Origin of the sequence: Rhodococcus sp. IEGM 1370, from assembly GCF_033142325.1 — a bacterium.
Classification (GTDB): domain Bacteria; phylum Actinomycetota; class Actinomycetes; order Mycobacteriales; family Mycobacteriaceae; genus Rhodococcoides.
The window spans coordinates 55,433-286,118 of the sequence record NZ_JAWLRY010000002.1; the positions used below are offsets into that span (position 1 = coordinate 55,433).

Genomic DNA, 230,686 nt, shown 5'->3' on the forward strand with positions numbered 1-230,686 from the left:
CCGAGTGCGTCGGAGCTGATTCTGCCGATCGCGATGGCGGTACAGAACAACCTTTCGGTCAACGACCTGGCGAACACGTTCTCGGTGTACCCGTCGCTGTCCGGTTCGGTCATCGAGGCCGCGCGTCAGTTGATGGCGCACGACGATCTGGACTGATCTCATCATGTGAGAATCGCGTTTCATATTTCGGTAGCACGTGAGACAGTCCAAGGAGCGGACACACCCGTCCGCTCCTTCTTCGACTCAGCGGATCCGCGGGCCGTCTCCCCATTCCTGCTGCCCCGGAGCCTCTCTCATGTCCACTACGTACCGTCCCGCCGGCCTGGCCGCCCGCACCGACTCGCTCACCAGCTCGGCCATCCGTGACCTCCTCGCTCTGACTGCACGCGACGATGTGATCAGCCTCGCCGGAGGTCTACCGGCCACCGATCTGATACCGATCGACCGCATCGCCGCAGCAGCAGAGGCTGCGCTTCGTCGCCCCGACGCGGTGCAGTACTGCGAGACATCCGGCCACCGCACTCTGCGTAGCGTCGTTGCAGCCAGGGAATCGCTCACGCGCGGGGGAATGCCCGTTCCGGTCGAGTCCGTCATCGTGACGCACGGTTCGCAGCAGGCCCTGACGTTGCTCGCGCAGGCCCTGATCGACCCCGGTGCTGTCGTCGTGGTCGACGAGCCCGCGTACACCGGTGCGCTGCAGGTGTTCTCGATCGCCGAAGCGCGCATCGCGTCCATTCCCATCACCGATACCGGAATGGACACCGACCAACTCGAACGCAGACTGGCGGCGGGGCTGCGTCCCGCGGTGGTCCACACTGTCGCGAACTTCCACAATCCGCGGGGAGTCACGATGAGCGAGCAGCGTCGACGCCACCTCGCGGCTCTCGCGGATCGCTACGGATTCTGGGTCATCGAGGACGACCCGTACGGTGAGATATGTTTCGACACAACGGAATCCGATATCGGCGCTCCGCCGCTGCCGATCGCGTGTCACAGCGATCGCGTCATTCGACTCTCCAGTGCGTCGAAGATCCTCGCTCCGACGCTCCGTGTCGGCTGGTTCGTCGCCCCGCCCAGCGTCTGTGCGGCGGTGGAACTGCTCAAGCAGGGCGCGGATCTGTGTGGATCCTCGATGACGCAGCTGATGGCAGCGGACATGCTCGCCGACACCGCGTGGCTCGATGCGCATGTGGCCGTTCTGCGGCGCGAGTACGGCTCTCGTGCAACGGCATTGACGAATGCTCTCGGTGCCGAGTTCGGTGATCGGCTGACCGTCTCGCGCCCCGCTGGCGGGATGTTCGCCTGGGCCACCTTCCGGGACGGAACCGACACCGGCGAGTTGCTCGACGCGGCGCTCGATCACGGAGTCGCCTTCGTGCCGGGCACGGCGTTCGCTTCGGATGCGCAGTACCGTCACTCGCTGCGGTTGAGCTTCGCCGGATCGACCCCGGCCGTGCTGGCGGAGGCAGTGCGACGATTGGGTGCCGCGCACACGGCGTCGATGCGAGTGCGCTGATCTGATTGCCCCGACCCGACTGCTTCGACCGGACTGTTTCGACCACGGCAGGTTCTGCGCCCGGAGGACCTGGGGCGGTAGCCTGACGTGCAAGCAATGCGGGGATTTTCGATGGATATGGAGCGTTCGAGATGAGCAACCGATCGAATACGAAGTTCCTCGGACCCGACCAGCGGGTGGAGGCGTGGGACCAGCTCGGAACCGAGCAGTTCGACGTGGTGGTGATCGGCGGTGGCGTCGTCGGCTCCGGTGCGGCCCTCGACGCGGCGACGCGCGGACTGAAGGTGGCGCTGGTCGAGGCGCGGGATTACGCGTCGGGAACGTCGTCTCGCTCGTCCAAGATGTTCCACGGCGGGCTCCGATACCTCGAGCAGCTCGAGTTCGGGCTGGTCCGTGAGGCCCTGCACGAACGCGAACTTTCCCTGTCCACGCTCGCACCGCACTTGGTCAAGCCGCTGAAGTTCCTCTTCCCGCTCACCCACCGGTTGTGGGAGCGTCCGTACATCGCCGCGGGTATTTTTCTGTACGACCGCATGGGTGGGGCCAAATCGGTGCCGCAGCAGAAGCACCTGACTCGATCGGGTGCGCTGCGGATGTCGCCCGGGATCAAACGCAAGTCGTTGATCGGCGGGATCAGGTACTACGACACGGTCGTCGACGACGCCCGGCACACCATGACCGTCGCCAGGACGGCCGCTCACTACGGCGCAGTGGTGCGAACCTCCACCCAGGTCGTCGGTTTCCTGCGTGAGGCCGACCGGGTATCCGGTGTGCGCGTGCGTGATTCGGAGACCGGTGCCACCACCGAGGTGCGGGCACACGTGGTGATCAATGCCACCGGCGTGTGGACCGACGAGATCCAGTCGCTGTCCAACATGCGCGGACGCTTCCGCGTACGCGCCTCGAAGGGCGTGCACATCGTGGTGCCGCGCGATCGAATCGTCAGCGAGGCCGCGATCATTCTGCGCACCGAGAAGTCGGTGCTGTTCATCATTCCGTGGGGTGCGCACTGGATCATCGGTACCACCGACACCGACTGGAATCTCGATCTGGCGCACCCGGCCGCCACCAAAGCCGACATCGACTACATCCTGGGCGAGGTCAACGGCGTGCTTGTCACGCCGCTCACCCACGCGGACATCGACGGTGTGTACGCGGGCCTGCGGCCACTGCTGGCAGGCGAGAGCGACGAGACCTCCAAGCTCTCTCGCGAGCACGCGGTCGCTCGGGTGGCCCCGGGACTCATCGCCATCGCAGGCGGCAAGTACACGACCTACCGGGTCATGGCCGAGGACGCCGTCGATCTGGCGGCCGAGGACATCCCGGTGCGGGTGGCGTCCTCGATCACCGAGAAGGTGCCCCTCGTCGGTGCCGACGGTTACTTCGCCCTGGTCAATCAGGCACCGCATCTGGGCGAGATGTACAAGCTGCATCCACATCGGGTGACGCATCTGCTCGATCGATACGGTTCGTTGATCGACGAGGTGCTGGCGATGGCCGACGGCAAACCCGAACTGCTGCAACCACTCACCGATGCGCCGGCCTACCTTCAGGTGGAGGTGGTGTACGCCGCAGCAGCCGAGGGCGCACTGCATCTCGAGGACGTGCTGTCGCGTCGTACCAGGATTTCCATCGAGTACTCCCATCGCGGGATGAACTGCGCGGGTCAGGTTGCGGCGTTGATCGCACCCGTGCTGGGTTGGGACGAGGCCATGGTCGACCGTGAGGTCGAGACCTACCGCGCCCGGGTGGAAGCCGAGATCGAGTCGCAGCGCCAGCCCGACGATGAATCGGCAGACGCTCTGCGAGTCGTCGCTCCCGAGGCCCGCCAGGAAATCCTCGAACCCGTTCGCACAATCTAGCGCAGTCGAACCAGCGTCCGGGGTGCACGAGCCGCGGTCGCGCCGGACACGGCCATGATCAGCAGGGTGAGTATCGCAAGTGTCAACATACGATCCATGGTGATCGGCGAAGCTGTGAACAGGCTTGGCCGCACCTGACAGCGAGCTTTCAGGTTTCTTCCGGTCTTTGCTCGACAGGGCGCGAGGACGGCGCGAGCTGCGCCCGGAGATACGCCCTCTCGACCGGCGACGGGTCGAGAGCAAGCGCAGCCGTTCGTGCGTTCTCGGCCTCTTCCGCGCGGTCCAGGCGATCGAGCATCACAGCTCGACAGGCATGCCACAGGTAGTGGCTGCCGAGAGAATCGATGGCGTCGAGTGCATCGAGCCCGGCGGCAGGACCCTGGCTTTCCCCTACGGCGACACTGCGGTTGAGTGCCACGATCGGGGTGTTCTCGACAACCACGAGCGCGTCGTACAACATGACGATCCGTGGCCAATCGGTGTCGGCGTAGGTCGCTGCGGTGGAGTGACATGCTGCGATGGCTGCCTGGACGGTGTAGCGGCTGGGCCGAGAGTCGTTGCGACGCAGTGCACTGTCCATCAACCGAGCACCCTCCTCGATAGCCTCTCGATTCCACCGAGATCTGTCCTGATCCTCCAGCCTGGCGAGGCCGCCCGATTCATCGGTCCTGGTCGCCCGGCGCGAGTCCGTGAACAGCATGAGGGCCAGAAGCCCCTGGAGTGACGGCTCGTCCGGCATCAGGTCGATCAGCAAGCGGGCCAACCGAAGTGCCTCGTCACAGAGTCGAGGCCGCACCAGCGTCTCGCCCCCGAGATGGCCGGCGGTGAACATCAAATACACCGTGGTGGCCACAGCGTCGAGTCGTTGCGGTAACTCTGCCGAGTCCGGTACTCGATACGGAATGTTGGCAGCTGCGATCTTCTTCTTCGCGCGTGTGAGGCGTTTGGCCATGGTGGCCTCGGGCACGAGCATCAATCGGGCGATGTCGGACGTGGCGAGCCCGCAGAGCGTGCGCAGGCTCAGTGCCACCTGGGCGTCGACGGAGAGCGTCGGATGACAGCAGGTGAAGACCAACCGCAACAGATCGTCGGCGATCGCGGACTCGTCGCTCTCGCTCCAATTCTGCTTCAGCACGGCGAGATCCGCCGCCTCCCGTTCCTTCGTGGTGCGCCCGGCCTCGCGTCTGACGATGTCGAGTGCCTTGTTGCGTGCCACGGTCGTGAGCCAGGCGCGCGGATTGTCGGGGACACCCGATCGAGGCCAGTGAGCGAGTGCGGTCACCACGGCCTCGGAGACTGCGTCCTCGGCGACGGCAAGACTGCCGGTGGTGCGCACGAGGGTCGCCAGAACTCGGCGACCCTCGTCACGGACCACGGCCGCCAGGTGCTCGGCCGGTGTGCTCACTGAGCCATCGGGATGATCGGCCGTACTTCGATTGCTCCGTTCCATGCCGCTGGGATCTGTGCGGCCAGCGCGATCGCGGCTTCGAGGTCCTGTGCCTCGAGGAGGAAGAACCCCGCGAGTACCTCTTTTGCTTCGGCGAACGGACCGTCCGTTGTCAGGACGTCACCTCCCTTCCCGCCCGACACGCGCACCGTGGTGGCGGTCGAGGTGGGGTGAAGGACCGCTCCGCCGATGATCGCGGGTCCGGCCGCGGCACTGAATGCACCGTATTCGGCCATCTCGTCCGCGACCTCGGGCGATGTCCAGTCGGCGTCATGGGTGTAGACGATCGCTGCGTATGCGGTCATGAGGTCTCCTTGGAATCGTCGTGGTCGGCGCCATTCGTCGACCTACACACGAAGGACGAACGGGGTTCGTCGAAAAGGACACCATGGACCGGACAATCTCGCCAGACCTCAGTTCTGACAGTGTGGGCAGTGGTAGATCTGCCGTTCCTCGAGTGGGTTGTCACCGATGAGCCCGAATTCGATGGTGGTTCCGCAGCGTCGGCATGGCTTGTTCTCGCGCCCGTACACCCAGAAGTGTCGGCCCGGGCGTCGATCCCCTGTAGTGACGCGTTGGTTTCGATCCTTGTTGGCCATGATCAATCGATAGGACAGGTCGATCGTCTTCTTCAGGTCACCGGCGTCGCCGACCGGTGTACGCGGGTCTATGCCACGCAGAAAGCAGATCTCGTTTCGATAGACGTTGCCGAGCCCTGCGATGTTGCGCTGATCGAGCAGAGCGAGTCCGACGGGACGAGCCGGATCCGACTCCAAATTGGTCAGGGCGGCTACTGGGTCCCAGTCGGAACCGAGTAGATCCGGTCCGAGATAGCCGACGACCTCGTCCTCGTCCTCGACGATGTCGAGGACTCCGAGCTCGAAACCGATGGCCTGCGCGTCGGCGGTGTTCAGGATGATCCGCGCCTGGAACGCCGGGCGACGCCAGCGAGCGCCGGGTGCATAGACGTGCCAGGTGCCTTCCATCTTCAGATGCGAATGAATGACGTAGCCCCCGACTCTGATCAGCAGGTGCTTACCGCGTGAGGCGACGGAATCGACGGTCTCTCCGGTGAAGTCGACTGTGGCGTAACGGGGTACGCGAATGTCGCAGGTGGTGAGCTGCCTGCCCTCGAGTGCGGCGCGCAGGGTGTTGGCAGCGCGCCAGACGGTATCGCCCTCGGGCATCGGTGTCCTCTCTCGTTCCTGGGGAGTATTGCGGTGCTTCAGCGACGCAGACGAAGGCCGCGTGGGGTCGCCGAGAAACCGGCCTCGGTCAGGGTCTTGGAGAAGTCCGTGCCGTGAATGTCGTGACCGTTGATCCGCTCGACGAGTAGCTTGTCGACTCCGCCGCGGCGAACGGTGGCCGCCAAAGCGGTTGCTGCAGCGCCGATGTCCTCGGTGTTCTCACCGAACGTCAGCACCGACTTTCCGCCGCGTTCGACGAACATCGTCAATTCGCCCCGGACGAGGACCACCAGTGCACCGGCCTTGCGACCCGGCCGATGCTTCGTCGTCTCGTCCGGCTTGTCTCCGACACCGGCCTCGCCGCTGCCTGCTTTCGGCCAGGGCAGTGCTCCACCATAGGGGTTGGCCGGATCGCAGGACGCGAGCACGACGGCGGTGGCGTTCTTCTTCGGTTCGTCGTAGCTGCGCAACCGGTCCACCACATCGGAGGTGGAGAACTGCGCTCCGCCGAGGGAATCGACGAAGTAGCCGCGACGGCAGCGACCGGAATCCTCGAATCCGGTGAGCACCTTGTACATCGTGGCGAATCCGCCGGGCACGCCCTCGTTCATCACCGAGCCGCGGGTCACCACGCCGTAGCGTTCGAGCAGTACATCGGCGGTCGCATGGGCGCGGACGGTCAGGTCGGGTTCGAGCTCGGGCAACCTCGACCATCGTCCACCCGCGGTCGGGGGTCCGGTGCGGGTGGGCAGGGACGGCCGCTCGAACTGCCGGTACGAGCGCAACCGCGGTGTCCGACGAGGTGCTCGATGACTCGGGGCCGAGCGGGTGGTCGTGGAGTTCAACAGCGCGCGCAGCGGGGCGAACGTGTCGTTGCTCAGACGGCCCGCCCACACCAGCTCCCACAGTGCAGCCTGCAGAGCGGTGTCGTCGGTACTGCCGACGGTGTCGGAGAGCTGTCGGAAGAAGTACGCACCGCCGCCCGCGACGGCGTCCTGAATACGAATCTGCAACTCCGACAAGTCGGATTCGGCAGCGGGCACGAGGGTCAGCGGAGCAGTATCGGCCATGTGCAGGCTCACCCAGCCATCCTTCGATGAGATCGCGCCGTGTCCCGACCACAACACCTCCCCGGTGGAGGTCAGTTCGTCGAGCATCGCCGGGCTGTAGTCCGTCACCCGCGACGAGAGCACGAGCGATTCCCAGGCCGATGCCGGAACAGGAACGCCCGCAAGCTGTTCGATGACGGTTGCGACGCCGTCGATTCCGCTCAGGCGTCGGCTGTCCACGTGCTGCCACGCCGGCAGGAAGCGGCCGAGGGTGGCGGTGGAGACGGGTTCGATTTCCTGCCGAGCCGCAGCGAGCGACCGGCGCCGCAAACGTCGCAGGACCTCGGCCTCGCACCATTCGCTGCCGGTGGCTCCGGGCCGAAATTCGCCCTCGACGACGCGCTTGTCGACGGCGAGTCTGCGCAGGACGTCGCGTACCACGGCGGTGCCCACCCCGAAGCGCGCCGCGGCGTCGTCGAGGGTGAACGGTCCGTGGGTTCGGGCGTACCGGCTGATCAGGTCCACCAGCGGGTCGTCGACGGGTTCGATGAAGGCGGCCGGAGTTCCGATGGGAAGCGGGACGCCCAGTGCGTCGCGCAGCCGCGCGGCGTCCTCGATCGCCGTCCACCAGTTCTTGCCGGCGAACGAGACCTCCATCGCCCGCTTGGCATCGGCGAGTTCGGTGAGCCACTGCGGGTATTCGTCGCCGTCGGTTCGAAGGCCGACTTCCTCGACGGTCAGCGGACCGAGCAGTCGCAGCAGATCCGCGACGCCTTCGATGTCCTTGGCGTGGCGGTCCTCGGGGAGGCGCTGTAGCTCGAGTTCGGTGGTGGTGATGACGCTGTCGTCGAGCAGCTCTCGCAGTTCGACGCGTCCGAGCAGCTCGGCGAGGAGCGCCGAGTCGAGTGACAGTGCGGCGGCTCGGCGTTCGGCCAACGGGCTGTCGCCCTCGTACATGAATGCGCCGACGTAGTTGAACAGCAGCGAATTGGCGAACGGGGACGGTGACGGCGTCTCGACGTCGACGATTCTGATCTGGCGTCGGCCGATTCTGGCCAGGATGTCCTCGAGGGCGGGGAGGTCGTAGACGTCTTGCAGGCACTCACGGACGGTCTCGAGCAGGATCGGGAACGTCGGGTATTTGCGTGCCACGTCGAGCAGCTGGGCCGAACGCTGGCGCTGCTGCCACAGCGGCGCTCGCTTGCCCGGGTTGCGGCGGGGGAGAAGCAGTGCGCGAGCGGCACATTCGCGGAATCTCGATGCGAACAGAGCCGACCCGCCGACCTGTTCGGTGACGATGTCGGCGATCTCGTCGCGCTCGAAGACGAACAGTTCTGCGCCCGGTGGCTGGTCGTCGGTGTCGGGAAGCCGGACGATGATGCCGTCGTCGGATGCGGTGGGGGCGGCGTCGATGCCGTACCGCTCGATCAGCCTCGCGCCGACTGCGAGCGCCCACGGCGCGTGCACCTGCTGGCCGTAGGTGGAATGCAGAACCAGTCGCCAGTCACCGAGTTCGTCGCGGAACCGCTCGACGATCATCGTCTTGTCGGTGGGGAGCTGGCCGGTGGCCTTGAGTTGCTCGTCGAGCAATGCGATGAGGTTGTTGACGGCGTTGGCGTCGAGACCGTCGGAGCTCAACCGGTCGGCCAAGTTGCTGCGATCGGTGGTGCTGCGCAGGAACTCACCCAGGGCCTGGCCCAGTTCGGCCGGCCGGCCAAGGCCGTCGCCGTGCCAGAAGGGGAGCCGGCCGGGTTGGCCGTACGCCGGGCTGACGAGCACCCGATCGTGGGTGATCTCCTCGATCCGCCAGCTGGTGGCACCGAGAGCGAACACGTCACCCACTCGCGATTCGTAGACCATCTCCTCGTCGAGTTCGCCTACCCTGGACTGCTTTTCGCCCACCATGTAGACGGTGAACAGGCCGCGGTCGGGGATGGTGCCACCGGAGGTGACGGCCAGCCGTTGCGAGCCGGGACGGCCGGTGAGAGTGTTGGCGTCGCGGTCCCACACGAGCCTTGGCCGTAGTTCCGCGAACTCGTCCGAGGGGTAGCGGCCCGAGAGCAGATCGAGAGTCGACTCGTAGGCAGATCGGGGCAGGGTGGCGAAACTGCCTGTGCGACGGACGGAATCGAACCAGTCCTCGGCGTCGATCGGTTCGAGGGCGCAGGCCGCCACCGTCTGCTGCGCCAGCACGTCGAGTGGATTGGCGGGAACGAACAACGCCTCGATCTTGCCCGACGTCATGCGTTCGACGGTGACGGCGCAGTGGATCAGGTCGGTGCGGTGCTTGGGGAACAACACACCCTTGGAGATCTCGCCGACCTGGTGACCTGCGCGTCCGACGCGTTGCAACCCACTCGCCACCGATGGCGGCGCTTCGACCTGGACGACCAGATCGACTGCGCCCATGTCGATTCCGAGTTCGAGGCTGCTGGTGGCGACGACGCAGCGCAGCCTGCCGGTCTTGAGATCGTCTTCGATCAGCGCGCGCTGATCCTTGCTGACACTGCCGTGGTGGGCCCGGGCCAGCAATGGATCGGCACCGTGGTTCACGTCGGTGGGAGTGCCGACCTGCGAGGGCGGTTTGTGCTCGGTCTCGACGCCGTCGCCGATCCGTTCGGCGTACACCTCATTGAGCCGCGCAGTCAGCCGCTCTGCGAGACGTCGAGAATTGGCGAAGACGATGCACGATTTGTGCTCGAGGATGAGATCGACCATCTTCTCCTCGACGTGGGGCCAGATGGATCCCTGCGCCGGGGGAGCGGCCGAGGTGTCCGCATTCGGGTCGGTGACGCCCAGTTCGGTCATGTCCTCGACCGGCACCTGGACCGTCAGATCGAATGTCTTCGGTGCAGGCGGAGCGACGATCTCGATGGGAGCGGCACCGGCCAGGAATCGGCCCACCTCTTCGTGCGGTCGTACCGTCGCGGACAGGCCGATGCGTTGAGCCGGCTTGTCCAGCATCGCGTCGAGCCGTTCGAGAGACACCGCGAGGTGTGCGCCACGTTTGGTGCCCGCGACGGCGTGTACCTCGTCGACTATCACGGTGTCGACCTCGGCGAGGATGTCTCGCGCGGCCGAGGTGAGCATGAGGAACAGCGATTCCGGGGTGGTGATCAGGATGTCCGGCGGCGTCTTGATCATGTTCCTGCGGTCGGCGGCGCTGGTGTCGCCGGATCGCACACCGACCGAGATCTCCGGTGGGTTCAGGCCGAGGCGCTTGGCGGTCTGGGTGATGCCGACGAGGGGAGCGCGCAGGTTGCGCTCGACGTCGACGGCAAGGGCCTTGAGCGGCGAGATGTAGAGGACTTTGGTCTTGCGGGTGCTGTCCGCACCCAGCTGCGCAAGCTCGTCCAGGGCCCACAGGAAGGCCGAGAGCGTCTTGCCCGAACCCGTCGGAGCTACCACGAGGGTGTGCGAACCACTCGAGATGGACGACCACGCGCCCAACTGCGCGGACGTCGGAGCGGGAAAAGCGCCGGTGAACCATTCCCGGGTCGGCCGCGACAACTTCTGCATCACCGACAGCTCGCCCGCTGCGTCGGTGCCCGTCCTCTGCCTGGCCATCCCATCATCATGCCCCCGGGCACCGACAGATAACCCTCACGCCGTTCCCCGAGCGTGCGGCGGTGTCGATTCGAGCGATTCGGGTACACCGCCCCCATGACCGACGACCAAGAGATCATGCAGAAGATTTCCGCGAAACTCGACGCTCTGCTCGGCAGCAAGACCAACGGCCTGCAGAACGAGGTGCCTCCGGGCGCGAGCATCCAGTCCGACGAGGACGATGCCGAGCACGGGCCACTCGGCCGCGACTACCACCTGGCGAGCAAATACGCGCAGGCTCTCGCCATCAACGAGCCTCAGGTCATCGACCGCGAGGAATTCGATCGACTGGTCGCCGAGTACGGCTGACCAGCACCGCTGCACGACACCGGCCCCGGCCCACCCACTCGGGCCGGGGCTTCGTCGTGTTCGCAGCCGTGGCGCGGACCCCGGCACCGGATCTACAGTCGACGGGGTGACCGAACGCAAGAAGCCAGGAGTCACGTTCGAGTCCTGGGTCGACAAGCAGATTCGCGAGGCGCAGGACAACGGTGCGTTCGAGGGCCTGGAGGGCACCGGCAAGCCGATCCCGGTCGGCGATCCCGGCGACGAGCTGTGGTGGGTGCGGGGCTACCTGAAACGGGAGAACCTGCCCGCCGACGCCTTGCTACCCACCGCATTGCAGCTGCGCAAGGAGATCGAGCGGCTGCCGTCGACATTGATCGGCATTCGGCGCGAGGATTCGGCACGAGAGGTGTTGGACGAGTCGAACGCTCGCATCGTCGACTGGATTCGGTTCCCGACGCCGCCGATCGTGCCGCTCGGCCCGGTGGACGTCGAGAACTGGATGGAGAGCTGGCGGATCAACCGCGCCGAGGTCGACCGACTGGCCCGCGAGCATCGCTCGCAGTCGGCCGAACCCCTGGTTGCAGCGTCCGATACAGCTGGAGCATCGTGGTGGGCGCGCGTCCGTCGGACACTCACCTGGCGGCGGTGAGTCCCGTCGTCGTTGTGCGCAGGGCCAGCGCATCGGCGGCCGTCGACACGAACGGAATGCCGGCTGTTCCGTCGACCCGAATCTTCGACGGCAGCAACCCGTCGGGCCTGGTCGGTTCTTCCATCGTCTTCCAGCCGGTGGCCCGCCTCAGAATCCCGCTGACCAGTGTGTCCTCCACGTGTCGGGTTCCGCTGCGCACGGAGATCGGTGCGGTATCGAGCTCGATTCGAGCGAATCGTAGTGCTGCATCGACGGCCTCGGTGGTCTGCGCTGCCGACGATCGCCCGCGCTGACCGGTGCTCAAGCCGTGCCCGGGTAGATCGAGCACCACAGCATGGACGCCCCCGGCAGCGACGTCCGAGGCCAACGACGTGAGATAGCGTGCATGCACACCGGCGTCGGCGACCAGTACCACCGACTCTCCGGTTCCGACGGATGCTCGATGGATTTCGACGTGCACGCTTCCGCGGCCGGTATCGAGTTGTCGATGCTCCACCTGCAGTGCTGCAACATCCTCGCGACTCAGCGCAACGGCCTCCGATGCCGGGCGCAGTGCCGCTTCGCAGGCAATGCCGCGTGCCAGGGCGTCGCCACGTCGCAGGAGCGACTTGCCTTGCAGCAGAATCATCATCGCTGCACTCTCGTGTGCCGTGAGCGTCGGTGCCCAGCCGGTGGCTCGGCCGAGAGCCGAGGAATCGACGATGGGCTCCCCGGGTGTGACCCACTGCCCGGAAAAGGGTGTCAGGCCGAGTCTGAACGCGACATTGGCGACGTGGGTTGCGGCTTTCTGCGGTACGTCGAACATCAACTGTCCCTGCATCGCAGCCAGTTCGCGCACACCGACCCAGTCCACCGGACCGAGGTTGTACGGGCCGATGAGATCGGTCTTGACTGCGCGGTGGAAGGCGTCGGCCATGTCGTCCTGGTGCAGGAATTGATACGACGCCCGATCCGCCTCCGGGAAGGCACCGATCGGCCCGGTGAACTGGTCGATTCCGTCGTTGGCGAAGTCGGGTCCGACGATGTACGTACACCGCAACATGGAGATGGTCATCTCGCCGGGGTGTCTACGGAGCCACCACTCCGCGTAATGTTCGACCTCGGCCTTGTCGTAGAAGTAATAACGGTTGGGATCGCCTGCGGGATAACTGTTCTCGGTGAGCGGCTCGGGAGCGATGTCGGCACCGTATGCGTTGATGCTCGACGCAATCACCACTCGTGCCACGCCCGCTCGATACGCCGAATCGATGACGTTGCGTGAGCCGCGGAGGTTGATGTCGTGAGTCTCGGCCTTGTCCTTGAGCTCCTCGACCACGAACGCGAGATGCACGACAACGTCGCAACCGGTGAAAATCTCCTCGAGGTCCAATGACCTGATATCGGACCGAAGTGAGGAGAATTTGGGGTCTTCGAGTCGAGCTGGGCGACGAGATATGCCGACTACCGAATCCACCTCGGGATCCTCGAACAACCGCGGTAGTATCGCCGCCGCGAAATCACTCGTTGCCCCGGTGACTGCAACGCGCAGGCCACGGGTGTGCTCACTCATTCGGGCAGCCCTGCCACGGCCTCGATGATCTGTTCCGTGGCGGTCGCCAGTTGCTGCTCGGTGTGCGTGGCCATCACGCACAAGCGAAGCAGTGCACCGGACTTGGGCACGGCGGGATGCAAAGCGGCGCTGGTGAAGATGCCACGGTCGTACAGGTTCTTCCACAGGTTCATGGCTACGAGATCGTCGCCGACGTGGAGAGAGACGATGGGGGAGGCGGTGTCTCCGTACGGGGTGGCGGAGCGGCCTGCCACGTCGAGCCCTGCCGACTGCAATCCGCCGCGCAGGATCTCGGCATTGTCGAGTACGCGCCGAGCTCGATCTTTCCCCTCGTCGCTTCGGATCAGGCGCACGGATGCCAACGCGGCACCCACTGCGGCAGGCACGCCGGAGGTTGTGAACAGAAAAGCGCGGGCCTTGACTCGGAGGGTGTCGATCAAGTCGCTCGAACCGGTGACGAACCCACCGGTGGAGCTGGGGCTCTTCGACAGCGATGCCATCGTGACGTCGACGTCCTTGGAGATGCCGAACAGTTCGGCGGCTCCGGTGAGTTCGGGCCCGTAGATGCCGAGGCTGTGCGCTTCGTCGACCATCAGTGCCGAGTGATAGCGGATGCACAGCTCGGACACCACGTCGAGCGGTGCGAGGTCCCCCTCCATGGAATACAGGCCGTCCACGATGACCAGCACGGCACCGTCGTCGACGACGGGCTGTTGGAGTTTGGCTTCGAGGTCTGCCATGTCGTTGTGCTTGAACTTGACCACCGACGCGCCGGAAAGGGCGCTGCCGTCGCGAATGGATGCATGTGCCGCCGAGTCGACTACGACGGTGTCGCCGGGTCCGACGATTGCACTGATGGTTCCGAGGTTGGTCTGGTACCCGGTGGTGAAGACCAACGCGTCGTCGGTTCCGTGCCACTGGGCAACTTCGTTCTCCAGCTCGAGATGCAGGTCCATCGTGCCGTTGAGCAGCCGACTACCGGTCACCGCGCTTCCGAAGGTGTCCAACGCATGTTGGGCTCCTTCCACTACCTTGGGGTGGTCGGCGATTCCGAGATAGTTGTTGGAGCCGAGCATGAGCTTGTCTTTGCCCTCGACTCGGACGACCGGTGCCACGGCGGACTCCATCCTGCGGAAGTACGGAGCCACATCGGCTTCCCGAACGGCCCGCAGCAAGTCCACGCGCTCGTCGCCGCCGAGTCTCTTCATCAATCTGTTGACAGCCATTATCGACCAGAACTCCTCACAGAGTTGAAATAGAATGTTCGCCAATTTCTCGTTCATTCGGAGCTGTACCGGATAGCGATGGGTATTGATGGAAAGAATATTTCTGTGAACCGATGTACCCATGGATCGAGGATTGCGTCGGATACGGTCGCAATAAGATAATCAAAGTTCTTTTCTCAGGAAAGCTTTACGAAAACTTTTATGTTTCCATTCTCGAAACGTCGGGTACCGTTGATGACCTGGAGAAATTCACCCAGTTCCACCTTCGGAATGCTTGTAGATTCAAGTCCGAATTGCCGTGATCAAAAACTGGTACGAAATCAAAAAGTGACACAAGGAGACGAACAGTGACTGGATTGATGGTGCGTGAGAGGGAAACCCTCGAGAAGTACATGCCGGGTTTGTTGCACTATTTGGACACAACCCCGCTGGACCGACTCGAGGCGCGCGATTCGGACGCGATCGACAAGTTTCGCGAATTCGGCGGCACCGGTTTGGTGGTCCCGGCCGAGCTGGGCGGCCTCGGTGCTCCGGCCATCGATGCGGTCCGCGCACAACGGGCAATCGGGTCTCGCTCGCCCTCTCTCGGTGCCGGAACGACGATGCATCATCTCTCGCTCGCCTCGCTGACGGAGTTCGCTCGCGGTGCCACCGAGGACGATCGCGCGTTGATCAAGGGATTGGTCGAGCAGAAGGCGATCGTTGCTTCTGGATTCTCCGAGGGCGTCACCGGCGGCAGTGTGTTCATTCCGACGATGACCGCCGTCAAGAAGGGCGACAACTACATCGTCAACGGCAGCAAGAAGCCGTGCAGCCTGGCACGATCCATGGATCTGTTGACGTGCAGTGTCGAGATCGACTCCGGTGACCGCGCCGTCGCTCTGATTCCGGCCAGCCTCCCAGGTATGAGCGTGAAGCCGTTCTGGACCACCGATATTCTGGCCGGCGCGCAAAGCGAAGAAGTCCTGCTCGAAGATGTCGAAGTGCCCGCGAGTCTGGTTCTGCCCAACAAAGATGACGATCCCGATGGCGTGCACGAGATGACCGGTTACCTGTGGTTCGGCATGTTGATCTCCGCGAACTACATCGGTGCAGCGACGTCCCTGCTCGAGCGCATGATCGAGCAGGACAAGGGCGATCACGAGGGCTACGTTCGAGCGGCGGCCGAACTGGAGACATCCATGGCGGCCATCGAGAACGTGGCCCGCGCTTTCGACGAAGGTGAACGCGGACAAGATATCTCGGTGAGGTTGTTGTTCAACCGCATCGCCATTCGCGACGCTCTGGTGCGGAGCAGTTCCGCTGCGATCGAGTCACTCGGCGGAATCGGATTCATCAAGTCACCCGAAATCGCTTACGTCGCAGCGGCATTGCATGCCTTCGCTTTCCACCCGCCGTCACGGCGATCGATTTCGGAGACCCTCGCCCGTTTCCATGCGGGTGAAGACTTCGCCTTCGTCAAGTAGCAGTTACTGCTCGGCGTCTCGTTCCTCGTCGGCTAGCTTGTCCTCACCGCGATTGCGGAAGAACTTGAATCCCGGAATGCCGATGACCGCACGTCGAACGTCCTTGGTGACTCCGAGGAGCTCGTGAATCTCGGGGGACACCGTGTCGAGGGTGGCGAGAATGGGAAGCAGCGCTTCCATGTGATCGAGGAGTCCGGGGAGCTGATCGACCATCGCGATCGCGGCGTCGACTTCCTCCTCGGACAGGTTGTCGACGAACTTGCGGGCCATGGGCTCGGACTTCTTGGCGATGGGATCGAACAACTCGATCAGCTCCAGCGCGGTGTGTGAGGCGACCGACGCCGACGCGACCACCTCGTCCGCGGCCCCGGTTGTCCGCTGCACGCTGGCGACCACGGCGTCGGCGGAGTCGATCACGTGATCGATACGTGTCATCAACATCTCAATGCGCGTCAGCAGTGCTTCGATTCGGCCGGGCAGGGTAAGCGCGAAAGCGGTCGTGGTGAGCATCCAGCCCGCACCGGCCCGCGCGACCGCGACTCCTCGCCGGAGCACAGTTTCGGTACCGAGGGGATCGGGGAGAACCACACCTGCCAAGACCAGAGCCATAGGAGCGACAATGCCACACCGACACAACGCCCCGAGTGCCGTTAGCCTCGAAGCATGAGAGCTCTCGTCACCGGTGCCAGCGGGTACATCGGGTCGCGGTTGGTGGCAGCTCTGCTGGCCGACGAGTTCGAGGTCGTCGTCGGCTCCCGAACGCCGGACAACCTGCGGACCTTCGACTTCTTCGACTCCGTCACCGCAGTCTCGCTCGATGTCACCGACGAACAGTCCTGCGCTGCCGCGTTCGCGCAGTCCGGCGACATCGACGTGGCCTATTACCTCGTGCATGCCATCGGCGAGTCCGATTACCGCGCGCAGGACCGGCGGTCTGCCGAGCAGTTCGCCGCGGCGGCGGCGCGGGCGGGAGTACGCCGAATCGTCTACCTCGGTGGTTTCGTACCCGATGACGACCAGCTGTCGGAGCACCTCGCGAGCCGGGCGGACGTCGGCGAGGCTCTGACGGTGGACGGCGTCGAGTTGGTCTGGCTCAGAGCGGCCATCGTCCTGGGTGCAGGTTCGACGTCGTACGAGATGTTGCGCTACCTCGCCGACCGCTTGCCGGTGCTGCCGCTGCCGAGTTGGCTCGCCGAGCCCGTGCAGCCCATTGCCGTGGACGACGTGCTGCACTATCTGCTCTCAAGCGCCGACACCGATGCAGTCCCGGCGGGTTCCTACGACATCGGTGGGCCGGATGTGGTGCCGTATCGAGATCTGGTGTTCGCGTATGTCGAAGCTGCCGGCCTCCAGCGCATCGGCGTTCCGGTGCCGCTGGTGCCGACCTCGCTCGCAGGCAAGGTCATCGGAAAGATCATTCCGGTTCCCGCGGGACTCGCCGAAGATCTCGTCGGGTCGCTGCACAACACGATGACGACGTCGGAGAGTCGGATTCGTGAACTCGTGCCCGACCCTCCCCGAGGTCTCACCACGATTGCCGACGCCATGGCCCGTAGTGTGCGGGGAATGGTCGGTGACCCTCCCGGTGTGTGTGCGCTGAAGGATCCGCTTCGGCTCGCGAGCACCGATGCGGCCTGGAGCGGCGGTGACGCTCTGGGGATCAGACGTCGCGGTGTCGCGGCATCCTCGGACCGCACCTGGGGGTTGATCGAAGCCCTCGGCGGGCGTCGACTGCTGTACGCCAAGCCCGTCGCGGCAGCGGTGCGCACCAATCTCGACGTGATAGCCGACGTGAATCGACGCGCGAGGTCGGCCGTACGCCGACTGACCGATACCGAGGAGGCGTGATGGGAACGTGGTCCACGACCGCGCTCAACGTGATGAAGTCCGCTCTGGTCGATCCGGTCGAGCGCGATCACCGACAGTCCGACGCTGCGTTTCGCAAGCGCCGAATCGTCGTGATGATCACTTTGGTGATCGGCGCGACGGTGCTGTACTTCTCGCTCGAGACGGAGCCGGGTGACCCGACATTCTATGCGCTGACGCTGGTGCTGGCCGCAGTCTGGACGATCGGTGGATTTGCGTCCGGACCACTGCACCTGGGCCGTATCCAGGTCGGCGGGTCGATCAGACGGCCGATCGTCACCCCCATCCTGATCGGACTCGCCGTGGGCGGAGTCTTCTTGCTCGGCGGACTCGTGGTTCGGCAGATTCCTCCGCTGGCCGACTTCACCGAGAACGTGCTCGCACACGCCCGGGTGGGGTCACTGGTTCTGATCGTCTTCATCGCGCTGCTCAACGGCGTCGCCGAGGAGATCTTCTTCCGGGGAGCCCTGTACTCGGCCATCGGGGTCAAGCATCCGGTGATCATCTCCACCGTCATCTACGCCATTGCCACCCTCGCGTCGGGCAACCCGATGCTCGGCTTCGCCGCAGTGCTGCTGGGCTACGTGATGGGCCTGCAACGGCGCGCGTCCGGCGGAATTCTGGCACCGATTCTCACGCACGTCAGTTGGTCGGCGGTCATGGTCCTCGCCCTGCCCCCTCTGTTCCTGTGAAAAAGAGGCACAAGCACCGATTCGACCAGCAGAAACGGATGTGGCCGCTGATTCGTCTCGGATCTGGGCTACATTGCGCAGGTGAGTGAAAATCTCGATCGCGTCGATCGCTTGATCATCGACGAGCTTGTCTCCGACGGACGCGCTACTTTGGCGACGTTGGCGGAGAAGGCTTCCCTGTCCGTGTCCGCCGTTCAATCGAGGGTTCGACGGCTGGAGTCCCGGCGCGTCATCCGTGGATACACGGCCCAGGTCGATCCGGAGGCCCTCGGCCGTCCGCTGTCGGCATTCGTCGCCATCACTCCGATCGATCCGGCCCAACCGGACGATGCCCCCGCCAGGTTGAAGCATCTGTCGGCCATCGAGTCGTGTCACTCGGTTGCCGGTGAGGAAAGCTACGTTCTGCTGGTGCGAGTCGAATCGCCGAGGGCGCTCGAACGCCTGCTGCAGGAGATCCGGGCAACCGCCAACGTGCAGACGCGCAGCACGATCATTCTGCAGACGTTCTACGACCGCTGACTGTCCGCCAGACGCGGTCCGACGACATGGGTAGGTCGTACAGCCGGGCACCGACGGCGTCGCGAATGGCGTTGGCCAAAGCCGGTGCCACGGGGTTGTACGGAGACTCGCTCATCGACTTCGCGCCGAACGGGCCCAGACGGTCGTAGGTGTCGGCGAACAGAACTTCGGTGCGAGGAATGTCCGCGAACTGCGGAACGTGGTAGCTACGAATCGAATCGGTGGTGACCAGACCGGCACCGTCGGTGCGGATCTCCTCGTACAGCGCGCTTCCGATCGCCTGTGCGACGCCGCCCTCGACCTGACCACGGCACTGTTGCGGGTTCATCACGGTTCCGGCGTCCGCGCTCTGCACCGACTGCAGTATTTTCACGGTGCCGGTGTCCTCGTGCACCGCCACCCGGAACGCGTGCACGTTGAAGGCGAGCGAACGCGGCAGCCCGCCACTGTTGCCTGCGGTGACGAGGGTGCCTCCCGCCATCGCCAGAATGTCGTCGAGGGTGACGAAGCGATCTCCGCAGCGCACGCCCTCCGGTCCGAGTGTGCAGTCCGAATTTCGGTGTCCGGTCGCCGTGGCGGCCAGATCCAGGATCCGAGCCGACATCGCGCGAACCGCCGCATACAGGGCCTTGCCTGCCACCACGGTGCCCGCCGAACCGAATGCGCCCGTGTCGTAGGTGACCGAGTCGGTGTCGGATTGATCGACTCCGATGCGGTCGACGGACGTGCCCAGTTCGCTCGCCGCGATCTGAGTGTGGACGGTGGTGGTTCCGTTGCCGAATTCCGCAGTCCCGACGCGTATCTCGTACCGCCCCTCGGGTAGCAGTGCCACCGAGGTCTCGGCGCGGTGGCCGCGCGGGGGAATGGTCGCGATCATGGCCACCGCCATTCCTTCGCCCACCTTCCAGCCCGCCGGTGCGTGCTCGCCGTTGCCTCGTCGCAGAGCGGCTTCGGCAAGGTCGATGCATTGATCGAGGCCGTAGCTGCCGAACTGCAGGTCGTCTCCCTCGTGGTGGGCGGCGACGATGTCGTCGCCGGGGACGATCACGTTGCGTCTGCGGAACTCGAACGGATCGACGTCGATCTCTCGCGCCAGATCGTCCATCGCCGATTCGATCGCGAACATCACCTGTCCCAACCCGTAGCCGCGGAAAGCTCCGGACGGGATGTTGTTGGTGTACACCGTCTTTGCGTCGACCCGTTTGTTGGCGCACCGGTAGATCGCCACCGACTCGCCGCAGCCGTGGAACATCACACCGGCACTGTGGTTCCCATAGGCACCGGCGTCGGTGAGAACGTCGATCGACAGGGCGGTCAGCGTGCCGTCGGCGCTCGCGGCGGCCGTGACGTCGACGCGGAACGGATGACGGCACGGTGCCACGGTGAACTCGTCCGTGCGCGTGAACTCGAACTGCACCGGTCGACCGGTACGCAGTACCGCCAGCGCCACCACGTCCTCGGTGAGCAACTCCTGCTTGCCTCCGAACCCGCCGCCGACGCGCGCGGTGAACACGCGAACACGATCGCGTGCCAAACCGAAGATCTCGCAGATCTCGTCGCGCACCAGAAAAGGAACCTGAGTGCTGGTGCGTAGATTCAGTTTTCCGGTCTCGTCCAACCAACCGATGGTGCCGTGGGTTTCCAGGTGCACGTGCTGAATCCGCTGCGTGGTCCAGCGGCCGGTGACCACCGCCGCCGCGTCGCGAACGGCAGCGTCGACGTCCCCGGTACTGCCGTGCAGCTCGGCCACCAGATTGCGAGACGGATCCGCGATTCGCGCCGTCGCGTCCTTGTCGCCGTGGATCTTCGGCGCATCGGCTGCGAGCGAGGACTCCGGATCGAACACTGCCGGCAGCACGTCGTACTCGACGACAAGAGCGCGGCACCCTTCTTCGGCCGCCGCAACCGATTCTGCGACCACGATCGCCACTCGCTGGCCGATGAAGCGCACAACGGTATCGAGCACACGGGTGTCGTCCGGATCGTCGACGCGGCGGTCGTGGCGGGCCGTCGAGAATGCCGTCGCCGGACTGTCTTTCGCAGTCAGGATCAGGTGCACCCCCGGCACCTGCTCTGCCGCGGTGGTATCGACGGAAACGATCCGGGCATGCGCGTGTGGACTTCCGAGAACAGTGGCGTGCAGCAACCCGGCAGGGGTGTGGTCGAGTGTGTAGGGCTCGGTTCCGGTGACGATGCGCGTGCTGGCGGGTGCCGCGAGCGACCGTCCACACGCCGGACCTTCGACGGACTTCTCGGTGTTGACCACCCCGCAGACGGCGTCGGACACGGCGCGATATCCGGTGCAGCGACACAGGTTTCCCTTCAGCCGTTCGGGAAGCTCGTCCAGATCTTCCTCGGTCAGCGTCGAGGCGGTGACGACCATTCCCGCAGTGCAGAATCCGCACTGGAAACCGGCGGCTTCGACGAATCGGCTCTGCATCGGATGGAGGTCGTCCGGTGTACCGAGCCCCGCGACGGTGGTGACGGACCGGTCGGCGGCACGGAACGCGGGAAAGATGCACGAGTGCACCGGTTCGCCGTCGACGAGCACCGAGCATGCGCCGCAGTCGCCTGCGTCGCACCCTTTCTTCACCTCGAAGTGGTCGTGTTCACGGAGCAGGGTGCGCAGGCACTGACCGGGCCGCGGAGTGACATCGGTCGGCACACCGTTGATGTCTACGATCATGACAACTCCTCGCGAATCTGCTGCGCTGCAGTGCAACTGATGTGTCGACGCCAGTCCGGAGCCCCGTGGGGGTCGTCGTACCAGTGCTGGAGACCGATGGTGGAAGCGAGCGCGTCGTCGAGTTCGGCCGCCGTCGGCAGGCCGGGGAAGCGCAGAACGAACGGACGGACGGTCGACGCGCTGACGGTCAGAACGAATTCGCCGCCGTCGTCGACCCGTCCGATCACCACGGCGGCCGATCGCCCGAGCGGTGACAGTGCGAGCTTGCGCATCGCCGTTCTGGACTGGAGCGCGTGCAGCGGAATATCGATGCTGCGCAGCACGTCTCCCGGTCGAAGGGCGTTGGCGTGCGGGCCCGTGACCAGATCTGCGATGGCGATGCGGTAGTCGTGATCGGGCCCATCACCCGACCACACCTGCCCGACACCGTCGAGAGCGGCGGTCAACGAGATCATCGCTCCAGCAGGCAGGGCCAGCGCGATGTTGCCGCCGACGGTGGCGGTCTTCCAGATCTTGAACGAGGCCAACAACGCCGCTGCGCAGCGGGGGAACAATGCGGTGGCCGGCCACGAAGAGGAGTAGCGCGCCAAAGTCTCGATGGTGCAGGTGGCAGCGATCTCGAGCCCGGTCTCGGTGACGGTCAACGGCTCCCAGCCCAAGGCGGTGACATCGACGAGGGTGGCCAAGTGGTCCTGCTTCTCGGAGAACAGCCAGGTACCGCCGGCAAGGACGGCGGTGTCCGCGCGTCCGGGCGGAAGGTCCGCGCGGGAGCCGGGAAGCAGAATGTCGTCGACAGTGCCGAGATCCATGGCCTTCGTTCACCTCGTTCTCGCCGGCAGATCCACCACGCCGACAGATCCAACACCCGATGTGTCCCCTCGAACTGTAGTGAGTATCTGTTACCGATCTTCGGTCGTTCGGCGATACGCCCGAAACTCGCACGAAACAACCCACACATACTGTTTTTCCTACGAGCTCAGCTGTTTCGAGCACGCTCAGCGAGGGCCGGGGGGAGGAACAGCAGTGCAGGTCAAGGACTTGCTCGACGCCACGCAGCTCGGCATTCGATTGCTCACCTCCGATACCGACGCCCTCGGCCGCACGCTGCGTTGGACCTACACGACCGATCTGCCCGATCCGTCGCGCTACATCGCGGGTGGCGAGCTGGTCATCACCGGTCTCGTATGGCATCGAACGCCCGCGGACAGTGAGATGTTCGTCAGGGCCGTCGCCGAATCGGGGGCTTCGGCACTGGCCGCCGGTGAAGGCTTGCTCGGCCACGTTCCACCCGACCTGATCGACGCATGCGAGCGGCACGGACTACCCCTGCTCGCGGTACCCGAGACCGTCTCGTTCGGCGAGGTGACGGAGTTTCTCGTCGGCCGTGTCACCGGAGATCGCATAGCCTCGCTGAACAGCTCGCTCGTTCGGCAACGCCAGCTGCTCACCGCGATCGCAGACGGCAGAGCGCTCGACGAGTTGGCCCTGCACACATCGAGGGAAACCGGGATGGCGTGTCTGATCTTCACGGCGACCGGACGCCGGCTGGTGGCCGAGGTCTCGGCGTTCTCCGATGCCGACGTCGATACTCTGACGCACGCTGCGCTGTCCTCCGAAAGGCTGCCCACGACAACCACTCTCAGTGACGGAGGTGTGTACAGCATCTTCGGTGTCGGGCCTGCGCTCGCGCAGCGGACCACACGATGGTTCCTCGCGGTGGCGGGAGACATGGCGACGTTCCCACCCGCCATCGCCGATGCGTTCGGCCAGCTCGCGGCCATCGCCGCGCTCGATCGTGCTCGACGCGAGGAGGGGCGACTGGTCCGACGCGAAATCGCCGACCAGGCAGTGGCGTTGATCGAGGCCGACAGCACCAGACCCGAAGCCCTGACGCGGCTGCGTCAGGCAGGTGTCGACCCGGACCGCTCGCTGGTCGTCGTCAGGGTCGTTCACAGCGGACGGATCGACCTGCGCGAGATGCTGCGTACGGTTCTCAGCGACACACTCACCTCCTTCGGTGGAGGATGCGTCGGGTGCAGCACGCACGGCGACATCGTCGCTGTCGTGAACACCGACGATCCTGATTTCACACAGACACTGCGAACTCGATTGACTCGCTTGGGCTCCGGCATCGGGCACAGCCGTCTGCTCGTGGGGGTCAGCTCCGAGGCAACCGGCATCACCATCGACGGCGCGCTGCGGTCGGCCCGGCACGCACTCGAAGTCAGCAGACAAGGGTCGAGCCCGGTGACCGTCACCGCGGGTGCGCAACTGACCTCGGCGGTGTCGATGCTCTCGGCCCTGCCGGACGACGTGCGTCGGTCGTTCGTCGAACACGTACTCGCTCCACTGCTCGACTACGACCGGCGCACCGATGCCGGACTCACCGACACCCTCCGCGAATTCCTGGCGACCGGTGGATCGTGGAACCGGACGGCCGAGTCGTTGCACGTCCACCTCAACACCGTGCGGTACCGAATCAAGCGAGTGGAGGAGTTGCTGGGCCGGGATCTGAATTCCACCTCGGACCGGCTCGATGTCTACCTCGCGCTTCAATCCATCCCTCGTTCGTCGGCCACCGGGGCCGCATAGGATCGAGGAATGACTGGCTTCACCGGAATACCCTTCGCTGCCCTGGACTTCTACGAGGACCTCGAAGCCGACAACAGCAAGCTCTGGTGGAGCGAGCACAAGGAGGTCTACGACAGCGCGGTCAAGGGGCCGATGACAGCATTGCTCGCGACCCTCGAACCGGAATTCGGCAGCGCCAAGGTGTTTCGCCCCTACCGCGATGTCCGTTTCTCGAAGGACAAGACGCCGTACAAGACCCATCAGGGTGGATTCCTCGCTCGTGGGGACAGTCTAGGCTACTACGTCCAGATCGACCCCGCCGGCTTGTTCGTCGCAGGCGGCTTCTACAACTCCTCGACCGAGGGTGTCGCCCGCTACCGCCGCACCGTCGACGACGACGTCCGCGGTGCCGAACTCGAGCGAATTCTGGCGACGCTGACCAAGGCCGGATACGAGATCGGCGGCGACAAGCTCAAGACCAAGCCGCGGGGATACGAGCTGGAACACCCGCGCATCGACCTGTTGCGCCACAAGTCACTCACCGCGGGCAAGCATTTCGGCTCACCCGCGTGGCTGGAGACACCCAAGGCCGCCACGAAGGTGCGCGATGCCTGGCGAGCCCTGACCCCGTTGGTGGAGTGGACTGCGGCGCTGCACACGTGAGCGCAGCGCTCTATCCGACGACAGAGTATGTCCGCCAGGCACTTCCGGCGTCCGGGGCATCCTCACGCTCGACGGTTGCCTGAATCAGACCGTACGGCCGATCGTCCGCGTTGAACACCTCGAGATTGTTTTCGATGCCGAACCTGCCCAGGTCGTAGACGAAGTGATGCTTGTTCGGTGCGGACATCGTGATCTCTGCGATGAACGGATACTTCTCCAGCACCGCCTCGCCCATGGCGTACAGAGTCTGCTGGAGGGCCAGCGACTGCAGATTGGCGAACCGCTCGATCATCGCCGCCTTCACACCCGCGTACACGGCGTCCCACTCGACGTCGGTGGTGGTGTATCGCCACTGCGCGGTCAGCGATGTCGCCATCACGCGGTCGGTGGTGGGTTCGAGAATCGTCAGGTCATCTTCGAGGAATCCGTGGAATTCCGAGCCCGTGGACTTGAGAATCACCATCTCTTTGAAGCCGCTGATCACCCACGTCTGCTGCGCGTCGCCCTTACCCTCGACGGTCACCGCCGACGTACGGATCTCCTCACCCTTGCGGGTCCACGTGTGATCGTGCTCGACGCCGTCGATCACCGCGCGAGCCCAGGCGTACTCCTCGAGTTCGATGCGGGCCCCTTCGACGGGTTCCACATCGTCGACGAAGTGCCGAGCGAGATCGAGGCCGTAGCTCTCCAGATGCAGCAACCCCTTGGTCTTCGCGTACGCGTACGCGGTCTGCTTCTGGGTGTCGGTGGGAAGCACATTGGACTGATCTCCCACCAGATGCGCGGGCGAGAAGTCGCCGCGCAGGGCGCTCGACACGTTGATGTCGTGGATCTCGTGCCGGGGAGAGTCGCGATAGATCCGCACCACGCGGTTCTCCGCCTTGCCGTACTGATTGGATCCGAGGACGATCTTTCCGGTCAGGTCGGTCATGTCAGCTCCCGCGATAGGTCGAATAAGCAAAGGGGGACAACAGCAATGGGACGTGATAGTGGGCATCGGGATCGGTGACGGTGAACGAGATCGACACCTCGGGATAGAAGCTCGGTGTCGATGTCGCCTCGAAATAATCGCCGGTGTCGAACGAGAGGCGATACACGCCCGGATCGATCGGCCCCGGCACCACCTCGCCGATTCGGCCGTCGCCATCGGTGGTGGCGGTGGAGATCTCGCCCTTCTCGGGATGGAACAACCGCACCCGCATCCCCACCGCAGGTGTCCCCGAGGTGGCGTCGAGGACGTGGGTCGACAGCCCCGTCACTGCTCTGGTCCCAGCATGCGCCCGAGGCGAATTCGGTTGATCTTGGCCAGTTCCACGCGGAGCACCCGTCTTTCGGTTTCGGCATCGTTGTCGAGCCTCTCCTCGAGGATAGCGAGCAGGTCCTCCGCGGACCTGCCCGTGGCGCACACCAGATACACATGGCCGAACTTGTCCTCGTACGCACGGTTTCCCGCCGCCAGCTTCTCGCGCACCTCGGTACCCGCCGTCGTCACAGCGGCCTGCTCACGTTTCGAGGACGGGTTGTCGGCCTTGCCGCCGATGCGTGGATGACCGTCGAGTGCATGGTCGATCTCGGCCTCGGGTAGTTCGGCAAGTACTCGATCCGCCCTGTCCAACAGCAGATCTCGACTTTCGAAGGGGCGACCCTGGGCGACTCGACGGGCCCAGATCGACGATGCGCAGCACTCGTAGAGTGCATGCATCGCTTGCCGATCACTGAGCCGATTGAACCCGTCGAGCCCTATCCATTCGTGCAGCACATCTCGCTCGCTATCTGAAGTCGTTGATGCGACCGAACCGCGCGGCCGCGATCGGGTTGGCGTCGGCCACAAGGTCGTCGAACCGGTAGTTCGCGATCTTGGCGATCTCGATCATCGCGAACGACCGCTCCGCCGACGGTGCGTTCTCGACGCGTGACCACCCGTTGGCCAGAACTCGATCGTAACGCTCCGTCTCCCGTGCACAGATCACCAGCGGGAAGCCGAAGTGTTCGCGGTATTCGGCGGCGAGTTGGACGATGTTGTCGTGTTCGTCCTCCTCCAGGTTGGACAAGCCGACGTGGTCCGCTGCGTTGAGGGTGCCGGTGGCGTCCTCGCTACCGAGATCGGGGTAGCTGTTGATCAGCTCGATCTGTTCCTCGGTGGTGCCGGCCAACAATGCCTCCTGGAACGCCTCGCGCAACCCGTGCGCATCGGCGAAAGGCCGCTGCTGGTACGCGCGTTCGACCACCCACGGAGTGCCCTGCACCAAGCCGCCGAACGTAACAGCGAAGTCCTCGGCGGACATCTCGTTGACCGTGTCGAGGGTGATGCCCTTACCCGGACCACCGGCGACTGCCTGCCCGCGATTACCGATGTGGAAGAACAAGACGTTGAGCACGATTGCCGAGACCGCGCCGAGAACGATGCCACTGCCGAACAACATTTCCAGCCAATCGGGCACACCCTCGGAGACCGTCGGCTGAATGGTCACGAGCATCGCGAGACCGAGGCTCGTCGCGACGATGATCAGGTTGCGGTGATCGGTGAAGTCCACCTTCGACAGAGTCTGGATTCCGACCACGGCGACGGTCGCGAACAGGGCGAGCGCCGCTCCGCCGAGCACCGGCGGCGGGATGGATGCCACGACTGCTGCCGTCTTGGGCAGCAGACCCAGGAGAATCATGATGCCGCCTGCCGTGGCCACCACCCAACGGCTGCGCACGCCGGTCAGGCGGACCAGGCCGACGTTCTCCGAGAAGGCCGTGTACGGGAACGAGTTGAACGTACCGCCGATGACGGTGGCCACGCCGTCCGCGCGCAGAGTCGCTGCGATGTCGTCCTTCTTGATGCGCTTGCCGACGATCTCACCCGTCGCATACACACTGCCGGTGGTTTCGACGGCGATGATGAGCATGACCACGATCATCGAAATGATCGCGACGACACTGAATTTGGGCACACCGAACAGGAAGGGCTGCGTGAAACCGACCCACGACGCCTCGGAGGTGCCGTCGAAGTTCATGTCTCCCAGAGCGAACGCCACGGCGCTACCGATCACCAGGCCCAGAAGCACAGCGATGGTGGCCATGAAGCCCTTGAAGAATCGTTGGATCAGCACGATGATCAGCAGCGTGCCGATCGCGTAGGCCATCCACCGTCCGTTGGACGGATCCTGTTCGTGGGTAGCAGGATTGGTCACCGCATCGTTGACCGCCACCGGCAGCAACGCCACACCGATGATCGTGATGACGGTACCGGTGACCACCGGTGGGAAGAATCGCAGCAGCCTACTGAAGTACGGAGCCATGAAGAACGTGACGAGACCGGCGACGATGACGGCGCCGTAGACGTACAGCAACCCCTCGGTGCCGCCGCCGTTCGCCATCGCGATCGCGATCACCGGAGAGACGCCGGCGAACGTCACGCCCTGCAGGAGCGGCAGGCGGACACCGATCTTCCAGAATCCGACCGATTGAATGATCGAGGCGATGCCGCAGGTGAACAGATCCGCATTGATCAGGTGGATCAACTGTTCGTTGGTCAGTCCGATCGCGCTGCCGATGATGATCGGCACCAAGACCGCGCCTGCATAGAACGCGACGACATGTTGGAACCCGTAAGCAGCAAGTTTCGGAACGGGGAGCACTTCGTCGACAGGATGGACACGTTTGCGTGTGGTGGGCTTGACGGACATGGGTGGGCACCTCGCGGAAGCAACAGGGCAGGATTCCTGCGACGCTGCAGGAGAAGTGCACTAAGAATCAGTCATCACGCCTATCCTCGCTAGTCGAGCGAGCACAAACTTCGGGACGTACTCGACGTTGACGTTGTGCGAACATCCAAGACTCCACCCGAGACTGAAAGGAACGATCGTGTCGTACCTTGCCGTCGGAGTAATACTGGCCGCCGGTGCCGGAACGCGATACGGATCGCCCAAAGTGCTCGCCCACGACGGGCTGTGGCTGAGGACGGCGGTGCGGGCCTTGCGTGACGGCGGCTGTGATCGCGTGGTCGTGGTGCTGGGAGCGGCGGATGCGCCCGTGCCCGACGGTGTGATCGCTGTTTATGCACCCCAGTGGGAACAAGGAATGAGCGCTTCGTTCGAGGCCGGTCTGACCGCAGCGTCGGACGCGGACTACGCGGTGGTGCACGTGGTCGATACGCCGGACGTGGGAGCGGAGGTGGTGCGGGCGGTTCTCGCTGCTGCGCGGGAAACCGGTCTCGCAAGAGCCGTGTTCGACGGCCGTCCCGGACATCCGGTCGTTCTGGCGCGGCGACACGTCGACGCAGCCGTGGCATCGGCCTCGGGGGACTTCGGTGCACGCGACTTCCTGCGGGGGAGAGACGACGTGATCGCCGTCGAATGTTCGCAATGGGCAACGGGAATCGACCACGACTATCGGTGAGCGGACGCCCAGTCTGCATGTTCGGCCGAGTCGGCCTCGTCATCGACTACGAGGATCGGGGCCAGTAGAAGCGTCCCCGCGGGGACGCTCGAACCCGCGGATCTCGGCGGCAACGACGTCGATCATGCCGTCGAACTGATGACCACCGGTCGACAACTCGATCACTCTCGCCGACGGGAGAGCCGTCGAGTTCGACGCCAGGTGAGAAATGGGAACCACGTCGTCGTCCCGGCAGTGGACGAGCGTCAGGTCGGTCTCGGGCTCCGGGCCGGTGAACGCGTAGTCGACGACGTCCCATCCACGAGGAGTCCAGTCCGGCATCGCCAACAGAGTTGCCCGCCGCGGCCGTTCCCGTCGATTCTCTGCCAGGACCCCGACGAGGATCGATGCGCCGAAGGAATGCGCAATCACCCAATCCTCCGGTCCGAGCCGGTCCAGGTGCCGGCGAACCGGCTCGGCCCAGTCCTCGAAACTCATGGCGGTGTCGGACAGTTCGGGCATGCACAGATCGAGGTGCAAAGCCTGTGCAAGTCCGTTGGCCAGCGGTGCGTCGGCCAAAAATCCGCCGGCACCGTGAATGAACAGAAGTCGACCGACCATAGTGGGGTCCTTTCCTCGGCAAATACTGTCATCGAAGAAGACCGAATCGCGGCCGTGAATTCACCGGTTGACTCGGATTCGGGGTCCGTGCGAGCATCGTCCTCAGCGTCGCGTGTCGATGACGGACTGCGTCAGGCATGGAGGCGTCGTACTGCCCAGGAGGCAGCGCATGTCCATTTCGTTCGATCACACCATCATCGTTGCGAAGAACAGTGCCGCATCGGCCGAGTTCTTTTGCACCCTGTTCGCTTTACCCGAGGCCCCGTCATGGGGGCCGTTCGTCAATGTGCAACTCACCGATGGAATTCTCATCCAATTCGCCGAACCCCCCTTCGGCGATATTCAGTTTCAGCACTACGCGTTTCGGGTCAGCGACGATCTGTTCGACGCGGCCTATACCAGGCTGGTCGACCAGGGCGTCGAACACTGGGCCGACCCTCGGATGACCGAACCCGGCACCGTCAACACCGACCACGGAGGCCGCGGAGTGTATTTCCGCGACCCGACCGGGCACTTCTTCGAGATGCTGACGCACTCGTACCTGCCGACACCGGGTGAGCCGGTACCGTAGCCACTGTGGCCGAGCAACAGCATGTTTCGATGACGAGGACCGCCTACGATACCGTTGCCGAGAGCTACGCCGACCTGGTTCGCGACGAACTCGAAGGGCGGCATCTCGAGCATGCACTGTTGGCGACATTCGCGGACCGAGTGTCGACCGGCGGTGTTCTCGAGGTGGGATGCGGAACCGGCCGCATTACCGACCAGTTGCACCGCCTCGGTCTCGACGTAGCGGGAATGGATCTGTCGCCCAACATGATCGAGGTCGCGCAGCGCGAACACCCGCACCTGCGATTCGATGTCGGATCGATGGAGGCATTGGACGCGGGTGACAGCTCTCTGGCGGGGATCGTTGCCTGGTACTCGATCATCCACACGCCTCCGCACCAATTGTCGAAGATCTTTGCCGAATTGCATCGGGTGCTGATGCCGGAAGGTCTGCTGCTGTTGGCATTTCAAGCAGGCAACGAGCGGGTGCGACTCGAGCAGGCGTACGGACACTCGGTCTCGTACGACGCATACCGACTCGACCCCGACATGGTCGCAGGCATGCTCGTCGAGGCGAACTTCGAGGTGGACGTCCGCGTGCATCGAGCTCCGATGGGAAACGAGTCGACATCGCAGGCATTTCTGTTGGCCCGCAAACGAACATCGTGATGTCTCGAGACCAGTAGGAGCTGCCCGATGCAGGCACCCCGTCCACGCGTTCTCTTCGTCACCGACCTGGCGTATCTGTCGAAGGGCCGACGCTACTGCGACGAAGACATCTTTCTGTCGTCGCAGCTCCGCGAGTGGTTCGACATTGCGCTCTGCCACCCGCTCGACGCGCTTGCGCTGATGGACGGCTTCGATGTGGTCGTCATCCGGAACTCCGGGCCTGTGCTGGGGTACCAGGATGCTTTCGAAATGTTTGCTCGGCATGCGCGCGAGAACGGCACGAAGGTCTTCACCCAGCTGACCGGCAAAGGCGACCAGAGAGGCAAGCAGTACCTGGTCGATCTTTTCGCAGATGGTTTTCCGGTCATACCTACCGTCGACGACCCACGGAACGTCTCGCGCTTACCCGAAGTGAATACCTATGTGGTGAAACCGAAATGGGGTGCCGACTCGATCGGCATGCGTCATTCCGGGCGCGCCGAATTATCGGAATTAGAGCCGGGCAGCCTGATTCAGCCGCGAATCGATTTCGTGTACGAAGTGTCGTTCTACTTCATCGGCCGCACAGTTCAATACGCCTTGTACGCTCCTGACCCCGACCGACGTTGGGACCTGGAGCCGTACTCGACTACTGCTCAGGACCGAGAGTTCGCGCAACGATTCGTCGACTGGAACGACATCGACCACGGAATCACTCGGGTGGACGCATGCCGCACCGTCGACGGAACGCTGCTGTTGGTCGAGCTCGAAGACCTGAACCCGTACCTCTCACTCGACCGGCTGACCGAGTCGGCGCGTCGAGAGTTCGTGAACCACATGGCGGAGGCGATCGTAGCGCTGTGTGCCCAACCGTAGAGGGCAATATCAGTCGGGTACAGCACGCTGGACGCAGCTATTCTTCGACCGCGACCACATCGTTCGATGGGCATGGAACACCTACCCTTCGATTACCGAGCGAGTGCAGCGACTGAGTGTGCGCCGCCCGGAGTTGACGATCGTTCGCTTCCGTTCGCACCGGGACGTGGACGCGTGGATTGCGCACCAGCTGATTCCTCTGACCCGATAGCAGTGGTCAGCAGCCCAATTGCGTTGCGAGAGAATCGATCGAGTCGACGCTGTGATTCCAGTCGGATTCCGCGGCGAGGTCGGTGCTCTGACTCGGCCCGTGTTCGAGGGGACGAGCGACGAATGCCGTTGCGAAGCCGCAGTCGGCAGCGGCAGCGAGATCACTGTTGTGTGCGGCGACCATCATGCACTCGGTCGGCTCTAGACCCAGAATGTCGGCGGTGCGTAGATAGGCGTCTGGCATCGGCTTGTACGCACGCACCGGTTCTGCTCCGAGGATTGCGTCCCACGGCAGTCCGGCATTCTTGGCCATATCGAGCAGCAGCGAGATGTTGCCGTTGGAGAGCGGCGCGATGATGAACTCGGTGCGTAGTCGGGTCAGCCCAGAAACCGAATCCGGCCACGGATCCAATCGATGCCACGCGTGATTCAAGGATGCGACATCACTGTCGTCGAGCTGAACATCGAACTCCGACAACACGACTCGAAGTGACTCGAGATGAAGTACATCGAGCCGGGTGAACGGTCGATTGCCCGACCGAACCTGTTCCATCGCCGGCTGATACAGACTGCGCCAGCGGTCGGCGAACGCATGACTGTCGATGTCGGGACCACACAGCGACTCGACCTCGCGGGCCACGCTGGTACGCCAATCGACCACCGTGCCGAACACATCGAACAGAAGCGCCTTCAACGATCCCTCTTCTTTTTCTTCGGACTCTTCGAGTGACCGCCTGCCGACAGCAGCGCACCCGCCAGTGGGATGAGAAGGAAGAACAGCCACTTCTGATCGAAGTCGGTGAGGAAGAACAATGCCAGTGAACCGAAGATGACCAGGGGCATCACCACTGCGCGCCAATCGATTCCGGCACCGCCCTCGGTCGGTGCCGGAGATTTCCCGAGCTGGGCGGGTGTGTGCGACGTCGAAGCAGCGGGGAGATCGACGAATACCTTGTCGATCTCCCCACGCGTCGTCGCCGAAGCAACGACGGCACTGCGCTCGTCGAATTCGGGCACAGTCAGCCGACCCTCACTGAAGTGCAGACTCAGTGCCTCGAGGGCCTTCTCCCGATCAGCCGTACCGATTCGGATCTCCGGAAGCTCGGACATCGCTACGTCATTTGATCTCTGCGAGGACGGTGCCTTGGGTGATGGCGTCGCCTGCGGTGACGGTCAGGCCGGTGATGGTGCCTGCTTTGTGGGCGTTGACGGGGTTTTCCATTTTCATTGCTTCGAGGACGGCGATGAGGTCACCGGCGTCGACGGTTTGGCCTTCGTCGACGGCGACTTTGACCACGGTGCCCTGCATGGGTGCGGTGACCGAGTCTCCGGATGCGGCACCGGCTCCGGCACCGCCGCGGGTGCGGGCTTTGGGTTTACGCCGTACCGCGCCCGCGGGCCCTCCGCCGTTACCGCCGCCGAGGGACAGTTCCCCGGGCAGGGAGACCTCGACGCGGCGGCCACCGACCTCCACGACGACGGACTGCCGCGGCAGGACTTCCTCGTCGTCGATGGGTTGTCCGGCGGTGAACGGGGGAACCTGGTTGTCCCATTCGGTTTCGATCCAGCGGGTGTGGACGTCGAAGGAGTCGCCGTCGCCGATGAACGCCGGATCGGAAACCACCGCGGCGTGGAACGGAATCACCGTCGCAAGTCCCTCGACGGTGAACTCCGCGAGCGCTCGACGCGAACGGGCGAGGGCTTCCTCGCGGGTCGCGCCGGTGACGATGAGCTTGGCGAGCATCGAATCGAACTGGCCACCGATCACCGAGCCGGATTCGACACCGGAATCGACCCGCACACCGGGTCCCGACGGCGCACGGAAGGTGGTGACCGGACCGGGGGCGGGCAGGAAGCCGCGTCCGGCGTCTTCGCCGTTGATCCGGAACTCGAACGAATGCCCGCGTGGTTCGGGGTCGTCGGTGATGGACAGTTCTTCACCGTTGGCGATCTTGAACTGCTGCAGCACCAGGTCGATGCCGGAGGTTTCCTCGGTGACGGGATGCTCGACCTGCAGACGGGTGTTCACTTCCAGGAACGACACGAGGCCGTCTTGGCCGACGAGGTATTCGACCGTGCCGGCACCGTAGTAGCCGGCTTCGAGGCAGATGGCTTTCGCGGAGGAGTGGATTTCTTTGCGTTGGGCGTCGGTGAGGAACGGGGCGGGTGCTTCCTCGACGAGTTTCTGGAAGCGGCGTTGCAGGGAGCAGTCGCGGGTGCCGGCGACGATGACGTTGCCGTGTTGGTCGGCGATGACCTGAGCTTCGACGTGGCGGGGCTTGTCGAGGTAGCGCTCGACGAAGCATTCTCCGCGGCCGAACGCGGCGACGGCTTCGCGGGTGGCGGAGTCGAACAGTTCGGGGATTTCCTCGCGGGTGCGGGCGACTTTCATGCCGCGTCCGCCGCCACCGAACGCGGCTTTGATCGCGATGGGTAGGCCGTGTTCGTCGACGAAGGCGAGGATCTCGTCGGCGTCCTTGACCGGTTCGGAGGTGCCGGGGACCGAGGGGGCTTTGGCGCGGGCGGCGATGTGGCGGGCGGTGACCTTGTCGCCGAGGTCGCGGATCGACTGTGGGGACGGTCCGATCCAGATCAGGCCGGCGTCGATGACGGCTTGGGCGAAGTCGGCGTTCTCGGAGAGGAATCCGTAGCCGGGGTGGATGGCGTCGGCCCCGGACTTGGCGGCGGCGTCGATGATCTTGTCGATCACCAGGTACGACTCCGCGGAGGTTTGACCGCCGAGCGCGAACGCTTCGTCGGCCAGACGGACGAACGGGGCGTCGGCGTCGGGTTCGGCGTACACAGCGACACTGGCCAACCCGGCATCGGCCGCAGCCCGGATCACCCGCACCGCGATCTCACCACGATTGGCGACAAGAACCTTGGTGATCTGAGCACTGGCATGGCTGGGCACTGAGCCTCCTACGGATGTGTTTCTCGCGTGCTTCGTTACGAACGTCACGTCGGAGTCTAAGCATCGGCACTGTCATCGCTGCAATCGGTCTGCAGAGCTGCAGCTGACCGGCGGCGAGCCGCGGAGAGCTACTGATTGGTAGCGATCTGACCGGTGTCGGTATGTCCGATATCGGATCGCTCGTCGCCCGTGAGGGGGAATCGGGCGGTACCGGTGTCCGCCACATCGCTCAACAATTTTCGGAAGGCACCGACGTATTCGTGAACCCGCGCGGTCGCCTGCTCGGTGTTGGGATAGCGAGCCGCGATGTTGATTCCCTGCGGCGTGCGGTTGATCCAGATGTACACGTCGTGCTGGTACTGCTTGCTGCGCAACGCCCGGGCGTTCCAGTCCGGCCAGTGCTCGGCGGCAGGCGCGAACCGCACGTCCATGAACGAGACGACGAAACGCGGGCGGGCGGAGTAGCCCAGAGTGGTGAACACGCGATCGAGAGGAACTCGGGCGATCGGTTTGGTCTTCTTCACCTCGGCCGATGCCGCCGCGACCACCGAGCCGAACGAGTCCGCACCGGCGATGTCGAAAGAGATGGGGCACAGTCCGACGAACCAACCCAGCGCCGACGCCCATTGCGGCTCGTCGCGAGTGTGCACCGGCGTCACCGTGCGGAAACGAGTGCCGCCGCCCAGTTCGGAGCCGGTGATGGCCAGAACTGCGAGCAACCCTGCGAACAGACTGTGTCCGGTCTTGCGGCAGGCGACCGAGAACGAGTCGGCCTGATCGGGGTCGAGCACCCACGCGGACAAACCACCCTGCGGCAGATCGTCCGGGCTCGGATCTCCGATGTCGAGTGGAAAGGCCGGTAGCTCACCTTCGCCGTCGACGAGAAAATCCCGCCATATCCGCACCGCGTCGTGGGAATGCTCCAGCTCTGCATTCCTCTCGCGTTCGGATGAACCGAAGTCGAGGTAGCTGCCGGCCTCGAACAGGGCAGCTGGCGCACCACCGAGTTCCTCGCCGTACAGAGCAGCTATCTCGTGCGCGACCAGCACCGTGGACAGACCGTCGATGATCGAATGATCCGCTGCGAAGAACACGGTGACCGGACGCGTCTCGTCCACCGGTTCGAGCGTCACGAAGGCGTAGGCGGGCCAGATCAACGGCGAGGTGAACTCGTCGAACAGATACTGCAGGTGCTCGAACACCTCACTCGATTGCGCGCACCGTTCCTGCTCGACCTGCCAGATGTCGATGGCACCCTGCGCTGCGGTCACCCGCGTCATCTCGCCCGTCACCTCGTCGATCGACGCGCTCGAACGCATCGCCTCGTGCCGGTCGATCCAGTTCAGCACTGCCTGGCGAAACGCGGGCTTGTCCAGCGGGCCTGCGATTTCGAAGGCCGCGCCGAGCCATGATTCACGACCGCGGCGAGGACTGCTCAGGCTCGTACGAAGGTGAGCCTCGTGGACGTAGGACGTCGGCCTGGCGTCGGGATGCCAGCCAGCAGCCTCCGGAGTGCGGGCCTGCGGGCCGACGCTGGGTATCCACTCGGTGAGCGTGCCCGCGGGAACCGCGTAGTCCGCCAACTCCGTGAACTCCATATCGGCAGCAACCAACCTTCGTCGTACGCATCGGGGGGACTGGGCTCCAGGGGCCCTGCCGCGGAGTCTAACGACGACGCGTTGTATCGATCAAGACGACGGCACGCCACCTGCGGCCGTCGCCGGTCAACGCAGGTGACGCTTGATCCGCGCCAACATCGCCGACATACCGCGCAGTCGCAACGGGCTCACCGCGTCGCTCAGCCCCAGAGCCGAGTAGAAGTCGTCCGGTACGTCGAGGATCTCCTGTGCGCCGAGACCGTCGAGTCCCTGCGCCAGGATCGAGGCGAACCCCCGCGTGGTCGGAGCTTCCGGCGGGGCGCTGAAGTACAGCCGGACCCGCGCCGGATCGCCTGCATCCACCGACAGGAACAGCGGAGACTGGCACTCCGGCACCGGCTCCATCGCATCCTGAGCAAGGTGGTCCGGCAGAGGAGGCAGTTCGCGACTGAACTCCAGCAACAGCTGCAGCTTGTCCTGCCCCTCCACCGCGGCGAAGTCCTCGACTATCTCGGCCAGGGATTCCGGCAAGGCGCTCATCGAGTGGCCGGAGCCGATCCGGGCTCCTCGCCCTTGGCGATCGGGACGCGAACGGCGTTGCCCCATTCGGTCCACGAGCCGTCGTAGTTGCGCACCGACTGGTACCCGAGCAGATGGGTCAACACGAACCAGGTGTGGCTCGAACGCTCACCGATCCGGCAGTAGGCGATCACGTCGTCGGTGGCGGAGGTGCCGGAGTAGATCTCGTCCAGTTCCGTGCGAGACCGGAACCGTCCGTCCGGTGCGGCTGCCTTGGCCCACGGGATGCTCACGGCGGTGGGGATGTGACCTCCGCGCAGTGCACCTTCTTCCGGGTAGTCGGGCATGTGGGTGCGCTCGCCGGTGTACTCGGCGGGGGAGCGAACGTCGATCAACGGGACCGTTCCGAGCGAGCCGAGGACATCGGAGGCGAACGCACGAATGGGTGCATCGTCGCGTTCGATCACCGGGTAGTCGGTGGCGGGGAACTCGGGCACGTCGAGGGTGGTGTCGCGGTTCTCCGACAACCAGGCGTCGCGGCCACCGTCGAGCAGACGCACGTCCTGATGTCCGAACAGCGTGAAGACCCACAATGCATACGCGGCCCACCAGTTGCTCTTGTCGCCGTACACGACGATGGTGTCGTCCCGGGAAATGCCTTTGCGGCTCATCAGTTTCGAGAACTGCTCGCCGTCGATGTAGTCGCGAGTGACCGGATCGTTGAGGTCGAGATGCCAATCGATCTTGACCGCGCCGGGAATGTGGCCGACGTCGTAGAGCAACACGTCCTCGTCGGATTCGACGACCCGAAGGCCGGGGGTACCGAGATGAGCGGAGAGCCATTCGGTCGATACGAGACGATCCGGATGCGCATAGTCGGCGAACGTTGCGTTGGAATCGGTTGGTACAGGCACGTATCGGCTCCTACGGAAGATATTCGGCTGGCGGCCCGCCCGGGGGTGGACGGTCTGCACTGTCGATCCTATGCGGAACCTCTGTCACGGGGCAGGAGTGGAGCCTGCGGAACGACTTCTATGAGGGCAGGAGTGGAGCCTGCGGAAGCGGTTTGTCTGGGCGTCAGGGCAGCGCTCTCGGGTTTCGTTGTGGAGACCCGCAGGAGGGCGACGAGTTCGGCGGTGAACGCATTCATCACCGAGTGTGCCTGTGCAGTGTCGGGAAATCGTGACCGCAATGCCAGGCCCGCCGTGGTGCGGGAAACCCAGAACTGCGCGTCGTCGGACACCGTGGCGTTGCTGATGTGGTGTGCATCGGTTCGGTCGAAGCGTTCGTGTCCACCGATTCTGGTGTAGTCGATGTACGACACCATGAACACGTCTCGACGCGACAGGGTGAACGCGTCACCGAGGTTGTTCAGTACCTGGGGGATCGGAACGGTGCTCAGTGGCAGTGCTGCACGAAACGCTGTGTGGGCCGCGGTGATCGTGTCGGTGAGGTCGTGTTCTACCTCCACGGTCATGGGAGCGTTCGTGGTGAACCAGCCCAGTGCACGCGAGAATTGCTGTTGATGGCGGGTGTGCAACGGGAACAGGAACGGCACGCGGCTCGGTCCGCCGATACCCGCGCAGGCCTGCCCGATCGCAGCGACGACCCCGGCGAACATCCCGGCTCCGGAACGGGCGCAGAGCTCCGCGTAGTCGAGGGTGTGCTGCGCGTCGAGCAAGGGCGTGACAGTCGTTGCCTGAGGCGCGGTTTCACCCTCGGCGACGCCGAGGTCGAGCGGGAAACGCGGCGTGGTGCCACCGCACTCGGTGAGAAAGTTCGACCACCGCACCATGCGTTCGTCCGTGGGATCGACGAGTGGCTGGGTTGCTTCGACACGGCAGTACTCGACGAACCCACCGACCGGAGGCAGGGCTGTCTCCGGGTTCGACGGGCAGCGGCGGTAGGCGTCGTACAGGGTGTTGATCTCGTCGACCACGACTGCGATCGACATGGCGTCGACGTTGGAATGATCGAACGCGCACAACACCGTCGAGGTGTCCGGCCGATCGATTCCGAAACAGGTGTACGACGGGAATCGTCGTGCGTCGCAGTGTAGTTCGAGCGAGCTTCGGAGGTGACTCCGGAGCATCGACCCCGACGAGAAGGTGGTTCGAGTGGTTTCCCTCATCTCGACCGCACCCGGTTCGTGAACCGTCCGCTCGATTCCCGCCGCCGTGCGAACGAACGAACTGCGCAGGGTGTCGTGTCGGTCGATCAGGCGCTCGAAGGCCCACCCCAGTGCGCGGGTGTCGAGCCTGCCCTGCACCTCGAAGGCTCCGGCAATCCAGACGCGCTCGGCTTCGTCCAGATCGCCGAGGTGAAACCGTTGGTTGAACGACGGCGGAACCGTCGACGGCTGCGGTTTCCCGGTGACGACGGCGGTGAACTCGACGACGGTGCCCGCGCGTGGGGTGTACTCAGTGATCGAGGTGACCCGCACCGGCCGGCTCCTGAACCAGATTTTCGAGCGTCAGATTGTAATCACCTTCGCGTGCAATGGTTTCCAGTACCTGCGCCAGACGATCGTGGTACCGCTTCACCGCTGCGGCGGCAACGTCGGTATCAGGGGTCTGGGCCACCAGGTACAGGTGCTCACCGTCTCGGTTGATCCACATCGATGCGTTCGACGTCGAACCCTCGCCGGTGAAATGCTTGGCGCGCGTATCCGCGTCTCGTCCGACGCCGGGGAACCAGCGAAAGTCGATGTACGAGAGCATGTTCGGACTCACTGCCAACTCGCTACCGAGAGTGCCGTCGGCGGCCAGCGCGCCCAGCACGGCGTGCACCGGAGCCTCTGCGATCTGCTTGGCCTGCTCGAAGCCTCGGTGGGCTCCAGCCGCGACGTCGGAGAACCTGTCGTGTCCCGCCACCTCGAATGCGACCGGAGCGAAGTTGACGAACCATCCCTGGGACTGTCCGTAGTCACCGTGTTGCCGGGTGCTGAGCACGGTGATCCCGAAGTAGTCGGTGTTACCGGCCAACTCGAAGTCGGTGATCCCGACGGCGGCGAATATGCCGCTGCTCATCCGCGCCCCAGCGGCCTTGCACGCGGCGTCGAATGCAGCGGTCAGTTCTTTGCTCAACAGGTCGCGTTCGACGATGCGGACCGGAGCTTTCTCGCCGGGCGCGAGGCCGAGGTCGAGCGGGAACCGAGGCATCCGGCCGTCGTGTCGGGTGAAAATGTCTCGCCAGGCCGCGATTTCGGGAGAATCGGCCCCGAACGTCGCGGCCCGAGCCCGTTCGTCGGCGGCGTAGGCCAGATGGCTACCTGCCTCTGCCGGGGTAGGTACGTCCGCGCCGGTCTCGAGTGCGTACAGATCGGCCAACTCGCTGATGACCAACGCTTGCGAGCCGCCGTCGGTGAATGCGTGATCTGCGCCGTAGTACAGGGTGAAGCTGCCGGGCCTGGCCACGACACCGACGACGAATCCCGGCCAGGCGTCCGCGGTCGCCTCGGAGGAGAAGCGCCCCCGTACGTACCGTTGGAATCGGTCGTCGTCCGTGGTTTCTCCGGCGTCGGTCACCTCGAACGCCGCGACCTCGGGTGGGGCGAGATGCCGAACGACGTTGTTTCCCTCGACCTCGAACCAGCATCGAAGGCCCTCGTGACGCAGCACGTAGGCGGCCAGTGCGCGGCTCATCGCATCCGTGTCCACGTCACCGTCGATCTCGGTTGCCACCCCGGTGTACGCGGTGTGCACATCGCCGCGTTCGCGGGCCGCCCACGCGGCCTTCAGGTGGTCCTCCTGGAGAAACGAGACCGGAGTCGAATCGACAGGTGCCGCTTGGGCACTCGCACGGGCAGCCGCAGTGGGGTGCCATTCGAGCAGTCGGCCGGGAGCAGGATTCCATCTGCCCATAGCGGTGATGATCATGGTCGCTTCATCCTCCTCGATAAGGGCCGCGGGCTGATTCGACGACTCACTCTGCGGCGACGGTCACCGACCGTGAGGCCGACGTGAGCACCGTATCGGTACCACTGTCGGAGTCGATCACTGCCGTCAACACGGCGACGAACTCGGTGATGAAGCGGTGGACGTTGGTCGACGCGACATCCGAGCTGGGGAATCGCGCGGAGATGTTGAGCCCTTGGAGCGTCCGGTTGACCCAGAAGTAGACCTCGTCCTCGGCGTGGCAGTTGCTCCGCAGAGCCCGACCCTTGCGGTCCTGCCACTGCTCGGCATCCGGGAGGAATCGAAGGTCTATGTAGGACACCACGAATCGAGGAATTTCCGTCGACTCGAGGATCTGGGCGATCTTGGAGTACGGCATCCGTGCCAACCCCTTGTTCGCCGCGCCTGCAGTTGCTGCAGCCGCGACTGCCTCCCCGAAGGTGCGAGCGTCACCGAGCTCGATCTCCATGGGCAGAATCCCGACGTACCACCCCACCGCCGCGGCCCACTTCTGTTCGTCTCTGGTGTGCATCGGCATCACGGTGCGCAACGTCGTGCGACCGGACAGGCGGACGTTCGTCAGCGCCAGAGCGGCCAGTATTCCGGCCTGCATGTTGTACCCGGCCTTGCGGCATGCAGCGTTGAAGGCATCCGACTGCTCGGAAGTCAGCAGCCAGGACGAGATGCTGCTCTGTGCGGCCGGGCCGGTGAGCGACCGGTCGACCGACACCGGAAGGGGAAATGCGGGAAAGCGTCCGTCCTCCACGGCCAGGAAGTCCTGCCAGGTGCGCACGGCGCTGTGGTCACCGGTCAGCGTCTCGCCGAGAGCCCTCTCGGACTGGCTGAAGTCCACATAGCTGCCGACCTCGGGCAATTGTGGGTCGATGCCTTCGAGGGCGTGCGCGTAGAGCCTGTCGATCTCGTTGATGGCGTAGATCTGGCTGTAGGCGTCCATCACCGAGTGGTCGGCGGCGAACGCGAGTAGAAACGACTCTCCCGGCCCGTTCGAGAGAGCGCGGGAGGCGTCGTCCGGTTCGATGGTCGCGAGGACGAAGTGCGGCCATGCCGTCGGGGAGACGGTGTCGCCGAACCAGGAGTGCAGATGGCTGAAGACCTGAGTCTCTGTCCGGGGTTCGGTGTGGGCCCGGTCGGTCACCTGCACTGCATCTGTGGGTGCGGTGTAGCGCAGCCAGGAACCGGATTCCTCGTCGCGCCTGACCTTGGTCCGAAATGCCTCGTGACGACCCATGTACGCGGTGATGGTTGCGCGCACTGCATCGACGTCGTAGCGGCGATGAATCTCGAACACCGTGCCGATCCACGAGCCCGGAGCGCTGCGCTCGCAATGGTCCTGGTGCGTGTAGGACAGACCGCGGGGGTCCGGTTCCCAACGGTCGTCGTCGACGCGGGGGACCCACTCGGTCAGGCGACCGGCGGGGAGGGGGTAGTCGGCGAGTTCGGTGTATTCCATGGGAGTCCTCTTCCGTTCCGGGCTCGGTCAGCGGTGCGCGGCGTTGGTTCGGTATTGCACGTTCGATTACGGTCGAGTCGATCGTGTAAACCCGTCGGCGATGATCGGGCAGCCGACCGGTCGCTTTATCCGATTGCTGTTGGATTGCTGCTTTCCGCATTGAAAGAACAACGTCGTTGCCGTCGACCCGAAGTGAGTTCAGAGAACACGATAGGGCGAAAGCGAAATTATTTCGCAGCGCGAAAAAGTAATACTTCTCACTGTCGAGCGTCTTGACTCGCCGGTCGCCGATCGGGAGTCGAGGGAGCGTCCGATTGTCGTATCTTATGAACGAATCACTGACTTTGCTGGTCAGCGTGATGATAGTTCACAATCGAAGTGTGGTGCAAACTGTCGTGCGACCCGAAACACGACCCACGCCACTGAATGGATCGAACATGGTCCGGGACACATTCGGGACGTCTTTTTCGTGCACCTATTGCCGAATGTGAATGCATTGGTGTGGCGAATTGACACCACTACCCCTGCTTCGTGGATGTAGTAGGTTCGGCGCGTGACTCGAATTGGATTTGCCGATCACTTATTCTTGCGAATGCATCACGGCATCGGATATCCCGTCTACAACCAGTTCTTGTGGTGGTTCGACGAAACCGTCCAGCGAGTGGACCTGGAAAAGCTACGCGACAACCTGTCCGGCGGTCTGCTCGCGCGCCGAGTGGTCTCGTCGACGGTGCCTACTGCCCGCGCTCGATGGGTGGCCTCGAACGTCTCCCATTCACTGGAGTTTCACCCACACTTCATCGAATCGACCGAAGTGTCGGCCTGGGCCGACGGTTGCATCGATGACGACATCGATCCCGAGACCGGTCTCGGTTGGCGACTGGCGGCAGCTCCTCTGACCGACGGAGGGACGGTGCTCTCGTTGGTCGCTTCGCACATGGTCGCCGACGGCGGCGCTCTGATCGCCGCGTTCGCGGCTGCGAACTCCCCGTCCGTGCACCCTCGGTCGGTTCCGACCGAGGACGGAATCGCGGCCATCGGCTCGGACCTGCGAGACGCCGTGGGGCAAGTGCGGTCCGTAGCCGGCTGGTTGGTGAACACCGCTGCGTCCGCGCTACCGATTCCCACCCGATCCGGTCCGGACGTCGTTGTCCCGCGCTCGCAGCCGACTCGCTCACAGCCGACGGCCGGTGCCGTGGATGCAGACTGGGTATCGCCTCATGCGGTGGCAGAGGTGGACGCAGGTACTTGGAAAGCGGCTGCCCAGCGATGGGGTGGCACGTCCAATTCACTGTTCATCGCCGTTCTCACGGCAGCCTCCGGGCAGGCCGGGCGAGCCTCGATCGGAGACTCGGTGCAGTGGTCTTTGCCGGTCAGCGATCGCACCGTCGACGACACTCGCTCCAATGCCACCAAGATCGTCAAGATCGAGGTCCCCGTCACCGACGCGGCCGACCGCGATCTGTCGACGATTCGGAAAATCAGCAAGGCGGCATTCACCGCTTTCGCCGCGAGGCAGGCTGCCGGTCTACCACCCGCAGGCATCTCGCAGGCCCTCGTGCAGATGCTGCCCGACGCCGTGGTCGCGCGTGTTCCGCAACCGCGTGACGGTGCGGAAGGCCTGGCGTCGAACCTGGGTGCTCTGCCCGAGGTCTTCACCACGGTGGCCGGTATCGAAGCTCGTGCCGTATCGGGCAGGGCGACCTTCGCGGGTGCCGACGCCGCATTCGCGCGATCGTTGGACGGTGGGCTGACGGCCTGGCTGTGCGAGACGGGCGCGAGCGTCACCGTGACCGTCCACGCTATGGACCCAGATCGATTCGTCGATGACCGGGCACTGCGTGACCATCTGGCGGAGGCGCTGGGTCGCTGGGAGTTGGCTGCGCGATTCTGGTGAGTGCGTCAGCGGTTCCGCGCTGCCGCCTCGGTGATGTCGGCAGCTGCGGCCACTGCAGTTGCAGTCGGGGCGACTGACTCGGCGAGTCGGCGTGCCGCCTGCCTGGCGCGTTCGGTGGTGATATCGGTAATGCCCTGCTGGAGAACGGATTCGGTCAAGGTCGAGAATTTCGTGCTGGTGCCGGCTCCGATCCTGCGCAGCGCGGCTCCCCAGAACGGCTGATCGGCGCTGAACCAGCAGACGAGTGTCGGCAGGCCGGCCCGCGCCGTCGCAGCCGTCGTGCCTGCGCCACCGTGGTGGACCGCAGCCACGCATCGCGGCAGGATGCTCGCGTGATCGACCGACTCGACGATCATGATGTTCGAATTCGATTGGACAGCAGCAGAATCGGCACCGATCAGGTCGCTCCAGCCGGCACAGACGAGAGCGCGAACGCCCAGCCTTCGGGTCACGTTCTCGATCATGCGCAACAGCGCCGCGGGATCGGGGACGGGCATGCTGCCGAAGCCGAAGTACACCGGCGGGGAGCCTGCCTGCAGCCATTCTTCCAACGCGGGATCGGAGTCGACGCGAGCGCTGCTCAGCCCCAGGAATCCGACGAACGGGCGGTGTGAGCCCCACTGTTCTGCGAGCCCGGGGAACAGCGCCGACTCGTACGCCTGAATCTCCACTCCGCCGTAGCGTTCGGACCGAACAGGCAGCGAATGACGCGTCGGTGCCAGACCCAGGGACTTCCTCTGCGCGTTCTCGCGGGCCTTCATGGATTTCCAGCGCATCGACTCCGCCAGCGCCCACATCGACCGGTTGACGTATCCCGGTAATGCGATGCCCGGGGTCACGGGCACGACATCGTTGCGCCGGAGCGGGCAATAGTGCAGTGCCACAAAAGCATTGCCTGTGTGCTCCGCCATGTTGAACGCCATCTCCTGCCCCAGCGAACCGGTGACGATCGCGTGGCAGCCCTGGGCCATCCGTTCGAGTTCGCCCGTCATCTGATCCCAGCCGTAATTGGCCAGTTCCGCGAGTGCCGCCATCTTGGTCCGCGGGTTACGCGACTTGATCCGCACCCTGATCAACTCCGACTCCAGCAGTCGCTGGGTGTCCGGCCCGAACGAGACCACGCCGATTCGTTCGGACTCAGCCGTTTTCGCGCGAGCGAAGTCCATGAGGTTCGGTGGTGCGCCGAACACCACGTCGTGTCCGCGATCCGCGAGTTCGACGCCGAGCGCAAGACCGGGCGTCACGTCACCGCGACTGCCGTTGAATGGCATCACGAACTTCATAGGGTCACTCGCAGTCGCGTCGGCGTGGAAAACGTCCTCAACCTATCAGTCCCGCCCGCCGCAGTTCGGATCGGAAAACATATGGCGGGAAACACATTTGCGGCCCACCTGCGTCCGCGCTCGCGCAGCGATAGTCTCGCGGGGTGGAAAGACTGACGTACGACGACGACCTGTTCCTCCGGATGGAGTGCGTTCTCGGGGTACCGGTGGTGAACCAGATCGTCTGGCGGTTCGACCGCGCCGTCGCTCCGGACGCGCTGCGATCGATGTGGCGAATGCTCGCCGAAGGCCCGATCGATCGATCCGTTCGACGGGCCCGGGTGCCCGGAGCCCGTGACAGCTGGACCGCAGCGCGTCGACCCGCCGATCCGGTGGTGATCGGGCCACCGATCGCCCGTGCGGCGGTCGACAGGTGGATCGAGGACGAGGCCGCCGTGGCGTTGGATCCGATCGGGGGACCGGCGTGGCGATTGTCGGCCACGTCGGTGGAAGAAGGCGGCACGGTCGTGTCGTTGGTCGGCTCTCACGTCGTCGGCGACGGCGGGGCACTCACCTCCGCAGCCGCGGCCGCGCTGGCCGGACATGCCGTCCCCGACGATTTTCTGCGCGTCGGCCTCGATGACGGTCCCCTGTCCGCGACGGCGATCTCCCGTGCCGATCTCTCCGATGGTCTCGGCCGTGTCGGTGCAGCGCTCTCGGGTGCGGCACGAGCGCTCGGCCGCACCGCGGTGGCGGCGGTACGGGCACGGTCCACGGCGTCCGCCGACGCGAGCGCAGGAACACCGGAGGGCACCGGTGCCGACCGTCCGCGTGCGATCGTCGCCCCTGCCGAGGGCGCGTGGACGCCGAGCACCGTCGTCGTCGATTGTCTGTCTGCGGAGTGGTCTGCCGCCGCGGCGAACAAAGGCGGCAGTTCCAACAGCCTCCTGGTCGCGGTGGTGCTCGGGATACTGACCGGCAGCGGCCGAGTCTCGACCGAGGACCGGGTACGCGTCGCCCTCCCGGTCAGTACCAGGACCACGGGTGATCGGCGTGCCAACGCGACGTCCGGCGTCTCGATCCACGTCGAGCCGGGAGGGGCGTACCTCGACGATCTCGGAGCAATTCGAGCGGCGAGCAAAAACGCCTTCAGAACCCAGGCCGATCGCACGGTCACCACGACGTTCGAGCTCCTCAAACCGCTGATGCAGTTGCTGCCCGACGCGATCGTGGCCAAACTCGCCGCGTCGGGCTCGGCCCCGCTGTGTCTGTGCTCGAATCTCGGTGCCAGAGGCGTCGCACTGCGGACCATCGGTGGTCTGGACGCCACCGCGGTGGCGATGAGGTCCATCACGCAGAACACCGACGTGGCCCTACTGCGCCGCACGGGCGGTGGCGTCAGCGCCTGGTGGAACGAATCGGGCGAACGCGCCACCCTGTGCGTCACCGGGCTCGATCCGGACAGCTTTCCCAGCAAGGAGCACCTGAGAGGGCTCGTCGAGGTGGAGTTCGATCGATGGGGCCTGACGCCCGAGTTCTGGTGACCTCGAGACAAGTCACAATGGCGGGCAAGGACGGATTTTCGACCGGATCGCCGGTGAGGCTATGCTTTCCGACTGTTCGAGTGTTCGAGCAGGTGTGAGAAAGGGGAGCGATCCATGGCAGTGGTCGTGTTGTTCGGGTCCGAGACCGGTACGGCCGAGGAGGTCGCCGACAAGATTGCGGACGTGCTCAGCGATCATGACGCCGAGGTACGCGACATGCTCGAGTACGAGGTGTCCGACATCGACACCGACGACTTCCACGTGGTCATCTGCTCCACCTACGGAGACGGAGAGCTCCCCACCGGTGCAGAACCCTTCTTCGATGCGCTCGTCGAGGATGCGCCGGACCTCGCGGGACTGCAGTTCGCGGTGTTCGGTCTGGGCGACCGGGTCTACGAGGACACCTTCAACCGCGGCGGCGAGATCATCGCCGAGAAGCTCACCGAGCTCGGCGGCAAGCAGGTCGGTACTCATGCTCGGCACGACAGCTCGTCGAACATCAAGCCGAAGACCATGGCCGAGGAGTGGGCTCGCGAATTGATCGATCTTCTGCCCTGACGGCAGGACTCGGCTCCGTCCGGCCCAGCGGTCGGCGGAGCCGGACGGTCAGGACGGGGCGCTGCCCCACAGTGCGGCCAGGGACGTACCCACACGAATGAGCAGTGTTCGCACCAGCGGTAGGCCGATGCCGATCACCGACGACGGATCGCCCTCGATGCGGTCGACGAACCAGCCGCCGAGCCCGTCCAACGTGAACGCCCCGGCCACCGACAACGGTTCACCCGAGTCGAGGTAGGCCTCGAGGTCCACCGAGGACGGCGTCGAGAAATGTACGACGGTCGAGCTGTGCGCTGCAGCCTGCGCCACGACCACTCCGTCGGTCACTCGGAGCACAGCGTGGCCGGTCAGCAAGTCGCCGCTGTTGCCCGCCATCGACTGCCATCTCGTGCGCGCCACCTCGACCGAATGTGGCTTACCGTGCAGCTCCCCGCCGATGGCCAACATCGAATCGCAGCCGACGATCACCAGATCGTCGCTCGAATCCGAGAACGTCTCGGCCACCGCGGCGGCCTTGGCTCGGGCAAGTTCCGTGACCACCGTTTCCGGCGACACCGACGGCCCGAGCGCCGCTGTCAACGCATCCTCGTCGACACCCGACACCCGGACGATCGGCTCCACCCCGGCACCGCGCAGCACAGACAGACGCGCAGGCGACGCCGACGCCAGGACCAGACGAACAGACCCCGGCACAGCGTCGGACGACCGCATCGTCACCGTGGGTAGCGGCCCGACGCGGCAAACGAATACGCCGACTGAGGTGCGAATCGGCGATGCAGCAACTCCGGAGAACCCCACAGCTCACGAGGACGAGAATCGCCCGTCGACTCGGATCCGCCCTGGGCAGCCGTCAGAACCGTCACCAGAGCGGCGATTTCCTCGTCGCTCGGATTGCCCTTCACCACCCGAACAGCCGCAGGGGACGGGGAAACCACCTCGCTCGGATTCGCTGCGTCGTTCGCTGCGTCATGATTCGCTTCGTTCATAGTGGGATGTTTCCGTGTTTCTTGGGTGGGAGGGTGACTTGTTTGCGTTCGAGTAGTCGTAGTGCGGTGACGATCTGGCCGCGGGTGTGGCTGGGGGGTATGACGGCGTCGAGGTAGCCGCGTTCGGCGGCGATGTAGGGGTTGACGAGGGTGTCTTCGTATTCCTGCTGCAACCTCAGGCGCAGGGCGTCGACGTCCTCCCCGTTCTTCGCTGCTTCGAGCAACTGTTTGCGGTAGACGAACCCGACGGCACCGGAGGCTCCCATGACGGCGATCTGCGCGGTCGGCCAGGCGAGGTTGACGTCGGCTCCCATGTGCTTGGACCCCATCACGTCGTACGCGCCGCCGTACGCTTTGCGGGTGATGACGGTGATCTTCCCGACGGTCGCTTCGCCGTAGGCGTAGAGCAGTTTCGCGCCGCGTCGGATGATGCCGTTGTATTCCTGCCCGGTGCCGGGCAGGAACCCGGGAACATCGACCAGGGTGATGATCGGGACGTTGAAGCAGTCGCAGGTCCGCACGAACCGGGCTGCTTTCTCGGAAGCATCGATGTCCAACGTTCCGGCGAACTGGGTGGGTTGGTTGGCCACGATCCCCACCGATCGGCCGTCGATGCGCCCGAACCCGACGATGATGTTGCGGGCCCGACCTTCTTGGACTTCGAGGAATTCGTCGTCGTCGAGGATCCGGGTGATGACCTCGTGCATGTCGTACGGGGTGTTCGGTGAGTCGGGGATCAGGGTGTCGAGTTCGAGATCCTCGGCGGTCAGATTGTCCTCGATCGACCCGGCGATCGGGTCCGAGGGTGCGGTGCGGGGGGCGTCGGCGCGATTGTTGCTCGGTAGATACGACAGGAGGTCGCGGACGTAATCCAACGCGTCCTGTTCGCCGGAGGCGACGTAGTGCGCGACCCCGGACTTTTCCATGTGGGTGTGCGCGCCACCGAGTTCTTCCATGGTGACGTTCTCGCCGGTGACGGTTTTGATGACGTCGGGTCCGGTGACGAACATCTGGCTCGTGCCGTCGACCATGACCACGAAGTCGGTCAGCGCCGGGGAGTAGACGTGCCCGCCGGCGGCGGGTCCCATGATCACCGAGATCTGTGGGATCACTCCGGAGGCGCGGACGTTGCGGTGGAAGATCTCGCCGTACAACCCGAGGGAGACGACACCTTCCTGGATGCGGGCTCCGGCACCTTCGTTGATCCCGACCAGGGGCCGTCCGGTTTTGACGGCCAGGTCCATGACCTTGACGATCTTCTCGCCGTAGATTTCGCCCAGGGAGCCGCCGAAGACGGTCGCGTCCTGGGAGAACACGCACACATCGCGGCCGTCGACGGTGCCGTAGCCGGTGACGACACCGTCACCGAAGGGCCGGTTGTCCCCGAGCCCGAAGTTCTGGGAGCGGTGCCGGGCCAGGGCGTCGAGTTCGACGAACGAGCCCTCGTCGAGCAACGCGGTGATCCGCTCACGGGCGGTGAGCTTGCCTTTGGCGTGGACCTTGTCCACCGCTGCCTCACCGGACGGAATCTCCGCAACCGCGAGACGTTTACGAAGATCGGCCAATTTACCCGCAGTGGTATGGATATCGGGGGCTTCGGCCGACCCGTGTGCAGTGGAATCCTGGACGCTGGTCATGGGGCACCACTTTAACTGCGAGTGTGATCTGCGCCCCGACCGAGGGTGGTTGCCGACAGGCCGTCGGCCTGTCGGCGAGCCCATATGCTGGTGCGCATGTGGACAAACCTCGATCGGCCACCACTGGACGTCCGCGCGCTTCGCCGGGCGCTGGTGGACGGCCCGCAGGCCTCGTGGTCCCGGCTGGACGTGGTGGCGGAGACCGGTTCGACCAATGCCGACCTGATCGCGGGGGTTGCCAACTACGCAGACCGGACGGCATTGATCGCCGAACACCAGGACAGCGGACGTGGCAGGCATGCAAGACCGTTCTCCGGCGCGCCTCGGTCGCAGATCCTCGTGTCGATGCTGCTGAAGTTCCCGGGAATCGATCCCGCCGTGCTCGGCTGGGTGTCGCTCATGACCGGAATCGCTCTCGTCGACGCGTTGCGCACCGTCGGTGAAGTGGATGCTCGGCTGAAATGGCCCAACGACGTCCTCATCGGAGGCAAGAAGGTCTCGGGCATCCTGGCCGAGGTCGCCGCGCACGGACCGTCGCCCACTGTCGTCATCGGGCTCGGGGTGAATGTGACGATGACCGTCGACGAGTTGCCGGTACCCACGGCGACGTCATTGGCGCTGGAGGGGGCCGCGGTTCTCGACCGCGACACGTTGGTTCGGGCGATTCTGCGGGGGATGGCCGCCGAGATCGACTCGTGGCGGGACTCGAACTGGAACACCGACGCCCTCGCCCACCGGTACCGGGACAGGTGCGGCACGATCGGGCAGCGTGTGCGAGTCGATCTGCCCGGTGGCGACGAGAAGGTCGGAACTGCGGTCGACGTCGACGAGCACGGCCGGATCGTGATCGAGGTCGAGCACCCCGGGTCCGATCACCCGTCGGTGCTGGCCGTGGCCGCCGGTGATGTCACTCATCTGCGACCTCTCGCGTGAGACCATATCGACTCGACGGAAGTCGTAGCGAGTAGTCAGGAGTGCACGTGGGTTATCCACAGGACGCGTTGGCAGACGAGGAAGAGCTCCTGCTTCATCATCACCCCCACTGGAAGATGCTCGTCCTGCCGTCGGTCACGTTCGTTCTCGTCACGGGCCTGGCAGGCGTCGGTCTGGGGGCCGCGAGTGCACGCCTCGACTCGACGGCAGCGAACGCCGCCATGATCGCCACAGCGGTGCTGTGGGCGGCGATCGTCGTGTGGCGGTGCCTGGTGCCGCTGATCAGCTGGAAGTGCACGCATTTCATCGTCACCGATCGACGAGTGTTGATCAGGCAAGGCGTGCTCACCCACTCCGGCATCGACATTCCGATGAGCCGAATCAGCAATGTGCAGTTTCGACACGGACTGATCGACCGGATGTTGCGGACCGGCACGCTGATCATCGCCTCGGCATCGGACGACCCACTCGAGTTCGACGACATTCCGCACGTACAACGCGTCCATTCGCTGCTCTACCAGCAAGTATTCGACTCGATGGAGTACCGTCGCGAACCCGTGCACGGCCGGGAAGCGGCGTTCGAGCCGACACCCGAGGATTCGGCCGGCGAGTCCAAGCCCGGTTGGCGAGCCGGTAAACGCAGGTAACACAGGCTGTTCTCACCTTCGAACCGTAGGGTGACCGATGTGACCGACGTGCTGCTTGCCGAAGACGACGAAGCCATTGCTGCACCCCTGTCCCGAGCTCTCGGGCGCGAGGGCTACACGGTGACCGTCGAACAGACCGGCCCTGCCACCCTTCAGCGTGCGCTGGACGGAAAATTCGACCTGTTGATACTCGACCTCGGCCTGCCGGGGATGGACGGCCTCGAAGTGTGTCGGCAGGTGCGTGCCAACCGATCCGAGGTTGCCGTACTCATGCTCACCGCACGCACCGACGAGGTCGACTTCGTGGTCGGCCTCGACGCCGGGGCCGACGACTACGTCGGTAAGCCCTTCCGCCTCGCCGAGCTCATGGCCCGCGTACGTGCGTTGCTCCGCCGCCGTGGTGCCGGGGAGGATTCCCCGATCGAGGTCGGCGCTATCCGTCTCGAACCCGCTGCCCGACGCGTCCTGGTCGGTGGCACCGAGATATCTCTCGCCAACAAGGAATACGAGCTGCTCAAGGTCCTGCTCGACCATGCGGGCCAGGTCGTCTCTCGCGAAGTGATCCTGCGTGAGGTCTGGGGCGATGCAGAGTTGCGCGGATCGAAGACTCTGGACATGCACATGTCCTGGCTGCGTCGCAAGATCGGCGACGAAGGGCCGGTGGCCGAGCGTCGCATCGCCACGGTGCGCGGCGTCGGCTTCCGCATCAACAGCGACTAGCGGTCGATGCGGCGTCGAATTCTGGTCTCGATTCTCGCCGTCGTCGTCATGACGGCGTTGCTGCTCGGTTTGCCCCTGATGTACACCGCGTGGTTGTGGGTGGAGGATTTCACCCGCAACGACCTGCAGGCACGCCTGGATCGAATGGCGGCGGAGATCATCTCGCAGGAAGGGTCTGCGGGGCTGATCGAGGGGCAACTCGACATCGGCTCGCTTCGGTTGGCGATCCCGCAGGGCGGCCGGCTCGTGGTCATCTATCCGACTCCGGAGGATGCAGCCTCGCGCGCGGACATCGGGCAGTCGTCCGTGCCTCGCCCGCTGGTGGAATCGCTGTCGATGGGTACCTCGGGTTCGCTTCGCCTGGAAGTGCCGTCCGACGACATGCGGTCCCTTCAGCGCCAAGCGCTGGGAGCGGTGACTCTCGTCGTGCTCGCATCTGCGATGGCAGGCACCGTCGTGGCCGTCGTGACGGCCAAGCGCTTGGCCGACCCGCTGCAGGATGTGGCGCGGCGAGCTGCTCGCCTGGCCGAGGGCGACTTCAGGCCGGATCCACGACGGCACGGCATCGCCGAACTCGATCGGGTCTCGGAGGTTCTGGACTCGGCCACCGTCGAGATCGCCGGACGGTTGCAGCGTGAACACACGTTGGTTGCCGATGTCTCGCATCAGCTTCGCAGTCGCCTGACCGCTGTCCGTCTACGCCTGGACGAAATTTCCACACACCCGGACCCGGCGGTGGTCGACGAGGCCAACGAGGCGATGGACCAGGTGGATCGGCTGACCCTTGCCATCGACGAGCTCGTTCGATCCTCTCGTAGTGACGGCGCGGCCGACGCGCACGAGGTCTCGGTCGTCGAGGAACTGACAGGAACCATCGTCGAATGGCAGCGAAACTTCGAGGACGTGGGTCGGACCCTGGCGATCAAGGGCGACGCGGATCTGAAGGCCTCGGTGACCGGATCGCGCTTGCGCGAAGCGGTCTCGGTGCTGATCGACAATTCCCTGGTGCACGGAGAGGGAGCGTGCACGGTGGCGGTTCGAGCCGTCTCGGCCGTGGAGAGCACCGAGGGACGCCGCGAAAGACTGGTCTGCGTCGAGGTCTCGGACGAGGGGCCAGGGGTGAACAACGAACTTGCTCCGCACATCTTCGACCGCGGATTCTCGGGAGCCGGTTCCACCGGTGTCGGGCTCGCACTGGCCCGGGCGCTGATCGAGGCGGACGGCGGACGTCTGGAACTGCAGCGACGCCGCCCGGCACTCTTCTCGGTGTTCCTGCCTGCGTGGCGGGAACCGTCGCCTGCCGTGCCTCGGCGCGAACCGCGCTGAGCATCTCAGCGTTGGTGCATCTCAGGGTTGGTCGAGTGCGTCCGCTGCGTCGGTCGGATCCTCGTTGCGTTCGGCGTCCACTTCCAGGATCGTGCGCGCGTTGTCCTCGGGGAAAGCGAAGCGGCGTAGTGCCCAGAACCGGAATGCCATCTGCAACAGGTTGCCGATGATGTAGTTGAGGACGAAGTCGATGATGACCACGGTCGTCAGGGATTCGCTGGTATCGCGGATGTCGAAGACGTTGTTCGCGATCCACAGCGGACCGGCTGCGATGAGCACACCGATACCGCTGATCGCGAAGAAGAGCAGTGCCTCGTGGTGCCGCTCGCGTCCGCCGCGGTGTTTGAAGGCCCACTCACGGTTGAGGAAGTAGCTGAGCAGGGTGGCGAGGACACCCGAGATGATCTTGGCGATCACCGGCTTCTGCTCGAGCACCGTCAGGCTGAGCGAATAGAAGATGACGAGGTCGAAGACCATCGTCGTGCCACCCACGATGGCGAACTTGATCAGCTCACTGTGCCGAATCGCGAGGTCCCGAAGGGGCGTGGGTAAGCGCTGGAGCACGCTTGCGATCGTCGGCACAACGGTGAAGTCTACGAAACACATTCCGGTTCCGCCGAACCGAGGCTCCGATCATCAGGGTTTCCACAGGTCCTCGCCGAGTCCGCCGTCTCGAGTGAGCCTGCCGGTTCGGACCGAATGCGTGCGACATGACACCATGGTGAGCCGTGACAGGTACCGAACCGCGCCCCACTGCTGCGCGCCCGTCGTCGACCGGAATGCCCGTGGTGACGATGATCGGCGGCGGTCAGCTCGCCCGCATGACTCACCAGTCCGCGATCGAACTCGGACAGACCCTTCGTGTTCTCGCCGCCGGTGCCGACGAGCCTGCAGCTCAGGTCAGCCCCGACGTCGTCTTCGGCCACCACGACGACCTCGATGCGCTGCGCACTGCCGCGACCGGTTCCAATGCGCTCACCTTCGACCACGAGCACGTGCCCACCGCGCACCTGGAGACTCTCGTGGCAGAAGGGGTCAACGTACAACCGCCGCCGAGCGCGTTGATCTTCGCCCAGGACAAATTGCGCATGCGTCGCAAGCTCGCCGAACTGGGCGCGCCCGGTCCCGCCTACGCGGAGGTCTCGTGGGCGCAGGACGCGATCGCGTTCGGCGACGAGCACGGCTGGCCGGTGGTGCTCAAGGCAGTGCGCGGCGGCTACGACGGGCGTGGAGTGTGGATGCCCGCCGACGCCGAGGAAGCCGAGGAGATCGTCACCGCACAACTCGACCTGGGTGTACCGCTCATGGTGGAGGAGAAGGTGGCCATGCGCCGTGAGCTGTCGGCGATGGTGGCACGATCACCGTTCGGCCAGGGAGCCGCGTGGCCCGTGGTGCAGACAGTGCAGCGCAACGGCCAGTGCGCGGTGGTGCTGGCACCGGCTCCCGACCTCGACGAGGACGTGGCCACGTTCGCAGGCAGGCTTGCCCTCGACATCGCAGGTGCGCTGGGCGTGGTCGGAGACCTCGCGGTCGAACTGTTCGAGACCACCTCCGGCAAGCTCCTGGTCAACGAACTGGCCATGCGACCCCACAACTCCGGTCACTGGACCATGGACGGGTGCCGTACCTCGCAGTTCGAGCAGCACCTACGTGCAGTACTGGACTACCCGCTCGGTGACACCGATCCACTCGCTCCGCTGACGGTCATGACCAACATTCTGGGCGCGCCGCAGGCCCCCGAGATGACGATGGACGAGCGGCTGCATCACCTGTTCGCCCGCATGCCCGACGCGAAGGTGCATCTGTACGGCAAGGGCGAGCGCAAGGATCGCAAGATCGGACACGTGAACATCCTGGGCGCGCAGTCGGGTTCGCTCGCCGACCCCGCCTACGTGGCCTCGGTGCGCGAGCGAGCCGAGCGCGCAGCGCACTGGATGTCGCACGCCGAATGGACCGACGGATGGGACCCGCACGATGACTGACAACACGATCGACTCAGGCCCTGCAGTCGGCCTGATCATGGGCAGCGACTCCGACTGGCCGACGATGGAAGCCGCGGCAGAAGCGCTCGCGGAGTTCGGAATTCGCTTCGAGGTAGGCGTCGTATCCGCGCACCGCACCCCGCAGCGCATGCTCGACTACGCCCGCGAGGCCGCAGGCCGCGGGATCCGCGTCATCATCGCCGGGGCCGGGGGAGCGGCCCACCTGCCCGGCATGGTCGCGTCGGCGACGCCGTTGCCGGTCATCGGAGTGCCGGTGCCGCTGAAGTACCTCGACGGTATGGACTCTCTGCTCTCGATCGTTCAGATGCCCGCCGGAGTCCCTGTGGCCACGGTCTCAATCGGTGGTGCACGCAACGCAGGGTTGCTCGCGGTCCGGATTCTCGGTGCGTCCGATCCGGCTCTGCAAGAACGGATGTCCGCGTTCCAGGCCTCACTCGAGGCCATGGTGCTCGAGAAGGACAAAGCTCTGCGCACCGCTCTGCTCGGGTGAGCGCAGCCGTGTCACGGAGCGAGCAGATCAGGCGCGCCGGTCGCGGTAGTCGGCAGTCCATGCTGGTGACGCGGCTGGCGCTGTTCTATGCCCGACTCTGGCGCGGTACGGCGCGTTTCGACGACGAATTCTCCCTGTTCGTGTGCACCGGTCTGCGTGGCGGATTCGGCCGCGGCGGAACGACATTCGGCGGTGCCTACCTGACGAAGGGCAACACCGCCCGTCGGGTACTGCGACACGAGGCCGTACATGCAGACCAATGGGCGAACTTCGGGCTCACCTTCCCGTTTCGCTACCTCGCCGAAGAAGCGCGACATAGGGGCCCGGCGAACAAGTACGAGATCGAGGCCGGACTCGCCGACGGCGGCTACCGTCAGCCCGGCTGACCAAAAGTGCCGGTGACCTTCTCGGTCTCGGCGCGCCGCTGCGACTTACCCTCGTCCGGATGTGCCACCTGAACCAGTGACGCCCCCACGACGAGTACCGAGAGCAGACCGTCGATCAGCTCGTCGGCTGTGGTCCAGGACGCGCTGGACATGACCCGGTCCGAGGCCGTCCAGGACCGTGTGTCGGCTCGCTCACGAGCGGCGGCGAGAACCTCGTCCACCGAACGCCCGTCCAGCGCCGCGGCTGCGATCTCGGAACCCGCGCTCCCGGAACCCGCGACCCTGAACTGATCGCCGTGCACCCGCACCGACGTCGCGTAATCGGTCATCCCGATCGGCAGATCGGGGACCGCCTTGCCGAAGGCGTCGAGCGAGAACGCCAGCACTTCTTCTGTGTCGGGAGCCTCGTCGAGCCGATCACCCGACACCATCGCGACGTCCGCGGAGTCGTCGGCCCCGAGGATCACCTCGCCGCCTGCCCACCAGATTCCCAGCAGCGCCGCGGCCGTCTGCCAGTGCGCCGGCAACAGCACACTCACCCTGCCACCCACCTCGAAGCCGAACTCGTCGCGCAACAGATTGGCGGTCTTGGCCGCCCAGTTCGCGAGGGTCACCGCCGACACCTCGACCCGCTCACCGGTCGCATCGTCGTAGAACGTGATGCGCGGACCGGCCGGATCGGCGGCGAGAATCGGGTCGAGCAGGGTCTGAGTCAGATTCGAAGCCACCCCACGACCCTAGATGACGCTCGACGACTCCGATTCACACAGTGAGCGAACGCCGATCAGTTGACGCACATCGGGCCGACGGAACCGGCGTCGATCGGAGCAGCCGGTGCCTCGGGAACCGCCGTACCCGACTCGGGAGCAACGGTTTCCGCCGTCGCAGCCTGACCCGAGCCCGGCCCCGCGTAGTCGTTCGCGAGGACCACCCGAACGGTATCTGCCGACAGCGAGTCGTCCGCGGTGATCTGCAGTCCGCCGAGCGCTGCCGAGACGGCGCGTGCGGCATCACTGTCCACATCGGCAGCCTGGATGCGGCTCGCCGAGATCGACGCGCCCTCGTAATTTCCGATGGTGCCGTCGACGTACCCCAACGCTGTCAACGAACCGGCGACACCGTTGGCGAGCCCGTCGATACCGCTGTCGTTCGCGACATCGACGGTCACCGTCGACGGATCGACAGCCGGTGCGTCCGAATCCTCGGCGTTGGCCTCCGCCGAATTACCGTCGGCGAGCAGGCCTGCGACGTACTTCTTCACCGCAGCGGGATCGACCTGCACGATCGATTCGCCGTAGTCGGTGGTCGCATTGATGTCCACTGCGGGGATTGTCTCGAACTTGACCTTGCCGCCGGCGAGATCCTGCAGGCGCGTGGCGAACTGCAGAATGTCCCAGTCGGAATCGAGAGTCACCGATCGCTGCACCGCGGTGCTGAGTTGGCCCAGTTTGCCAGGGTTGCTCAGCGTCTTGGCGCTGAGCACACTCCGCACGAGCGAGGCCATGAACACCTGCTGGCGCACGATGCGGTCCAGATCTCCGCGCGGAAGATCGTGCCGCTGTCGGACGAAACTCAGAGCCTGCGAACCGGAGAGATTCTGCTCGCCCGCGGGGAAGTTCGCACCCGACAGTGGTTCTTGCACAGGGTTGTTCAGGCACACCTCGACACCGCCGACGGCGTCGGTCAGCAGCACGAAGCCGAGCAAGCCCACCTCGGCATAGTGATCGACGGTGATGCCGGTGAGGTTGGCGACGGAATCGATGAGGGCCTCTCGGCCGGCCTCGGTGGCCTGGGATTCGGCATCGGCGTCCGTCACCCCTTGCTCGACCAATTCGAGTCGCTTGTTCTCCTTGGTCGCGCCGTACGCGGCGTTGATCTTGGACATGCCGATGCCGGGTACCTCGACGTACGAGTCCCGCGGGATGGAAATCGCGGTGGCCGACGAACCGTCGTTCGGAACGCGGATCAGCACGATCGTGTCGGTGTTGGACGCCACCTCTTCGCCGGCGTTGAGGGACGCGAGTTCTGCGGGGGACAACGCATTGCCGTGAGCATCGGTACGACTGTCCGTGCCGACCATCAGAATGTCGACGGCACCGTCGGCGGCTCCGCCGAGACCGAGACCACCCGCGGTGGCGATATTGGAGCGCAGGCTGTCGACACTGCGCCACGCGAAACCGGTCACCAGCAGGACCAGGATCGAGAGCACTGCGACCGCGACGTGGGTTGCAGGCCATCGGGTACTGCCGACGCGAGGGCCCCTGCCGCCGGATCCGGGTCGCTCGACGCCACCGCGAGGGCTTCGCCGATCGGGACGACGCGATCTGGTCGCGCGTTCGCCGGGAGCACCATGTCTGCGTTCTCCGGTGCGGCGTTCTCCGCGGTGTTCGTCGTCGACGTATCGGTGGGCGGCGCCCTCGCGCTCGCTGGAGCGTCCCGAGGTGCGCGCTCGGGGATCGTCGGATCGCCGGGGAGCGCTCCGCCTCGGCGGGGGAGTGCGCTCACCTCCGGGCGTGCCTGGATCTCGTGGCACCGTGACGACCCTCTCTCGTTTCCGGCCGGCCTGAAACCTGCCTACTTCGTTGTTCTCCCCCCGCCGTTCGAAGGTTACTTGTCACCGGTCGCTGCCTCGCCGAAGCGAACGCGGCGTGCCACACTTGGCAACCGTGAATGCGATCGTGGTGACCGGTGCACACGGCCAGTTGGGCCGCCGAGTGATGTCTCTGGCCGCCGAACGAGGTGACGGAGTCGAGGTGTTCGGATTTTCGTCCGCCGACCTGGACATCACCGACCCCGACGCCGTGAACGCCGCGGTGAGCGCGGGGGCGACGGTGATCAACTGCGCTGCCTACACCGCCGTCGATGCCGCCGAGACCGACGAGGACCGGGCGTCGGCGGTCAACGCGGACGGCCCTCGAAATCTCGCGCGCGCCTGCGGGCGTGTCGGAGCCCGGTTGATCCACGTCTCCACCGATTATGTGTTCGACGGCACAGCAACCGAACCGTACGAGGTCGATGCGAAGACCGCACCGCAGTCGGCGTACGGACGCACCAAGCTCGCCGGCGAGCTCGCGGTGCACGAGGAGCTGCCCGAGGCCGTGGTCGTGCGGACCGCCTGGGTGTACGACAACACGGGCAAGAATTTCGTGACCACGATGCGCCGACTCGAAGGCGAGCGCGAAACGATCTCCGTGGTGAACGATCAGATCGGTTCGCCCACGTTCGCCCTGGATCTGGCGTCGGGGCTGCTCGAGATCGAAGCCGACCCTGCTGTGCGCGGACGAACGCTGCACTTCACCAATGCGGGGCAGGCCAGCTGGTTCGACCTCGCACGCGCGGTGTTCGCGGGGATCGGTGCCGATCCCGAGCGAGTCGAGCCGTGTTCGAGCGCCGAATACGTGGTTCCGGCCCCTCGGCCCGCGTACTCGGTGCTCTCACCGACCGCGTGGGTCGATGCCGGCCTGACCCCGGCGCGGCCGTGGTCGGATGCGTTGACAGCAGCCTTGACGCAGTCGACATGAGGGTTCGACGCGAGATCGGGCTAGTCTTGCCCGCGTGAGTTCCGAGCTGGCCGTGGTGACGGTGACCTATTCACCCGGCGAATACCTTGACCAGTTCCTGACGTCTCTACGTGAGGCGACGACGCGGCCCCTTCGGGTGATCATGGCGGACAACGGCTCGGTCGACGGCGCGCCCGAGGCAGCCGAGGTCGCGTTCGAGGAGGCCGAGTTGCTGCGAACCGGCGCGAACATCGGCTACGGCGCAGCGGTCAATCGCGCGGTGGCCGAGATCGACCCCGACGTCGAGTTCGTCGTCGTGGCCAATCCGGACGTGCGGTGGCATCCCGGATCGCTCGACGGTCTGCTCGACGCAGCGGCGCGGTGGCCACGGGCGGGTGCCCTCGGACCGCTCATTCGCGAGCCGGACGGCTCGCGGTACCCGTCGGCACGGTCGGTACCCGATCTCACGTCCGGTGCGGGCCACGCGGTGCTCGGCAAGCTCTGGCCGACGAACCCGTGGACTCGGCGGTATCGCCAGGAGAACGAGACCGTCAGCGAGAGGCCGGTGGGGTGGTTGTCGGGATCCTGTCTGCTGCTGCGGCGTTCGGCGTTCGATTCCATCGGCGGATTCGACTCGCGCTACTTCATGTACATGGAGGACGTGGATCTCGGCGACCGGCTGGGCAGAGCGGGCTGGCACAACGTCTACGTTCCCGACGTCGAGGTGACCCACTCGAAAGGCCATGCGGCAGGACGGCATCCGGAAGTGATGTTGCCCGCACATCACACCAGTGCGTACCGCTTCCAGGCCGATCGACACGACCGAACGTGGCAGGCTCCCTTACGATGGGCCCTGCGTGGCGGTCTCGGTCTTCGTTCGAAGATCGTTGTGGCCTCGGCGCTTCGGGCGCGAGCAGTTGACGGACGAGAATCGGACGAGAGAACAGAGGCTGGACATGCCGGATAGTCCCACATCGGTCGCCGCACGTACCGACGCAGTCATCCTGGTCGGCGGCAAGGGAACTCGGCTCCGGCCGCTGACACTCTCGGCACCCAAGCCGATGCTCCCCACCGCAGGGCTGCCGTTCCTCACGCACCTGCTGGCGCGCATCAAGGCCGCGGGTATCGAGCACGTCGTCCTCGGAACGTCGTTCAAAGCCGAAGTGTTCGAGCAGCATTTCGGGGACGGATCCTCGATGGGCATCGACCTCGAGTACGTCTTCGAGACCGAACCGCTCGGAACCGGTGGCGGCATCAGGAACGTACTTCCGCGCCTGCGCGCGGACAACGTCATGGTCTTCAACGGCGACGTCCTGGGCGGCACCGATCTGACCGCGGTCCTCGACACGCACCGGAACACCGATGCCGATGTCACGTTGCACCTGGTTCGTGTCGGCGACCCGCGCGCGTTCGGCTGCGTGCCGACCGACGAATCCGGCCGAGTGACAGCGTTTCTCGAAAAGACGCAGGATCCGCCGACCGATCAGATCAACGCCGGTTGCTACGTGTTCAAGCGCGAGATCATCGAATCCATTCCGGCCGGCCGTCCGGTGTCGGTGGAGCGAGAAGTGTTCCCGGCCTTGCTCGCCGAGGGCAAGAAGGTCTACGGACACGTCGACAGTGCGTACTGGCGCGACATGGGAACACCCGAGGACTTCGTCAAGGGCTCGGCCGATCTGGTTCGCGGCATCGCGCCGTCGCCTGCGCTGCACGGAGACCGCGGCGAATCGCTTGTACATCCGAGTGCGGGAGTGGCACCGGGCGCACTGCTGATCGGTGGAACGGTCGTCGGACGCGGTGCGGAGATCGGGGCGGGTGCCCGCCTGGACGGAGCCGTCGTGTTCGACGGTGCCGTCGTCGAAGCGGGTGCCGTCGTCGAGCGATCCATTCTCGGCTTCGGTGCTCGTATCGGACCCCGCGCGCTGGTGCGCGACGCGGTCATCGGCGACGGTGCCGACATCGGGGCCCGCTGCGAGTTGCTCCGGGGCGCACGCGTGTGGCCAGGGGTCAAGTTGCCCGACGGTGGAGTCCGCTTCTCCACCGACGTCTGACCCAGGCGGTCTCTACCGGCGACGCGCGGCGAGCGAGACGAGGTGGTCGATCGTCTCGCGCTCCGCGTCGTCGGGCAGAGCATCGACCGGCCACCAGCGCAGATCCGTCGATTCCTCGCTGCGGACTGCTCGCGCTCCGTCCGGGGCCCGGACCAGGAACCTCAGGTCGAGGTGCCGCGTCGGCTTACCGAGCGAGCAGGTGATCGGATGCGTGTGCGCGGAGAGCATGATCGGGTCGACCGTCAGATCGGCGATCCCGGATTCCTCGGTGGCCTCCCGTAGCGCTGCGTCGACAACCGTCTCGTCCGACGGTTCGCAGTGGCCGCCGAGTTGGATCCACCGACCGACCTTCGGATGAAGCGTCAGCAACACATGGGTACCCGACGTGTCGAGCACCAACGAGGACGCGGTGAAATGGCCGGCCTCGTTGGCCCGCAGGCAGGCGTCCGGGTTGCTGTCGAGAAACGCCAGCATCGTGTGCCGCAGCGATTCCTCGCCCGAGTCCGACGGTGCCCATCGGTCGAGTGTCGTTGCGACCGAGTGCCACAGAGTCGAATGAGGCGGCGTCGACGCCGACACGTCAGAGCTCCACCAGTGACGACCCGGGAACCACCGGATCCCGGACGGTCAACGATTCGCTGGGATGCCCGATTGCGATGGCTCCCATGGCTTTCCAATCCGCGCGCAGGCCGAGTTCGGCGCGCACGGTATCGGCGGCGAAGATGGTGGAACCGATCCAGCAGCTGCCCAGTTCACGCACCGCGAGGGCGACGAGCAACCCCTGGACGGCCGCACCCACAGCCACGGTGAACATCGTGTCCTCCGCGGTTCGACGCCTCTCGTCGGGATACGAGTGCGCGCCGTCGGGCACACAGAACGGGATCACGATTTCCGGGGCGTCGAACAAGATGTCGCCGCGGCTCAGTCTCGCAGCGATCCGCTCCTCGCTCAGCCCGTCGCCGGCCAGGTCGGCTCGCCATTGCTCACGCATCGTCTCGAGCAGTCGACGCCGGACAGCGGGGGTTCTGACCCAGACGAATCGAACCGGACGGGTGTGGTGCGGGGCCGGGGCGGTGAGTGCATCGGCAACGGCTGCACGAACGGCGTCGGGATCGACCGGTTCGTCGGTGAACGAGCGCACCGAGCGTCGGCGCAGCAGCGCCTCGCGTCGACCGCGATCGAGTGCCTCGGCGGTACCGAGCCAGAACAGGTCGTCCTCGCCGCCGCGCAGAAGCGTCGCCGCGGTGGAACCGTCGTCGACGGGGGTCAGTCCGCGCACGACCGCGATCGGAACTCCGCCGAGCTTCCCCTTCACCAGATCGCCTGCGGCCGCGAGCTCGTCGGCGATCGCGACCTCGGTGACCACGAGCTCGTTTCCCTGACCGTCCTCGGCTCCGGCATACGCATGCACGACGCCCAGGCCCGCGGCACCGATGGCGGCGTCGGTCTGGCCGATCCGCCACGCCCGTCCCATCGTGTCGGTGACGACCACGGCGACCGTCACCCCCAGTAGCGCGCCGAGCGCAGTGCGGAGCGCGGCGGCACTGGCGTCGGGGTTCTCGGGCAGCAGCGCCAGTTCGCCTCCGTCGACGTTGGAGCCGTCGATTCCCGACGCGGCCTGCACGATGCCGAGTCGGTTCTCGGTGATGAGGGTTCGGCCCTTGCGTGCGACGATGCGCACGGCTTCCTGTTCCACGAGGACTCTGCGGGCGGCATCTCGCTCGTCCGCATCGCGAGGTGCCTGCACCAGACGGCCCTCGACCTTCGAGATGATCTTGCTGGTGACGATCAGGATGTCTCCGTCACGCAACCACGGCGCTCGGTCCGCAACGGTCGCGGCCAGATCGTCGCCCGGCCGGAACTCGGGGAGGCCGGTCACCGGCAGTATCTCGATCGAGCCGCCCGGAGCGTGATCCTCGGGTGCCGACCGGAGCGAGTCGGTATCGCGAGTGTCGGTCACAGGTCGAGTCCGGCTGCGCGCAGAGCGGTTCGGGCCATCGCCGCAGTGGTCTCTGGGTCGGTCATCAGCAACGGAACCGACTGCACGTCCACCCCGTCGACGACCGCCGTATCGGTGGTGTGCACCAGCCATGCGTCGAGAATGCCGGTACCGCTTCGGCTTCCGTAGTGGCGGCCCACCGCCTGCGCCGTGGTCTCCACTCCGATGACGGACAGGCACTCGTCGGCCATGCCGCGCAACGGCTTACCGTCGACGACGGGGGAGAGGCCGACCACCTTGGCGGTCGTCGTGCGAAGCGCCCCGCGGATACCCGGTACTGCGAGGATCGCACCGACGCTCACCACCGGGTTGGACGGAGCGAGGACGACGGCGTCGGCCTCGGCGATCGCTTCGACGACTCCCGGTGCCGGAGTTGCCTGTTCGGCTCCGATGTTGGCGAAGCTGTGGGTCGGGATCTGCGCGCGGTACCGAACCCACCACTCCTGGAAGTGAATTGCGCGCTGCTGCTCCCCGGCCGGGTCGTCCGGATCGGTGACGACGACGTGGGTCTCGGAGCGGTCGTCGGTGACTGGCAGGAGCCGAACTCCGGGTTGCCAACGGTTGCACAGCGCTTCGGTGACGGCGGACAGCGGAAAGCCGGTGCGCAGCATACGACTGCGGATCAGGTGTGTGGCGATGTCACGGTCGCCGAGTCCGAACCAGTCGGGATCGGCACCGTAGGCCGCCAACTCGTCCCGAGCGTTCCAGGTCTCCGCGATGCGCCCCCAGCCTCGCTCGGTGTCGATTCCTCCGCCGAGGGTGTACATGCACGTGTCGAGATCCGGGCAGATGCGAAGACCGTGCATCCACACGTCGTCACCGACGTTGACCACGGCGGTGATCTCGTGCTCGGGCTCGTCGCCGAACAAGGTTTTCAGACCCTGCAGAAACCGAGCGCCACCGACGCCACCGACCAGAACAGTAACTTTCACAACACGCGAGCCTAATGGGGTTGCGGTGGTGCGGGGTGAGCGCCCACCCGTGGGCCGACGTCCGCGGGGACCGTTTGTGACCGGGAGAACCGATGCGACACGCACGGGACGGGCTTCGATCCGGGGAGAGCGCCGATTTCGGGCATGTGATGGTATTGGATTTGTGCGATCGGCTTGACCGCGACACACCTGGACGTGTCTAATCACAGGTATGTCATTCGGTGTTCGCAACACGAGTTCGATTGCAGCGAACCTGGTTTCGAACACTCGTTCCCTTCCTGTTCGTCCCTGACTGGACGTCGAGTAGAGGTCGAGAGTCGGATCGGCACGTTGGACCAGCTCGATCGAATACCGGCGCGGGGCAAGGTATTCGAGAACACGAGGACCGAAAGTATCTGCGCTACCACAGGTGAGGAGGCGGAAGCGATGTATGACCAGCACGTGACACGTGATCAGCGGGGCGGACCCACTGCACATCTCAGCGCTGTCGACGACGCGCCGCAAACCGAGTCCGGCATAGGCGCAGATTCGAGCGTCTCGATCGACGCGGGTTCTGCGTACGTCGGCCGAACGGACGAGTCCGACAACGACGTCGATGTCGTCGACGCCGAACTGGACTCGGATTCCGACACAGAACTCGATTCCGATTCCGACGTCGACTCGATGCCGTTCGTCGCCGAGTCGGTTCCCCCGGCCAAGCCGTTCCTCAGTCTCGTCGCGGGTTTCGACGAGATGTTCGAGGAGATCGAGGATCAGTGGCAGGAGCGCGCTCTGTGTGCGCAGACCGATCCCGAGGCCTTCTTCCCGGAGAAGGGTGGCTCCACCCGCGAGGCGAAGCGCATCTGCCTCGGCTGTGAGGTCAAGGACGAGTGCCTCGAGTACGCGCTCGCCAACGACGAGCGGTTCGGTATCTGGGGCGGGTTGTCCGAGCGCGAGCGTCGCAGGCTCAAGCGCGGAATCGGCTGAGCGGTTTCGTTCGGTCTCGGTGATCGGAACCGCACGGATCGTTCATACCCCGGCCGGGTCGACCTCGTCGGGGTCGATGCCGAGGTACGTGGCCACTTGCTCCACGAGAACCTCGAACAACAGGTCTTCCAAGTCCTCCGGGTGCTTCGCCCGCCGCTCGAGCGGCCGCCGGAACAGCACCACCCTGGCGCGTGTCGTCTCTCCGCGCTTGTCGATGCCTGCTGGTACCAGTCGCGAGAGCGGTACCGGACCCTCTGCCACCACCTCGGGTGGCCACGTCACCGATTCCGGGTCCAACGCCCTGATCTTGGGTACCTCGTCCACGGCGATGTCGAGCTTCGAGAGCTTCTCGTGCCATCGATGATCGATCCGCGCGAACGCTTCGAGCACCAGCCGGTCGAACTTCTCCGCTCGTGAGCGCCTGGCCGGGATGTCCTCGGGCAGAACCGGTCCGCGGACGCCGCGTCCGTGCCGGGCCACGGACCGAGAGGTGATCCTGCGCGCGGATGAGAATCGAGGCATAGGGGGAGGTTATCGCGCTCGTCCGGTGTGTCGGTCGTTCGGTCGGTTGCACCCACCGGATACTCTGCACTCGTGAGATCACTGCGTGGCTGCTGCAGGCCTGGTTGCAACCGTTCTGCCGTTGCGACGCTCACATACGTCTACTCCGATTCCACCGCGGTCGTCGGGCCGCTGGCCACAGTCGACGAACCGCATTCCTGGGATCTGTGCGAGGTACATGCGTCGACCACCACCGCTCCCAAGGGCTGGGAACTGGTGCGTTACGAAGGCGGCTACTCGACGTCGAGCCCCGACGAGGACGACCTGACGGCTCTGGCCGAGGCCGTCCGCGAGGCCGGCCGCGGCGATCGCGTCCGGTCCGAGGACCGCGAGAGCTCCGACCGCTCGAGCTCACGGCCGTCCGACACCGAACGCCGATCCGCTCCGGCCGTCCGAACGGGCAGGCGCGGGCACCTTCGAGTTCTTCCCGACCCCACGTCCTGAGCAGCCCGAGCACACCGAGTGTGGTGTGCGCCGGTCCGACTGGCCGGTCCGTCTGCCGTCTGGCAAGGTTCGACGAGCAGGACCGAAACGGACAGCTGCGGTATGCCGATACTCGGTGTGGATCGCACCGCTACCGACGCTCGATTTCCGACGCCGATGTGCGGCGTCGTCAAGAACGATCACCAGGAGAATCTTCGTGGCCCGAACCGCAGAGTCCGTCAACGCCGTCATCAAGGCATACGACGTCCGTGGCGTCGTAGGTGAACAGATCGACGAGGCGTTCGTGCGTGACGTCGGTGCATCGTTCGCGCGACTGGTTCGCGACGAGGTAGGGGCCGCGCGCTCGGTCGTCATCGGCCACGACATGCGTGATTCCTCGCCCGCACTGTCACGGGCGTTCGCCGACGGCGTCACCGCTCAGGGCCTCGACGTGGTGCACATCGGGCTGGCGTCGACGGACCAGCTCTACTTCGCCTCCGGCATGCTCGATTGCCCGGGAGCGATGTTCACCGCCAGTCACAATCCGGCGAAGTACAACGGGATCAAGCTCTGCCGCGCCGGTGCCAAGCCGGTGGGTCAGGACACCGGCCTGGCCACGGTCAAAGCCGAATTGGTGGACGGGGTACCGGAGTTCGACGGGCCGTCCGGAACAGCGACATCGCGAGATGTGCTCGACGAATACGCGCAGTTCGTCCGAGACCTGGTCGATCTGTCGGGAATCGGATCCATGAAGATCGCCGTCGACGCCGGAAACGGAATGGGCGGTCACACGGTGCCCGCGGTGTTCGGGCCGTTGCCGGTGACGATCGAGCCGCTGTTCTTCGAGCTCGACGGCAGCTTTCCCAATCACGAGGCCAATCCGCTCGATCCGGCGAACCTGGTGGATCTCCAACGTTTCGTCGTCGAGACCGGTGCCGATATCGGACTCGCCTTCGACGGCGACGCGGATCGGTGCTTCGTCGTCGACGAGAAGGGCGACCCGGTCTCGCCGTCCGCAGTCACCTGCCTGGTGGCCGAGCGGGAACTGGCCAAGGAACCGGGCGCGGTGGTCATCCACAATCTGATCACCTCACGCGCGGTTCCGGAATTGGTCACCGAGCTCGGTGGCACACCGGTTCGTACCCGAGTGGGGCACTCCTTCATCAAGCAACAGATGGCCGACACCGGGGCGATCTTCGGCGGCGAGCACTCCGCGCACTACTACTTCCGTGACTTCTGGGGTGCAGACTCGGGCATGCTCGCCGCGCTGCACGTTCTCGCCGCACTGGGGGCACAGGACCGTCCGCTGTCGGAAATGATGGCCAGCTACGAGGCCTACAGTGCATCGGGCGAGATCAACTCGACCGTCGACGACGCCGCCGAACGCACCGAGGCGGTCCTGGCGGCATTCGCCGATCGGACTGCCGGCATCGACCGACTCGATGGGGTGACGGTCGATCTGGCCGACGGTGCCTGGTTCAACCTCCGGGCCTCGAACACCGAACCGCTGCTCCGGCTGAACGTCGAAGCACGCACCGAAGCGGACGTCGATGCGCTTTCGACAGAGATATTGAGCATCGTTCGCGCCGGACTGGAATAGTGGTTACCGAGGGTTCATGAGTGGGTATACAGCGGTTTCGCGCAGGGTGATGTAAGGGGAGGTGTCGCAGCCATGACGGCAGTGTCGTCTCTGGTCGATCTCGACGATTCGGATGCACTCATCGCAGCCGATCGTGAGGGCTCCTTGCGCAGCGCAGCGCTGGCGGGCGCGCAGGTGCGCGCCGTCGCGACCGCGGTCGACGAGTCGGTCCTGGAGCGGTTGGCCGATCTGCGTCCCCGAAGCGTGGTGATCGTGACCGGCGACGGGCGGAGCAGCCGGGCGGCGTCACTGCTCGTCGCCGCGCTCGGTGATCGCCTGGGGGTGCCCCTGGTCCGAAGCACCGGAACCCCGCCGTGGATCGGCCCTCTCGACGTGGTGGTGGTGGCGGGCGACGACGCCGGGGATCCGCGACTGGCCGAGTCGGTGGACGCGGCAGCCCGGCGTGGGGCCGAAGTCGTCGTGGTCGCCCCGGAGGAGGGGCCGTTGCGCGCCGTCCGGGGAGCCAGAGTCATGTGGCTTCCGCCGCGAATCGCAGTCCGTGACCACAATGCTCTGATGCGCTACCTCGCGGCCTTCGTGGCCGTACTCGGGGCGGTTGCCGGCGGATCGTGGAAGACGTTGCTGCCCAATTTGTCTCGACTTGCGGACCTGCTCGACGCGGAAGCAGTACGAAACAGCCCGTCCAACGAGATGTTCCACAATCCGGCCAAGGCCCTCGCAAGTGGGTTGAACGGTCGGCGTGTGGTGCTGACCGGGGCCAGTCCCGCCGCAGTCGAGGTGGCTCGGCACGGCAGCGAGGTGCTGCTGCGGGTGGCGGGTGTCGTCGTCGGTGCGGGGGAGTTGGGCGACGTCATTGCCGCGTCCATCCGGGCGTCGGTTGTCGAATCGTCGCGCACACCACAGACATTCGACTCGTTCTTTCACGACGAGCAGCTCGACGGGCCGCCACCGGCGCTGCCGATGCGCGTCGTCGTGGTGGCCTCGGACGCCGATCGGGCGATGACCGAACGACGAATTGCCGGTGTTCCGGAATCGGAGTTGTTGCTCGCCGATTCGAGTGAAGCGCTGTTCGGCGGCGACCGCGCGAGATCCGAATTCGACAACCCCGCACCGGCACCGGATCCGGATAGACTCTCGGTGCTCGACACGATGTCCGTGTTGGCGACGCGGTTGGACACCACTGCCGCGTATCTGCTGTTGATGGGCGGTAGCTAGTGCAGCTCTTGCGAGGCGCGGTTCGGTCCTACGCATGGGGTTCGCGAACGGCACTGGCTCGAATTCAAGGCCGGCCGGTGCCGTCCGATCATCCCGAGGCCGAGATCTGGCTCGGAGCTCACCCGGCCGACTCCGCGCACGTGGTGCACGAGGGCGGCAGTACGCCACTGCTCACGCTGATCGACGGAGATCCGGGCACTCACCTGGGCGGCTCCGCGCAGCACTTCGAGTCGCGCCTGCCGTATCTGCTGAAACTGCTTGCCGCAGAAGAGCCGTTGTCTCTGCAGGCGCATCCCAGCAGTGCTCAGGCCCGTGAAGGCTTCGCTCGCGAGAATGCCGCGGGTGTACCCATCGATTCACCGGTACGGAACTACCGGGATCCGAACCACAAGCCCGAACTGATCGTCGCCCTCACGGAGTTCGAGGCGTTGGCGGGTTTCCGGCGGCCCACCGACACCGTCGAACTGCTCGACGCGTTGGCCGTCCCCGCCTTGGGCGGGTATCGAACCCTGCTGGCCGCTCAGCCCGATGCTTCCGGTCTGCGCACGGTGTTCACCTCGTGGATCACGTTGCCGGGGCAGGCATTGGACGACATTCTGCCTGCGGTCGCCCAGGGGTGCATCGACTATCTTTCCGGTCCCGCACGCTCGGACGGTGGACGATTCGCCGCCGAGGCCAGAACTCTGCTCGAGCTGGGGGAGTCGTATCCCGGTGACGCCGGAGTGCTCGCGGCGCTGCTGCTCAATCGGGTGACATTGACACCTGGCCAGGGCCTGTACCTCGACGCCGGAAACCTGCACGCGTATCTGCGCGGGACGGGTGTGGAGATCATGGCGAACTCCGACAACGTGCTGCGCGGCGGACTGACACCCAAGCATGTCGATGTCCCGGAACTGCTGCGCGTGTTGGATTTCGAGCCGGCCGATCTTTCGCCCATCACCCCGGGTGCCGACGATCGACCGACCTACCTGTATTCCACGCCTGCACCCGAATTCGCGCTGAGCCGGACTGCGGTGGCGGCGGGGGAGACGGTCGCCGTGCCCGGCTCCGGCCCGAGAATCCTGCTGTGCACGAGTGGCACCGTCGTGGCCGCCACGAAGGGCACCCAGTTCGGGCTGACGGTGCCGCAGGGCAGCTCTGCCTGGATACCCGCTGCCGACGAATCCGTCACCGTGACCGCCGAGTCGGGCGAGGCCGAGGTCTTCGTGGCTTCCGTCGGACGCGTGTAGATCGGGCAATTCGGTCATCGTTGCGCCGCTTGCGGTTTCGGACTGCGTAATTGTGCGAACGGTCCGCCCGGAGGCAATAGTCTGATGCCACAGTGAATCGAAGTGACGGATGAGTTCGGTGATCCGTCGACAGATGTGAAGTGGCGATACGGAGACCCGATGACCAGAGCAGACCGGCCCGCGAAGACCCCACGCACGACGGGTTGGTTCCGGACCAAATCGATCGAGCAGTCGATCCAGGACACCGACGAACCGGACACCAAGCTCCGGAAAGAACTCGGATCCTGGGATCTGACCGTGTTCGGTGTCGCCGTCGCCGTCGGTGCCGGCATCTTCACCCTGACCGCGCGGACCGCCGGAAACGTTGCGGGACCGGCAGTGTCGTTGGCCTTCGTGCTCGCGGCCATCGCCTGCGGCCTCGCGGCGCTGTGTTACGCGGAGTTCGCGTCGACGGTGCCCGTGGCCGGAAGCGCGTACACGTTCTCGTACGCGGCGTTCGGTGAGTTCATCGCCTGGATCATCGGCTGGGATCTCATCCTCGAGTTCGGCCTCGCAGCCGCGGTGGTGGCGAAGGCGTGGTCGCTTTACCTGGGCGATCTGCTCGGTACGGCCGCTCCGGTGCTCGAGATCGGTTCACTGAACTTCGATTGGGGCGCACTGCTGATCGTGGTGGTCCTGACGGTGCTCATCGCATCGGGCACCAAGTTGTCCTCGCGGGTGTCGCTGGTCATCACTGCGATCAAGGTGATCGTCGTGCTGTTCGTCGTCGTACTCGGAGCCTTCTACATCAAGGTCGCCAACTATGACCCCTACATTCCGCCGTCGGAACCGGGATCCACGGGCGAGGGACTGCATCAATCTCTGCTCTCGTACGTCACCGGCGCGGGAGGCAGCACATTTGGTTGGTACGGACTGCTGGCCGCGGCGTCCCTGGTGTTCTTCGCATTCATCGGATTCGACGTGGTGGCGACGACCGCCGAAGAGACCAAGGAACCGCAGAAGGCACTTCCCCGCGGAATCCTCGGGTCGCTCGCGATCGTCACCGTGCTGTACGTGGCCGTCACTCTGGTTCTGACCGGGATGGTCAAGTACACGGATCTGGCCGGTGACAGTTCCACGCTGGCGACCGCATTCGAGCTCAACGGACTGACCTGGGCCAAGAACATCATCTCGTTCGGCGCACTCGCCGGTCTGACGACCGTGGTGATGGTGTTGATGCTCGGGCAGACCCGGGTGCTGTTCGCGATGTCGCGAGACGGACTGGTGCCGCGTGCATTGGCACACACCGGAAAGAAGGGCACGCCGGTCCGAACGACGATTCTGGTCGGTGTCATCGTCGGCCTGCTCGCCGCTTTCGTTCCGCTCGGCACGCTGGAGGAGATGGTGAACATCGGCACGCTGTTCGCGTTCGTGCTGGTCTCTGCCGGGGTTCTGGTACTACGCCGAACTCGACCCGACCTCGAGCGTGGTTTCCGCGTTCCCTGGGTTCCCCTGGTGCCGATCCTCGCGGTCCTCGCGTGCCTGTGGTTGATGCTGAACCTGTCGGTCGAAACATGGCTGCGCTTCCTGGTCTGGATGGCTGCCGGTGTCGTCATCTACGTCGTGTACAGCAGGCGGCACTCGGTGATGGGACTGCGGGAAGCCGAGAAGGCTCGTACCGACAGGTCGGGGAGCTGACCCCGGCATCGGCGACGCGGATGCACCGACTCACGTTCCGACCAGGAACTTTCCGCTCAATTTAGATAGCGTCACATCAAACCGCTGGAATGTTATACCCTCGAAAACAGACTTGGAGGACTCAAAAAGTTCGATGAGAGGGTGTTGCAACAGTGAGTGTGGACGGCCGAATTCCTTCGTTGGAGGGTTCGGGTGTCGCTTTCGGGGGGCGGGATTCGAAGGCCAGTGAGCGGTCGGTTCGCTGGCAGGACAACAAACGATATCTATGGATGCTGGGGCTACTGGCGCCGGCGTCGGCATTGCTGCCGTCGCAGTTGGTCTACTGGACGGGCATGCCGCTGTTCTGGTGGAGCGGCGTGCTGGTGTTCTTCGTGATCATTCCGGTGATCGACGTGATCGCAGGCGAGGACGGGCACAATCCGGACGCTTCGGCCAGTGAAAAGCTGCAGAACGACCGGTACTACCGGTGGTGTACGTACCTCTTCCTGCCCGTTCAGTTCGTCGGGCTCTTCGTCGCCTGCTGGATGTGGGCGTACGGCGATCTGAGCGTGGTGGACAAGATCGGCCTCGCGGTCACAGTCGGTCTGGTGGCAGGTACCGGCATCAACGCGGCCCACGAACTGGGCCACCGCATCGAGCAGCACGAGCGGTGGCTGGCCAAGATCGCCCTGTCTCAGACGCTGTACGGGCACTTCTTCGTCGAACACAATCGCGGACACCACGTTCGAGTGGCGACGCCCGACGACCCCGCGAGCGCACGACTGGGCGAGAGCGTGTGGAGCTTCGTGCCGCGGAGCACGATTCTGGGCCTCGGCTCCGCATGGAAGCTCGAGTCGCAGCGACTTCGGCGCAAAGGCCGCTCGGTCGCAAGCCCGACCAATGCCCTGCTGCACACGTGGCTGCTCAGCCTGGTGCTGTTCGGCGCGCTGTTGATCGTGTTCGGCTGGTCCATCGCGCCGTACCTGCTGTTGCAGGCCGTCGTCGGATTCGTGCTGCTCGAGATGGTGAACTACGTGGAGCACTACGCCCTGCTCCGGGAAACCAACGATCGCGGCAGATACGTTCGGTGCTCGCCCCGCCACAGCTGGAACAGCGACAGGATCTGCACCAACATATTCCTGTACCACTTGCAGCGACACAGTGACCACCACGCCAATCCGGGCAAGCGCTACCAGACCCTGCTCTCCTGCGACGAGGCTCCGCAGCTCCCTGCCGGCTACGCCTCGATGGTGATGCTCGCCGCAATTCCGCCGCTGTGGCGTCGGGTCATGGATCCGCGGGTACTGGCGCACTACCAGGGAGATATCACCCGAGCGAACATCCTGCCCCGCAAACGGGCTCGAATCCTGGCGCGAGCCGGACGAAACGGATAGCGCGGGTTCTCGACAATCGGTCGCAGGCGACAGGCTCCACCTCTGCACTTCCGGGCAGTCGGAGCCCGAAGCGTGCGGACCCGATAGCCTGGACGGCAGACACTCAGTCAACAGGAGAGGCAAGATGACGACCTCAGTTACGTCAGGATCGGCACTCACCGTGGAACACCGCGGTGGAATCGACTTCAAGGTCGCGGACCTGTCCCTCGCGGAATTCGGCCGCAAGGAAATTCGGCTCGCCGAGCACGAGATGCCCGGTCTGATCGCGCTGCGTCGCGAATACGCCGACGTACAGCCGCTCAAGGGAGCGCGAGTTTCGGGATCGCTGCACATGACCGTGCAGACCGCGGTGCTGATCGAGACGTTGGTTGCGCTCGGAGCCGAGGTGCGGTGGGCGTCGTGCAACATCTTCTCCACCCAGGATCACGCAGCAGCGGCCGTCGTCGTCGGCCCGTACGGCACCGTCGAGGAGCCCAAGGGCGTCCCGGTGTTCGCGTGGAAGGGCGAGAGCCTCGAAGAGTACTGGTGGGCGGCGGAGCAGATGCTCACCTGGCCCGATCAGCCCGCCAACATGATTCTCGACGACGGCGGCGACGCAACGATGCTGGTACTGCGCGGCGCGCAGTTCGAGAAGGCAGGCGTGGTTCCGCCGACCGACGACGATCACGATTCGGACGAGTACAAGGTGTTCCTCGGCCTGCTGCGTCGTTCGCTCGAGGCATCGAAGTCCAAGTGGACCGAGGTTGCCGCGTCCGTGCAGGGCGTCACCGAGGAGACCACCACCGGCGTGCTGCGGCTGTACCAGTTCGCAGCTGCGGGTGAGCTCACGTTCCCCGCCATCAACGTCAACGACTCCGTCACCAAGAGCAAGTTCGACAACAAGTACGGCACCCGCCACTCGCTGATCGACGGCATCAACCGCGGCACCGACGTCCTCATCGGTGGCAAGGCCGTTCTGGTCTGTGGCTACGGCGACGTGGGCAAGGGCTGCGCCGAGGCGCTCAAGGGCCAGGGTGCACGTGTGACCGTCACCGAGGCCGACCCGATCAACGCCCTGCAGGCGCTCATGGACGGCTTCGACGTGCGCACGGTCGAGGAGTTCATCGAGCAGGCCGACATCGTGATCACCTCGACGGGCAACCTGTCGATCATCACGTTCGAGCACATGCGCAAGATGAAGCACCAGGCCATTCTGGGCAACATCGGCCACTTCGACAACGAGATCGACATGGCCGGTCTGGAGAAGGCCCCCGATGTCACGCGGATCAACATCAAGCCGCAGGTCGACGAGTACCAGTTCAAGGACGGGCACTCGATCATCGTGCTGTCCGAGGGCCGTCTGCTCAATCTCGGCAACGCCACGGGCCACCCGTCGTTCGTCATGAGCAACAGCTTCTCCAACCAGGTCATCGCTCAGATCGAACTGTGGACCAAGCCGGACGAGTACGACAACGAGGTCTACCGCCTGCCCAAGCACTTGGACGAGAAGGTCGCGCGCATCCACGTCGAAGCGCTCGGTGGCTCGATCACCAAGCTCACCAAGGAGCAGGCCGAGTACATCGGCGTCGACGTCGAGGGCCCGTACAAGCCCGAGCACTACCGCTACTGACCGCACCGTCAGTGGGAAAACTGTTCGTCATCGAAGGAGTCGACGGAGCGGGCAAGAACACGCTCGCCCGTCGGCTCGTTTCGGCGTGGCAACGTGAGGGCCTGTCGGTCGAGCGCATCGGGTTTCCCCGGTACGGCCGGTCGGTGCACGCCGATCTGGCGGCCGAGGCGTTGCACGGCGAGCACGGTGACACCGCGGGCAGCGTGCACGCGATGGCTCTGATGTTCGCGCTCGATCGCCGGGACGCGGGCGACGAGATCCGAAAGTTGCTCTCGGACAACGACATCGTTCTCCTCGATCGGTACGTGGCATCCAATGCCGCCTACACCGCGGCTCGGCTGGAGCAGTCCGTGGACGGCGAGGCCGTCGAATGGATCAGGTCGCTCGAATTCGATCGATTCGCAGTGCCCGTTCCCGATGTCCAGATTCTCCTCGACGTCCCGGTGGCGCTCGCCGCCGAGCGTGCGGCGGCCCGTGAGAGTGCGGACGTCGCTCGAACCCGGGACGCCTACGAGAGGGACGGCTCACTGCAGAGCCGAACCTCGGCTGCGTACGGCAGGCTCGCGGCCTCGCACTGGGTGTCACCGTGGCGAGTCGTCACCGCCGACGTCGATCCCGATCGACTCGCCGCCGACATGTTCAATCAGCCATCAGGCGTTCGGAAAGTGACACCATAGGACCATGAAGCCTCGGATTCTGGTTGTGGACGACGATTCGGCTCTGGCGGAGATGCTCACCATCGTGTTGCGCGGTGAGGGATTCGAGCCTTTCGTGGTCGGCGACGGTACCCAAGCACTGGCGGCCGTGCGCGAGAACCGGCCGGATCTGGTGCTGCTGGATCTGATGCTTCCCGGCATGAACGGCATCGACGTCTGCCGCGTCCTGCGTGCCGACTCGGGCGTGCCGATCGTCATGCTGACGGCCAAGACCGACACCGTCGATGTCGTACTGGGTCTCGAGTCCGGTGCGGACGACTACATCATGAAGCCCTTCAAGCCGAAGGAACTGGTCGCTCGTGTTCGTGCGCGCTTGCGCAGGACCGAGGACGAACCCGCCGAACTGCTGTCCATCGCGGACATCGTCATCGACGTGCCCGCCCACAAGGTCAGTCGCGGTGACGAACTCGTCTCCCTCACCCCGCTCGAATTCGATCTGCTGGTGGCACTGGCGCGCAAGCCACGTCAGGTGTTCACCCGAGAGGTGTTGCTCGAACAGGTCTGGGGCTACCGCCACGCGGCCGACACCCGGCTGGTCAACGTGCACGTGCAGCGTCTGCGCGCCAAGGTCGAGAAGGATCCGGAGAACCCCGAGGTGGTGTTGACCGTGAGGGGGGTCGGCTACAAGGCCGGACCGCCGTGATCCGTCTTTCCCATTCTCGGCGGCGAATCAACGGCAAGTTCTCTCCCGTACTGCGTTGGTTTCGTTCGCTGAGTACGTCGCTAGGCCATGCCTGGCGTCGATCACTGCAGCTGCGCGTCGTCGTGTCGACGCTGACGCTGTCCCTGGTGGTCATCCTCATCCTCGGGGTGGTGTTGACCTCTCAGATCACCGACCGACTACTCGAAGCGAAGCTGTCCGCCGCCACCGAGGAACTCGACCGTTCGCGGACCACCGTCGAGGGCAACCTCGCCGGGGCCGACGATTCGAGCGGGCTCGCAACGCGCCTCGAACGAGCCAGGGCGGCGCTGACCAATCAGGACCTGGACGCCGCGTCGACCACCGGGTCGGCGGGATCGTTCGATCCGGTCCTGATCGTGGAAGGCGACGCCACCCGCGCGGAGGCCTCGGTGGGCCCGGTCGATCAGATCCCGAACAGCCTGCGCGACTTCGTCAAGAAGGGCCTGATCAGTTCGCAGTACGCGACGGTGACCGACAGTGACGGCGGGTACTCCGGCTCGGCGCTGATCATGGGATCGCCCACCGGATCCGACATCTCGGCCCTGCAGCTCTATCTCATCTTTCCGTTGGCCAGCGAGGATCGCACGCTCTCGCTCGTACGCGGCACGTTGTTCATCGGCGCAGTGGTGCTGCTGGTGCTGCTCGCGGCGATTGCGATGCTCGTCGCACGTCAGGTGGTTCTGCCCATTCGTTCGGCGTCGAGGATCGCGGTGCGGTTCGCCGACGGCAGGCTCAAGGAGCGCATGCCGGTCCGCGGCGAGGACGACATGGCCAGACTCGCGATGTCGTTCAACGAGATGGCCGAGAGTCTCTCCAAACAGATCACCCAGCTCGAGGAATTCGGCAACCTCCAGCGCCGATTCACCTCCGACGTCAGCCACGAACTGCGCACCCCGCTGACCACTGTTCGGATGGCCGCAGACCTCATCCACGACGCCAGCGACGACCTGGAGCCTGCACTCAAGCGATCCTCGGAGCTGCTGGTCAACGAGCTCGACCGGTTCGAAACCCTGCTCGGTGACCTGCTCGAGATCAGCCGCCACGACGCGGGCGTGGCCGAGCTGGCCGCCGAGCAGCTCGACCTGCGGATGTGCGCCCGGGCGGCAGTGTCGACCGTGCGGCACCTGGCGCGCGAGACCGGCACCGAAGTGATCGTCGACATGCCCGAGACGGCAGTCATCGCCGAGGTCGACCCCCGACGGGTGGAACGGATTCTGCGCAATCTGCTGGCCAACGCACTCGACCACGGCGAAGGCAAGCCGGTCCTGCTGCGGCTGCGCTCGGATGCCGACGCGGCCGCATTCGTCGTGCGTGATCAGGGAGTCGGTCTGCGACCAGGCGAAGAGAAGCTGGTGTTCAACCGGTTTTGGCGCTCGGATCCCTCCCGCGTTCGACGATCCGGAGGCACCGGCCTGGGGCTGGCGATCAGCGTCGAGGACGCCCGCTTGCACGACGGTAAGCTCGAGGCGTGGGGAGCACTGGGCGAAGGCGCATGCTTCCGACTCACTCTGCCGCTCGTGCGCGGGCACAAGGTGATCGGATCCCCACTGCCCCTCAAACCCAGCACCAAGAAGTTCGCACAAGGACAACCGATTCCCGCGATCACCGCAGCCAAGACAGCCACGTCGGAGCCCGCGACGTGATCTTCTCGTGCCGTCGCACCCGAGTGCTGGCGATGTGCGCGCTCGTCGTCGCCCTCGTGAGCGGATGCGCCAGCCTTCCCGAGTCGTCCAGCCCCCAGGCCATCGGCACCCTGACCGCAGGTGCCGTGCCCACCAGCGCCCCGGCCCCCGAGCCGGGACGCGAGCCCGACCGCCTGCTGGACGACTTCTTCGAGGCCAGCGCCGTCTCTGCCAACAGACACCAGGCCGCCCGGCAGTTTCTCACCGAGGAGGCGTCGGGAACCTGGGACGACGGCGCACGGACGGTCGTGGCGGATCGGATCGACACCCTGTCCGGTCCAAGAACCGCAGACACCGCGCAGTTCACGATCCGCTCGGCGACGGCCGGGATGCTGGCCTCGGGCGGCGAGTACCAGGCAGGATCGGACACCTTCGACGCCGCGATCGAGATGGCACGGGTGGACGGTCAGTGGCGGATCTCGAAACTGCCGCCCGGTGTCGTCATCGATCGGTCCGCTTTTCTGAACACCTACCAGCAGCGATCGCTCTATTTCGTCGATCCGCTCGGTGGCGTACTCGTGCCAGATGTGCGGTGGACCAGCGGATCGCAGGACCAGCTCGCCAACCAACTCGTGCAGCTGCTCATCGACGGCCCCAAGTCCGCGCTGTCGGCCGCGGTGAGCAACGAACTGTCCGACGACGTGAGTATCCGCGGACCCATCACCAAGGCCGATGGTCAGACCTCGCAGGTGGGGGTGGGACTCGGTGGTATCAGGATCGACTTCGGCGGCCTGCAGAACAAGGGTGATCGCGACCGCGAACTGCTTGCCGCGCAGGTGATCTGGACCCTCGCCTCGGCCGAGGTCGCCGGGCCCTACGTGTTGCTCGCCGACGGTCAACCGATCGACACGACCAAGCCCGACGGGTGGACGACCGCAGGCGTCGACTCCTTCGATCCGCTGGGTAGTACCGGCGACGGTGTCGGACTGCACGCACTCGCGTCCGGCCAATTGCTTCGCGTCGACGAGGCGGAGACCACTCCCGCTCCCGGGTACTTCGGGCAGGCCCGCAATCTGCGCTCGGTGGCCCTGTCCAACGACGGCACGCTCGTGGCAGGAGTCGCGGACACCGGACGGCCCGCCCCTGCGCCGTCGAGCACGCTCATGGTCGGCAGCTACGACGGCGGCGCGTTTCCAGTGGCCGAGGGGCAATCGATCACCCGGCCCACCTGGGGAGCCGACGACAACGCGGCCTGGGCGGTGATCGACGGCACCAACGTCATCCGGGCCGCCCGCGATCCTTCCACCGGCCAGGTGTCGGTGATACCCGTCGAGGCCACCGCCGTCACGACACTCGGCAACCGGATCACCGAACTGCGACTGGCCCGAGACGGAGTGCGAGCGGCGCTCATCGTCGACGGCGTCGTGTACGTGGCAACGGTGGTGCGCGAGCCCTCGGGCGTGTACTCCCTCACCGAGCCGAGGGCCGTGGCCATCGGACTCGGTAGCGACGCCACGAGTTTGGACTGGAGTACCGGCGACACCATCGTGATTGCGCGGGTCGCCACCGACACACCGGTGGTCCAGGTGAGCGTCGACGGATCCCGGATGGATCCGTTGCCGTCACGCAACCTGACCACTCCGGTGTTGGCGGTCGATGCCTCGCCGGAAACGGAGTACGTGGCCGATGCACGGGCCGTGTTCGCCCTCAACAACTCCGATCCGGTCGGCGACCGGTACTGGCGTGAGGTCACCGGTCTGGCCGGAGTGAAAGCTGTGCCCATTCTGCCCGGCTGACGTCGGTCGCAGATGTCTGTCGGTGGGCCGGGGCAGACTCCGCATCCATGCGGACGCTCCTCGATCTGGTTCTGCCCCTCGAGTGCGCCGGGTGCGGTGTGCCGGGGGAGCACTGGTGCGGAGGGTGTTCTCTGGCCCTGTTCGTCCCGCCCGTCGCCGTTCGGCCACGAGTCGATCCCGGTGTGCCCTGCTGGTCCTTGGGTACGTACAGCGGGCCGCGACGCAGTGGTGTGATCGCACTGAAGGAGCGAGGTCGGCGGTCGGTGGCCCGGCCTTTCGGGCGAGCGCTCGCCGAGGCCGTCGGACATCTACGCGACGCGGGTGAGATCGATCCACCGGAGCTGAGTTCGCTGATTCTGATCTGCGCACCCTCTCGGGCTCGTGCGGCGCGGGCTCGTGGGGGCGATCCCGTTCTGCGATGCGCGCGAATCGCCGCCGAACAGTTGGCACCGGAGCGTGTGCTCGTTCCCGAGTTGCTCCGCATGACCGGTGGAGTACGTGATTCGGTGGGACTGTCGGCGGGGCAACGGCAGCATAACGTGGCAGGGCGGATCGAGGCCGTCGGGGTGGCTCGTTCGCGCGCCGACGCACGTGCGACGCCTTCGGCGGACTTCACCGTTCTGCTGATCGACGACGTCGTCACCACCGGTGCCACGTTGGCCGAATCGGCAAGAGTGCTAACCGATTTCGGAGTGCCGGTGGCCGGAGCGCTGGTGGTGGCGAGTGCGTGACGGCGGAGTGGAAGGACACGCCGACAACCAATTCGGGGTGAACGGTGGCACACGAGTCGATGACCGACTAACGTCGCGGACACGCACCGACTGGACCAGATGTGAGGTGATGCCCCGGACTTTGATGCCGGAAGGTTCCCCATTCGGCATGCACACTTGCCACGTCCAACAGTGGGCGTGGCCGATATCGGGAGGTACGCGTGACGACCCCTTCACAAGCCTCGGTTTTCTTCGACGAGAAGCCCTCTGAAGAACCCGCCAAGAGCAATGCGGACGTCGTGGTCAAGGGCCGCAACGTCGAGATACCGGATCATTTCCGGATATACGTCTCCGAGAAACTGGCTCGCCTCGAGCGCTTCGATCCCTCCATCTACCTGTTCGACGTCGAACTGCAGCACGAACGAAATCGCCGCCAGGCCAAGGCATGTCAACGCGTGGAGATCACCGCGAAGGGCAAGGGTCCGGTCGTTCGAGCCGAAGCGTGCGCCGACAGTTTCTATGCCGCACTCGAAGCGGTGACGTCGAAACTCGAGAGCAGACTCCGGCGCACCAAGGACCGTCGCAAAGTTCACTACGGCGAGAAGCGGCCCGTGTCCGTCGCCGAGGCCACTGCCGAACTCGCCGAGGACGACACGCTGGCACTCGACCCCGAGACGAAACTCGACTCCTTCGAGGACGACCAGAGCGGCCCGGGGCACATCGTGCGGACGAAGACCCACTCGGCCGCACCGATGAGCGTCGACGACGCACTGTACGAAATGGAACTCGTGGGCCACGATTTCTTCCTGTTCCACGACAGCGCAACCGATCGCCCCTCGGTCGTGTACCGACGGCACGCCTTCGATTACGGCTTGATCAGACTCACCTGACCGGACCGATCGGGACGGTTCGACACGTTCGCCGTCCGTGAAATATTTTCACCGCTGCAGGCTCGACGCCGGAGACTCGATCCCCACGTCGAGCCTGCAGTGCTGTGTCGGTGTTGTCCGAATGGCCGACCGGCGATCTCCGACGACCGATAGTCGGGCTGCCGGGTTCACAGCGACACCGCCTACCATGGACGCGTTCGGGTTACCCGCCGCGCAGATGTCGTGGTGACGAACCCGTGAGCTCGTGCAGTATGCAGTGTTGTTCGTACCAGTACCAGTACCAGTACCCGTGAACCGAGGATCGAGGACGAGAAAGCCCGTGCCGTCGCTGTCGTTTTCCAAGCTGCTCCGTGTCGGTGAAGGTCGCATGGTCAAGCGGCTCAAGAGCATCGCCGACCACGTCTCGACCCTGTCTCCGGACGTCGAGAGCCTCTCCGACGACGAACTGCGCGGCAAGACCGCGGAGTTCAAGGAGCGGTACTCCGCCGGCGAGACCCTGGATCAGCTCCTGCCCGAGGCCTTCGCCGTGGCCCGTGAGGCGTCCTGGAGAGTGCTGTCGCAGCGGCACTTCGACGTACAGGTCATGGGCGGTGCCGCTCTGCACTTCGGCAACATCGCCGAGATGAAGACCGGTGAGGGCAAGACACTGACGTGTGTTCTCCCGGCTTACCTCAATGCCATCTCCGGCGAGGGTGTGCACGTGGTGACGGTCAACGACTACCTCGCCAAGCGCGACTCGGAGTGGATGGGCCGCGTGCACCGCTTCCTCGGTCTCTCGGTCGACGTGATCCTCTCCGGCATGACCCCGGTGGAACGCCGCGCCGCGTACGCCGCGGACATCACCTACGGCACCAACAACGAGTTCGGTTTCGACTACCTGCGCGACAACATGACGCACTCGCTCGACGACCTCGTGCAGCGCGGACACAACTTCGCGGTCGTCGACGAGGTCGACTCCATCCTCATCGACGAGGCCCGTACACCGCTGATCATCTCGGGACCGGCCGATGCGTCGAGCAAGTGGTACGGCGAGTTCGCCCGAATCGCGCCGATGCTCAAGGTCGACACCCACTACGAGGTCGACATCCGCAAGCGGACCATCGGTGTACACGAGGCAGGCGTCGAACTGGTCGAGGATCAGCTCGGCATCGACAATCTGTACGAGGCCGCCAACTCACCACTGGTGAACTACCTCAACAACGCGATCAAGGCCAAAGAGCTCTACACCAAGGACAAGGACTACATCGTCCGCGACGGCGAGGTCATCATCGTCGACGAGTTCACCGGCCGCATCCTGGTGGGACGCCGCTACAACGAGGGCATGCACCAGGCGATCGAGGCCAAGGAGAAGGTGGAGATCAAGGCCGAGAACCAGACTCTGGCCACGATCACACTGCAGAACTACTTCCGCCTCTACGACAAGCTCTCGGGCATGACCGGTACCGCCGAGACCGAGGCCGCCGAGCTCCATCAGATCTACGGACTCGGCGTCATTCCGATTCCGACGAACCGTCCGATGGTCCGAGTGGACAACGGCGACCTGATCTACAAGACCGAAGAGGCCAAGTTCGACGCGGTCGTCGACGACGTCGTCGAGCGGCACGGTAAGGGCCAGCCGGTCCTCATCGGCACGACGAGCGTCGAGCGCTCGGAGTACCTGTCGAAGCAGTTCACCAAGCGCGGCGTCGCACACAACGTGTTGAACGCGAAGTTCCACGAACAGGAAGCGACGATCATCGCCGAGGCGGGCCGGCAGGGCGCGGTGACCGTGGCGACCAATATGGCCGGTCGTGGTACCGACGTCGTGCTCGGCGGCAACCCGGACATCCTCGCCGACCTGCAGCTCCGGAAGCAGGGCTTGGACCCGGTCGAGACCCCCGAGGAATACGAGGCCGCCTGGGAGCCAGCGCTGGAAGAGGTCAAGGCGCAGGTCAAGGCCGATGCCGATACCGTGCGCGAGGCCGGTGGGCTGTACGTCCTCGGTACCGAACGGCACGATTCGCGCCGCATCGACAACCAGCTGCGAGGCCGCTCCGGTCGTCAGGGTGACCCCGGCGAATCGCGTTTCTACCTCTCTCTCGGCGACGAGTTGATGCGTCGATTCAACGGCGGCGCACTCGAATCGATCATGACTCGGCTCAACCTGCCCGACGACGTCCCGATCGAAGCCAAGATGGTGTCCAAGGCCATCAAGAGTGCTCAGACGCAGGTGGAGCAGCAGAACTTCGAGATCCGCAAGAACGTTCTCAAGTACGACGAGGTGATGAACCAGCAGCGCACCGTCATCTACGAGGAGCGCCGCCGCATCCTCGAAGGTGCGGACATGGAGGGCCAGGTCGAGGGCATGATCACCGACGTGATCACCGCCTACGTCGACGGCGCCACCGTCGAGGGCTATGTGGAGGACTGGGATCTGGAACAGCTCTGGACCGCGCTGAAGACTCTCTACCCGGTGGGAATCGACCACAAGGTCCTCTCCGGCGAGAACGAGGACGGCGAGAAGGGCGACCTGACCCGCGACGAATTGCGTGAGGCGCTGCTCGAGGACGCGCGATCGGCGTACGCCAAGCGCGAGGCCGAGATCGACGGTATCGCCGGCGAGAACGGAATGCGCGAACTCGAGCGTCGAGTTCTGCTGTCGGTTCTCGACCGCAAGTGGCGCGAGCATCTCTACGAGATGGACTACCTCAAGGAAGGCATCGGCCTGCGCGCGATGGCGCAGCGCGACCCGCTGGTCGAATACCAGCGTGAGGGCTACGACATGTTCCAGGGCATGCTCGACGGCCTGAAGGAGGAGTCGGTCGGCTTCCTGTTCAACCTGCAGGTCGAAGCCACACCGGCTCCGGCAGGTCCGGCAGCCTCGGCAGGTCTCGCAGTGGCTCCTGGACTGTCCTCTCCGGTGGGCTCCGGCCGCCCGGCAGCAACACCCGCCGCAGCACCTGCACCGACGGCACCTGCACCCACGGCTCCCGCACCCACCGCTCCTGCACCTGCTGCTCCTGCGGTGCCCTCGGCGCTGCGGGCGAAGGGTCTCGACGAGCAGGAAGACCAGCGACTGACCTTCTCCGGTCCGGCCGAGGGCGGCGGCACTGCCGTTCGTCGATCCGGGCCGACCCCGACCGGCAGCGAGTCCGCGGCCGAGGGCACCCGCCGCGAGCGTCGCGAGGCGGCGAGAACTCAGAGCAAGGCCCCCAAGAAGGCAGCTCGCTCCAAGCGCAAGCGGTAGTACACGACGGTCGCGTCGCCGCGGGGCGACTCGAAACTCACCCCACTCGCAACGACGTGACCGTCCACCCGGGCCGGCGCGGGTCGATGGCGAGCTCGATTCGGCCTGCGAAGGCGAACATACGTGGGCCGCGAGTGTACGAGCCGAAGATCTCCGCCGAGACATCCGACTGATACGCCACATGCACTCGACGCACTGCGGCGAATCCGAGTCGCCTTCCTGGCGGTGGGTTTCGCACTATGGTCCGCACCAGGTCGATCATCGAGGCGGTGAACAAAGGCGACAGCTGGTCTGCGCTGCGTCGTCGATCGATCACCTCGATCATCATGCGCATCGCCCGGTCGGCACTCGAGCGCGCATCGGCGGGCACCGTCGGCCGGCCGGGAGGCTCGATGCGCCGTCGAGAACGGTTGCTGCGCACGGAGGGTCGGTGTCGGGCGGGCAGCGAATCGGTGATCGCCGCTGGATCCCACGTGTGCACGGCACCGGAGCTGAGCGGCGGCTCGAACGGAGCGGCACGCGAGAGGAAGCAATGATGTTCGGCGCGGAGTTGCGAGCCCGGGGCCGAGGTGTCCGCGATGTGCGGCGGGTCGTTCGATTCGATGACGCTCACACCGACATTGACGGTCCGAGCGCGCGTTCGGTTCCCGTCGAAACCCGGGAACAACACACGACACGGTCCTCGAACGACCCCGAGACCGACATTCGTCCGCCACGTACTCTAGGTTCGAGCACACTGCGCGCTCGGCCACAGGAATCGGCGCGTACTTCACGCGAGGACGGGGACTGGAACACGCGATGGCGACCAGGCTGACAGCGCAGGATGCGTCGTTCTATTTTCTCGAGGCCAGTAGCAGCCCGATGCACCTCGGGTCGCTCGCCATCTTCCGGACTCCGCGCAGTGGATTCAGCTACGACCGTCTGCTGTCGTTGGTCGAGCAACGCCTGGCATTGGTTCCCCGGTACCGGCAGAAGGTGCGTGAGGTCGCCTTCGGGCTGGCCAGGCCGGTGTGGGTCGACGACGCGGATTTCGACATCACCTACCACATCCGCCGTTCGGCACTACCCAAGCCGGGTTCGGACGATCAGCTGCACGATCTGATCGCGCGGCTGACCTCGCGCCCACTCGATCGCACCCGTCCGCTGTGGGAGATGTACCTGGTCGAGGGGTTGTCGAAGAATCGTTTCGCCGTCTTCACCAAGTCTCACTCGGCGCTGGTCGACGGTGAACACGCGCTCGACATCGGTCAGGTCATTCTCGATGCCAGCAAGAATCCGCCGCCGATGGCCGAGGAACTCTGGATGCCCGCGCGCGAGCCGAAGGATTCGGCGCTGGTCATCGATGCTCTCACCGACTTGGTGGTACGTCCGGGGGAGAGCGTCGAGGCACTGCGCGGCGCGGTCCACGGCGCTGCCGGTGTCGCGGGTGGAGCCTTGCGGGCCGCAGCGAAGGTCGCGGCCGTGCTGCGCACCGCGACCCAGAGCGCGCCGTCGAGTCCGCTGAACGCCCCGATCTCGCGAAACCGCAGATTCGCGGTGGCCAAGACCGAGCTCGCCGACTACCGCAGAATTCACAACAGGTTCGGCTGCTCGATCAACGACGTGGTGCTCGCTGTCGTCACCGGGGCACTGCGCAATTGGTTGCTTTCTCGAGGCGAGCCCGTCACGGCGTCCTCCACGGTGCGGGCCATGGTGCCCATGTCGGTGTACGTCTCGGCCGATCGGGTCGGTTTCGGAGACGCGGCCGATCGGCCGGTCGAGGCGGCCGAGGAAGATCGCAGCGAGGTCTCGTCGTTTCTCGTCGACCTGCCCGTCGGTGAATCCAATGCCGTGGTGCGGCTCTCGCACATTGCGCACGCCACCGAGGCCCACTCCAAGCAGAGCCGCGGCGTCACCGCTCAGACATTGATGCGCATCTCCGGATTCGCGCCTGCGAGCCTGCACGCGATGGGCGCGCGAGCGGGTAGTCGGCTGTCCCAGCGGGTGTTCAATCTGATCGTCACCAATGCCCCCGGACCACAGTTCCCGCTGTATGTGGGCGGTGCGCGCATGCTCGAGATGTATCCGGTGTCGCCGCTGTTCGAGAACCAGGCGATGAGCATCGGGCTGACGTCCTACGACGGCTACGTGTTCTTCGGGCTCAATGCAGATCGAGGTGCCATGCCCGATGTGGACGTCGTCACGGCGCTTCTGCACGAGGCTCTGGAAGAGTTGGTCGACGCGAGTAACGAATCGAGAGTGTGAGGTCTTCTGTCATGCGTGTCTACGTTCCGGCGACGCTGGAGTTCTTGAAAGTGCTGTCGGCGGAGGGCGAGTTCAGCCCGGTCTCGCGCACGGCCTTCGCGGTGACACCGACACTGCGTGAGGCCTATTCGTCCGGCGACGACGAGGAGCTCTCCGAGGTGGCGATGGGGGAGGCCGCTCGGGCCTCTCTGCGGCTGATCGCCGCAGCGGTCGACGACGAGACCGACACCGGGACAGTCGCCGAAGGGGTGGTGTACCGGAGGGCGGTGATCGCGGCCGATGTCGACGATCCCACTCTGCGTCCCGATTTGGACGACGCCGTCGTCCGCCTCAAGGAGCCGTTGCGGATGGATCAGGTCGCGTCGGTCCACGTCGATCTCGAGGGGGCCGAATCGGCGGTCGCCAAGGCCGTAGCCGCGGTCGATGCCGCGGACATGGGAGACGAGGATGCGGAGTTCGTGCTGGGAGATGCCGAGGATCACACGCTCGCGTGGTACGCCCCGCAAGAGTTGTCGTTTCTGCTCGAACTGCTGTGATTCCGTCGTGTTCGTTCGCACACGATTCACACCGACACAGGTGTTCCCGAACCCGAACCTACGGTAGCGTAACCTCGATGACCGCAAGCGGTTCAGTATCTCGATCGAGGGGATGGAACACCCGATGGATCTGAAGAAGTGGCTGGAGGCTCCGGCGGCCGGAGTATCGGCCCCCAAGCGTCCGAGACTGAACATGGTGCGTGGTGCCTTCACCCGCATCACCACCCCCTTGTTGCCCGACGACTACCTTCATCTCGCGAATCCTCTGTGGTCGGCACGCGAACTCCGCGGCCGCATCGTGCGAGTGGAGAAGGAGACCGCCACGGCGGTGACCCTGGTGATCCAGCCGGGTTGGGGCTTCAATTTCGACTACCGGCCCGGCCAGTACATCGGGATCGGGTTGCACCTCGGCGGGCGATGGCACTGGCGTTCGTACTCGTTGACCTCCCCGCCGAACTGGGAGGACAAGCTGATCTCCATCACCGTCAAGGCGATGCCGGAAGGCTTCCTCTCCTCGCATCTGGTCGGCGGTGTGCCGCAGGGGACCATCGTTCGGCTGGCCGCCCCGAAGGGCAATTTCGCGCTGCCCGTGCCGCCGCCGAACAAGATCCTGTTCGTCACGGCCGGTAGCGGCATCACCCCGATCATCTCGATGCTGCGGGCCTTGGATCGCCACGGCGACATGCCCGACACCGTGCACATCCACTCGGCACCGACCGAGGACGAAGTCATGTTCGCGGCCGAGATCGCTGCGCTCGAGAAATCGCATCCGAACTTCACCTCGCATGTGCAGCTGACACGATCGGACGGCAAGTTCGCACTCGCCTCGCTCGACGAGCTCTATCCCGACTGGCGCACGCGCGACACCTGGGCGTGTGGACCGGCAGCACTGCTCGAGGAGATCGAGAAGACCTGGAAGCGAGAAGGAATCGAGGACCGGCTTCATCTGGAGCGGTTCGAGATCTCGCGCGCCGATACCTCCGGTGCCGGCGGCACCGTCACGTTCTCCAAGTCGGACAAGAAGACCACTGTCGACGGCGCGACCAGTCTGCTCGAAGCAGGCGAGAACGTCGGAGTTCAGATGCCGTTCGGCTGCCGGATGGGTATCTGCCAGACATGTGTGGTGCCGTTGACTTCGGGGCATGTCATAGACCTGCGTTCCGGTAAGGAACACAGCGAGGGCGACCGCGTCCAGACGTGCATTTCCGCAGCTGCGGGCGACTGCACATTGGAACTGTAGGTCTGTTTCTCGCACACTTCCTTCTCAGACTGTTCGGTTACGCTTACGTAGGTTGCCCACGTCGAAACCCGATATTTCGGGCACTGCACTCAACTGTTGGAGGACCCGGTGGCCATCACCGACATCAAAGAGTTCGCTCATCTCAGCGAAGCGGACATGGAAGCGTTCGGTCGCGAACTGGATTCGATTCGTCGAGACGTCGAAGACAGCCGTGGCGAGCGCGATGCCGCATACATCCGTCGGACCATCAGACTGCAGAGGTTGCTGGAGCTCGGCGGCCGCGCGGTGCTGCTCGGCAGCAAGTATCGGCCTGCTTGGATCGCCGGCACAGCGATGCTCAGTGTCGCCAAGATCATCGAGAACATGGAGCTCGGTCACAATGTGATGCACGGGCAATGGGACTGGATGAACGATCCGGAGATCCATTCCACCTCGTGGGAGTGGGACCAGACCGGGCCGTCCGAGCAGTGGAAGCGAGCCCACAACTACTCGCACCACACCTACACCAACATCGTCGGCATGGACGACGACATCGGCTTCGGAATTCTGCGCATGACTCGTGACGAGCCGTGGAAGCCGATCAATCTCGTTCAGCCGCTTGCCAACATCGTGCTGGCCACCACCTTCGAGTGGGGCATCGCGCTGCACGATTACGACGCGCAGAAGCAGTTGGACGGCGAGGATCAGAAGGGTCTGCTGAAGTCTCCGGCGAGCCGCGCTTTCGCGCGCAAGATCGCCAAGCAGGTCGGCAAGGATTTCGTCCTGTTCCCGGCACTGTCCGGCCCGGCGTGGAAATCCACGTTGACCGCCAACGCCACGGCCAACCTGGTCCGCAATCTGTGGGCCTACGCGGTGATCTTCTGCGGTCACTTCCCCGATGGCGCCGAGAAGTTCACGATCGGGCAGTTCGAGACCGAGACACGCCCCGAGTGGTACCTGCGTCAGATGCTGGGTAGTGCCAACTTCGAGGCCGGTCCGGTCATGGCCTTCATGAGCGGCAACCTCTGCTACCAGATCGAGCACCACATGTTCCCGGATCTGCCGAGCAACAGGTACTCGGAGATCGCCGAGAAGGTGCACGCTCTGTGTGAGAAGTACGATCTGCCGTACACCACAGGATCGCTCGGCAAGCAGTACTTGCTGGCGCTGCGGACCATCCACAAGCTGTCGCTGCCCGACTCGTGGTTGCGCGCCACGTCCGACAACGCTCCCGAGACGTCGTCCGAGCGACGATGGCGGGAGGGCGATTCGCCTACCGTCCACGCGCTTCGAATCGATCCGCTCACCGGGCAGCGTCGAGGTCTGCGTTCGGCAATGCAAGAGGCACGGGTGAGCTTGCGCAACGCCAAGAAGGAAGCCAAGCGTCAGGCCAAGAGCCTGCGTCGCTCGGGTGACCGCGTTCCGTTGTGAATCGTCACACAGATTTCCGCCACTAACCTACGGGACCGTAACTTACGATACGGTAGGTGACGGAATTGCACATGGCCTGATTACGCGAGCTGTGTGTTCACGACTGCCAGGAGGTTGTTTCCCATGGCGATTACGGACGTCAAAGAATACGCGCATCTGACCGATGCCGACATCGAGGCGTTGGGCCACGAGCTCGACTCCATCCGACGTGACATCGAAGCGTCCCGCGGCGAACGCGACGCCCGGTACGTCAAGAACACGATCCGCCTGCAGCGATCCCTCGACATCGGTGGCCGGGCCGTGCTTTTCTCCAGCCGCAAGCGTCCCGCTTGGCTGGTCGGCACCGCCATGCTCGGGGTCGCGAAGATCATCGAGAACATGGAGCTCGGCCACAACGTCATGCACGGCCAGTGGGACTGGATGAACGACCCTGAGATCCACTCCACGTCGTGGGAGTGGGACAACACGGGCCCGTCGGCTCACTGGAAGCAGACGCACAACTACATTCACCACAAGTACACCAACGTGCTCGGCATGGACGACGACGTCGGCTACGGTCTGCTCCGCGTCACCCGCGATCAGCGGTGGAAGCCCTTCAACATCGGCAACCCCGTCTACAACCTGCTGCTGCAGTTGTTCTTCGAGTACGGAGTGGCGCTTCAGCACCTCGAACTGGGCAAGGTCGCCAAGGGTCGAGTGCCCCGCGAGGAATTCGAGCAGAAGCGGCGCGAGGTGCTCGAGAAGGTCGGCAAGCAGATCGGCAAGGACTACATCCTGCACCCGTTGCTGACCGGACCTGCCTGGAAGAGCACGTTGACGGCGAACATCGTCGCCAACATGATCCGCAACGTGTGGACCAACACCGTCATCTTCTGTGGCCACTTCCCTGACGGTGCGGAGAAGTTCACCAAGTCCGACATGGAGGGTGAGACGCAGGGGCAGTGGTACCTGCGTCAGATGCTCGGCAGCGCGAACTTCAATGCCGGTCCCGTCATGGAGTTCATGAGCGGCAACCTCTGCTACCAGATCGAGCACCACCTGTTCCCGGACCTCCCCAGCAACCGCCTGCGGGAGATCAAGGTTCGAGTGCTCGAACTGGCGGAGAAGTACGACCTGCCGTACACGACCGGTTCGATCGTTCACCAGTACTTCCTGTCCTGGCGAACCATCGCGAAGCTGTCGCTGCCGAACAAGTACCTGAGGGCGACCAGCGACGACGCTCCCGAGACTGCGTCCGAGCGTAAGTGGGCCGACGCGCCGGCGGGCCTGTTCACCGTCGATCCCGAAACCGGCAAGCGTCGTGGTTTGCGCACCGCCATCGCAGAAACGAAGAAGCGCAAGGGAATCCGCAGGCTGGTCGGTAAGGCCGCGTAAGCCCTGCACCGAATTGGAGCCTGGTGGCAATCGACCCCGAAGCGGGTGGTTGCCTACCAGGCTTCGTTCGTTCGAATGGCCTCGAACAGTAGGCGGACCGAAACGACACCCTCCGGGGGCGTTGCCCGTTCTGTCGGGTCAGCCTGCCCAGCTGGTGAATCGACGCGATGACATCATCGCCGGCAAGGTGTGGTCGTCGACCTGCGTCCGATCGCGGGCTTTCGGCGCGGAGGCCCGTCAGTCGCTGCGGACGATCATGTCCACGGCCGCCTCGATGACGTCGTCGCTCGGGACGGTGTCGAACATCAGCGACGGGCAGGCGACCACGCCGGCGAGCATGGAGATGGCCGCTTCCAATCGTGGTCCTTGGAAGGACTTTTCGAGCATCTGCCGGACCGGACGCTGTGCATTGGTGTTGATGGCGTCCCGCAGTCGACCCACGGTTTCGACGCTCGCCCACTGGGCCATGGCGATGAGCACGCGATCGAGCCGCAGCTCGATCACTGCGTGGCGGAACAATTTCAATTCGGCGATCAAGTCGCTCCGCAGGTCGCCGGTGGCCTCGTGGTGAGGCATGTCTCCCAGGGCATCGAGCGCGACGAGCACGAGGTCGATTTTGGAAGGCCAATGTGAGTACAGGGTCGTCTTGGAGTACCCGGCGATCTCGGCTACTCGGGCGTGGGTCAACGCGTCCGAACCCTCTTGGGTGAGAACCGCCAAAGCGCTACGCGCGACGTCCGCTCGGGTGCGGGCCACCCGCGGTTCGGCGGGCACCGTGAGCTGCTCGAGCTTCTGTACGGATGTCATGTGTGTTTCACCTCGCCTCACGTGTGAAGCGGCTGACTATACGCCGCAGCGTCCAAAATAGCTGATGTACAGAAAGGCCAGTTCTGGATCGATTAATCACTAGTGAACTAATAGTTCAGTACAGTACGGTTAGTTCGTCCGGTAAGTATCACGCGCTCAGAGGTGAGAGATGATTCCCGAGGAACTAACTCAGTCACAGTTCGACACGGTGTACAACTTTTTGTCCCTGGTCATCGCCGCGCAGCTGTTCGGTTCGCTGTTTCTGCTCGCAGCTCAGCCGCGGGTGCTTGCGCGGTATCGCCAGGCCCTGGTTATCTCTGCGATCGTGTGTGGCATTGCTGCGTACCACTACTTCCGCATCTTCGAATCCTTCAAGTCCGCGTTCGTCACCGACGCCCAGGGTGGGCGCGGAACGTACGTTCAGGCGGTGGGCGAGTCCTTCAACGAGGGGTATCGCTACGTCGACTGGTTGCTCACGGTCCCGCTGCTGCTGACCGAGCTCATCGTCGTTCTGGCACTTGCCAAGAAGCTGCAGGCTTCGTTGCTCTACCGACTGATTCCGGCGTCTGCTCTGATGATCGCACTGGGTTACCCGGGGGAGATCAGTGCTGACAACACCATTCGAAACGTCTTCGGATTGCTGTCCACCATCCCGTTCCTGTACATCCTCTACGTGCTCTTCGTAGAGCTGACGCGTTCGCTCGACCGGCAGCCCCCGGCAGTGCGCCAAACCGTCAGTCGGATGAGGATTCTTCTGCTGGCCACCTGGGGTGTATACCCGATCGCTTACATCATTCCGCTGTACTTCTCGGACACCGGTGCCACGGCATGGGTTGCGAAGCAGGCTGGATACTCGATCGCCGACATCCTCGCCAAGGTGCTGTACGGCCTGTTGATCTACAAGATCGCTCGCCTGAAGTCCTTCGCCGATGACCCCGATTTCGCGGCGCGGGAAAATGAGCTCGAAGTTCGGCCCGCGTCGGCCGGGAAGAACGGCTCGTAGCGCACGATCGTGAGTCTCACGGAACAATCGGGCGACTCGACGACAAGCACCACCGCCCCATTGCTGACTGCTGCGACATGGTCGCGGTGGTTGGTGGTGGGGACGGTGGTGATGTCGAGCGGCCACCTGATCGGGCTGCCCGCCATCACCGCGCCGGTGGCGTTGGTTGTCGCGGGCGTGGCTTTCCTCGCAGGGATCCCGCACGGGGCGATCGACCATCTGATGGCAAAGCGATTGTCGGGGGGTGCACCGCTACTGGCGGTAGCCGCGGTCTATGCGGGCGCGGCTGCCGCAGCATGGGCACTGCTGGAGTGGGTCGGTCCGATCGCCTTGGTCGCGGCCGTGCTGTTCAGCGCGGTGCATTTCGGAATGGGGGAACTCGAGGTCTCCCGGTTGCTGACCGGGTGGCTGCTACGACGGATTCCGGCTGCTGCGATCGTCGTAGCGGGCTCCGGTGCTCTGGTGTTGCCGTTGGCGCGTTCGGGCGATCAGCTCCTTCGAGTGGCGACAGCTGTTTCGCCGGAGTTGGCCGTTCTCATTTCGGCTGCGCCGGTTCAGATGGCACTGGTGTCGACGTGGTGCGTTGCGGCGTCCGTCGCAGTGGCCGCCGTCCTGCGGTCGGGGCATCGAACCGTGGCGCTCGATGTCGTACTCATCGGTGCCCTCGGGATGGCGGCGCCACCGCTGGTGGCCTTCGCAGTGTGGTTCGGCTGCTGGCACGCGCTGCGCCACACCGCGCGATTGTTGACGGTAGAGCCCGGCTGCGCCGCACTCCTCGGCGATGGTCGGGGGCGCGCGGCGACCTGGCGGCTGGTTCGGCTTTCCGCAGTGCCGTCGCTGGCGGCGTTGACAGCGGTGCTCGCCCTCGGCTGGTTCACCGTTGCGTCACCGAACCCGACGACGATGGTGGCCGAGGTGCTTCGCCTCCTGCTCGCGCTCACCGTGCCGCACATGGTGGTGGTCTGGTGGCTCGATTCCGTGCCCTCTCGGCAGGTGCACGGGCCCGGCGCACGACCGGCTGCGGCACCGTCACCATCCGAGTCCAGACACAGACTTCGACCGCTGCCGAGTTCCTACCTGTCCATAGCTACCAAGCGTCGTTCGTTCGAACGGCTTCGAGGAGCAGACGCACGGCGGCGACACGTCGAGCAGCATCGCCGGTGAGAGTGTCGAGCGCGCACTCGGGATCGGCGGGCGGGCCGAGGTGCGTGCATCCACGCGGGCAGTTCTCGATCGTGTCGGCCAGGTCGGAGAACGCTGCGACGACGTTCTCGGGGGAGATGTGCGCCAGTCCGAACGACCGGATCCCGGGAGTGTCCACCACCCAGCCGCCGCCGGGAAGCGGTAGCGCCACCGACTGCGTCGAGGTGTGGCGGCCCTTGCCGACGCCCGAAACCACCCCCGTGGCGCGATAGGCGTCGGGCACCAGCCGGTTGACGAGCGTGGACTTTCCGACGCCCGAGTGTCCGATGAGCGCGGTCACCGAGTTCGTCAGCATCGAGGTCAGCTCCGTGAGGTCCTCGGACTGGCCCGCCAGCACCACCGGTACGTCGAGATCGGCAAAGGCGGCGGTGAATTCTTCGGGGTCGGCCAGATCGCTCTTGGTCAGGCACAGAACGGGTTCGAGTCCGCCGACGTACGCCGCCACGAGTGCTCGTTCGACGAAGCCGGTGCGAGGAGGTGGGTCGGCGAGCGCGGCGACTATGAGCAGCCGGTCGGCATTGGCCACCACGACGCGCTCGAACGGGTCGGTGTCGTCCGCGGTGCGGCGCAACACCGTCCGCCGCTCGGCCACGCGCACGATGCGAGCCAGAGTGTCGACCTTGCCCGACAGATCTCCGACGATACCGACCTCGTCTCCGACCACGATCGGAGTTCGGCCCAGCTCGCGGGCGCGCATCGTCACGACCGGCCGTTCCGGGTCACCGTCGAGCACGCATCCCCATCGGCCGCGGTCGACGGACACGACCATGCCTGCTTCTGCGTCGTTGTGTTCGGGTCGAGTCTTGGTCCGTGGTCGCGAACTCTTGCCCGGTCGGATCCGAACGTCGGACTCGTCGTACCGGCGCGCGGTCAGGAGCCGACCCCACTCGGTGTCGATGCGGACAGCATTGCGTCCCATAGCGTTTCGAAGCCGGGGAGCGTCTTGGCGGTGGTGCCGATGTCGTCCACCTCGACCCCGGGTACCCGCAGTCCGACGATCGCGCCTGCCGTCGCCATCCGGTGGTCGGCGTAGGAGTGCCAGACGCCTGCGTGCAGCGGTGCCGGATCGATTCGGATGCCGTCGTCGGTCTCGACGGCGCGTCCGCCGAGTCGGACGATCTCGGTTGTCAGTGCAGCGAGTCGGTCGGTCTCGTGGCCACGCAGATGGGCGATGCCACGCAGAATCGACGGCCCCTCGGCCAATGCGGCGAGCGCCGCGACCGTTGGGGTCAGTTCGCCGATATCGTGGAGATCGAAATCGATGCCGCGCAACGTATCCGGGCCCTCGACGGTCAGGATGCCTGCGGTCAGGTCGACTCGAGCGCCCATCAGGGTGAGTATCTCGCGGAATGCGTCGCCGGGCTGAGTGGTCGATTCGGGCCAATTCGGCACGCGCACTCTGCCTTTCGTCACCACCGCTGCAGCGAGGAAGGGGGTGGCGTTGGACAGGTCCGGCTCGATGGTCCAGTCGATCGGCGCGACCGGGCCTGGGTGCACCCGCCAGGTGTTCGCGTCACCACCGGACTCGGGGGTATCGACTCGGACGCCCGCACGCCGCAACATCTCCACGGTCATGTCGATGTGCGGCATCGACGGAACGGGCTTGCCGATGTGGTGGATTTCGATTCCCTCGTCGAAGGCCGCAGCGGAGAGCATCAGACCGGAGACGAACTGCGAAGAGCCCGAGGCGTCGATCTCGACCGATCCGCCGCGCAGCGAACCGGTGCCACGCATCGTGAACGGCAGCGCGCTGCCGTCGATCTCGGCCCCCACCGCGCGCAGAGCGTCGAGGATCGTGTCGAGCGGTCGGATACGTGCCTGCTCGTCGCCGTCGAACGACACTTCGCCTGCGGCGAGCGCAGCCAGGGGTGGCACGAAGCGCATGACGGTACCTGCCAGCCCGCAGTCGACGGCTCCTCCGCGCAGCGGTGCCGGAGTCACCCGCAACGACGTCCTGTCGTCCTCCGCGGCCTCGATATCGATGCCCAAGGTTGTCAGGGCGTCGATCATGAGATCGGTGTCACGGCTGCGCAGGGCACCGGTGATCGTCGACGAGCCGGTGGCGAGCGAGGCGATGATCAGTGCGCGATTGGTGATCGACTTCGATCCGGGCAGAGTGACTGTCGCGTCGATGGGTGCGACGGCGGCGGGGGCTGTCCAATTGCTCACCCGTCCATCTTCTCTCATTCGGGATCAGCGCGCGGCGATGGGCGCGGATGTAGCGGCTGTGAGCCGGACGAGATCGGCCGGTGCGAGTTCGATCTCGAGTCCGCGCCGACCTCCACTGCACAGAATCGTCTCGAAACCGAGGGCCGAAACGTCGATCGCGGTGGGCAGGGATCTGCGTTGGCCGAGAGGTGAGATACCGCCGAAGACGTACCCGGAGGAGCGCTCGGCGGCAGTCCTGTCGGCCATCGTGATCTTTCTGGTGGACAGCGCGGCGGCCGCGGCCTTGAGCGAGAGCGTCGTCGTCACCGGGACGATCGCCACCGCCAGCGAGCGATCCGCTCGTTCGACGACGAGAGTCTTGAAGACCTGTTCGGGCCGAACGCCGAGTCGTTCGACGAGTATCTGTGCCGCCTCCTCGCCGTAGGACTGCGCCCGTGCGTCGTGGTCATACGAATGCACGGTGTGCGCCACCTTTCGTGCGGTGAGCAGCGCGAGAGCAGGTGTGGACGCAGCCATTCACGGGACTCTAGCGATCGGGCGGGAACACGGCGGCACGACGCCGTGTTGTGCAACAACAGATACGAATGCAGGTGGAAGGAATGACGAATGGCAGTGCTGACCGCGGGACGTCCCCTCGCGCTGAAGGGGGTGATCTCTTCGCAGAAGTCGACTTCGGGCGCGGTAGCCTGGGCGGTGGAAGCTATCGAAGGGATCAGCGTGACAGAAGCCAGCAATCCCGTCGCTGACGTGGACGACGAGAAGGCGATCGCGGAGCGCAGAGCTGCCGAGACCGAGGCGCAGTTGACCGAGCGCTTCGAGCGCGACGCGCTGCCGATGCTCGATCAGCTCTACGGCGCAGCTCTGCGTATGACGCGCAACCCCGCCGACGCCGAGGATCTGGTTCAGGAGACGTTCGTGAAGGCCTACTCGGCTTTCCGGTCGTTCCGTGAGGGCACGAACCTCAAGGCGTGGCTGTACCGAATTCTCACCAACACCTACATCAACTCCTACCGCAAGAAGCAGCGTCAGCCCGCTCAGTACCCGACCGACGAGATCAGTGACTGGCAGCTCGCCGCCACCGCCGAACACACGTCGACGGGGCTGCGTTCCGCCGAGGTCGAGGCTCTGGACGCGTTGCCGGACGACGACATCAAGGCGGCGCTGCAGTCTCTACCCGAAGAGTTTCGGATGGCTGTCTACTACGCCGACGTCGAGGGGTTCCCGTACAAGGAGATCGCCGAGATCATGGGCACTCCCATCGGCACGGTGATGTCGCGTCTGCACCGCGGACGCAAGCAGCTGCGGGGCCTGCTGGCAGGGGTTGCACGCGAGCGTGGTTTCAACCGGGACGGCGCAGTCGACCGGCACGAGCAGGAGGTAGTCCAGTGACGGGCACCGGAAAGATCGATAGCGGGAACGACGGCGACGCACAGTTCGAGCGTCTCGACTGCTCCGCGGTGATCGCGGACGTATGGGTCATGCTCGACAACGAGTGCGACGAGGCCAGTCGATCCCGTCTGCAGAAGCACATCGACGAGTGCGGGTCGTGCTTCGAGGCCTACGGCATCGAAGAGAAGGTGAAGCGGCTCATCTCGCGTAAGTGCGGGGGAGATCAGGCTCCGGCCGGACTACGCGAACGACTCAGTGTCGAGATTCGACGAACAGTGCTGATACGTCAGACGGACTCCGAATAACCGCAGGGCCGAACAACCGACGAGGGGCCGAGAAGCACATGCTTCTCGGCCCCTCGCGGCTTGTGGCAAACCGTCAGCTGTTCGGACGTTTGCCGTGGTTGGCCTTGTTGCCCTTACGAGCACGTTTCTTACGTCCACGCTTTCCCATGATGGGCTCCTCTCGTTTGTTCACTACAGTCTCCCACGTGTGATTGGCTTACTGTGACGGGCCTGGTCTCGTGTGGGTGTCCAGCGCAGTTCGTGGTGACGTGAGAGAGGGGTTCGCCGATGTCCGAGGACGTTCGCGCGGAAATGGTGTCCACTGTGTTTCAGGTGGTCGTGGCCCGAGGCGATGCCGTCGAGGTCGGTGACACCCTCGTGATACTGGAATCGATGAAGATGGAAATTCCTGTGCTGGCCGAGACCGCAGGGACGGTCACGTCGGTGGACGTCGCGGTGGGCGACGTCATTCAGCAGGGCGACCTCATCGCCGTCGTGTCCTGAGCAACGATCACGTGAGATCTCGTGTCGACCCTCAGTGACCTTCTGGCCGAGCACACCGACCTCCCCGGTGTTGCGGTGGACCATCTCCAACGCGTCGTAGGCGAGTGGCAGCTGCTGGCCGACCTGTCTTTCGCCGATGTGCTGCTGTGGGTCGGCACGGACGACGTGTCCAGTGGGACTGCCGACGTACTGTGTGTGGCCCAGTGCCGGCCGACGACCGCGCCCACGGTCTTCACTCACGACATCGTGGGAACGACGATATCCGAATCCGAGCACCCCGATGTGATGGTCGCGCTGCAGCAGCGGAAGATCGTGCACGGAGGCGTGGTGACGCGAACCGAGAGCATTCCGGTGCGCTGCGGAGAGCACGTCATCGCGGTGCTGACCCGCGATACCAATCCCGCGCAGCTCCGACCGCCGAGTGCCCTCGAGGTGGCGTATCGAGAATGCGCCGACGACCTGTGTCTGATGATCAGCGAAGGCACGTTTCCCACCCCCGAAGAGCGCACCGATGTGAACTCGTCCCCCCGCGCAGGCGACGGATTCATTCGCGTCGACACCGAGGGGCTGGTGGACTACGCCAGTCCCAACGCCCTCTCGGCGTACCACCGGATGGGATTGACGACCGAGCTGTCCGGCCGGGATCTGGCGTCGGTCACGCGGTCGCTGGTCACCGACCCTTTCGACTCGCAGGAAGTGGCCGATCACATCAGGTCGTCGCTCAACGGCAACGTGGGACACCGGATGGAGGTCGATGCCCGCGGTGCCACCGTTCTCGTGCGCACGCTGGCCCTGCAGCCGCGCGGAAGGTCTGCCGGGGCGGCCGTGTTGATCCGCGACGTCACCGAGGTCAAGCGCCGCGATCGTGCTCTGCTCAGCAAGGACGCGACCATTCGGGAGATCCACCATCGGGTGAAGAACAACTTGCAGACGGTGGCGGCGCTGCTCCGACTTCAGTCGCGCCGACTCGAGAACGAGGAAGCGCGCACGGCGTTGTCCGAGTCGGTCCGCCGAGTCACGTCCATTGCACTCGTGCACGAAATGCTGTCGATGTCGGTGGACGAGGAAGTGGACCTCGACGAGATCGTCGATCGATTGGTGCCGATCATGCTGGACATCGCCACGGTCAATCCGAGGGTGCGAGTGGTGCGCGAGGGCAAACTCGGAGTCTTCTCGGCCGAACGCGCGACGCCCTTGGTGATGGTGCTCACAGAGCTGGTGCAGAACGCGATGGAGCATGGATTCGACGCCGGGTCGGCCGGTGTCGTCCGAATCGGAGCCGACCGATCCGCGAAATGGCTGGATGTTGTCATCCACGACGACGGGCGCGGTTTGCCCACCGGGTTCTCGCTGGAACGCTCGGACGGCCTCGGGCTGCAGATCGTGCGCACTCTGGTCTCGGTGGAGCTGAACGGATCGCTGGGTCTGCATCCCGCGGCGGGTGGGGGAACCGACGCGATGCTGAGGGTTCCTCTGGGACGGCGTGTGCCCAGGCCCTGATGCACGTTCGGTGAACAGTGCGTAACGGGCTCGTCGACCGCCAGAGGGACCCTGGAGGCCCGTGGAACGCAGAAAGCCCGGTATCCGCTACAGCGGATACCGGGCCTCGAGCGTGTGCTGGTTTCGCGTCCTAGACGGAGCTGCGTGCGCGCGTACGTGCGTTGCGTCGCTTGAGTGCACGGCGCTCGTCTTCACTCATTGCGCCCCATACTCCTGCGTCCTGGCCGGATTCGAGTGCCCAGGACAGGCATTCAGCGGTGACGGGGCACCGAGTACAGACGACTTTGGCATCGGCGATCTGCGCGAGCGCCGGACCACTGTTTCCCACCGGGAAAAATAGTTCCGGATCTTCATCGCGACAAATTGCCTTGTGGCGCCAGTCCATCCTCTGCTCCTTACCGGGCGCCGAAGCGCCGTTTCGTTTCTCTTCTGTTCACGAGTGGGTAACCAATGTTTCCGCACTGTTGCTTGTGAATGCTTTCACGAACTCAGGTGAAGTCAAGGGGTACGCGCGTGACCGTGGTCAAGCTCACTCTGTTAGGCTCGCTTTAGCCTTCTGCGCTCCTTTGTACCCCGAGTGAACAGATTTCGCTCGTGATTTCACAGAAAGTGCGCTCTGCGCCTCAGTGGTACTCGGCACACGCGGCCCCTCACATGCTCGGCGCAACCACCTGCAGCGCGTCGGGAGTGGAGAAGAACTCGGCCTCGGTGCGTTCGCCCAGGTAGTCGCCGTCCATCTGCAAACCGACCGGTTCTGCTGAGGAAATACGGACGCTCGGTACATCGTCGATACGAATCAGCTTGCGAGACTTCGGTTCTGCACCTTTGGCAAGCAGCTGGCGAGAGACCCGCAACGTAGGGAACAACGCAGTCGAGCGCATGCCGAACACTCCGAGACCCGAATCGAAACCGGTACCCGGATTGGTGTGCACCGGCCTCTGGTTCAAATAAGTCCACGGACTCGAATTCGACACGAACGCATAGTGGACTCCCTCGAACGGATCCCGACCCGGAACCTCCACCGTCAACCGAGCCGGCTGCCGCTTGTGCTTGAAGAACTCCTGCACAGCCGACCGCAGATACCGCGTCGCAGACACCGGCTTGCCGTCCTTACGGCCGGCATCGATCGCCCGACACACATCGGCATCCAGACCCATACCCGCGTTGAAAGTGAACCAGCGATTGTCGCAATGCCCCAACCCGATCGTCCGCCGCGCCCGTGCATCGAGCAGCCCGATCAACTGATTCGTCGCCGCCACCGGATCCGCCTCGATACCCAACGAACGAGCGAACACATTCGCACTACCGCCAGGAACGACCGCGATCGGCGGAATCGCACCGATCGTCACCGCCTGCATCGACGTCGGCAACGGCACCCCGAGCAAACCGTTGATCACCTCGTTGACCGTCCCGTCGCCACCGTGAACGATCACCAAACCCATCCCGTCCTCACGGGCACCCCGAGCCAGCTCCGACGCATGATCACGATGAGTCGTCTGCGCAACCGTCACCCGCACCCGACTCGACAATGCATGAGCCAACAGATCCCGAGCCGCAGCAGTCGTAGAAGTCGCATTGGGATTGACGATCAGCAGCGCACGCACGAGCAATGACACTAACCGGGTCGTTCCGCACGCTCCACTCCGGTCACCTGGGTCGTTCCGCAGGCTCCACTCCGGTCACCTGGGTCGTTCCGCAGGCTCCACTCCCGCCCCTGGGTCGTTCCGCAGGCTCCACTCCCGCCCCTGGGTCGTTCCGCATGCTCCACTCCCGGTTGCCTAGGCTGGTCGCGTGTCCACCTCACCCGAGAACCTCACCCCGCCGGCCACGTTTCGATCCGCCGGGGCGCTCGTCGCAGCGCAGGGCGTGGCGTCGTTGGTGGCCGCGATAGTCCTACTCGTCCGAGCGTTCTCCGGAGAGGGGGAGAACGCAGTGGCCAACGGGTACGGCACCGCCGGGTGGTTCGGTGTCCTCGGCATCGGAGTCGGAGCCGCAGGCGTCGCCCTGGTCCTCGGAAAACGCTGGGGACGATCCATCGCCACCGTCGTACAGCTACTGCTGCTGCCCGTCGTGTGGTCGCTGTTGACCGGATCGCATCAGACCGTCTACGGCGTCGCCCTCGGAGTCGTGGTCGTCGGCGTGCTCGTCTTGCTGTTCAGCCCGCCGTCCTCTCGGTGGATGGCCGCCGAATACAGCGACGTCGACGACGACTTCCGATGACGTAGTCGCTTCAACGCGCCTGGATGGCCAACTCGACCAATGCATCCTCGGTCAGGCGGAACGTGGTCCACTCGTCCTGTGGCTCTGCCCCGAGCGATCGGTAGAAGCCGATCGACGGGGTGTTCCAGTCCAGAACCGACCAGGCCAACCGCGTGTACTGCCGATCGACGCATTCGGCGGCCAACGCGGCAAGCAGTGCAGTTCCGAAGCCTTCTCCCCGCGCGGCGGGTTGCACGTAGAGATCCTCCAGATAGATTCCGTTGACTCCGTCCCACGTGGAGAAGTTCAAGAACCACAGCGCGCACCCCACCACCGTCCCCTCGTGCTCGGCGACGTGCGCGAACACCGACGGCTGCGCTCCGAACAGAGCGGAGCGAAGCTGCTCGTCTCGAACGGTGCACAGCGAGGACGACTTCTCGTATGCGGCGAGTTCGTGCACGAGAGCGGTGACGGCGGGAACATCGGCCTCGGTGGCGCGGCGAATCATCCTGGGTTTCCTTTCGGTGCCGTGGCGGCGGTGAGGATCGACGGGTGCACGTTGTGTGCGACGAGCTGGCGGAACGAATGCTCGAAGCCGAGCAACGAGTACGCGGCGGGCGAGAGGGCGAAGCGTTTGCCCTCGGTGATGGGGGCCTCGGTCCAGCCGGCGATCAGTGCGCGCGAGAAGTGGCCGTGACCGACCAACACGACGTCGCGGCCGCTCAACAGCGGCAGGACGACCGAGAGCACCATGTCGACGCGCACGGCGATGTCGCCGATGGACTCACCACCCGGACATGGATGCGTCCAGACGGTCCAGTGCGGCACAGTTTCGTGGATCTGCGTCGACGTGATGCCTTCGTAGTCTCCGTAGTCCCACTCCGACAACGCATCCCACGTCCGATCGACCTCCAGGCCTGCGAGCTCGGCGGTTCGACGTGCGCGCTCTCGCGGGCTCGTGATCACCAGAGGATCGCGCAGGTTCAGTAATCGGAGCAGCGATCCGGCCTCGACGGCCTGTTGCTCGCCGACGCTGGTGAGGGGGACATCGGTGTTACCGGTGTGCTTGCCGGCAAGCGCCCATTCGGTCTCGCCGTGCCGGAGTAGAACGACTCTGCCTGCCTCGACGCCGCCGTGTGTGGTCATGGAACGATCATGCCTGCCCTCGCGATGTGGCCCTTGTCGTAGTCGACCTGCGGATGTGTCCGATTTGTCGATTGAGTACAGACCTACCGGCCGGTTACTCTCGTTCCGAATCGTCACGGCCATGGGCGACGCAGCTCTGTCCGTCGTGCCGCACAGCTCCTTCTCATCGACTTGGAGAACCATGACCGACCTGCAGAAGCCCGTGTCGCCTGATTCTCCGGAGAAGCTCGACGGCGCGTTGCTGAAGATCGCCGGGGTCGTCGTGCTCGGGGCCATCATGTCGATACTCGACGTCACCGTCGTCAGCGTCGCGCTCCGGACCTTCACCGACGTCTTCGAGACCACTTACGCCAATGCCGCGTGGACGATGACGGGCTACACGCTTGCCCTGGCCACCGTCATACCGCTGACGGGGTGGGCTGCCGATCGATTCGGAACCAAGCGCCTCTACATCACGGCACTGGTGCTGTTCGTCCTCGGTTCGGTGCTGTGCAGCTTCGCGTGGGACATCACCTCGCTCATCGTCTTTCGAGTGCTGCAGGGCCTCGGCGGAGGCATGCTGATGCCACTGGGCATGACGATCATGACTCGGGCCGCAGGCCCGGAGCGGATCGGGCGCGTGATGGCCGTGCTCGGTGTCCCGATGCTCATCGGGCCCATCGCGGGGCCGATCCTCGGAGGCTGGCTGATCGAGGCGGCGAGTTGGCACTGGATCTTCCTCATCAATCTGCCGATCGGCATCCTCGCTCTGATCGCGGCCGTGCTGATCTTCCCCAAGGACAACCCGACTCCGTCCGAGTCCTTCGATTTCCGCGGCATGCTGATGCTCTCGCCCGGCCTCGCACTGTTCCTCTACGGCGCGTCCTCGGTGGTCGAAACCGAAACCGTTCTCGCGGTGAAGGTGCTGGTCCCGGTCATCGTCGGGCTCGTGTTGATCGTCCTGTTCGTGTTCCATGCACTGCGCGTGCAGCATCCGCTGATCGATCTACGGCTGTTCCGGAACAGGTCGCTCACCGTGGCCGTGATCACCACGACGCTCTTCATGGTGGCCTTCATGGGCGCGGGTCTGCTGTTCCCGAGCTATTTCCTGCTTCGTGGCGAAACGACGCTGACCGCCGGGCTGCTGCTCGCACCCCAGGGCATCGGTGCGATGCTCGCGATGCCGATCGCCGGAGTGATCGCCGACAAGTTCGGTCCCGGCAGGATCGTGCTGGTGGGGATGGTGCTCATCACCGCAGGGATGGCGGTGTTCACTCGGGTCGGCACCGACACCTCGTACACCGTGCTCATCGGCGCATTGTTCGTCATGGGACTCGGACTCGGTTCGACGATGATGCCCATCATGACGGCTGCGCTGCAGACGTTGACCGACGAGACGGTTGCGCGCGGCTCGACGTTGATGAACATCGTCCAGCAAGCGGCCGGGTCGATAGGTACCGCACTGATGTCGGTGGTGCTGACCGCTCAGCAGAAGCCCGCACTGACCGCAACCAGCCAGGTCGAGGCCTTCGACATCTCGGCCAGGGCCTTCGGGACCACCTTCATGGTCGCGTTGGTTCTGATCGTCGTCACGTTCGTTCCCGCCTTCTTCCTGCCCCGGACGAAGCACGTGACCGAGCGGTCCGCGGCACCGATCTCGCTGCACTGACGCGCCCGAGAGATGCCGAACCCTCGCTCATCGGCTCGATGTAAGCAAGGATCAGGGCCGTGACGACAATTCTCGCGGTTGCGAATCAGAAGGGCGGCGTCGCCAAGACCACCACGGTGGCTTCGCTCGCGGCTGCGCTGCATGCTCTCGATCGACGAGTCCTGGTGGTCGACCTCGACCCGCAGGGCTGTCTGACGTTCTCCCTCGGACACAATCCCGACAAGCTCGATTCCTCGGTGCACGAGGTGCTGACCGGGGATGCGAAGGTCGAGGACGTGCTGATCGAGACTGCGGAAGGAATCGTTCTGCTTCCGGCGACGATCGATCTCGCAGGTGCGGAAGCCCTGCTGCTGATGCGCGCGGGTCGCGAGTTCGCGCTCAAGCGAGCACTCGCGCCGATCCTCGAGGACTTCGATGTCGTCGTCATCGATTGTCCGCCGTCGTTGGGGGTGCTGACCCTCAACGGCCTCACTGCCGCACAGTCGGTGCTCGTGCCCCTGCAGTGCGAGACCCTCGCTCATCGCGGGGTCGGGCAGTTGTTGCGAACGGTGTCCGAGGTGCAGCAGATCACCAACCCCGATCTGACGCTGCTCGGTGCCCTTCCCACACTGTTCGACGCCCGCACCACGCACAGCAGGGATGTGCTCGGCGACGTCTCGGACCGCTACTCGTTGCCGGTTCTCGCACCGCCGATTCCGCGGACCGTACGCTTCGCCGAGGCCAGTGCCTCGGGCGCGACGGTAATCTCGGGACGAAAGAACAAGGGCGCACAGGCTTATCGAGAACTTGCCGAGAATCTGCTGGCGTACTGGGACGGTAAAGCCGATCTGAAGACATACGATCCGGCGGAGTAGAACGAAGCCCGTGCCGGCGGGTCAGCCGAGAGCGACCACGTCGGAACCGCGTTGCTCGACGATCACATCGCCGATCACCGACATCTGTATCGGGCCGTCGTAATCGCCTCGGTCGACCGGAATGTCGGCCGTCGAGACTCCGGTGGAGAGATCGACCACCGAGATGCCGTCGGGCACCGGCAGCAGGAGTCGGCCTGCCATGACCGCTCCACTTCCGAGGGCTCCGGGGACGGTCCAGAGAGGGCTCAGGTTGTTGGAATCGAACGCCTGGACCCCCGTGCCGGTGAACCAGGTGAGAGCCGAACCTGCCTTCGTCGCAGGAAGATTCGGGGTAGGGGAGGAGCCGGCCGGGAGAGTGAATTCGGACAGTTTCGCGGCCGCGTCGTCGTAGAGTCCTACCCGGTCGGGCGCGCCGTTCTCCGCTGGAATGTACAGCGCGACAACGCTGCCCGTGATCGCGATGATCTGCCCGGCAGTGGGTGCGTCGGATCGGGGAACGAGTTCCGGTACCACCGTCGACCCGTACTCCTCAGGCTTACCGGCGTCCTTGGGTGCAGGATTCATCAGCGACAATCGGGCAGCGGTCTCTCCCGGGCACTGTTCGAGCACAGCCGTCCGCGAGTTCGTCGACGCCGAGGACAGCAGCGTGCACCCGGTTCGCGGCTGACTACCCGGATTGACCGGGGCATCGACTCGACCGTATTCGAGTGTGCGCACCATGTCCGACCGCCACAGCTCCATGCGAGTGTCGCCCCTCGACGTCACGTAGGTGCCGTCGGAGGACAGGCGGACCGCATCGTCGGCGTCGGAAGTGCGTTGTGCCTTGCGCTCTCCGGTCGGCCCGTCGAGTTCCGTCACCTGAGAGCAACCGCGATCGTCGCGGTAGACCGCGACCGCGGTGTTCCACGACGAGACCACCGAGCAGAGCGGGAGATCTCTCGAGTACGACCAGGATTGCTCTCCTGACCGTGGATCGCGGCCGAGGACGGAGCCCCCGTCCGCCGTCACCACCGTGGACCCGGTGACGACAGGGAGCGGGGTTCGCGTCGAATCCGTCGCTGCACTCGGCGCACGCCACAGTTCGGTGAGCGCAGTGGGCACCGCGAGCGCGGGCTCGGCCTGAGCCAGCGGCTCCTCGGCGGGGATCGATGTGGTTCCGCGAGCGTCACCGGTGAACCAGGCGATGCTCGCGGCAACCACTACCACCACCGCGATGACGGCGGCGACGACGAGGTCGGTTCTCGTCCTTCGTTCTGGAGCCAGCACGGCGGGAGATTACTCCGACGCGCTCGCAGTCGAGGATCCGGCGTCTGCGGACGATCCACTGGGGCGCCGACGCCTGCGGCGGCGCGGCGCAGTCTTGGTGACCGTGTCTGCGGACGCCGCATCGGACGTATCCGACTGTTCGGCAACCGATTTCGTTGTTGGTGCGGAATCGTTCTGCGCAACGCTGGTTGCGGCGGTGTTGTCGCCGTCCTGCCCTGCGCGGGTGCGACGCCGACTGCGCGAGCGGCGCGGCTTGGTAGCCGAAGACGCGTCGGCCGCAGGCGCTGCCGTCGCCTCGCCGTCGTCCGCCTTCTCCGGGGCGCGCGAGGGTGCCTTGCGTACCGTGCCGGTGGCGTCGGTGGCGATACCGAGGTCGGTGAACAGGTGCGGCGAGCTCGAGTAGGTCTCGACCGGATCCGGCATGCCGAGATCGAGCGCCTTGTCGATCAGCTGCCAACGGGGGATGTCGTCCCAGTCGACCAGGGTGACCGCGATGCCGGTGCGCCCGGCACGGCCGGTGCGGCCGATGCGGTGCACGTAGGTCTTCTCGTCCTCGGGGCACTGGTAGTTGATGACGTGGGTGACGTCGTCGATGTCGATACCGCGGGCCGCGACGTCGGTCGCCACCAGAACGTCGATCTTGCCCGTCCGGAACGACTTGAGGGCCTTCTCGCGCTGGACCTGGCCGAGGTCACCGTGCACGGCACCGACCGAGTATCCGCGCTCGGCCAGCTCGTCGGCGACCTTCTGGGCGGTGCGCTTGGTGCGGGTGAACACCATGGTCGCGCCGCGACCCTCGGCCTTGAGAACCTTGGCGACCATCTCGACCTTGTCGAGGGCGTGGGCCCGGTAGACGTGCTGGGCGGTGCGGTCGTGGACGGCCGAGGACTCCGCCTCTTCGGCGCGGATGTGCGTCGGCTGAGTCAGGAACGTCCGGGCCAGAGTGATGATGGGGCCGGGCATCGTCGCCGAGAACAGCATCGTCTGACGCTTGTCGGGAACCATGCCGAGGATGCGCTCGATGTCGGGGAGGAACCCGAGGTCGAGCATCTCGTCGGCCTCGTCGAGGACCAGGACTCCGACCTTGCCGAGGATCAGGTGGTTCTGCTTGGCGAGGTCGAGCAGTCGGCCCGGGGTGCCGACGACGACGTCGACGCCGTTCTGCAACGCGCTGATCTGCGCCTCGTACGGACGGCCACCGTAGATGGAGAGCACCTTGACGGGGCCGTTCGCGCCGCTGAGGTACTTGGACGCGTTCTCGAGGTCGGAGCTGACCTGAACGCACAGTTCACGGGTCGGCACGATCACCAGGGCGCGGGGAGTGCCGTCGAGCGGGGAGGTACCGGAGTTGTCCGTGGCGAGTCGGTGCAGCAGGGGCACCCCGAAGCCGAACGTCTTGCCCATTCCGGTGCGTGCCTGACCGATGAGGTCGTCGCCCGCGATGGCGAGCGGCAGCGTCAACTCCTGGATGGCGAACGTGCGCTCGATTCCCATCTCGGAGAGCGCGCGAACGATGGTGGGGTCAACGTTCAGCTCGGCGAACGTGGGGGGTACGTGCGTGTCGTCCAGCTGCGCCGACAGCGTGGTGTCGCCGGTGTCGGATTCTTGGTCGATGACTATCTTGCTCAGGGGACTGGCCTTCCTCGTGGTCGAACGTGCGCACGAGGAAGGGCATAGGCCTATTGCCGGCCGAAGTCGATGCCCTCGATCCGATGTGATGTCGCCGTCAGCCTCAGCGCGGCCGCGAACTGCGATGTTCGCTGCGGCGAAGCTGTCGAGGCGACCCGGATCAGGTGCGCACACATTATCGATGACCGTCGTGTGCTTCTTCGGTCCGTTTCATCGGTCCGCGAGTGACGATCGAGCACCATGGTAGCTTGCCGAACGGAATTCTCCATTGTCGGCAGGTCACGATAGGTCCAGCGCGCGCCGCGACGAGGCGTCGGGCACCGGACTACGATTGCCAGCCATGGGAGCCCATTCGTCGGAGCCGTCGTCCGCAGTTTCACCCACCACTGTCGTCGAGTCGCCCGAGTCGGATCGAGTCGAGCCGGCTATCGCGCACGATCACCCCGGTATTCCGGATCTGTTCGCGGTGCTCGCGTACGGCGAGATTTCCGCGTTCTATCGCCTGGCGGACGACGCTCGAATGGCTCCGTCGATGGAGGGTCGCGTCGCGCTCGCGAGCATGGCGGCTGCGGAGATGAGTCACTTCGAGACGTTGCAGAGAGCCTTGTCCGATCGTGGTCTCGACGTCTACGCCTCGATGGACCCGTTCGTTCGCGCCCTGGACGAGTACCACGAGTCGACGACGCCGTCGACGTGGTTGGAGTCGTTGGTCAAGGCGTACGTCGGTGAGGGCATCGCGGCCGATTTCTACCGGCAGATCGCGCACAGTCTCGCCCCCGACGTGGCCGAGATCGTCCGCGACGTGCTGGCCGAGACCGGGCACTCGGAATTCGTGGTGCACGAGGTGTCCGATCGGGTTCGTGCGAGCTCGCAGGAAAAGGCGCGATTGATGCTGTGGGGTCGTCGTCTGCTCGGTGAGGCCATCACCCAAGCGCAGTTCGTGCTCGCTCGCCGTGAGTCGCTGACCGATCTCGTCATCACCGCATCGGGAGACCTCAACGGTGTCGTCGCACTGTTCGATCGCATGCAGGAACAACACGCGGAACGGATGTCCTCACTCGGCCTCGACTGACCGCACAGGACTGTGTTCGCTGACAGCACAGGGCGTCGGGCGTCTGGCTCGACGCCGCTGCACTAGCCTGGCGTGAGCAGAGTTGTCGAGAGTTCGGAGGTTGACCGTGGAGGTCAAGATCGGTGTTTCGGAGAGTTCCCGTGAGCTCGTCGTGAACAGCACGCAGTCCCCGGCCGAGGTCGAAGCGCTCGTATCGACCGCCTTTGCCGGTAAGGACGGAGTGCTGGCGTTGGAGGACGAGAAGGGACGCAAGTTCTTGATCCAGGCTTCCAAGGTGTCGTACGTCGAGATCGGTCCGTCCGATTCTCGGAAGGTCGGATTCGCGACCGCCTGAGACTGCTCGGAACGCAGAACACGCCCCTCACTCGCATCGAGTGAGGGGCGTGTCTAGTTTGCGGGTTGCGAGGCTACGGTGCCTGCAGGGGAACGTGCGACAGACCGCCCCAGGCCAGCGAGACCGTGGTGTCGACGGCGTCTTCCTTCGAGATCGGCCGGTCGGCTTCGAGCCAGTACCGAGCGGTGAACTGACTGGCACCGACCAGGCCTACGGCCAGTACGCGAGCTCGATAGGGATCGAGTCCGGAATCGTGGGCAACGAGGTCGAAGACGGCGTCGACGCACGCTTCGGTTGCCTGCTCGACGCGTGCATTGACCTGCGGGTCGCCCATCAGATCGGATTCGAAGACCAGGCGGAATCCCTGTGTGTCGGTGTCGACGAAGTCGTAGAACGCCAGCACCGCGGCACGAACTCGTTGCTTGTTGTCCGTGGTCGAGCGCAGAGCCTGGCGTACTCCTGCGATCAGGGTGTCGACGTAACTTTGCAGCACCGCCAGATAGAGCTCGAGTTTTCCGGGGAAGTGCTGATACAGGACCGGCTTGCTGACGCCCGCGCATTCGGCGATCTCGTCCATTCCGGATGCGTGGTACCCACGGGTCACGAATATCTCGCTCGCCGCAGCGAGCAGTTGCGCCCGACGGGCATCGCGAGGCAGCCGTGCGCCGCGCCGATTGCCGGTGGTGGCCGGCCGGTCCGAAGACCTCCGGTCGTCGAGATCTGTCATCAATTATGTTCCCATCCGCGTCGACAGCTGCGCTCGTCTTGGTTCGACAACGAACGGTCCGGCATGAACTTCCGGCGGGTGGCCGTCGGTTCGGACCGCTCGTAGCGCAGATCACCGGCAACGATACTCGTGGCGGCCGGCACCCACGGGATCCTGGGGGACCGTTGCGGAAAGTGGGCGATACCGGAACATGTCGAGCGGTTTGTTCGTACGATGTTTTCGTACCGAAAACCCGATAGTTCCATTCCCGGTATCGGCGTGCCGAGCAGCGGGCGGTGAGGATTGTGAGATCGTGTTCGAGTGACTGACCGAGGCGGGCCGCGTATCCGCGGTGGTGTGCAGTCGGACGGCGTCGACGACGGTTACGACGATCGCGCGGACGATTTCCCACGCAGTGTGGGCAGTCGCGGGTCGCATCAACCGCTCCGCGCGCAGTGGGATCCGACGCAACGCGAGGTCAAGCTGCGCAGTCGTCGACCGGATCGCGATATCAGGAAGCAGAGCAAGCTCGGAAAGTTCGCGTCCACGTACGGCTGGCGGGCGTACGCGGTGCCGATTCTGATCGTGGTGACCGCGCTCGTCGTGTTCGATGCCGTGCGGACCGGTGACCCCGTCACCGGCACCGCAGCGCAGTCGACCAACGCCGATCCTGGATTCGGCACCTTGAGTTCGGATACGACGTCGGGCACCGGAATCATCGGCGTTCCGCCGCAGGCCGACGGTAACTTCGCAGCGTCGATATCGTCGGGTGAACTGCCCGACGGTGGTCCGTTCGCGGTGGAGGGGGCCGGAACGTGGCACACCGTGCCGGGGACAACGGAGCAGGTGGGGCAGGGGACCGAGCGGGTGTTCACCTACACGGTCGAGGTCGAGGACGGCGTGGACACGGTCGGGTTCGGCGGCGACGAGTCGTTCGGCCGATTGGTGGATCAGACCCTTGCCAACCCCAAGAGTTGGACCAACGATCCACGGTTCGGATTCCGTCGCATCGATCAGGGCGATCCCGACTTCAGGATCTCGCTGACGTCGCAGATGTCGATCCGGCAGGCCTGCGGTTACGACATTCAGCTCGAGGTCTCCTGCTACAACCCCGGCATCGAGCGAGTGGTGCTCAACGAGCCGAGGTGGGTGCGTGGGGCGATCTCGTTCCAGGGCGACATCGGCTCGTATCGCCAGTACCAGATCAATCACGAGGTCGGCCACGCGATCGGCTACCAGCAGCACCAACCGTGCGAGACCGACGGTGGGCTCGCTCCGGTGATGATGCAGCAGACATTCGGAACGAACAACGACGACATCGCGCGACTGGACCCAGCGGGCGTCGTTCCGATGGACGGCAAGACCTGCCGATTCAATCCATGGCCCTACCCGCGAGGCTGATCGGCTGGGTTTCCGACAGGCCGGGGGATTAGATTCGAACGTGTCGCGCCGGGTCACCGGCCGCCGTGTCGAGTCGAGGAGCGTCGCTGCGTCGTGGTCCACCTACCCCCGCTGGTCGAACCCGCAGGCGAACTGTCGCCCGAGGACGTCGCCCGGTACAGCCGGCACCTGATCATTCCCAGTGTGGGAACCGACGGTCAGAAGCGACTGCGCAACGCCCGCGTGCTCGTCGTCGGTGCCGGGGGATTGGGCTCACCCGCACTGCTGTACCTCGCGGCCGCCGGTGTCGGGACTCTGGGCATCGTGGAATTCGACGACGTCGAACTTTCGAACCTGCAACGGCAGATCATCCACGGCCGGTCCGACGTGGGTCGCCCGAAGGCCGACAGCGCGAGAGACTCGATTCTCGAACTCAACGACGGCGTCGAGGTGACGCTGCACCGTGTTCGACTCGACTCGTCGAACGCGCTCGAGCTCTTTCGGCAGTACGATCTCGTGCTCGACGGGACCGACAACTTCGCCACCCGATACCTCGTCAACGACGCGGCCGCGCTGGTCGGAATCCCTTATGTATGGGGTTCGATCTACCGGTTCGAGGGGCAGGTGTCGGTGTTCTGGGATCGAGCCCCCGGCGACGCAGGTATCAACTATCGCGACCTGTATCCCGAGGCTCCACCGCCCGGCATGGTGCCCTCGTGTGCAGAGGGTGGGGTGCTGGGGGTGCTGTGCGCGTCGATCGGGTCGATCATGGTCACCGAGGCGATCAAGCTGATCACCGGAATCGGCGAGACGTTGCTGGGTCGGTTGATGATCTACGACGCACTGGCGATGAGCTATCGAACCGTCGGTCTGACTCGTGACCCGTCCCGAACGCCGATCACCGAGCTGATCGATTACGAGGCATTCTGCGGAGTGGTGCCGGCCGCCGACTCCACCGGCGAATCGGTCACTCCGGCGGAGCTGCACGCAATGATGCAGTCCGGTCGCGAGATCGCCCTCATCGACGTGCGTGAGCCGGTGGAGTGGGACATCGTCCGCATCGACGGTGCGCGCTCGATTCCCAAGGGTCGAATCCTGTCGGGGGCGGCGATGTCGGATCTCCCGCAGCACATCCCCATCGTGCTCTACTGCAAAACCGGCATCAGGTCCGCCGAGGTGCTCTCCGCCCTCGTGGCAGCCGGTTTCTCGGACGCCGCCCATCTGCACGGCGGAATAGTGGAGTGGGCCGAGCAGATCGATCCTGGTTTGCCCATGTACTGATGTGTCGCGTGTGCGCGTCGTCCGCAGCGGCACCGCGATCGGCGGTAGCGTGGCGCTCGTGAGCTCTGTCGAACCTCCTCAGCACGTGATCTCTACGTTCGGGCTGCGCGATGTCGAGCCTGCACCTCTCGGTGCGGACTGGGACGGTGGATGGCGTCTGGGCGATGTCGTCCTGTCCCCGGTGGCAGACCATGCCCGCGCCGCATGGTCGGCCAAAGTGCGCGAGACGCTGACCGTGGACGGGGTCCGGCTCGCCCGACCGGTTCGGTCGACCGACGGCCGATACGTCGTGTCGGGCTGGCGCGCAGACACCTTCGTTGCCGGCGAACCGGAGCCTCGTCACGACGAGGTGATCTCGTTGTCGATGCGGTTGCACGCGGCGACCGCGCAACTCGAGCGACCGCGATTTCTGGTTCAGCCCCCCGTGGCCCCGTGGGCCGATGTGGACGTGTTCGTCGCCGCCGACAGAGCTGCATGGGAAGCGGTCCCGCTGCGCTCTGCTCGTGGTGCCGGCGCACCCGAGCCGTCGTCCAGTGACGGCAAGAGCAGCCTGGAATTGGTCAAACAGCTTGCGACACTACGCAAGCCCGTCGAGTCACCGGACCAGTTGGTGCACGGTGATCTGTTCGGAACGGTCTTGTTCTCGGGTAGCGAGGCACCAGGGATCAGCGACATCACCCCGTACTGGCGCCCTGCGCCCTGGGCTGCCGGGGTGGCCGTGGTGGACGCCCTTTCCTGGGGTGACGCGGACGACGGTCTGGTCAACCGCTGGGACGATCTACCGGAATGGCCGCAGATGTTGCTGCGCGCGTTGATGTTTCGTCTCGCAGTGCATGCGCTTCATCCCCGTTCGACGTCCGAGGCGTTCCCCGGCTTGGCGCGAACGGCAGATCTTGTACGCCTCATTCTGTGACTTCCGCTGTGCGAGCCGGTGATTCGGAGAGTTCATGGAACAGTGATCGAGCGGCCTGCATCGCGCGGGCCGCGTCACCCGCGATCACCGCCCCCACGAGCGCCGTGTGTTCGTCGATGTAATCGTCGTCGTGCTCGATGGCATGGTGGCGCATGGCGTCGTGGATCACCGGCAGCAGCGAATCGTAGAACTCCAGATAGATGGCGTTGTGGCTGGCCGCGACGATGGCGCGGTGCAGGCGTGCGTCGATCCGAACTGCATCGGCCAGCGGAGTCTCGTCGGACCACGCCGCGTTGCGATCGGCCAGCGCGCCGAGCATGGCACGGATGTCGGCGTCGTCGCGCCGGTCGGCCGCAAGAGCCGCCGCAGTGACTTCCAAGGTTTCGCGTAGCTCGGTGACATCGCGGTGCCGGGCGTCCGAGAAATACTTTCCCAGGGTTCCGCCGAGATCGGAGCACGTCATGACGAAGGTGCCCGAACCCTGCCTGCGTTCGACCATGCCGGCGTGCACGAGTGCCTGCACGGCCTCGCGCACGGTGTTGCGCCCGGTGCCGGTCATCTCGCACAGTTCGGGTTCGGTGGGGATGCGGGTACCCACCGGCCATCGCTGCGACGTGATCTCTTCGCGCAGCTGAGCGGTGACCTGGGAGATCAGGCTCGATCGCTGGACCTGCCGCACGTGGACTCCTCATGCCGTGGACGTTGCAGCGTCGATAGTAATGCTTTGCACCCGATGATCCGGTCATCCTATGATTACGCGGTGAGTGCGCCCACCGCCCCCGATACCCGCCTCGTCGGCACCTCGCTCGTGCGTGGTCGAGTACTCGTCTTCTCCGCGATCGTCGTGTCCGCGTTGACTCTGCGCGCCGCCGTCACCTCGATCAGCCCGCTGTTCGGCAGAATCGGCACCGACCTCCAGTTCGGCACCACCGTCATCGGCATCGTCGGCATGTTGCCTCCGGCGATGTTCGCCGTTTTCGGCCTGGCCACCCCGTTTCTCGCCAAGCGCACCGGCCTGGAGCGGGCAGCTCTGCTGGCGATGGCGCTGACCACGATCGGTATGGCCACTCGTGCGTTCGCGCCGAACACCGCGTCTCTGCTCGCGCTGTCCGCGATCGCTCTTGCGGGCATGGGCATCGGAAACGTCGTCATCCCGCCGTTGGTCAAGCGGTATTTCTCCGAGCGACTCGCCGTCGTCAGCACCATCTACATCTGCGCCATGCAGGTCAGCACCATGGTTCCGCCGTTGCTGGCCGTCCCCGTCGCCGACGCGCACGGTTGGCGCATCTCCATCGGGATCTGGGCCGTCGTCGGCCTGGCCGCCGCGCTGCCGTGGCTCGGTGTGGTCATCGCCCGACGCGGCCGCGACGAGAAGGACGTCTCGGGTGAAGCCGGGTCGGCGTCGGTCCACGCATCGCCGAGCGGCCGAATCCACCGGTCCTCGCTGGCGTGGGGGATGGTGATGATGTTCGCAATGACTTCCCTGATCACCTACTCCATGCTCACCTGGTTGCCGACGCTCCTGATCGATGCGGGGATCGGAGAAGGCTTGGCCGGTGCGTCGGTGGCGGCGTTCGGCGCGATGGGACTGATCACGTCGCTGGCCGCGCCGACGCTCTGTGCGCGCGTGCGCAATCCGTACGGCATCGTGATGGTTGCCGCGGCGTGCTACCTCGGCGGGTTCGCGGGCCTGCACTGGTCTCCGACTGCCGGTACGGTCGCGTGGGTGTGCCTGGTCGGGCTGGGCACGATGACGTTCCCGATGTCACTGACGCTGATCAACCTCAGGACGCGCACGGCCGTTGGCTCGTCCTCACTCTCGGGATTCACCCAGGGGCTGGGTTACGTGGTGTCCTCGACCGGTCCGATTCTGTTCGGGCTGCTGCACACCGAGTCCGGGGGCTGGGGACTCCCGTTGGTTCTGTTGACCGGATGTGTGGCGGTTCTGCTGGTCGGAGGATTCCTGTGCTGCCGACCGAGGATGCTCGAAGACACCTGGTGACGTTCGGTGCACGTTGACGCTTCAGCTCACGTCGGTGCTCGACGGCACGTGAGACCAAGTTAATCAACGAGTCATCGCGCGCAGCGCCGCGGCAACATGGCTTTCCTATGTTCGGTTCACACACCGATCAGGAGGCCACACGTGACCAGCCTTTCTCGCAGCGCTTCGGCAGATGCCGGCTCAGCCACCACGGCGACTGTTCCACCCGGAACAGTTCCCGTCTCCGTCAACCATCACATCGCGCACTGGAATTCCGAGGACGTCGAGGCCTGGGAGGCCGGCGGCAAGCAGATCGCCAAGCGCAATCTGATCTGGTCGGTCATCGCCGAGCACGTCGGATTCTCGATCTGGTCGATCTGGTCGGTGATGGTGCTGTTCATGCCGTTGTCGGTCTACGGCATCGACGCGGCGGGCAAGTTCTTCCTGGTGGCCGTGCCCACGCTCGTCGGCGCGATCCTGCGCATTCCGTACACCTTCGCCACGGCGAAGTTCGGTGGCCGTAACTGGACCATCTTCAGTGCTCTGGTGCTCCTGATCCCCACCGTGCTGACCATGTACTTCATGCTCAACCCGGCGTCGTACACCACCTACATCATCGTTGCGGCGTTCGCCGGACTCGGCGGCGGTAACTTCGCATCCTCGATGACGAACATCAACGCGTTCTATCCGCAACGCGAGAAGGGGTGGGCGCTCGGCTTGAATGCGGGCGGCGGCAACATCGGTGTGCCCGTCATCCAGCTCATCGGCCTGTTGGTCATCGCCACCATCGGCAACACCGCCCCCGAGATCGTGTGCGCCGTCTATCTCGTCTTCATCGCGCTTGCCGCCGTCGGTGCCGCGCTGTACATGGACAACCTGGACAACCAGAAGACCAACGGACGCTCCATGATCGACGTGCTGAAGTTCTCGGACTCGTGGTGGATCGCCTTCCTGTACATCGGCACGTTCGGGTCGTTCATCGGCTTCAGCTTCGCGTTCGGGCAGGTCCTGCAGATCAACTTCCTCGCCGGTCTCACCGACGGAGCACCGGCGACTCCCGCTCAACAGGCGCAGGCATCGCTGCAGGCCGCTCAGATCGCGTTCATCGGACCGTTGCTGGGATCGCTGTCGCGTCCGTTCGGCGGCAAGCTCGCCGACAAGATCGGTGGCGGCAAGATCACCCTGTACACGTTCGTGGCCATGACGTTTGCCACCGGGATTCTGGTTGCGGCCAGTACCTGGGACGATTCGACTCCCGGCGCGGCCAGCGGCACCGTGATGGTGCTCTTCGTCGTCGGATTCATCGCACTGTTCCTGCTCTCGGGCCTCGGCAACGGATCGGTGTACAAGATGATCCCCGCCATCTTCGCTGCGAAATCCGCTCAGCTTCAGGGCATGACCGTCGACGAGCAGCAGCACTGGTCGCGCAAGATGTCCGGTGCCCTCATCGGAATCGCCGGCGCGATCGGCGCTCTCGGCGGCGTGGGAATCAACCTGGTGCTGCGGGCGTCGTATTCGGGCACCGCGAAATCCGCGACCACCGCGTTCTGGGTGTTCCTCGCCTTCTACATCGTCTGCGCGATCGTCACCTGGGCGATCTACCTGCGCAAGACCAACTCCGCCGACGCCGACGCGCCGGTAGCAGTCTGAGGATCCATCACCGCCAAGAACGAAACACACTGCACGGCAACGTAGATCGGAAGGACCCGCAATGAAGAACGCGGTAGTGGTAGGTCACGGGATGGTCGGACACCGATTCGTCGAAGCGTTGCGTGCGCGCGACGAGGCGGCCGAGTGGAAGGTCACTGTGCTGTGCGAGGAAGCACTGGCGGCGTACGACAGGGTGGGACTGTCGTCCTACGTCGGTGCCTGGGACCACAAGGAACTCGCTCTGGCGGGCAACGACTATCCCGGTGACACCCTCGTCGAGATGCGCACCGGAGTACGTGCCGATCGCATCGACCGCGACCACCGCACCGTCGTGACCTCGGCGGGGGACACGGTCGAGTACGACGCTCTCGTCCTCGCCACCGGCTCCTACCCGTTCGTGCCGCCGATCACCGGACACGACCTGCCCGCGTGCTTCGTCTACCGAACCCTCGACGACCTGGACAAGATCCGTGCCCGCGCCGACGCCGCAGGCCCGGGTGCCGTCGGTGTGGTGGTCGGCGGTGGCCTCCTCGGTCTCGAAGCGGCGAATGCGCTGAAGAAGATGGGCATGACCCCGCACGTCATCGAGTTCGCTCCACGATTGATGCCGCTGCAGGTGGACGAGGGTGGCGGCGCGCTGTTGGCGCGCCTGGTCACCGAACTCGGGTTGAACGTCCATGCGGGAGTGGGCACGTCGTCGATCTCCGAGAACGACAGCGCCGGTCTGACGGTCGAACTGAGCGACGGCAGCACCATCGACGCCGCGCTGCTGGTGTTCTCCGCCGGTGTGCGTCCCCAGGATCGGCTGGCACGCGAGAGTGGCCTCGAGGTGGGTGAGCGCGGCGGCATCATGGTCGACATCGGCTGCAGTACCTCCGACCCTGCCGTCTACGCGATCGGCGAATGTGCTGCGGTCGAGGGTCGGTGCTACGGACTGGTCGCTCCCGGGTATTCGACGGCGGAGGTCGTGGCCGACCGATTGCTCGGCGGCGCAGCGCAATTCCCGGGTGCCGACATGTCCACCAAGCTCAAGCTGATGGGCGTCGACGTCGCGAGCTTCGGCGACGCGATGGCGGCAACGCCGGGCGCACTCGAAGTGGTGTTCAGCGATGCCCCCAAAGGCACGTACGCCAAGCTGGTCGTCACCGACGACGCGAAGACGCTGCTCGGCGGCATCCTCGTCGGCGACGCCTCCGCGTACTCGCTGTTGCGGCCACTGGTCGGTCGCGAGTTGCCCGGCGATCCGGGCGCTCTGATCTCACCTGCCGCCGAGCAGGTCGGCATCGGTGCACTGCCCGACGACGCCGAGATCTGCTCGTGCAACGGTGTGAGCAAGGGTGCCATCTGCTCGGCGATAGCCGACGGAGCCTGCGACCTGGCGGCCGTGAAGAGCTGCACCACCGCGGGTACCACCTGTGGCGGATGCCTGCCCTCGATCAAGTCGTTGCTCGCCGCGTCCGGTGTGGTCCTCTCGAAGTCGTTGTGCGAGCACTTCGCTCAGTCCAGGGCCGAGCTGTACGAGATCGTTCGGGCCACGAACACCCGCACCTTCTCGTCGCTGATCGCCAAGTACGGCTCGGGAACCGGCTGCGACATCTGCAAGCCTGTCGTCGCGTCGATTCTCGCGTCTACGTCCTCCGATCACATTCTCGACGGCGAGCAGGCGTCGTTGCAGGACACCAACGATCACTTTCTGGCCAACATCCAGAAGAACGGCACCTACTCGGTTGTGCCGCGTATGCCCGGCGGCGAGTGCACTGCGGAACAGCTCATCGTCATCGGCGAGGTCGCTCGCGATTTCGGGCTCTACACGAAGGTGACCGGAGGGCAGCGCATCGACATGTTCGGTGCCCGCGTCGAGCAGTTGCCGGCGATCTGGAAGCGCCTCGTCGACGCCGGGATGGAGTCGGGTCAGGCGTACGGGAAGTCGCTACGGACGGTCAAGAGCTGCGTCGGATCGAGTTGGTGCCGTTACGGCGTCCAGGATTCGGTGGGGATGGCCGTCGATCTGGAGAACCGCTATCGAGGTCTGCGGTCGCCGCACAAGATCAAGTTCGGCGTCTCGGGCTGCGCTCGCGAATGCGCCGAGGCCCGCGGCAAGGACGTCGGGATCATCGCGACCGAGGGTGGTTGGAACCTCTACGTAGGCGGTAACGGAGGTCAGTCGCCCAAGCACGCGCAGTTGCTCGCGTCCAATCTCGACGATGCCACCCTGGTCAGCTACATCGACCGTTACCTCATGTTCTACGTGCGTACAGCCGACCGGCTGCAGCGCACGGCGCCGTGGCTCGAATCGCTCGACGGGGGACTCGACCACCTCAGAGCCGTCGTGTGCGAGGACAGTCTCGGGATCGGTGCCGAGCTCGAATCCGACATGGAACGCCACGTCGCCGGATACAAGGACGAGTGGGCCGGCGTGCTCGAAGACGACGAGAAGCTCGGTCGGTTCGTCTCCTTCGTCAATGCTCCGGACGAGTCCGACCCCACGATCGCGTTCGACGAGTCCGGCGCGCGCAAGGTGCCCGTGCTGATGGGAATGCCACGTGTGGGCGCGTGAGCCGATACGGGAGCTGACAACCGGCAGGTCACGAGACTGAGTGCATGTGCACAGACGAGTAATCGCGACTTAACGGCCAAGAAACACAAGCAACGTGGAATAGCTGATCAGGAGGTACGCCATGACTGTCATCGATTCGTCAGCAGTGAAGTCACCATCAGCGGTACCGAACGACATCGCTCGTGATTGGACCCCGGCCTGCACGCTCGACGCGCTGATTCCGGGGCGCGGGGTAGCGGTGCTCCTGCGAGGCGGCACCCAGGCGGCGCTGTTTCTGCTCGACGACGGACGACTGTTCGCGGTGGGCAACATCGATCCGTACGGGCGTGCAGCAGTGATGTCACGCGGACTGGTGGGAGACCGAGGGGGCGAACCCACCGTCGCATCGCCGCTGCTCAAGCAGGTTTTCTCGCTGGCCGACGGGCGCTGCCTCGATGACCCGCAGGTCACCCTTGGATCGTTCGAGGTCTCCTGCGTCGAGGGCGTCGTGCTCGTCCGCGGCGGATCTACGTGAGCGAAATTGCAGGGGCTGCAATGCCTCTGGTCGGGTTCACCGTCGGGATCACCGCTTCGCGTCGAGCCGAGGAGTTCGCGACTCTGCTCGAGCGGCGCGGGGCCACCGTGATGCATGCCCCCGCTATTCGCATCATCCCGCTGGCCGACGACGCCGAGCTCGAACGCGTCACTGCCGCCGTCATCGCGGATCCACCCGAAATAACTGTAGCCACAACAGGAATCGGGTTTCGTGGCTGGGTCGAGGCGGCGGACGGGTGGGGGCAGGCAGAAGAACTGGGGCGCGCACTCGGTGCGTCCCGGCTGCTCGCTCGCGGTCCGAAGGCGAAAGGAGCCATTCGAGCGGCCGATCTACGCGAGGAGTGGTCGCCCGCCTCGGAGTCCTCGGCGGAGGTACTCGAACATCTGTTGGCCGAAGGGGTGGAGGGCAAACGCATTGCCGTGCAGCTGCACGGCGCGACCACCGAATGGGAGCCGGTCCCCGATTTCTGCGAGGTGTTGCGCTGCGCGGGAGCCGAGGTGGTGCCGGTGCCGGTGTATCGCTGGACAGCGCCCGACGACCAGAGCCCGATGGACCGCATGATCGAAGCCGTCATCGTCGGTGATCTCGATGCCCTCAGCTTCACCTCGGCGCCGGCGGTGGCATCGATGCTGATGCGCGCCGATGAGAACGGCGTGCTCGAACCCTTGCTGCAGTCGATGCGATCGAGGGTGCTGCCGGTGTGCGTCGGGCCGGTGACGGCCGCGCCCCTCGAACAGCTGAACGTGGCCACCACACAGCCGACACGGGCGCGTCTGGGGGCACTCGCGCGGCACATCGCCGAAGAACTACCGAGGCGCACCGGTCGGCTGCATGCGGGCGGACACGTGGTCAGTGTCCGCGGTAAGTGCGTGGTGGTCGACGGTGAAGTTCGACCGGTGTCCCCAGCAGGCATGGCGTTGATGAAGACATTGGCGCGCAATCCAGGACGCGTCGTCTCCCGCGAGGACCTGTTGGCGTCGCTGCCCGGCGGAGGGGGCGACACCCACGCGGTGGAGACGGCGATGACCAGACTCAGGTCCTCGCTGGGCGCGCCGAAAGCTATCCAGACCGTGGTCAAGCGTGGCTATCGCATCGCACTCGATCACATCGAGACCGAGACGGACTGCGATTCCGAAGAACCGGCTGATCGAGTGGCCGTCGTAGAAGGGGGAAAGTACTGATGACACCGACTCTTGTTCTGGTCGCACACGGCACCCGAAACCCCCGTGGTGTCGAGATGGTCGCCGCACTCGCCGATGCCGTGTCGACGCAGATCGGTACCACGCGCGTGGCATTCGTCGACGTACTCGGGCCGTCACCGGCCGAGGTGCTGCGCGACACTGCCGGCTCGGCTGTCGTGGTTCCCGCCTTCCTCGCGTCGGGCTACCACGTGCACACCGATGTGCCGCGAGAGATCGCCGACAGCGCTCACACGTCCGTCGCCGTCACCCGCGCTCTCGGACCCGATCCGGTACTGGCGGAAGTCATGGTCGATCGACTCCGTGACGCCGGGTGGCGCTCGGGTGATCCGATCGTGCTCGCTGCCGCAGGATCGTCCGATGCTCGTGCGTTGGAAGAACACCGGCGCGCGGCGGCGATGTTGGCCGATGTCGCCCGAGTCCCGGTACGTATCGGCTACGTCGCCACCAGTACCCCCACCGTGTCCGACGCGGTGTCGACTCTGCGAGAAACCGGGCACACTCGGGTGTTCGTGGCGTCGTATCTGTTGGCGCGCGGCCTCTTTCACAACCGTCTGGCCGACGCCGGAGCCGACGGCGTCGGTGAGCCGCTCGGAGTGCATGCCGCGATCGTCGATCTCGTGGTCGCGCGTTACCGCGAGGGTGTTCGATCTCTCGGTGAAACTAGTGGTGCGGCAACGGAAGAATTGTCACCGGCTCGTCGGCGCTGACCTCGGCCGGGATCACAGCCAGTGCGTCGCGGCCGACGAGGTGCGCCAGGTGCGCCGTGCGGACTCGGGTATCTGCCCGCCACCGTGTGCCGTCCGCGGTGACCGGGACGATGCGAGGCGTCGAGGATCGAACCTCGGCAGCATTGGACAACAGGCCGATCCGCGATGGGCGCACCGTTCTCCCGGTCAGGGCATCGACGATGGCGGGCGCGGCGAGCATCGCGGTACCGACGGCCGCCAGCGGATTACCCGGTAGGCCGAGTACCACTGTGCCGTCGGGCAATGCCGCGGTGATCTGAGAACCGCCGGGACGCATGCGCATTCGCCCGACGACGGTCTCGGCATCGATGCCGGCGAGGGTCGCGCGGAGCTGATCGGCTGCCCCGCCTCCGGTTGCCCCGACGACGATGATCACGTCCACGTCCCGAGTGCGGGTCAGCACGTCTCGAAACCCCGTCGCAGAATCCTCGAGCAGCGTCACGTCGACGACGGTGATGCCGCAGTGCGCCAGGTACTCCGGCAACACCGACCCGAGCACGTCCCTGGTCTCGCCAGGGGCGAGTGGCCCGGTGGATCGAATCTCGTTGCCGCTGATGATTACTCGTCCGCGTACCGGACCGCGCACCGCCACCTCGAACACCTCTGCACTGGCAGCGAGCGATCGTACGGCCGCATCGATCGGGGTGCCGGCTGCGACCAGTTCGGTACCGGGCAGCCAGTCCTCGCCGCGTCGACGCGTGTCGTCGGACTGCGGTGCCGTCGGCATGCGTCGAGCCGAACCGTCGGACTCGCGGGTGATGTGCTCGTCGCGCACCACCGATGTCGCTCCGCGCGGAAGCGCTGCGCCCGTCGCGATGCGCACGGCCGTTCCTTCGATGAGTGGGGCGATGTCGGAGGTACCGGCGTACGCGATGTCGGACCGGAGGGTCCACGGATCGGTGCCGCACACGGCGTAGCCGTCCATCGCGGAGATGTCTACTGCCGGCAGCGCGGTTCGGGAGATGAGGGGTTCCGCGAGCACGGTTCCGGCACTGTCCTGCAGGGAAATTCGACGGATCGGCAACGCGGGGAGTCGGCTCCGAACGCGTTCGAGTGCGTCGCTCACCTCGAGCGTCTCCGGCTGTTGTGCGGCCAGACGGGCGGCGAGAAGATCGGCGGGGGTGTCGCAGTCGTCGACACCGGACACCGCGATCACCAGATGATCGGCAGGAAGGATCGTGCGCATCGGCGCGCCCTCCACCGAATCCAGCTGTGCCAGCGCGGAACGCAACGCGGCGTGCCGCCACACTCCCAGCAGGAATTGCGTACGACCGGCACTGTCGCGGGCGAAGACGGCGTCGGTGTGCGAGCGCGATACGGCACCGATCAGCGACTCGACCGTCGCGGCGTCGAGAAAGGGCAGATCCGACGCGATGACCACCACCAGATCTGCGGTGCCTTCCGCACAGTCGTCGAGTGATCGCAGGCCCGCGGCGAGTGCAGCGACCGGGCCGCCGCCCACGGGGGACTCGCGAGTCTGCACCACGTGATCGGGCACTCCGGTACGGGTCGGACCCACCAGAATCGTTGTGCGACAACTCGTTACCGCGTCCACGGCGATGTCGACCATACGGCGCCCGCCGACGGTCATGGCAGGTTTGTCGACCTCGTGCGGCGCAGCGGGGTTCTCGGGATCTGCCATCCTCGACCCTCGACCGCCGGCGAGGACGATCGCGTCGCAGACCGGTTGCGTCACGTTGCGAGCTCCGTCATGTCGGCAGCGGCACGTTCTGCAGGCGAACCTGCCCGCGTGCTATGACTTTTCCGCTGTCGGAGGCGGTGATCGTGACCAGCCACAGTTGTTGAACACGGCCCTGCTGCAACGGTTCTGCGACAACGTCGACGCGGCCGCCCTTGCTGGCGCGGAGAAAGTCGGTGCCGTTGTGTACGCCGACTGCGAATTCGCCGCGATCCTTGACCGCCTCGCTGGCACCGATGCTCGCTGCGCTCTCGACGGCAGTGGTGTAGACGCCGCCGTGGACGACCCCCCAGGGCGTGAAGTGCTCGTCCGTCAACTCGATGTGCCCGGCCACCCTGGTGCCCGAGGCCTCGTCGACGACGAGACCGGCGCAGGCCACGAAGCTGCTCGCCTTCGACAGCGCGAACTTCGCCGTGGGGCGTGGATCGAACTGCTCGAGTGCGTCCCTGATGTTCATTCTCCGAGATTAGTGGTCGGCGGCGGTGGCGGTGGGAGCGCCCCGAAGTCGAATCGAATCGAGCTCAATGGCACGCGCCCGTCGTGGTTCGGGACGCCTTCGCTGCGCAGAGTCTCGAGCTGTCTCGAGGCCAGGTGCGGGGCGGGCCTTCCACTCGCGCCGAGGACTCGATGCCAGGGCAGGTCGGCGGAATCGGTGCGCATGATCCATCCGACGATGCGAGGACTCGACAGGTCGGCGGCGGCCGCGATGTCTCCGTAGGTGGCCACGAATCCAGGGGGGATCGACGCGACCAACGCGCGAACTCTCTCGACCTGGGCTTCGGTGATCGGGGCCATCTACAGCAGGGATCGCACCAGCTCGGCGACCTCGACCGGTTTGGCCTGGCCGACCATGTGATCGCAGTCCAGTTCGACCGTTCGTAGGTTGTCACCGAGCTTGTCTCGCAGCGCCGAGAGGAATTCCTCTGTGACATAGGGGGGTTCGACGCGCATGGCCCGCACCACGATCGTCGGGACACTCTCGGTGGGAACCACGATCGGACGTGCGAGCTCTCCCCACGTTGCGACGATCGCCGGAATCGACATTCGCCACGCGACTTTTCCGTCGTCGGCGGGGATGAGGTGATCGGCGACCTCACGGTCGAGCAATTCGGTGGGCACGTCCGCCCACGCCCCGTGGATCTTCTCCGAGCGCGCCTCGTCGACGTCGGTGTAGTCGGGGGATTTCGCGGTCGCCTCGGCCACCTCGAGAAGCTCCTCCGGCGGCAGAGCGATCGCGGGATCGAGCAGAATCAGCGCCCGCACAGCCTCGGGAAACCTCTGCGCGAGATGCACGGCCAACGCGCCGCCGTACGAGTGGCCGAGGACCACGACCGGTCCACGCGCATGGGCGTCGAGCACGGCTTTGAGCGCAGTGACCTGCGCGTCGATGTCCCAGGGCGGTGTGGACGGGGAATGCCCGTGGCCGATGAGGTCGGGTGCCAGAATTCTGGCCTCCGGAAGGTGGTTCTCGGCGAGGTCCCACCACCGGGCACCGTGTCCGGTGACACCGTGGACGGCGAGGATTTCGGGACCGTCTGCGGGTCCGAACGTGTGCAGATTCAACTCGGTCACGTCGACCACTATGCCGTATCGCGCTAGGACCAGCGAAACAACCGGATCGCGCAGGCGGTTCCGGCGATCACCGCGACCACGAGTCCGATGGGTCCGCCGATGTCGACAGGCGTTCCGGCCCAGGCAGATCCCAGCGCACTGACGGTGGCACCGAAAGGAAGTACCTCACCGATGGCCGCAACCGGACCGGGCAGATCCGCGACCGGTCCGAACAGCCCGCCGACTGCACCGAGAACGAGGAACAGGGTCAGGCCGATCGCGACGGCCGAGTTCGCTGTGGGTGCGACGGCAGCCACGACGATCCCCAGCGAGTACATCGCCGCGGCACCGAGCACCAGAACGGTCGCAACCAGGATCGGGTTGTGTGGGGGCGTGATTCCGAAGAGCAGCGCGGCCGTGGACAGAGCGATGCCGATTCCGAGTGTCGCTTGGACGACGCTGGTGATCACCTGCGCAGCCAGCACCTGCGTCGGTCGGATCGGTGTCGTCGACAGTCGCTTCAGTACGCCGGACTTGCGATAGAGCGCAAGAAAGCTCGGCATGTTCACGATTCCGACGACGGCGATGATCATGGTCAGGGCAAGCGGCAGTACGAACCGATCGAATGCGGTGATCGTGCCGGGCCCGACGATCTCCGCCGAAGTACCCGAGCCGTTCATCACCAGTACGAGAACCGGGAGGGCGATGGGAACGATCAGACCTGCCGTGTCCCGGGTGACCATGCGCATTTCGGCTCGGACGAGTGCGCCGGTGGCGCGCAGGCCCGGACGAGGTACAGCGTCGATCTCGTGTGCGGTCATGCCTAGCTCCGTTCGGTCAGCGTCAGGAATGCGTCCTCCAGGGTGGCTCGGTGGTCGCCCCCGAGGCCGGCGTCGGCGATCAGAGAATCCGGTGTTCCGGTGGCCACCACGGAGCCTCGATCGAGGACGGTGACTCGATCGCACAGGCGGTGTACCTCGTCCATGTGATGGCTGATCAGCAGGATGGTGACACCGTCTGCGCGGAGGTCCTCGATCAGTCGCCACACGGTGCGTCGTGCATCCGGGTCGAGTCCGGTGGTGAGCTCGTCGAGCAGGACCACCCGAGGGGAACCGATCAGCGCGAGGACGACCGACAACCGTTGTTGCTGGCCTCCCGACAACCGTTCGTAGCGCACCCGGCGGTGCTCGTGCAGGCCGACGGCACGGACGAGAGCGTCTCCATCGGCAGGTCGACGGTGGAAGGAGGCGAACAGATCGACCAGTTCGGCAACGGTGAGCGCGGTGTGCAGGTCGTTGGACTGCAGCTGTACTCCCAGCACGGAGCGCACTCGATCGCGGTCGGTGAAGGGGTCGAGTCCCAGAACTCGTACGGCACCGGAGCTCGGCCTGCGAAGGCCTGCAACGGTTTCGACCAGGGTCGTCTTGCCGGCACCGTTGCGCCCGAGCAGGCCGTGCGTCTCGCCTTCGGCGACCGTGAGGCGCACGCCTGCCACGGCGGTCCGTCCCCGATACCGCTGGGTGATGTCTCGAACGTCGATCGCTGCCATCCGATGCTCCCTTCTCGATGGTCTCGATCTCGACGCTAGATCGGCCGTGGCCTGCGCACAGGTGCCGATGGTCACCGATGGTGATCGTGACTTTCGGCAGGGGTGTGCGGACGAAATGGGCGATAAAGTCGACAGAATGAGACGCCTCGGACCCGACGTTCTGGCCGGTGCGTTCGTGTCTGCGCTCGCGGTCGCGATGGGCGCTCTCGTCGTCTTCGATCGGTCGATCGCCGACGGTCTCGCGGTTCCCCGCTGGGTCTGGGCTGCGCTGTTCGTGGTCTTTCTGCTCGTGCAGACCGCAGGCATGTGGTGGGAAGACCGGTTGCCGGATCGTCTCGTGCGCGCGTGCTTCGGCGCACAGGTGGTACTGGCACCGATTCTGGTGCTGACCGCCCCGACGGCAAGCTGGTTGCCCATCCTGCTGGTGTTCACCTCGACGTTCGCCGTGTATCGGGTGACCGGTCTCTCGGTGGCGGTCATCGTTGCGGTCTACACCTGCTGCGTGGGGGTGTCGGTTGCGATCCGGGGTGGACGGATCTCGGAGATCGCGCTGATCACGTCGATCTACGGGGCGCTGCAGGTGGCCAGTGCGTTGTCGGTGACCGCACAGCTGCGACAGGCTCGGCTGCGTCGGGAACTGGCGGTCGCGCACGCCGAACTACGAACTGCCAGTGCGTTGTTGGACGATTCCTCCCGTGCCGACGAGCGATTGCGCATCGCACGAGAGTTGCACGACGTGCTCGGTCATCAGCTCACCGCACTGAGCCTCGAACTCGAGGTGGCGTCTCACAGGGTCTCCGAGCCTGCGCGCGAGCACGTCCTTCGGGCGCAATCCATCGCACGCGACCTGCTCGGCGACGTTCGGTCGACGGTCGGCGAGGTGCGCGCCAGGACTCCGGTGCTGGGGGAGTCGCTCGATCGTCTGGTTGCGCAGCTACCCGAACCCGTTGTGCATCTGACGGTCGACCCCGAGATCAGGGTCGACGAGGCTCGCGCGGTGGCTGTGGTCCGCTGCGTGCAGGAGATGATCACCAACACCATTCGTCATGCGAATGCCGACGAGATGTGGATCGAGGTACGCGCGGATTCGACCGGTGCGCTGTCGGTCTCGGTGCGCGACGACGGCCGGGCGACGGCCGATTTCGAGCCGGGGCACGGGCTGCAAGGAATCCGAGAGCGCATCGAAGGACTGGGCGGCACGGTCACGTTCTCGGTCGATCGCGGGTTCGCGGTCCATGCGACGGTGCCCGCACCGTGATCAGGGTCTTGATCGTCGACGACCACACTCTGGTTCGGCAGGGTATCCGCAGCCTGCTCGACCTGGCCCCCGACATCGAGGTGACCGATGAGGCGGACGACGGTGCCGCTGCGGTCGCGTCGATCGAACTCGATCCTCCCGATGTGGTGTTGCTCGACCTGCGCATGCCACGGTTCGACGGACTGTGGACGCTACGGGCTTTGCAGGACAGAGGAATTCGGGTTCCGGTCTTGGTTCTGACGACGTTCGACGACGACGAGTTGGTGCTCGGGGCGCTGCGTGCGGGCGCGAAGGGATACCTGCTCAAGGACGTGACCTTCGAGCGGCTCGGCGGTGCCGTACGTGAACTCGCGGCCGGGCGCACCTTGGCACAACCCGCCATCACCGAAAGACTGCTGGACGCTCTTCGGGCAGGGAAACACGGCCCGAGCGACGTCGGAGTCGCCGACACACTCACCGCCCGCGAGATCGACGTCCTACGGCTCGTCGCAAGCGGATACACCAACAGATCGATAGCCGACGCACTGCATCTGGCCGAGGGAACCGTCAAGAACCACATGTCGTCGGCCATTCTCAAACTCGGTGCGAACGACAGAACGAGCGCAGTTCTGCGTGCGCTGCGGGACGGCCTGCTCGACTGATCGGGCCGGCGATCGGTCCGGGCGGCAGCCGATGTGTCGGTGGCTCGTGATTGCATCTGTGTCATGAGCTCGGACGGCAGACACGGCGCGACGGTCACACTCGTCCGTGCGCCCAAGGTGGCTCGCCCGGCACGTGAGTGGACCGGCTCGGCAGCGCGGCTGCTGTCCTCGACACCCGACTCGGCAGCAGAGGCCGCGACAGGTGCACCGCGATGGAATCCGTGGCAGATCCTGGGTGGTCCCGGCACGGGTAAGACATCGCTCGTGGCCGATTACGCCGTCTCGCGCATCGTCACCGGTGATCCGGAGTCGGTGCTGGTGCTCACCCAGTCCAAACGGGCGGCAACCGCCGTCCGCGAGGTCATCACCTCTGGTCTCTTCAGCGGCGATCACGCACTGCGGGCGACCCGTGAACCGTTGGTGCGCACGGTGCACTCCTACGCCTTCGCGGTGCTGCGGCTGCAGGCCTCGCTGTACGGCAATCCGCCGCCGCGATTGCTGACCGGTGCCGAGCAGGACGCCGTGGTGCGCGAGATGCTGCGCGGCGATCTCGAGGACGGAGCTCGAGACTGGCCGGAGCGGCTGCGTCCGGCACTGGGCACCGCGGGATTCGTGACTGCGGTGCGAGACATGATGCTCAGGTCCGCCGAACGCGGGATCGGACCGGAAGACCTCGTCAAACTGGGTCGCAAACACGGCCGACCCGAGTGGGTTGCCGTCGGGAGGTTCGCTGCCGGATACGAGCAGGCCATGTTGTTGCGCGGTGCCGTCGGAGTGGAAGCGGCCGGAGCCACGGCACCGGGTCTGGACGCCGCCGAGCTGATCGGTGCAGCGCTCATGGCGTTCGCCACCGATCCCGAATTGCTGCGCAGCGAACGCGCCCGTATCCGGCACCTCGTCGTCGACGACGCGCAGCACCTCGATCCGCAAGCGGCACAGCTGGTTCGGCTGATCGGAACCGACACCGAATCCACCGTCGTCGCCGGGGATCCCGATCAAGCCGTGTTCACCTTTCGCGGTGCCGACCACTCTTTCGTGGCCGACCTGGTCGAGGTGGATTCGCCGCGTCGCGTGATGCTCACTCGCAATCACCGGTCCGTGCCCGAGGTCGCAGAGCTGACCGACATCATCGCCGGACGGTTGCCCGGGCTCGGTCGGCACCGCTGTCCCGAACCGGTGGGCACCGCACGCTTCGGTGAACCTGCAGCGCGAGTGCACGTCGTGTCCTCGCCCGCGAAGGAGGCGGCGATCATCGCCGACGCCATGCGTCGTGCCCACCTGATCGACGGCATGCCGTGGTCCGAAATGGCGATCGTGGTGCGGTCCGTGCCGCGCACCCTCGCACCGTTGCGTCGGGCGCTGCACGGCGCAGGGGTGCCGATGATCACCCCGACCTCGGAGCTACCGCTGCATCGCCAGCATGGGGCCGTGGGTCTCCTGCTGGTGCTGCGTGCGATCTCCGACCCGAGCTTCGACGGTGAAGATGCACTCGCGCTGCTCTCCGGGCCGATCGGCGGGGCCGATCCGGTGGGTCTGCGGCGATTGCGCCGGGGCGTGCGCAGGCTCGAACTCGCATCGGGCGGCGAGCGCGACTCGGCCGAGCTGCTCAGAGTCGTACTCACCGACGACGCTCGGGGGAGCGCCGGGTGGATCGGCGGACTCTCGGATGTGGAGTCCGCCCCGTTGCGTCGAGCCCTCGGTGTCGTTCGGAAGGCACGGGCGCTCGCCCGCACCGGCCGCGGTGTCGAGGACGTGCTGTGGGCGGCGTGGCAGGCATCGGGGCTCGAGCGGCGTTGGTCCACCGCGTCCGCCTGGGGTGGCTCGGCCGGTGCCCAGGCCGACCGCGACCTGGATGCGGTGGTGGCGCTGTTCGACGCGGCGGCAGCATACGTCGACAGGTTGCCGCGGGCTCAGATCGGTGGATTCCTCGATTACATTGCGCAGCAGGAGATTCCTACTCTGAACTCACACCGCGCCACGGTTCGGGCCGACGCGGTGACGCTGCTGAGCGCGCATTCTGCCGCGGGTCGGGAATGGGAGCTCGTCGCGGTCGCCGGGGTGCAGGAAGGCCTGTGGCCGGGGCTGCGGTCACGTGGCAGCCTGCTGGGCACCGACACCCTGGTCGACCTCGTATCCGGGAAGGTCGATGCAGCTGCGGCGCTCGACGGGCGACTGTCGAAGTCGGCACCGTTGCTGGCCGAGGAGCGCACGCTGTTTCTGGTGGCGTGCAGTCGCGCTCGATCGACCTTGCTCGTGACAGCCGTCGATTCCAGTACCGGAGATGCGGATCTGGTCCGATCGCGATTCGTGGACGAACTACGCGGCGTCGACGGCGGAGGCGAGTCGGATCTCGCACCCGGGACCCCCGTGCCGGAGACCGCGCACCGAGTGTTGGCGCTGCCCATGCTGGTGGCCGAACTCCGAAGTGTGGTGTGCGATCCGATTGTCGCCGAACAGGATCCGGACAAGCGTGCCCGAGCGGCCCGGCATCTGGCCACTCTCGCCGACGCCGGTGTCCGAGGCGCGCATCCCGACGAGTGGTTCGGAGTGGCAGGGCCGAGCACCGACGCGCCGCTGTGGCAGCTCGGCGACGGTCCGGTGCCGCTGTCGCCGTCGACGGTGGAACAACTCACCACCTGTCCGCTGCGGTGGATGCTCGAACGTCACGGCGGCAACGACGGCACCAACACCCATGCGGTCACCGGCACGCTCGTACACACTCTCGTCCAGGCGGTGGCCGGCCGGATACCGCCGGAGCAACTCCGGCGTGCGCTCGAAACAGCTTGGGATGCAGTGGACCTCGGATCGCAGTGGTTCTCACGGCACGAACTCGACCGAACCGGGGCGATGCTCGAGACCTTCGAGACCTGGTTGCAGGGCAGTCGAGGCGAGCTCACCGAGGCCGGAGTCGAAGTGCGCGTCGACGGCATACTCGACGCTCGGTCGGAGGACGAGCCGGCGGTGGCGTTGCGCGGCCGCATCGACCGACTCGAGCACGATCCGGACGGTCGGCCGGTGATCATCGACGTCAAGACGGCCAAGACCGTGATGTCCAAGGAGGATGCCCAGGGTCATCATCAGCTGGCCACCTACCAGGTCGCCGCGGCAGCCGGTGCCATCGAGGGCGAGCCTGCGGGCGAGCCCGGCGGAGCGCGGCTGGTGTTCGTGGCCAAGCCCCACAACAAGGACGGGGCAACGCAGCGTGTCCAGCAAGTGCCGACGCCGGAGAAACTCGAGGAGTGGCGAGACACCGTGCATCAGGCCGCATCGGCGACGCAGGGACCCACGTTCGAGGCGCGGATCAACGACGGCTGCAGGCACTGCCCGGTCAAGTCCAGTTGCCCTGCACACGAGACGGGAAGGCAGGTGACCGAGCAGTGACGACATCGACGAAGACACGGACCGGTTCGGTACGGGTGTCGCCGGTCGAGCTCGCCCGGGCGCTCGGGCAGAAGCATCCACCGACCGACGAACAAGCCGCGGTGATCGCAGCGCCGCCCGGCCCGACGCTCGTCGTCGCGGGGGCAGGTGCGGGCAAGACCGAGACCATGGCGGCCCGCGTGGTGTGGATGGTGGCCAACGGTTTCGTCGACCCCGACCAGGTTCTGGGACTGACCTTCACTCGAAAAGCAGCACAGCAGTTGACCTCTCGAATCAGAGCTCGGCTGGCTCGGCTGGCCGGATCCGATCTGGTGCGCGCACTCGACCCCAGCCTGGCACTGCGCGAGAGAATCCTCGGTGCCGAGCCGGAAGTGAGCACCTACCACTCCTACGCGGGCCGACTGCTCACCGAGCACGGCTTGCTGCTGCCGATCGAACCGTCCGCGACTCTGCTCTCGGAGACCGAACTGTGGCAGCTGGCCCACCGTGTCGTCAGCACCTGGGACGGCGACCTGGACACCGACCGCAATCCCACGTCGGTGACCGAGGCCGTACTCGCACTCTCCGGTCAGCTGGCCGAGCATCTGGTCGATCCCGAGGATCTGCGCCATGCACACGTCGAGTTGGAGAAGCTGGTGCACACTCTCGGGCCGGGACCGCGACAACGTGGTGGCCCCACAAAGGAGTTGCTGAACATCCTCGACGCGCAACATCAACGAATCGGGTTGCTGCCGTTGGTGGAACGGCTGGCGCAGACGCTGCGGCGCGAGGGCGCACTGGATTTCGGCTCGCAGATGTCGATGGCGGCTCGGGTCGCCGCCGAGCATGCCGAGGTGGGAATCGCCGAACGGCAGAGATTCCGGCTCGTGTTGCTCGACGAGTACCAGGACACCGGGCATGCCCAACGCGTTCTGCTGTCGTCGCTGTTCGGTTCCGGCAGCGATGCGCAGTTGGCCCTGACCGCCGTCGGTGACCCGATGCAGTCGATCTACGGGTGGCGCGGCGCATCGGCAGCAAATCTGCCTCGGTTCGCCACCGATTTCCCCAAGGCCGACGGAAGCCCGGCACCCCGGCTCGAGCTGCTCACCAGCTGGCGAAATCCGCCCGAGGCCTTGACGCTGGCCAACCTGATCACCGACCCACTGCGCCGCGTCGGGGTGCCGGTGCCGACCCTGCGGGCCCGCCCGGGTGCGGTTCCCGGTGATGTCCGACTGGCCGTCACCGATACCGTTGTGGGCGAACGAGAGTGGATCGCCGACCGGATCGCGGGGGAGTACCGCGCTGCCCTCGAACAGGATCGCACGCCGCCCACCGCCGCGGTTCTGGTGCGCCGCAACGCCGACGCCGAGCCGATCGCGGAGATGCTGCGCAGCCGCGGGTTGCCGGTGGAGGTCGTGGGGCTCGGTGGATTGCTGCACGTTCCCGAGGTGGCCGACATCATCGCGATGCTGCGGTTGGTAGCCGACCCCACTGCCGGTAGCTCGGCGATGCGCATCCTCACCGGCTCTCGGTGGCAGATCGGACCGACGGATCTGCGGGCACTCTCGCAGCGCGCCCGAGAACTCGAGATCCGCGGCGGCTACGGCACCGCAGGTCGCGTCGACGACCCGGAGGCACTCGATGCTGCCCTCGGTAGCGCCCTACCCGGCGAGCAGTCGGAGCAGGCCGGTCTGGCCGACGCGATTGCCGATCCCGGTCCGGCCGAGCGGTACTCGGAGGTGGGGCATCGTCGGATCGTCGCCCTGGCAGGTGAACTGCACCTGCTGCGCGACCGAATCGGTCAGCCGCTGGCGGAATTGGTCGGCGACATAGAACGGATCATGGGGATCGGCGTCGAAGCTCAGGCCCGCACACCGATCAGCACCGACGGCGCGGTCGGTCGTGAACATCTCGACGAATTCGCCCATGTGGTAGCCGATTACGCCGACAACCCGACTGCCACGGTCACCGGATTCCTGTCGTTCCTGGCCGCTGCGGAGACGGTCGAGGACGGCCTCGCCCCCGGTGAGGTCGACGTCGCCCCTCATCGTGTGCAGGTGCTCACCGTCCATTCCGCGAAAGGCCTCGAATGGGAGGTGGTGGCTGTCCCGCACGTGGCGAAGGGCGTGTTCCCGTCCTCGAACGCATCCTCGACCTGGCTCGGGGCGATGGCCGAGTTGCCGCCGTCGTTACGCGGTGACCGTGCACTCGACGGCGAGGGCTCGGAAGGCGTTCCGGTCCTCGAACTCGACCGACTCCACAATCGCAAGGACCTAGAGGACGCCGTCAAGAGTCACAAGGATGCGCTGGCGAGGCGTCGACTCGCCGAGGATCGCCGACTGTTCTACGTGGCACTCACCCGAACCGAACGGGTGCTGCTCGTATCCGCGCATCACTGGGACGAGACCGCCACGAAGTCGCGTGGGCCGTCGGAGTTTCTCGCCGAGTTGCACACGCACATCGAGCAATTCGCCGACACCGCGGTGATCGAGCAGTGGGCACCCGCCCCGGAGGATGGGGCGTCCAACCCGCTCGGGGCCGTGCCGCACACCGCGTCCTGGCCACGCGATCCACTCGGCTCCAGGCGCGGAGCGATCGAGAGCGGTGCGCAGGAAGTGCTGCGCGCGCTGGCGGATATCTCGGCCACACCGAGCGAAGAGCGTGACGGCATCCAGGATCGAACCCGGGAGGACCCCGAGAACTGGGCCGCGGACGTCGACACTCTGCTGGCCGAGCGGGCCGCACGATCGGTCGCGGGAGTGGACGTGGCTCTTCCCGGCAACCTGTCGGTGACGCAGCTGGTCGACCTCGCGGCGGACCCCGATGCGTTGGCCTCACGCCTGCGCAGGCCGCTGCCGTTTCCGCCGAACCCGTTGGCGCGCAGAGGAACCGCGTTTCACGCCTGGATCGAGCGCCGTTTCGGCGCGACCCGATTGCTCGATCTCGACGAACTGCCGGGCTCGGCCGACACCGGAGCCTCGGCCGACGTCGACCTCGAAACCCTCCAGCAGGCGTTTCTCGAATCGGACTGGTCGCTCCGCAGCCCCGTCGAAGTGGAGGTGCCGTTCGAGACCTCCGTGGCGGGAACGGTACTGCGAGGACGCATCGACGCCGTGTTCGCGGACGCGGACGGCGGCTGGACCGTCGTCGACTGGAAGACGGGCGCAGAGCCGACGGCGTCGGAACAGCGGGCGGTAGCGATGCAGCTCGCGGCCTACCGGCTGGCGTGGGCCGAGCTGATGTCCATCGGGCGCGCCGAACCGGTACCGCTCGACCGAGTGCGCGCAGCGTTCCACTACGTGCGCAGCGGTCACACCATTTCGCCCGAGAACCTGCCGGACGCAACGGAATTGGCCCAGCTTCTGGAAGGCCGGGCCGGGCCCGAGCAGCCAGAGCCTACGGTGCGTTCCGACGAGCCTTCAGAGCCTCGGTGACCAGCGGAATCTGCAGCGGCAGCCGGGCGATCATCGCTGCTTTGAGAGCAGGTGAGGTCTTCGGGCTCTGCACGTACTTCCACGCGAGGTTGATGTTGGCGGGGAAGACCACGACGAACAGCGCGGCCGCGAGTGCACCGCCCAGTCGACGAGTCCGTGGTGCGGCCAGCGTTGCGGCCACGGCGAGTTCGGCCACACCCGAGACCTGCGTGTAGGTCCGCGCCGAGCCGGGCAAGGCCGTCGGTACCTGGGCATCGAAGAACTTCGGCGTGGCGAAGTGCAGAACTCCGGCTCCGGCGAGCAGTCCCGCGAGGCGCAGTGCGGCTGCCTGACTCGATCTCTGTGTCATGCCCATACCGTGCCACACCAAGCGTCGTCGGCACGGAAGCCTGGCATGGGGTTACGCTGCGTGCCGTGAATGATCTCGACATCGGTGAGTACCTCGGCGGGCGACGTGGCAGGTAGGTTGCGAGCGCGCTTGGGTGACAGCGGCGCGCTGACCGACAAGCCCGACTTCGCCCTCGTGGGAGTGCTCCGGGTACCCGAACTGGAATCGAGTCCGTGGCGCGCCATCTACAAGCGAGTTCTGATGGCGCTGGGCATCCTGTTCTTGGCGGCGTTCGTCGTCTATCTCGATCGCGACGGGTACAGCGACAACCAGAACGGCGAATTGTCCTTTCTGGACGCCTTCTACTACGCAACCGTGTCGCTGTCGACGACGGGATACGGCGATATCGCACCGATGAGCCCGTCGGCTCGACTGGTCAACATCCTGGTCATCACACCCCTCCGGGTCCTATTCCTCATTCTGTTGGTCGGTACCACGCTGTCGGTTCTCACCGAGCGGTCCCGGCAGGCATTCAAAATTCAGCGATGGAGACGCAGCGTGCGCAATCACACCGTGGTCATCGGTTTCGGCACCAAGGGCCGTACCGCAGTCGACGCGATGCTCGGAGACGGCGTGTCGGCGTCCGACATCGTGGTCGTCGACACCGATCAGATGGTGCTCGACACCGCATCGGCCATGGGCTTGGTCACGGTCCACGGTTCGGCGACCAAGTCCGACGTGCTCAGACTCACCGGTGCCCAGCACGCGTCGGCGATCATCGTGGCGACCAATCGAGACGACACCGCAGTGCTGGTGACTCTGACCGCCCGAGAGATCGCTCCCAAAGCCAAGATCGTCGCAGCCATCAGGGAAGCCGAGAACACGCACCTGCTGCGTCAGTCCGGTGCCGATTCGGTTGTCGTCTCGTCCGAGACCGCGGGACGTCTGCTCGGTATCGCCACGTCGACTCCGTCCGTCGTGGAGATGATCGAGGATCTGTTGACGCCGGAGGCAGGCTTCGCAATCGCCGAGCGCGAAGTCGAGCGTGACGAGGTGGGCGGGTCTCCGCGGCACCTGACCGACATCGTTCTCGGGGTGGTGCGGGGCGGCAAACTGTTCCGAGTCGGTACTCCGGAAGTCGATGCGGTCGAGGCCTCCGACCGACTGCTCTACATCCGTCGCGTCGGCGACTAGTCACGGCCAAGTAGGGTCGTGCGCGTGCCGAAATTCCAACTCGCTCACCCCCCTCGACTGTCCCGATCGCCGCTGAACAGGGCAGAAGAACTGCGCCGAGACACCGCAGCGTTGGCAGCGGGTTGGCCGACTGCTCGCATCCTGAACGTGGACGGCAGAGGCCGATTCCCGATTGACGAGAACGGCCTGGTGTTCGGCTCTGCCGCGGATCTCGCTAGCGAGCCGACGGCCGATGCGGTGTTCCTCGGAATTCACGGCGATCGGCATCTGTGGGCCCGACGGGTGGAGGTCGTGGCGGGCACGGTCGGCGACCTGCGCACCGACGGCGATCGACTCGACAGCGCCGCGTTGTCGACGGTGACCGGAGCCCTGGCGATCCTCAATTGGCATGCGAGCGCGCAATTCAGCTCACTCGACGGCGCGCCGTCCGTTCCGTCGAGCGCAGGCTGGTCGCGAACGAGCACGTCCACCGGTCACGAGGAATTCCCGCGTACCGATCCGGCGGTGATCTGTCTCGTTCACGACGGCGGCGACCGAGTGTTGCTGGCGCGGGCGCCCGCGTGGCCCGAGCGTCGTTTCTCGGTGCTCGCGGGCTTCGTCGAGGCCGGTGAGTCGCTGGAAACCTGTGTCACACGGGAGATCAGAGAAGAAGTGGGCCTCGACGTCTCCGGTATCGAGTATCTGGGCAGCCAGCCGTGGCCGTTTCCACGTTCGGTGATGATCGGGTTCTCCGCCGTCGCCGACCCGGAGCAACCGCTGCACTTTCAGGACGGCGAGATCGCCGAGGCCCACTGGTTCGATCGGGCGGAAGTTCTCGCCGCGCTCGAGCTGGGCGACTGGGGATCGGATTCGACCTCCCGGTTGCTTCTGCCGGGCTCGATCTCCATCGCACGGGGAATGCTCGAGGCGTGGGCGGCGACGGCCTGACGTCCGATCAGAGCGACAGCGCGCGCTTGACCTCGGCCAGAGTGGGGTTCGTGGCCGTCGAGCCGTCGGCGAAGAGCACGGTCGGCACCACATGGTTGCCGTTGTTGACGCTGCCGACGAAGTCGGCCGACTCCGGGTTCTGCTCGATGTCGATCTCGGCGTACTCGATTCCGGCCTGGTCGAGCTGGGTCTTGAGCCTGCGGCAGTAACCGCACCACGTGGTGGAGTAGACGGTCAGCGCGGCCGGGGTCTGCGGGGTGTTCTCGGTAGTGGTCACGTGAACAGTCAACAGGAGCGCAGGCGCGATTGTTCCGGCCGACACCTGCATCGGCCGTCGGCCACCCGGTTCGGCCCCGGGTGGAACTGTCGGTACGCACTGACACAATGGTCCTCATGGCTGACGACGCGATGACCGCCGGACTCGATCCGGAGCAATCCGCGGCGGTACTGGCTCCCCGTGGCCCGGTCTGCGTTCTGGCGGGTGCGGGCACGGGAAAGACACGTACGATCACCCGACGCATCGCCCACCTCGTCTCTGCCGGGCATGTGTCCTCGGGACAGGTGCTGGCGGTCACGTTCACCGCGCGCGCGGCCGGCGAGATGCGTGGCCGTCTGCGCGAGCTCGGCGTCGGGGGAGACGGTCCTCCGGTGCAGGCTCGTACGTTTCACGCCGCGGCCATGCGCCAGCTCAAGTACTTCTGGCCTCAGGTGGTCGGCGACACCGGCTGGCAGCTGCTCGACCGCAAGTTCACCGTCGTCTCGCAGGCGGCGAACCGCGCCGGGGTGTCGACGTCGACGGACGCCATTCGAGATCTCGCGGGGGAGATCGAATGGGCCAAGGGATCGCTGATCGCACCCGAGGACTATCCGCGCATCGCGGCGAGCAATCGCCGTGACGTTCCGATGGACGCGACCAAGGTCGCCGCCGTGTACGCAGGTTACGAGGAGCTCAAGTCGCGCGGAGGTGACGGCATGTTGCTCGACTTCGACGACCTCCTGCTGCACACGGCCGCTGCGCTGGAGGAACATTCGTCGGTGGCCGACGAGTTCCGTGAGCGCTACCGCTGCTTCGTCGTCGACGAGTACCAGGACGTGACTCCGTTGCAGCAACGGGTGCTCGACGCCTGGGTGGGCGAGCGTGACGATCTCACCGTCGTCGGCGACGCGAACCAGACCATCTATTCCTTCACCGGGGCATCTCCGCGGTATCTCCTCGACTTCTCACGGAAGTACCCCGAGGCCACCGTGGTTCGGCTCGAGCGCGACTACCGTTCCACGCCCGAGGTGGTGTCACTGGCCAATCGCGTGATCGGTGCCGCTCGCGGTCGCATCGCCGGCACCCGACTGCAGTTGATCGGTCAGCGTCAGCCGGGACCCGAGCCGGAGTTCTTCGAGTACGACGACGAGCCTGCGGAAGCCGACGGTGTGGCGCGTGCGGTCAAGCGATTGATCTCGAAGGGCGTCGAGCCGGCCGAGATCGCGATTCTGTACCGCATCAACGCACAGTCGGAGGCACACGAGCAGGCGTTGACCGAGCTGAAGATCCCATACCAGGTACGTGGCGGCGAGGGGTACTTCACCAGGCCCGAGGTGCGGCAGGGAGTCAACGCGTTGCGGCAGGCAGGCGGTCGTGACGATCTGCCCGACGGCGCACAGGCGGGCGAGGGACTGCCGGCTCTGGTGCGAGCGGTGTTGGCCCCGCTCGGCCTGACGGCAACCGAGCCGACCGGTGCACAGGCCCGCGAGAAGTGGGCATCTCTCGGCGGTCTGGTGCAGCTCACCGAAGAACTTCTGGTGCACGATCCGGAACTGACCCTCGAGAAGTTGTTGGGGGAGCTCGCCGCGCGCGCCGAGGCGCGGCACCCACCGACGGTCCAGGGCGTGACCCTTGCGTCGCTGCATGCGGCGAAGGGGCTCGAGTGGGACGCGGTGTTCATCGTCGGTCTCGCCGACGGCACTCTGCCGATCTCGCACGCGATCGGAAACGACCCGAGTGCCAACAACGAGGCGGCCGTCGAGGAGGAACGCAGGCTGCTCTACGTCGGTGTCACCCGCGCCCGTGTCCACCTGCATCTGTCCTGGGCGCTCGCCCGCAACGAGGGTGGACGCAAATCGCGGCGGCGGTCGAGGTTCCTCAACGGTCTGATCCCCGAGGACTCACCCGCCTCGCGTATCGCCGCGCCTGCTGCCAAGAAGTCCGGGCCCAAGTGTCGGTTGTGCGGAAAGCCGTTGATCGGCACGTCCGCGACCATGCTGGGTCGGTGCGACAGTTGTCCGTCGAACGTCGACATCGCCCTGCTCGACGCGCTGAAGTCGTGGCGATTGGACAAGTCCCGCGAACTGAAGGTGCCCGCGTACGTGGTGTTCAGTGACAACACGCTGACGGCCATCGCGGAGCAGCAACCGCAGGACGAGCGTGGGTTGGTCGCGATTCCGGGAATCGGGGCCAAGAAGCTGGAGCGGTTCGGCGAAGAAGTTCTCACCGTGGTGCGAGCCTCGGACACGTGACGCGGAGGTTCCGAAAATTTCCGCAAAACCGCAGGTAGAAAATAACTTGTGCAGATATCGGCGGGGGGCTTAGTCTGTTTCACGTGCCGCGGGAGACCGCGCACTGTCCAATCCGCCGACGAGACCAGAACAGGAGCTGAAGAAAATGATCAACACATTGCACGCCGCCGTTGCCCACGCAACCGTCGCGTTCAGCCCTGTCCTCGGCACGGCACCTTTCGGAGTTGCCCCCCTCGGCACTCATGCCGCAGCCGCAGGCTCTGTTGCGCAGACGTGGATTCGTTCCTCTGCTTTCGGCCCCATCCAGGAGTCCGCATACGCGGCCTCGGTGTCGAATTCCGCCCAGGTCGCCCTGGCACCAGGAGCGAAAGCCGTTGCTCAGGCAGCCCGACGTCACCGCGCACCACGTGCGTCCGTGCTCGACAGCAGACACCGACTTCACTGTCGGTAGACGCTTCGACAAGCCCCACCAGGCCACGGACCCGCACTCGCGGACCGTGGCCTTTCTCGTTCAGGTAGTTCCTCTATCCGAGCGTGAGGCCGACTGGTTCGCATCACCCCTCGAACCGATAACGACGCCGCACGAAAAGTAGAGGAGACCGACGTGTCAACCGCCACGATCCGGACGACATGCCGACCAGAGTCCGAAAGTGCCTACGCTGCACAGTATTCGACCGAATCGGTCGAACTGGCCTTGTCGGTGCCCTGCCGAGCGGCGAACCCCGACATGTGGTTCGCCGACACCCCTGCCGAACTCGAGCAGGCAAAGGCGCTGTGCGCCCAATGCCCCATCCGCCGTACCTGCCTGAGCGCGGCCCTCGACCGCGCCGAGCCGTGGGGCGTCTGGGGCGGCGAGATCCTCGAGCAGGGTGTCGTCATCGCCCGCAAGCGTCCCCGGGGACGGCCACGCAAGAACGCAGCATGACGCCCGAGACCGGTGACGCCCGAGACCGGTGCCCGGTTTCGCCGAACGAATCAGTCGGTGAAGCCGGGCATCCACTCGGTCAGGATCGCCATGTACGGCGCGTAGGCGTCGAGTTGGGCACAGATCCCGACCAGCCCGCCCAGCACGCGAAAGATCATCACGTATTCCGCAGGCATGTTCAGTGCCCGAACGGTGCGGAACTGCGCACTGTTGAAATCTGCAGCGGTGCCCGCCGCCTTCTGCAGCCAGGCCCGGGTGAAGTGGAACGATTCGGTGTGAATCGGATCGGTGAAGGGACGCAGATAGTCTTCGATCTCCTTCTCTGTCACCGTTCGGCCCGGCACCACGAAGCCGCTCTCCGTGAACAACACCACGAGCTCGTCGAACTTCTCGTCGCGGGCGAGCGAGACCATACGACCCAGGACGGGCGGGAGACCGTCGGGCATCGGAGCGCACGCACCGAAGTCGATGACACCCATGCGTCCGTCGTCGAGCATCATGAAGTTGCCCGGATGAGGGTCGGCGTGCAGCAACTTCGCCCGCGCCGGGGACACGAATGCGAACAACGCGAGCAGTTCGCCCGCCCGGTTACGCTCCTCGGCCGTCCCGTTCGCGATCACATCGGCCAACGGCCTGCCCGTCATCCATTCGCTGACAACGACTTTGGGAGCACTGGCGACGATCTTGGGAATCGCGAACTGCGAGTCGCCTGCGAATTCCTTGCTGAAGGCACGTTGATTCGCGGCCTCGATACGGTAATCCAGCTCGTCCTCGGTACGGGCCGTCAATTCTTCGAGCACCGGCTTGACGTCCGTGCCCGCGAGCACCGTGCTGAACAGGTTCGCGAACCGCGACAGCGTCTTGAGGTCGGAGCGCAATGCGTCGTCTGCGCCGGGGTACTGGATCTTGACCGCGACATCGCGTCCGTCGGCCCAGGTTGCGCGGTGCACCTGTCCGATGCTCGCCGACGCGATCGCAGTGTCGTCGAAATCGAGGAAACGTGACCGCCACGCAGTTCCGAGTTGCTGGTCCAACACCCGATGCACGGTCTTCGCGGGCATGGGCGGGCCCTGCGCCTGCAGTTTGGTCAACGCCTCGCGGTACGGCTCCGAATACTCCTCCGGAACGGCCGCTTCCATCACCGAGAGCATCTGCCCGAGCTTCATGGCACCGCCCTTGAGTTCCCCGAGAACGGAGAAGAGCTGTTCGGCTGCCTTGGCGGCCATGTCCGCATCGATTTCGTCACGATTGCCGCCGGCGAGCTTCTTGCCGAACCCCATGGCGGCACGACCGGCCATCCCGAGGGGAATGCTGGCCAGTTTTGCAGTACGAGTCGATCCACGGCGCGGTATGTCAGACACAGCTCCATCATGGCTGAACCTTCCGACAATTGCTCGGACCGCCCCGCGCCGACCCCATCGGTCGTGGTGAGCTCGCTACGAGCATGTGTGGTCAGTGCCAGCAATCGCAGTGAGGATGCTTGGACCACAGGCGTTTGTGCACGGTGGTTCCGGTTGCTGCGAAGTCCAGTTCCATGGTGCAGTCGGCGGTCTCGGGAAGCGCGGCGTCGGAACGGCCGATGAGGTTCTCCAACTGAGCGAACGCGAACGCTGCCGTGGCCAACACCGTCGCGCTGCTGGCCTGGCCGACCGTGCCGAGCAGTTGAGCGGAAAGATGCGGCCACTCGGGCTCGAAGTCGCATCGCGTCAGATCTGCGCACCGCAGGCAACTCGTTCGACCGGGCAACACGAAAGGACCGACGATGCCCTTTCCGTCTCGCAGCCGCACCTGCAGATGTGGGATGCGCAGCCGCACCAGGTCGGTCACCAGTCGAGGTTCGGCAACCAGATCGTCGGCGAGCACCACGACGTCGTAGTTCCACGACCTCACCACCGAGTGCGGATAGCGCGTCGGAGTCAGACTCGTTCGACTCACCGTGACACCGGTTCGACTCAGACCGGAGGCCAACGCGTCCGAGATCGGACCCCGCCCCACGAGGTGCACGGTCTTCACCGTCCCCGGTCCGGCCTGCGACGCATGCGGCGAGGCGTCGGGCGGAACGGGTTCCCTCGTGCCGTGCATCAGCAACCCGGAGTCCTCCAGTTCGCCGAGCATCGCCGATGTCCGATTGGCCGACAGTCCCAATGTCATTGCGTGACAGACGATATGAGGTCTGGAATGACCCGCGGCCAGCAGCCGGAGTATTTCGAGTATCGAGCCCGGCTCGGCACCGGGAGGTGGCGTGACGACGACGCTGGTCTCGGGATTCCAGCCCAACTGAACGGTGCCGTCTCGACGCGGCAGAATTGCCACTGCAGGATCGAGTCGAACGGTCGGTGTGATCATGAGACACACTCTGACAGCGCCGACAACGAAGAACGCCCGCTCGGGGCACGTTATCCACAGGGTGGAAGTGCCTCCGAGCAGGCGTTCGACGGTCTCGATCGAAGTGGCGCGAACCCGACGGGTCAGGGTGTGGATGGACCCTTCTCGGGATCTCCGTCGGTGCCCTCGTCGTCGCCTTCCGCGGCGCGTTCGGCAGCTTCGGCGCGCTCCTTGGCCTCCATTGCCTCGAGCTGCGCGATCGGGTCGTCGAAGCTCGACGTTCCACCGCCGACCACGCGGTCGATGAACGCCGCGGGGTTGTCGAGGTCCGATGAGTCGGGCAGCAGATCGGGATGTGCCCACACACCGTCGCGTCCCTCGACGTCGGCTGCGGCGAGGAGCTGACGCCACAGCTCGGCGGCCTCGCGAACCTTGCGGGGTCGCAGTTCGAGGCCGACCAGCGTCGCGAAGGTCTGTTCGGCGGGTCCTCCCGATGCCCGGCGGCGCCTGATCGTTTCGCCGAGTGCGACGGCACCGGGCAGGCGGTCGCCCAGAGCGGCTGCAACCACCGTCTCGACCCATCCTTCGACCAGGGCGAGCAGCGTCTCGAGACGCTCGAGTGCGTGCTTCTGCTCCGGCGTCGTCTGTGGCTCGAAAGCACCCTGCTGCAGGATCGCCTCGATTTTCGACGGGTCGGTCAACGCGGACGGGTCGAGTCCTGCGGCGGCCTCCTCGATGGCCGAGAAGTCCATCCGGATGCCGCGCGCGTACTCCTCGACGGTGGCCAGAACCCGTTGCCGCAACCACGGAATGTGGCTGTACAGCCGCTGGTGGGCGGCTTCGCGTGCGGCGAGGAACACCAACACCTCACGGTCGGGCTGCTCGAGTCCTTCGCTGAACGACGAGATGGCAGACGGCAGCAATGCCGCTGTTCCCGACGGTCCGAGGGGAAGGCCGATGTCGGTGGACGTCAGCACCTCCTTGGACAGCTGACCGAGTGCTTGGCCGAGCTGCGAGCCGAATGCCATCCCGCCCATCTGCGTCAGCATGCCCATCATCGGACCCGCCATCTGCTGAGCCTCGGCGGGCAGGCCGGACGTCCACATGCCGGAGATCTGCTCGGCGACCGGGTCGCACAAGCGCTTCCAGGTGTCGATCGTGTTGTCGAGCCAGTCGACCGGTGTCCACGCGACGGTCTTCGTAGCCCCGGCCGGCAATGTGGTCGCCCCGTCCAGCCACAGCTCGGCCAGGTGTGCGGCGTCGGTGATGGCCTCTCGTTCGCCTGCCGACACCGGGCTGAAATCGCCCATCTGCTGACGCGCGAGCTGCTTGGCCAGGTCGTAGTTCACCGGCCCCGACCCGGTTCCGCCCGCAGCTCCCATGCCGCTGAGCATCTGGCCGAATTGGGTGAGCATCTGCCCCAGCTGTGCGGGGTCGAACCCCTCGCCGCCGAAGCCGAAACCGGCAGGGTTGCCCGAGCCGTCCGGATCCTTCTTCTTGTCCGGGTCGTCGTCGGAGGCACCGAAACCAAAATTGCTCATGACTCAACGGTACAAGCCCGACGAACGGAGAGAGTGGTGGATCGTCACGCTGACGGCGAACAGTCCGAGCCGTGAGAAGCCGGTACGGACGTACTCGGCAGGGGCGGTCTGCACCGTCGACCGTATTCGGATCTAGTGTCTACGGAGTGAACCGAAGGATCGCCACTCTTGTCGCTGCGCTGGTACCTGTGGTGGTGCTGGGCGTCACGGGCTCGGTCGTCACCGTTCCGTTCGCCGCTCTCGGCCCCGGCCCGACGTACAACACTCTCGGTGACGTCGACGGGGTACCCGTGGTGCAGATCGACGGAACCGAGGTCGACCCAACCGCGGGCCACTTGAACATGACGACCGTGGCCGTGCGCGATCAGCTCAATCTGTTCGAGGCACTCGGCTTCTGGGCCAGCGGCAGGCAGGGACTCGTTCCGCGCGAGGAGGTCTATCCGCCGGACATGTCGAAGGAAGAAGTGCAGGAGGGTAATCAGGCGGACTTCGAGGAGTCGGAGTCCAGCGCCGAACTCGCCGCGCTGCATCATCTGGATCTGCCGGTGACGCTCGCGGTGGCGAGTGTGGCCGATGACGGGCCCGCTGCCGGCGTGCTGAACGTGGGGGACACGCTCGTCTCGGTCGACGGAGCCGCGGTGTCCACGGCGTCCGCGGTTCGCGAGGCGGTCAGCTCCAGGGCCCCGGGTGATTCCATCGATATCGAGTACGTCCGGGACGGCACGACGCGGACGGATTCGGTGGTGCTCGAAGCCCGGCCCGACGACGACGCGTTGGGATACCTCGGCGTCACGCCCGAGGAGCAGCCGGACGTGCCGTTCGACGTGACGTTCAACCTTGCCGACGTCGGTGGACCGTCGGCCGGACTGATGTTCAGCCTGGCCGTGGTCGACAAGCTCAGTCCCGGTGAGCTGAGCAACGGAGAGTTCGTCGCGGGGACGGGGACCATCGACGCCGAAGGCACGGTCGGCCCCATCGGCGGCATTCCGTACAAGCTGATCGCCGCCCGTGAAGCCGGAGCCACCACGTTCCTGGTGCCGGACGCGAACTGCGGCGAGGCGCAACAGAACGTCCCCGACGGCCTCAGACTGGTGCGTGTCGAATCGTTGGACGGTGCAATCGACTCGCTGCAGGCGATCGGCTCCGGCGGCGACGTGCCGTCCTGCAGCTGACCCAGCCCTGTCGCTAGTCGTCGTCGACGTCGTCGAACGTGGCGTAGAGACCGTGCACGACGTTGGGGGCCAGGTCCTCCGCGATGCGAAGGTCGATGGGTGCAAACGGATCGGCGTCCTCGTCCGGGTGCAACTGCAGAAGAGTCAGGGACGGACCGTCCTTGAGGACCGCGACGATCAATCGCGCATCTCGTTTCTCGGGATGGTTCTCGGCAGCCGAGCGAGCGGCCTGGTCGGCCGCATCGGGATCGGCGAGCAGCGGGATCAACGCATCGTCGAGGGTCGATTCGGCTGCTGGGGGAAGAACTACGATCTCTTGGACCAAGGCGCATCCGACGACACCCTCGGGCCACGTGGAGGTGGCCAGGAACTCGTCCAGGGCGGGGGAGCCGCCGGTGATGTCCTCGGGTAGCGAATGCTGTTGGATCGGAGTCAGGGCAGCGCCGTCGGCCAAATCGTCGAGCAGTCCCGGCTCGGCCGCGGCGAGTGCGGCTGTGGGCACCAAGGCGAACATCTGGGGTGCCTGGTGCCATCCGCCGGCATCGACGAAGTCCGCTACCTCCCGCGCACACCACGCCAAGGCGTCGGCCACATCCTGTCCACCCGTCTCGGGGTCGAACTCGACACCGAAATCGTCTCGGCCGGGCAGTCCGTCGCTGTCGTTGCTCACCGCACTATCCTCGCATTCGGATGGTTCCTCGGATGCGAGGCTCCTGACCTGCGGTCGGCTGTGGCCGCGGTACGGGCGTCGCAGCCGTAGGATCAACGTACGTACAGTAGGGCGAAACGGACATGCGGCGCACGGCGAGTGCGCCGCCGAAGTCATCTGCGGCGCCGGTCGGCGTCGCCCGAAGTTGGAGTGTGGCTCGTGGGCATGAGGCCCCCCACCGGTATGCCGTCCTTGTCGCGGCGCAGCCGGATCTTGCTCGTATTGGCCTTGGTAGCAGCAGGTTTGCTACTCATCGGTCCCCGTCTGATCGACGTGTACACGAACTGGTTGTGGTTCGGCGAAGTCGACTTCCGCGGCGTGTACACCACCACTCTGCTGACGCGGTTGGTGATCTTCTTCGTCGTCGCCCTGGTTGTCGGACTCATCGTGTTCGCAGCTCTGGCGGTGGCGTACCGCAACCGTCCGGTGTTCGTGCCTGTCGCCGGGCCCAACGATCCGATCGCGCGATACCGCACCACGGTGATGAGCCGACTGCGCCTGTTCGGCATCGGAATTCCCGTGGTGTTCGGGTTCTTGTCCGGCATGATCGCCCAGACCAATTGGGCGACCGTGCAGTTGTTCATCCACGGCAGCGACTTCGGCATAACCGACCCGCAGTTCAATCTGGATGTCGGTTTCTACTCGTTCGACCTCCCGTTCTACCGGTTCATCCTCAATTGGCTGTTCGTCGCCATCCTGGTTGCCTTCTTCGCGAACCTGGTGACGCAGTACGTGTTCGGTGGAATTCGTCTCGCCGGGCGCGAGGGTGCACTCACTCGCGCAGCGCGGATTCAACTCGCGGTTCTGGCCGGTACTTTCGTCCTGCTGAAGGCCATCGCGTACTGGTTCGATCGGTACACGCTGCTGTCGAGCAGTCGCAAGGAGCCGACGTTCACCGGTGCCAGCTTCACCGACATCAACGCGGTGTTGCCGGCCAAACTGATCCTGCTGGCAATCGCCGTCATCTGTGCGATCGCCTTCTTCGCAGCGATATTCCTGCGTGATCTCCGTATCCCGGCGTTGGCCACGGCTTTGTTGGTGCTGTCGTCGATCCTCATCGGTGCCGTCTGGCCGCTGGTGATGGAACAGTTCTCGGTGCGCCCGAACGCGGCGGACAAGGAGAGCACGTACATCGAGCGGAACATCGCAGCAACCCGAGACGCGTACGGCTTGAACGACGACGTGGTCACCTATCGGGACTATTCCGGTGAAGCAGCATTGAGCCCCGGCGAGGTGGCGTCCGAGTCGGCCACGATGTCCAACATTCGCTTGCTCGACCCCAACATCCTCGCGCCCACCTTCACCCAGCAGCGTCAGATCCGTAACTTCTACGGGTTCCCCGACACGCTGGCCGTCGACCGATACCCGGATGCGGACGGCAACCTGCGCGACTATGTCGTTGCAGCCCGCGAGATCTCACCGCAGACGCTCGACGCGAACCAGCGTGACTGGATCAACCGCCACACCGTGTTCACACACGGAAACGGCTTCGTCGCAGCGCCGGCCAACTCCGTCGACGAGGCCGTCGCAGACGAATCAAGCGGTGGACGCGGTGGTTACCCGAACTACCAGGTCAACTGGATCGAGAACGATTCCGAGGGCACCATCCGCAAGGACGGACCCGGCGACCTGGATCAGCCTCGCATCTACTTCGGCCCGGTCATCGCCAACTCCGACGCGGACTACTCGATCGTCGGTTCCACCGGCGAGCCCCGCGAGTACGACACCGACAGCAAGAGTTACACCTACACCGGTGCCGCAGGCGTCGACGTCGGTAACTTCTTCAATCGACTCGTGTTCGCCAGCAAGTACGCCGAGCGCAACATCTTGTTCTCGAGCGTGATCGGGGACGAGTCGAAGATCCTGTTCAACCGTGACCCCCGCGACCGCGTACAGAAGGTCGCACCGTGGTTGACCACGGATGGATCGACCTACCCGGCGATCGTCGAGGGCAAGCTCGTCTGGATCATCGACGGGTACACCACGTTGGACAACTTCCCGTACGCCCAGCGGATGTCGCTCGAGGACGCCACTGCCGACAGCATCGAGTCGACGACGACACGTGCGTTGCCGAGCCGAGAGGTCTCGTACATCCGAAATTCGGTGAAGGCCACCGTCGATGCCTACGACGGCACCGTCAAGCTCTACGAGCAGGACGAGAACGATCCGGTGCTCAAGGCATGGGAAGGCGTGTTCCCGGGAACCGTCATTCCGAAGGACCAGGTGTCCGACGAGCTGCGCGATCACTTCCGCTACCCGGAAGACCTGTTCAAGGTCCAGCGTGAACTGCTGACCAAGTACCACGTCAACGATCCGCGAGAGTTCTTCACCAACAACGCGTTCTGGGAGGTTCCCACCGACCCGACCGCAGAGAACACCGCGGCCAAGCAGCCCCCGTACTACGTCGTCGCATCCGATATCTCGAACCAGGAGAATCAGGCGTCGTTCCAGCTGACCAGTGCGTTGGTCGGTTACCGCCGAGAGGTGTTGGGCGCGTACGTCAGTGCGGATTCCGATCCGGAGAACTACGGCAAGATCACCGTGTTGAGATTGCCGACGGATACATCCACGCAGGGTCCGAATCAGGTGCAGAACCAGATGACGACCACGACCGACGTGTCCGAGAGTCTCGGTATCGTGCGCCGTGAGAACACCGTGGAGTTCGGAAACCTGCTGACACTCCCGGTCGGCGACGGCGGATTGATCTACGTGGAACCGGTGTACGCCTCTCGTACCAACGAGGCGTCGGCCTATCCGCAGTTGATTCGGGTGTTGGTCTCGTACGAGGGCCGCGTCGGGTACGCCGCGACACTGCCCGAAGCCATCGAGCAGGTGTTCGGAGCGGGTGCCGGACGCACAGTCACCGCACCCGGTGAGACCGACGGAACCACGCAGCCCGGCGCTGTTCCCGAAACCGCGCCGTCCGACGGTGGTACGCCTGCGGCAACTCCGGCGCCGGCCACCGGTGGTTCGACGACCAGGGATGCGGCCGTGTCCGAATTGAATTCGGCACTCGCGGCCGTGCGCACTGCACAGCAGAGTGGAAATCTCGCGGAGCTCGGTACTGCGTTGGAGGATCTGCAGACCGCCGTCGATACCTACAACCAGGCAGGTAACTGATCGCTGAGGCCACGGCCTGCTGACCGAGCGAAAGAGCCGCCTCACCGAATGGTGAGGCGGCTCTTTCGTCGTTCGTCACCTGGCTCGTTCACGCTGTGCAGCAGTGCAACTCCGAGGTGAGTGGCAGTTCGACGAACTGCCGGGCGATCAGCGTCCGATGGGCGCGAGCACCGGGGCGTTGGCAGCAACGAAGTGCTGGAACTGCGTGCTCAAGCCGTACTGGTCGGCAAGCTTGGACGCTGCGTCGAACGCGCCCTGTGCAGCCTGCGTGGCCGCTGCGGCCTCGGGAGCCACGGCCGGTGCCGGTGCCGGTGCCGGTGCCGGTGCCGGTGCGGGAGCCGGCTGCGGTGCCGGTGCGGGAGCTGCCTCGGGCTCGGGAGCGGAGGCACCCTTGCTCAGCTGCTGACCGCACACGGGCCATGCGCCCGGTCCCTGGGTCTGAAGGGTGTTCTCCGCGACGCGGATCTGCTCGGCCTTGGATGCGTTGGCCGGTGATCCGGATCCGCCGTTGGCCGTCCAGGTGCTCTGAGAGAACTGCAGGCCACCGTAGTAGCCGTTTCCGGTGTTGATGCTCCAGTTGCCACCGCTCTCGCACTGCGCGACCGCGTCCCAGTTGTTCGGGGCTGCGTTGGCGGTTCCGGCAGAGATACCGAGGGGGATTGCTACAGCGGCACCTGCGATGACGGCCATTCCGAGTGCGCGCTTGCCGACATTGTTCAGTGTGGTCATTCGGGGTGAATCCTCTCCGCGCTCGACTGGCGCGACTGGCCTGCAATCACCTCGCCGGTGTGAATGGCGTTGGTGACCAGGCGCTTCGTATCGTCGCGGCTCTGCCCCCGTACGTCTTGGGGACCACACCCGCGGGGCAGAGCGAAAGGAGCGGCGGGGTGGTGCAGGCCCAGCGGTTTAGGGCCGTCCGTGAAGGTAGTCGAGGATCTGCTCACCGTCACTGAGCCATAATGGGATGGTCGATGTCCACATATTGGGACGATGGGGGGTGTTTCCGCAGCTCAGACCAGCTCGTGGCGCTAATGTTTCTACTTCGTAACCCGAACGTTATGTGACTCGAAACACGCCCCAAAAGAGACGCGGAGCACTATTTTCTGCGGTATTCGGCGTGATAAACGCGTGCCGTGACGCGTCGCGGTGCACTCGTCGGGGTGCGCGAGGACGCGGAGAAGTCACGTGATTTGCATTGGTTGTACGCACGGGAGTAACTTCGTAGACGCAACGCGGGGTGGAGCAGCTCGGTAGCTCGCTGGGCTCATAACCCAGAGGTCGCAGGTTCAAATCCTGTCCCCGCTACCACTGAAGAAGACCCAGGACATATGTCCTGGGTCTTTTTTCGTGCTCTGATGGGTCCGGAACGGACTCTCGGCCGCAGTCTGCACGTTCGATACCGGAAGGTTCGCCTCGCATGATTCTCCCCGCCGTCAGAGATCCGCGCCTCATCACCGTGCATCGCGGCGGCCTTCTGTCCGATGACGACCATCGGAGCCTTGCGCTCTGGGCGGCCGAGTGTGCGGAACATGTTCTCCACCTGTTCGAGGAGCTCGAACCTTCCGACTCGCGGCCGCGTGAGGCAATCGACGGTATCCGTGCGTGGACGCGCGGCGAGCTCGCGATGACGGCAACCCGCGCTCTCGGCGGGCACGCCATGGGTGCGGCACGGCCGCTGCACGGTTGCGCTCGCTTCGCCGCATACGCCGCGGGGCAGGCAGCCTGTGTGGCACACGTACCCGAACACGACCTCGGAGCGGCCGCCTATGCCATCAAGGCAGCTCGGGCGGCCGCGCGTGACGGCCTGGAGCCGAGTGCAGGTCTAAAGGAACTCGAATGGCAGCGCGACCGGCTCCCGAACAGTGTGCGAAAACTGGTGCTGGAAGACCAGGAGAGAAGGAACAGTATCTGTTGGTCGTTGTTCGACGGTTGAGCCGCCCAGTACGGTCGCGGTCGACCGGTGCGTATCGGGTTCAGTCCGTGATCTGCTCGCGGGCATCGTCACTGGTGACTGCTTCGGAAGGGGCGGGGCCTCCTTCGTCGTCTGCATCATCGGCAGTGAGGTCGACGGTGTCCACACCTTCGAGTGCGGTCAGTTCCTGCTCTGCCTCGGCGATGAGGCCTTTCGCGTTCTCTTCCATCTTCTTGATCCACTCGGCCATGACGGTGACACCCTTCGCTCGATCGTGTACCACCGGTCTACCAGACTTCTTCACCCCTAGGATCCATGGTGTGCGAACACGAACCTCGCGTCTCGATCTCGACGAGCCGGTCGGCACGGATCTCGATGAGCTGTACGCGATCTGCAGCGACCCGCAGTCGTGGACGCACTTCCCGAGCCTGCGACACACCGATCCCGGTGCAACCGAACGAATGTTGCAGAGCTGGGAGGAGCAGTGGCGGCGGGATGGACTGTCCACGTGGATCATTCGTGAGCGCGGCAGCCGCACGATCAGTGGCTACGGCGGATGCTCGAAGCGGCGGAACGCCTTCTGGAATCTCGGGTATCGCCTCCATCCCGACGCACAGGGCAACGGGTACGCCGCGGAGATGTGTGAGATCGCAGTCGAGTGTGCGCACCGGACCGAGCCCGAATTGCCGATCGTGGCGTACCTCCTCGAACACAACGTCGCGTCGGCCCGAGTGGCCGAGCGCGCGGGCCTGCAGTTGATCGCCCGTGGACCCGACGTCGGCAATCCCGATGTCGACGCCGTACGCCTGGTGTACTCAGACCGTTCGTTGACTGCAGATCAGGTGGACGTGGTGCTGTCGGCCTGACCGGGGTATGCGCGCACCTCCGCGAGCCGACCGCGAAGCAAGCGTTTCTCCGGTGCGGTTCGGGCGAAATCCAACGCTCGTCGGTAGTCGATTGCCGCCTCTTCGAACCTGCCGAGTCGCTGCAGCAGATCTGCTCTCGCCATGGGATACGGGTGATAGCGGCGTAGGGACGGCTCGTCGGCAAGCAGGTCCAATTCGTGCAGACCGGCTGCGGGACCGTCGCGCATCGCCAGTGCAACCGCCCGGTTCAGCGCGACGATGGGGCTCGGTGCCCGCGTCATGAGTACGTCGTACAGGGCAACTATCTGAGGCCAGTCCGTGCTGTCGGCGTCGAGTGATTCGTCGTGCAGTGCAGCAATGGCAGCCTGTAGAGCGTAAGGACCGCTCCCGCCGCCGCCGAGAGCCTCGACCACGAGTTCCGTACCCTCGGCGATGAATTCGGCATTCCAGAGTCGACGGTCTTGGTCGGCCAACAAGACGATCTCACCGTCCGGTCCGGTTCGCGCGTCGCGTCTGGCATCGACGAGCAACATCAGCGCCAGTAGACCGATCACCTCGGACTCCGTCGGCAAAGCGGCGTACAGGAGTCGGCCCATCCCGAGGGCCTCGTCGGTGAGATCGATTCGTCCGACGTGATCACCCGACGTCGCCGAATAGCCCTCGGTGAAGATCGAATAGATCACCTCGAGCACCATCGGGACCCTGCCTGCCAACTCGTCCGGGCCCGGGAGACGGAACGGTATCCGTGCGGCCCGAATCTTGTTCTTGGCTCGCACTATTCGCTGCGCTGCTGTCGCCGGGGGGATGAGCAGCGCCCGGGCGACCTCGCCGGTGGTGAGACCGGCCAGGCATCGAAGAGTCAGTGCGAGCCGGTCACCGGCGGCAAGGGCAGGGTGCGCGCAGGTGAAGAACAACTGCAGTCGGTCGTCGGGCAGGGTCTCGTCGAGCGAATTCAAGCGACTCGGTTCGCTACGATCCGTATCCGCCTGCAGCACCCCGACTTTCGCGGCCAGGGTCTGGTCGCGCCGCAAGCGATCGACTGCCTTCCGTCGGGCAGTGGTGAGCAACCAGGCGCCGGGCTTGGCCGGGACACCATCGACCGGCCAGTGTTTCAGGGCCGATTCGATGGCGTCCGAGGTGACTTCTTCGGCGAGGTCGAGGTCGCGATACCGCTGCACCAGCGAGGCGAGCAGTATCGAGCGCTCGGCTCGGAAGACCGAGTCGAGCGCTCGACCAACCTCGACATCGGTCACCGAAGAACCGAGTACGTCGGGCTTCGGCGGTTCAGAACTCGGCAAGGGGACGTACGATCACCGTGCCGCCGTCCTTGGAGCCCGGGCATCGGGCTGCCCATTCGAGTGCAGCGTCCAGGTCGGGAACGTCGATGACGTCGTAGCCACCGAGAACCTCATGAGATTCGGCATACGGGCCGTCGGTGACGCTGCGTTCTCCGGTGGCGGCGTCGACGCGAACAGCCGTGGCCGTGGTGAGGTCGGCCATCGCGTGACCGGAGACGTGAACGCCCGCCTCCTTCATCTCCTTCTCGTAGGTCATCCAGTCCTCGACACTGCTGCAGCCCGGTGCTGCTCCGGGTGCGGTGTCTGCGTTGATCAAGAGGATGTATTTCATGGTGCGCTCCTGGGTTCGGTACCTCGGTGTCGCGGCGCGAGTCGCCGTACACGATGACGACGTTCGACAGACCACGATATCGACACCGCCTCCCGATTTTTCTTTCTCACACACGAAAAACGGCACCGGACGCAAAGTCCGGTGCCGTTCAGCGGTTACTCCTCGGCTCGACGACGAGCCAGGTGTCACTTCAGTTCTGCCGACGACTTTCCGAGTACACGGCGAGCAACGATCAGCTGCTGAATCTGCTGCGTTCCCTCGAAGATGTCGAGAATCTTGGAGTCGCGGCTCCACTTCTCGAGCAGCGGGCGCTCCGAGTAGCCGTACGTGCCGGCCAATTCGACTGCCTTGAGGGTGATGTCGACTGCCGAGCGACCGGCCTTGGCCTTGGACATCGAGGCCTGGAGGGAGTTCGGCTCCTTGTTGTCGGCCATCCACGCCGCACGCAGTGCGAGCAGATGTGCTGCCTCCCAGTCCGCTTCGAGGCGCAGGAACTCCGCGGCCGCCGCGTGCTGGTTGTAGGCGGGCGTCTCGTAGGAGATGTCGACTCCGGCGTCCACCAGGATGGAACGCAATTCTTCGAGAGCCGCACGTGCGACTCCGATCGCCATGCCTGCCACCAGAGGACGGGTGTTGTCGAACGTCTGCATGACGCCGGCGAAGCCCTTCTCGACGTTCACTTCGGCGGTGCCGAGCAGGTTGTCCTTCGGGATGCGGCAGTCCTCGAGCAGCAGGGCTGCGGTGTCGGACGCCTTGATGCCCAGCTTGTGCTCGAGGCGGGCGACCGAGAGGCCCGGAGCGTCACGCGGGACGACGAACGATTTGATGGCCGCGCGGCCGAGAGACTTGTCCACCGTTGCCCACACCACGATGTGGGTGGAACGCTCGCCGGCGGTGACGTAGATCTTCTCGCCGTTGAGGACCCACTCGTCTCCGTCGAGGACGGCGGTGGTGGTGACAGCTGCGGAGTCCGAGCCGAAGCCGGGCTCGGTGATGGCCATCGAAGCCCACACCTTGCCGAAGCGCTCGAGCTGCTCGTCGGTGGACACCGCGGCGATGGCCGAGTTACCGAGTCCCTGGTAGGGGATCGACAGCGTGAGGCCGACGTCGCCCCAGCAGGTCTCGATCACGTTCACCAGAGCGGACATGTTGCCGCCGTTGGCGTTTGCGGTCTTGCTGGGCTTGGCCGACTCGCTGTCCTTCTCGCGGCCACCGGCGGCTCCGCCGATTTCGCCACCGGCGTCGGACATGCCTTCGACCATCGACGCCATGGTGTCGAGTTCCACCGGGTACTCGTGCTCGGCGAGGTCGTACTTGCGGGAAATCGGGCGGAAGATCTCGGCAGCGACCTGATGAGCCTGATTCGCCTGCGCCCGAAGCTTCTTGGGAAGTTCAAGATTGATCATCGTGTATGTCCTTGGGTGAGTGCCATGGAAATTCGGGGCGGCGAGCTAGATGAGAACGATGCCCTCGGCGACGCCGACGGACCGCAGATCGCGGTACCAACGCTCGACCGGGTGCTCCTTGGTGAAGCCGTGACCGCCGAGCAGCTGCACGCCGTCGGAACCGATCTGCATGCCCTTCTCGGAGGCGAGTCGACGGGCGAGCGCCGATTCGCGAGTGAACGACAGTCCCTGCTCGGCCCGCGAAGCGCCGCGCAACGTGACCAACCGCATGCCGTCGAGCTCGATGGCGATGTTGGCGACCATGAAGGCCACGGCCTGGCGATTGCTGATCGGCTCACCGAAGGCGACGCGATCGTTGACGTACGGAATGACGTAGTCGAGTACGGCCTGGCTCGTACCGACGGCCAGCGATGCCCAGCCGAGGCGCGCGAGGCCGATGGCAGCGCTGTACTCGGCTGCCCGCTGGTCTGCGTCACCGTCACCGAGTAGTGCCGACTCGGGAACTGCGACATCGGTCAGGATCAGGCGACCCAGGCCGGCTGCGCGCAACCCCATGCTCGGGTCGGCTTCGACGACGAGGCCCTTGGAGTCGGACTCGACGATGAAGAATGCCGGACGGCCTTCGAGTTCTGCGGCGATGACGAACAGCTCGGAGCTGCCGGCAGCGGGCACGAGGCTCTTGACTCCGTTGAGCTTGTAGCCGCTGGGAGAGCGAACGGCCTTGGTCTGCAACGCGTACGGATCGAACAGTGCGCGTGGCTCGTTGACGACCACTGCTGCGTTCGGCACCTTCTCGCCGACGAATGCCGGGAGGTAGGTCTTCTGCTGTGCGTCGGTGCCCCACTGGGTGAGAGCGACGGCGACACCGCTGGGCGCGAGGATGGGCAGTGCCAAGCCCATGTCGCCGTGGGCGAGGGCCTCGGCGACGAGAGAGTTGGTGACCGCACCACGCTCGCTGGCGGCACCGTCGAGCTCCTCGGGAACGTTGATGAGCGTGATGCCGAGCTCGGCGGAGCGACGAACCAGATCCTCGGGCGACGAGGCGCTGTGGTCTGCGTCGAACGCAGCCGGACGGAGGATCTCCTCGGCGAACTCCTTGACCGTCTCGACGATCATGCGCTGTTCGTCGTCCGGCGTCAGGTCGAAGTAGCTCAGGTTCTTGGCAGCGCCGTCGTCGAGACGCTTGGGCTTGCCGCCACCGGTGACCTTGGCGAATGTGCGATTGGCAGCGCCGAGGGTCTTGAACCCGGTCTTGGTGCTTTCGTACGTCACCCGGTCGATGGTTTGGCGGAGGTTGTACTTCTCCGCCAGTTCCGATCCGGTGATGGCGGTCAGAACGCGCATGGCGGTTCCGATCGCATCCCGCTTGAACGGGTTGAGGCCAACTGCAGAAGTATCGCGGGGCACCTTCGGGGCCTTCGCGTCGACCACACTGTCTTGCTTGCTCATGATCACCAGTTCCTCGGCGTCGGGCACGGACTCCACAGATCTTACTCCCGAGTAAGATAGCTGTCTACTGTCGAGTAAGTTGACCTTTCCAGGAGGCCGGCGAACCGAACGTCGCCTCCGGCGACGAGGGGTATGGCACGCTACGTCCGTGCATCCGATCGCCCAGGTCTTCGCCGCCATCGCCGCGGCCCTTCACGTCGTCATCTTCGTCATGGAAAGTGTCTTGTGGTCGAAGCCGGCCATCTGGGCCAAGTTCGGCGTCGCAAGTCAGAACGAAGCCGATGTCGTGAAGCCGATGGCGTTCAATCAGGGCTTCTACAACCTGTTCCTGGCCGTCGGCATCGTAATGGGCCTCGTGTTGGGCGGGTCCGCAGGCGACGCAGTCGTCTACTTCGCGTGCGCGAGCATCGTCGGCGCAGCGATCGTTCTGGCGACCGGCGGTGCGAAGTATTTCCGGGCCGCATTCGTCCAGGGCATCACACCGCTGATCGCGCTGATTCTGGCTGCAGTTCTCCAGGCGTGAGTCAGGCGCTGGGGGACAGGGACGCGAGGACCTGGTCTTGCAGTAGACCGTTGGTGGCCACGGCGCTGCCACCGTGCGGGCCTGCGGTGGCGTCGAGTGCGGTGAAATCGCCTCCGGCTTCACGCACGAGGACATCGAGTGCGGCCAGGTCCCACAGCGAGACCTCGGGTTCTGCGGCTATGTCGACCGCCCCCTCGGCCACGAGGCAGTAGGAGAAGAAGTCGCCGTAGCCGCGAACCCGCCATACGGCGTCGGTCAGATCGAGGAACCGATCCCTGATGCCGAGTTCCGCCCACCCACTCAGGCTCGAGAAACTCAGACTCGACGACGCCAGCGAATCGACCTTCGAGACCTCGATCCGGCGCGGGGTGCCCCCGTCCGATGCCGTCCAGGCTCCCAGATCGAGTGCTGCCCACCACCGTCGGCCCAGGGCGGGTGCGCTCACCACGCCGACACGGGGTATTCCGTCGTCGAGCAGAGCGATCAACGTCGCCCACACCGGAACGCCACGGACGAAGTTCTTGGTGCCGTCGATGGGATCGACGACCCACTGGCGTCCGCTGAATGTTGCAGTGCCGCCGAATTCCTCGCCCAGCAACGCGTCGGCAGGGCGTTGCGCTCCGAGCACGCCGCGGATCGTCGTCTCGACGGCCAGATCCGCGTCCGACACCGGTGTCAGATCCGGCTTGGAATCCACCGCGAGGTCCATGGCGAGAAATCGCCGCCGGGTGATGGCGTCGGCCTCGTCGGCGAGTCGGAGGGCGAGAGAAAGATCAGCGGCGTAGTCGGTCACCGGAGAAGACTATCGCCGCGCACACGGCGTCTCGCATGTGGCGATATGTGCGTTTCGGCCTATCCGGTGACTTCGTTCAGCTTTCCGCTTGCCACGTCGAAGACGAAGCCTCGAATGGATTCGTGCTTCGTGACGAACGGGCTCTGCTCGATGCGTGCCAGCGATTGGCGAACATCACGGTCCAGATCGGTGAACGACTCGGCCGCCCAGTTCGGCTTGATACCGGTCTCGTCCTGAAGATCGTTCTTGAATTGGTCGTCGGTGAACGTGAGCATGCCGCAGTCGGTGTGGTGAATGAGGATGATCTCCTTCGTGCCGAGTAGCCGTTGGCTGATGGCCAGAGATCGGATCTCGTCGTCGGTGATCACACCGCCCGCATTCCGGATGACGTGGGCTTCACCGTCGGCCAAACCGAGGATTCGATACACGTCCAGTCGAGCGTCCATGCACGCCACCACTGCCACGTGCTTCGACGGCGGCAGTGGCAGGGGACCGCCGAACGTCGCGGCGTACGCCTTGTTGTTCTCGAGGTACTGGTCGGTGACGGTCATACGACGCTCCTGTGTCCTGCGGGGTGTGGCCGGCACCGGGCGGTGGCAGGCATGTCGATGTGCGCATATGTCGACGCGTCGAAGCTAACAGCGGACGAGGTGCCCGGACAGGGTTCGAATCAGCACGGTTCGAACCCTGGCCGACCACCCGTCTTCGTCGTCGGATTCGGGGGCGGTCGGGTTCGGGTTCGCGTGCCGGTAACCTTGACTCTCGTGCATCCCGACGTTTCTGCAGACCTTGCCGAGCTCGACACCACTCTCTCCACCGTCGAGTCTGTTCTCGACGTCGAGGAACTGCGGCGACGCATCGACGAACTCGAACATCAGGCGGCCTCACCGGATCTGTGGAACGACCAGGAACACGCTCAGCAGGTCACCAGCCAGCTGTCCCACGCGCAGGCCGAGCTGCGCCGCGTCGAAGAGCTCCGTCAGCGCCTCGAGGACATGCCGGTGCTGTACGAGCTCGCCGAGGGTGAGGAAGGTGACGACGCCGCATCCGCCACCGCCGACGCCGACGCCGAACGCGCGTCGCTCCGTGAGGACATCGCAGCCATGGAAGTACGGACCCTGCTGTCCGGTGAGTACGACGCACGTGACGCGCTGGTCAACATCCGGTCCGGTGCAGGCGGAATCGACGCCGCCGACTGGGCCGAGATGCTCATGCGCATGTACATCCGATGGGCCGAGAAGCACGGCTACGGTGTCGAGGTCTACGACACGTCCTACGCCGAAGAAGCCGGCATCAAGAGCGCGACGTTCGCGGTCAAGGCTCCGTACACGTACGGCACGTTGTCGGTGGAACAGGGCACACACCGGCTCGTGCGGATCAGTCCGTTCGACAACCAGGGTCGACGCCAGACGTCTTTCGCCGAGGTCGAGGTTCTTCCGGTCGTCGAGACCACCGACCACATCGAGATCCCCGAGAACGACATTCGCGTGGACGTGTACCGCTCGTCCGGGCCGGGTGGGCAGTCGGTCAACACCACCGACTCCGCTGTTCGATTGACGCACATCCCGACGGGGATCGTGGTGACCTGCCAGAACGAGAAGTCGCAGCTGCAGAACAAGGTATCGGCCATGCGAGTGCTGCAGGCCAAGCTGCTCGAGGTCAAGCGCAAGGAAGAGCGCGCCGAGATGGACGCGCTCAAGGGAGACGGCGGCAGCTCCTGGGGCAATCAGATGCGCTCGTACGTATTGCACCCGTACCAGATGGTCAAAGATTTGCGTACCGAGTACGAGGTGAACAATCCGTCTACTGTTCTCGACGGAGACATCGACGGATTCCTGGAATCGGGAATTCGATGGCGAATGCGGGGGGAGCAGTAGATGACCGGTCATTGCGCAGGCTCCACTCCGGCGATCCGATGACGAGCTGGTTGAACCCGACGCTCGACCTGAAGCAGAATGCCCTCGGCATACTGCTGTACATCCTCGGCGGGCTTCTGGCCGCGCGCTTCGTCACCTGGACCGGGTCGCGGATCACTGCCCGCATCGACCAGAACTACCAGCACAGCGATGCGCTCGTGCGGTCCGAGGCCGCCAAGCATCGGCACGCCCTTGCCCAAGTCATCACCTGGGTCGTGGTCACCCTCATCTACATCCTGGTCACCATCGAGGTGCTGAGGCGTTTCGGATTCGGCGTCGGCGGGCTGGTGGCACCCGCAACGGTCATCGGCGCGGCACTCGGTTTCGGAGCTCAGCGCGTGGTGCAGGACATTCTGGCCGGGTTCTTCATCATCACCGAACGTCAGTACGGATTCGGTGACGTCGTGCAGATTGCCGTCAACGGTTCTGCCGAGGACGCCGAGGGCACGGTCGAGGATGTGACGCTGCGCGTGACCCGGGTTCGTAGCGTCGACGGTGAGGTCATCACCGTGCCGAACGGGCAGATCGTCAAGGCGATCAATCTGTCGAAGGATTGGGCGCGCGCCGTCGTCGACGTTCCCGTGCCGAGCACCGCGGATCTCACCCAGGTCAACGCACTGCTGCGCACAGTCGGCCGCGACGCGTTCGCGGACACCCGGCTTCGTCCCCTGTTGCTCGACGAACCGACCGTGATGGGCGTGGAGAGCATCGAGGTGGGCCAGGTCAACGTTCGTCTCGTTGCGCGAACATTGCCCGGCAAGCAGTTCCAGGTGGGACGAGAACTTCGTGTCCGGGTGGCTGCCGCACTACGCCCCGAGGGCATCAGTGTTGCTCCCGATGTCAGTACGGCCGGGGTCGCACCGGATGCGTCGGGACGAGACCGGAGGGAGGATCAGTGAGCACGACGGAGACCGGAACCGATCACCCGCGACGGAACTGGCGACAGTGGCGCATACCGGCCAAGATCAACGGTCGCGTTCGGACGTCCACCGTGGCGTTCGGCATCTGCTTCGTGCTCACAGGTCTGTGGTACGGCCAGATCAGCGCCGAGATCGCCGAAAGGGACAGCGAACAGATTCAGGGACCGGTTGCTGTCGATCCGGGCGAGCTCACCCCGTACATCCAGCCGCAAACCTCGGAGCCGAGTTTCACGAGCACCACGGTCACACCCACACCGACGGCGACCACCGATCCGGATGGATCGGACAGCGTCGACGGATCCGGTCAGCCGGCGACCACGACGACTGTGCCACCGACGACGACCGCGCCGTTCGGCGTGCCGATTCCGCCGGCAATCCAGTCGCTGATACCCAGCCAACCTGCGCCGACATCCGCGCGCTGAGTCGGCCTTTACCGTCTCTCGGGACTCGCCGCGACGCCCGAGCGGTTCCGGCAGCTACCGGCGAGTAAGGACTACACTGGCGACCCGTGATCAGCACCTCGAATGTCTCCAAGTCCTACAAGACCTCCACCAGGCCCGCCCTGGACAAGGTGACGGTCTCCATCGACAAAGGTGAGTTCGTGTTCCTGATCGGCCCGTCGGGTTCGGGGAAGTCGACGTTCATGCGGCTGCTGCTCAAGGAGGAGACGCCCACCTCCGGCGACATCCATGTTGCCGACTTCCATGTCAACAGGTTGGCGGCCCGTCGTGTCCCGCGGTTGCGGCAGAGCATGGGCTGCGTGTTCCAGGACTTTCGTCTGCTGCAGCAGAAGACCGTCGTGGAGAACGTGGCGTTCGCCCTCGAGGTGATCGGCAAGCCGCGCTCGATGATCAAGCGCACCGTCCCCGAAGTGCTCGACCTCGTGGGACTCGGCGGCAAGTCGGATCGTCTGCCCAACGAGCTGTCCGGTGGTGAACAGCAGCGAGTCGCCATCGCTCGGGCGTTCGTCAATCGTCCGCTCGTGTTGCTCGCGGACGAGCCCACCGGAAACCTCGATCCGGATACTAGTCAGGACATCATGCTGTTGCTCGAGCGCATCAACCGCACCGGAACCACGGTGCTGATGGCCACCCACGACAACCACATCGTCGATTCGATGCGCCGACGCGTCGTCGAGCTCGACAACGGACGAGTCGTTCGTGACGAGGCCCGCGGGGTCTACGGCGTCGGTCGCTGACGACACACGACCAGGACCTATCGGACTTCACGACCGAACGAATCGAAGGGCTCGGATTCCGCGATGCGCGCAAGTTTCATCTTCAGCGAGGTCTTCACCGGACTTCGCCGCAACATCACCATGACGATCGCCATGATCTTGACGACCGCTATTTCTCTCGGCCTGTTCGGCGGGGGACTGCTCGTGGTGCAGATGGCGGGCAAGACACAGCAGATTTTTCTCGATCGGGTCGAAGTGCAGATCTTCCTCACCGACGACATCTCGGCAACCGATCCCGATTGCGCCGAGGACACCTGCGCCACCCTGCGCTCGGATCTGGAGAGCACGCCGTCGGTGGTGTCGGTGCAGTACCTCAATCGTGAGGATGCGGTGAAGGACGCCACCGAGCGAGTGTTCAAGGACCAGCCCGAGCTGGCCGAACTGGTCAGTGCCGACAGCTTTCCCGCGTCGTTCAAAGTTCGTCTGAGTGACCCGGAGCGGTTCGGGGTGATCAACGACAATTTCGAGAATCGACCCGGCGTGCAGAGCGTGCTGAACCAACGCGACCTGGTGGAGCGCTTGTTCAGCGTGCTCAACGGCGTGCGCAACGCTGCATTCGCCATCGCCACGGTGCAGGCGATCGCCGCAATCCTGTTGATCGCCAATATGGTTCAGATCGCGGCGTTCACCAGACGGACCGAGGTGGGCATCATGCGCTTGGTCGGTGCCACTCGCTGGTACACCCAGCTGCCGTTCCTGCTCGAGGCGGTGGTGGCGGCCTTGATCGGCTCCGCACTTGCCATTGCCGGCTTGTTCACGGCCAAGAACATGTTCATCGACGACGTTCTGTCGGATGTGTATCAGGCCAACATCCTGGCCCGGATATCGAACAGTGACGTGCTGCTCGTCTCGCCCTTCCTGGCGTTGGTGGGAGTCGGCATGGCCGCGGTGACGGCCTACATCACGCTGCGCCTGTACGTGCGCGAATAAATTCGCTTGCCGTTCGGTTCTATGCTGGAGCGGTTGCCCGTGGAACCGGTCTGCGCGACGAACGCTCGAGAAAGGGCCCTGCATTGAAAGAGAAGGGCCGCAAGGCCATCGCGACCAATCGCAAGGCGCGGCACAACTACTCCATACTCGATGTCGTCGAGGCCGGAGTTGCCCTCGTCGGAACCGAGGTCAAGAGTCTGCGTGACGGCAAGGCCTCGCTGGTCGACGCCTTCGCGACCGTCGACGACGGAGAGATCTGGCTACGCGGACTGCACATCGCGGAATACACGCTCGGTAGCTGGACCAACCACGCGCCGCGGCGCAACCGCAAACTCCTGTTGCACCGCCGCGAGATCGACCGACTCGCAGGCAAGGTCAAAGAGGGCAACCTGACGTTGGTGCCGCTGTCGATGTACTTCTCCGACGGCAAGGTCAAGGTCGAGCTGGCACTGGCCAAGGGCAAGCAGGACTACGACAAACGACAGTCGCTGGCCAAGCGCACCGCCGAACGCGAGGTCACTCGCGAGTTGGGCCGTCGCGTGAAGGGAATGCGCTGACCGCTGTTCTGCTCGCTCTGGTAGCTGCCGTCGGCTACGGGGTGAGCGATTTCGTCGGCGGTGTCGCATCCCGCCGGGTCGCCGCCCTCCGGGTGGTCATCGTGTCCTACCCGCTCTCGCTGGTGATCGTTCTGCTCGTCGCTCCGTTCGTCGGCGGCACCATCGAGCTCCCGGCGATGCTCTGGGGCCTGGCCTCGGGTGTCGCAGGCGGAGTTGCCGTGTGGTGGTTCTACCTGGCCCTCGCCGCCGGACCGATGGCCGTGGTCTCGCCGGTCACTGCGGTGCTGGTCGCCGGTATCCCGGTGCTGGTCGGATTGTCGATGGGCGAGCGGCCCGGCGTGATCGCGTTCGTCGGTATCGCCGTCGCACTGGTGGCCGTGGTGCTGGTCAGCAGAGAATCACCGGACGAGGTGACCGGTGAGGTTGCCGGTGGTCGAGAAATGAAGTTCACCCGAACGGTTGCCTGGTTGACGGTCGGTTCGGGGGTGACGTTCGCGTTCGCCTTCATCTTTCTGCACCGGATCGGGGACGGCAGTGGGCTGTGGCCGCTCGCGGCGTCGCGCGCATCGGCGACCGCGGTCGTCTGGATCGTGGCCCTTGCCTCCGGTCACTTCTCACCTCCGCACGGCAGCGTCCTCAAACTCGCCGCCTTCGTCAGCGTGCTCGACGTCGTCGCCAACGCTGCGATGATCTACGCCTACCAGGGTGGTCTGCTCTCCCTGGTGAGTGTCATCGCCTCGCTGTATCCAGCGGCGACGGTACTGCTGGCGATGGTGATGCTCGGCGAGCGAGTCGGCACTCTGCAGAAGATCGGTATGGCGTTGGCGCTCGGCGCCATCGCGATGATCGCGCTCTCCGGTTGAACCGCACCGCGCGGGGGTAATGACTCCGCTTATGACAGGTTACGATTCGCCCTCCCACGATCCCGCAGTTCAGGACGACGCCCGGCCTACCCGCGTTCTGGTGACCGGTGCCACGGGATACCTGGGTGGACGACTGGCTCCGCGACTCCTCGAAGAGGGGTACACGGTCCGCGTGCTGGCACGCACCCCCGCCAAGCTCGACTCCGTGCCGTGGGCGGCCGATGTCGAGATCGCTCAGGGCGATCTGAGCGATCGGGAATCGTTGAAGGCAGCGCTCAGCGGAGTCGACATCATGTACTACCTGGTGCACTCGATGGGCACTGCAGGTCACTCGGATTTCGCCGACACCGAACGCGACAGCGCCGAGAACGTCGCAGCCGTAGCAGCGGAATGCGGCGTGGGGCGGATCGTCTACCTCGGCGGGCTGCACCCGCCGACCGGTGAGCTCTCACCACACCTGAAGTCGAGAGCCGAGGTGGGACGCATCCTGATCGACTCGGGTGTGCCGACGATCGTGCTGCAGGCAGGCGTCGTGATCGGATCCGGTTCGGCGTCGTTCGAGATGATTCGGCACCTCACCAATCGGCTACCGGTGATGACCACACCGCGGTGGGTACACAACCGCATCCAACCGATCGCCGTTCGCGACGTGTTGCACTACCTGATCGGGGCCGCGAGTGCGCCGATCACCGAATCCAGGACGTTCGACATCGGTGGTCCCGACGTCATGCAGTACGGCGAGATGATGAACATCTACGCCGACGTCGCGGGCCTGCGACAGCGTCGGATCATCGTTCTCCCGGTGCTGACTCCTCGACTGGCCGGCCACTGGATCGGTTTGGTGACTCCCATTCCGCGCGGCCTGGCGATGCCGCTCATCGAATCTCTGCAGTACGACGCCGTAGGCCACGAGATGGACATCGACGCCGTCGTACCGCGTCCGGACGGCGGCCTGACCGGCTACCGCGACTCCGTGCGATTGGCACTGCGCAAGATCGACGACGGTGAGGTCGAGACGCGGTGGACCGACGCCACCGGTACCGCGGCACCGTCGGATCCGTTGCCCTCGGATCCGACATGGGCAGGGGAGGTCGTCTACACCGACACCAGGGTCGCCCGAAGCGCGGCACCGTCGACCGCGATCAGGCCCGCTCTCGAACGATTGGCCGACGCCGACGTTCTCACCGGTTGGCGTCGCGACGTCACCGGACCAGACGCGTCCGCGTCGGGCACCGAACACACCACTCGGCTCAAGTCCTCGACTCGACTTCCCGGGGAGGCCTGGCTCGACCTGACGGTGGGAGGAACTGCAAAGCAGCCGACCATCGAGCAGCGGCTGGTGTTCTTTCCTCGCGGTCTTGCCGGTCGGGCTGTCTGGTACGCCTCGCTGCCGGCACGCCTGGTCATGACACGTCGAATGTTGCGCACGGTCGTGCAGCGAGTGGACGAAGATGCCGCGTCGAACACGACGGATCGCCGGGTCGGCCGTTAATGGAATGAATGTGCTCGGTAGAGGCGTTACACTGAACAGCCCGGACACGGTGTTCGGGAACATACGGGGCTGAACGGTTTCGACTTTGTATGTTGAGTCAGGGGAAGCGTGTCGGTGCAGGCGAGAGACCACCGTAAGCGTCATCGCAACCTTATAAGCGCCGATTCCAATCAGCGCGACTACGCACTCGCTGCCTAAGTAGCGACTGCGTGTCTGTCAGTCCGGGCTTGCCCTCGGTCCGGGTACTGGCATCAGCTAGAGGGCTCACCGATTCATCCGGCCGCGGGATGATGAGGAACATCAAACAGTGGCTGGGATCGTCATCCTGACTTGTTCGCGAGATCGGGAGATCCAAGTAGAGGCATAGCGGACTGCACACGGAGAAGCCCTGGCAATGCAGCAGAGGACCCGGGTTCGATTCCCGGCAGCTCCACCGCAGAAGACCGGGCCGAGAGACACACTCTCGGCCCGGTCTTCTTTCTCTGTCGGCCAGGTCACAATCGACTCGACTCGACCCATCCCACCCGAAGCGGCCGCAGTGCCGAATAGTGGTCATGAGCAACGAGCCGACTCCACTTCTGCGGACCGGGAAAAGAGTCTCCGAGCCTGCACTGGTCGTGTTGGTCCTCGGCGGCGGCAAGGACGTGAGCCGGGCGCGCAGTAGGCCCTGGCACCTGGCCGGTCTGCGCATGTGGCCGTTCACGTGGATGCTTCGTCGCGCGGGCCGAGCACGCGGCATTTCGGTCCAACAGCTGCAGTATCGGTTTCGTGGTTGGAACGCCCCCCAGCGGTCTCCGGTCGAGGATGCGCGGTGGGCGCTCGATCGCATTCACGCCGAGTATCCCGACGTTCACGTGGTGGTCGTCGGCCATTCGATGGGTGGCCGCACTGCTGCTGCTCTGATCGACGACCCTTTTATCGTGGGTGTCGTCGCGTTGGCTCCGTGGTGGCCGGAGGGTACGGAGGCCGACGGATTCGGCGCGCAGCATGCGTTGCTCGTCGTACACGGGACGGCCGACAAGTGGACCGATCCGCGAACCTCGCGTCGGGCGACCGAGCGAGCAGCATCCCGAGGGGCGGACGCCCGCTACCTCTCCGTTCCGGGTGGGCACTTCATGCTGCGCAATCCGCGGGTCTGGTCGCGGGCGACGCGTGACTTCGTTCTCGGCATCGCCGATGCGCGGGCCGACTGCATGGGAACACCGTCGTGACGCGCCGTCGTATCGCGGTGGTCGGGAGCGGTATCGCCGGCCTGACGGCCGCATACGCGCTGTCGAAGAACTCGTCGGTGACGTTGTACGAGGCGGACTCTAGGCTCGGGGGCCATGCGGACACCCATTACGTGGACGGCCCGGACGGTCCGGTAGGCGTCGACACCGGGTTCATCGTGCACAACGACCGGACCTATCCGACTCTGCTGCGCCTGTTCGACGAACTGAACGTCCCGACGCAGGACTCGGACATGAGCATGTCCGTGCGCTGCGACGGGTGCGGACTCGAATACTCGGGCGGCCAGGGCATGCGCGGGATCCTCGCGCAGCGCATCGCGGTGTTCAAGCCACGATTCGTCTCGATGTTGCTCGATGTCAAGCGTTTTCATCGCCTGGCCAACGAACTGCTGGACAGTGCCGAACCGGTGGAGTCCGAGACGACCCTCGCGCAGTTCCTCGCAGATCATTCGTTCTCCGCGTACTTCGAATCCCACTTCATGACGCCGTTGGTGTCCGCGGTGTGGTCGTGCGATCCGGACACTGCTCTCGCCTACCCGGCTCGCTACCTGTTCACGTTTCTCCGCCACCACGGAATGCTCACCGTCACAGGATCTCCCACCTGGCGCACCGTCACCGGCGGGTCCATCGAATACGTTCTCCGAGTTGCGAAGCACATCGACGAGGTGATGCTCGATACCCCGGTGCGCGCGGTGTACAGGTCCGAGGACTCCGTGCAGATCCGCGACGGCCACGACCGCCTGCGCACGTTCGACGCGGCCGTGATCGCCGCGCATCCCGGTGCCGCGCTGAAGATGCTCGCAGAACCGACGGCTCTCGAGCACAGCATCCTGGGCGCGATGCCGTACTCGACCAATCACACGCAACTGCACACCGACTCGTCGGTGTTGCCGAAGAACACGAGGGCTCGGGCGTCGTGGAACTACCACCTGCCGTCCTGCGCCGCCAAACCCGACCGGGTGCTCGTCAGCTACGACCTGACCAGGTTGCAGCGTCTGGGCGACACCGATCGCAGGATGCTGGTCACCCTCGGCGGAGCGGATCGCATCGACCCGAATGCGGTACTCGACGAGATGACCTACGAACACCCGCAGTACACCCCCGAATCGGTTGCAGCGCAGCGTCGACTTCCTGAATTGGATACCGACACAGTGGCCTTCGCCGGTGCGTACCACGGCTGGGGATTTCACGAGGACGGTGCGTTGTCGGGAGCGCGCGCCGCACAACGGGTGGGGGCCACGTGGCTCTGACATCCGTTCTGCCGAGCACCCGCGCACACGGGGCGGCGTTGTATCGCACTCGAATCGACCACGTTCGACGCGCGCCGATCCGAAACACGTTCTCGTACAAGAGCTACAGCTGGTTCGTCGACCTCGACGCACTCCCCGAATTGCCCCGGATGCTGCGACCGCTGGCCTCGTTCGACGCCCGTGACCATCTCGGTGACCCCGACGCCACCATTCGGGAGAACGTGGACGGGTTCCTGGCGGAGAACGGTATCGACCTGGGCGGCGGACGGATCACGATGTTGGCCAGCGCGCGGGTGTTCGGGCACACGTTCAACCCACTGAGTGTGTACTGGTGTCACGATCGCGACGGAGACCTCCGCTGCGTGGTGGCGGAGGTCCACAACACCTACGGCGAGCGATACCGGTATCTGCTGCACACCGATCATCGCGGCGCGGCCCGCACCTCCAAGGAGTTCTACGTCTCGCCGTTCAACGACGTCGACGGCGAATACTCCATGCGGCTACCCGAGCCGGACGCGGCACTCCGGCTGTCGATCGTCCTCGAGCGGCCCGGTCAGTCGCCGTTCGTGGCGAGCGTGGACGGCCGTCGGCGAGAGGTGACGACGCGGTCGATTCTTCGCACCGCACTCGAGATCCCCTGTGCGCCGCTGCGAGTGGTGATACAGATCCGCTGGCAGGGCATTCGGCTCTGGGCTCGGGGGCTGAAGATCGTGCAGAAACCTGCCCCTCCCGGGGCACGAGAATTCCAGAAGGAAGGGGCCCGCAGATGACAACTGTGTCGAAGGCCGATTCTGTGTCGAACCCGTACCGTGCTTCCGCTGTCGGTCCGCGTCCATCGGTGGATCCGCGGGTCTGGCCTCAGATCGCCCATGTCCCCGGTGGCGTCAAGGTTGCGGCTGCCGCACCCGTCGCCGACTTCCTCTTTCGCCGCGCGGTCGCGCGATTGCAGGTCCGGGTCGCGATGCCCGACAGTGAGGTGATCGGGGCCGGCTCGGCCGATGCACCGTTGATGACCGTCTACCGACCACACGACTTCGCCGCACGGGTCGGCGACAGCGGTCTCATCGGATTCGGTGAGGCATACATGGCCGGAGACTGGGATGCCGAGGACCTCACTGCCGTGCTCGAGGTCTTCGCGCGGCGCATGGCGTCCCTGATTCCGAAGTCCCTGCAGCGCCTGCGAGGGATCTATGTCCCCAAACCTCCACGGAGCGAGCGTAATACGACCACGAACACGCGATCGAACATCTCGCGCCACTACGACCTGTCGAACGAGCTCTTCGAGCTCTTCCTCGACGAGACGATGACCTACTCGAGTGCGTTGTTCGCCGCATCGGGAAGCGACGACGACAGCGAAGAGCTCGCCGATGCGCAGCGCCGCAAGATCGACCGGCTACTGGACCGGGCGGGCGTCGGCGAGGGAACCAGGGTGCTCGAGATCGGCACCGGGTGGGGCGAACTGGCCATCCGCGCGGCTGCGCGAGGGGCAAACGTTCGCTCGGTGACCTTGTCGGTCGAGCAACAGGAATTGGCACAGAAACGATGTGCCGCAGCAGGATACGGCGATCGGGTCCAGATCGACCTACTGGACTACCGGCTCGTCGACGGCGAGTACGACGCGATCGTGTCGGTCGAGATGATCGAGGCCGTCGGGCATCAGTACTGGGCGACGTACTTCGAGACGATCGACGCGCTGCTCGCGCCGGGTGGGCGGGTTGCCCTTCAGGCCATCACGATGCCGCACGACCGAATGCTGGCCACCCGAAACACGTACACCTGGGTACACAAGTACATATTTCCCGGCGGGTTTCTGCCGTCAGTGCGGGCCATCGAGGAGGTGACCGAGCAGCGCACATCGCTCAGGGTTCGCGAACGTCTGTCGATGGGCGATCACTACGCGCGCACCCTCGCTCAGTGGGACAAGCGTTTCCGTGAATACCGCAGCGAGGCCGAGGAGCTCGGTTTCGACGAGGTGTTCGCACGAATGTGGCACTTCTACCTGTGCTACTCGGAGGCCGGATTTCGATCCGGGTACCTCGATGTTCAGCAGATCGTGCTCGACCGAAGGGACAACCGATGACCACCTCGACACTTTCCGTGGACCGGACCGATCGCAGTGTCGGTGTTGCACATCGGATTGCCGAATTGATCGAACCCCTGGTGGGTGGTCCGCTTCCCGTTCGGCTGCAGGCGTGGGACGGATCCATTGCAGGAGATGCGTCGGCACCGCGAGTGCTGTTGCGGAGCCCGAGTGCCCTTCGTCGATTGCTGTGGAGCCCGGGCGAACTCGGCGCTGCGCAGGCATACGTCACCGGGGAGCTGGACGTCGACGGCGATCTCGCCGCGGCCCTGGATCACGTCTGGGGAGTGGTGCGTGCGCGCCGACTCTCGGCGATACGACCGGGGCCGGCGTCGCTGGTGCGGTTGGCGAAACTGGCCAAGGATCTCGGAGTGTTCGGCCGCCCACTACCTCCGCCCGTGTCGCAGGCGTCTGTGAAGGGGCGGTTGCACTCGGTGCTCCGTGACCGCGCTGCGATCAGCCACCATTACGACCTGTCGAACGACTTCTACGAATTGGTCCTCGATTCGCACATGGCGTACTCGTCGGCGTACTGGACCTCGGATTCGCCGGAGTACACCCTCGACGATGCCCAGCGCGACAAACTCGACCTCGTCTGCCGAAAGATCGGGCTCGACAAGCGCGCAGGGCAACGTTTTCTCGACGTCGGCTGCGGCTGGGGGTCCCTGAGCCTGCACGCCGCTCAGGAGTACGGAGCGCAGGTCGTCGGAGTGACCATCTCGCGCGAGCAGAAAGCCTTCATCGACAAGCGAATCGCCGACCGGGGCCTGCAGGACAAAGTCGAGATTCGAATTCAGGATTATCGAGAGATCCCGGACGGGCCCTTCGACGCGGTGGCGTCGATCGAGATGGGTGAGCATGTGGGGGAGGCCAATTACCCCACCTACACCGCCGCACTGCACGCCAACGTCAAGCCGGGTGGACGCGTGCTGATTCAGCAGATGTCGCGAAGAGAAGGGGACAACCCCGGCGGCGGAGCATTCATCGAATCGTTCATCGCGCCGGACATGTACATGCGCCCGGTCGGGCGGACCGTCGCGATGATCGAGGAGGCAGGACTGGAGGTTCGCGACGTCCACGCCCTTCGGGAGCACTACGTGCGGACCGTCGACGTCTGGACCGAGCGCTTCGAGGCGCGCTTCGAAGATGTGGTGGCGATGGTCGGGGAAGAGGTCGCGCGCGTGTGGCGGCTGTACCTGATCGGCGGCGGAATGGCGTTCCGGGACAACCGGATGGGCGTCGACCAGATTCTGGCGGTTCGGTCCGAGAACGGATCGTCCGAGATGGAACCGGTGCGGCCGGTGTGGGTGTGCCCGCGGTGAACTGGTCCGATTTCCTCACCGTATCGCTGGCGAGCCTCGGCGGTACCGCCCTTCTGATGATCGTCACCGCTCTCATCGGCGCGCGCATCGGACGCCACAACGTCGTGGACGTGACGTGGGGCGGCGGGTTCGTTCTGATCGCGCTGATTTCGGCTGCGACCGGAACAGGCGAATTGTGGCGTCGAATACTTCTGCTCGTGCTCGTCGGTGTGTGGGGGCTTCGTCTTGCGCTGCACGTGTTTCGGCGCTCGCGCGGGCACGGTGAGGATCCGCGCTACACCGAACTGCTCGCCAAGGCCACCGGTAACGAAACCCTGTACGCCCTGCGGAAGATCTACCTGACGCAGGCGGTTGCACTGTGGTTCGTGTCCCTACCGCTGCAGGTATCCGCTGTCGCCCACGGATCCGTTCTGCCGGTGGTCGTACTCGGCGTACTGGTCTGGATTCTCGGCTGGACGTTCGAGGCAGTGGGCGATGCGCAGTTGACAGCATTCAAGGCCGATGCGTCGAACAAGGGCAAGATCATGGATCGTGGTCTGTGGTCCTGGACGCGGCACCCCAACTACTTCGGCGATTCGGCGGTCTGGTGGGGACTGTTCCTCGTCTCGGCGTCGGCGTGGCCCGGAGTGTTCACGTTGCTGTCGCCCATCGCGATGACGTACTTCCTGGTGTTCGCCACCGGTGCGCGGTTGCTCGAGCGCAGCATGGAAAAGCGTCCGGGGTATCGCGAATACCAGCAGCGGACCAGCTATTTCCTCCCACGACCGCCGAAACGAGCCGGCAAGTAGCTCGCGGGTGGGGCAGCGGCGCTAGGGTTGGTCGAGGATTTCGGTTCGTCGATCAACGAGGAGGCGCATCGTGGCGCACGAGAGAGCTGGAACCACTGCACTGCCGGAGGATCTGGTCGATCTTTCGCAGCTCGTGACGGCGTACTACTCGCGAGTTCCCGACGTGTCGGAACCCAGTCAGCAGGTGGTGTTCGGCACCTCAGGACATCGAGGTTCCAGTCTGGATTCTGCGTTCAACGAGGCACACATCGTCGCGACGACGCAGGCGATCGTGGAGTACCGCGCGGCACAAGGCATCACCGGGCCGTTGTTCATCGGCCGGGACACCCACGCGTTGTCCGAGCCCGCCTGGACGACGGCTCTGGAAGTGTTGGCAGCCAACGACGTCGACGTCCTGGTCGATTCGGGAGACCGATACACACCGACCCCCGCCGTCAGTCACGCCATCCTTCGGTACAACGAATCAGGCCCGTCGGCGCAGGCCGACGGCATCGTGGTGACTCCGTCGCACAATCCGCCCCGGGACGGCGGCTTCAAGTACAACCCTCCGCACGGCGGTCCGGCCGACAGCGATGCCACATCGGTCATCGCCGCTCGAGCGAACGAGCTTCTGCGCGATGGCATTTCGGGCATCAAGCGGGTGACCCTCGCACAGGCGTTCGCGGGGAGCGTCTCGCGCTACGACTTCCTCGGCAACTATGTGGACGACCTGCCGAACGTGCTGGATCTCGACGCCGTTCGCGCGGCCGGGGTGCGCATCGGAGCAGATCCGTTGGGTGGTGCGAGTGTCGATTACTGGGATGCCATCGCCGAGCGGCACAATCTGGACCTGACCGTGGTGAACCCGTTGGTGGACGGCACATTCCGCTTCATGACTCTGGACACCGACGGCAAGATCAGGATGGACTGCTCGTCGCCGAACGCGATGGCGTCGCTCATCGCTGCCCGCGATCGCTTCGACATCTCGACGGGAAACGACGCCGACTCCGATCGGCACGGCATCGTCACTCCCGACGGTGGCCTGATGAATCCCAATCACTTCCTCGCCGTCGCCATCGACTACTTGTTCACGCACCGACCCGATTGGTCACCCACGGCGGCAGTGGGCAAGACGTTGGTGAGCTCGTCGATGATCGACCGGGTCGTCGGAGGTCTCGGTCGCCGACTCCTCGAGGTGCCGGTCGGGTTCAAGTGGTTCGTTCCGGGTCTGCTCGCAGGTGAGCTCGGTTTCGGCGGCGAGGAGAGCGCAGGCGCGTCGTTCCTCCGTCACAACGGCCGAGTCTGGACCACCGACAAGGACGGCATCATCCTCGCGCTGCTGGCGTCCGAGATCACCGCCGTCACCGGGTCCACGCCATCGCAGCGCTACGGCGAGTTCACCGCGAAGTTCGGTAATCCGACGTATGCCCGCGTCGACGCGCCGGCCACCCGCGAGCAGAAGGCCGTTCTCGCCAAGCTCTCACCGAGCCAGATCACCGCCACCGAGTTGGCGGGTGAACCGATCACGGCGACGCTGACCGAGGCGCCGGGTAACGGAGCTGCCCTCGGTGGACTGAAGGTGACGACGGAGAGCGCTTGGTTCGCTGCGCGGCCGTCCGGAACCGAGGACGTGTACAAGATTTATGCGGAGTCGTTCCAGGGCGAGGAGCATCTCGCCCGGGTTCAAGCCGCAGCACGTGAACTGGTGTCGTCCGCACTCGAGAGCTCGTGACCGACTCACCTCCACCCGATCACGACAGTTCGACGCCCGAGCCGGCGTTCCAACCCGGAGGCAAGCTCCCGCCGGAGATCTGGGTTCTGGTATCCGCGGCGTTCGTCATCGCGCTCGGATTCGGCATCGTCGCGCCCGCTCTGCCACAGTTCGCCCGGGAATTCGGCGTCGGCTACACCGCGGCGTCGGCGGTCATCAGTGCATTCGCTCTCATGCGGTTGCTGTTCGCACCCGCCAGTGGCGCTCTGGTGCAGCGGCTCGGCGAGCGGCCCGTGTATTTGATCGGACTGCTGATCGTTGCGGTGTCCACCGGTGCGTGCGCTCTGGCCCAGACGTACTGGCAGCTGCTGCTCTTTCGTGGACTCGGCGGCATCGGCTCGACGATGTTCTCGGTGTCGGCATTGGGACTGCTGATCAGGATCAGTCCTCCGACCAGTCGTGGCCGTATCTCCGGCCTGTATGCGACCGCCTTCCTGTTGGGAACCATCGGCGGTCCACTCGTCGGCGGCGCGCTCGTCGGATTCGGTCTGCGGGTGCCGTTCGTCATCTACGCCGTGGCTCTCGTGATCGCCGCGGCCGTCGTGTATTTCACCCTGGGCAATTCCGACCTCGTCAAGCCGGAGAAGGGCTCGGCACCGCCCACGATGTCGTTGCTTGCCGCCCTGCGGATTCCGTCGTATCAAGCCGTGCTGGCGTCGAATTTCGCCAACGGGTGGGCAGTGTTCGGTGTTCGGGTGGCCTTGGTGCCGTTGTTCGTCGTCGAGGCGATGCAGCGATCCGAGGTGTTCGTCGGTATCGCGCTGACCGTGTTCGCAGTGGGAAATGCGCTGGTGCTCACCACTGCCGGCCGCCTGTCCGATGTGCGCGGTCGCAAGCCCTTCATGGTGGGTGGGTTGGCGGTGTGCGGCCTGGGAACCGTCGTTATGGGCTACGTGCACGATCCCGTGCTGTTTCTCGTGGTGTCGTTGATCGCCGGAATCGGATCGGGACTGATGAGCCCCGCCCAGCAGGCCTCGGTTGCCGACGTGATCGGATCGAAGGCGCGCGGAGGGCCCGTGCTGGCTGCATTCCAGATGGCCTCCGATGTCGGTGCGGTCATCGGCCCGATCGTGGCCGGGATGATCGTCGAGCAGGTCTCGTTCGGTCCGGCTTTCGCCGTGACGGGAGCGTTGCTTCTCCTGGCCGGACTCTGGTGGTCGCGAGTTCCGGACACGCTCGGGCGCGAGCGCACCTGACGCACGCAACCGTAGTATTCGATGTGTGAGCCAGAAGAAGATATCGAGTACGAAACACACACCCGAGGCGACCTCCAACACGATGACGTACGTATTGGGCGGCATCGCTTTCGTCGTAGTGGTGATCGTCATCGTGGTGGCGATCATGTGGCAGAGCGGAAGCGACGCTCCACGCAACGACGGCTACGGAACGGTCAAGAATCCGGCGGTCGAATTGTCGTTGCCGGGTGACGGGGTGGTGCAGCTGTCGCGTCCGGAAGCGCAGCGGGTCATCGATGTCTTCGAGGATCCGATGTGCCCGTTCTGCGGCGACCTCGAAGTGAAACACGGCCAGGAGTTGGCTCAGAAAATCGACGACGGTGTCGTCTCGGTGAATTACCACCTGGTCAATTTCCTGGATCCACAGTCGGCGTCCGGTGACTATTCGACGCGTGCCGTCGCGGCGTCGCACTGCGTGGCAGCGACCGAGAACGCGCGGGTCTACTCCGCATTTCACGCCGGGTTGTTCGACCCGGAATTTCGCCCCGAAGAAGGCGGTGACTCCGACCGAACCGATGCCGAACTCGCCGAACTCGCCGGATCTGCAGGAGCGAGCGAGCTGGCAACGGAGTGCATCACCAGCGGTGCGCAGCGCGACGCAGCAGTAGCGGATGCTAACACCGGACGGGACGCACTGGCGGCGTCGGGTGCCCGGGGAACGCCGGGGGTCCTCGTGGACGGTGAGGTTGTCGATGCGCTCGGTGACTCGGAATGGCTTGCGTCGATCAACTGATCTCGGGCGTGGGTGCGATCGGTCGTGGAGGATTCGGTACCGGTCGCACCAGGTGATTTGTTGCTGCTGCGGCCGATGGTGTAACTTCGTTCGAGCAACCGCATGAGCGGGAGCACGCAGTAACTCGGGGCTATGGCGCAGCTGGTAGCGCACCACACTGGCAGTGTGGGGGTCAGGGGTTCGAGTCCCCTTAGCTCCACCGAGAAGCAAGCTTCACCGAGATGGTCAATGAAAAAAGCGTCGCCCTCGGGCGACGCTTTTTTCGTGTTTCGGTGTCGAGACCGCCGAATCGGCTTTCGGGTGTCGGACCGGAGCCCGATTCGGCTGTGGTGGCTCAGTGAGCGGCGTCGAATGCCTGCTCGACCTCGGCGGGGATTCTGCCTCGCGCCGAGATGTTGTGGCCGTTCGCCTTGGCCCATTCTCTGATGGCTTTGGTCTGATTGGCGTCGCGCTTGGCACCGGTTGCCGGGGTGCTCGACTTCTTCGTTCGCTTTCCACCGACCTTGGTGGAGTGCTCGATGTAATAGTCGAGCTTGCGGTGAAATTCCTTCGCGTTCTTGTCGCTCAGGTCGATTTCGTAGCTGACTCCGTTGACCGAATAGGTTATGTGTTCGCCACCGGATTCGATCGGTTTTTCGTCGATGTCGTCGACTAGTTGCACATAGACTTTTCTGGCCATGCTGAAGCTCTCCAATGATGCAGGGGATGATGCGGGGATGTCCAGATCGAACTGAAGCGACTATACGGCTGAACAATGTGTTTATCCATGTGGGTCGGGGAATTGTTACTCGATTCGCAGAATTCTCACAATCACCTCGACAGCTCGGGAAACCGACGAGGTGATTGTGAGAAGCTTTGTCTCGGCGATCCTGTTCATCGTTATCCGTGAGAAAGACGAACTGTCCGGTTTGAATACGTAGTGCCATCCTCGAGTCGGTTCGAGTTCGATCGAATGCGATCGTCCGGCGCACTCCGCTTCGATGTTTCTGGCAACGAATCGGTCACGAAACGCACTCGTTTCACTAACGAAAAATCACCCGATACGCGTCGACGGCAATATCTGCTTCACTTGAGGCGCAAGTGTCTGTTGTGACGTGTGGTGCCCCGCAATGCGGTGACCCGCTCGGATCAGCGGTGTCCGAGGGTCGAGAAGGGGAGTTGCGCAGCGAGTTCCACCGTTGCGCCAGACGCTATGAAATCTGCACCGATGACCAGATCGGTAGTGACGGCGCTGATGTGCGTCGGGATTCTCGGTGCCGGGGTGCTCGTTTCCGCGCCTGCCATGGCCGCACCGGACGGCACGGCACCCGCCGCAGGCACGGAGTTGTCGGGGAAGACGGTGTTCCTCGATCCGGGTCATCAGGGCACCGCACACTCGGAGAATCTGCAGCGGCAGGTGAACGACGGACGTGGCGGCACCAAGGACTGCCAGACCACCGGCATGACCACCCTGGACGGCGTGCCCGAGCACACGATCAACTGGAAGGTCAGCGAGCTCGTCCGATCGAGCCTCGAAAGTCTGGGTGCGACGGTGAAGACGAGTCGAGCAGACGACACCGGCTGGGGTGGCTGCGTCGACGACAGGGCGAAGGCAGCCAGTGAGTCCGGGGCCGACGTGGCCGTGAGTATCCATGCGGACTCCACGAGTACGACGACCGACGCCGACAGGCACGGGTTCCATCTGATCGTGCCCACTCTGCCGATTCCGAGCGCCGCTGCCGACGCTGCCCAGTCCGAGGGGGGACGTTCGGCGTCGACGCTGATGCGAGACTCCTACGTGCGCGCAGGCTTCGAGCCGGCGAACTACGCGGGGGTCGAGAACGGGATACAGGAGCGATCCGATGTCGCCGGTCCTGCGCTGACCACGGTGCCCCTCGTGTTCGTGGAGATGGGCAACGGATCCAATCCCGACGACGCAGCTCTGCTGGAGAGCTCGGACGGTCAGCTCGAGCATGCGATCGCCATCTCGACGGGGATCATCGACTACCTCCTCGGGGCCGAAACCCCCTCGACCCCAACGGACGCCGCGACCACCCCTGCGGCTGCCCCCGCCGCTACTGCGACCACCGATACCGCCGCGTCTCCGGCAGCACCCAGCGGCGCGGGCCCCGCGGACGAGGGGCGCAGCGCGTTGTCCAGGTTGCTCGAGAGCGTGTCCCCGTACGTGAATGCGTTGGGCGTCGACGGCCTGGAAGCACTCGCGACCCCGGACAACGTGAGCAGTGTGTCGACGTTCGCTCGAGGCCTGCTGAAGCAGATTCTCGCCGACCGGTAGTCTCGGACGCCGTGGCGCGTCGACGAATTCCGGTAGTGATAGTTGCGGGTTTTCTCGGCGCAGGTAAAACCACGCTGCTGAACCACCTGTTGCGCAATGATTCCGGTATCCGAATAGGTGTTGTGGTCAACGACTTCGGGGCGATCAACATCGACTCGATGCTCGTGGCCGGCCAGGTCGATTCGATGGTCTCGCTCGGCAACGGTTGCATCTGTTGCGCCGTCGACATCAGCGACATGGACGCGATGTTCGACGCCCTCGCACACCGTCGGTCCGCCATCGACGTGATCGTGGTGGAGGCCAGCGGCTTGGCCGAACCCCGCAATCTCATCAGAATGGTCCGGGGCAGCGAGAACGAATTCATCGTCTACGGCGGGCTCGTCGGGGTCGTCGACGCCGTGGAATTCCCGCAGACCCGCGTGCGGCATCCCGAGATCGACCAGCACCTGCAATTGGCCGACCTGGTGGTGTTGAACAAGTCCGACGCGGTGAGCGAGTCCGAACGCTCCGCGGTGGTGTCGACGGTGCAGTCGGTCGTAGGAGACGTCCCCGTCGTACCCGTGGCCTTCGGTCGCGTCGACCCGCTGCTGCTGTTCGACCGACGCGAGGATCACTCGGTGAATTCGGCAATGGCGGTGCAGCTGTCGTTCGACGAACTACTCCGAGAGAATCACGACCACGACCACGACCACGACCACGACCGACACCTGCACGCGCAGTACTCACACACCGAATTCGTCACGGCGGAGCCTGTCGAACCGCGTCGGTTGATCGAGTTCTTGGAAAATCCTTCCGGGAACCTCTATCGCATAAAGGGATTCGTGCATTTCGGCATCGCCGGCTACCCGCAGAAGTTCGTCGTGCACACGGTGGGCCGACACATTCGATTCGAGGCTGCGTCCTGGGCCCGAGGCGAGACCGAGCAGACCTCACTGGTGCTGATCGGTACCGAACTCGATGCGTCGGCCGTCGAGCAGCGGTTGCGTGCCTGTGTGCGAGGACCGGACGACGTCGCCGACGCCTCCGCCATGCTTCCGGTCCATCGCTACCTCGAGACCGGCTAGTTCCCTAGAGTCCGACCCACTCGGTCCGTCCGCCCCCGAATCCCTGACGCTTCCAGATCGGGACCTCGGCCTTGATGCGCTCGACGAGCCTGGCACAGGCCTCGAACGCTTCGGCGCGATGAGCCGAGCCGACGGCCGCCACGAGTGCGAGGTCGCCGACGCGCAGATCGCCGACGCGATGCACTGCGGCCACCGCCAATCCGGTCTCTGCCGATACCTCCGAGCAGCAGCGGCTCAGGAACCGTTCTGCATCGGGGTGGGCGCGGTATTCCAGAGTTTCCACCGCATGTCCGCCGTCGTGATCGCGCACGATTCCGCTGAACAGTACGACGGCACCGTGACGCGAATCCTGCACTGCTGCCTCTACTTCGGCAGTGCTCAGCGGTTCGTTCGAGATACGGGCGACGAGCTCACTCATCGTGGGGGCCTCCTCCGGCGATCTGGGCGAGCACATGGTCGAGGAGCGGGTCGAGAACGGAGAGTCCGTCCTTCACGCCACCCGGTGAGCCCGGCAGGTTGACTATCAGTGTGCGTCCGATCAGACCCGAGACGCCGCGGCTGAGCACCGCGTGAGGCGTCGCAGACGTTCCGCGGGTTCGGATGGCATCGGCGATTCCCGGCATGTCGATGTCGAGGAGGGCTGCTGTCGCCTCGGGGGTCGCATCGGTGGGGGATACGCCGGTGCCGCCGGTGCTGACGATCAGCGACGGTTCGCCGAGCAGGGCGTCCTGCAGCCCCGCAGCGATCTCGGCATCGGCGTACACCAGTGGGCCCCGCACGGCGAAGCCTCGATCGGTCAACCAGGACGCGATGGTGGGGCCGGTGGTGTCCGGTCGAGTTCCGTTCGCCCCGCCGGTGGAGGCCACCAGTACCGCCGCGGACCGTGAGGACTCGAAGATCGGCGCAGCCGCAGCCTCGGGGGAGACCTCTGCGTCGTCCCGCTGCCAATGTCCGTGCTTGCCGCCGTCTTTGGTGAGCAACCGGACGCCGTTCATGGTGGCACCGGGATCGACGGCCTTGACCATGTCGTGCAGGGTCAGGCCGGCGACGGCGACCGCGGTCAGTGCTTCCATCTCCACCCCGGTGCGTCCGGTGGTGCGGGCGGTTGCCTCGACCGTGATGGACGACTCGGTGAATCCGAACGAGATCTTCACCGAGGAGAGGGCGAGCTGATGGCACAGCGGGATCAGTTCCGACGTCCGCTTCGCTGCCGAGATGCCGGCGATGCGGGCGGTGGCGAGAACGTCGGCCTTGGGCATGTCGTCGGCGCGCACGAGCGCGATGACCTCGGCCGTGGTGAGGAATTCACCGGCGGCGACGGCCGTGCGCGAGGTTTCCTTCTTGTGCGCCACATCGACCATGCGGGCGCGGCCCTGATCGTCGAGATGAGACAGCTGGGGTGGCTGGGCGTCGGTGGTCACAGCGGCCACACCTCCACGTCGGTTCCTGCGGCGAGTTCGGTTGTCTCGGAGTCGATATCGATCAGCACATCGGCCCATGCCAGTGCGGCCACCAGGTGCGAGCCGGGGCCGGCGACGAGCTCGACCCGTCCGTCGTCGCGTAATCGGCCACGAAGTAGTTGTCTGCGACCGGGCGGTGACACGATCGGTTCGTGCAGTGCCGCGGTGGTCGAGAGCACCGGCGGCAGACCGGCCGCTCGCCGAACGATGTTGCGCGCGAACATGATGTACGAGACGACCGTACTGACGGGATTGCCGGGAAAGCTGAGCACGGGGACGCCGTCGAACATCGTGATGCCCTGCGGTCCGCCCGGCTGCATACGAACCGATCCGAAGTTGCCGCCGAGCGGGCGGAGTACGTCCTTGACCACCTCGAAGTCGCCCATCGACACTCCGCCGGACGTGATGATCAGCTCGGCCGATTCGGTTGCGGCGTCGAGGATTTCGCGAAAGCGGCTCGGCTCGTCGGAGCTGCGCGAGACGGAGACCACCTCTGCGCCGCTGGCGCGAAGGTGTGCGGCGAGGGTGATGCCGTTCGAGTCGTAGATCTGACCGGGCGTCAGCGTCGAACCGGCGTCGACCAGTTCGGCACCGGTGGTCACCACGGCCACCCGAGGGCGCGAACGAACGTCCACTTCGCCGAAGCCGACGGCGGCGAGAACGGAGATGTGGCGGGGTTCGAGCACTCGGCCCGACTCGACCAGGATTGTCCCGACGCGTACGTCGCTTCCTTGTTCGCGTACGAATTCGCCTGCTGCGCGGCTTCTTTCGATCGTCACGGAACCGGCCGTCGGTACGGAGGTGTCCTCGACGGGGACGATGGTGTCCGCTCCGTCCGGAATGGGGGCACCGGTCATGATCTTCGCGGCGCTGTCCGGCGCGAGAACTGCCGACAGCGTCGGGCCTGCGGCGATGATCGTCGAGACCGGAAGCGTCACCGGGGTCGTCGCCACGGATCGAGAATCCACGGCGTAGCCGTCCATCTGCGAGTTGCGGAACAGTGGCAGATCGACCGGAGATCGAACGTCTTCGAACGAGACGCGGCCCAACGCGTCGTCGAGAGGAATTCGCTGAGCGGTTCTCGCTGTCAGCGCCGCGAGCAGAGTCTCGACCGCGGCGGCGTGTTCCTCGACCGATACTGCGGTCACCGTGCGGATCCAGTGATCGCGTGCGTCTGCTCAACCGTCATGGTTGCCAATCCTAGGCACGCCGATCCGTCCGCTCGGTGTGGGCTGCGGCATAATGGGTAGACACATCTACGACAGGCGTGATTCCCGACAGAGACGAGGTACGAGGTGACGGTGGACAGTGTCACCTCGCTCGGCATTCCAAGGTTCGGCACCACCACGGGTTCTGCGGCAGGCGGGGTGAACTCCGTGTCCGATCGGCCGGACGTGCCACACCTGATCGATCGATTCGGCCGGGTGGCCCGCGACCTGCGTATCTCGATCACCGAGAAATGCTCGCTGCGCTGCACGTACTGCATGCCGGAGGAGGGCCTTCCGGCTATCCCGGCGGCAGCGTTGCTGACACCCGCCGAGATTGCCCGCGTGGTCTCGGTGTCCGTGCGGCTGCTGGGGATTCGGGATGTGCGTTTCACCGGAGGCGAACCGCTGATGCGTCGCGACCTCGACGACATTCTGCGGTTGTGCCGCGATGCCGCGGAGGGTGTGCCGCTGTCGATGACCACCAACGCCGTCGGTCTCGAACACCGGGCTCGGTCCTTGGCCGACGCCGGGTTGACCCGAGTGAACGTCTCGTTGGATTCCGTCGACCGCGAAGATTTCGCTCGTCTGACCCGACGAGACCGATTGCCGTCCGTGCTCGCCGGGATCAGGGCAGCGCAGCGAGCCGGGATCGGACCGGTCAAGGTCAATGCCGTTCTGATGCGCGACACGCTGTCCGGTGCCGTCGATCTGCTGCGCTGGTGTCTCGACGAGGGGGTGGCACTTCGATTCATCGAGCAGATGCCGCTGGACGCCGATCACGAGTGGGCCCGCGCGAACATGATCGACGCCCAGACCTTGCTCGACGAGCTGTCCACCGAATTCGATCTGCGTGAGGTGGGGCGTGCCGACCCCTCGGCCCCGGCCGAGGAGTGGAGCGTCGACGGCACCGACGCCACCGTCGGCATCATCGCGTCGGTGACACGCTCGTTCTGCGGTGATTGCGACCGCACCAGGATCACTGCAGAAGGAACGATTCGGTCCTGTCTGTTCAGCGACGACGAAACCGATCTGCGGGCCGCTCTGCGCGGCGGTGCCACCGACGAGGAACTGGCAGCGGTGTGGCGCGGGGCCATGTGGAACAAGTGGGCTGGACACGGCATCGACGCCGACGGCTTCGTACCTCCCACCCGCAGCATGGGAGCCATCGGTGGGTGACACCCAGGTGGAGGTGCGGTATTTCGCTGCAGCGGTCGACGCGTCGCACTGCGAGTCCGAGTACCTCACCGTGCCGGTCGGTGCCACCCTCGCAGATCTGAGAGAGCTGATTCTGTCCCGGCACGGCGCGCCGATGGAGCCGATTCTGCGGGTGTCGGCGTACCTGGTGGGAGAAGATCTCACCCGCGATCTGGGGCGCGTGATCGGCGGCAGGGTCGACGTGCTGCCGCCCTTCGCCGGCGGCTGAGTACACCCCGCCGCCGACCCGTGGCTGCCCGATTCAGCTGCTTCTCTTCCACCAATCGTCGAACGGCGTCACGGGCACCGTGCGCTTGTGACGAGTTGCGAGGAACATCTTCTCCAGCTTGTCGGCGACCTCGTCGGTGACGTCCTTGCCCTCCAGGTAGTCGTCGATCTGCTCGTACGTGACACCGAGCGCTTCCTCGTCGGGTAGCGCAGGTCGATCGTCTTCGAGATCTGCGGTGGGAACCTTGCGCCAAGTGCTCTCGGGTGCGCCCAGCTCGCGCAGCAGTGCCGCACCCTGGCGCTTGCTCAAGCCGGTCAGTGGGGTCAGATCGACGCCGCCGTCACCGAACTTGGTGAAGAAGCCGGTGATCGCCTCGGCGGCATGATCGGTGCCCACGACGACGTAGCCGAGTTCGCCTGCAAGGGCGTACTGCGCCACCATGCGCTGGCGAGCCTTGATGTTGCCGCGGACGAAGTCTCGGATTCCGGCACTACCGAGTGCTTCCGCCGTCGCGGCCGCTGCGGCGTCGGCGGCGTCCTTGATGTTCACCGTCACCGTGCGGTCGGGATCGATGAACTTCAGCGCGATCGAGGCGTCGTCCTCGTCGGCCTGCACGCCGTAGGGGAGGCGAACGGCGACGAACTCGGCCTCGTGTCCGTCTGCTCGGAGCTCCGTCGCAGCCTTTTGGGCGAGCTTGCCGGTGAGCGTGCTGTCCTGTCCGCCACTGATGCCGAGCACGAACCCCGAGGCAGGCGTCGACGCCAGGTAGTCCTTGAGGAAGTCGACTCGCCTGCGGACCTCCGTGATCGGGTCGATGGTCGACTGCACGGCCAGCTCGCGCATGATCCCCGTGCGCAATTCCGAGTTGATGTGTCCCATCACGTCATCCTAATGACGAATGCCGGGGCAGATCTCGCGCCGTGCGTAGTGTCGGTGGTCGTGAGTGCAACCTCCGATACCTTCGTCAAGCGAAACCCCCAGGCACACCCCGACTTCTACGCCGCCGAGGCCACCGGGCTCGGGTGGCTCGGCGAGGCCGGGGCCCCGGTCGTCGGGGTCGTCGGGCACGGCCGGGCGTACATCGAACTCGAGCGGCTGGTTGCGACCCGTCCCACGCCTGCCGGAGCCGAACGGTTCGGTCGCGCGCTTGCCGCGACACACTCGGCCGGAGCCGCCGGGTTCGGTGCGCCACCCGTGGATACCGACGGCGTCGCCTTCTCGGGTCAGCTGTTCATCGGATCCCGGCCCATGAGCAGTACGGTGCACCGATCCTGGGGAGCCTTCTACGCGGCCGAACGAGTGTTGCCGTTTCTCCGAATCGCGGTCGACGCCGGAACCGTGACGTCGGAGGAGGCGTCGATCGTCGAATCGGCGTGTGGACGCATCGCGGACGGCGACTTCGACGATGCAGAGCCGCCGAGTCGTATTCACGGCGATCTCTGGAACGGCAACGTGTTCTGGACCGACGCGGGAGTGGTGCTGATCGATCCGGCGGCGCACGGTGGGCACCGCGAAACCGATCTGGCGATGCTGGCGCTGTTCGGTTGCCCCCACCTCGACGTCGTCGTCGGCGGCTACGAGACGGTGCAGCCGTTGCGAGCAGGGTGGCGCGAACGCACAGCACTGCATCAGCTGCATCCACTCGCCGTTCACGCAGCCGGTCACGGCCGCTCGTACGGCACCGCGCTGCACGCGGCGGCCGCCGCCGTCGTCCGTCTTTGAACGCAGGAGCTACCGAGTGCGAGTTGCCCCGATGGCTATCGGACTCGAGTTGCCCTGCGTACCAGGTCTTCCCAACCGTCGGCAAGGCGATCCATCGGCATTCCCAGATCGCGGTACTGATGGAGGACCAGGGTGGCTTCGAGTGGTGTGAGCAGCCAGTACGCGAGCAATTCGAGATCCCCGTCCACCTCGGCGGCGCGGAGCAGCGACAGCACGTGGGTGAAGTTGACCATGTGCGCCGGGGCGGAATACCGCGCGTCGTCGGCGCTCTCCGCGGCGCGGAGCACTTCCCCTTGAACGTTGACGAATTCCAGTCGCGCTCGGCCGAAGGCGACGAGACGATCGATCGGGTCGGCTCCCGGGCCCAGCGGCGGATCGCCGAACATGAACGAGTGTTGCAGTTTCTTCTCGGTGTGGTCGAGCAACGCACGCATCAACCCGGCCCGGTTCCCGAAGCGACGGAACACGGTGCCCTTGCCCACTCCGGCCTTGGTGGCCACCGCGTCCATGGTGATGGCGTCGGCTCCGACGGCCGCCACCAGATCCGTTGCGGCATCGAGGAGAAGGCGACGGTTGCGTGCTGCGTCGCACCGTTCGGATTCCTCGCCCGCTATGGGCAGCATGGGGCCGGTCACAGACGAAGCCTACCTTGCCGGGAACATAAATGGACCACGGTCCGTTTGGATGGTAGGAATTGACACGACGATCACGTCATCCGAACTCGCGAAGGAATAACCTCATGTCAGACGCTCATGTACTCGTTCTCGTCGGAAGCTTGCGCGCCGAGTCGGTGAACAAGCGGATCGCCGAGACTGCTGTCATCGTGGCACCCGCCGGTGCCGAGGTAGTGGTCTACGACGGACTCGGAGATGTCCCCTTCTACAACGAGGACATCGACGTCGAGGGATCGGTGCCCGAGGGCGCACTCGCTCTGCGGGCCGCTGCCGAGAAGGCCACGGCGTTGTTGCTGGTCACGCCCGAATACAACGGCACCATTCCGGCCGTGCTGAAGAACGCCATCGACTGGCTTTCGCGCCCCTACGGTGCGGGTGCCATGGTGGGCAAGCCGGTCGTCGTCATCAGCGCTTCCCCCAGCGGCAACGGAGCGAAGTGGGCGCACGAGGACACCAGCAAGGCCGTCCGCATCGCCGGCGGAACGGTTCTCGAGGATGTTCGGCTCTCCATCGGTGGCACCGTCGACAAGTTCGGCTCGGCCCACCCGCGTGAGAACGCCGAGGTCTCCGGTGAGATCGGCCACGTCGTTGCCGAACTGGTGAAGGCCGCCGACGAACTCGTGAGTGCCTGACCCGTTCGGTTATGGGAATCATTTTCATGTAGGGTTGCGGCATGAAGGTGAGAAACTCGTTGAAATCGCTCAAGAACAAGCCCGGCGCGCAGGTGGTTCGACGCCGTGGCACGGTGTTCGTGATCAACAAGAAGGAACCGCGGTTCAAGGCGCGCCAGCGCTGACCACTGCGTGATCGCCGAAGGGCCCTCGGAGAAGTTCGAGGGCCCTTCGGCGTGTCGTAGGGAGGGTCGGCGGTTCTCGGTGCACGTCATGGCCCCGGCCCGGTCTCCCTGTGACGAACAACATGCAAGCAATGTGACGTGCGACACGCCGATATCGGCCGATTCTCGCGGCTCGACAACGCCGTGACCAGCGAATACCAAGCATGTTGTTCGCAACATCTCGTGTTCTAGGCAGATGTCGAACACTAGGTGTAGTGTTTGACCAACCGAGAGACCACAACTCGAAGAGCCTGCACACATGGGTTCGAGCAGGTCGAAGTCGCCCTGAGCGGGAGATGTTCTCGGTGCCACACGCAGAGCACATCGGTCGCGTCGGTTCACCCGATGGCGACAACGGAAAGAGGGACACCATGAGCATCACCGTTTACACCAAGCCCGCCTGCGTTCAGTGCAATGCCACCTACCGCGCCCTCGACAAGGCCGGTATCGAGTACTCCGTCATCGACATCTCGCAGGACCCCGAAGCGCGCGACTACGTCATGGCTCTCGGCTACCTGCAGGCTCCGGTCGTCGTTGCCGGTGACGATCACTGGTCCGGCTTCCGTCCGGACCGCATCAAGAGCCTTGCAGCGAACGCTGCTTGAACAGAACGAGGAAGTGAGTGAGCGGTGAGTTTCCAACCGCAGTCCACCCACTCACTGGTCTATTTCTCCAGCGCGTCCGAGAACACTCACCGCTTCGTCTCGAAGCTGGACATTCCCGCGACACGCATTCCACTTCGTGATCCGGACGGCACCTTTCGTGTCGACACTCCCTACGTCCTCATCGTGCCGACGTACGGGGGAGGGGTCACGTACTCCGGGCGCGACACCAACTACGTCCCCAAGCGTGTGATCAAGTTTCTCAACGACAAGCACAATCGGTCGTTGATCCGAGCTGTCATCGCTGCCGGAAACACGAACTTCGGTGACTCGTTCTGCTTCGCGGGAGATGTCATTTCGCAGAAGTGCGCAGTTCCGTATCTCTACCGATTCGAATTGATGGGCACCCCCGAGGACGTAGTGCGGGTCCGCGAGGGGCTGGAGGACTTCTGGGAACGTGAAGTCCGACGCGCCGCCCACACGCACTAGAGCACCACACACCACATACCCAGTAGGAGCATCGCCGTGGCACCGACCATCACCGACGCAGGACCCGTACCCAGCACCGTCCGCGGCGACGGCGACATGGACTACCACGCGCTCAACGCGATGCTCAATCTGTACGGCCCCAACGGTGAGATCCAGTTCGAGAAGGATCGCGAGGCCGCCAATCAGTACTTCCTGCAGCACGTCAATCAGAACACCGTGTTCTTCCACGATCTGGACGAGAAGCTGGACTACCTCGTCGAGGAGAACTACTACGAGCCCGAGGTTCTGGACCAGTACTCCCGCGAGTTCGTGAAGTTCCTGATCAACCACGCGTACTCGAAGAAGTTCCGGTTCCCCACGTTCCTCGGGGCGTTCAAGTACTACACCTCGTACACGCTCAAGACGTTCGACGGCAAGCGTTACCTGGAGCGGTTCGAGGACCGGGTGTGCATGGTGGCACTGACGCTGGCCGCAGGCGACGAGGCCCTGGCCACCGATCTGGTCGACGAGATCATCGCAGGCCGCTTCCAGCCCGCGACGCCCACCTTCCTCAACTCCGGCAAGAAGCAGCGCGGCGAGCCCGTCTCGTGCTTCCTGCTGCGTATCGAGGACAACATGGAGTCCATCGGTCGCTCCATCAACTCGGCCCTGCAGCTGTCCAAGCGTGGTGGCGGAGTTGCGTTGCTGCTGAGCAATATTCGCGAGGCCGGCGCGCCCATCAAGCGCATCGAGAATCAGTCCTCGGGTGTCATCCCGATCATGAAGCTGCTCGAGGATTCGTTCTCCTATGCCAACCAGCTGGGTGCGCGTCAGGGCGCGGGCGCGGTCTACCTGCATGCTCACCACCCCGACGTCTACAAGTTTCTCGACACCAAGCGTGAGAACGCGGACGAGAAGATCAGGATCAAGACGCTCTCGCTCGGAATCGTCATCCCGGACATCACGTTCGAGCTGGCCAAGAAGAACGAGGACATGTACCTGTTCTCGCCGTACGACGTCGAGCGCATCTACGGAGTCCCGTTCGCAGACATCGACGTCTCCGAGAAGTACTACGAGATGGTCGACGACAAGCGGATCCGCAAGACCAAGATCAAGTCGCGCGAGTTCTTTCAGACTCTCGCCGAGTTGCAGTTCGAGTCCGGTTACCCGTACATCATGTACGAGGACACCGTCAATCGCGCGAACCCGGTGAAGGGCAAGATCACTCACTCCAACCTGTGCTCGGAGATCCTTCAGGTCTCGACGCCGTCCACGTTCAACGACGACCTTTCGTACAGTCATGTCGGCAAGGACATCTCGTGCAACCTCGGTTCGCTGAACATCGCCAAGACGATGGACTCGCCCGATTTCGGTAAGACCATCGCGGTGGCCATTCGCGGACTCACCGCAGTGTCCGATCAGACGCACATCTTCTCCGTGCCGTCGATCGAGCAGGGCAACAACGATTCTCACGCAATCGGCCTCGGGCAGATGAATCTGCACGGCTACCTCGCACGGGAGCGCATTCACTACGGCTCGACCGAAGGCATCGACTTCACCAACATCTACTTCTACACGGTGCTGTTCCACGCTCTCCAGGCATCGAATCAGCTGGCCAAGGCTCGTGGGCAGTACTTCAAGGGGTTCCCGGACTCCAAGTACGCGTCGGGTGAATTCTTCGACAAGTACACCGATCAGGTCTGGGAGCCGGCCACACCCAAGGTTGCGAAGTTGTTCGCCGATGCGGGCGTATCCGTTCCCACTCAGGCGGATTGGACGACGTTGAAGGCGTCGGTGCAGGAGCACGGGATCTACAACCAGAACCTGCAGGCCGTCCCGCCGACCGGTTCCATCTCGTACATCAACAACTCCACCTCGTCGATTCACCCGGTGGCGTCGAAGATCGAGATTCGCAAGGAAGGCAAGATCGGCCGCGTCTACTACCCGGCACCGTATCTCGACAACGACAACCTGGATTTCTACCAGGACGCGTACGAGATCGGGTACGAGAAGATCATCGACACCTATGCTGCCGCAACGCAACACGTCGATCAGGGCCTGTCTCTGACGCTGTTCTTCAAGGACACGGCCACCACTCGTGACATCAACCGCGCGCAGATCTACGCATGGCGTAAGGGCATCAAGACTCTCTACTACATCCGCCTGCGCCAGTTGGCCCTCGAAGGCACCGAGGTGGAGGGTTGCGTGTCCTGCATGCTGTAGTCGACTCGGTCGGTCGGCCTGTGGCGAATACCGCGAAATCGCGGTGCGCCGCGGAGCATAATCAGGCATGGACACCGAAGCGGGCGACGAGGTCGAATCCGATATCGATGTGACAATTGCTCGGAAGGACGCACGTCCTTCCGAGCAATTGTCGCGTGGTCGACACGCCCGACGGCGTGTACCTCGCAGCGGGTTGGGCGAGTGGGATCCAGCCTCACGTGGCCATGATGCGCTCGAAACGGTGCTGGCGCAGAACACCATTCGGGTGCCGGAGCTACTACCGATCCGCTACGCCCGCATGTCCGCGTCGCCGTGGACCTATTTCCGTGGGGCCGCGGCCGTGATGGCGGCCGATCTCGCGTCGACTCCGCACACCGGCATCGAGGTCCAGTTGTGTGGCGACGCCCATGTGTTGAACTTCGGATTGTGGGCCACCCCCGAACGGAACCTGTACTTCGATCTCCGCGACTTCGACGAAACGCTGCCGGGCCCGTTCGAGTGGGATCTCCAGAGGCTGGCGACGTCTCTGGTGGTTCTCGGTCGCGAGAACGGGGTCGATGCGCGGCGCTCCGATCGGGCGGTCGCAGCGATGACGGCGGCTTACTGCAGAAAGATGAGGGCGTACGCGAAGACCCCGGAGATCGACATCTGGTACGACCGCATCGACGTCGCGGGTTTGCTCGGTCACTTCTCGTCGGGCATCGCCCGCCACGCCGAGAAACTCATCGAAACGAAAGCCGAGCGTCGTACCAGCCGTGGGGCGTCCCGCAAGTTCACCGAGACGAGGGACGGGCGTCGACGAATTCGCGAGGACGCGCCTTTTCGCACCCACGTGGGTGATTCCCAGATCGAGCTCGTGCAGGCGGTCATCGCAGGTTACAGCGAGTCGGTCGACGACCATATCTGGAGTCTGCTGTCCAGGTTCCGAGTTCTCGACGTGGTTCGGCAGGTGGTCGGCGTCGGGAGCGTAGGGATGCGGGTGTATCTGGCGCTGCTGGAAGAACGGCGGACGGGCGACCCGTTCTTCCTGCAGATCAAGCAGGCGGGGCCGTCGGTGTTCGAGCGATTTCTCGAACCGAGCAGGTACGACAATCACGGTGCGCGCGTGGTCAGCGGACAGCGAATGCTGCAGAGTGCCACCGATATGTTCGTGGGATGGACTGCAGTGGGGGACATGAACTTCTACGTTCGGCAGTTCCGTGACATGAAGGTCATTCCCGACGGCGAGATCATCGGGCCGTACCTCACCGAATTCGCAACCGCATGCGGTGAGGTGCTCGCACGAGCGCACGCCCGAAGTGGTGACGCGGAGGCGATCGCCGACTATCTCGGACGAGGAGACAAGGTCGGTCGGGCGATGGCGGCTTTCGCTCACGCCTACGCCGATCAGAACGAGCGCGATCATGCGCAGTTGGTCGAGGCCATCGAAGCCGGAACCGTCCCGTGCTCGGTGGGGTGGTGACAGACCGAAGCAGGCGTAGGGGTCGTCGCTGCGGGCGACACTCGCGGCACACTTTGTAGTGCCTACCGGACTTGTCGGACACAACGGGTAGTGTTCGTGTCAGCGACTTTTCACGCAGTTCCGTCCCAGTTCTCGCTCATCGACCTGTAGGTAGGCACCCATGGTAAAGCTCATCGATCGCGTCTCCGCGATCAACTGGAATCGGGTCCAGGACGACAAGGACTCCGAAGTGTGGGAGCGCCTCACCAGTAATTTCTGGCTGCCGGAGAAGGTGCCGGTGTCCAACGACATTCCGTCGTGGGCAACGCTGACCGCCGTCGAGAAGCAGTTGACGATGCGTGTGTTCACCGGATTGACACTGCTCGACACCATTCAGGGCACCGTCGGCGCTGTCAGCCTCATTCCGGATGCCATCACTCCCCACGAGGAGGCGGTGTACACCAACATCGCGTTCATGGAGTCGGTGCACGCCAAGAGCTACAGTTCCATCTTCTCCACCCTCAGCTCCACCCGCGACATCGACGACGCATTCCGCTGGTCCGAGGAGAATGTCAACCTCCAGCGCAAGGCCGAGATCGTCCTGAACTTCTACCACGGTGACGATCCGCTCAAGCGCAAGGTCGCGTCGACGCTGCTCGAATCGTTCCTGTTCTACTCCGGCTTCTACCTGCCGATGTACTGGTCCTCACGGGCCAAGCTCACCAACACCGCTGACCTGATCCGTCTGATCATCCGCGACGAGGCCGTGCACGGGTACTACATCGGGTACAAGTACCAGAAGGGTCTCGAGAAGGTCAGCGAGGCGCAGCGCGAGGAACTCAAGAACTACACCTTCGAGTTGCTGTTCGAGTTGTACGACAACGAGGTCGAGTACACCCAGGACCTCTACGACGAGATCGGCCTGACCGAGGACGTCAAGAAGTTCCTGCGCTACAACGCCAACAAAGCACTGAACAATCTCGGCTACGAGGGCCTGTTCCCCAAGGACGAGACGGACGTCAACCCGGCGATTCTGTCGGCGCTCTCACCCAACGCCGACGAGAATCACGACTTCTTCTCCGGCTCGGGTTCCTCGTACGTCATCGGCAAGGCCGTCAACACCGAAGACGAGGACTGGGACTTCTGAGCCCGTTCGCCACGCCGGGACGCTCACGAATTCGGTGGGCGTCCCGGCGGGCGAATGTCCTCGGCGTCCTTGGGCATTCGACCCTTCTCGCTCAGAGCGCGGCGCAATAGGAACTCGATCTGAGCATTGGTGCTCCGCAACTCGTCGGAGGCCCAACGGGCGAGAGCGTCGTGCACCGCTGGGTCCAACCGCAGCAGAATCTTCTTACGCTCGACGGCCATGGCTCACTGGTACAGCGATCCGGTGTTGACGACGGGTTGCGTGTCTCGGTCGCTGCACAGGACCACGAGCAAATTCGACACCATCGTGGCCTTGCGCTCCTCGTCGAGCTCGACGACGTGCTTTTCCTCCAGCTTTCCGAGCGCCATCTCCACCATTCCGACGGCACCTTCGACGATCTGCTGACGGGCGGCGATGACCGCGCCTGCCTGCTGCCGCCGCAACATTGCCTGAGCGATCTCCGGTGAGTAGGCCAACCGGTTGATTCGGGTTTCGATCACCTCGACACCGGCCGAACGTACCCGTGCGTGCACCTCCTCCGACATGGCGGCGGTGATCTCGTCGGCGTTCTCCCGCAACGACATTCGCCCTTCGGCGTCGTACGGGTAGCTGCCGGCGATGTGCCGGACGGCGGACTCGGTCTGGACGGCGACGAACTCCTCGTAGTCATCGACCTGGAACGACGCCAGTGCGGTATCGGCGACCTGCCAGACGACGATGGCGGAGATCTCGATCGGGTTGCCGTCGGCGTCGTTGACCTTGGATTGTCCGGTCTCGTGGTTGCGGATTCGCGTCGAGATGGCCCTGCGATACGTCAACGGATTGGTCCAGCGCAGCCCCGGCGTCCGCAGGGTGCCGCTGTACGAACTCCCGAGGAGCTGAAGAACGCGAGCCTGATTCGGTTGCACCAGCGTCAGGCCCATGAGTGCCGGAAGTGAGAGGACGAACAGTACGACCCCGGTCACGATCAGTCCGACGACGGTGAAGACCAGTCCGACCGTGAACGCGGCGATTCCGCCGAGAATCAGCGCGAGGCCGATGCCGAGCATCGACCAGCCGGGAAGATCCCATCCCGGGCGCTCGGCGATGGTGGTGGTCGGGGTACCCGTCGGCTTCTCGGCGACGGTTGCAGGTGCGGACATGAGTACCTCCCTCTCGATGGTGATATTAAAGTGATATCACATTACGATCGAAAGGGGGAAGGTTCGGTCGAACTGTGTCCTCGGTGCGGTCGGGAGTCAGCGACGGAACCACGCCGAAGGCTCGTCGGCGATGGCCTTCTCGATTCGCAATCGCGAAGTGGCCGTGAGGTTTTCGGGGAGCTCGTCGAGTGCGAACCAGGCAACGTCGAGATTCTCGTCGTCGGCCACATGCGGGATGCCGCCGGTGTATCGAGCGAGGAACGTGATGTCCAGATACTGCGCGACGTCGCCGTTGGGGTAGGTGATCGGCTCCGTCACGTCGACGCTCGTCAAGCGCTCGATCGAGGCGTTCACCCCGGTTTCCTCGCCGATCTCACGCAGCGCTGCCGGGGCGGGTTCCTCACCCGGTTCGAGAATCCCCGAAACCACGGCCCAGGTGTTGTTGTCCGCTCGCAGGGTCAGCAGCACGCGCCGGTCGTCGTCGAGAACGACTGCGCTGACACCGGACAACCACAACGGCGACGTTCCGACGACACTGCGCAGAGCGCGGACGAATTCGGGAATCGGCATCGCGTCAGGAGACGTAGGCGTTCAGGGAGGCGGACAGGTCGTCCAGAACGGCCCGTGCCGCGACGACGCCGCTGCCCGACCACACCGTGTCGTTGACGGCGAAGACCCGACCGTCGGTGACAGAACCGAGAGCGTGCCACGCATCGGAGTCCATCACCTCGCGCCCGAAGCTCTCGCCGTCGGGGCCCGCGAATCGCACGTAGACGATGTCTCCCTCGACCGGCGTGAGGTTGTCCGACTCGACCGAGAACGTGGCGTCGCGCTGGCTCTGGGGCCGGCCGACTCCGACCTCGTCGAGTATCTGGCCCGCGAACGAGTTCGGTCCGTCCACCTCGATGGAATCCGCAGCGAATCGGACGACGGACGCCTGAGTCTGGGTGGCGTCGATCTCACGACCGACTCGTTCGGCGTCGGCGGAGAACGATGCGAGTGCCTCGAATGCCGCCTGGCCGCGACCGAGCGCCGCCGCGGACTGCAGAAAGGTGTCTTTCCAACCCTGCCCCGTTGCGGTGAAGACGGTCGGGGCGATGGCTGTCAGCTCGTCGTACGTAGTCGATCCGAGCGACTCGGCACCGAGGATCAGATCGGGGTCGAGGGCGGCGATGGCATCGATGTCGGGTGAACCCACCGGCCCGACGGACGGAACGGACGCCAATCCGGTGCCCAGGTACAGCGGTTGGTCTCCGTCGCCCCGGAAATCGGGGTCGATCGTGGCCGCCCCGACGACGCGCTCCCAGATGCCGACCGCGCAGCTCGCGTCCAGGCCTGCGGCATCGAGAACGACGATGCGCTGGGGGTCGGCGGGAAGGACGCTGATGCCCTCGGCATGTCCGACGGGTCTGGTGTCGCCCTCGATGCCGGTCGGGTCGAGTGGTGCGAGTGCGGGGCACAGTCCCTCGGTGTCCCGGTTGTTGCCGACCACTCCGGCACCGGCGATGTTCGTGGTGGTGCGAACGATGGTGGATGCGTCGTCCTGCGCCTCGGAGTCGGAACAACCGACCAGCGCCACGGCGGCGGCGAGGCACACGGAGACGACGGCACCGATCCTGCGCGGCGCACACGAACGGGGGACTCGTGGATGGAGTGGCAACGCGGGACTTCCTTCGACGGGTCGGGTGGTCTCACACAGTATCGGAAGGCGGCCGTCGCAGAACACCCGAACGGGCACCGCGGAGCGTGCGGAATCGGCAACTCCCGCGGCGTCCCCGACTGCGCCGGAAAGGCCGACAGCGCAGGCAGATCGCGCGATCCGGGCACGGCCGATCGGGCCCAATACGACACACGGTAGGACCGGTTCGGCAAGCGTCGGTCCGAAGGTCTACGATTCGAGGAGCGCACGACTAGATGACGTCGCCTCGTGGTTCGAGGTCCGACGCGCAATCAGGAGGATCTGTGACTGCCCTAGCGCCTAGGCCCGCACCTGCGGTGGATGCTGCTCGGCCGTTCCCGCCGCGGACGGGACCGAAGGGGTCGTTCCTGCACAAAGCGGTGACGACAACCGATCCCAAGGTGTTGGGAATCATGTACATCGCGACATCGTTCGCGTTCTTCCTGGTCGGTGGACTCATGGCGCTGCTGATGCGCGCCGAGTTGGCCATACCGGGAATGCAGTTCCTGTCCAACGAGCAGTACAACCAGCTGTTCACCATGCACGGCACCATCATGCTGCTGCTGTACGCGACGCCGATCGTGTTCGGATTTGCGAACTACATCCTGCCGCTGCAGATCGGTGCCCCCGATGTCGCGTTCCCACGGTTGAACGCGTTCTCGTACTGGCTCTACCTGTTCGGTGCGCTGATCACCACGGCCGGGTTCATCACTCCCGGTGGCGCAGCGGACTTCGGTTGGACCGCGTACACCCCACTGACGTCGGCTCTGCACTCGCCGGGCGTCGGCGCGGACCTGTGGATCATGGGCCTGGCCGTTGCCGGTCTCGGCACCATCCTCGGTGGCGTCAACATGATCACCACGGTGATCTGCCTGCGCGCCCCCGGTATGACGATGTTCCGTATGCCGATCTTCACCTGGAACATCCTGGTGACGTCGATCCTGATTCTGCTGGCCTTCCCGCTGCTGACGGCGGCGCTGCTCGGCCTGGCGGCCGACCGTCACCTGGGCGCGCACCTGTTCGATCCGGCCACCGGTGGCGTGTTGCTGTGGCAGCACCTGTTCTGGTTCTTCGGCCACCCCGAGGTGTACATCATCGCGCTGCCGTTCTTCGGAATCGTCTCCGAGGTGTTCCCTGTCTTTTCGCGTAAGCCGATCTTCGGCTACTCGGGTCTGATCTACGCGACGATCGCGATCGCCGCTCTCTCCATCGCCGTGTGGGCGCACCACATGTACGCCACCGGCGCTGTGCTGCTGCCGTTCTTCTCCTTCATGACGTTCCTCATCGCGGTGCCCACCGGTGTGAAGATCTTCAACTGGGTCGGCACGATGTGGCGAGGCCAGGTGACACTGGAAACGCCGATGCTGTTCTCGATCGGGTTCCTGATCACCTTCGTCTTCGGTGGTCTGACCGGTGTTCTGCTGGCATCGCCGCCCATCGACTTCCAGGTCACCGACACGTACTTCGTGGTCGCCCACTTCCACTACGTGGTGTTCGGCACCGTGGTGTTCGCGACGTACGCCGGCATCTACTTCTGGTTCCCGAAGATGACGGGCCGGATGATGGACGAGGCTCTGGGCAAGTGGCATTTCTGGCTGACGTTCTTCGGATTCCACGCCACGTTCCTGGTGCAGCACTGGCTCGGAAACGAGGGCATGCCGCGTCGGTACGCCGATTACCTTCCCTCGGACGGGTTCACCGAGTTGAACGTCATCTCCACGGTCGGTGCTTTCATTCTCGGTGCCTCGACACTGCCGTTCGTGTGGAACGTGTTCAAGTCCTACCGATACGGCGAGGTCGTCACAGTCGACGATCCGTGGGGCTACGGCAACTCGTTGGAATGGGCCACCTCGTGCCCGCCGCCGCGACACAACTTCACCGAACTGCCTCGGATTCGTTCCGAGCGTCCGGCGTTCGAGTTGCACTACCCGCACATGGTCGAGCGGATGCGCGCGGAAGCGCACGTCGGGCCGGGAGCGCACGGCGGTAAGACCACCGCAGTGCTCGAACAGGCCCGCCGGGCCCCGATCGCCACCAGCGATCACGAAGGGTCAGGAGACCCGGACCCCAAGTAGTCCACAGTGCAGCGAGAGCCCCTCCCGGCTACCGGGTGGGGCTCTTCGCTTGCGACAATCTCGTGGCGTGTTCGGGCTCGCTCGTCCACGACAGGTGACACGAAGACCTATCCGGCCGCTGGGCCGTGCACGAAAGGGAGATTCGGTGACTTCGAGCGACACCGCAGTGCTGGTGACGGTGACGGGACCCGACAAGCCGGGCGTCACATCGGTGCTGTTCGCAGCACTGTCACGGCACAACGTCAGTCTGCTCGACGTCGAGCAGGTGGTCATCCGCGGCAGATTGACACTGGGCGTTCTCCTGTCCTGCCCGCGCGATCCCGAGGCACTGCAGGAGGAGCTCGAGGACGCGATGGCGACGGTCGGCGTTCACGTCGATGTCGAGATCGACACCGCGCGGGGCGGTGGTCAGAGTTTGGCCACCCACGTCGTCGTCGTGCTGGGACGACCCGTGACAGCGCGCGCTTTCAGCACCATCTCCCGTGAACTCGCCCGCCAGGGCGCGAACATCGATTCCATACGCGGAATTGCCGACTATCCCGTCACCGGCCTCGAACTGCAGGTGACCGCGACCGACACGTCGCCGGATGCCGACCTGCAGTTGCGCACGGGGCTCGCGGCCATCGCAGCCGGAATCGGCGTCGACATCGCCGTGCAGCGCGGCGGAATCGCACGGCGATCCAAGCGACTGATCGTGTTCGACGTCGACTCCACGCTCGTCCAGGGTGAGGTCATCGAAATGTTGGCTGCCCGCGCGGGACGCGAGGACGAGGTACGTGCGGTCACCGAAGCTGCCATGCGCGGTGAGATCGACTTCGCGGAGTCGCTCGAACAGCGGGTCGCCGTGTTGGCGGGACTCGACGAATCCGTCATCGACGAAGTGGGCGAAAGTCTGGAACTGACCGCGGGGGCCAGAACCACCATCCGCACCCTCCGGCGTCTCGGCTTCGCCTGCGGCGTCGTGTCCGGGGGATTCCGACAGGTCATCGAGGGCCTCGCTCACGAACTCGAACTCGACTACGTCAAGGCGAACACCCTCGAGATCGTCGACGGCAAGCTCACCGGACGGGTCATCGGAGAAGTGGTCGATCGTGCTGCGAAAGCGACCGCACTGCGTGAATTCGCGGCGCAGTCGGGAGTACCGATGGAGCAGACCGTCGCCGTGGGCGACGGAGCGAACGACATCGACATGCTCACCGCGGCAGGCCTCGGGGTTGCCTTCAACGCCAAGCCTGCGTTGCGAGAGATCGCCGACACCGCTATCTCCCATCCGTACCTCGACGCGGTCCTGTTCATCCTCGGCGTCACCCGCAACGAGATCGAAGCCGCGGACGCAGTGGACGGGGGAGTCCGCCGCGTCCCGATCCCATGACCGGCGATCCCGTGACCGGCGATCCCACTACCGGCGACACACCGGATGACGTGGCGGCCGAGACTGCGGTCGAGGAATTCTCACCCGACAACACGTTCGTCTCGCGGCACGCCGCGCTCGCTCGTGGGTACGGCGGAGCGGAGGACCCGGCAGATCCGGCACAGGTTCTGGCGATGCCGTTGGTGCTGCACATCCCCAAGATCGATCCGCCCCTCCGCAGCGAGTTGCTCGAGGCGGCTGCACGAGCAACCGTTGCGTTGTGCCTGGACCCACGAGTGGGCGTGGGCGCGTCGTGGAACGAGGCCTTCACCGAATGGACGTCGGCACGCATCCGGAAGGTTGCCCGACGTGCACGCGGTGCGCAGTGGCGTGCGGCGCAGGACGTTCCTGGTGTCACGGTCGACGTCGGGGGAGCGTCGGCACGTGCGTTCGTGCCCGGTCGGGTCGGAGATCTGGATCCTCGGATCAAGCGGCTGCAGATCGGCGGAACCGACGTGTCGGCCGACGACGAACCTTCGGTCTCGGCCGGACCGGTGCTGTGGATCGACGCCTCCCTGTCGATGACGGTGGGGAAAGCAGCCGCTCAGGTGGGGCACGCGTCCATGCTGCTGGCGGGTGCGATGAGCACAGCGCAATGCCGCGAATGGGCTGCGTCGGGCTTCGAATGTTCGGTCCGATCCGCGAACCCGGAACAATGGACGCGTGCACTGGGTGAGGTTCGTGCCGGTCGCGCCGTCGCGGTGCGGGACGCAGGCTTCACCGAAGTGGCACCCGGTTCGACAACCGTGATCGCCGTTCCGTAGCTCTGGGGTCCACTGTCGCACAAGTGGCTATGCCGAACATATCCAGTAGCCCCGAGACTGGAAGCATGTTCACCTCACCACGTCGTTTACTCGCCGGTCGCCGACTCCCTGCTCGGTTGGCTGCCCTCTACGTGGGGCTGTGGCTGTATGGGGCGTCGATGTCGTTCATGATCGCGGGTGGACTGGGCGTCAACCCGTGGGACGTCTTTCATCAGGGGCTCGAAAGCCACCTGTCGCTCAGCTTCGGGACCATCACCGCGATCACCGGTGCGGCCGTACTGCTGATGTGGATCCCGCTACGGCAACGTCCTGGCCTGGGCACCGTGAGCAACGTGGTGGTGATCGCCGTTGCGGTGGACGCGACGTCGGCGATGCTGCCGGACCTGGACGGGCTCCCGATGAGGACCCTGGCCATGGTGTCGGGCATCGTGGTCAACGCGTTCGCAACCGCGCTGTACATCGGTGCCGGGATGGGTCCGGGGCCGCGAGACGGACTGATGACCGGTCTGGTGGCCAGGACCGGATGGTCGATTCGCCTCACCCGCACCGGAATCGAGTGCACGGTGGTGCTCACCGGTTGGTTGCTCGGCGGGACGCTCGGCGTCGGGACGGTTCTCTATGCGCTCGGAGTCGGTCCGCTCGTGCAACTGTTCATGACTCACCTGCCTGCGCTGCGCAGCACGAGGACCGTCGATCCGGTCACCGATATCGTCGAACCCGGTTCCAGCGCAGTGGTTTCGAAGGGAACACCGTCAACAGTCGAGGAATCGAGAACCGGAACGAACCGAGACGACGACCAACTCGGGCACGCCAGAACGATATCGGCTGGGCCTCCGGAATGGAGAACGAGGAGCGAGCTGGCATCGTCTACCTGCCCGCCGTCGGAGGCGAAGGAGCGGACGTCGGAACCGTCCACCCAGGCCTGAATGGTGCGCACCGAGTCGTCGTTCCATCGGTCCGTGTCGAATTCGATTCCAGCGGAGTCGAACCACACCAGATCGGGTCGGCCGGTCGGTGTCGCGCGGCCGGTGAAGAACTCCTGCTGACGCAGTGTCGGAGCGCTCGCTCGGACACGAAGGAGTCGACCCACGAAGCGAATCATGTTCTGATCGGCACTGTCCCAGTCGATCGCCCAGGCGTCGGCCGCCGGTGCATCCTCGGCGATGCAATACGCGTTGTTGTTGCCTCCCTGACTGTGTCCCAGTTCGTCGCCGGCAAGGAGCATCGGTGTTCCGGTGGAGAGCGTCAGGGTTGCCAATAGTGCCCGGACATGGCGTGCCCTGGCCTCGGCGACGGATGGATCCTCGCTCGGACCCTCGACTCCGTGGTTGACCGACGAGTTGTTGTCGGTACCGTCCCTGTTCTCTTCGCCGTTGGCCTCGTTGTGCTTTCGGTCGTACGACACCAGATCTCGGGCGGTGAACCCGTCGTGCGCGGTGACGAAGTTGATCGACGCCCATGGCAAGCGTCCACTGCTCGCGAAGAGGTCTTCCGAACCGGCCAGGCGCGAGGCCAATTCGCGGACGCCGTGCTGGCCCGCCCAGAAGCGTCGGACCGTGTCACGGTAGCGATCGTTCCATTCCGACCAGGCCACTCCGAAGTTGCCGACCTGATAGCCGGCACCGGTGGCATCCCACGGCTCGGCGATCAATTTGACCCGAGCCAGGACGGGATCGGTGGCGATGGCGGTCAACAACGGTGCGCGAGAATCGAATCGCCAACCGCCGGGTCGGCCGAGAGTGCTGGCGAGGTCGAATCGGAACCCGTCCACGCCCATGTCCTCGACCCAGTACCGAAGGCTGTCGCACACCATCCGCACGACCGCGGGCGACGCGGAATCGAGAGTGTTGCCGCAGCCGGTCAGATCGACGTCCGATCCGCGTCCGTCCAGCAGGTAGTAGCCGGGCGCATCGAGCCCACGCCAGCTGATGGAGGGGCCGTCGATCGCGGATTCGCACGTGTGGTTGTAGACGACGTCGAGGATCACCTCGATCCCGGCAGCGTGCAATGCGTCGACCATGGTGCGAAATTCGTCCACCTCGTCACCGGGAACGGCGGCGAAGCGCGGATCCGGTGCGAAGTACGCACCCGTCGAGTACCCCCAGTGGTTTCGCATCCCCCTGGCACGGACGCCGGGTTCGGTGAATGTGGTGTGTATGGGCAGCAATTCGACCGACGTGATGCCGATGCGAGCGAGATGCTCGAGGACGGCCGGCTCGGCCAGGCCGAGATACGTACCGCGAAGATGCTGGGGGACAGCAGGATTGCGGGCCGTGAACGATCCCACGTGCAGCTCGTACAGGACGGTTCGGTCCCACGGCACCTCGGGGCGAGCGGGACGGCCGACGCGATCGGGGGCTGCGCGGACGACGCCGAGCGGGAGGTGCCCGAGCGAGTCGCGAGAACTGGGCGCACCGAACGGGTCGTCCTCGTAGGCGAGCAACGCCGACGGGTCTCCGAATGCTCCGATCACCTGGCGTGCCGCGGGATCGAGCAGAATCTTCGCACCGTTGAACCGGCGCCCGGAGTGCGGATCCCATCTCCCGTGGGCGCGGAAGCCGTATCGATCACCTGGCCGCACTCCCGGGACGAAGGCGTGTCGAACTCCGAATGTCCGGGTGGTCAGTTCCACCCGACGCTCGCCGCCGTCCGGATCGATCAGGCACACCTCGACTCCGTCGGCCTCGGGTGCGTGGACTGCAAATTGAGTGCCAGTCGGCATCGCGGTGGCACCCAGTGGGAACGGTGATCCGGGCGGGTTCGAGACGGACTCGCCGCCGGTGGTCCGGTGCAAGCTACGAGGCAGATCGTCATTGGGCGACACGCGTGCACATCCTGCCGTGAATGCGTGGTCGATGTGCGGGAAGATAGGCGTCGTGTCTGAACCGGATCCCGACCTGCTCGTAGATTTCACCGACGTAGTCGTCCGCCGCGGCGGTGCGACCCTGGTGGGACCCGTCACCTGGAAGGTGGAACTGGACGAACGGTGGGTCGTCCTCGGCCCGAACGGTGCGGGAAAGACGTCCCTGCTGCGTATCGCAGCGGCCGAAATCCATCCCACGTCCGGTGTCGCCCACGTTCTCGGCGAGGTCATGGGCAAGGCCGACGTCTCCGAACTCCGGCCGCGGATCGGCCTGTCGTCCTCCTCGCTGGCGCAGCGCATTCCGGCCGACGAACTGGTATCCGATCTGGTGGTGTCCGCCGGCTACTCGGTGTTGGGGCGCTGGCGTGAGAAATACGACGCGGTCGACACCGAGCGTGCAGTGGAAATGCTCGAGAGCCTCGGTGCCGAGCATCTCGCCACCCGCACCTACGGCACGCTGTCGGAAGGCGAACGAAAGCGCGTTCTCATCGCCCGCGCTCTGATGACCGATCCCGAACTGCTGTTGCTGGACGAGCCTGCGGCAGGGCTCGACCTCGGTGGACGCGAGGAACTGGTGGCGCGGCTGACCGACCTCGCTGCCGATCCCGACGCCCCCGCGACCGTGCTGATCACCCATCACGTGGAAGAGATTCCGCCGGGATTCAGTCACGCGTTGCTGCTCAAGGAAGGCGGGGTGGTGGCGCAGGGACTGGTCGACGACGTCATCACCGCAGAGAATCTGACCGAGGCGTTCAGTCAGTCGATCGCACTCGATCGCGTCGACGGTCGCTTCTTCGCGCGGCGGACCCGCGCTGCCGGGGCGCACCGCCGATAGAGCGGACCGATCGACTCCGCTGCGCAGTGCAGCGGTACGTTCCCTTTCATGAGCTCGAACAGTGCTGCCGATCACGTACAGGCCCGGGACGCCTCGACGGTCATCTTGATTCGTGACGGCCTGTCACGACCCGACATCGAGGTGTTCCTGCTCGAACGTGTCGGTGGTATGGCCTTCGCGGGTGGCATGACGGTGTTTCCCGGTGGTGGCGTCGACCCCTCGGACGCGGCAGCTGACGTCCGCTGGGCAGGACCGCCGCCGTCGTGGTGGGCCGAGCGCTTCGGAACCGACGAGGGCAAGGCGCAGGCCCTGGTGTGTGCCGCGGCGCGCGAGACGTTCGAGGAGTGCGGTGTACTGCTGGCCGGCTCGACACCGGATTCGATCGTTGCCGATACGGCTCCGTTCGCGGCAGAGCGGGGTCGGCTCGAGCGCCGTGAGGTGTCGTTCGCCGAATTCCTCACCGCCCACGACCTCGTTCTGCGATCGGATCTGCTCCGGCCGTGGTCGCACTGGATCACCCCGGTGGGCGAAGCTCGACGGTACGACACCCGGTTTTTCGTCGCAGTGCTTCCCGAAGGACAGAATGCGGACGGCGAGACCAGCGAGGCGGCGTCGGTGAGCTGGCGGTCCACCGGTGACGCACTGGCGGACTGGCGGTCGGGGAACACCATCCTCCTTCCGCCCACCTGGAGCCAACTCGACGCACTGTCTCGGTTCGACACCGTCGCACAGGTCGTCGATCACGACCGCGAGATCGCCCCGGTTCTGCCGATCCTCACCCGCGACGAGGGGACGGTCCGGGTGCTCTTCGACGGCGACGACGCGTACTACGCCGGAACGCGCCATCCCTGGTCGGATCGCTAGGCCTCGGCCCGGTAGCCTTTCGGCCCATGGCTGAGTTCGTGAATCTCGAAGTTTCCGACGGCATCGGCACCATCCGCCTCGACCGTCCGCCGATGAATGCGCTCGATCGGCAGATGCAGGACGAGATCCGAGCGGCGGCTCGCGAGGCCACGGTGAATGCCGACGTCAAGGCCGTCGTCGTCTACGGCGGTGAGAAGGTCTTCGCCGCCGGTGCCGACATCAAGGAGATGGTGGCGCTGTCCGCGTCGGAGATGGCCGCGATCGCCGGAGATCTGCAGTCGGCCCTCGGCTCGCTCAGTACCATTCCCAAGCCCGTGGTCGCGGCCGTGACCGGGTACGCACTCGGTGGTGGGCTGGAGGTTGCACTGGGTGCGGACCGTCGGATCGCCGGCGACAACGCCAAGTTCGGTGTCCCCGAGGTGCTGCTCGGTGTCATCCCCGGCGGCGGCGGAACGCAGCGGCTGGCTCGGTTGATCGGCCCGAGCCGTGCGAAGGACATGGTCTTCACCGGCCGCTTCGTCGGTGCCGAGGAAGCGTTGCGCATCGGATTGGTGGACGAGGTGGTGGCACCGGACGAGGTGTACAACGCAGCGCGCGCCTGGGCCATGCAGTTCACCACGGGTGCATCGCGAGCGCTCGCAGCGGCGAAGGCGTCGATCGATCAGGGGCTCGACGTCGATCTCACCACCGGTCTTCGGATCGAGGCTCAGCAGTTCGCGGCGCTGTTCGCCACCGAGGATCGCACGATCGGCATGACGTCGTTCGTGGCCGACGGCCCTGGTAAAGCGACCTTCACCGGACGGTGAAGCAACGGTCCCGCAGAGCAGAGTTGTTCCACAGCTACCGGATAGTAGGCTCGCCTGATGACTGCAAGCCCCCACGACGGTGTCAATCGATCGATCTCGAACGCGATGCCTTCGACCTCGTCCGAGACCGATGACCGCCAGGTCGATCCAGCCCCGAACCCGCACGCCACTGCCGAGCAGGTAGAGGCCGCTCGGTCGGACACCAAACTGGCTCAGGTGCTCTATCACGACTGGGAAGCCGAAACCTACGACGACAAGTGGTCGATCTCCTACGACGAGCGATGCATCGACTACGCGCGCGGCAGATTCGATCAGGCGGTCTCCGGTGACGCGTCGGCGCAATCCGCACTTCCGTACGGCCGCGCCCTCGAGCTGGGCTGCGGTACCGGGTTCTTCCTGCTCAACCTGATGCAGGCCGGCATCGCAGACAAGGGCTCGGTCACCGACCTCTCGCCCGGCATGGTCAAGGTCGCTCTTCGCAACGCCGAGCACCTCGGCCTGGACGTCGACGGCCGGGTCGCCGATGCGGAGACGATTCCGTACGACGACAACACGTTCGATCTCGTCGTCGGGCACGCCGTCCTCCATCACATCCCGGACGTCGAACAGTCCCTGCGAGAGGTGCTGCGGGTACTCAAGCCGGGCGGCCGCTTCGTTTTCGCGGGCGAACCCACCACGGTCGGCAATTTCTACGCACGGTGGCTCGGACGCATCACGTGGGAGGCGACCACCCGCGCGACCAAACTTCCGTTCCTGGCGAGCTGGCGCAAGCCGCAGGAAGAGCTCGACGAATCCTCGCGAGCGGCGGCACTGGAGGCCGTCGTCGACCTGCACACGTTCGATCCCACCGATCTCGAGCACATCGCGCTCTCGGCCGGTGCCGAGTCCGTGCAGGCGAACACCGAGGAGTTCGCCGCCGCTCTGCTCGGTTGGCCGGTTCGGACCTTCGAGGCCGCAGTACCCGAGGGCAAGCTGGGATGGAACTGGGCGAAATTCGCCTTCGGCGGTTGGAAGACACTGAGCTGGGTGGACGAGAACGTGCTGCAGCACGTGGTTCCGCGCGGACTGTTCTACAACGTGATGATCACCGGCATCAAGCCCGCCCCTCGCGCTTGATCGGCTCGGACCGCCGCAGGCTCTGCGCTCGAGTCCGCTAGTGGGCTACGAATTCACCGGCACCGACCTCGACTTCCTTTCAAGCGAGGCCGGTGCCGGAGCTCTTGCTGCGGTCGACGATCTCGAGCTCAGCGCTCGAACGTCGGTGCGCGACACGGCCTCGGTGCGCACTCGCTTCCCGGACCACGCGAGTGCACTGATCGAAACGGTCACGGTCCGCCGCAAGGCCCGAGTGAAGTTGGTCGACTCCGATCGGTGGCTGGTGACCGACGAGGCGGTCCAGCAGGCCACGCCGACGCTCGTCGCGCGGAGGCGGGCCGCTCGACTCGCGGGGCGTCGGGTGCACGATGTCACGTGTTCGATCGGCAGTGAACTGTCCGTCCTCGTCGCTACGGCGGAGTTGGCGGTGGGCAGCGATCTCGACCCGATTCGGCTTCGGATGGCCGCACACAACGTTCCTGAGGCCACTCTGCTGCGCGCCGACGCACTGACCCCGACGACGCGTGAGACCGTCGTCGTTGCCGATCCCGGCCGCCGAGCAGGTGGTCGGCGACGCCATGACCCGGCGGCTCTGCAGCCGCCGCTCCCGGATCTGTTCGACGCCTATCGAGGCCGAGACCTGGTCGTCAAGTGTGCGCCCGGCCTGGACTTCGATGCGCTCGACTGGGCCGGCGAGATCGAGGTGGTCTCGCTCGACGGGGGAGTGAGAGAAGCGTGCCTGTGGTCGGAGGGGTTGAGCGAGCACGGTGTTCGGCGCCGGGCAGCTGTTCTTCGATCCGACGGCAGTGTTCTGGAATTCACCGATGCTGAGTCGGACGACATTCCGGTTCGGCCCCCCGGCCGCTATCTGGTCGATCCCGACGGGGCGGTGGTCAGAGCCGGCTTGGTTCGGCACTACGGAGCCAGATTCGGTCTGTGGCAACTCGATCCGAGAATCGCGTATCTGACCGGCGACACCGTCCCGGCCGGGGTTCGCGGCTTTCGAATTCTCGAGCAGTCCAAGTTCTCGGAGAAAGTGCTTCGGCAACAACTGAATCGGATGGATTGCGGCGTGGTGGAGATCCTCGTCCGCGGGGTCGACGTGGATCCGGCGATACTGCGGCCCAGGCTCAAACTGCGCGGTTCCGTGGCGTTGTCGGTGGTGATCGCCCGAGTCGAACGGTCCGCGGTGGCGTTCGTCTGCGCGCCCGGCGCTGTCGCTCAGCCCGTGTAGGTGAAGATCTCGCCGAGGTAGCTCGAGGTGACGACCTGGCCGTCCGGGCCGATGGACGTGCCGACGGTGGTGCCGACGACGTCGGGAACCGGTTGCACGTCCACCGTTTCTCCGGTGGCCGCATCGAACGTGAGCAGGGCCAGCCCGTCGTCCTCGCGTACGACGGTATGGCCGCGTCCGTCTGCGGATTGCGCTGCGCTGCCTGCCTGTTCGATGTCGTCGCGGACCCACACTCGCTCGGCCGAATCTCCGTTGTCGCGCACGCCCATGAGGGTGCCGTCCCCGCCCGACGGCACGATCGTGCCGTCCGAAGCGATCGAGGGACTGGCACCGATGCCGAGCCCGGTGCTCTCGGTCCACTTCTGTCGCCCGTCGGCGGTGTCGAACGCGGTCAACCTGCCGTCGACGTCGGCCAGGTAGATCGTCGACCCGTCCTCGGACAGCACCGGACTCGACGCGACTCCGGCGGGCAGCAGGTCCGAGGACCAGCGTTCGACGAGTCCGGGAGAGCCATCCCGGTCGTACTGCACCGAAACGAGTTGTGGTGCAATCGAACCCGGACGCCACAGTGTCAGATACATCGTTCCGGTCGCACTGTCCACCGCGGGTGCTGCGGGTACGGGGCATTCGGATCCACCCGAGCTGCACTGGGCGAGTCCGGTGTCCACCGGCTGAAACTCGGAGTTCGGATCGGTCAGGAAATCCGGCGTCGGAACCAGATCCAGAATGGGCACTCGAAGTTGCCCGTTCTGCGAATCGAGAACACTGACCTGGCCCATCTGGGTGATCGAGAGCAGGCTGCCGTCCCCGAGGAACTGGGCGGACTTGGGCACTCCGTACACCGGTGTGCGCCAACGCAGTTGCCCGTGGTCGTTGTACGAGTTCATGCCGCCGTCGTCGCCGATGTAGACGTTGATGGCCGAATCGACGGTCGGCGTGGCAGTGACGACGGACGGCCCGACTCGATTGCACCAGCGCTTGCGGGCGGAGTCGATCTCGAACGAGAAGAGGTTGCAGCCGGATTCGGTGGCGGCGGTGACGAACATCTGACCCGTCGATCCGATGGATACCGGAGAGGTCACCGTGCCGCCCGTGGGACGCGTCCAGTCCAGGGACAGCGGAGTCGACACCGACACGGCCGTCGAACCGCTGTTGTGCGAGTTCGCATGCGCTGCGGGCCACGAATCGGGGGAGAGCGGTTCGATGGCCGAGGTGTCGGCGCTGCAACCGCTCACGGTCACCACGACTATCGCCGCAGCGACCGCAGTGACCTTTCTGCCGGTCCTGCCCTTGGCCGTGACGCCGCGCATCGATCGCTCCCCGTGTCTTGATTTCCGTGCCCGACGTGGTGCCGGGGCGTCTGTGTTCGTCTCGTCGACGAGCAACAGTCGACAGGCAACCCTAGCCCGCGCAAGGGTGCCGGCAGAGAGCGGGCGAACGAGAAACTAGGGTGAACGTCCATGACGAGTATGTGGAACGCGCCGCTGCGGACACGCTGGCGCGGGTCGAGACGACGCGACACCGAGCAGGCGCGGTTCCTCACGCGTGCGTCCCTCGACTGGGTGCTCGCGAACAAGGCGTACACGCCGTGGTACCTCGTGCGGTACTACCGCCTCGCGAAGTTCAAGCTCGCCAATCCGCACGTGATCCTGAGGGGCATGGTGTTTCTCGGCAAGAACGTGGAGATACATTCGACCCCCGAACTCTCTCGTCTCGAGATCGGGCGCTGGGTCCACATCGGCGACGGTAATGCCATTCGCTGCCACGAGGGCTCGCTGCGGATCGGCGACAAGGTGGTGTTCGGTAAGGACAACGTCGTCAACACCTACCTCGACATCGAGATCGGCGCATCGACGCTGGTGGCCGACTGGTGCTACATCTGCGATTTCGATCATCGGATGGACGACGTGAACATGCCCATCAAGGATCAGGGAATCGTCAAGGGCCCGGTGCGGATCGGGCCGGACACGTGGATCGCCGCCAAGGTGACGATCCTGCGCGAGACCAGGATCGGGCGGGGCTGCGTGCTCGGAGCCCACGCCGTCGTCAAGGGTGAGATCCCGGATTACAGCATCGCGGTCGGGGCCCCGGCCAAGGTCGTCCGCAATCGCAAGGACGCGTGGGAGGCCGGTGCCGCCGACCGCGCGAAATACATTGCTGCGCTGGAGGATATCGCCCGCAAGAAGGCGCTCGGACAGGCCGAGGCGGCGCGGGAGATCTGACCCCGGTGTGCTCAGGTACGGCCGGGGAGCGCGCGCTCGGCGATGTGCGGGCGGGCCAGCGGATGCCGAACCTTGCGTTTGGCTTCCAGGTAGACCTGGGCCGTCGACTCGGCGACGTGTTTCCAGTCGAAATCCACGGTGAGCCTGTCGCGGGCGGCCACGGCTCGTTCCTGCGCGGCGTCCGTGTTGTCGAGAACGCGCCGCACGGCTGCAGCGAGCCCACCGACGTCGCCGGGCTCGAAGGACAGGCCGGTCACGCCGTCGACGATGGCTTCACCCAGACCGCCTGCGGTGGACGCGACCAGTGGGGTGCCCGCAGCCGCAGCCTCCAGCGCGATGATGCCGAACGGTTCGTATCGACTGGGTAGGACGATGGCGTCGGCTCCGTGCAGCCAGCCGAGCAATTCTGTGTGGTCGAGATTGCCCAGAAAAGACACTGCGCGGGCAACCCGGTGGGTGCGTGTCAGCCCTGCCAACCAGGCGAACTGTGTTCCTTCGCCGGCAATGTGCAGGGTGGTGCCCGGGTGGCTTCGTCGGATGCGGGGCAGGGCGGCGATGGCATCCTGGATGCCCTTCTCGTACTCGAGTCGGCCGACGTAGAGCAGTTTGGCCGGCTCCGATCGGGGCTCTCGTCGACGAAAGTGCCAGGTGGATCGGTCGATTCCGTTGCGAATCACTGTCACCGCCGACTCGGATACTCCGAACAGGGTGGTGACCTCGTCCTTCATCGACCCCGAGCAGGTGATCACTGCATCGGAATCGTTGGCGAGCCACCACTCGACGGAGTGCACCTGACGGTTGACGGGGCCGGAGATCCAGCCGCTGTGGCGGCCGGCCTCGGTGGCGTGGATGGTCGAGACGAGCGGTACGTCGTAGAACTCGGCGAGTGCGATCGACGGGTGCGCGACGAGCCAGTCGTGCGCATGAACGACGTCGGGTTGCCAGCCGTCGCCCAGACCCGGCTTTCCCAGCGCGACGCCGGCACGCACCATCGCGTGCCCCATCGCGAGGGTCCATGCGAGCATGTCCTCCCCGAAGACGAAGTGAGCGGGGTCCTCGGCTACGGCGACGACGAGCACCCCGTCCTCGATGTGGTGAGACGTCGGGTGGGTGGCGGCGTCGGTTCCGGTGGGTCGACGCGACAGCACCACGACCTCGTGGCCGCATCGGACCAGTTCGGTTGCCAGGTGATGAACGTGCCGACCGAGACCGCCCACCACCACGGGTGGGTACTCCCACGACACCATCAGAATCTTCATCGACGCCCCCCTGCATCTTCTCGCTCGCCGCCGACGTGTGTACCGGGCAGTCTGCGTGCGTCCAACGCAGGAAACAGCCCGTCCGCGCGGTTCCACTGCCGAGCCAATTCGTTCGCTCGTACAGGTGATCCACCTGCGGCCGCGGCAGCGATCTCGCGCAACGCATGTGCGTGAACGTGTGCCCGTTCCCGCGCATAGCCTGCGGCGGAGTCCTTGCTGACCATGAATGCCCAGTCGCTGGCCACGGCCATCAGTGTCTCACGCAGTATCTGATCGTTGACGCGATTGCGGAGTTCGGGTCCACCGGCGCGACGCTGTGCAGCTCGGGCGGTATCGACGGCGTCGAGAGCGGTCCGAGAGACCTCGGCATTGAGCGCGACCAGGTCCGCGACGTCGTCGCCCGCCCACACCCGCCAGTCCTTACCCGATCCCCACGACGAATCCTGCAGTTCCAGTGGCGCTCCGACGTATCCCTGCTCGCGGGCGTCGCCGAGCGTGCCGACGGTGATGCCCGCGGCGGGTAGCGCGCGCATGAGCTTGCCGAGCCACTGAGGACCCTCGTGCCACCAGTGCCCGAACAGCTCGGTGTCGAAGGCCGCGACGACGAGGGCGTCGCGACCGATCCGCTCGGACTCCGAGATCAGGCGCCGACGAACCACATCGACGAAGTCGGCCACGTGACGGTCCACCGTCGCTGCCGCCCGCTCGGGATCGTAGGGAGCCTTGTCGTTCGACGCGACCGAGCGGCCGGTGACCCGGGCCGGTTTGAGACCGGTCGCGTGATCGTAGGTGTGGAAATCCCGGTAGGAACCGTGGCCGGGATAACCGGACTTCGGTGACCAGACGCGGTAGCTGACCGGCAGATCGCGTCCGAACGCGACGACGTCGGAGTCCCATACCGGCCTGCCGAGGGAGGTGTCTCCACGCATCGCGGGCCCGTCGACCATGAAGTGCGAGACCCCGGCGGCGGCGTATTCGGTTTCCATGCCGGGGGTGAATCCGCATTCGGGTGCCCAGATGCCTCGGGGCGTGGTGCCCCACCGGGAGCGGGCGTCGAGCAGGCCTTCGCTCAGTGAGAACTGCCGAAGCCGCGGATCGAGCAGCGGCTGGAAGGGATGCGCCAGCGGCCCACCCAGCAGTTCGACGGTTCTGTTGTCGACCAGCGGCCGGAGTACCGCCGAACCGCCGTGTCGCCACCGGGCCTCGAATCGATCGAGCGCCGCGGCAGAACCTCGGTGCTCACGAACGGACAGGTCGCGATCTGTTGCCTCGTGGGCCCTGAGCTGCCAGTTCCCGAGCCAGTGGTGCATTCCGGACAGGCAGTGTGGATCGTCGAGTTGAGCGGCCAGAACAGGGGTGATCCCCAGCGACAGCACGTCGGTGTGACCGTCCTCGGCCAGTTGCTCGAGCATCGCGGTGAGTGGCAGGTAGCAGTCGGCCCAGGACTGATACAGCCACTCCTCGCCTACCGGCCACCTGCCGTGATTGGCCAACCACGGCAGGTGGGAGTGCAGAACGAGAGAGAACATGCCCGGCACGGTGGCACCGGATGTCACCCGATCACCGTGCTCGAGCTCTTGCGGGCAACGGCGACCAGGTCGAGGCTGTCGTCGATGCGGTCGGCGGTGATGTCGAAATCCTCGATCGAGACAGCCGCGACGTCTTCGGTGAGTTCGGCAGGCCAGGGTTCGCCGGCCAGGGCTCGGTCGATCTGAGCGTCGATGAACGAACCGCCGTGCTTGGCATCGAGGGCGGCCAGAGTGCGTCCGTGCCTGACCCCCGTGAGTTCGTCGACCTCGAGCCGAGCGTCCACGAGTAGTTCGGTGAGTTCGGCCGCGTCGAGTTCGCGGGTGTGGAAGGGATTGAGCGGGGTGTCGCGGCCGGGCGAGAACGTGATGCGGTTCGGTGTGCTGATCAACAGAACGCCCCCGGGCGCGAGCACCCGGTGCACCTCGGCGAGGAACGCACCTTGATCCCAGAGGTGCTCGATCACCTGGAAATTGACGACGACGTCGATCGAGGAATCGGCCAACGGTAGGCGGTCGAGGTTGCCACGCAGCATGGTCACCCTCGGGTAGCGGGCATGCACGTGTGCGGCGGCGGACGCGTCGTAGTCGAGACCGAGAACGTTCGACGCGACATCGGCAATCATGTTGGCTCCGTAGCCTTCTCCGGATCCCGCTTCGAGCACCGTTCGGTCACGGCAGCGGTCGACGAGTGCGCGGTAGACCACCTCGTGGCGGCGGAACCAGTAGTTCTCCTCGGCGATGCCGGGCACGGTGCGTTCTCCGGTGAGGGGGAGTGGTTCCGGTGCCGGTGCCTGAGCCGATGAATCGTTCACCGCCGAAAGGTTAGTGGAGGCGCGCGGGAGGTAAGCCAACGTGGTCTCCATAACAGTCGGGGTGCAGATGTATGGTCGGACAGGCAGGGAGGTAAGTTACCCACGAGTAACTACGGTGAGGTAACCTCGTCCCAGACCGTAGAACTGCACCAACCAGTACTGCACCAACCGTTAGAACACTCACGATCAGCAGAACATGACCAGGAGGTCGACGCAGACCCATGACGAACATCGTTGTTTTGATCAAGCAGGTTCCAGACACGTGGTCCGAGCGCAAGCTCACCGACGGTGACTACACCCTCGATCGCGAGGCTGCCGACGCCGTCCTCGACGAGATCAACGAGCGGGCCGTCGAAGAAGCACTGCTCATCAAGGAAGCCCAGGGCGGTGAGGTGAAGGTTCTGTCCGCAGGCCCCGACCGCGCCACCGACGCCATTCGCAAGGCCTTGTCGATGGGTGCAGACAGTGCAGTGCACCTCAACGACCCGACCCTGCACGGCTCCGACGCGATCCAGACCGGATACGCGCTGGCCGCAGCGCTCGGCAACGTCGCATTCGAGAACGACGAGCCGGCCGATCTCATCATCGCCGGCAACGAGGCCACCGACGGCCGCACCGGTGCCGTTCCCGCGATCATCGCCGAATACCTGCAGATCCCGGCCCTGACGCAGATGCGCAAGCTCGTCGTAGCCGACGGCAAGGTCACCGGCGAGCGGGAGACCGACGAGGGCATCTTCGGCCTCGAAGCCGCGTTGCCCGCCATCGTGAGCGTCACCGAGAAGATCAACGAACCGCGCTTCCCGTCCTTCAAGGGCATCATGGCCGCGAAGAAGAAGACGGTGCAGACCATCACGCTCGCCGACATCGGTGTCGAGGACGGCATCGTCGGCGTCGACAACGCGGGAACGACCGTCACGTCGTCCACCCCCAAGCCTCCCAAGACTGCAGGCGAGCGGCTCACCGACGAGGGCGACGGCGGCGACAAGATCGCCACCTACCTCGTCGGCCAGAAGATCATCTGATCCCGCCCCACCGAGCAATCGAAGACAAACGAGGAGCAAGTCATGGCAGAAGTACTCGTGCTCGTGGAGCACGTCGAGGGAACACTGAAGAAGGTCAGCACCGAGCTGATCACCGCCGCTCGTGCGCTGGGTGAGCCGTCCGCGGTCGTCACCGGCCCGGTCGGCACCACCGACAAGGTCGCCGACGCACTGACCGAAGCCGGTGCCGAGAAGATCTACGCCGCCGAATCCGACGCGGTCGACGGATTCCTCGTCACCCCGAAGGTCGACGTGCTGTCGGCACTCGCGGAGTCGGTCTCGCCGGCAGCGATCATCACCGCTGCCACGATCGAGGGCAAGGAAGTTGCGGGACGACTCGCAGCACGCCTCGGCTCGGGCTACCACAACGACGTCGTCGCAATCAACGGCGACGGCAGTGCCGTCTACTCCATCTTCGGTGGCGCGTTCACCGTCGAGGCCAAGGCCAACGGCGACGTTCCGGTCATCTCGCTGCGCCCCGGTGCAGTCGAGGCCGAGCCGAAGGCCGGAGCGGGCACCCGCGAAACCGTCGAGGTTCCCGCGCAGGAAGAAGGGGCCGTCAAGGTCACCTCGCGTGACCCGATCGTCGGCGGCGACCGTCCGGAGCTCACCGAGGCATCGGTCGTCGTGTCCGGTGGACGTGGTGTCGGCAGCGCCGACAAGTTCTCCGTCGTCGAGAGTCTGGCCGACTCGCTCGGTGCCGCAGTCGGTGCCTCGCGCGCCGCTGTCGACTCCGGCTACTACCCCGGCCAGTTCCAGGTGGGTCAGACGGGCAAGACCGTCTCCCCGCAGCTGTACGTCGCGCTGGGTATCTCCGGAGCCATCCAGCACCGTGCAGGCATGCAGACCTCGAAGACGATCGTCGCGGTCAACAAGGACGAGGAAGCGCCCATCTTCGAGATCGCCGACTACGGCATCGTCGGTGACCTCTTCAACGTCGCACCGCAGCTGACCGAGGCAGTCAAGAAGCACAAGGGATAGCCTCCAGCGCTGTTCGACGACAGGCCCTCACCGCTCGCGCGGTGGGGGCCTGTCGTCTCGGGCAGCGCAACCTTGTTCACACAAACTCTTCCGACACGTTTCCCCGACGATGCCCGGTGGCCTTCCCCGCTCGTTAGACACACCTCATGACCACTTCCGTCATGAGCTCGACTGCATCGATCGTCCCGGCCACCGACCGTTACTCGCTGGTGTTGTCCACCGACCCGGAGCACCGACTCGCCGCGCAGCGTCTGCGCTACGAGGTGTTCGCTTCCGAGCCGGGGTTTTCCATTCCCACCGACACCGACGGCCTCGACGCCGATCGGTTCGACGAATTCTGTGATCACCTGCTCGTTCGTGACCAGTGGACCGACACGTTCGTCGGCTGCTACCGCATGTTGCCGCCGCAGGCCGCCGTGTCCGCCGGCGGGTACTACACGGCAACCGAATTCGATATCTCCGCACTCGATCCAGTCGGCATGAACATCGTCGAAATGGGAAGGGCTGCAGTTCATCCCGATCATCGGTCCGGGTCCGTGCTCGGGCTGATGTGGGCCGGAATCCTGCACTACCTCGATGTGACGGGATACGAGTGGGTCATGGGGTGCGTGTCGGTGCCCATGCAGTCGGCACCAGGGGATCCGATCGGGGCCAACGTTCGCGGTGTTCGAGACCGCCTGTTGGACAAGCACGCCACGCCGCCCGACCGTCGGGTCCGGCCGTACGCTCCGGTCGTCGTCGACGGGGTGGATCTGATCGACATCGAACCCGCGAAGCGAACGTCAATGCCGCCGTTGATGAGCGGCTACCTCCGGCTCGGTGCCTCCATCTGCGGTGAGCCGGCTCATGATCCGGAATTCGGTGTCGCCGATTTCGTCGCATTGCTCGGGCTGCACGAGGCCAACACTCGCTATCTCGACCGGTTGCGTTCGGCAGCAACGACGTTCGAGTCGGGTGTCCGGTGACACGACCGATCGTGCACGCGTGGATGCCGTCGTCGCCGTGCAGTGACGGCTGTCTGCCGAAGAACCCACCGACGGTGGGACGAATCGTCCTCGCGCTCCGAATCGCACTGGCGATGGCGGCGTTCGGGTTGCTGCCGGTGTTGGTCGTCCTCGGGGTTCCGTTCCCGCGGGTTCGCCGCTCGCTGACGCGGATCGGTGCTCGCAGTCTGCTGTTCGCCATCGGGATCGATCTGACCGTGCTCGACGCTCGCTCCGACCGCGAACGCTCCCGCACCGCCGCAGGTGCACTGCACGTCGCCGGTCACATCTCCTGGACCGACGTCGTCGTGCTCACCGCGGTACAGCCGTCGACCTTCGTGGCGCGTGCCGACCTGATCGACTGGCCGCTGCTCGGTCGCCTGGCGCGGGCCATGAAGGTACTTCCGATCGATCGAGCTCGACTGCATCAGCTCCCCGGCGTCGTCGATCAGGTTGCCGATCGTGTCCGCGCAGGCGGGTCGGTCGTCGTCTTCCCCGAGGCCACCACCTGGTGTGGTCGTGCATACGGCTCGCTACGGCCGGCGCTGCTGCAGGCCGCGATCGATTCGGAGACCTGGGTACAACCGATTCGGCTGCGCTACGTCGACCGGACCGGCGAGCAGACCACCGCCACGTGCTTCGTGGGAGACGAAACGATCGGTGCCTCCATCGGCCGGATCTTCCGACTGCGAGGACTGCGCGCCGAGGTGGAGTTCACGGCCCCGGAGGCACCCGGCGGCGATCGACGCGACCTCGCCCGGCGGTGCGAGGTGGCGATTCGCCGGGACGACGTCTACGACCCAGCTGTGCACGAGGTCGTGGCCGAGGCCGAACGCAGCCCGGTGCCGCCGAAGGTCGCGGCGGCCTGACCGAGTATCGATCACCGTGACCGCGGACCCACCTCGCGCAGGTAGGTCCGCGGTCACGGCAGCGGGTATCGTCTAGCCTGTTATGCCTTCTGTGCGCAGTACGACTGCTCCCGTCCCGCCGCGGCCACCGGTGTACCTCGATCACGCAGCGACGACCCCGATGCTGCCGAGCGCGATCGAGGCGATGACATCTGTGTTCGCCACGGTGGGCAACGCGTCCTCGCTGCACACCTCCGGTCGGTCCGCTCGACGTCGGGTGGAGGAATCCCGCGAGTCGATCGCTGCGGACCTGGGCGCGCGACCGTCCGAGGTGATCTTCACCTCAGGCGGTACCGAGAGTGACAACCTCGCCGTCAAGGGCATCTTCGCGGCCCGTCGAGACTCCGATGCGGCGCTGACCAGGATTATCGCCAGCTCGGTTGAACATCACGCGGTGCTCGACGCAGTGGAGTGGCTCGTCGCACACGACGGTGCGAGTGTCACGTGGCTCCCGGTCGACGCCGAGGGGCGGGTCACCCCGGATGCCCTGCGCGCCGAGCTGGCCCTGCATGCCGACGAGACCGCGTTGGTGACGATCATGTGGGCCAACAACGAAATCGGCACCGTCATGCCGATCGCCGAGCTCGCAGCCGTGGCCGCCGAATACGGGGTTCCGATGCACAGCGATGCGGTCCAGGCCGTGCCGCATCTGCCCGTCGGGTTCTCCGAGAGCGGCCTGTCCGCTCTCAGCATCGCCGCGCACAAGTTCGGCGGACCCCAGGGCGTCGGAGCGTTGTTGCTCGGCCGCCAGGTCCCGTGTGTTCCGCTCTTCCACGGCGGGGGGCACGAGCGAGACGTTCGATCGGGCACTCCGGACACTGCAGGCGTCGTCGCGATGGCGGCTGCGCTGCGTTCGACCGTCGAGGACTCCGCGCGGCACCGAGCAGAACTCGGAGCACTACGAGATCGGTTGATCGCCGGAATCCGAGACGCCGTTCCCGACGCGATCCTCAACGGTCCGGAAGGCGACGACCGGCTGGCCGGGAACGTGCATTTCACCTTTCCCGGGTGCGAGGGTGATTCGCTGTTGATGTTGCTCGACGCGGCGGGCATAGAATGCTCGACGGGCTCGGCGTGCACCGCAGGCGTCGCCAGCGCCAGCCATGTACTGATTGCGCTCGGGTGCGATCCGGCCGTCGCCCGTGGATCACTGCGGTTCTCGCTGGGAGCCGGCTCGTCCGAATCGGACGTCACCACTGTGCTTGCGGTTCTGCCGCAGGTCGTCGAACGTGCTCGCGCCGCCGGAATGGCCGGCGTCGGAGCTCGAGGAGGAAATCGCTGATGCGTGTTCTGGCTGCTATGAGCGGGGGAGTCGACTCGGCCGTGGCCGCGGCCCGTGCCGTGGACGAGGGCCACGACGTCGTCGGCGTGCACCTGGCTCTCTCGACTGCTCCGGGAGCTCTGCGCACCGGTTCGCGTGGTTGCTGTTCCAAGGAAGACGCGGGTGACGCTCGTCGCGCTGCCGACGTACTCGGAATCCCCTTCTACGTATGGGATTTCGCCGATCGCTTCAAAGAGGACGTCATCGACGATTTCGTCGCGTCCTATGCCGCGGGCGAGACCCCGAATCCGTGCCTGCGCTGCAACGAGAAGATCAAGTTCTCCGCTCTGGCGGACCGCGCCCTCGCGCTGGGCTTCGACGCCGTGGCGACCGGGCACTACGCGCAACTCCACGACGGCGTCCTGCGACGTGCCGTGGACGCGGACAAGGACCAGTCGTACGTGTTGGCGGTCTTGAACCAGGCACAGCTCTCGCGTGCGATGTTCCCCATCGGCGACACACCGAAGTCCGAGATTCGCGAGGAAGCTGCCGAGCGAGGGTTGGCCGTCGCCGACAAGCCCGACAGTCACGACATCTGCTTCATCCCCTCTGGCGACACTCGCGCATTCCTGGGCGCGCGCATCGGCGTGCGCCCGGGCAAGGTCGTCGACTCCGAGACCGGAGCCGAACTGGCCGATCACGAGGGCGTGCACGGCTTCACCATCGGGCAACGCAAGGGTCTCGGTGTGGAAGGACCGGCCGCCGACGGCCGTCCCCGTTACGTGACGTCGATCGAACCCGACAGTGGCACGGTCATGGTCGGCTCCGCGCAGAAGCTCGACGTCTGGGCCATCAGCGGTGACCGTGCGGTGTGGACCGAAGGTACCGCCCCGACCGGCCCCATCGAGTGCGTCGTCCAGGTTCGCGCGCACGGTGGACTGACCGAGGCCGTCGCCGAGGCAGCGGGCGACGGCATGGAGATCCAACTGCGGTCTCCACTGACCGGTGTGGCCAAGGGTCAGGCAGCGGTGCTGTACCGCAAGGACATTCACGGAGACATCGTCATCGGCAGCTCGACCATCTCGGGCACTCGATCCGAGCGCGAGTGACCCCGAGCGCTTTCTCAGGGCTCGCGACCGGTATCGGTTCGTGGCCGGGCACCGACATTCGTGAGGCCGCGGCGGTCGTCGTCGGGGAGTTCACCGAGCTTCCACACATCGTCGAACTTCCGGCCCGGGGCCTGGGCGCAGACATGATCGGGCGCACCGGAGCCATCATGGTCGACGTCGAACTCGACGTGCGCACCTCCGGCTATCGCGTGGTGCCACGCCCGATGCTCGCGGGCCGCCGAGCGACCGACTTCCTGGCCGAGGACCTCGATGTGCTCGAGGAACTGTGGGAGGTCTCGGGGCTTCGCGGTAGTGGCCGCACCATCAAGGTCCAGGCCGCCGGTCCGTTCACGATGGCAGCGCAGGTCGAACTTCGGCACGGGCATCGGGCCCTGACCGATCGCGGGGCGCTGCGGCACTTCGCCGAATCTCTCGGCGAAGGGCTGCGTCTGCACTGTGCGGAGTTGACGCGTCGGCTGGGGGTCGAGGTCGTCGTTCAGCTCGACGAACCAAGTCTCGCAGCCGTTCTGGCCGGCAGCCTGACGGGCATCACCGGGCTCGATTCGGTGCGGGCAGTCCCGGAACCGGACGTTCTCGACCTGCTGGATTCACTGATCGAGACGATAGATCTTCCCGTTGCGGTGCATTGCTGCGACGGCGACGTTCCCTTCGATCTTCTTCGCCGTTCGCGTGCCGTTGCGGTTTCCGTCGACGCGACTGCGCTGCGCCGCAGCGACTTCGACGGAGTCGGCGAGCTGCTGCAATCCGGCAAGACACTGATGCTCGGGTTGATTCCGTCCGAAGCCCCCGCGCGGCCACCCCAGTGGCGCGAACTGGCCGAGCCGGGTGTCACATTGATCGACCGACTCGGTTTCGACAGGTCGGTTCTCGCCTCCCGGATTTCTGTGACGCCTGCATGTGGATTGGCGGGCAGCACACCGGAGTGGGCCCGTCGCGCAACAGGACTCGCCCACGACGTGGCCGCCGCGTTCGGAGATTCACCCGATTCTTTGTGAGATCACACAGCCGGACGGAGTGAAACACCGCGGACTCCGGACGAACGAGCCCACTACTATTAGTACGTCGAACAGGTGTGACACTATTCACATGGCCGTTGGGGGTCTGTTGAATACGTGGGAGTTCGGAAATGGCATCAGGTGGTCGCGACTTCGACGAGGTTGCCTCCCTCCGGCGTTCCGGCAGGCACCGCCGAGGTCTCCTGGCGAAACTGGCCGCGGCCACCTCCGACTGGTATCGGGCTCCGCACGATTTCGAGTGGATCCTCAATCACAGATCGACCCGTCCGCTGACCGGGATCATTCGTGCCGTGTTCGGCACCGCCACGATGCTGTACGCCGTCACGTCGATACTGATGCTGTTCAGCGATCTCGGTCCTCAGGGCAGTGTGGCGATCGGCTGGGTTCTCTTCGTTCTCGTCACCCAGGTGTTCGTCGCCGCACGGTGCGTGTTCGGGCCGCTGCCCGGGAAGAAGTTCTTCGTCGCGTTTCTGGCCTTCGGGGACATTCTCACGACCTCTGTGTTGATTCTGTACGCACCCGTCGCGTCCTTGATCGGAACCGTGTTGTTCGCCGTCACGGGAGCGTTCTGCACCTACTTCCTCAGTCCGCGACTGCTGGTGGCGCACCTGGTATGGACCGCGACATTCATCATCGGGTTCGGCGTCCGCGTGTTCCTGGCAGTGATGAACGGGGAGGTCGAATACATCGACGGGCCTTCGGTGGCGACGGCCACCGTGGTTCTCCTTCTCGCCACCGTCGGAGTACCGGTATTCGCCCAGGTGGCGTGGACGACGCTGTCCAACGACGCCAAGCGATCGGTTCTCGATCCTCTGACCGGGGTGTACAACCGGCGCGGCATCGACAGCGAACTGCTGGACCTGTGGCATCAGGCCAGCAAGCGGGGCATGTCCATGGCATTCCTGGTTGTCGACATCGACAAGTTCAAGTCCGTCAACGACCGATTCGGGCACAGCCGCGGCGACGAAGTGATCGTGCGCGTCGCCGATCGGCTGCGCCGCTTGGTCCGGCATCAGGGCGGAGTGCTCGCCCGAACCGGTGGCGAAGAGTTCCTCGTCGCCATGGTCGGTGATGCGCGGGGGATGGTCGATCTCGGCTTCGACGCGGTTCGGGTGCTCTGCGACCACCGCGACGACATCCCCGTCACCGTCAGCGTGGGAATGGCGTTGTTGCGCGAGGATTCGGCTCTGTGGGACGTGGGGAAGTCCGTGGTCGGCAGAGCCGCCCGTACGGCGGACGCGGCGATGTACCGGTCCAAGCAGTCCGGAGGAAACAGCTTGGTCATCGACGAGATCTGAGCCCTCGCACCACGTCGCTCGATGCGCCGGTGTGCCTGGGTGGGACTTCTGCGATGATCGTGCGATGTATCGGCTATCGGATGCTCAGCGACGTGGACTGCCTGCCGGAGTGCTGCTGTCGGTGATGGCCTCCGTGCTCGGCGGAATCTACGCCGACTCCTTCGTGACCGGATTCGCCTTGACCGCCGGTGTCTGCGCGGTGGCGATCATCGCCGCGACGCTGTTGCTGGGTCTGCTGGGGCGGTAGTCGCTGGGCTGCAGCCCGTGCTTCTCTGTCGGTGGGTTCGGATAATCTTCGACACGTGCCCGAAGCGACCGAACCGCCCGCAGGAAACGACGAGACCGCAGGGACCGTCGGTGTCGAACTCGATGCCGCGTCGTCGGCCGATCGTGAGCGATGGCAGATGCTGGCCGAGGAAGTACGCGGTCATCAGTTCCGCTACTACGTGCGCGACGCGCCGATCGTGTCCGACGGCGAGTTCGACGCGTTGCTGCGTGAGCTGAACGAGCTGGAAGAAGCACACCCGGATCTGCGCACCGCGGATTCACCGACGCAACTCGTCGGGGGCGGCTTCGCGACGGAATTCACCGCCGTGGACCATCTCGAACGAATGTTGAGCTTGGACAACGTGTTCGATCACGACGAGCTGCGTGCCTGGGCCAAAAGAGTCGAGACCGAGGCAGGGCTTGATCTGGAGTACCTGTGCGAGGTCAAGATCGACGGCGTCGCCCTGAATCTGGTGTACGAGAACGGGACGCTCGTGCGCGGTGCCACCCGAGGTGACGGGCGGAGCGGTGAGGACGTGACGCTCAACGCACGCACGATCGACGACATCCCGGACACTCTGACGGGTAGCGAGCAGTACCCCGTGCCGGAGTTGTTGGAAGTGCGCGGCGAGGTTTTCTTCCGGCTCGAGGATTTCCAGGCGCTCAACGCCTCGCTCGTGGCAGAGGGCAAGCCCCCGTTCGCGAATCCACGAAACTCGGCGGCGGGGTCGCTGCGACAGAAGAATCCGGCGGTCACCTCCAAGCGACGTCTGGGAATGATCTGCCACGGCTTCGGTCGCATGGTGGGTTTCACCCCGGAGTCGCAGTGGCACGCCTACGAGGCGCTTCGCGCCTGGGGGCTGCCCATCTCCACCCACACGACCCGAGTACGGGGCGTCGACGCCGTCATCGAGAAGGTCGTCTACTGGGACCAGCACCGTCACGACGTCGAACACGAGATCGACGGCCTGGTCGTCAAGATCGACGACATGTCGCTGCATCGTCGACTGGGGACGACGTCTCGCGCGCCGCGGTGGGCCATCGCGTACAAGTACCCACCGGAGGAAGTCACCACGACGCTGCTCGACATCCGCGTCAGCGTCGGCCGGACGGGCAGAGTGACGCCGTTCGCGTACATGACGCCGGTGCTCGTGGCCGGGTCCACAGTGTCGCTGGCGACGCTGCACAACGGTTCGGAGGTCAAGCGCAAGGGCGTTCTGATCGGTGACACCGTGACCATTCGCAAAGCGGGAGAGGTCATTCCGGAGGTTCTCGGCCCGGTCGTCGACGCCAGGACCGGTGACGAGACCGAGTTCGTCATGCCCACCGAGTGCCCGGAGTGCTCGACGCCACTGGCCCCGGCCAAGGAGGGTGACGCCGATCTGCGGTGCCCCAACTCGCAGTTCTGCCCGGCGCAGCGCCGCGAGCGAGTGTTCTTCGTCGCCGAGCGGCAGCGATTCGACATCGAGGGCCTCGGGTACGAGGCCGCATCCGACCTGTTGGCCACCGGGGCCATCGAGGACGAGGGCGATCTGTTCTCGCTCACCGAGGACGACCTGATGAAGACGGCGATCTTTCGCACCAAATCCGGGTCGTTGTCCGCCACCGGCCGAAAGTTGCTCGACAACCTGGCCACCGCACGGAATCAGCCGCTGTGGCGGGTGCTGGTCAGTCTGTCCATTCGGCACGTGGGGCCGTCGGCAGCCCGAGCACTGGCAGGGGAGTTCGGCAGCCTCGAGCGGATACGCGCGGCGTCGGTCGAGGAGCTCTCGGCGGTCGACGGGGTGGGTGGCACCATCGCGGCCGCAGTCTCCGAGTGGTTCGAGGTCGACTGGCACCGCGCCATCGTCGACAAGTGGCAAGCAGCAGGCGTGCGGATGGAAGACGAGCGTGATGCGTCGATCGAGCGGAACCTGGAGGGGCTCTCGATCGTGGTCACCGGGTCGCTGACGTCCTACTCACGTGACGAGGCCAAGGAAGCGATTCTGCTGCGAGGTGGCAAGGCTGCAGGTTCGGTGTCCAAGAAGACGGCGTTCGTGGTCGTCGGCGAAGCTCCGGGGTCCAAGCACGACAAGGCAATCGAGCTCGGCGTGCCGGTACTCGACGAAGCGGGTTTCACCCTGCTGTTGACCGAGGGACCCGAGGCCGTGGCTCCGACCGAGGCAGAACCTGGATCGGCGGACTGACCGAGCCCGGACGCGTCAGTGCCTCGGTGCGTCAGTTCAGTACCGTCGCGACGATGCCGGCGAGATAACCGAGGCGGGCGACCTCCGAGGGCCTGAACTCCGGGCCGCCCGGCCTGCCCAGCATCAGCACTGTGCCGGAGGCACCGAGGGGAGCAGCGGCGATCTTGGTGTCCATGTCGCGCCATACCTGGGGCACCCACTCGGCCTCGGAGTCCAGAGCGGCGGGGGCGTTCAACGGGAACCACGGCAGCTCGGCGGCGTGAGTCTCGGGAGCCCCGGAGCTGCCCACCAGCCGGAACGGGCCGTGCGCGTTGGTGGCAACGACGGTGCTCCATCCCACTCGAAGGACACGGGGCGCTCCGTCGACGAGCACCTGAAGTCGATCGTCGGACGCCGCGGCGACCCGATCGATCAGTTCCAGTTCGCGATGCGTGTCTAGGACGCCGGTGTACGGGCGGATGGAATCGACCCGGACATCGGTGAGGTTCTCGGCAGCGGTGATCAGCGTGTCCGGAAGCGAACCCGGAGCAACGTCGACCACCAGATCGTCGACCGCGTAACCGTCGCCGCGTTCGATGACGTCGAGGGAGAGGATGTCCGCCCCGACCGACCCGAGAGCGACGGCCAACGATCCGAGGCTGCCCGGACGATCCGGCAGTTGGACGCGGAGCAGGTAGGACATGTCACGCTCCCTTTCGACTTCTGGCGTACTGCGGCCACCCCAGCGTCAGCGGTCGTTGCTGGCTGGCAGAAGGGAACACTGTGCACCCCGGCGCGAGCAATCCTTGCATCTTCGACCTGTCCGGTACGTCGCGCAACGCGGGCCGTGACAATTCCGACACTCGACGCAAGCCACGAGGCGTGAGTGAAGCCTGCGTAATGCTGCGCACTAGGCTGGACCGCGTTCGCGAACCCGTGAGGTTCGCTCTGCACGAATACGGGGCCGCTTCTGCGGGCTCCGCTCCTCACGTCTGAAAGGGGTCTACGCGGTGCCAGACATCTCCCGCGACGAGGTCGCTCACCTCGCCCGGCTGTCGCGCTTGGCTCTCAGCGACGCCGAACTCGACGAGTTCGCCGGCCAGTTGGATTCGATTCTTCATCACGTCAAGGCAGTGGCGGAGGTGGCGACGGACGACGTTCCGCCGACGGCCAACCCCAGTGACATCGTGAACGTGACGCGTCCCGACGTGATCGTTCCCGGCCTGACGCCGGAGCAATCGCTGTCCGGTGCACCGAACGCCGAGGAGGGCCGTTTCGCGGTGCCGCAGATTCTGGGAGAGAGCGAATGACCGACCTGACGAAGCTCGACGCGTCCGAGCTCGCCACCCGCATCCACGCGCGTGAGATCAGCGCCGTCGAGGTGACCCAGGCGCATCTCGACCGGATCTCCGAGGTCGATGGCGACCTGCACGCATTTCTGCACGTCGCAGGAGCCGAGGCACTCGCAGCAGCGACCGACGTCGATGCGGGACTGTCGGCGGGACACGCACCTGCCTCGGCTCTGGCCGGCGTGCCGCTTGCTCTCAAGGACGTGTTCACCACGACCGACATGCCGACGACGGCCGGATCGAAGATTCTCGACGGGTGGATGTCGCCCTACGACGCGACGCTGACCACGAAGCTGCGGGCCGCGGGCATTCCGGTGCTGGGCAAGACGAACATGGACGAGTTCGCGATGGGCTCGTCCACCGAGAACTCGGCGTACGGACCGACCAAGAACCCCTGGGACACCACTCGCATCCCCGGCGGCTCCGGCGGCGGCAGTGCTGCGGCGCTCGCGTCGTACCAGGCCCCGCTGGCCATCGGCACCGACACCGGTGGATCGATCCGTCAGCCGGCGGCTCTGACCGGCACCGTGGGAACCAAGCCGACCTACGGCAGCGTCTCGCGCTACGGACTGATCGCCTGTGCCTCGTCACTCGATCAGGGTGGCCCATGTGGTCGGACCGTGCTCGACACCGCGTTGCTGCACGAGGTCATCGCCGGATACGACGCGCGGGACTCCACATCGGTCGACACGGCTGTTCGACCGGTGGTCGCAGCGGCACGAGAGGGTGCTCGCGGTGACCTGACGGGCGTGCGCGTCGGTGTGGTGAAGGAATTGCACTCGGACAAGTACCAGCCCGGTGTGATCTCGTCGTTCGATGCTGCGGTCGCCGCACTCACCGAACTCGGTGCCGAGGTGGTCGAGGTGTCGTGCCCCAACTTCGTGCATGCACTGGCCGCTTACTACCTGATCCTTCCGTCGGAGGTGTCGTCCAACCTGGCTCGGTTCGATGGCATGCGGTACGGATTGCGTGCGGGGGACGACGGCAAGCACAGCGCCGAGCAGGTCATGGCCACCACGCGCGCGCAGGGGTTCGGGCCGGAAGTCAAGCGTCGCATCATGATCGGGACGTACGCCCTCTCCGCGGGATATTACGACGCCTACTACGGCTCTGCTCTGAAGGTGCGCACGCTCATCGCACGTGACTTCGATGCCGCATACGAGAAGGTCGACGTGCTGGTGTCGCCGACGACCCCGACGACGGCATTCCCGTTGGGGGACAAGGTCGGCGACCCGATGGCGATGTACCTCAACGACCTCTGCACGCTGCCGACCAACCTTGCCGGTCACTGCGCGATGTCGGTTCCGTCGGGTCTTGCCTCCGAGGACGGACTACCCGTGGGTCTGCAGATCATGGCTCCGGCGTTCGCGGACGAGCGGCTCTACCGCGTCGGTGCCGCATACGAGGCCGCTCGCGGCGATCTGAGGTAGTTCGAGGTGCTGCATCGGTGGGCTGCCGATCTGGCTCATCTGCCCTTGCTCTCCGGTGCAGTGCCCGTGCTCGCGTCGACGGCGGCCGTTGTCGTGACGTCGGTCCTGGCCGTCGCTGTCGTGCTGCGGGTCCGGCGAGGCCGAGCACTGGGAGCGGTGTTCGGTCCGC

Annotated in this window: 219 protein-coding genes, 2 tRNA genes and 1 other RNA gene (2 of these 222 cut by a window edge); 136 read left to right on the forward strand and 86 right to left on the reverse strand. The window is 65.2% G+C overall.

What is annotated here, in order from left to right; translation table 11 throughout:
- The 3 genes from R4P47_RS03455 to glpD form a co-directional block, all read left to right on the forward strand.
- Window positions 1-156, forward strand: partial view of an NAD(P)H-quinone dehydrogenase gene (locus tag R4P47_RS03455; protein WP_149405401.1) — the final stretch only. 1,248 nt of this gene lie to the left of the window's left edge; only the last 156 of its 1,404 coding nucleotides appear in the window; its start codon lies beyond the left edge, outside the window; it ends in the stop codon at window positions 154-156.
- A 139-nt stretch (window positions 157-295) separates the two neighbouring features.
- The gene (locus R4P47_RS03460; RefSeq protein ID WP_149405402.1) at window positions 296-1,516 is read left to right on the forward strand and encodes a PLP-dependent aminotransferase family protein; all 1,221 of its coding nucleotides are present in this window, start codon (window positions 296-298) and stop codon (window positions 1,514-1,516) included.
- Between the two features lie 131 nt (window positions 1,517-1,647).
- Window positions 1,648-3,378, forward strand: coding sequence for a glycerol-3-phosphate dehydrogenase (gene glpD, locus R4P47_RS03465; RefSeq protein ID WP_149405403.1), 1,731 nt, complete (start codon window positions 1,648-1,650; stop codon window positions 3,376-3,378).
- Window positions 3,379-3,526: 148 nt separating this feature from the next.
- Here the strand turns inward: glpD and R4P47_RS03470 are convergent, their stop codons facing one another.
- The 4 genes from R4P47_RS03470 to R4P47_RS03485 all read right to left on the reverse strand — a co-directional run bounded on the left by R4P47_RS03470 (window position 3,527) and on the right by R4P47_RS03485 (window position 10,628).
- A complete protein-coding gene (locus R4P47_RS03470; RefSeq protein ID WP_262498293.1) occupies window positions 3,527-4,783 on the reverse strand; it encodes an RNA polymerase sigma factor in 1,257 nt (418 codons plus the stop codon).
- A complete protein-coding gene (locus R4P47_RS03475) occupies window positions 4,780-5,130 on the reverse strand; it encodes a YciI family protein (RefSeq protein WP_149405405.1) in 351 nt (116 codons plus the stop codon). Before R4P47_RS03475 ends, R4P47_RS03470 begins: the two co-directional genes overlap by 4 nt.
- Window positions 5,131-5,238: 108 nt before the next feature.
- Window positions 5,239-6,012, reverse strand: coding sequence for a DNA-formamidopyrimidine glycosylase family protein (locus R4P47_RS03480; protein WP_149405406.1), 774 nt, complete (start codon window positions 6,010-6,012; stop codon window positions 5,239-5,241).
- Window positions 6,013-6,050: 38 nt separating this feature from the next.
- Window positions 6,051-10,628 (reverse strand): ATP-dependent helicase, encoded by a 4,578-nt coding sequence (locus tag R4P47_RS03485; RefSeq protein WP_149405407.1) that lies wholly within the window; start codon window positions 10,626-10,628, stop codon window positions 6,051-6,053.
- Window positions 10,629-10,724: 96 nt separating this feature from the next.
- Between R4P47_RS03485 and R4P47_RS03490 the strand changes: the two genes are divergently transcribed.
- Together R4P47_RS03490 and R4P47_RS03495 are read left to right on the forward strand one after the other, a co-directional pair.
- Window positions 10,725-10,976 carry a modification methylase HgiDII gene (locus R4P47_RS03490; RefSeq protein ID WP_068051442.1) on the forward strand — a complete coding sequence of 84 codons (252 nt, stop codon included), beginning with the start codon at window positions 10,725-10,727 and terminating at the stop codon, window positions 10,974-10,976.
- 106 nt (window positions 10,977-11,082) lie between these two features.
- A complete protein-coding gene (locus R4P47_RS03495) occupies window positions 11,083-11,604 on the forward strand; it encodes a DUF1992 domain-containing protein (protein ID WP_149405408.1) in 522 nt (173 codons plus the stop codon).
- Here R4P47_RS03495 and R4P47_RS03500 read toward each other — a convergent pair.
- Both R4P47_RS03500 and R4P47_RS03505 read right to left on the reverse strand, forming a co-directional pair.
- Entirely contained in the window at window positions 11,588-13,153 is a 1,566-nt protein-coding gene (locus R4P47_RS03500; RefSeq protein ID WP_149405409.1) for an NAD-dependent epimerase/dehydratase family protein, read from the reverse strand. The genes R4P47_RS03495 and R4P47_RS03500 overlap by 17 nt on opposite strands.
- On the reverse strand, window positions 13,150-14,379 hold the full coding sequence (locus R4P47_RS03505; RefSeq protein ID WP_149405410.1) for an aminotransferase class I/II-fold pyridoxal phosphate-dependent enzyme: 1,230 nt from the start codon (window positions 14,377-14,379) through the stop codon (window positions 13,150-13,152). Before R4P47_RS03505 ends, R4P47_RS03500 begins: the two co-directional genes overlap by 4 nt.
- A 347-nt stretch (window positions 14,380-14,726) precedes the next feature.
- Here R4P47_RS03505 and R4P47_RS03510 point away from each other — a divergent pair, with 347 nt between their 5' ends.
- On the forward strand, window positions 14,727-15,845 hold the full coding sequence (locus tag R4P47_RS03510) for an acyl-CoA dehydrogenase family protein (protein ID WP_149405411.1): 1,119 nt from the start codon (window positions 14,727-14,729) through the stop codon (window positions 15,843-15,845).
- A gap of 3 nt (window positions 15,846-15,848) precedes the next feature.
- On the opposite strand, the gene R4P47_RS03515 is transcribed toward R4P47_RS03510, so the two are convergent.
- Window positions 15,849-16,454 carry a ribulose 1,5-bisphosphate carboxylase large subunit gene (locus R4P47_RS03515; RefSeq protein ID WP_149405412.1) on the reverse strand — a complete coding sequence of 202 codons (606 nt, stop codon included), beginning with the start codon at window positions 16,452-16,454 and terminating at the stop codon, window positions 15,849-15,851.
- 54 nt (window positions 16,455-16,508) lie between these two features.
- On the opposite strand from R4P47_RS03515, the gene R4P47_RS03520 reads away from it, so the two are divergent.
- From R4P47_RS03520 to R4P47_RS03530, 3 genes are all read left to right on the forward strand, one after another.
- Window positions 16,509-17,693, forward strand: a complete 1,185-nt coding sequence (locus R4P47_RS03520; protein ID WP_149405413.1) for an NAD(P)H-binding protein — start codon at window positions 16,509-16,511, stop codon at window positions 17,691-17,693.
- Window positions 17,693-18,403, forward strand: a complete 711-nt coding sequence (locus R4P47_RS03525) for a type II CAAX endopeptidase family protein (RefSeq protein WP_317784087.1) — start codon at window positions 17,693-17,695, stop codon at window positions 18,401-18,403. Before R4P47_RS03520 ends, R4P47_RS03525 begins: the two co-directional genes overlap by 1 nt.
- Before the next feature lie 81 nt (window positions 18,404-18,484).
- On the forward strand, window positions 18,485-18,922 hold the full coding sequence (locus R4P47_RS03530) for an Lrp/AsnC family transcriptional regulator (RefSeq protein ID WP_032376860.1): 438 nt from the start codon (window positions 18,485-18,487) through the stop codon (window positions 18,920-18,922).
- Here R4P47_RS03530 and R4P47_RS03535 read toward each other — a convergent pair.
- Both R4P47_RS03535 and R4P47_RS03540 read right to left on the reverse strand, forming a co-directional pair.
- Complete coding sequence (locus tag R4P47_RS03535; protein WP_149405414.1) at window positions 18,894-21,608, reverse strand: molybdopterin-dependent oxidoreductase; 2,715 nt, start codon at window positions 21,606-21,608, stop codon at window positions 18,894-18,896. The genes R4P47_RS03530 and R4P47_RS03535 overlap by 29 nt on opposite strands.
- On the reverse strand, window positions 21,605-22,417 hold the full coding sequence (locus R4P47_RS03540; protein ID WP_317784088.1) for an FAD binding domain-containing protein: 813 nt from the start codon (window positions 22,415-22,417) through the stop codon (window positions 21,605-21,607). Before R4P47_RS03540 ends, R4P47_RS03535 begins: the two co-directional genes overlap by 4 nt.
- Before the next feature lie 214 nt (window positions 22,418-22,631).
- Here R4P47_RS03540 and R4P47_RS03545 point away from each other — a divergent pair, with 214 nt between their 5' ends.
- Together R4P47_RS03545 and R4P47_RS03550 are read left to right on the forward strand one after the other, a co-directional pair.
- Entirely contained in the window at window positions 22,632-24,200 is a 1,569-nt protein-coding gene (locus R4P47_RS03545) for a PucR family transcriptional regulator (protein WP_149405416.1), read from the forward strand.
- A 9-nt stretch (window positions 24,201-24,209) separates the two neighbouring features.
- Window positions 24,210-24,842 carry a DUF2461 domain-containing protein gene (locus tag R4P47_RS03550; protein ID WP_149405417.1) on the forward strand — a complete coding sequence of 211 codons (633 nt, stop codon included), beginning with the start codon at window positions 24,210-24,212 and terminating at the stop codon, window positions 24,840-24,842.
- A gap of 10 nt (window positions 24,843-24,852) precedes the next feature.
- On the opposite strand, the gene pucL is transcribed toward R4P47_RS03550, so the two are convergent.
- The 4 genes from pucL to uraD (R4P47_RS03570) are packed head-to-tail and all read right to left on the reverse strand — an operon-like array spanning window position 24,853 to window position 28,516.
- Window positions 24,853-25,773: a factor-independent urate hydroxylase gene (gene pucL, locus R4P47_RS03555; protein ID WP_094638994.1), complete on the reverse strand. Its 921-nt coding sequence runs from the start codon at window positions 25,771-25,773 to the stop codon at window positions 24,853-24,855.
- 1 nt (window position 25,774) lies between these two features.
- Entirely contained in the window at window positions 25,775-26,101 is a 327-nt protein-coding gene (gene uraH / locus R4P47_RS03560) for a hydroxyisourate hydrolase (protein ID WP_032376865.1), read from the reverse strand.
- A complete protein-coding gene (gene uraD / locus R4P47_RS03565; RefSeq protein WP_094686415.1) occupies window positions 26,098-26,601 on the reverse strand; it encodes a 2-oxo-4-hydroxy-4-carboxy-5-ureidoimidazoline decarboxylase in 504 nt (167 codons plus the stop codon). Before uraD (R4P47_RS03565) ends, uraH begins: the two co-directional genes overlap by 4 nt.
- A 10-nt stretch (window positions 26,602-26,611) precedes the next feature.
- Window positions 26,612-28,516, reverse strand: coding sequence for a 2-oxo-4-hydroxy-4-carboxy-5-ureidoimidazoline decarboxylase (gene uraD / locus R4P47_RS03570; protein WP_149405418.1), 1,905 nt, complete (start codon window positions 28,514-28,516; stop codon window positions 26,612-26,614).
- A gap of 178 nt (window positions 28,517-28,694) precedes the next feature.
- On the opposite strand from uraD (R4P47_RS03570), the gene R4P47_RS03575 reads away from it, so the two are divergent.
- On the forward strand, window positions 28,695-29,228 hold the full coding sequence (locus R4P47_RS03575) for an NTP transferase domain-containing protein (RefSeq protein ID WP_149405419.1): 534 nt from the start codon (window positions 28,695-28,697) through the stop codon (window positions 29,226-29,228).
- Window positions 29,229-29,267: 39 nt separating this feature from the next.
- On the opposite strand, the gene R4P47_RS03580 is transcribed toward R4P47_RS03575, so the two are convergent.
- A complete protein-coding gene (locus R4P47_RS03580) occupies window positions 29,268-29,828 on the reverse strand; it encodes an alpha/beta fold hydrolase (RefSeq protein WP_149405420.1) in 561 nt (186 codons plus the stop codon).
- A gap of 169 nt (window positions 29,829-29,997) precedes the next feature.
- On the opposite strand from R4P47_RS03580, the gene R4P47_RS03585 reads away from it, so the two are divergent.
- Genes R4P47_RS03585 through R4P47_RS03595 form a run of 3 tightly spaced genes read left to right on the forward strand, consistent with a single transcriptional unit; the run spans window position 29,998 to window position 31,901 of the window.
- Window positions 29,998-30,399, forward strand: coding sequence for a VOC family protein (locus R4P47_RS03585; RefSeq protein WP_149405421.1), 402 nt, complete (start codon window positions 29,998-30,000; stop codon window positions 30,397-30,399).
- Between the two features lie 29 nt (window positions 30,400-30,428).
- Window positions 30,429-31,046 carry a class I SAM-dependent DNA methyltransferase gene (locus R4P47_RS03590; RefSeq protein ID WP_149405422.1) on the forward strand — a complete coding sequence of 206 codons (618 nt, stop codon included), beginning with the start codon at window positions 30,429-30,431 and terminating at the stop codon, window positions 31,044-31,046.
- 27 nt (window positions 31,047-31,073) lie between these two features.
- On the forward strand, window positions 31,074-31,901 hold the full coding sequence (locus tag R4P47_RS03595) for a hypothetical protein (protein WP_149405423.1): 828 nt from the start codon (window positions 31,074-31,076) through the stop codon (window positions 31,899-31,901).
- Window positions 31,902-32,118: 217 nt separating this feature from the next.
- On the opposite strand, the gene R4P47_RS03600 is transcribed toward R4P47_RS03595, so the two are convergent.
- From R4P47_RS03600 to R4P47_RS03640, 9 genes are all read right to left on the reverse strand, one after another.
- A complete protein-coding gene (locus R4P47_RS03600) occupies window positions 32,119-32,805 on the reverse strand; it encodes a haloacid dehalogenase type II (RefSeq protein ID WP_149405424.1) in 687 nt (228 codons plus the stop codon).
- Window positions 32,802-33,221, reverse strand: a complete 420-nt coding sequence (locus R4P47_RS03605; protein ID WP_068051410.1) for a DUF1707 domain-containing protein — start codon at window positions 33,219-33,221, stop codon at window positions 32,802-32,804. Before R4P47_RS03605 ends, R4P47_RS03600 begins: the two co-directional genes overlap by 4 nt.
- 7 nt (window positions 33,222-33,228) lie before the next feature.
- Window positions 33,229-35,025 carry an acetyl/propionyl/methylcrotonyl-CoA carboxylase subunit alpha gene (locus tag R4P47_RS03610; protein ID WP_149405425.1) on the reverse strand — a complete coding sequence of 599 codons (1,797 nt, stop codon included), beginning with the start codon at window positions 35,023-35,025 and terminating at the stop codon, window positions 33,229-33,231.
- Between the two features lie 128 nt (window positions 35,026-35,153).
- Window positions 35,154-36,623, reverse strand: coding sequence for a condensation domain-containing protein (locus R4P47_RS03615; RefSeq protein ID WP_149405426.1), 1,470 nt, complete (start codon window positions 36,621-36,623; stop codon window positions 35,154-35,156).
- 126 nt (window positions 36,624-36,749) lie between these two features.
- Window positions 36,750-37,163: a SufE family protein gene (locus tag R4P47_RS03620; protein WP_037188062.1), complete on the reverse strand. Its 414-nt coding sequence runs from the start codon at window positions 37,161-37,163 to the stop codon at window positions 36,750-36,752.
- Window positions 37,160-38,056 (reverse strand): sulfurtransferase, encoded by an 897-nt coding sequence (locus tag R4P47_RS03625; protein WP_094639333.1) that lies wholly within the window; start codon window positions 38,054-38,056, stop codon window positions 37,160-37,162. Before R4P47_RS03625 ends, R4P47_RS03620 begins: the two co-directional genes overlap by 4 nt.
- A gap of 68 nt (window positions 38,057-38,124) precedes the next feature.
- A complete protein-coding gene (locus R4P47_RS03630; protein WP_188078565.1) occupies window positions 38,125-39,585 on the reverse strand; it encodes a condensation domain-containing protein in 1,461 nt (486 codons plus the stop codon).
- Complete coding sequence (locus tag R4P47_RS03635) at window positions 39,563-41,020, reverse strand: condensation domain-containing protein (protein ID WP_149405428.1); 1,458 nt, start codon at window positions 41,018-41,020, stop codon at window positions 39,563-39,565. Before R4P47_RS03635 ends, R4P47_RS03630 begins: the two co-directional genes overlap by 23 nt.
- Window positions 41,021-41,066: 46 nt before the next feature.
- On the reverse strand, window positions 41,067-42,509 hold the full coding sequence (locus tag R4P47_RS03640) for a condensation domain-containing protein (RefSeq protein ID WP_149405429.1): 1,443 nt from the start codon (window positions 42,507-42,509) through the stop codon (window positions 41,067-41,069).
- A gap of 592 nt (window positions 42,510-43,101) precedes the next feature.
- On the opposite strand from R4P47_RS03640, the gene R4P47_RS03645 reads away from it, so the two are divergent.
- Window positions 43,102-44,406, forward strand: coding sequence for a hypothetical protein (locus R4P47_RS03645; RefSeq protein ID WP_149405430.1), 1,305 nt, complete (start codon window positions 43,102-43,104; stop codon window positions 44,404-44,406).
- 5 nt (window positions 44,407-44,411) lie between these two features.
- On the opposite strand, the gene R4P47_RS03650 is transcribed toward R4P47_RS03645, so the two are convergent.
- The gene (locus tag R4P47_RS03650) at window positions 44,412-45,677 is read right to left on the reverse strand and encodes a glycosyltransferase (protein ID WP_188078566.1); all 1,266 of its coding nucleotides are present in this window, start codon (window positions 45,675-45,677) and stop codon (window positions 44,412-44,414) included.
- 155 nt (window positions 45,678-45,832) lie between these two features.
- Between R4P47_RS03650 and R4P47_RS03655 the strand changes: the two genes are divergently transcribed.
- Window positions 45,833-47,212, forward strand: coding sequence for a hypothetical protein (locus R4P47_RS03655; protein WP_149405432.1), 1,380 nt, complete (start codon window positions 45,833-45,835; stop codon window positions 47,210-47,212).
- Between the two features lie 114 nt (window positions 47,213-47,326).
- Window positions 47,327-47,770 (forward strand): flavodoxin domain-containing protein, encoded by a 444-nt coding sequence (locus tag R4P47_RS03660; RefSeq protein ID WP_068051234.1) that lies wholly within the window; start codon window positions 47,327-47,329, stop codon window positions 47,768-47,770.
- 48 nt (window positions 47,771-47,818) lie between these two features.
- Here R4P47_RS03660 and R4P47_RS03665 read toward each other — a convergent pair whose 3' ends face one another.
- From R4P47_RS03665 to R4P47_RS03675, 3 genes are read right to left on the reverse strand one after another with little or no spacing between them, the layout of a single operon-like run.
- Window positions 47,819-48,481 (reverse strand): Maf family protein, encoded by a 663-nt coding sequence (locus R4P47_RS03665; protein WP_149405433.1) that lies wholly within the window; start codon window positions 48,479-48,481, stop codon window positions 47,819-47,821.
- 2 nt (window positions 48,482-48,483) lie between these two features.
- Window positions 48,484-48,756, reverse strand: a complete 273-nt coding sequence (locus R4P47_RS03670; RefSeq protein ID WP_149405434.1) for an acyl-CoA carboxylase subunit epsilon — start codon at window positions 48,754-48,756, stop codon at window positions 48,484-48,486.
- Entirely contained in the window at window positions 48,753-50,393 is a 1,641-nt protein-coding gene (locus tag R4P47_RS03675; RefSeq protein ID WP_149405435.1) for an acyl-CoA carboxylase subunit beta, read from the reverse strand. Before R4P47_RS03675 ends, R4P47_RS03670 begins: the two co-directional genes overlap by 4 nt.
- 96 nt (window positions 50,394-50,489) lie before the next feature.
- Between R4P47_RS03675 and R4P47_RS03680 the strand changes: the two genes are divergently transcribed.
- The 4 genes from R4P47_RS03680 to R4P47_RS03695 are packed head-to-tail and all read left to right on the forward strand — an operon-like array spanning window position 50,490 to window position 54,019.
- Window positions 50,490-51,326, forward strand: a complete 837-nt coding sequence (locus R4P47_RS03680; RefSeq protein ID WP_149405436.1) for a biotin--[acetyl-CoA-carboxylase] ligase — start codon at window positions 50,490-50,492, stop codon at window positions 51,324-51,326.
- A gap of 47 nt (window positions 51,327-51,373) precedes the next feature.
- Window positions 51,374-51,973, forward strand: a complete 600-nt coding sequence (locus R4P47_RS03685; RefSeq protein ID WP_094688946.1) for a PH domain-containing protein — start codon at window positions 51,374-51,376, stop codon at window positions 51,971-51,973.
- Window positions 51,974-52,012: 39 nt separating this feature from the next.
- Window positions 52,013-52,693 (forward strand): response regulator transcription factor, encoded by a 681-nt coding sequence (locus tag R4P47_RS03690; protein ID WP_037190266.1) that lies wholly within the window; start codon window positions 52,013-52,015, stop codon window positions 52,691-52,693.
- 6 nt (window positions 52,694-52,699) lie between these two features.
- Window positions 52,700-54,019, forward strand: a complete 1,320-nt coding sequence (locus tag R4P47_RS03695; protein ID WP_094642328.1) for a sensor histidine kinase — start codon at window positions 52,700-52,702, stop codon at window positions 54,017-54,019.
- Between the two features lie 21 nt (window positions 54,020-54,040).
- On the opposite strand, the gene R4P47_RS03700 is transcribed toward R4P47_RS03695, so the two are convergent.
- Window positions 54,041-54,601 (reverse strand): GtrA family protein, encoded by a 561-nt coding sequence (locus tag R4P47_RS03700; RefSeq protein WP_179272203.1) that lies wholly within the window; start codon window positions 54,599-54,601, stop codon window positions 54,041-54,043.
- A gap of 197 nt (window positions 54,602-54,798) precedes the next feature.
- On the opposite strand from R4P47_RS03700, the gene R4P47_RS03705 reads away from it, so the two are divergent.
- From R4P47_RS03705 to R4P47_RS03715, 3 genes are read left to right on the forward strand one after another with little or no spacing between them, the layout of a single operon-like run.
- Window positions 54,799-56,001, forward strand: a complete 1,203-nt coding sequence (locus tag R4P47_RS03705; protein WP_410482227.1) for a 5-(carboxyamino)imidazole ribonucleotide synthase — start codon at window positions 54,799-54,801, stop codon at window positions 55,999-56,001.
- Window positions 55,994-56,512: a 5-(carboxyamino)imidazole ribonucleotide mutase gene (gene purE / locus R4P47_RS03710; protein ID WP_149405438.1), complete on the forward strand. Its 519-nt coding sequence runs from the start codon at window positions 55,994-55,996 to the stop codon at window positions 56,510-56,512. The genes R4P47_RS03705 and purE overlap by 8 nt, the downstream gene beginning before the upstream one ends.
- Window positions 56,509-56,898, forward strand: coding sequence for a hypothetical protein (locus R4P47_RS03715; protein ID WP_255183293.1), 390 nt, complete (start codon window positions 56,509-56,511; stop codon window positions 56,896-56,898). Before purE ends, R4P47_RS03715 begins: the two co-directional genes overlap by 4 nt.
- Here R4P47_RS03715 and R4P47_RS03720 read toward each other — a convergent pair.
- The 3 genes from R4P47_RS03720 to R4P47_RS03730 are packed head-to-tail and all read right to left on the reverse strand — an operon-like array spanning window position 56,886 to window position 59,403.
- Window positions 56,886-57,626: a TIGR03089 family protein gene (locus R4P47_RS03720; RefSeq protein ID WP_149405439.1), complete on the reverse strand. Its 741-nt coding sequence runs from the start codon at window positions 57,624-57,626 to the stop codon at window positions 56,886-56,888. The genes R4P47_RS03715 and R4P47_RS03720 overlap by 13 nt on opposite strands.
- A 56-nt stretch (window positions 57,627-57,682) precedes the next feature.
- Window positions 57,683-59,107: an LCP family protein gene (locus tag R4P47_RS03725; protein WP_149405440.1), complete on the reverse strand. Its 1,425-nt coding sequence runs from the start codon at window positions 59,105-59,107 to the stop codon at window positions 57,683-57,685.
- Complete coding sequence (locus R4P47_RS03730) at window positions 59,080-59,403, reverse strand: hypothetical protein (RefSeq protein ID WP_149405441.1); 324 nt, start codon at window positions 59,401-59,403, stop codon at window positions 59,080-59,082. Before R4P47_RS03730 ends, R4P47_RS03725 begins: the two co-directional genes overlap by 28 nt.
- Window positions 59,404-59,564: 161 nt before the next feature.
- Between R4P47_RS03730 and rfbD the strand changes: the two genes are divergently transcribed.
- The 3 genes from rfbD to R4P47_RS03745 are packed head-to-tail and all read left to right on the forward strand — an operon-like array spanning window position 59,565 to window position 62,449.
- Window positions 59,565-60,419 (forward strand): dTDP-4-dehydrorhamnose reductase, encoded by an 855-nt coding sequence (gene rfbD / locus R4P47_RS03735; RefSeq protein ID WP_149405442.1) that lies wholly within the window; start codon window positions 59,565-59,567, stop codon window positions 60,417-60,419.
- Between the two features lie 34 nt (window positions 60,420-60,453).
- On the forward strand, window positions 60,454-61,365 hold the full coding sequence (locus R4P47_RS03740) for a glycosyltransferase family 2 protein (protein WP_149405443.1): 912 nt from the start codon (window positions 60,454-60,456) through the stop codon (window positions 61,363-61,365).
- Entirely contained in the window at window positions 61,355-62,449 is a 1,095-nt protein-coding gene (locus R4P47_RS03745; RefSeq protein ID WP_068045714.1) for a sugar phosphate nucleotidyltransferase, read from the forward strand. The genes R4P47_RS03740 and R4P47_RS03745 overlap by 11 nt, the downstream gene beginning before the upstream one ends.
- Before the next feature lie 12 nt (window positions 62,450-62,461).
- Here R4P47_RS03745 and R4P47_RS03750 read toward each other — a convergent pair whose 3' ends face one another.
- From R4P47_RS03750 to cofD, 3 genes are all read right to left on the reverse strand, one after another.
- Entirely contained in the window at window positions 62,462-62,923 is a 462-nt protein-coding gene (locus R4P47_RS03750) for an NUDIX hydrolase (RefSeq protein ID WP_149405634.1), read from the reverse strand.
- 106 nt (window positions 62,924-63,029) lie between these two features.
- Window positions 63,030-64,409, reverse strand: a complete 1,380-nt coding sequence (locus tag R4P47_RS03755) for a coenzyme F420-0:L-glutamate ligase (RefSeq protein ID WP_068045708.1) — start codon at window positions 64,407-64,409, stop codon at window positions 63,030-63,032.
- A complete protein-coding gene (gene cofD, locus R4P47_RS03760; protein ID WP_149405444.1) occupies window positions 64,406-65,380 on the reverse strand; it encodes a 2-phospho-L-lactate transferase in 975 nt (324 codons plus the stop codon). Before cofD ends, R4P47_RS03755 begins: the two co-directional genes overlap by 4 nt.
- A 732-nt stretch (window positions 65,381-66,112) precedes the next feature.
- Here cofD and R4P47_RS03765 point away from each other — a divergent pair.
- On the forward strand, window positions 66,113-66,346 hold the full coding sequence (locus R4P47_RS03765; protein ID WP_027496498.1) for a WhiB family transcriptional regulator: 234 nt from the start codon (window positions 66,113-66,115) through the stop codon (window positions 66,344-66,346).
- Between the two features lie 42 nt (window positions 66,347-66,388).
- Here R4P47_RS03765 and R4P47_RS03770 read toward each other — a convergent pair whose 3' ends face one another.
- Complete coding sequence (locus R4P47_RS03770; RefSeq protein ID WP_094642321.1) at window positions 66,389-66,868, reverse strand: metallopeptidase family protein; 480 nt, start codon at window positions 66,866-66,868, stop codon at window positions 66,389-66,391.
- A 72-nt stretch (window positions 66,869-66,940) separates the two neighbouring features.
- Here R4P47_RS03770 and R4P47_RS03775 point away from each other — a divergent pair, with 72 nt between their 5' ends.
- The 14 genes from R4P47_RS03775 (at window position 66,941) to secA (ending at window position 85,675) form a co-directional block, all read left to right on the forward strand.
- Window positions 66,941-67,351 (forward strand): DUF3499 domain-containing protein, encoded by a 411-nt coding sequence (locus R4P47_RS03775; RefSeq protein ID WP_176460497.1) that lies wholly within the window; start codon window positions 66,941-66,943, stop codon window positions 67,349-67,351.
- 196 nt (window positions 67,352-67,547) lie between these two features.
- A complete protein-coding gene (locus tag R4P47_RS03780; protein WP_149405445.1) occupies window positions 67,548-68,930 on the forward strand; it encodes a phosphomannomutase/phosphoglucomutase in 1,383 nt (460 codons plus the stop codon).
- 72 nt (window positions 68,931-69,002) lie between these two features.
- Complete coding sequence (locus R4P47_RS03785; RefSeq protein ID WP_068045700.1) at window positions 69,003-70,145, forward strand: tobH protein; 1,143 nt, start codon at window positions 69,003-69,005, stop codon at window positions 70,143-70,145.
- A complete protein-coding gene (gene manA / locus R4P47_RS03790) occupies window positions 70,145-71,374 on the forward strand; it encodes a mannose-6-phosphate isomerase, class I (RefSeq protein WP_094642319.1) in 1,230 nt (409 codons plus the stop codon). The genes R4P47_RS03785 and manA overlap by 1 nt, the downstream gene beginning before the upstream one ends.
- Before the next feature lie 159 nt (window positions 71,375-71,533).
- A complete protein-coding gene (locus tag R4P47_RS03795) occupies window positions 71,534-73,051 on the forward strand; it encodes an amino acid permease (protein WP_149405446.1) in 1,518 nt (505 codons plus the stop codon).
- Window positions 73,052-73,320: 269 nt separating this feature from the next.
- Entirely contained in the window at window positions 73,321-74,424 is a 1,104-nt protein-coding gene (locus R4P47_RS03800) for an alkane 1-monooxygenase (protein WP_149405447.1), read from the forward strand.
- A 124-nt stretch (window positions 74,425-74,548) separates the two neighbouring features.
- The gene (gene ahcY, locus R4P47_RS03805) at window positions 74,549-76,033 is read left to right on the forward strand and encodes an adenosylhomocysteinase (protein ID WP_149405448.1); all 1,485 of its coding nucleotides are present in this window, start codon (window positions 74,549-74,551) and stop codon (window positions 76,031-76,033) included.
- 11 nt (window positions 76,034-76,044) lie between these two features.
- Window positions 76,045-76,710 carry a dTMP kinase gene (locus R4P47_RS03810; RefSeq protein ID WP_149405449.1) on the forward strand — a complete coding sequence of 222 codons (666 nt, stop codon included), beginning with the start codon at window positions 76,045-76,047 and terminating at the stop codon, window positions 76,708-76,710.
- A gap of 4 nt (window positions 76,711-76,714) precedes the next feature.
- Window positions 76,715-77,392, forward strand: a complete 678-nt coding sequence (gene mtrA, locus R4P47_RS03815) for an MtrAB system response regulator MtrA (RefSeq protein WP_027496508.1) — start codon at window positions 76,715-76,717, stop codon at window positions 77,390-77,392.
- A complete protein-coding gene (gene mtrB / locus R4P47_RS03820; RefSeq protein ID WP_149405450.1) occupies window positions 77,389-79,074 on the forward strand; it encodes an MtrAB system histidine kinase MtrB in 1,686 nt (561 codons plus the stop codon). The genes mtrA and mtrB overlap by 4 nt, the downstream gene beginning before the upstream one ends.
- Window positions 79,071-80,849, forward strand: coding sequence for an MtrAB system accessory lipoprotein LpqB (lpqB, locus tag R4P47_RS03825; protein WP_410482223.1), 1,779 nt, complete (start codon window positions 79,071-79,073; stop codon window positions 80,847-80,849). Before mtrB ends, lpqB begins: the two co-directional genes overlap by 4 nt.
- Window positions 80,850-80,896: 47 nt before the next feature.
- Complete coding sequence (locus R4P47_RS03830) at window positions 80,897-81,580, forward strand: ComF family protein (protein ID WP_149405451.1); 684 nt, start codon at window positions 80,897-80,899, stop codon at window positions 81,578-81,580.
- 200 nt (window positions 81,581-81,780) lie between these two features.
- The gene (hpf, locus tag R4P47_RS03835; protein ID WP_149405452.1) at window positions 81,781-82,449 is read left to right on the forward strand and encodes a ribosome hibernation-promoting factor, HPF/YfiA family; all 669 of its coding nucleotides are present in this window, start codon (window positions 81,781-81,783) and stop codon (window positions 82,447-82,449) included.
- A gap of 319 nt (window positions 82,450-82,768) precedes the next feature.
- Entirely contained in the window at window positions 82,769-85,675 is a 2,907-nt protein-coding gene (gene secA / locus R4P47_RS03840) for a preprotein translocase subunit SecA (protein ID WP_149405453.1), read from the forward strand.
- 37 nt (window positions 85,676-85,712) lie between these two features.
- Here the strand turns inward: secA and R4P47_RS03845 are convergent, their stop codons facing one another.
- Window positions 85,713-86,288, reverse strand: a complete 576-nt coding sequence (locus R4P47_RS03845) for an Rv3235 family protein (RefSeq protein WP_149405454.1) — start codon at window positions 86,286-86,288, stop codon at window positions 85,713-85,715.
- Window positions 86,289-86,473: 185 nt separating this feature from the next.
- Between R4P47_RS03845 and R4P47_RS03850 the strand changes: the two genes are divergently transcribed.
- The 5 genes from R4P47_RS03850 (at window position 86,474) to R4P47_RS03870 (ending at window position 92,479) form a co-directional block, all read left to right on the forward strand.
- On the forward strand, window positions 86,474-87,919 hold the full coding sequence (locus R4P47_RS03850) for a WS/DGAT/MGAT family O-acyltransferase (RefSeq protein WP_149405455.1): 1,446 nt from the start codon (window positions 86,474-86,476) through the stop codon (window positions 87,917-87,919).
- Window positions 87,920-87,930: 11 nt separating this feature from the next.
- A complete protein-coding gene (locus R4P47_RS03855; protein WP_068045663.1) occupies window positions 87,931-88,455 on the forward strand; it encodes a DUF6912 family protein in 525 nt (174 codons plus the stop codon).
- A gap of 124 nt (window positions 88,456-88,579) precedes the next feature.
- Window positions 88,580-89,695 (forward strand): ferredoxin reductase, encoded by a 1,116-nt coding sequence (locus tag R4P47_RS03860; RefSeq protein WP_094642485.1) that lies wholly within the window; start codon window positions 88,580-88,582, stop codon window positions 89,693-89,695.
- 108 nt (window positions 89,696-89,803) lie between these two features.
- Window positions 89,804-91,105, forward strand: coding sequence for a fatty acid desaturase family protein (locus tag R4P47_RS03865; RefSeq protein ID WP_149405456.1), 1,302 nt, complete (start codon window positions 89,804-89,806; stop codon window positions 91,103-91,105).
- A 123-nt stretch (window positions 91,106-91,228) separates the two neighbouring features.
- Entirely contained in the window at window positions 91,229-92,479 is a 1,251-nt protein-coding gene (locus R4P47_RS03870) for a fatty acid desaturase family protein (protein ID WP_149405457.1), read from the forward strand.
- A 237-nt stretch (window positions 92,480-92,716) separates the two neighbouring features.
- On the opposite strand, the gene R4P47_RS03875 is transcribed toward R4P47_RS03870, so the two are convergent.
- A complete protein-coding gene (locus R4P47_RS03875) occupies window positions 92,717-93,286 on the reverse strand; it encodes a TetR/AcrR family transcriptional regulator (RefSeq protein ID WP_149405458.1) in 570 nt (189 codons plus the stop codon).
- A 208-nt stretch (window positions 93,287-93,494) separates the two neighbouring features.
- Here R4P47_RS03875 and R4P47_RS03880 point away from each other — a divergent pair, with 208 nt between their 5' ends.
- Together R4P47_RS03880 and R4P47_RS03885 are read left to right on the forward strand one after the other, a co-directional pair.
- Window positions 93,495-94,289: a bacteriorhodopsin-like gene (locus tag R4P47_RS03880; protein WP_223145633.1), complete on the forward strand. Its 795-nt coding sequence runs from the start codon at window positions 93,495-93,497 to the stop codon at window positions 94,287-94,289.
- A 9-nt stretch (window positions 94,290-94,298) separates the two neighbouring features.
- Window positions 94,299-95,453 (forward strand): Brp/Blh family beta-carotene 15,15'-dioxygenase, encoded by a 1,155-nt coding sequence (locus tag R4P47_RS03885; protein WP_317784089.1) that lies wholly within the window; start codon window positions 94,299-94,301, stop codon window positions 95,451-95,453.
- Here R4P47_RS03885 and rsgA read toward each other — a convergent pair.
- The 3 genes from rsgA to ybaK are packed head-to-tail and all read right to left on the reverse strand — an operon-like array spanning window position 95,377 to window position 98,177.
- Window positions 95,377-96,411 carry a ribosome small subunit-dependent GTPase A gene (gene rsgA / locus R4P47_RS03890; RefSeq protein ID WP_317784090.1) on the reverse strand — a complete coding sequence of 345 codons (1,035 nt, stop codon included), beginning with the start codon at window positions 96,409-96,411 and terminating at the stop codon, window positions 95,377-95,379. The genes R4P47_RS03885 and rsgA overlap by 77 nt on opposite strands.
- Window positions 96,363-97,679: a 3-phosphoshikimate 1-carboxyvinyltransferase gene (aroA, locus tag R4P47_RS03895; RefSeq protein ID WP_317784091.1), complete on the reverse strand. Its 1,317-nt coding sequence runs from the start codon at window positions 97,677-97,679 to the stop codon at window positions 96,363-96,365. Before aroA ends, rsgA begins: the two co-directional genes overlap by 49 nt.
- Window positions 97,680-97,685: 6 nt before the next feature.
- Complete coding sequence (gene ybaK, locus R4P47_RS03900; RefSeq protein WP_149405463.1) at window positions 97,686-98,177, reverse strand: Cys-tRNA(Pro) deacylase; 492 nt, start codon at window positions 98,175-98,177, stop codon at window positions 97,686-97,688.
- 90 nt (window positions 98,178-98,267) lie between these two features.
- Between ybaK and R4P47_RS03905 the strand changes: the two genes are divergently transcribed.
- On the forward strand, window positions 98,268-99,050 hold the full coding sequence (locus R4P47_RS03905; protein ID WP_094642309.1) for a sigma-70 family RNA polymerase sigma factor: 783 nt from the start codon (window positions 98,268-98,270) through the stop codon (window positions 99,048-99,050).
- Window positions 99,047-99,355 carry a mycothiol system anti-sigma-R factor gene (rsrA, locus tag R4P47_RS03910; RefSeq protein ID WP_262498294.1) on the forward strand — a complete coding sequence of 103 codons (309 nt, stop codon included), beginning with the start codon at window positions 99,047-99,049 and terminating at the stop codon, window positions 99,353-99,355. The genes R4P47_RS03905 and rsrA overlap by 4 nt, the downstream gene beginning before the upstream one ends.
- Window positions 99,356-99,428: 73 nt before the next feature.
- Here the strand turns inward: rsrA and R4P47_RS25080 are convergent, their stop codons facing one another.
- A complete protein-coding gene (locus R4P47_RS25080) occupies window positions 99,429-99,503 on the reverse strand; it encodes a 50S ribosomal protein bL37 (protein ID WP_370878772.1) in 75 nt (24 codons plus the stop codon).
- Window positions 99,504-99,622: 119 nt separating this feature from the next.
- On the opposite strand from R4P47_RS25080, the gene R4P47_RS03915 reads away from it, so the two are divergent.
- Together R4P47_RS03915 and R4P47_RS03920 are read left to right on the forward strand one after the other, a co-directional pair.
- Window positions 99,623-99,838, forward strand: coding sequence for a biotin/lipoyl-binding carrier protein (locus R4P47_RS03915; RefSeq protein ID WP_008717734.1), 216 nt, complete (start codon window positions 99,623-99,625; stop codon window positions 99,836-99,838).
- Between the two features lie 21 nt (window positions 99,839-99,859).
- The gene (locus R4P47_RS03920; RefSeq protein WP_068045643.1) at window positions 99,860-101,338 is read left to right on the forward strand and encodes a sensor histidine kinase; all 1,479 of its coding nucleotides are present in this window, start codon (window positions 99,860-99,862) and stop codon (window positions 101,336-101,338) included.
- A 130-nt stretch (window positions 101,339-101,468) separates the two neighbouring features.
- Here R4P47_RS03920 and R4P47_RS03925 read toward each other — a convergent pair whose 3' ends face one another.
- Both R4P47_RS03925 and R4P47_RS03930 read right to left on the reverse strand, forming a co-directional pair.
- Window positions 101,469-101,723 carry a WhiB family transcriptional regulator gene (locus tag R4P47_RS03925; RefSeq protein WP_032366305.1) on the reverse strand — a complete coding sequence of 85 codons (255 nt, stop codon included), beginning with the start codon at window positions 101,721-101,723 and terminating at the stop codon, window positions 101,469-101,471.
- Window positions 101,724-101,988: 265 nt separating this feature from the next.
- Window positions 101,989-102,942: a diacylglycerol/lipid kinase family protein gene (locus R4P47_RS03930; protein WP_068045641.1), complete on the reverse strand. Its 954-nt coding sequence runs from the start codon at window positions 102,940-102,942 to the stop codon at window positions 101,989-101,991.
- Window positions 102,943-103,129: 187 nt separating this feature from the next.
- Between R4P47_RS03930 and R4P47_RS03935 the strand changes: the two genes are divergently transcribed.
- Complete coding sequence (locus R4P47_RS03935) at window positions 103,130-103,558, forward strand: hypothetical protein (protein ID WP_149405464.1); 429 nt, start codon at window positions 103,130-103,132, stop codon at window positions 103,556-103,558.
- Window positions 103,559-103,568: 10 nt separating this feature from the next.
- Here R4P47_RS03935 and R4P47_RS03940 read toward each other — a convergent pair whose 3' ends face one another.
- The gene (locus R4P47_RS03940) at window positions 103,569-104,045 is read right to left on the reverse strand and encodes a GNAT family N-acetyltransferase (protein WP_149405465.1); all 477 of its coding nucleotides are present in this window, start codon (window positions 104,043-104,045) and stop codon (window positions 103,569-103,571) included.
- Window positions 104,042-104,683: an acid phosphatase gene (locus R4P47_RS03945; protein ID WP_317784092.1), complete on the reverse strand. Its 642-nt coding sequence runs from the start codon at window positions 104,681-104,683 to the stop codon at window positions 104,042-104,044. The genes R4P47_RS03940 and R4P47_RS03945 overlap by 4 nt, the downstream gene beginning before the upstream one ends.
- Before the next feature lie 181 nt (window positions 104,684-104,864).
- Here R4P47_RS03945 and R4P47_RS03950 point away from each other — a divergent pair, with 181 nt between their 5' ends.
- Together R4P47_RS03950 and R4P47_RS03955 are read left to right on the forward strand one after the other, a co-directional pair.
- Window positions 104,865-106,331 carry a DHA2 family efflux MFS transporter permease subunit gene (locus R4P47_RS03950; RefSeq protein WP_317784093.1) on the forward strand — a complete coding sequence of 489 codons (1,467 nt, stop codon included), beginning with the start codon at window positions 104,865-104,867 and terminating at the stop codon, window positions 106,329-106,331.
- Between the two features lie 59 nt (window positions 106,332-106,390).
- On the forward strand, window positions 106,391-107,185 hold the full coding sequence (locus tag R4P47_RS03955; RefSeq protein ID WP_317784094.1) for an AAA family ATPase: 795 nt from the start codon (window positions 106,391-106,393) through the stop codon (window positions 107,183-107,185).
- Window positions 107,186-107,206: 21 nt separating this feature from the next.
- On the opposite strand, the gene R4P47_RS03960 is transcribed toward R4P47_RS03955, so the two are convergent.
- Window positions 107,207-108,451, reverse strand: coding sequence for a hypothetical protein (locus tag R4P47_RS03960; RefSeq protein WP_317784095.1), 1,245 nt, complete (start codon window positions 108,449-108,451; stop codon window positions 107,207-107,209).
- A 9-nt stretch (window positions 108,452-108,460) separates the two neighbouring features.
- A complete protein-coding gene (locus tag R4P47_RS03965) occupies window positions 108,461-109,945 on the reverse strand; it encodes a DEAD/DEAH box helicase (RefSeq protein ID WP_317784096.1) in 1,485 nt (494 codons plus the stop codon).
- Window positions 109,946-110,420: 475 nt separating this feature from the next.
- On the opposite strand from R4P47_RS03965, the gene R4P47_RS03970 reads away from it, so the two are divergent.
- Window positions 110,421-111,152: a ferritin-like fold-containing protein gene (locus tag R4P47_RS03970; RefSeq protein ID WP_317784097.1), complete on the forward strand. Its 732-nt coding sequence runs from the start codon at window positions 110,421-110,423 to the stop codon at window positions 111,150-111,152.
- A 106-nt stretch (window positions 111,153-111,258) separates the two neighbouring features.
- The gene (locus tag R4P47_RS03975; protein WP_068046048.1) at window positions 111,259-111,486 is read left to right on the forward strand and encodes a DUF3107 domain-containing protein; all 228 of its coding nucleotides are present in this window, start codon (window positions 111,259-111,261) and stop codon (window positions 111,484-111,486) included.
- 73 nt (window positions 111,487-111,559) lie between these two features.
- On the opposite strand, the gene R4P47_RS03980 is transcribed toward R4P47_RS03975, so the two are convergent.
- Complete coding sequence (locus R4P47_RS03980) at window positions 111,560-112,213, reverse strand: TetR/AcrR family transcriptional regulator (RefSeq protein WP_068046045.1); 654 nt, start codon at window positions 112,211-112,213, stop codon at window positions 111,560-111,562.
- A gap of 396 nt (window positions 112,214-112,609) precedes the next feature.
- On the opposite strand from R4P47_RS03980, the gene R4P47_RS03985 reads away from it, so the two are divergent.
- The 3 genes from R4P47_RS03985 (at window position 112,610) to R4P47_RS03995 (ending at window position 115,766) form a co-directional block, all read left to right on the forward strand.
- Window positions 112,610-113,593, forward strand: a complete 984-nt coding sequence (locus R4P47_RS03985; RefSeq protein ID WP_094642481.1) for a DUF3152 domain-containing protein — start codon at window positions 112,610-112,612, stop codon at window positions 113,591-113,593.
- A gap of 93 nt (window positions 113,594-113,686) precedes the next feature.
- A complete protein-coding gene (gene moeZ, locus R4P47_RS03990; protein ID WP_317784098.1) occupies window positions 113,687-114,853 on the forward strand; it encodes an adenylyltransferase/sulfurtransferase MoeZ in 1,167 nt (388 codons plus the stop codon).
- Between the two features lie 58 nt (window positions 114,854-114,911).
- Complete coding sequence (locus R4P47_RS03995) at window positions 114,912-115,766, forward strand: TIGR02569 family protein (RefSeq protein WP_283347029.1); 855 nt, start codon at window positions 114,912-114,914, stop codon at window positions 115,764-115,766.
- Here the strand turns inward: R4P47_RS03995 and R4P47_RS04000 are convergent.
- Window positions 115,756-116,445: a FadR/GntR family transcriptional regulator gene (locus R4P47_RS04000; protein ID WP_317784099.1), complete on the reverse strand. Its 690-nt coding sequence runs from the start codon at window positions 116,443-116,445 to the stop codon at window positions 115,756-115,758. The genes R4P47_RS03995 and R4P47_RS04000 overlap by 11 nt on opposite strands.
- Before the next feature lie 81 nt (window positions 116,446-116,526).
- On the opposite strand from R4P47_RS04000, the gene R4P47_RS04005 reads away from it, so the two are divergent.
- The 6 genes from R4P47_RS04005 (at window position 116,527) to R4P47_RS04030 (ending at window position 124,398) form a co-directional block, all read left to right on the forward strand.
- The gene (locus tag R4P47_RS04005) at window positions 116,527-117,768 is read left to right on the forward strand and encodes an MFS transporter (RefSeq protein WP_317532321.1); all 1,242 of its coding nucleotides are present in this window, start codon (window positions 116,527-116,529) and stop codon (window positions 117,766-117,768) included.
- Window positions 117,769-118,005: 237 nt separating this feature from the next.
- Window positions 118,006-119,397: a nitrate/nitrite transporter gene (locus R4P47_RS04010; protein WP_094642478.1), complete on the forward strand. Its 1,392-nt coding sequence runs from the start codon at window positions 118,006-118,008 to the stop codon at window positions 119,395-119,397.
- Window positions 119,398-119,458: 61 nt separating this feature from the next.
- Window positions 119,459-121,954 carry a nitrite reductase large subunit NirB gene (gene nirB / locus R4P47_RS04015; RefSeq protein WP_317532322.1) on the forward strand — a complete coding sequence of 832 codons (2,496 nt, stop codon included), beginning with the start codon at window positions 119,459-119,461 and terminating at the stop codon, window positions 121,952-121,954.
- 121 nt (window positions 121,955-122,075) lie between these two features.
- Window positions 122,076-122,468, forward strand: a complete 393-nt coding sequence (nirD, locus tag R4P47_RS04020) for a nitrite reductase small subunit NirD (protein ID WP_094642301.1) — start codon at window positions 122,076-122,078, stop codon at window positions 122,466-122,468.
- A 20-nt stretch (window positions 122,469-122,488) separates the two neighbouring features.
- Entirely contained in the window at window positions 122,489-123,670 is a 1,182-nt protein-coding gene (locus tag R4P47_RS04025; RefSeq protein ID WP_255183303.1) for a uroporphyrinogen-III synthase, read from the forward strand.
- A complete protein-coding gene (locus R4P47_RS04030) occupies window positions 123,670-124,398 on the forward strand; it encodes a sirohydrochlorin chelatase (RefSeq protein WP_149405474.1) in 729 nt (242 codons plus the stop codon). The genes R4P47_RS04025 and R4P47_RS04030 overlap by 1 nt, the downstream gene beginning before the upstream one ends.
- On the opposite strand, the gene R4P47_RS04035 is transcribed toward R4P47_RS04030, so the two are convergent.
- From R4P47_RS04035 to R4P47_RS04060, 6 genes are read right to left on the reverse strand one after another with little or no spacing between them, the layout of a single operon-like run.
- Window positions 124,352-126,133 (reverse strand): NTP transferase domain-containing protein, encoded by a 1,782-nt coding sequence (locus R4P47_RS04035; protein WP_317532323.1) that lies wholly within the window; start codon window positions 126,131-126,133, stop codon window positions 124,352-124,354. The genes R4P47_RS04030 and R4P47_RS04035 overlap by 47 nt on opposite strands.
- Window positions 126,134-126,146: 13 nt before the next feature.
- Window positions 126,147-126,593, reverse strand: a complete 447-nt coding sequence (locus R4P47_RS04040; protein WP_317532324.1) for a PaaI family thioesterase — start codon at window positions 126,591-126,593, stop codon at window positions 126,147-126,149.
- Window positions 126,590-126,931, reverse strand: a complete 342-nt coding sequence (locus R4P47_RS04045) for an MGMT family protein (RefSeq protein WP_068046009.1) — start codon at window positions 126,929-126,931, stop codon at window positions 126,590-126,592. Before R4P47_RS04045 ends, R4P47_RS04040 begins: the two co-directional genes overlap by 4 nt.
- Entirely contained in the window at window positions 126,932-127,717 is a 786-nt protein-coding gene (locus tag R4P47_RS04050; RefSeq protein WP_317532325.1) for an alpha/beta hydrolase, read from the reverse strand.
- Window positions 127,718-127,731: 14 nt separating this feature from the next.
- Window positions 127,732-128,508, reverse strand: coding sequence for an ABC transporter permease (locus R4P47_RS04055; protein WP_317532326.1), 777 nt, complete (start codon window positions 128,506-128,508; stop codon window positions 127,732-127,734).
- A gap of 2 nt (window positions 128,509-128,510) precedes the next feature.
- Window positions 128,511-129,236, reverse strand: coding sequence for an ABC transporter ATP-binding protein (locus R4P47_RS04060; protein WP_317532327.1), 726 nt, complete (start codon window positions 129,234-129,236; stop codon window positions 128,511-128,513).
- A 136-nt stretch (window positions 129,237-129,372) separates the two neighbouring features.
- On the opposite strand from R4P47_RS04060, the gene R4P47_RS04065 reads away from it, so the two are divergent.
- From R4P47_RS04065 to R4P47_RS04080, 4 genes are all read left to right on the forward strand, one after another.
- The gene (locus tag R4P47_RS04065) at window positions 129,373-130,494 is read left to right on the forward strand and encodes a histidine kinase (RefSeq protein WP_317784100.1); all 1,122 of its coding nucleotides are present in this window, start codon (window positions 129,373-129,375) and stop codon (window positions 130,492-130,494) included.
- Window positions 130,491-131,135: a response regulator gene (locus tag R4P47_RS04070; protein WP_094670856.1), complete on the forward strand. Its 645-nt coding sequence runs from the start codon at window positions 130,491-130,493 to the stop codon at window positions 131,133-131,135. Before R4P47_RS04065 ends, R4P47_RS04070 begins: the two co-directional genes overlap by 4 nt.
- Window positions 131,136-131,198: 63 nt before the next feature.
- Window positions 131,199-134,516 (forward strand): ATP-dependent DNA helicase, encoded by a 3,318-nt coding sequence (locus tag R4P47_RS04075; protein ID WP_317784101.1) that lies wholly within the window; start codon window positions 131,199-131,201, stop codon window positions 134,514-134,516.
- Window positions 134,513-137,929, forward strand: a complete 3,417-nt coding sequence (locus tag R4P47_RS04080) for an ATP-dependent helicase (protein ID WP_317784102.1) — start codon at window positions 134,513-134,515, stop codon at window positions 137,927-137,929. Before R4P47_RS04075 ends, R4P47_RS04080 begins: the two co-directional genes overlap by 4 nt.
- Here the strand turns inward: R4P47_RS04080 and R4P47_RS04085 are convergent.
- Window positions 137,892-138,278 carry a hypothetical protein gene (locus tag R4P47_RS04085; RefSeq protein ID WP_094670882.1) on the reverse strand — a complete coding sequence of 129 codons (387 nt, stop codon included), beginning with the start codon at window positions 138,276-138,278 and terminating at the stop codon, window positions 137,892-137,894. The genes R4P47_RS04080 and R4P47_RS04085 overlap by 38 nt on opposite strands.
- Window positions 138,279-138,383: 105 nt before the next feature.
- Between R4P47_RS04085 and R4P47_RS04090 the strand changes: the two genes are divergently transcribed.
- Entirely contained in the window at window positions 138,384-139,451 is a 1,068-nt protein-coding gene (locus tag R4P47_RS04090; protein WP_094670884.1) for a potassium channel family protein, read from the forward strand.
- Window positions 139,452-139,475: 24 nt separating this feature from the next.
- Window positions 139,476-140,378 carry an NAD(+) diphosphatase gene (nudC, locus tag R4P47_RS04095; RefSeq protein ID WP_317784103.1) on the forward strand — a complete coding sequence of 301 codons (903 nt, stop codon included), beginning with the start codon at window positions 139,476-139,478 and terminating at the stop codon, window positions 140,376-140,378.
- 7 nt (window positions 140,379-140,385) lie between these two features.
- Here nudC and R4P47_RS04100 read toward each other — a convergent pair whose 3' ends face one another.
- A complete protein-coding gene (locus R4P47_RS04100; protein WP_032398313.1) occupies window positions 140,386-140,655 on the reverse strand; it encodes a mycoredoxin in 270 nt (89 codons plus the stop codon).
- Between the two features lie 116 nt (window positions 140,656-140,771).
- Here R4P47_RS04100 and R4P47_RS04105 point away from each other — a divergent pair, with 116 nt between their 5' ends.
- From R4P47_RS04105 to R4P47_RS04115, 3 genes are all read left to right on the forward strand, one after another.
- A complete protein-coding gene (locus R4P47_RS04105) occupies window positions 140,772-142,886 on the forward strand; it encodes an ATP-dependent DNA helicase UvrD2 (RefSeq protein ID WP_411567290.1) in 2,115 nt (704 codons plus the stop codon).
- A 145-nt stretch (window positions 142,887-143,031) separates the two neighbouring features.
- Window positions 143,032-143,337, forward strand: coding sequence for a hypothetical protein (locus tag R4P47_RS04110; protein WP_149405484.1), 306 nt, complete (start codon window positions 143,032-143,034; stop codon window positions 143,335-143,337).
- 153 nt (window positions 143,338-143,490) lie between these two features.
- The gene (locus tag R4P47_RS04115) at window positions 143,491-143,811 is read left to right on the forward strand and encodes a WhiB family transcriptional regulator (RefSeq protein ID WP_068045970.1); all 321 of its coding nucleotides are present in this window, start codon (window positions 143,491-143,493) and stop codon (window positions 143,809-143,811) included.
- Between the two features lie 50 nt (window positions 143,812-143,861).
- Here the strand turns inward: R4P47_RS04115 and R4P47_RS04120 are convergent, their stop codons facing one another.
- The 3 genes from R4P47_RS04120 to R4P47_RS04130 form a co-directional block, all read right to left on the reverse strand.
- Entirely contained in the window at window positions 143,862-145,172 is a 1,311-nt protein-coding gene (locus R4P47_RS04120) for an ABC1 kinase family protein (RefSeq protein ID WP_068045967.1), read from the reverse strand.
- Between the two features lie 91 nt (window positions 145,173-145,263).
- Window positions 145,264-146,157, reverse strand: a complete 894-nt coding sequence (locus R4P47_RS04125; protein ID WP_149405485.1) for a hypothetical protein — start codon at window positions 146,155-146,157, stop codon at window positions 145,264-145,266.
- Between the two features lie 122 nt (window positions 146,158-146,279).
- Window positions 146,280-147,677 (reverse strand): zinc-dependent metalloprotease, encoded by a 1,398-nt coding sequence (locus R4P47_RS04130; RefSeq protein ID WP_149405486.1) that lies wholly within the window; start codon window positions 147,675-147,677, stop codon window positions 146,280-146,282.
- 146 nt (window positions 147,678-147,823) lie between these two features.
- On the opposite strand from R4P47_RS04130, the gene R4P47_RS04135 reads away from it, so the two are divergent.
- Window positions 147,824-148,849 carry a PDZ domain-containing protein gene (locus tag R4P47_RS04135; RefSeq protein ID WP_317784105.1) on the forward strand — a complete coding sequence of 342 codons (1,026 nt, stop codon included), beginning with the start codon at window positions 147,824-147,826 and terminating at the stop codon, window positions 148,847-148,849.
- A 13-nt stretch (window positions 148,850-148,862) separates the two neighbouring features.
- Here R4P47_RS04135 and R4P47_RS04140 read toward each other — a convergent pair whose 3' ends face one another.
- Window positions 148,863-149,441 carry a PPA1309 family protein gene (locus R4P47_RS04140; RefSeq protein ID WP_317784285.1) on the reverse strand — a complete coding sequence of 193 codons (579 nt, stop codon included), beginning with the start codon at window positions 149,439-149,441 and terminating at the stop codon, window positions 148,863-148,865.
- Between the two features lie 276 nt (window positions 149,442-149,717).
- Here R4P47_RS04140 and R4P47_RS04145 point away from each other — a divergent pair, with 276 nt between their 5' ends.
- On the forward strand, window positions 149,718-152,678 hold the full coding sequence (locus R4P47_RS04145; RefSeq protein ID WP_317784106.1) for a UPF0182 family protein: 2,961 nt from the start codon (window positions 149,718-149,720) through the stop codon (window positions 152,676-152,678).
- A gap of 147 nt (window positions 152,679-152,825) precedes the next feature.
- Here the strand turns inward: R4P47_RS04145 and R4P47_RS04150 are convergent, their stop codons facing one another.
- A complete protein-coding gene (locus tag R4P47_RS04150; protein WP_317784107.1) occupies window positions 152,826-153,407 on the reverse strand; it encodes a transglycosylase family protein in 582 nt (193 codons plus the stop codon).
- Between the two features lie 502 nt (window positions 153,408-153,909).
- On the opposite strand from R4P47_RS04150, the gene R4P47_RS04155 reads away from it, so the two are divergent.
- Together R4P47_RS04155 and R4P47_RS04160 are read left to right on the forward strand one after the other, a co-directional pair.
- Window positions 153,910-153,986 (forward strand) — tRNA-Met (locus R4P47_RS04155).
- Window positions 153,987-154,095: 109 nt separating this feature from the next.
- Complete coding sequence (locus R4P47_RS04160; RefSeq protein ID WP_317784108.1) at window positions 154,096-154,611, forward strand: putative immunity protein; 516 nt, start codon at window positions 154,096-154,098, stop codon at window positions 154,609-154,611.
- 40 nt (window positions 154,612-154,651) lie between these two features.
- Here the strand turns inward: R4P47_RS04160 and R4P47_RS04165 are convergent, their stop codons facing one another.
- Complete coding sequence (locus R4P47_RS04165) at window positions 154,652-154,894, reverse strand: hypothetical protein (protein WP_269593548.1); 243 nt, start codon at window positions 154,892-154,894, stop codon at window positions 154,652-154,654.
- A 16-nt stretch (window positions 154,895-154,910) separates the two neighbouring features.
- Between R4P47_RS04165 and R4P47_RS04170 the strand changes: the two genes are divergently transcribed.
- The gene (locus tag R4P47_RS04170) at window positions 154,911-155,456 is read left to right on the forward strand and encodes a GNAT family N-acetyltransferase (RefSeq protein ID WP_317784109.1); all 546 of its coding nucleotides are present in this window, start codon (window positions 154,911-154,913) and stop codon (window positions 155,454-155,456) included.
- On the opposite strand, the gene R4P47_RS04175 is transcribed toward R4P47_RS04170, so the two are convergent.
- The 4 genes from R4P47_RS04175 to R4P47_RS04190 form a co-directional block, all read right to left on the reverse strand.
- Window positions 155,429-156,709, reverse strand: coding sequence for an RNA polymerase sigma factor (locus R4P47_RS04175; protein WP_317784110.1), 1,281 nt, complete (start codon window positions 156,707-156,709; stop codon window positions 155,429-155,431). The genes R4P47_RS04170 and R4P47_RS04175 overlap by 28 nt on opposite strands.
- 31 nt (window positions 156,710-156,740) lie before the next feature.
- Window positions 156,741-157,085, reverse strand: coding sequence for a YciI family protein (locus tag R4P47_RS04180; RefSeq protein ID WP_149405493.1), 345 nt, complete (start codon window positions 157,083-157,085; stop codon window positions 156,741-156,743).
- Between the two features lie 185 nt (window positions 157,086-157,270).
- Window positions 157,271-158,491, reverse strand: a complete 1,221-nt coding sequence (locus tag R4P47_RS04185) for an acyl-CoA dehydrogenase family protein (protein ID WP_068045941.1) — start codon at window positions 158,489-158,491, stop codon at window positions 157,271-157,273.
- 45 nt (window positions 158,492-158,536) lie between these two features.
- Window positions 158,537-159,946 (reverse strand): acyl-CoA dehydrogenase family protein, encoded by a 1,410-nt coding sequence (locus R4P47_RS04190; protein ID WP_149405644.1) that lies wholly within the window; start codon window positions 159,944-159,946, stop codon window positions 158,537-158,539.
- Window positions 159,947-160,088: 142 nt separating this feature from the next.
- On the opposite strand from R4P47_RS04190, the gene R4P47_RS04195 reads away from it, so the two are divergent.
- A complete protein-coding gene (locus R4P47_RS04195; protein WP_317784111.1) occupies window positions 160,089-160,463 on the forward strand; it encodes a DUF1304 domain-containing protein in 375 nt (124 codons plus the stop codon).
- 1 nt (window position 160,464) lies between these two features.
- On the opposite strand, the gene R4P47_RS04200 is transcribed toward R4P47_RS04195, so the two are convergent.
- On the reverse strand, window positions 160,465-161,256 hold the full coding sequence (locus tag R4P47_RS04200) for an inositol monophosphatase family protein (protein ID WP_317784112.1): 792 nt from the start codon (window positions 161,254-161,256) through the stop codon (window positions 160,465-160,467).
- Window positions 161,257-161,315: 59 nt separating this feature from the next.
- On the reverse strand, window positions 161,316-161,807 hold the full coding sequence (locus tag R4P47_RS04205) for a carbonic anhydrase (protein ID WP_317784113.1): 492 nt from the start codon (window positions 161,805-161,807) through the stop codon (window positions 161,316-161,318).
- Window positions 161,808-162,020: 213 nt separating this feature from the next.
- Between R4P47_RS04205 and prfB the strand changes: the two genes are divergently transcribed.
- The 19 genes from prfB (at window position 162,021) to R4P47_RS04300 (ending at window position 179,757) form a co-directional block, all read left to right on the forward strand.
- Window positions 162,021-163,133, forward strand: coding sequence for a peptide chain release factor 2 (gene prfB / locus R4P47_RS04210; protein ID WP_068045939.1), 1,113 nt, complete (start codon window positions 162,021-162,023; stop codon window positions 163,131-163,133).
- A 38-nt stretch (window positions 163,134-163,171) separates the two neighbouring features.
- Window positions 163,172-164,071: a mechanosensitive ion channel family protein gene (locus R4P47_RS04215; protein ID WP_149405496.1), complete on the forward strand. Its 900-nt coding sequence runs from the start codon at window positions 163,172-163,174 to the stop codon at window positions 164,069-164,071.
- Window positions 164,068-164,514: a hypothetical protein gene (locus R4P47_RS04220; RefSeq protein WP_283347006.1), complete on the forward strand. Its 447-nt coding sequence runs from the start codon at window positions 164,068-164,070 to the stop codon at window positions 164,512-164,514. The genes R4P47_RS04215 and R4P47_RS04220 overlap by 4 nt, the downstream gene beginning before the upstream one ends.
- A gap of 86 nt (window positions 164,515-164,600) precedes the next feature.
- A complete protein-coding gene (gene ftsE, locus R4P47_RS04225; RefSeq protein WP_027496574.1) occupies window positions 164,601-165,290 on the forward strand; it encodes a cell division ATP-binding protein FtsE in 690 nt (229 codons plus the stop codon).
- Between the two features lie 63 nt (window positions 165,291-165,353).
- On the forward strand, window positions 165,354-166,259 hold the full coding sequence (gene ftsX / locus R4P47_RS04230; RefSeq protein ID WP_068045894.1) for a permease-like cell division protein FtsX: 906 nt from the start codon (window positions 165,354-165,356) through the stop codon (window positions 166,257-166,259).
- Between the two features lie 83 nt (window positions 166,260-166,342).
- Complete coding sequence (gene smpB / locus R4P47_RS04235; RefSeq protein ID WP_032370736.1) at window positions 166,343-166,816, forward strand: SsrA-binding protein SmpB; 474 nt, start codon at window positions 166,343-166,345, stop codon at window positions 166,814-166,816.
- An 8-nt stretch (window positions 166,817-166,824) separates the two neighbouring features.
- On the forward strand, window positions 166,825-167,679 hold the full coding sequence (locus tag R4P47_RS04240) for a DMT family transporter (protein ID WP_317784286.1): 855 nt from the start codon (window positions 166,825-166,827) through the stop codon (window positions 167,677-167,679).
- 31 nt (window positions 167,680-167,710) lie between these two features.
- Window positions 167,711-169,171 (forward strand): SDR family NAD(P)-dependent oxidoreductase, encoded by a 1,461-nt coding sequence (locus tag R4P47_RS04245; RefSeq protein ID WP_317784114.1) that lies wholly within the window; start codon window positions 167,711-167,713, stop codon window positions 169,169-169,171.
- A gap of 65 nt (window positions 169,172-169,236) precedes the next feature.
- Window positions 169,237-169,607: a transfer-messenger RNA gene (gene ssrA / locus R4P47_RS04250) on the forward strand.
- A gap of 118 nt (window positions 169,608-169,725) precedes the next feature.
- A complete protein-coding gene (locus R4P47_RS04255; protein WP_317532336.1) occupies window positions 169,726-170,382 on the forward strand; it encodes an alpha/beta hydrolase in 657 nt (218 codons plus the stop codon).
- Window positions 170,379-171,650, forward strand: coding sequence for an NAD(P)/FAD-dependent oxidoreductase (locus R4P47_RS04260; protein WP_317784115.1), 1,272 nt, complete (start codon window positions 170,379-170,381; stop codon window positions 171,648-171,650). Before R4P47_RS04255 ends, R4P47_RS04260 begins: the two co-directional genes overlap by 4 nt.
- Window positions 171,641-172,420, forward strand: a complete 780-nt coding sequence (locus R4P47_RS04265) for a DUF1365 domain-containing protein (protein WP_317784116.1) — start codon at window positions 171,641-171,643, stop codon at window positions 172,418-172,420. Before R4P47_RS04260 ends, R4P47_RS04265 begins: the two co-directional genes overlap by 10 nt.
- The gene (locus R4P47_RS04270) at window positions 172,417-173,730 is read left to right on the forward strand and encodes a cyclopropane-fatty-acyl-phospholipid synthase family protein (protein WP_317784117.1); all 1,314 of its coding nucleotides are present in this window, start codon (window positions 172,417-172,419) and stop codon (window positions 173,728-173,730) included. The genes R4P47_RS04265 and R4P47_RS04270 overlap by 4 nt, the downstream gene beginning before the upstream one ends.
- Complete coding sequence (locus R4P47_RS04275) at window positions 173,727-175,052, forward strand: cyclopropane-fatty-acyl-phospholipid synthase family protein (RefSeq protein ID WP_317784118.1); 1,326 nt, start codon at window positions 173,727-173,729, stop codon at window positions 175,050-175,052. Before R4P47_RS04270 ends, R4P47_RS04275 begins: the two co-directional genes overlap by 4 nt.
- Window positions 175,040-175,840: a DUF1295 domain-containing protein gene (locus R4P47_RS04280; protein ID WP_317532341.1), complete on the forward strand. Its 801-nt coding sequence runs from the start codon at window positions 175,040-175,042 to the stop codon at window positions 175,838-175,840. The genes R4P47_RS04275 and R4P47_RS04280 overlap by 13 nt, the downstream gene beginning before the upstream one ends.
- A 70-nt stretch (window positions 175,841-175,910) precedes the next feature.
- A complete protein-coding gene (gene pgm / locus R4P47_RS04285) occupies window positions 175,911-177,551 on the forward strand; it encodes a phosphoglucomutase (alpha-D-glucose-1,6-bisphosphate-dependent) (RefSeq protein WP_283347004.1) in 1,641 nt (546 codons plus the stop codon).
- A gap of 77 nt (window positions 177,552-177,628) precedes the next feature.
- A complete protein-coding gene (locus R4P47_RS04290) occupies window positions 177,629-178,786 on the forward strand; it encodes an MFS transporter (RefSeq protein ID WP_317784287.1) in 1,158 nt (385 codons plus the stop codon).
- 25 nt (window positions 178,787-178,811) lie between these two features.
- Window positions 178,812-179,558: a DsbA family protein gene (locus R4P47_RS04295; protein WP_317784119.1), complete on the forward strand. Its 747-nt coding sequence runs from the start codon at window positions 178,812-178,814 to the stop codon at window positions 179,556-179,558.
- Between the two features lie 126 nt (window positions 179,559-179,684).
- Window positions 179,685-179,757: transfer RNA gene (locus R4P47_RS04300), tRNA-Ala, on the forward strand.
- 135 nt (window positions 179,758-179,892) lie between these two features.
- Here the strand turns inward: R4P47_RS04300 and R4P47_RS04305 are convergent.
- Window positions 179,893-180,237, reverse strand: a complete 345-nt coding sequence (locus tag R4P47_RS04305; RefSeq protein ID WP_037190211.1) for a histone-like nucleoid-structuring protein Lsr2 — start codon at window positions 180,235-180,237, stop codon at window positions 179,893-179,895.
- Window positions 180,238-180,765: 528 nt separating this feature from the next.
- On the opposite strand from R4P47_RS04305, the gene R4P47_RS04310 reads away from it, so the two are divergent.
- The gene (locus tag R4P47_RS04310) at window positions 180,766-181,833 is read left to right on the forward strand and encodes an N-acetylmuramoyl-L-alanine amidase (RefSeq protein WP_317784120.1); all 1,068 of its coding nucleotides are present in this window, start codon (window positions 180,766-180,768) and stop codon (window positions 181,831-181,833) included.
- Window positions 181,834-181,844: 11 nt separating this feature from the next.
- A complete protein-coding gene (locus tag R4P47_RS04315; protein WP_317784121.1) occupies window positions 181,845-182,897 on the forward strand; it encodes a GTP-binding protein in 1,053 nt (350 codons plus the stop codon).
- Window positions 182,898-182,901: 4 nt separating this feature from the next.
- Here R4P47_RS04315 and R4P47_RS04320 read toward each other — a convergent pair whose 3' ends face one another.
- Genes R4P47_RS04320 through glp form a run of 3 tightly spaced genes read right to left on the reverse strand, consistent with a single transcriptional unit; the run spans window position 182,902 to window position 185,505 of the window.
- Window positions 182,902-183,315, reverse strand: coding sequence for a molybdenum cofactor biosynthesis protein MoaE (locus R4P47_RS04320; RefSeq protein WP_317784122.1), 414 nt, complete (start codon window positions 183,313-183,315; stop codon window positions 182,902-182,904).
- Window positions 183,308-184,318: a bifunctional molybdenum cofactor biosynthesis protein MoaC/MoaB gene (gene moaCB, locus R4P47_RS04325; protein WP_317784123.1), complete on the reverse strand. Its 1,011-nt coding sequence runs from the start codon at window positions 184,316-184,318 to the stop codon at window positions 183,308-183,310. Before moaCB ends, R4P47_RS04320 begins: the two co-directional genes overlap by 8 nt.
- Window positions 184,315-185,505, reverse strand: a complete 1,191-nt coding sequence (glp, locus tag R4P47_RS04330) for a gephyrin-like molybdotransferase Glp (protein ID WP_317784124.1) — start codon at window positions 185,503-185,505, stop codon at window positions 184,315-184,317. The genes moaCB and glp overlap by 4 nt, the downstream gene beginning before the upstream one ends.
- 177 nt (window positions 185,506-185,682) lie before the next feature.
- Here glp and moaA point away from each other — a divergent pair, with 177 nt between their 5' ends.
- Window positions 185,683-186,741 carry a GTP 3',8-cyclase MoaA gene (moaA, locus tag R4P47_RS04335; RefSeq protein ID WP_149405648.1) on the forward strand — a complete coding sequence of 353 codons (1,059 nt, stop codon included), beginning with the start codon at window positions 185,683-185,685 and terminating at the stop codon, window positions 186,739-186,741.
- The gene (locus R4P47_RS04340; protein WP_300521490.1) at window positions 186,734-186,988 is read left to right on the forward strand and encodes a MoaD/ThiS family protein; all 255 of its coding nucleotides are present in this window, start codon (window positions 186,734-186,736) and stop codon (window positions 186,986-186,988) included. Before moaA ends, R4P47_RS04340 begins: the two co-directional genes overlap by 8 nt.
- Window positions 186,989-187,021: 33 nt before the next feature.
- Here the strand turns inward: R4P47_RS04340 and nadE are convergent, their stop codons facing one another.
- On the reverse strand, window positions 187,022-187,867 hold the full coding sequence (gene nadE / locus R4P47_RS04345) for an ammonia-dependent NAD(+) synthetase (RefSeq protein ID WP_317784125.1): 846 nt from the start codon (window positions 187,865-187,867) through the stop codon (window positions 187,022-187,024).
- Window positions 187,868-187,879: 12 nt separating this feature from the next.
- Between nadE and R4P47_RS04350 the strand changes: the two genes are divergently transcribed.
- Window positions 187,880-188,710, forward strand: a complete 831-nt coding sequence (locus tag R4P47_RS04350) for a fructosamine kinase family protein (protein ID WP_394855240.1) — start codon at window positions 187,880-187,882, stop codon at window positions 188,708-188,710.
- 35 nt (window positions 188,711-188,745) lie between these two features.
- On the opposite strand, the gene R4P47_RS04355 is transcribed toward R4P47_RS04350, so the two are convergent.
- Window positions 188,746-189,345 carry a TetR/AcrR family transcriptional regulator gene (locus R4P47_RS04355; protein ID WP_094688826.1) on the reverse strand — a complete coding sequence of 200 codons (600 nt, stop codon included), beginning with the start codon at window positions 189,343-189,345 and terminating at the stop codon, window positions 188,746-188,748.
- A gap of 104 nt (window positions 189,346-189,449) precedes the next feature.
- On the opposite strand from R4P47_RS04355, the gene R4P47_RS04360 reads away from it, so the two are divergent.
- The 7 genes from R4P47_RS04360 to nrdF all read left to right on the forward strand — a co-directional run bounded on the left by R4P47_RS04360 (window position 189,450) and on the right by nrdF (window position 196,100).
- Entirely contained in the window at window positions 189,450-190,016 is a 567-nt protein-coding gene (locus tag R4P47_RS04360) for an NAD(P)H-dependent oxidoreductase (protein ID WP_317784126.1), read from the forward strand.
- Window positions 190,017-190,057: 41 nt separating this feature from the next.
- Window positions 190,058-190,180, forward strand: coding sequence for a type B 50S ribosomal protein L36 (ykgO, locus tag R4P47_RS04365; RefSeq protein WP_037189801.1), 123 nt, complete (start codon window positions 190,058-190,060; stop codon window positions 190,178-190,180).
- A gap of 410 nt (window positions 190,181-190,590) precedes the next feature.
- The gene (locus R4P47_RS04370; protein WP_068045912.1) at window positions 190,591-190,824 is read left to right on the forward strand and encodes a redoxin NrdH; all 234 of its coding nucleotides are present in this window, start codon (window positions 190,591-190,593) and stop codon (window positions 190,822-190,824) included.
- 24 nt (window positions 190,825-190,848) lie between these two features.
- Window positions 190,849-191,310 (forward strand): class Ib ribonucleoside-diphosphate reductase assembly flavoprotein NrdI, encoded by a 462-nt coding sequence (gene nrdI, locus R4P47_RS04375; RefSeq protein WP_149405515.1) that lies wholly within the window; start codon window positions 190,849-190,851, stop codon window positions 191,308-191,310.
- A gap of 36 nt (window positions 191,311-191,346) precedes the next feature.
- On the forward strand, window positions 191,347-193,512 hold the full coding sequence (nrdE, locus tag R4P47_RS04380) for a class 1b ribonucleoside-diphosphate reductase subunit alpha (RefSeq protein WP_094670108.1): 2,166 nt from the start codon (window positions 191,347-191,349) through the stop codon (window positions 193,510-193,512).
- A gap of 67 nt (window positions 193,513-193,579) precedes the next feature.
- Entirely contained in the window at window positions 193,580-194,974 is a 1,395-nt protein-coding gene (locus R4P47_RS04385; RefSeq protein WP_317784127.1) for a DUF2252 domain-containing protein, read from the forward strand.
- 160 nt (window positions 194,975-195,134) lie between these two features.
- Window positions 195,135-196,100, forward strand: coding sequence for a class 1b ribonucleoside-diphosphate reductase subunit beta (nrdF, locus tag R4P47_RS04390; RefSeq protein ID WP_008717549.1), 966 nt, complete (start codon window positions 195,135-195,137; stop codon window positions 196,098-196,100).
- A gap of 23 nt (window positions 196,101-196,123) precedes the next feature.
- On the opposite strand, the gene R4P47_RS04395 is transcribed toward nrdF, so the two are convergent.
- From R4P47_RS04395 to R4P47_RS04410, 4 genes are all read right to left on the reverse strand, one after another.
- The gene (locus tag R4P47_RS04395) at window positions 196,124-196,321 is read right to left on the reverse strand and encodes a hypothetical protein (protein ID WP_037189794.1); all 198 of its coding nucleotides are present in this window, start codon (window positions 196,319-196,321) and stop codon (window positions 196,124-196,126) included.
- A gap of 3 nt (window positions 196,322-196,324) precedes the next feature.
- Window positions 196,325-197,242: an SPFH domain-containing protein gene (locus R4P47_RS04400; protein ID WP_317784128.1), complete on the reverse strand. Its 918-nt coding sequence runs from the start codon at window positions 197,240-197,242 to the stop codon at window positions 196,325-196,327.
- Window positions 197,243-197,338: 96 nt separating this feature from the next.
- Window positions 197,339-197,812, reverse strand: coding sequence for an NUDIX domain-containing protein (locus R4P47_RS04405; protein ID WP_317784129.1), 474 nt, complete (start codon window positions 197,810-197,812; stop codon window positions 197,339-197,341).
- A 4-nt stretch (window positions 197,813-197,816) separates the two neighbouring features.
- Window positions 197,817-198,902, reverse strand: a complete 1,086-nt coding sequence (locus R4P47_RS04410; protein ID WP_411567291.1) for an ABC transporter substrate-binding protein — start codon at window positions 198,900-198,902, stop codon at window positions 197,817-197,819.
- A gap of 302 nt (window positions 198,903-199,204) precedes the next feature.
- Here R4P47_RS04410 and ctaD point away from each other — a divergent pair, with 302 nt between their 5' ends.
- The 3 genes from ctaD to R4P47_RS04425 all read left to right on the forward strand — a co-directional run bounded on the left by ctaD (window position 199,205) and on the right by R4P47_RS04425 (window position 203,170).
- Window positions 199,205-200,995: a cytochrome c oxidase subunit I gene (gene ctaD / locus R4P47_RS04415; RefSeq protein WP_068045815.1), complete on the forward strand. Its 1,791-nt coding sequence runs from the start codon at window positions 199,205-199,207 to the stop codon at window positions 200,993-200,995.
- A gap of 145 nt (window positions 200,996-201,140) precedes the next feature.
- The gene (gene serB / locus R4P47_RS04420) at window positions 201,141-202,367 is read left to right on the forward strand and encodes a phosphoserine phosphatase SerB (RefSeq protein ID WP_068045812.1); all 1,227 of its coding nucleotides are present in this window, start codon (window positions 201,141-201,143) and stop codon (window positions 202,365-202,367) included.
- Window positions 202,364-203,170 carry a peptidyl-tRNA hydrolase gene (locus R4P47_RS04425; RefSeq protein WP_317784130.1) on the forward strand — a complete coding sequence of 269 codons (807 nt, stop codon included), beginning with the start codon at window positions 202,364-202,366 and terminating at the stop codon, window positions 203,168-203,170. Before serB ends, R4P47_RS04425 begins: the two co-directional genes overlap by 4 nt.
- A gap of 211 nt (window positions 203,171-203,381) precedes the next feature.
- Here the strand turns inward: R4P47_RS04425 and R4P47_RS25085 are convergent, their stop codons facing one another.
- Together R4P47_RS25085 and glgX are read right to left on the reverse strand one after the other, a co-directional pair.
- A complete protein-coding gene (locus R4P47_RS25085) occupies window positions 203,382-203,744 on the reverse strand; it encodes a hypothetical protein (RefSeq protein WP_188078576.1) in 363 nt (120 codons plus the stop codon).
- 84 nt (window positions 203,745-203,828) lie between these two features.
- Window positions 203,829-205,976 (reverse strand): glycogen debranching protein GlgX, encoded by a 2,148-nt coding sequence (gene glgX, locus R4P47_RS04435; protein ID WP_262498316.1) that lies wholly within the window; start codon window positions 205,974-205,976, stop codon window positions 203,829-203,831.
- A gap of 49 nt (window positions 205,977-206,025) precedes the next feature.
- Here glgX and R4P47_RS04440 point away from each other — a divergent pair, with 49 nt between their 5' ends.
- The 5 genes from R4P47_RS04440 to R4P47_RS04460 all read left to right on the forward strand — a co-directional run bounded on the left by R4P47_RS04440 (window position 206,026) and on the right by R4P47_RS04460 (window position 210,867).
- Window positions 206,026-206,868 carry an ABC transporter ATP-binding protein gene (locus tag R4P47_RS04440; RefSeq protein ID WP_068045832.1) on the forward strand — a complete coding sequence of 281 codons (843 nt, stop codon included), beginning with the start codon at window positions 206,026-206,028 and terminating at the stop codon, window positions 206,866-206,868.
- Window positions 206,869-206,916: 48 nt separating this feature from the next.
- The gene (locus R4P47_RS04445) at window positions 206,917-207,732 is read left to right on the forward strand and encodes an NUDIX hydrolase (RefSeq protein ID WP_149405520.1); all 816 of its coding nucleotides are present in this window, start codon (window positions 206,917-206,919) and stop codon (window positions 207,730-207,732) included.
- A gap of 26 nt (window positions 207,733-207,758) precedes the next feature.
- Complete coding sequence (locus R4P47_RS04450) at window positions 207,759-208,538, forward strand: enoyl-CoA hydratase/isomerase family protein (protein ID WP_068045804.1); 780 nt, start codon at window positions 207,759-207,761, stop codon at window positions 208,536-208,538.
- A 105-nt stretch (window positions 208,539-208,643) separates the two neighbouring features.
- Window positions 208,644-209,654 (forward strand): class I SAM-dependent methyltransferase, encoded by a 1,011-nt coding sequence (locus R4P47_RS04455; RefSeq protein WP_188078598.1) that lies wholly within the window; start codon window positions 208,644-208,646, stop codon window positions 209,652-209,654.
- 40 nt (window positions 209,655-209,694) lie between these two features.
- Window positions 209,695-210,867: a THUMP-like domain-containing protein gene (locus R4P47_RS04460; protein ID WP_317784131.1), complete on the forward strand. Its 1,173-nt coding sequence runs from the start codon at window positions 209,695-209,697 to the stop codon at window positions 210,865-210,867.
- Here R4P47_RS04460 and R4P47_RS04465 read toward each other — a convergent pair.
- The gene (locus R4P47_RS04465; RefSeq protein WP_317784132.1) at window positions 210,855-212,177 is read right to left on the reverse strand and encodes a PQQ-binding-like beta-propeller repeat protein; all 1,323 of its coding nucleotides are present in this window, start codon (window positions 212,175-212,177) and stop codon (window positions 210,855-210,857) included. The two genes, R4P47_RS04460 and R4P47_RS04465, sit on opposite strands and share 13 nt — an antisense overlap.
- Window positions 212,178-212,327: 150 nt before the next feature.
- On the opposite strand from R4P47_RS04465, the gene R4P47_RS04470 reads away from it, so the two are divergent.
- Complete coding sequence (locus R4P47_RS04470; RefSeq protein WP_068045796.1) at window positions 212,328-213,089, forward strand: acyltransferase; 762 nt, start codon at window positions 212,328-212,330, stop codon at window positions 213,087-213,089.
- An 11-nt stretch (window positions 213,090-213,100) separates the two neighbouring features.
- On the opposite strand, the gene R4P47_RS04475 is transcribed toward R4P47_RS04470, so the two are convergent.
- The 3 genes from R4P47_RS04475 to R4P47_RS04485 are packed head-to-tail and all read right to left on the reverse strand — an operon-like array spanning window position 213,101 to window position 216,740.
- A complete protein-coding gene (locus R4P47_RS04475; RefSeq protein WP_317784133.1) occupies window positions 213,101-214,348 on the reverse strand; it encodes a glycosyltransferase family 4 protein in 1,248 nt (415 codons plus the stop codon).
- The gene (locus tag R4P47_RS04480) at window positions 214,345-215,877 is read right to left on the reverse strand and encodes a glycoside hydrolase family 57 protein (protein WP_317784289.1); all 1,533 of its coding nucleotides are present in this window, start codon (window positions 215,875-215,877) and stop codon (window positions 214,345-214,347) included. Before R4P47_RS04480 ends, R4P47_RS04475 begins: the two co-directional genes overlap by 4 nt.
- 23 nt (window positions 215,878-215,900) lie before the next feature.
- A complete protein-coding gene (locus R4P47_RS04485) occupies window positions 215,901-216,740 on the reverse strand; it encodes a class I SAM-dependent methyltransferase (RefSeq protein ID WP_317784134.1) in 840 nt (279 codons plus the stop codon).
- Between the two features lie 170 nt (window positions 216,741-216,910).
- Between R4P47_RS04485 and R4P47_RS04490 the strand changes: the two genes are divergently transcribed.
- From R4P47_RS04490 to ligA, 10 genes are all read left to right on the forward strand, one after another.
- Window positions 216,911-217,711 (forward strand): electron transfer flavoprotein subunit beta/FixA family protein, encoded by an 801-nt coding sequence (locus tag R4P47_RS04490; protein WP_068045787.1) that lies wholly within the window; start codon window positions 216,911-216,913, stop codon window positions 217,709-217,711.
- Window positions 217,712-217,753: 42 nt separating this feature from the next.
- Window positions 217,754-218,710 carry an electron transfer flavoprotein subunit alpha/FixB family protein gene (locus R4P47_RS04495; RefSeq protein ID WP_149405527.1) on the forward strand — a complete coding sequence of 319 codons (957 nt, stop codon included), beginning with the start codon at window positions 217,754-217,756 and terminating at the stop codon, window positions 218,708-218,710.
- 146 nt (window positions 218,711-218,856) lie between these two features.
- On the forward strand, window positions 218,857-219,675 hold the full coding sequence (locus R4P47_RS04500; RefSeq protein ID WP_317784135.1) for a GNAT family N-acetyltransferase: 819 nt from the start codon (window positions 218,857-218,859) through the stop codon (window positions 219,673-219,675).
- Complete coding sequence (locus R4P47_RS04505; RefSeq protein WP_317784136.1) at window positions 219,672-220,562, forward strand: lysophospholipid acyltransferase family protein; 891 nt, start codon at window positions 219,672-219,674, stop codon at window positions 220,560-220,562. Before R4P47_RS04500 ends, R4P47_RS04505 begins: the two co-directional genes overlap by 4 nt.
- Window positions 220,563-220,644: 82 nt before the next feature.
- The gene (locus R4P47_RS04510; protein WP_068045777.1) at window positions 220,645-221,883 is read left to right on the forward strand and encodes a cysteine desulfurase family protein; all 1,239 of its coding nucleotides are present in this window, start codon (window positions 220,645-220,647) and stop codon (window positions 221,881-221,883) included.
- Window positions 221,883-222,971, forward strand: a complete 1,089-nt coding sequence (gene mnmA, locus R4P47_RS04515) for a tRNA 2-thiouridine(34) synthase MnmA (protein ID WP_068045774.1) — start codon at window positions 221,883-221,885, stop codon at window positions 222,969-222,971. Before R4P47_RS04510 ends, mnmA begins: the two co-directional genes overlap by 1 nt.
- Window positions 222,968-223,987 carry a methionine synthase gene (locus R4P47_RS04520; RefSeq protein WP_269593588.1) on the forward strand — a complete coding sequence of 340 codons (1,020 nt, stop codon included), beginning with the start codon at window positions 222,968-222,970 and terminating at the stop codon, window positions 223,985-223,987. Before mnmA ends, R4P47_RS04520 begins: the two co-directional genes overlap by 4 nt.
- A 131-nt stretch (window positions 223,988-224,118) precedes the next feature.
- Window positions 224,119-225,306: a sensor domain-containing diguanylate cyclase gene (locus R4P47_RS04525; RefSeq protein WP_149405530.1), complete on the forward strand. Its 1,188-nt coding sequence runs from the start codon at window positions 224,119-224,121 to the stop codon at window positions 225,304-225,306.
- Between the two features lie 64 nt (window positions 225,307-225,370).
- Window positions 225,371-225,553: a hypothetical protein gene (locus R4P47_RS04530; RefSeq protein ID WP_068045768.1), complete on the forward strand. Its 183-nt coding sequence runs from the start codon at window positions 225,371-225,373 to the stop codon at window positions 225,551-225,553.
- 157 nt (window positions 225,554-225,710) lie between these two features.
- Window positions 225,711-227,759 (forward strand): NAD-dependent DNA ligase LigA, encoded by a 2,049-nt coding sequence (gene ligA / locus R4P47_RS04535; protein WP_411567300.1) that lies wholly within the window; start codon window positions 225,711-225,713, stop codon window positions 227,757-227,759.
- A gap of 31 nt (window positions 227,760-227,790) precedes the next feature.
- On the opposite strand, the gene R4P47_RS04540 is transcribed toward ligA, so the two are convergent.
- A complete protein-coding gene (locus R4P47_RS04540) occupies window positions 227,791-228,441 on the reverse strand; it encodes an amino acid-binding protein (protein ID WP_317784138.1) in 651 nt (216 codons plus the stop codon).
- A gap of 307 nt (window positions 228,442-228,748) precedes the next feature.
- On the opposite strand from R4P47_RS04540, the gene gatC reads away from it, so the two are divergent.
- The 3 genes in view from gatC to R4P47_RS04555 are tightly spaced (at most 6 nt apart) and all read left to right on the forward strand, a layout consistent with a single transcriptional unit that may run on beyond the window.
- On the forward strand, window positions 228,749-229,048 hold the full coding sequence (gene gatC, locus R4P47_RS04545) for an Asp-tRNA(Asn)/Glu-tRNA(Gln) amidotransferase subunit GatC (protein ID WP_068045762.1): 300 nt from the start codon (window positions 228,749-228,751) through the stop codon (window positions 229,046-229,048).
- Window positions 229,045-230,517 (forward strand): Asp-tRNA(Asn)/Glu-tRNA(Gln) amidotransferase subunit GatA, encoded by a 1,473-nt coding sequence (gatA, locus tag R4P47_RS04550; RefSeq protein WP_317784139.1) that lies wholly within the window; start codon window positions 229,045-229,047, stop codon window positions 230,515-230,517. The genes gatC and gatA overlap by 4 nt, the downstream gene beginning before the upstream one ends.
- A 6-nt stretch (window positions 230,518-230,523) precedes the next feature.
- Window positions 230,524-230,686: the 5' end (the start) of an alpha/beta hydrolase gene (locus R4P47_RS04555; RefSeq protein WP_317784140.1), read on the forward strand. The gene runs 917 nt beyond the window's last position; 163 of the gene's 1,080 nt are visible here — the first part of the coding sequence; it begins with the start codon at window positions 230,524-230,526; its stop codon lies beyond the right edge, outside the window.

What these genes read in the sequence shown, in the direction of transcription:
- R4P47_RS04275 (WP_317784118.1), top strand. Translation starts at nt 173,727, where the DNA reads ATGACCACCTCGACACTTTCCGTGGACCGGACCGATCGCAGTGTCGGT.
- aroA (WP_317784091.1), bottom strand. Translation starts at nt 97,679, where the DNA reads ATGAGAGAAGATGGACGGGTGAGCAATTGGACAGCCCCCGCCGCCGTC.
- R4P47_RS03765 (WP_027496498.1), top strand. Translation starts at nt 66,113, where the DNA reads ATGTTCGAGGAGATCGAGGATCAGTGGCAGGAGCGCGCTCTGTGTGCG.
- R4P47_RS03490 (WP_068051442.1), top strand. Translation starts at nt 10,725, where the DNA reads ATGACCGACGACCAAGAGATCATGCAGAAGATTTCCGCGAAACTCGAC.
- R4P47_RS04500 (WP_317784135.1), top strand. Translation starts at nt 218,857, where the DNA reads ATGACCACTTCCGTCATGAGCTCGACTGCATCGATCGTCCCGGCCACC.
- R4P47_RS04455 (WP_188078598.1), top strand. Translation starts at nt 208,644, where the DNA reads ATGCCTTCGACCTCGTCCGAGACCGATGACCGCCAGGTCGATCCAGCC.
- R4P47_RS04125 (WP_149405485.1), bottom strand. Translation starts at nt 146,157, where the DNA reads ATGATCACACCGACCGTTCGACTCGATCCTGCAGTGGCAATTCTGCCG.
- R4P47_RS03590 (WP_149405422.1), top strand. Translation starts at nt 30,429, where the DNA reads ATGACGAGGACCGCCTACGATACCGTTGCCGAGAGCTACGCCGACCTG.
- R4P47_RS04045 (WP_068046009.1), bottom strand. Translation starts at nt 126,931, where the DNA reads ATGGCCCCGATCACCGAAGCCCAGGTCGAGAGAGTTCGCGCGTTGGTC.
- rsgA (WP_317784090.1), bottom strand. Translation starts at nt 96,411, where the DNA reads ATGGGACGCAATGCTGTCCGCATCGACACCGAGTGGGGTCGGCTCCTG.
- R4P47_RS03965 (WP_317784096.1), bottom strand. Translation starts at nt 109,945, where the DNA reads ATGGGAATCGAGCGCACGTTCGCCATCCAGGAGTTGACGCTGCCGCTC.
- R4P47_RS03640 (WP_149405429.1), bottom strand. Translation starts at nt 42,509, where the DNA reads ATGGAATACACCGAACTCGCCGACTACCCCCTCCCCGCCGGTCGCCTG.
- mnmA (WP_068045774.1), top strand. Translation starts at nt 221,883, where the DNA reads ATGCGTGTTCTGGCTGCTATGAGCGGGGGAGTCGACTCGGCCGTGGCC.
- R4P47_RS03750 (WP_149405634.1), bottom strand. Translation starts at nt 62,923, where the DNA reads ATGCTGGCGTTTCTCGACAGCAACCCGGACGCCTGCCTGCGGGCCAAC.
- R4P47_RS03950 (WP_317784093.1), top strand. Translation starts at nt 104,865, where the DNA reads ATGACCGACCTGCAGAAGCCCGTGTCGCCTGATTCTCCGGAGAAGCTC.
- R4P47_RS03535 (WP_149405414.1), bottom strand. Translation starts at nt 21,608, where the DNA reads ATGATCGTAGACATCAACGGTGTGCCGACCGATGTCACTCCGCGGCCC.
- R4P47_RS03515 (WP_149405412.1), bottom strand. Translation starts at nt 16,454, where the DNA reads ATGGCTCTGGTCTTGGCAGGTGTGGTTCTCCCCGATCCCCTCGGTACC.
- R4P47_RS04350 (WP_394855240.1), top strand. Translation starts at nt 187,880, where the DNA reads ATGACGAATGCCGGGGCAGATCTCGCGCCGTGCGTAGTGTCGGTGGTC.
- R4P47_RS04065 (WP_317784100.1), top strand. Translation starts at nt 129,373, where the DNA reads ATGAGACGCCTCGGACCCGACGTTCTGGCCGGTGCGTTCGTGTCTGCG.
- mtrA (WP_027496508.1), top strand. Translation starts at nt 76,715, where the DNA reads ATGAAGCCTCGGATTCTGGTTGTGGACGACGATTCGGCTCTGGCGGAG.
- ftsX (WP_068045894.1), top strand. Translation starts at nt 165,354, where the DNA reads ATGCGCGCAAGTTTCATCTTCAGCGAGGTCTTCACCGGACTTCGCCGC.
- R4P47_RS04310 (WP_317784120.1), top strand. Translation starts at nt 180,766, where the DNA reads ATGACCAGATCGGTAGTGACGGCGCTGATGTGCGTCGGGATTCTCGGT.
- R4P47_RS04030 (WP_149405474.1), top strand. Translation starts at nt 123,670, where the DNA reads ATGACACCGACTCTTGTTCTGGTCGCACACGGCACCCGAAACCCCCGT.
- R4P47_RS03665 (WP_149405433.1), bottom strand. Translation starts at nt 48,481, where the DNA reads ATGCGGTCGTCCGACGCTGTGCCGGGGTCTGTTCGTCTGGTCCTGGCG.
- R4P47_RS03485 (WP_149405407.1), bottom strand. Translation starts at nt 10,628, where the DNA reads ATGGCCAGGCAGAGGACGGGCACCGACGCAGCGGGCGAGCTGTCGGTG.
- R4P47_RS04105 (WP_411567290.1), top strand. Translation starts at nt 140,772, where the DNA reads ATGGCTGACGACGCGATGACCGCCGGACTCGATCCGGAGCAATCCGCG.
- R4P47_RS04040 (WP_317532324.1), bottom strand. Translation starts at nt 126,593, where the DNA reads ATGAACATCAGGGACGCACTCGAGCAGTTCGATCCACGCCCCACGGCG.
- R4P47_RS04370 (WP_068045912.1), top strand. Translation starts at nt 190,591, where the DNA reads ATGAGCATCACCGTTTACACCAAGCCCGCCTGCGTTCAGTGCAATGCC.
- R4P47_RS03905 (WP_094642309.1), top strand. Translation starts at nt 98,268, where the DNA reads ATGGCAGTGCTGACCGCGGGACGTCCCCTCGCGCTGAAGGGGGTGATC.
- R4P47_RS04440 (WP_068045832.1), top strand. Translation starts at nt 206,026, where the DNA reads ATGTGCGGGAAGATAGGCGTCGTGTCTGAACCGGATCCCGACCTGCTC.
- R4P47_RS03875 (WP_149405458.1), bottom strand. Translation starts at nt 93,286, where the DNA reads ATGACATCCGTACAGAAGCTCGAGCAGCTCACGGTGCCCGCCGAACCG.
- R4P47_RS04465 (WP_317784132.1), bottom strand. Translation starts at nt 212,177, where the DNA reads ATGCGCGGCGTCACGGCCAAGGGCAGGACCGGCAGAAAGGTCACTGCG.
- ligA (WP_411567300.1), top strand. Translation starts at nt 225,711, where the DNA reads ATGCTGGCCGAGGAAGTACGCGGTCATCAGTTCCGCTACTACGTGCGC.
- uraD (WP_149405418.1), bottom strand. Translation starts at nt 28,516, where the DNA reads ATGTCCGTCAAGCCCACCACACGCAAACGTGTCCATCCTGTCGACGAA.
- R4P47_RS03980 (WP_068046045.1), bottom strand. Translation starts at nt 112,213, where the DNA reads ATGACAGATCTCGACGACCGGAGGTCTTCGGACCGGCCGGCCACCACC.
- R4P47_RS04130 (WP_149405486.1), bottom strand. Translation starts at nt 147,677, where the DNA reads ATGAGCAATTTTGGTTTCGGTGCCTCCGACGACGACCCGGACAAGAAG.
- R4P47_RS03680 (WP_149405436.1), top strand. Translation starts at nt 50,490, where the DNA reads ATGTGGACAAACCTCGATCGGCCACCACTGGACGTCCGCGCGCTTCGC.
- R4P47_RS04475 (WP_317784133.1), bottom strand. Translation starts at nt 214,348, where the DNA reads ATGAAGATTCTGATGGTGTCGTGGGAGTACCCACCCGTGGTGGTGGGC.
- R4P47_RS04205 (WP_317784113.1), bottom strand. Translation starts at nt 161,807, where the DNA reads ATGACCGTCACCGACCAGTACCTCGAGAACAACAAGGCGTACGCCGCG.
- R4P47_RS04150 (WP_317784107.1), bottom strand. Translation starts at nt 153,407, where the DNA reads ATGACCACACTGAACAATGTCGGCAAGCGCGCACTCGGAATGGCCGTC.
- R4P47_RS04270 (WP_317784117.1), top strand. Translation starts at nt 172,417, where the DNA reads ATGACAACTGTGTCGAAGGCCGATTCTGTGTCGAACCCGTACCGTGCT.
- R4P47_RS04025 (WP_255183303.1), top strand. Translation starts at nt 122,489, where the DNA reads ATGCCTCTGGTCGGGTTCACCGTCGGGATCACCGCTTCGCGTCGAGCC.
- R4P47_RS03940 (WP_149405465.1), bottom strand. Translation starts at nt 104,045, where the DNA reads ATGATTCGCCGCGCCACCGAGGCCGATGTTCCCGCCGTCACCGCTCTC.
- ahcY (WP_149405448.1), top strand. Translation starts at nt 74,549, where the DNA reads ATGACGACCTCAGTTACGTCAGGATCGGCACTCACCGTGGAACACCGC.
- R4P47_RS04110 (WP_149405484.1), top strand. Translation starts at nt 143,032, where the DNA reads ATGATCAACACATTGCACGCCGCCGTTGCCCACGCAACCGTCGCGTTC.
- R4P47_RS03540 (WP_317784088.1), bottom strand. Translation starts at nt 22,417, where the DNA reads ATGGATCTCGGCACTGTCGACGACATTCTGCTTCCCGGCTCCCGCGCG.
- R4P47_RS03795 (WP_149405446.1), top strand. Translation starts at nt 71,534, where the DNA reads ATGACCAGAGCAGACCGGCCCGCGAAGACCCCACGCACGACGGGTTGG.
- R4P47_RS04075 (WP_317784101.1), top strand. Translation starts at nt 131,199, where the DNA reads ATGAGCTCGGACGGCAGACACGGCGCGACGGTCACACTCGTCCGTGCG.
- R4P47_RS03460 (WP_149405402.1), top strand. Translation starts at nt 296, where the DNA reads ATGTCCACTACGTACCGTCCCGCCGGCCTGGCCGCCCGCACCGACTCG.
- R4P47_RS04530 (WP_068045768.1), top strand. Translation starts at nt 225,371, where the DNA reads ATGTATCGGCTATCGGATGCTCAGCGACGTGGACTGCCTGCCGGAGTG.
- R4P47_RS04305 (WP_037190211.1), bottom strand. Translation starts at nt 180,237, where the DNA reads ATGGCCAGAAAAGTCTATGTGCAACTAGTCGACGACATCGACGAAAAA.
- R4P47_RS03675 (WP_149405435.1), bottom strand. Translation starts at nt 50,393, where the DNA reads ATGACCAGCGTCCAGGATTCCACTGCACACGGGTCGGCCGAAGCCCCC.
- R4P47_RS03650 (WP_188078566.1), bottom strand. Translation starts at nt 45,677, where the DNA reads ATGCCATTCAACGGCAGTCGCGGTGACGTGACGCCCGGTCTTGCGCTC.
- R4P47_RS03520 (WP_149405413.1), top strand. Translation starts at nt 16,509, where the DNA reads ATGAGAGCTCTCGTCACCGGTGCCAGCGGGTACATCGGGTCGCGGTTG.
- R4P47_RS03480 (WP_149405406.1), bottom strand. Translation starts at nt 6,012, where the DNA reads ATGCCCGAGGGCGATACCGTCTGGCGCGCTGCCAACACCCTGCGCGCC.
- R4P47_RS04360 (WP_317784126.1), top strand. Translation starts at nt 189,450, where the DNA reads ATGTCAGACGCTCATGTACTCGTTCTCGTCGGAAGCTTGCGCGCCGAG.
- ybaK (WP_149405463.1), bottom strand. Translation starts at nt 98,177, where the DNA reads ATGGCTGCGTCCACACCTGCTCTCGCGCTGCTCACCGCACGAAAGGTG.
- R4P47_RS04395 (WP_037189794.1), bottom strand. Translation starts at nt 196,321, where the DNA reads ATGGCCGTCGAGCGTAAGAAGATTCTGCTGCGGTTGGACCCAGCGGTG.
- R4P47_RS03850 (WP_149405455.1), top strand. Translation starts at nt 86,474, where the DNA reads ATGGCGACCAGGCTGACAGCGCAGGATGCGTCGTTCTATTTTCTCGAG.
- pucL (WP_094638994.1), bottom strand. Translation starts at nt 25,773, where the DNA reads ATGACCGACCTGACCGGAAAGATCGTCCTCGGATCCAATCAGTACGGC.
- nirB (WP_317532322.1), top strand. Translation starts at nt 119,459, where the DNA reads ATGAAGAACGCGGTAGTGGTAGGTCACGGGATGGTCGGACACCGATTC.
- R4P47_RS04450 (WP_068045804.1), top strand. Translation starts at nt 207,759, where the DNA reads ATGGCTGAGTTCGTGAATCTCGAAGTTTCCGACGGCATCGGCACCATC.
- R4P47_RS03745 (WP_068045714.1), top strand. Translation starts at nt 61,355, where the DNA reads ATGCCGGATAGTCCCACATCGGTCGCCGCACGTACCGACGCAGTCATC.
- R4P47_RS04485 (WP_317784134.1), bottom strand. Translation starts at nt 216,740, where the DNA reads ATGGAGACCACGTTGGCTTACCTCCCGCGCGCCTCCACTAACCTTTCG.
- R4P47_RS04405 (WP_317784129.1), bottom strand. Translation starts at nt 197,812, where the DNA reads ATGCCGATTCCCGAATTCGTCCGCGCTCTGCGCAGTGTCGTCGGAACG.
- R4P47_RS04445 (WP_149405520.1), top strand. Translation starts at nt 206,917, where the DNA reads ATGAGCTCGAACAGTGCTGCCGATCACGTACAGGCCCGGGACGCCTCG.
- R4P47_RS03855 (WP_068045663.1), top strand. Translation starts at nt 87,931, where the DNA reads ATGCGTGTCTACGTTCCGGCGACGCTGGAGTTCTTGAAAGTGCTGTCG.
- R4P47_RS03705 (WP_410482227.1), top strand. Translation starts at nt 54,799, where the DNA reads ATGCCCGTGGTGACGATGATCGGCGGCGGTCAGCTCGCCCGCATGACT.
- R4P47_RS03785 (WP_068045700.1), top strand. Translation starts at nt 69,003, where the DNA reads ATGACGGCAGTGTCGTCTCTGGTCGATCTCGACGATTCGGATGCACTC.
- R4P47_RS03500 (WP_149405409.1), bottom strand. Translation starts at nt 13,153, where the DNA reads ATGAGTGAGCACACCCGTGGCCTGCGCGTTGCAGTCACCGGGGCAACG.
- R4P47_RS03595 (WP_149405423.1), top strand. Translation starts at nt 31,074, where the DNA reads ATGCAGGCACCCCGTCCACGCGTTCTCTTCGTCACCGACCTGGCGTAT.
- R4P47_RS03635 (WP_149405428.1), bottom strand. Translation starts at nt 41,020, where the DNA reads ATGATCATCACCGCTATGGGCAGATGGAATCCTGCTCCCGGCCGACTG.
- R4P47_RS03830 (WP_149405451.1), top strand. Translation starts at nt 80,897, where the DNA reads ATGCGGACGCTCCTCGATCTGGTTCTGCCCCTCGAGTGCGCCGGGTGC.
- R4P47_RS04215 (WP_149405496.1), top strand. Translation starts at nt 163,172, where the DNA reads ATGACGAGCTGGTTGAACCCGACGCTCGACCTGAAGCAGAATGCCCTC.
- R4P47_RS03945 (WP_317784092.1), bottom strand. Translation starts at nt 104,683, where the DNA reads ATGACCACACACGGCGGCGTCGAGGCAGGCAGAGTCGTTCTACTCCGG.
- R4P47_RS03580 (WP_149405420.1), bottom strand. Translation starts at nt 29,828, where the DNA reads ATGGTCGGTCGACTTCTGTTCATTCACGGTGCCGGCGGATTTTTGGCC.
- R4P47_RS04425 (WP_317784130.1), top strand. Translation starts at nt 202,364, where the DNA reads ATGACCGGCGATCCCGTGACCGGCGATCCCACTACCGGCGACACACCG.
- R4P47_RS03475 (WP_149405405.1), bottom strand. Translation starts at nt 5,130, where the DNA reads ATGACCGCATACGCAGCGATCGTCTACACCCATGACGCCGACTGGACA.
- R4P47_RS04185 (WP_068045941.1), bottom strand. Translation starts at nt 158,491, where the DNA reads ATGATCAATCTTGAACTTCCCAAGAAGCTTCGGGCGCAGGCGAATCAG.
- purE (WP_149405438.1), top strand. Translation starts at nt 55,994, where the DNA reads ATGACTGACAACACGATCGACTCAGGCCCTGCAGTCGGCCTGATCATG.
- R4P47_RS04495 (WP_149405527.1), top strand. Translation starts at nt 217,754, where the DNA reads ATGGCAGAAGTACTCGTGCTCGTGGAGCACGTCGAGGGAACACTGAAG.
- R4P47_RS03870 (WP_149405457.1), top strand. Translation starts at nt 91,229, where the DNA reads ATGGCGATTACGGACGTCAAAGAATACGCGCATCTGACCGATGCCGAC.
- R4P47_RS03660 (WP_068051234.1), top strand. Translation starts at nt 47,327, where the DNA reads ATGGCAGTGGTCGTGTTGTTCGGGTCCGAGACCGGTACGGCCGAGGAG.
- nadE (WP_317784125.1), bottom strand. Translation starts at nt 187,867, where the DNA reads ATGGGACACATCAACTCGGAATTGCGCACGGGGATCATGCGCGAGCTG.
- R4P47_RS04385 (WP_317784127.1), top strand. Translation starts at nt 193,580, where the DNA reads ATGGACACCGAAGCGGGCGACGAGGTCGAATCCGATATCGATGTGACA.
- R4P47_RS04470 (WP_068045796.1), top strand. Translation starts at nt 212,328, where the DNA reads ATGACGAGTATGTGGAACGCGCCGCTGCGGACACGCTGGCGCGGGTCG.
- R4P47_RS03670 (WP_149405434.1), bottom strand. Translation starts at nt 48,756, where the DNA reads ATGAACGAAGCGAATCATGACGCAGCGAACGACGCAGCGAATCCGAGC.
- R4P47_RS04085 (WP_094670882.1), bottom strand. Translation starts at nt 138,278, where the DNA reads ATGACACAGAGATCGAGTCAGGCAGCCGCACTGCGCCTCGCGGGACTG.
- R4P47_RS03645 (WP_149405430.1), top strand. Translation starts at nt 43,102, where the DNA reads ATGCATCACGGCATCGGATATCCCGTCTACAACCAGTTCTTGTGGTGG.
- R4P47_RS03800 (WP_149405447.1), top strand. Translation starts at nt 73,321, where the DNA reads ATGCTGGGGCTACTGGCGCCGGCGTCGGCATTGCTGCCGTCGCAGTTG.
- R4P47_RS04180 (WP_149405493.1), bottom strand. Translation starts at nt 157,085, where the DNA reads ATGAAATACATCCTCTTGATCAACGCAGACACCGCACCCGGAGCAGCA.
- nrdF (WP_008717549.1), top strand. Translation starts at nt 195,135, where the DNA reads ATGGTAAAGCTCATCGATCGCGTCTCCGCGATCAACTGGAATCGGGTC.
- R4P47_RS04060 (WP_317532327.1), bottom strand. Translation starts at nt 129,236, where the DNA reads ATGGCAGCGATCGACGTTCGAGACATCACCCAGCGGTATCGGGGACGG.
- R4P47_RS03620 (WP_037188062.1), bottom strand. Translation starts at nt 37,163, where the DNA reads ATGAGCGCCTTGCCGGAATCCCTGGCCGAGATAGTCGAGGACTTCGCC.
- R4P47_RS03915 (WP_008717734.1), top strand. Translation starts at nt 99,623, where the DNA reads ATGTCCGAGGACGTTCGCGCGGAAATGGTGTCCACTGTGTTTCAGGTG.
- R4P47_RS04490 (WP_068045787.1), top strand. Translation starts at nt 216,911, where the DNA reads ATGACGAACATCGTTGTTTTGATCAAGCAGGTTCCAGACACGTGGTCC.
- R4P47_RS04160 (WP_317784108.1), top strand. Translation starts at nt 154,096, where the DNA reads ATGATTCTCCCCGCCGTCAGAGATCCGCGCCTCATCACCGTGCATCGC.
- R4P47_RS03695 (WP_094642328.1), top strand. Translation starts at nt 52,700, where the DNA reads ATGCGGCGTCGAATTCTGGTCTCGATTCTCGCCGTCGTCGTCATGACG.
- R4P47_RS04400 (WP_317784128.1), bottom strand. Translation starts at nt 197,242, where the DNA reads ATGTCCGCACCTGCAACCGTCGCCGAGAAGCCGACGGGTACCCCGACC.
- R4P47_RS03505 (WP_149405410.1), bottom strand. Translation starts at nt 14,379, where the DNA reads ATGGCTGTCAACAGATTGATGAAGAGACTCGGCGGCGACGAGCGCGTG.
- R4P47_RS03615 (WP_149405426.1), bottom strand. Translation starts at nt 36,623, where the DNA reads ATGGAGTTCACGGAGTTGGCGGACTACGCGGTTCCCGCGGGCACGCTC.
- R4P47_RS04480 (WP_317784289.1), bottom strand. Translation starts at nt 215,877, where the DNA reads ATGTTCTCTCTCGTTCTGCACTCCCACCTGCCGTGGTTGGCCAATCAC.
- R4P47_RS04510 (WP_068045777.1), top strand. Translation starts at nt 220,645, where the DNA reads ATGCCTTCTGTGCGCAGTACGACTGCTCCCGTCCCGCCGCGGCCACCG.
- R4P47_RS03525 (WP_317784087.1), top strand. Translation starts at nt 17,693, where the DNA reads ATGGGAACGTGGTCCACGACCGCGCTCAACGTGATGAAGTCCGCTCTG.
- R4P47_RS04320 (WP_317784122.1), bottom strand. Translation starts at nt 183,315, where the DNA reads ATGAGTGAGCTCGTCGCCCGTATCTCGAACGAACCGCTGAGCACTGCC.
- R4P47_RS03970 (WP_317784097.1), top strand. Translation starts at nt 110,421, where the DNA reads ATGGGAGCCCATTCGTCGGAGCCGTCGTCCGCAGTTTCACCCACCACT.
- R4P47_RS04055 (WP_317532326.1), bottom strand. Translation starts at nt 128,508, where the DNA reads ATGACCGCACACGAGATCGACGCTGTACCTCGTCCGGGCCTGCGCGCC.
- R4P47_RS03605 (WP_068051410.1), bottom strand. Translation starts at nt 33,221, where the DNA reads ATGTCCGAGCTTCCGGAGATCCGAATCGGTACGGCTGATCGGGAGAAG.
- R4P47_RS04255 (WP_317532336.1), top strand. Translation starts at nt 169,726, where the DNA reads ATGAGCAACGAGCCGACTCCACTTCTGCGGACCGGGAAAAGAGTCTCC.
- R4P47_RS03860 (WP_094642485.1), top strand. Translation starts at nt 88,580, where the DNA reads ATGGATCTGAAGAAGTGGCTGGAGGCTCCGGCGGCCGGAGTATCGGCC.
- nirD (WP_094642301.1), top strand. Translation starts at nt 122,076, where the DNA reads ATGACTGTCATCGATTCGTCAGCAGTGAAGTCACCATCAGCGGTACCG.
- R4P47_RS03770 (WP_094642321.1), bottom strand. Translation starts at nt 66,868, where the DNA reads ATGCCTCGATTCTCATCCGCGCGCAGGATCACCTCTCGGTCCGTGGCC.
- ykgO (WP_037189801.1), top strand. Translation starts at nt 190,058, where the DNA reads ATGAAGGTGAGAAACTCGTTGAAATCGCTCAAGAACAAGCCCGGCGCG.
- R4P47_RS04525 (WP_149405530.1), top strand. Translation starts at nt 224,119, where the DNA reads ATGGCATCAGGTGGTCGCGACTTCGACGAGGTTGCCTCCCTCCGGCGT.
- R4P47_RS03550 (WP_149405417.1), top strand. Translation starts at nt 24,210, where the DNA reads ATGACTGGCTTCACCGGAATACCCTTCGCTGCCCTGGACTTCTACGAG.
- gatA (WP_317784139.1), top strand. Translation starts at nt 229,045, where the DNA reads ATGACCGACCTGACGAAGCTCGACGCGTCCGAGCTCGCCACCCGCATC.
- R4P47_RS03925 (WP_032366305.1), bottom strand. Translation starts at nt 101,723, where the DNA reads ATGGACTGGCGCCACAAGGCAATTTGTCGCGATGAAGATCCGGAACTA.
- glpD (WP_149405403.1), top strand. Translation starts at nt 1,648, where the DNA reads ATGAGCAACCGATCGAATACGAAGTTCCTCGGACCCGACCAGCGGGTG.
- R4P47_RS04540 (WP_317784138.1), bottom strand. Translation starts at nt 228,441, where the DNA reads ATGTCCTACCTGCTCCGCGTCCAACTGCCGGATCGTCCGGGCAGCCTC.
- R4P47_RS03585 (WP_149405421.1), top strand. Translation starts at nt 29,998, where the DNA reads ATGTCCATTTCGTTCGATCACACCATCATCGTTGCGAAGAACAGTGCC.
- R4P47_RS04245 (WP_317784114.1), top strand. Translation starts at nt 167,711, where the DNA reads ATGACAGGTTACGATTCGCCCTCCCACGATCCCGCAGTTCAGGACGAC.